Source organism: Actinoplanes sp. NPDC026619, from assembly GCF_040638295.1.
Lineage (GTDB): Bacteria > Actinomycetota > Actinomycetes > Mycobacteriales > Micromonosporaceae > Actinoplanes.
Genome location: NZ_JBEZYA010000002.1, coordinates 268,364 through 494,678 on the forward strand (window position 1 = coordinate 268,364; position 226,315 = coordinate 494,678).

General features: G+C 70.9%; 219 protein-coding genes, 1 tRNA gene and 4 pseudogenes (1 of these 224 only partly in view). 98 read left to right on the forward strand and 126 right to left on the reverse strand.

The window, feature by feature from the left end; translation table 11 throughout:
* The 6 genes and pseudogenes from AB0E90_RS06385 to AB0E90_RS06410 all read right to left on the reverse strand — a co-directional run.
* Window positions 1-516 (reverse strand): alkaline phosphatase family protein (locus AB0E90_RS06385; protein WP_360401329.1); only part of this gene is annotated, 516 nt, incomplete at its 3' end.
* Between the two features lie 105 nt (window positions 517-621).
* Window positions 622-849 (reverse strand): annotated as a pseudogene (locus tag AB0E90_RS06390) (alkaline phosphatase family protein); the annotation flags it as partial.
* A 49-nt stretch (window positions 850-898) separates the two neighbouring features.
* Complete coding sequence (locus AB0E90_RS06395) at window positions 899-1,501, reverse strand: DedA family protein (RefSeq protein ID WP_360400168.1); 603 nt, start codon at window positions 1,499-1,501, stop codon at window positions 899-901.
* A gap of 77 nt (window positions 1,502-1,578) precedes the next feature.
* The gene (locus tag AB0E90_RS06400) at window positions 1,579-2,286 is read right to left on the reverse strand and encodes a class I SAM-dependent methyltransferase (protein ID WP_360400171.1); all 708 of its coding nucleotides are present in this window, start codon (window positions 2,284-2,286) and stop codon (window positions 1,579-1,581) included.
* 9 nt (window positions 2,287-2,295) lie between these two features.
* Entirely contained in the window at window positions 2,296-3,561 is a 1,266-nt protein-coding gene (locus tag AB0E90_RS06405; RefSeq protein ID WP_360400173.1) for a glycosyltransferase, read from the reverse strand.
* An 18-nt stretch (window positions 3,562-3,579) separates the two neighbouring features.
* Window positions 3,580-5,790 (reverse strand): glycoside hydrolase domain-containing protein, encoded by a 2,211-nt coding sequence (locus AB0E90_RS06410; protein WP_360401332.1) that lies wholly within the window; start codon window positions 5,788-5,790, stop codon window positions 3,580-3,582.
* Window positions 5,791-5,926: 136 nt separating this feature from the next.
* Here AB0E90_RS06410 and AB0E90_RS06415 point away from each other — a divergent pair, with 136 nt between their 5' ends.
* From AB0E90_RS06415 to AB0E90_RS06440, 6 genes are all read left to right on the forward strand, one after another.
* The gene (locus tag AB0E90_RS06415; protein WP_360400176.1) at window positions 5,927-6,874 is read left to right on the forward strand and encodes a hypothetical protein; all 948 of its coding nucleotides are present in this window, start codon (window positions 5,927-5,929) and stop codon (window positions 6,872-6,874) included.
* Window positions 6,875-6,884: 10 nt separating this feature from the next.
* The gene (locus AB0E90_RS06420; RefSeq protein ID WP_360400179.1) at window positions 6,885-7,868 is read left to right on the forward strand and encodes a hypothetical protein; all 984 of its coding nucleotides are present in this window, start codon (window positions 6,885-6,887) and stop codon (window positions 7,866-7,868) included.
* Entirely contained in the window at window positions 7,856-10,840 is a 2,985-nt protein-coding gene (locus AB0E90_RS06425) for a hypothetical protein (RefSeq protein WP_360400182.1), read from the forward strand. The genes AB0E90_RS06420 and AB0E90_RS06425 overlap by 13 nt, the downstream gene beginning before the upstream one ends.
* Window positions 10,841-10,854: 14 nt before the next feature.
* The gene (locus tag AB0E90_RS06430; protein WP_360400185.1) at window positions 10,855-11,709 is read left to right on the forward strand and encodes an aminoglycoside phosphotransferase family protein; all 855 of its coding nucleotides are present in this window, start codon (window positions 10,855-10,857) and stop codon (window positions 11,707-11,709) included.
* A gap of 24 nt (window positions 11,710-11,733) precedes the next feature.
* Window positions 11,734-12,474 carry an AraC family transcriptional regulator gene (locus tag AB0E90_RS06435; protein WP_360400188.1) on the forward strand — a complete coding sequence of 247 codons (741 nt, stop codon included), beginning with the start codon at window positions 11,734-11,736 and terminating at the stop codon, window positions 12,472-12,474.
* Between the two features lie 72 nt (window positions 12,475-12,546).
* Complete coding sequence (locus AB0E90_RS06440) at window positions 12,547-13,680, forward strand: 4-hydroxybenzoate 3-monooxygenase (protein WP_360400191.1); 1,134 nt, start codon at window positions 12,547-12,549, stop codon at window positions 13,678-13,680.
* Here AB0E90_RS06440 and AB0E90_RS06445 read toward each other — a convergent pair.
* From AB0E90_RS06445 to AB0E90_RS06495, 11 genes are all read right to left on the reverse strand, one after another.
* Complete coding sequence (locus tag AB0E90_RS06445) at window positions 13,677-14,141, reverse strand: hypothetical protein (protein WP_360400194.1); 465 nt, start codon at window positions 14,139-14,141, stop codon at window positions 13,677-13,679. The two genes, AB0E90_RS06440 and AB0E90_RS06445, sit on opposite strands and share 4 nt — an antisense overlap.
* A 10-nt stretch (window positions 14,142-14,151) precedes the next feature.
* Window positions 14,152-14,472 (reverse strand): plasmid stabilization protein, encoded by a 321-nt coding sequence (locus AB0E90_RS06450; RefSeq protein WP_360400197.1) that lies wholly within the window; start codon window positions 14,470-14,472, stop codon window positions 14,152-14,154.
* Between the two features lie 65 nt (window positions 14,473-14,537).
* The gene (locus AB0E90_RS06455; protein ID WP_360400200.1) at window positions 14,538-15,884 is read right to left on the reverse strand and encodes a nitrate/nitrite transporter; all 1,347 of its coding nucleotides are present in this window, start codon (window positions 15,882-15,884) and stop codon (window positions 14,538-14,540) included.
* Window positions 15,884-16,177, reverse strand: coding sequence for a Rieske (2Fe-2S) protein (locus tag AB0E90_RS06460; RefSeq protein ID WP_360400203.1), 294 nt, complete (start codon window positions 16,175-16,177; stop codon window positions 15,884-15,886). Before AB0E90_RS06460 ends, AB0E90_RS06455 begins: the two co-directional genes overlap by 1 nt.
* On the reverse strand, window positions 16,174-18,669 hold the full coding sequence (gene nirB, locus AB0E90_RS06465; protein WP_360400206.1) for a nitrite reductase large subunit NirB: 2,496 nt from the start codon (window positions 18,667-18,669) through the stop codon (window positions 16,174-16,176). The genes AB0E90_RS06460 and nirB overlap by 4 nt, the downstream gene beginning before the upstream one ends.
* Window positions 18,669-19,016: a molybdopterin oxidoreductase gene (locus AB0E90_RS06470; RefSeq protein WP_360400209.1), complete on the reverse strand. Its 348-nt coding sequence runs from the start codon at window positions 19,014-19,016 to the stop codon at window positions 18,669-18,671. Before AB0E90_RS06470 ends, nirB begins: the two co-directional genes overlap by 1 nt.
* Window positions 19,017-19,127: 111 nt before the next feature.
* On the reverse strand, window positions 19,128-19,793 hold the full coding sequence (locus AB0E90_RS06475) for a CbiX/SirB N-terminal domain-containing protein (protein ID WP_360400212.1): 666 nt from the start codon (window positions 19,791-19,793) through the stop codon (window positions 19,128-19,130).
* Between the two features lie 55 nt (window positions 19,794-19,848).
* A complete protein-coding gene (locus AB0E90_RS06480) occupies window positions 19,849-20,952 on the reverse strand; it encodes a uroporphyrinogen-III synthase (protein ID WP_360400215.1) in 1,104 nt (367 codons plus the stop codon).
* 106 nt (window positions 20,953-21,058) lie between these two features.
* The gene (locus tag AB0E90_RS06485) at window positions 21,059-21,238 is read right to left on the reverse strand and encodes a hypothetical protein (protein ID WP_360400218.1); all 180 of its coding nucleotides are present in this window, start codon (window positions 21,236-21,238) and stop codon (window positions 21,059-21,061) included.
* A complete protein-coding gene (locus tag AB0E90_RS06490) occupies window positions 21,222-21,428 on the reverse strand; it encodes a hypothetical protein (protein ID WP_360400221.1) in 207 nt (68 codons plus the stop codon). The genes AB0E90_RS06485 and AB0E90_RS06490 overlap by 17 nt, the downstream gene beginning before the upstream one ends.
* 113 nt (window positions 21,429-21,541) lie before the next feature.
* Window positions 21,542-22,444, reverse strand: a complete 903-nt coding sequence (locus AB0E90_RS06495; protein ID WP_360400224.1) for a diiron oxygenase — start codon at window positions 22,442-22,444, stop codon at window positions 21,542-21,544.
* Between the two features lie 60 nt (window positions 22,445-22,504).
* Here AB0E90_RS06495 and AB0E90_RS06500 point away from each other — a divergent pair, with 60 nt between their 5' ends.
* Both AB0E90_RS06500 and AB0E90_RS06505 read left to right on the forward strand, forming a co-directional pair.
* The gene (locus AB0E90_RS06500) at window positions 22,505-23,191 is read left to right on the forward strand and encodes a TetR/AcrR family transcriptional regulator (RefSeq protein ID WP_360400227.1); all 687 of its coding nucleotides are present in this window, start codon (window positions 22,505-22,507) and stop codon (window positions 23,189-23,191) included.
* Window positions 23,181-23,495, forward strand: a complete 315-nt coding sequence (locus tag AB0E90_RS06505; RefSeq protein WP_360400230.1) for a DUF4873 domain-containing protein — start codon at window positions 23,181-23,183, stop codon at window positions 23,493-23,495. Before AB0E90_RS06500 ends, AB0E90_RS06505 begins: the two co-directional genes overlap by 11 nt.
* Here the strand turns inward: AB0E90_RS06505 and AB0E90_RS06510 are convergent.
* Window positions 23,489-24,496: an AraC family transcriptional regulator gene (locus AB0E90_RS06510; RefSeq protein WP_360400233.1), complete on the reverse strand. Its 1,008-nt coding sequence runs from the start codon at window positions 24,494-24,496 to the stop codon at window positions 23,489-23,491. The two genes, AB0E90_RS06505 and AB0E90_RS06510, sit on opposite strands and share 7 nt — an antisense overlap.
* Window positions 24,497-24,566: 70 nt before the next feature.
* Here AB0E90_RS06510 and AB0E90_RS06515 point away from each other — a divergent pair, with 70 nt between their 5' ends.
* Genes AB0E90_RS06515 through AB0E90_RS06530 form a run of 4 tightly spaced genes read left to right on the forward strand, consistent with a single transcriptional unit; the run spans window position 24,567 to window position 28,656 of the window.
* Entirely contained in the window at window positions 24,567-26,024 is a 1,458-nt protein-coding gene (locus AB0E90_RS06515) for an NAD(P)/FAD-dependent oxidoreductase (RefSeq protein ID WP_360400236.1), read from the forward strand.
* A complete protein-coding gene (locus tag AB0E90_RS06520; RefSeq protein ID WP_360400239.1) occupies window positions 26,021-26,884 on the forward strand; it encodes an SDR family NAD(P)-dependent oxidoreductase in 864 nt (287 codons plus the stop codon). Before AB0E90_RS06515 ends, AB0E90_RS06520 begins: the two co-directional genes overlap by 4 nt.
* Before the next feature lie 23 nt (window positions 26,885-26,907).
* On the forward strand, window positions 26,908-27,765 hold the full coding sequence (locus AB0E90_RS06525) for an alpha/beta fold hydrolase (protein ID WP_360400242.1): 858 nt from the start codon (window positions 26,908-26,910) through the stop codon (window positions 27,763-27,765).
* A 39-nt stretch (window positions 27,766-27,804) separates the two neighbouring features.
* On the forward strand, window positions 27,805-28,656 hold the full coding sequence (locus AB0E90_RS06530; protein ID WP_360400245.1) for an alpha/beta hydrolase fold domain-containing protein: 852 nt from the start codon (window positions 27,805-27,807) through the stop codon (window positions 28,654-28,656).
* Here AB0E90_RS06530 and AB0E90_RS06535 read toward each other — a convergent pair.
* Complete coding sequence (locus AB0E90_RS06535) at window positions 28,637-29,296, reverse strand: TetR/AcrR family transcriptional regulator (RefSeq protein ID WP_360400248.1); 660 nt, start codon at window positions 29,294-29,296, stop codon at window positions 28,637-28,639. The two genes, AB0E90_RS06530 and AB0E90_RS06535, sit on opposite strands and share 20 nt — an antisense overlap.
* Window positions 29,297-29,424: 128 nt before the next feature.
* Here AB0E90_RS06535 and AB0E90_RS06540 point away from each other — a divergent pair, with 128 nt between their 5' ends.
* From AB0E90_RS06540 to AB0E90_RS06560, 5 genes and pseudogenes are all read left to right on the forward strand, one after another.
* A complete protein-coding gene (locus AB0E90_RS06540; protein ID WP_360400251.1) occupies window positions 29,425-32,037 on the forward strand; it encodes a family 78 glycoside hydrolase catalytic domain in 2,613 nt (870 codons plus the stop codon).
* Window positions 32,038-32,140: 103 nt separating this feature from the next.
* Window positions 32,141-33,283 carry an MFS transporter gene (locus tag AB0E90_RS06545; RefSeq protein ID WP_360401335.1) on the forward strand — a complete coding sequence of 381 codons (1,143 nt, stop codon included), beginning with the start codon at window positions 32,141-32,143 and terminating at the stop codon, window positions 33,281-33,283.
* A gap of 100 nt (window positions 33,284-33,383) precedes the next feature.
* Window positions 33,384-33,457 (forward strand): annotated as a pseudogene (locus AB0E90_RS06550) (hypothetical protein); the annotation flags it as partial.
* 96 nt (window positions 33,458-33,553) lie between these two features.
* A complete protein-coding gene (locus tag AB0E90_RS06555) occupies window positions 33,554-34,657 on the forward strand; it encodes a CocE/NonD family hydrolase (RefSeq protein ID WP_360401338.1) in 1,104 nt (367 codons plus the stop codon).
* Window positions 34,654-34,812, forward strand: a pseudogene (locus AB0E90_RS06560) (DUF3237 family protein); the annotation flags it as partial. The gene AB0E90_RS06555 and the pseudogene AB0E90_RS06560, both read left to right, overlap by 4 nt.
* A 151-nt stretch (window positions 34,813-34,963) precedes the next feature.
* Here the strand turns inward: AB0E90_RS06560 and AB0E90_RS06565 are convergent.
* The 4 genes from AB0E90_RS06565 to AB0E90_RS06580 form a co-directional block, all read right to left on the reverse strand.
* Entirely contained in the window at window positions 34,964-35,623 is a 660-nt protein-coding gene (locus AB0E90_RS06565; protein ID WP_360400254.1) for a GNAT family N-acetyltransferase, read from the reverse strand.
* Entirely contained in the window at window positions 35,616-36,284 is a 669-nt protein-coding gene (locus tag AB0E90_RS06570; RefSeq protein ID WP_360400257.1) for a hypothetical protein, read from the reverse strand. The genes AB0E90_RS06565 and AB0E90_RS06570 overlap by 8 nt, the downstream gene beginning before the upstream one ends.
* Window positions 36,285-36,337: 53 nt before the next feature.
* Window positions 36,338-39,118, reverse strand: coding sequence for an ATP-binding protein (locus tag AB0E90_RS06575; RefSeq protein WP_360400260.1), 2,781 nt, complete (start codon window positions 39,116-39,118; stop codon window positions 36,338-36,340).
* 526 nt (window positions 39,119-39,644) lie between these two features.
* Window positions 39,645-40,055, reverse strand: a complete 411-nt coding sequence (locus AB0E90_RS06580) for an MmcQ/YjbR family DNA-binding protein (protein ID WP_360400263.1) — start codon at window positions 40,053-40,055, stop codon at window positions 39,645-39,647.
* Window positions 40,056-40,123: 68 nt separating this feature from the next.
* On the opposite strand from AB0E90_RS06580, the gene AB0E90_RS06585 reads away from it, so the two are divergent.
* The 4 genes from AB0E90_RS06585 to AB0E90_RS06600 are packed head-to-tail and all read left to right on the forward strand — an operon-like array spanning window position 40,124 to window position 43,971.
* Window positions 40,124-40,861, forward strand: coding sequence for an SDR family oxidoreductase (locus AB0E90_RS06585; RefSeq protein WP_360400266.1), 738 nt, complete (start codon window positions 40,124-40,126; stop codon window positions 40,859-40,861).
* Window positions 40,862-40,866: 5 nt separating this feature from the next.
* Entirely contained in the window at window positions 40,867-42,780 is a 1,914-nt protein-coding gene (locus tag AB0E90_RS06590) for a helix-turn-helix domain-containing protein (RefSeq protein ID WP_360400269.1), read from the forward strand.
* A gap of 42 nt (window positions 42,781-42,822) precedes the next feature.
* On the forward strand, window positions 42,823-43,629 hold the full coding sequence (locus AB0E90_RS06595; RefSeq protein WP_360400272.1) for an alpha/beta fold hydrolase: 807 nt from the start codon (window positions 42,823-42,825) through the stop codon (window positions 43,627-43,629).
* A 48-nt stretch (window positions 43,630-43,677) separates the two neighbouring features.
* Window positions 43,678-43,971 carry a YiaA/YiaB family inner membrane protein gene (locus tag AB0E90_RS06600; RefSeq protein WP_360400275.1) on the forward strand — a complete coding sequence of 98 codons (294 nt, stop codon included), beginning with the start codon at window positions 43,678-43,680 and terminating at the stop codon, window positions 43,969-43,971.
* Here AB0E90_RS06600 and AB0E90_RS06605 read toward each other — a convergent pair.
* The 3 genes from AB0E90_RS06605 to AB0E90_RS06615 form a co-directional block, all read right to left on the reverse strand.
* Complete coding sequence (locus tag AB0E90_RS06605; protein WP_360400278.1) at window positions 43,949-44,542, reverse strand: methyltransferase domain-containing protein; 594 nt, start codon at window positions 44,540-44,542, stop codon at window positions 43,949-43,951. The genes AB0E90_RS06600 and AB0E90_RS06605 overlap by 23 nt on opposite strands.
* Window positions 44,539-45,234: a VOC family protein gene (locus AB0E90_RS06610; protein WP_360400281.1), complete on the reverse strand. Its 696-nt coding sequence runs from the start codon at window positions 45,232-45,234 to the stop codon at window positions 44,539-44,541. The genes AB0E90_RS06605 and AB0E90_RS06610 overlap by 4 nt, the downstream gene beginning before the upstream one ends.
* 63 nt (window positions 45,235-45,297) lie before the next feature.
* On the reverse strand, window positions 45,298-46,407 hold the full coding sequence (locus AB0E90_RS06615) for a citrate synthase 2 (RefSeq protein ID WP_360400284.1): 1,110 nt from the start codon (window positions 46,405-46,407) through the stop codon (window positions 45,298-45,300).
* Window positions 46,408-46,474: 67 nt separating this feature from the next.
* On the opposite strand from AB0E90_RS06615, the gene AB0E90_RS06620 reads away from it, so the two are divergent.
* Window positions 46,475-47,641, forward strand: a complete 1,167-nt coding sequence (locus tag AB0E90_RS06620; protein ID WP_360400287.1) for a citrate synthase family protein — start codon at window positions 46,475-46,477, stop codon at window positions 47,639-47,641.
* On the opposite strand, the gene AB0E90_RS06625 is transcribed toward AB0E90_RS06620, so the two are convergent.
* A complete protein-coding gene (locus tag AB0E90_RS06625; protein WP_360400290.1) occupies window positions 47,638-47,841 on the reverse strand; it encodes a hypothetical protein in 204 nt (67 codons plus the stop codon). The two genes, AB0E90_RS06620 and AB0E90_RS06625, sit on opposite strands and share 4 nt — an antisense overlap.
* 97 nt (window positions 47,842-47,938) lie before the next feature.
* On the opposite strand from AB0E90_RS06625, the gene AB0E90_RS06630 reads away from it, so the two are divergent.
* Window positions 47,939-48,559 carry a class I SAM-dependent methyltransferase gene (locus AB0E90_RS06630; protein ID WP_360400293.1) on the forward strand — a complete coding sequence of 207 codons (621 nt, stop codon included), beginning with the start codon at window positions 47,939-47,941 and terminating at the stop codon, window positions 48,557-48,559.
* Here AB0E90_RS06630 and AB0E90_RS06635 read toward each other — a convergent pair.
* The 11 genes from AB0E90_RS06635 to AB0E90_RS06685 form a co-directional block, all read right to left on the reverse strand.
* Window positions 48,556-49,107 (reverse strand): MerR family transcriptional regulator, encoded by a 552-nt coding sequence (locus AB0E90_RS06635; protein WP_360400296.1) that lies wholly within the window; start codon window positions 49,105-49,107, stop codon window positions 48,556-48,558. The genes AB0E90_RS06630 and AB0E90_RS06635 overlap by 4 nt on opposite strands.
* Before the next feature lie 133 nt (window positions 49,108-49,240).
* Complete coding sequence (locus AB0E90_RS06640) at window positions 49,241-49,705, reverse strand: bifunctional nuclease family protein (RefSeq protein ID WP_360400299.1); 465 nt, start codon at window positions 49,703-49,705, stop codon at window positions 49,241-49,243.
* Window positions 49,706-49,854: 149 nt separating this feature from the next.
* Window positions 49,855-50,523: a MerR family transcriptional regulator gene (locus tag AB0E90_RS06645; RefSeq protein ID WP_360400302.1), complete on the reverse strand. Its 669-nt coding sequence runs from the start codon at window positions 50,521-50,523 to the stop codon at window positions 49,855-49,857.
* Between the two features lie 71 nt (window positions 50,524-50,594).
* The gene (locus AB0E90_RS06650; RefSeq protein WP_202994510.1) at window positions 50,595-51,041 is read right to left on the reverse strand and encodes an FHA domain-containing protein; all 447 of its coding nucleotides are present in this window, start codon (window positions 51,039-51,041) and stop codon (window positions 50,595-50,597) included.
* 174 nt (window positions 51,042-51,215) lie between these two features.
* The gene (gene gcvH, locus AB0E90_RS06655; RefSeq protein ID WP_360400306.1) at window positions 51,216-51,596 is read right to left on the reverse strand and encodes a glycine cleavage system protein GcvH; all 381 of its coding nucleotides are present in this window, start codon (window positions 51,594-51,596) and stop codon (window positions 51,216-51,218) included.
* Window positions 51,597-51,630: 34 nt separating this feature from the next.
* Window positions 51,631-52,866, reverse strand: a complete 1,236-nt coding sequence (locus tag AB0E90_RS06660; protein WP_360400309.1) for a DUF881 domain-containing protein — start codon at window positions 52,864-52,866, stop codon at window positions 51,631-51,633.
* Window positions 52,867-52,997: 131 nt separating this feature from the next.
* Window positions 52,998-53,330 carry a small basic family protein gene (locus AB0E90_RS06665; RefSeq protein ID WP_360400312.1) on the reverse strand — a complete coding sequence of 111 codons (333 nt, stop codon included), beginning with the start codon at window positions 53,328-53,330 and terminating at the stop codon, window positions 52,998-53,000.
* Complete coding sequence (locus AB0E90_RS06670; protein ID WP_360400315.1) at window positions 53,327-54,241, reverse strand: DUF881 domain-containing protein; 915 nt, start codon at window positions 54,239-54,241, stop codon at window positions 53,327-53,329. The genes AB0E90_RS06665 and AB0E90_RS06670 overlap by 4 nt, the downstream gene beginning before the upstream one ends.
* Complete coding sequence (locus AB0E90_RS06675; protein ID WP_360400318.1) at window positions 54,238-54,843, reverse strand: CDP-alcohol phosphatidyltransferase family protein; 606 nt, start codon at window positions 54,841-54,843, stop codon at window positions 54,238-54,240. The genes AB0E90_RS06670 and AB0E90_RS06675 overlap by 4 nt, the downstream gene beginning before the upstream one ends.
* A gap of 132 nt (window positions 54,844-54,975) precedes the next feature.
* Window positions 54,976-56,919: a VWA domain-containing protein gene (locus AB0E90_RS06680; RefSeq protein ID WP_360400321.1), complete on the reverse strand. Its 1,944-nt coding sequence runs from the start codon at window positions 56,917-56,919 to the stop codon at window positions 54,976-54,978.
* A gap of 6 nt (window positions 56,920-56,925) precedes the next feature.
* Entirely contained in the window at window positions 56,926-58,338 is a 1,413-nt protein-coding gene (locus AB0E90_RS06685) for a sigma 54-interacting transcriptional regulator (RefSeq protein WP_360400324.1), read from the reverse strand.
* A 320-nt stretch (window positions 58,339-58,658) separates the two neighbouring features.
* Here AB0E90_RS06685 and AB0E90_RS06690 point away from each other — a divergent pair, with 320 nt between their 5' ends.
* The gene (locus AB0E90_RS06690; protein WP_360400327.1) at window positions 58,659-59,480 is read left to right on the forward strand and encodes a PhzF family phenazine biosynthesis isomerase; all 822 of its coding nucleotides are present in this window, start codon (window positions 58,659-58,661) and stop codon (window positions 59,478-59,480) included.
* On the opposite strand, the gene AB0E90_RS06695 is transcribed toward AB0E90_RS06690, so the two are convergent.
* Complete coding sequence (locus AB0E90_RS06695) at window positions 59,467-59,856, reverse strand: DUF3592 domain-containing protein (protein ID WP_360400330.1); 390 nt, start codon at window positions 59,854-59,856, stop codon at window positions 59,467-59,469. The genes AB0E90_RS06690 and AB0E90_RS06695 overlap by 14 nt on opposite strands.
* An 89-nt stretch (window positions 59,857-59,945) precedes the next feature.
* On the opposite strand from AB0E90_RS06695, the gene AB0E90_RS06700 reads away from it, so the two are divergent.
* A complete protein-coding gene (locus AB0E90_RS06700; RefSeq protein WP_360400333.1) occupies window positions 59,946-60,296 on the forward strand; it encodes a metalloregulator ArsR/SmtB family transcription factor in 351 nt (116 codons plus the stop codon).
* Complete coding sequence (locus AB0E90_RS06705; RefSeq protein ID WP_360400336.1) at window positions 60,293-60,772, forward strand: SRPBCC family protein; 480 nt, start codon at window positions 60,293-60,295, stop codon at window positions 60,770-60,772. Before AB0E90_RS06700 ends, AB0E90_RS06705 begins: the two co-directional genes overlap by 4 nt.
* On the opposite strand, the gene AB0E90_RS06710 is transcribed toward AB0E90_RS06705, so the two are convergent.
* Window positions 60,769-61,935, reverse strand: a complete 1,167-nt coding sequence (locus tag AB0E90_RS06710; RefSeq protein ID WP_360400339.1) for an aminotransferase class I/II-fold pyridoxal phosphate-dependent enzyme — start codon at window positions 61,933-61,935, stop codon at window positions 60,769-60,771. The two genes, AB0E90_RS06705 and AB0E90_RS06710, sit on opposite strands and share 4 nt — an antisense overlap.
* Window positions 61,936-62,033: 98 nt before the next feature.
* On the opposite strand from AB0E90_RS06710, the gene AB0E90_RS06715 reads away from it, so the two are divergent.
* From AB0E90_RS06715 to AB0E90_RS06725, 3 genes are all read left to right on the forward strand, one after another.
* Entirely contained in the window at window positions 62,034-63,668 is a 1,635-nt protein-coding gene (locus tag AB0E90_RS06715) for an ABC-F family ATP-binding cassette domain-containing protein (RefSeq protein WP_360400342.1), read from the forward strand.
* On the forward strand, window positions 63,668-64,330 hold the full coding sequence (locus AB0E90_RS06720; RefSeq protein ID WP_360400345.1) for a maleylpyruvate isomerase N-terminal domain-containing protein: 663 nt from the start codon (window positions 63,668-63,670) through the stop codon (window positions 64,328-64,330). The genes AB0E90_RS06715 and AB0E90_RS06720 overlap by 1 nt, the downstream gene beginning before the upstream one ends.
* A gap of 91 nt (window positions 64,331-64,421) precedes the next feature.
* Window positions 64,422-64,793 (forward strand): hypothetical protein, encoded by a 372-nt coding sequence (locus AB0E90_RS06725; RefSeq protein WP_360400348.1) that lies wholly within the window; start codon window positions 64,422-64,424, stop codon window positions 64,791-64,793.
* Here the strand turns inward: AB0E90_RS06725 and AB0E90_RS06730 are convergent.
* Window positions 64,771-65,691 (reverse strand): AraC family transcriptional regulator, encoded by a 921-nt coding sequence (locus AB0E90_RS06730; RefSeq protein ID WP_360400351.1) that lies wholly within the window; start codon window positions 65,689-65,691, stop codon window positions 64,771-64,773. The genes AB0E90_RS06725 and AB0E90_RS06730 overlap by 23 nt on opposite strands.
* Before the next feature lie 59 nt (window positions 65,692-65,750).
* Here AB0E90_RS06730 and AB0E90_RS06735 point away from each other — a divergent pair, with 59 nt between their 5' ends.
* Window positions 65,751-66,638, forward strand: a complete 888-nt coding sequence (locus AB0E90_RS06735; RefSeq protein ID WP_360400354.1) for an SDR family NAD(P)-dependent oxidoreductase — start codon at window positions 65,751-65,753, stop codon at window positions 66,636-66,638.
* On the opposite strand, the gene AB0E90_RS06740 is transcribed toward AB0E90_RS06735, so the two are convergent.
* A complete protein-coding gene (locus AB0E90_RS06740; protein ID WP_360400357.1) occupies window positions 66,572-68,179 on the reverse strand; it encodes a family 10 glycosylhydrolase in 1,608 nt (535 codons plus the stop codon). The genes AB0E90_RS06735 and AB0E90_RS06740 overlap by 67 nt on opposite strands.
* A 21-nt stretch (window positions 68,180-68,200) precedes the next feature.
* Between AB0E90_RS06740 and AB0E90_RS06745 the strand changes: the two genes are divergently transcribed.
* On the forward strand, window positions 68,201-69,088 hold the full coding sequence (locus AB0E90_RS06745; protein ID WP_360400360.1) for an FAD-dependent oxidoreductase: 888 nt from the start codon (window positions 68,201-68,203) through the stop codon (window positions 69,086-69,088).
* On the opposite strand, the gene glgA is transcribed toward AB0E90_RS06745, so the two are convergent.
* Window positions 69,070-70,257, reverse strand: coding sequence for a glycogen synthase (glgA, locus tag AB0E90_RS06750; RefSeq protein WP_360401341.1), 1,188 nt, complete (start codon window positions 70,255-70,257; stop codon window positions 69,070-69,072). The two genes, AB0E90_RS06745 and glgA, sit on opposite strands and share 19 nt — an antisense overlap.
* A gap of 135 nt (window positions 70,258-70,392) precedes the next feature.
* Between glgA and glgC the strand changes: the two genes are divergently transcribed.
* On the forward strand, window positions 70,393-71,625 hold the full coding sequence (gene glgC, locus AB0E90_RS06755; protein ID WP_360400363.1) for a glucose-1-phosphate adenylyltransferase: 1,233 nt from the start codon (window positions 70,393-70,395) through the stop codon (window positions 71,623-71,625).
* Here glgC and AB0E90_RS06760 read toward each other — a convergent pair.
* From AB0E90_RS06760 to AB0E90_RS06780, 5 genes are all read right to left on the reverse strand, one after another.
* The gene (locus AB0E90_RS06760; RefSeq protein ID WP_360400366.1) at window positions 71,622-72,620 is read right to left on the reverse strand and encodes an AraC family transcriptional regulator; all 999 of its coding nucleotides are present in this window, start codon (window positions 72,618-72,620) and stop codon (window positions 71,622-71,624) included. The genes glgC and AB0E90_RS06760 overlap by 4 nt on opposite strands.
* Before the next feature lie 20 nt (window positions 72,621-72,640).
* A complete protein-coding gene (locus AB0E90_RS06765; RefSeq protein ID WP_360400369.1) occupies window positions 72,641-72,985 on the reverse strand; it encodes a phospholipase in 345 nt (114 codons plus the stop codon).
* Entirely contained in the window at window positions 72,982-74,373 is a 1,392-nt protein-coding gene (locus AB0E90_RS06770) for a DUF4331 domain-containing protein (RefSeq protein WP_360400372.1), read from the reverse strand. The genes AB0E90_RS06765 and AB0E90_RS06770 overlap by 4 nt, the downstream gene beginning before the upstream one ends.
* Window positions 74,374-74,388: 15 nt before the next feature.
* Window positions 74,389-74,664, reverse strand: coding sequence for a hypothetical protein (locus tag AB0E90_RS06775; protein ID WP_360400375.1), 276 nt, complete (start codon window positions 74,662-74,664; stop codon window positions 74,389-74,391).
* 87 nt (window positions 74,665-74,751) lie between these two features.
* Window positions 74,752-75,645: a lytic polysaccharide monooxygenase gene (locus AB0E90_RS06780; RefSeq protein ID WP_360400378.1), complete on the reverse strand. Its 894-nt coding sequence runs from the start codon at window positions 75,643-75,645 to the stop codon at window positions 74,752-74,754.
* Window positions 75,646-75,781: 136 nt separating this feature from the next.
* On the opposite strand from AB0E90_RS06780, the gene AB0E90_RS06785 reads away from it, so the two are divergent.
* Window positions 75,782-76,150 (forward strand): FKBP-type peptidyl-prolyl cis-trans isomerase, encoded by a 369-nt coding sequence (locus tag AB0E90_RS06785; RefSeq protein ID WP_360400381.1) that lies wholly within the window; start codon window positions 75,782-75,784, stop codon window positions 76,148-76,150.
* 207 nt (window positions 76,151-76,357) lie between these two features.
* Here AB0E90_RS06785 and AB0E90_RS06790 read toward each other — a convergent pair whose 3' ends face one another.
* The 7 genes from AB0E90_RS06790 to AB0E90_RS06820 form a co-directional block, all read right to left on the reverse strand.
* The gene (locus tag AB0E90_RS06790) at window positions 76,358-77,572 is read right to left on the reverse strand and encodes an SGNH/GDSL hydrolase family protein (protein ID WP_360400384.1); all 1,215 of its coding nucleotides are present in this window, start codon (window positions 77,570-77,572) and stop codon (window positions 76,358-76,360) included.
* Between the two features lie 242 nt (window positions 77,573-77,814).
* Window positions 77,815-78,693, reverse strand: a complete 879-nt coding sequence (locus AB0E90_RS06795; RefSeq protein ID WP_360400387.1) for a hypothetical protein — start codon at window positions 78,691-78,693, stop codon at window positions 77,815-77,817.
* A gap of 131 nt (window positions 78,694-78,824) precedes the next feature.
* The gene (locus AB0E90_RS06800) at window positions 78,825-79,715 is read right to left on the reverse strand and encodes a carbohydrate ABC transporter permease (RefSeq protein WP_360400390.1); all 891 of its coding nucleotides are present in this window, start codon (window positions 79,713-79,715) and stop codon (window positions 78,825-78,827) included.
* The gene (locus AB0E90_RS06805; protein WP_360400393.1) at window positions 79,712-80,668 is read right to left on the reverse strand and encodes a sugar ABC transporter permease; all 957 of its coding nucleotides are present in this window, start codon (window positions 80,666-80,668) and stop codon (window positions 79,712-79,714) included. The genes AB0E90_RS06800 and AB0E90_RS06805 overlap by 4 nt, the downstream gene beginning before the upstream one ends.
* Window positions 80,669-80,679: 11 nt before the next feature.
* On the reverse strand, window positions 80,680-82,035 hold the full coding sequence (locus AB0E90_RS06810) for a sugar ABC transporter substrate-binding protein (protein ID WP_360400396.1): 1,356 nt from the start codon (window positions 82,033-82,035) through the stop codon (window positions 80,680-80,682).
* Window positions 82,036-82,173: 138 nt separating this feature from the next.
* Window positions 82,174-82,404, reverse strand: coding sequence for a hypothetical protein (locus tag AB0E90_RS06815; RefSeq protein ID WP_360400399.1), 231 nt, complete (start codon window positions 82,402-82,404; stop codon window positions 82,174-82,176).
* A 499-nt stretch (window positions 82,405-82,903) separates the two neighbouring features.
* Window positions 82,904-83,116 carry an RNA-binding S4 domain-containing protein gene (locus AB0E90_RS06820; protein ID WP_360400402.1) on the reverse strand — a complete coding sequence of 71 codons (213 nt, stop codon included), beginning with the start codon at window positions 83,114-83,116 and terminating at the stop codon, window positions 82,904-82,906.
* An 81-nt stretch (window positions 83,117-83,197) separates the two neighbouring features.
* On the opposite strand from AB0E90_RS06820, the gene AB0E90_RS06825 reads away from it, so the two are divergent.
* On the forward strand, window positions 83,198-84,022 hold the full coding sequence (locus tag AB0E90_RS06825) for a DUF1775 domain-containing protein (RefSeq protein ID WP_360400405.1): 825 nt from the start codon (window positions 83,198-83,200) through the stop codon (window positions 84,020-84,022).
* A gap of 162 nt (window positions 84,023-84,184) precedes the next feature.
* Here the strand turns inward: AB0E90_RS06825 and AB0E90_RS06830 are convergent, their stop codons facing one another.
* Window positions 84,185-85,123 (reverse strand): exopolyphosphatase, encoded by a 939-nt coding sequence (locus AB0E90_RS06830; RefSeq protein ID WP_360400408.1) that lies wholly within the window; start codon window positions 85,121-85,123, stop codon window positions 84,185-84,187.
* 147 nt (window positions 85,124-85,270) lie between these two features.
* Here AB0E90_RS06830 and zwf point away from each other — a divergent pair, with 147 nt between their 5' ends.
* Window positions 85,271-86,758 carry a glucose-6-phosphate dehydrogenase gene (gene zwf / locus AB0E90_RS06835; protein ID WP_360400411.1) on the forward strand — a complete coding sequence of 496 codons (1,488 nt, stop codon included), beginning with the start codon at window positions 85,271-85,273 and terminating at the stop codon, window positions 86,756-86,758.
* A gap of 47 nt (window positions 86,759-86,805) precedes the next feature.
* Here the strand turns inward: zwf and AB0E90_RS06840 are convergent, their stop codons facing one another.
* From AB0E90_RS06840 to AB0E90_RS06855, 4 genes are read right to left on the reverse strand one after another with little or no spacing between them, the layout of a single operon-like run.
* The gene (locus AB0E90_RS06840; RefSeq protein WP_360400414.1) at window positions 86,806-87,855 is read right to left on the reverse strand and encodes an amidoligase family protein; all 1,050 of its coding nucleotides are present in this window, start codon (window positions 87,853-87,855) and stop codon (window positions 86,806-86,808) included.
* Window positions 87,852-88,682, reverse strand: coding sequence for a hypothetical protein (locus AB0E90_RS06845; protein WP_360400417.1), 831 nt, complete (start codon window positions 88,680-88,682; stop codon window positions 87,852-87,854). The genes AB0E90_RS06840 and AB0E90_RS06845 overlap by 4 nt, the downstream gene beginning before the upstream one ends.
* Window positions 88,679-89,194: a SigE family RNA polymerase sigma factor gene (locus AB0E90_RS06850; RefSeq protein WP_360400420.1), complete on the reverse strand. Its 516-nt coding sequence runs from the start codon at window positions 89,192-89,194 to the stop codon at window positions 88,679-88,681. Before AB0E90_RS06850 ends, AB0E90_RS06845 begins: the two co-directional genes overlap by 4 nt.
* A 54-nt stretch (window positions 89,195-89,248) precedes the next feature.
* Window positions 89,249-89,725 carry a peroxiredoxin gene (locus AB0E90_RS06855; RefSeq protein ID WP_360400423.1) on the reverse strand — a complete coding sequence of 159 codons (477 nt, stop codon included), beginning with the start codon at window positions 89,723-89,725 and terminating at the stop codon, window positions 89,249-89,251.
* 113 nt (window positions 89,726-89,838) lie between these two features.
* Between AB0E90_RS06855 and AB0E90_RS06860 the strand changes: the two genes are divergently transcribed.
* Window positions 89,839-90,171, forward strand: coding sequence for an STAS domain-containing protein (locus tag AB0E90_RS06860; RefSeq protein WP_360400426.1), 333 nt, complete (start codon window positions 89,839-89,841; stop codon window positions 90,169-90,171).
* A gap of 32 nt (window positions 90,172-90,203) precedes the next feature.
* Here AB0E90_RS06860 and AB0E90_RS06865 read toward each other — a convergent pair whose 3' ends face one another.
* Window positions 90,204-92,195, reverse strand: a complete 1,992-nt coding sequence (locus AB0E90_RS06865) for a PPC domain-containing protein (protein ID WP_360400429.1) — start codon at window positions 92,193-92,195, stop codon at window positions 90,204-90,206.
* A 106-nt stretch (window positions 92,196-92,301) separates the two neighbouring features.
* Window positions 92,302-93,363: an ROK family protein gene (locus AB0E90_RS06870; RefSeq protein ID WP_360400432.1), complete on the reverse strand. Its 1,062-nt coding sequence runs from the start codon at window positions 93,361-93,363 to the stop codon at window positions 92,302-92,304.
* Window positions 93,364-93,478: 115 nt separating this feature from the next.
* On the opposite strand from AB0E90_RS06870, the gene AB0E90_RS06875 reads away from it, so the two are divergent.
* From AB0E90_RS06875 to AB0E90_RS06900, 6 genes are all read left to right on the forward strand, one after another.
* Window positions 93,479-94,960, forward strand: a complete 1,482-nt coding sequence (locus AB0E90_RS06875) for a DUF1800 domain-containing protein (protein WP_360400435.1) — start codon at window positions 93,479-93,481, stop codon at window positions 94,958-94,960.
* Window positions 94,961-94,962: 2 nt separating this feature from the next.
* A complete protein-coding gene (locus AB0E90_RS06880) occupies window positions 94,963-96,195 on the forward strand; it encodes a DUF1501 domain-containing protein (protein WP_360400438.1) in 1,233 nt (410 codons plus the stop codon).
* A 42-nt stretch (window positions 96,196-96,237) separates the two neighbouring features.
* Entirely contained in the window at window positions 96,238-97,629 is a 1,392-nt protein-coding gene (locus AB0E90_RS06885; RefSeq protein ID WP_360400441.1) for a DUF2252 domain-containing protein, read from the forward strand.
* Window positions 97,626-98,024, forward strand: coding sequence for a pyridoxamine 5'-phosphate oxidase family protein (locus AB0E90_RS06890; protein WP_360400444.1), 399 nt, complete (start codon window positions 97,626-97,628; stop codon window positions 98,022-98,024). The genes AB0E90_RS06885 and AB0E90_RS06890 overlap by 4 nt, the downstream gene beginning before the upstream one ends.
* 10 nt (window positions 98,025-98,034) lie before the next feature.
* Window positions 98,035-98,982, forward strand: coding sequence for a pirin family protein (locus tag AB0E90_RS06895; RefSeq protein ID WP_360400447.1), 948 nt, complete (start codon window positions 98,035-98,037; stop codon window positions 98,980-98,982).
* Window positions 98,983-99,051: 69 nt separating this feature from the next.
* On the forward strand, window positions 99,052-99,474 hold the full coding sequence (locus AB0E90_RS06900; protein WP_360400450.1) for a hypothetical protein: 423 nt from the start codon (window positions 99,052-99,054) through the stop codon (window positions 99,472-99,474).
* A gap of 537 nt (window positions 99,475-100,011) precedes the next feature.
* Here AB0E90_RS06900 and AB0E90_RS06905 read toward each other — a convergent pair.
* From AB0E90_RS06905 to AB0E90_RS06920, 4 genes are all read right to left on the reverse strand, one after another.
* Window positions 100,012-105,993, reverse strand: a complete 5,982-nt coding sequence (locus AB0E90_RS06905; protein WP_360401344.1) for a pentapeptide repeat-containing protein — start codon at window positions 105,991-105,993, stop codon at window positions 100,012-100,014.
* Window positions 105,994-106,964: 971 nt separating this feature from the next.
* Window positions 106,965-107,924 carry a GGDEF domain-containing protein gene (locus AB0E90_RS06910; protein WP_360400453.1) on the reverse strand — a complete coding sequence of 320 codons (960 nt, stop codon included), beginning with the start codon at window positions 107,922-107,924 and terminating at the stop codon, window positions 106,965-106,967.
* Window positions 107,925-108,056: 132 nt separating this feature from the next.
* A complete protein-coding gene (locus tag AB0E90_RS06915) occupies window positions 108,057-108,896 on the reverse strand; it encodes an EamA family transporter (protein WP_360400456.1) in 840 nt (279 codons plus the stop codon).
* 62 nt (window positions 108,897-108,958) lie between these two features.
* Complete coding sequence (locus AB0E90_RS06920) at window positions 108,959-110,374, reverse strand: acyltransferase (RefSeq protein ID WP_360400459.1); 1,416 nt, start codon at window positions 110,372-110,374, stop codon at window positions 108,959-108,961.
* 213 nt (window positions 110,375-110,587) lie between these two features.
* Between AB0E90_RS06920 and AB0E90_RS06925 the strand changes: the two genes are divergently transcribed.
* A complete protein-coding gene (locus tag AB0E90_RS06925; RefSeq protein ID WP_360400462.1) occupies window positions 110,588-111,559 on the forward strand; it encodes a CAP domain-containing protein in 972 nt (323 codons plus the stop codon).
* Window positions 111,560-111,729: 170 nt separating this feature from the next.
* Window positions 111,730-112,452, forward strand: a complete 723-nt coding sequence (locus tag AB0E90_RS06930; RefSeq protein ID WP_360401347.1) for a L,D-transpeptidase family protein — start codon at window positions 111,730-111,732, stop codon at window positions 112,450-112,452.
* Window positions 112,453-112,500: 48 nt separating this feature from the next.
* Here the strand turns inward: AB0E90_RS06930 and AB0E90_RS06935 are convergent, their stop codons facing one another.
* Window positions 112,501-112,797 (reverse strand): hypothetical protein, encoded by a 297-nt coding sequence (locus AB0E90_RS06935; RefSeq protein WP_360400465.1) that lies wholly within the window; start codon window positions 112,795-112,797, stop codon window positions 112,501-112,503.
* A 54-nt stretch (window positions 112,798-112,851) separates the two neighbouring features.
* On the opposite strand from AB0E90_RS06935, the gene AB0E90_RS06940 reads away from it, so the two are divergent.
* The 15 genes from AB0E90_RS06940 to AB0E90_RS07010 all read left to right on the forward strand — a co-directional run bounded on the left by AB0E90_RS06940 (window position 112,852) and on the right by AB0E90_RS07010 (window position 132,204).
* Window positions 112,852-114,198 carry an HlyD family efflux transporter periplasmic adaptor subunit gene (locus AB0E90_RS06940; protein ID WP_360400468.1) on the forward strand — a complete coding sequence of 449 codons (1,347 nt, stop codon included), beginning with the start codon at window positions 112,852-112,854 and terminating at the stop codon, window positions 114,196-114,198.
* Window positions 114,195-114,869, forward strand: coding sequence for an ABC transporter ATP-binding protein (locus AB0E90_RS06945; RefSeq protein WP_360400471.1), 675 nt, complete (start codon window positions 114,195-114,197; stop codon window positions 114,867-114,869). The genes AB0E90_RS06940 and AB0E90_RS06945 overlap by 4 nt, the downstream gene beginning before the upstream one ends.
* On the forward strand, window positions 114,866-116,050 hold the full coding sequence (locus AB0E90_RS06950; RefSeq protein ID WP_360400474.1) for an ABC transporter permease: 1,185 nt from the start codon (window positions 114,866-114,868) through the stop codon (window positions 116,048-116,050). The genes AB0E90_RS06945 and AB0E90_RS06950 overlap by 4 nt, the downstream gene beginning before the upstream one ends.
* Before the next feature lie 74 nt (window positions 116,051-116,124).
* The gene (locus tag AB0E90_RS06955) at window positions 116,125-116,601 is read left to right on the forward strand and encodes a chemotaxis protein CheW (protein WP_360400477.1); all 477 of its coding nucleotides are present in this window, start codon (window positions 116,125-116,127) and stop codon (window positions 116,599-116,601) included.
* A gap of 61 nt (window positions 116,602-116,662) precedes the next feature.
* Window positions 116,663-118,051, forward strand: a complete 1,389-nt coding sequence (locus AB0E90_RS06960; RefSeq protein WP_360400480.1) for a CheR family methyltransferase — start codon at window positions 116,663-116,665, stop codon at window positions 118,049-118,051.
* A complete protein-coding gene (locus AB0E90_RS06965) occupies window positions 118,048-118,587 on the forward strand; it encodes a chemotaxis protein CheW (protein ID WP_360400483.1) in 540 nt (179 codons plus the stop codon). The genes AB0E90_RS06960 and AB0E90_RS06965 overlap by 4 nt, the downstream gene beginning before the upstream one ends.
* Window positions 118,584-120,053, forward strand: a complete 1,470-nt coding sequence (locus tag AB0E90_RS06970; protein ID WP_360400486.1) for a methyl-accepting chemotaxis protein — start codon at window positions 118,584-118,586, stop codon at window positions 120,051-120,053. The genes AB0E90_RS06965 and AB0E90_RS06970 overlap by 4 nt, the downstream gene beginning before the upstream one ends.
* A gap of 1 nt (window position 120,054) precedes the next feature.
* Complete coding sequence (locus AB0E90_RS06975) at window positions 120,055-122,094, forward strand: response regulator (RefSeq protein WP_360400489.1); 2,040 nt, start codon at window positions 120,055-120,057, stop codon at window positions 122,092-122,094.
* Window positions 122,094-123,143: a chemotaxis-specific protein-glutamate methyltransferase CheB gene (gene cheB / locus AB0E90_RS06980; protein WP_360400492.1), complete on the forward strand. Its 1,050-nt coding sequence runs from the start codon at window positions 122,094-122,096 to the stop codon at window positions 123,141-123,143. Before AB0E90_RS06975 ends, cheB begins: the two co-directional genes overlap by 1 nt.
* Window positions 123,140-125,134, forward strand: a complete 1,995-nt coding sequence (locus AB0E90_RS06985) for a response regulator (RefSeq protein ID WP_360400496.1) — start codon at window positions 123,140-123,142, stop codon at window positions 125,132-125,134. The genes cheB and AB0E90_RS06985 overlap by 4 nt, the downstream gene beginning before the upstream one ends.
* 503 nt (window positions 125,135-125,637) lie before the next feature.
* Window positions 125,638-126,465: a glycosyltransferase family 2 protein gene (locus AB0E90_RS06990; protein WP_360400498.1), complete on the forward strand. Its 828-nt coding sequence runs from the start codon at window positions 125,638-125,640 to the stop codon at window positions 126,463-126,465.
* Between the two features lie 526 nt (window positions 126,466-126,991).
* The gene (locus tag AB0E90_RS06995; RefSeq protein WP_360400501.1) at window positions 126,992-129,007 is read left to right on the forward strand and encodes a hypothetical protein; all 2,016 of its coding nucleotides are present in this window, start codon (window positions 126,992-126,994) and stop codon (window positions 129,005-129,007) included.
* A complete protein-coding gene (locus AB0E90_RS07000) occupies window positions 129,004-130,782 on the forward strand; it encodes a hypothetical protein (protein ID WP_360400504.1) in 1,779 nt (592 codons plus the stop codon). Before AB0E90_RS06995 ends, AB0E90_RS07000 begins: the two co-directional genes overlap by 4 nt.
* Window positions 130,779-131,006 carry a hypothetical protein gene (locus AB0E90_RS07005; protein WP_360400507.1) on the forward strand — a complete coding sequence of 76 codons (228 nt, stop codon included), beginning with the start codon at window positions 130,779-130,781 and terminating at the stop codon, window positions 131,004-131,006. The genes AB0E90_RS07000 and AB0E90_RS07005 overlap by 4 nt, the downstream gene beginning before the upstream one ends.
* Window positions 131,007-131,028: 22 nt before the next feature.
* Window positions 131,029-132,204 (forward strand): hypothetical protein, encoded by a 1,176-nt coding sequence (locus AB0E90_RS07010; RefSeq protein ID WP_360400510.1) that lies wholly within the window; start codon window positions 131,029-131,031, stop codon window positions 132,202-132,204.
* A 54-nt stretch (window positions 132,205-132,258) separates the two neighbouring features.
* On the opposite strand, the gene AB0E90_RS07015 is transcribed toward AB0E90_RS07010, so the two are convergent.
* Window positions 132,259-134,802: an ABC transporter permease gene (locus AB0E90_RS07015; RefSeq protein WP_360400513.1), complete on the reverse strand. Its 2,544-nt coding sequence runs from the start codon at window positions 134,800-134,802 to the stop codon at window positions 132,259-132,261.
* 70 nt (window positions 134,803-134,872) lie between these two features.
* Window positions 134,873-135,631, reverse strand: a complete 759-nt coding sequence (locus AB0E90_RS07020; protein ID WP_360400516.1) for an ABC transporter ATP-binding protein — start codon at window positions 135,629-135,631, stop codon at window positions 134,873-134,875.
* Window positions 135,632-135,773: 142 nt separating this feature from the next.
* Between AB0E90_RS07020 and AB0E90_RS07025 the strand changes: the two genes are divergently transcribed.
* Both AB0E90_RS07025 and AB0E90_RS07030 read left to right on the forward strand, forming a co-directional pair.
* The gene (locus AB0E90_RS07025) at window positions 135,774-136,961 is read left to right on the forward strand and encodes a histidine kinase (protein WP_360400519.1); all 1,188 of its coding nucleotides are present in this window, start codon (window positions 135,774-135,776) and stop codon (window positions 136,959-136,961) included.
* Window positions 136,958-137,596 (forward strand): response regulator transcription factor, encoded by a 639-nt coding sequence (locus AB0E90_RS07030; RefSeq protein WP_360400522.1) that lies wholly within the window; start codon window positions 136,958-136,960, stop codon window positions 137,594-137,596. Before AB0E90_RS07025 ends, AB0E90_RS07030 begins: the two co-directional genes overlap by 4 nt.
* Here the strand turns inward: AB0E90_RS07030 and AB0E90_RS07035 are convergent.
* From AB0E90_RS07035 to AB0E90_RS07065, 7 genes are all read right to left on the reverse strand, one after another.
* Window positions 137,589-139,688, reverse strand: a complete 2,100-nt coding sequence (locus tag AB0E90_RS07035; RefSeq protein WP_360400525.1) for a bifunctional polysaccharide deacetylase/glycosyltransferase family 2 protein — start codon at window positions 139,686-139,688, stop codon at window positions 137,589-137,591. The two genes, AB0E90_RS07030 and AB0E90_RS07035, sit on opposite strands and share 8 nt — an antisense overlap.
* A 9-nt stretch (window positions 139,689-139,697) precedes the next feature.
* Window positions 139,698-140,762, reverse strand: coding sequence for a glycosyl hydrolase (locus AB0E90_RS07040; RefSeq protein WP_360400528.1), 1,065 nt, complete (start codon window positions 140,760-140,762; stop codon window positions 139,698-139,700).
* 7 nt (window positions 140,763-140,769) lie between these two features.
* Window positions 140,770-141,012, reverse strand: a complete 243-nt coding sequence (locus AB0E90_RS07045; RefSeq protein ID WP_360400531.1) for a hypothetical protein — start codon at window positions 141,010-141,012, stop codon at window positions 140,770-140,772.
* Between the two features lie 136 nt (window positions 141,013-141,148).
* Window positions 141,149-142,297, reverse strand: a complete 1,149-nt coding sequence (locus AB0E90_RS07050) for a glutathione-independent formaldehyde dehydrogenase (protein WP_360400534.1) — start codon at window positions 142,295-142,297, stop codon at window positions 141,149-141,151.
* A 64-nt stretch (window positions 142,298-142,361) separates the two neighbouring features.
* A complete protein-coding gene (locus tag AB0E90_RS07055; RefSeq protein WP_360400537.1) occupies window positions 142,362-142,634 on the reverse strand; it encodes a hypothetical protein in 273 nt (90 codons plus the stop codon).
* Window positions 142,635-142,654: 20 nt separating this feature from the next.
* Window positions 142,655-143,206: a DUF305 domain-containing protein gene (locus AB0E90_RS07060; protein ID WP_360400540.1), complete on the reverse strand. Its 552-nt coding sequence runs from the start codon at window positions 143,204-143,206 to the stop codon at window positions 142,655-142,657.
* On the reverse strand, window positions 143,191-143,958 hold the full coding sequence (locus AB0E90_RS07065; RefSeq protein WP_360400543.1) for a lytic polysaccharide monooxygenase: 768 nt from the start codon (window positions 143,956-143,958) through the stop codon (window positions 143,191-143,193). The genes AB0E90_RS07060 and AB0E90_RS07065 overlap by 16 nt, the downstream gene beginning before the upstream one ends.
* A 168-nt stretch (window positions 143,959-144,126) precedes the next feature.
* Here AB0E90_RS07065 and AB0E90_RS07070 point away from each other — a divergent pair, with 168 nt between their 5' ends.
* Complete coding sequence (locus AB0E90_RS07070; RefSeq protein WP_360400546.1) at window positions 144,127-144,630, forward strand: FBP domain-containing protein; 504 nt, start codon at window positions 144,127-144,129, stop codon at window positions 144,628-144,630.
* A gap of 54 nt (window positions 144,631-144,684) precedes the next feature.
* Here AB0E90_RS07070 and AB0E90_RS07075 read toward each other — a convergent pair whose 3' ends face one another.
* The 3 genes from AB0E90_RS07075 to AB0E90_RS07085 all read right to left on the reverse strand — a co-directional run bounded on the left by AB0E90_RS07075 (window position 144,685) and on the right by AB0E90_RS07085 (window position 147,220).
* Window positions 144,685-145,584 carry an aminoglycoside phosphotransferase family protein gene (locus tag AB0E90_RS07075; RefSeq protein WP_360400549.1) on the reverse strand — a complete coding sequence of 300 codons (900 nt, stop codon included), beginning with the start codon at window positions 145,582-145,584 and terminating at the stop codon, window positions 144,685-144,687.
* On the reverse strand, window positions 145,571-145,945 hold the full coding sequence (locus tag AB0E90_RS07080; RefSeq protein ID WP_360400552.1) for a nitroreductase/quinone reductase family protein: 375 nt from the start codon (window positions 145,943-145,945) through the stop codon (window positions 145,571-145,573). The genes AB0E90_RS07075 and AB0E90_RS07080 overlap by 14 nt, the downstream gene beginning before the upstream one ends.
* A 66-nt stretch (window positions 145,946-146,011) precedes the next feature.
* Window positions 146,012-147,220 (reverse strand): FAD-dependent oxidoreductase, encoded by a 1,209-nt coding sequence (locus tag AB0E90_RS07085; protein WP_360400555.1) that lies wholly within the window; start codon window positions 147,218-147,220, stop codon window positions 146,012-146,014.
* Window positions 147,221-147,294: 74 nt separating this feature from the next.
* On the opposite strand from AB0E90_RS07085, the gene AB0E90_RS07090 reads away from it, so the two are divergent.
* Complete coding sequence (locus AB0E90_RS07090) at window positions 147,295-147,864, forward strand: TetR/AcrR family transcriptional regulator C-terminal domain-containing protein (protein ID WP_360400558.1); 570 nt, start codon at window positions 147,295-147,297, stop codon at window positions 147,862-147,864.
* On the opposite strand, the gene AB0E90_RS07095 is transcribed toward AB0E90_RS07090, so the two are convergent.
* Window positions 147,856-148,260 carry a VOC family protein gene (locus AB0E90_RS07095; RefSeq protein WP_360400561.1) on the reverse strand — a complete coding sequence of 135 codons (405 nt, stop codon included), beginning with the start codon at window positions 148,258-148,260 and terminating at the stop codon, window positions 147,856-147,858. The genes AB0E90_RS07090 and AB0E90_RS07095 overlap by 9 nt on opposite strands.
* A gap of 139 nt (window positions 148,261-148,399) precedes the next feature.
* Between AB0E90_RS07095 and AB0E90_RS07100 the strand changes: the two genes are divergently transcribed.
* Both AB0E90_RS07100 and AB0E90_RS07105 read left to right on the forward strand, forming a co-directional pair.
* On the forward strand, window positions 148,400-149,362 hold the full coding sequence (locus AB0E90_RS07100; RefSeq protein WP_360400564.1) for an endonuclease/exonuclease/phosphatase family protein: 963 nt from the start codon (window positions 148,400-148,402) through the stop codon (window positions 149,360-149,362).
* A gap of 76 nt (window positions 149,363-149,438) precedes the next feature.
* On the forward strand, window positions 149,439-149,819 hold the full coding sequence (locus tag AB0E90_RS07105) for a hypothetical protein (RefSeq protein ID WP_360400567.1): 381 nt from the start codon (window positions 149,439-149,441) through the stop codon (window positions 149,817-149,819).
* A gap of 9 nt (window positions 149,820-149,828) precedes the next feature.
* Here AB0E90_RS07105 and AB0E90_RS07110 read toward each other — a convergent pair whose 3' ends face one another.
* From AB0E90_RS07110 to AB0E90_RS07120, 3 genes are read right to left on the reverse strand one after another with little or no spacing between them, the layout of a single operon-like run.
* Window positions 149,829-150,269 (reverse strand): hypothetical protein, encoded by a 441-nt coding sequence (locus AB0E90_RS07110; protein ID WP_360400570.1) that lies wholly within the window; start codon window positions 150,267-150,269, stop codon window positions 149,829-149,831.
* A gap of 9 nt (window positions 150,270-150,278) precedes the next feature.
* A complete protein-coding gene (locus AB0E90_RS07115) occupies window positions 150,279-150,566 on the reverse strand; it encodes a cold shock domain-containing protein (protein WP_360400573.1) in 288 nt (95 codons plus the stop codon).
* 14 nt (window positions 150,567-150,580) lie between these two features.
* The gene (locus AB0E90_RS07120) at window positions 150,581-151,003 is read right to left on the reverse strand and encodes a hypothetical protein (protein ID WP_360400575.1); all 423 of its coding nucleotides are present in this window, start codon (window positions 151,001-151,003) and stop codon (window positions 150,581-150,583) included.
* Between the two features lie 201 nt (window positions 151,004-151,204).
* Here AB0E90_RS07120 and AB0E90_RS07125 point away from each other — a divergent pair, with 201 nt between their 5' ends.
* Complete coding sequence (locus AB0E90_RS07125) at window positions 151,205-151,771, forward strand: AAA family ATPase (protein ID WP_360400577.1); 567 nt, start codon at window positions 151,205-151,207, stop codon at window positions 151,769-151,771.
* Here AB0E90_RS07125 and AB0E90_RS07130 read toward each other — a convergent pair whose 3' ends face one another.
* The 7 genes from AB0E90_RS07130 to AB0E90_RS07160 form a co-directional block, all read right to left on the reverse strand.
* A complete protein-coding gene (locus AB0E90_RS07130; RefSeq protein ID WP_360400580.1) occupies window positions 151,772-152,092 on the reverse strand; it encodes a hypothetical protein in 321 nt (106 codons plus the stop codon).
* Window positions 152,093-152,098: 6 nt separating this feature from the next.
* Entirely contained in the window at window positions 152,099-152,341 is a 243-nt protein-coding gene (locus AB0E90_RS07135; protein ID WP_360400583.1) for a hypothetical protein, read from the reverse strand.
* Window positions 152,342-152,390: 49 nt separating this feature from the next.
* Window positions 152,391-153,284, reverse strand: coding sequence for an aminoglycoside phosphotransferase family protein (locus AB0E90_RS07140; protein ID WP_360400586.1), 894 nt, complete (start codon window positions 153,282-153,284; stop codon window positions 152,391-152,393).
* Window positions 153,281-154,222, reverse strand: coding sequence for a hypothetical protein (locus tag AB0E90_RS07145; RefSeq protein WP_360400588.1), 942 nt, complete (start codon window positions 154,220-154,222; stop codon window positions 153,281-153,283). Before AB0E90_RS07145 ends, AB0E90_RS07140 begins: the two co-directional genes overlap by 4 nt.
* Before the next feature lie 32 nt (window positions 154,223-154,254).
* Complete coding sequence (gene cax / locus AB0E90_RS07150; protein ID WP_360400591.1) at window positions 154,255-155,349, reverse strand: calcium/proton exchanger; 1,095 nt, start codon at window positions 155,347-155,349, stop codon at window positions 154,255-154,257.
* A gap of 30 nt (window positions 155,350-155,379) precedes the next feature.
* Window positions 155,380-156,945, reverse strand: coding sequence for an MFS transporter (locus AB0E90_RS07155; protein WP_360400594.1), 1,566 nt, complete (start codon window positions 156,943-156,945; stop codon window positions 155,380-155,382).
* A 119-nt stretch (window positions 156,946-157,064) separates the two neighbouring features.
* Complete coding sequence (locus AB0E90_RS07160) at window positions 157,065-157,604, reverse strand: AAA family ATPase (RefSeq protein ID WP_360400597.1); 540 nt, start codon at window positions 157,602-157,604, stop codon at window positions 157,065-157,067.
* Window positions 157,605-157,771: 167 nt separating this feature from the next.
* Between AB0E90_RS07160 and AB0E90_RS07165 the strand changes: the two genes are divergently transcribed.
* Window positions 157,772-158,860: an oxidoreductase gene (locus AB0E90_RS07165; protein WP_360400600.1), complete on the forward strand. Its 1,089-nt coding sequence runs from the start codon at window positions 157,772-157,774 to the stop codon at window positions 158,858-158,860.
* Between the two features lie 171 nt (window positions 158,861-159,031).
* Here AB0E90_RS07165 and AB0E90_RS07170 read toward each other — a convergent pair whose 3' ends face one another.
* From AB0E90_RS07170 to AB0E90_RS07190, 5 genes are all read right to left on the reverse strand, one after another.
* Window positions 159,032-159,580, reverse strand: coding sequence for a flavoprotein (locus AB0E90_RS07170; protein ID WP_360400603.1), 549 nt, complete (start codon window positions 159,578-159,580; stop codon window positions 159,032-159,034).
* A gap of 241 nt (window positions 159,581-159,821) precedes the next feature.
* Window positions 159,822-159,887: transfer RNA gene (locus tag AB0E90_RS07175), tRNA-OTHER, on the reverse strand.
* A 45-nt stretch (window positions 159,888-159,932) separates the two neighbouring features.
* Window positions 159,933-160,523, reverse strand: coding sequence for a hypothetical protein (locus AB0E90_RS07180; RefSeq protein ID WP_360400606.1), 591 nt, complete (start codon window positions 160,521-160,523; stop codon window positions 159,933-159,935).
* A 76-nt stretch (window positions 160,524-160,599) separates the two neighbouring features.
* Window positions 160,600-161,169, reverse strand: coding sequence for a hypothetical protein (locus AB0E90_RS07185; RefSeq protein WP_360400609.1), 570 nt, complete (start codon window positions 161,167-161,169; stop codon window positions 160,600-160,602).
* A 114-nt stretch (window positions 161,170-161,283) separates the two neighbouring features.
* Window positions 161,284-161,577 carry a hypothetical protein gene (locus AB0E90_RS07190; protein WP_360400612.1) on the reverse strand — a complete coding sequence of 98 codons (294 nt, stop codon included), beginning with the start codon at window positions 161,575-161,577 and terminating at the stop codon, window positions 161,284-161,286.
* 254 nt (window positions 161,578-161,831) lie between these two features.
* On the opposite strand from AB0E90_RS07190, the gene AB0E90_RS07195 reads away from it, so the two are divergent.
* Together AB0E90_RS07195 and AB0E90_RS07200 are read left to right on the forward strand one after the other, a co-directional pair.
* Window positions 161,832-162,308, forward strand: a complete 477-nt coding sequence (locus AB0E90_RS07195) for a nucleotidyltransferase domain-containing protein (protein WP_360400615.1) — start codon at window positions 161,832-161,834, stop codon at window positions 162,306-162,308.
* Between the two features lie 120 nt (window positions 162,309-162,428).
* A complete protein-coding gene (locus AB0E90_RS07200) occupies window positions 162,429-163,385 on the forward strand; it encodes a DUF4190 domain-containing protein (RefSeq protein WP_360400618.1) in 957 nt (318 codons plus the stop codon).
* Window positions 163,386-163,431: 46 nt separating this feature from the next.
* Here the strand turns inward: AB0E90_RS07200 and AB0E90_RS07205 are convergent, their stop codons facing one another.
* Window positions 163,432-164,091, reverse strand: a complete 660-nt coding sequence (locus AB0E90_RS07205) for a glycoside hydrolase family 75 protein (RefSeq protein WP_360400621.1) — start codon at window positions 164,089-164,091, stop codon at window positions 163,432-163,434.
* 194 nt (window positions 164,092-164,285) lie between these two features.
* Between AB0E90_RS07205 and AB0E90_RS07210 the strand changes: the two genes are divergently transcribed.
* The 4 genes from AB0E90_RS07210 to AB0E90_RS07225 are packed head-to-tail and all read left to right on the forward strand — an operon-like array spanning window position 164,286 to window position 168,285.
* Window positions 164,286-165,305: a phosphatidylinositol-specific phospholipase C gene (locus tag AB0E90_RS07210; RefSeq protein WP_360400624.1), complete on the forward strand. Its 1,020-nt coding sequence runs from the start codon at window positions 164,286-164,288 to the stop codon at window positions 165,303-165,305.
* Between the two features lie 42 nt (window positions 165,306-165,347).
* Window positions 165,348-166,880 carry a GGDEF domain-containing protein gene (locus AB0E90_RS07215; protein ID WP_360400627.1) on the forward strand — a complete coding sequence of 511 codons (1,533 nt, stop codon included), beginning with the start codon at window positions 165,348-165,350 and terminating at the stop codon, window positions 166,878-166,880.
* 7 nt (window positions 166,881-166,887) lie between these two features.
* On the forward strand, window positions 166,888-167,571 hold the full coding sequence (locus tag AB0E90_RS07220) for a phosphatase PAP2 family protein (RefSeq protein WP_360400630.1): 684 nt from the start codon (window positions 166,888-166,890) through the stop codon (window positions 167,569-167,571).
* Window positions 167,572-167,601: 30 nt separating this feature from the next.
* Window positions 167,602-168,285 (forward strand): phosphatase PAP2 family protein, encoded by a 684-nt coding sequence (locus AB0E90_RS07225; protein WP_360400633.1) that lies wholly within the window; start codon window positions 167,602-167,604, stop codon window positions 168,283-168,285.
* Here AB0E90_RS07225 and AB0E90_RS07230 read toward each other — a convergent pair.
* Window positions 168,254-169,645, reverse strand: coding sequence for a hypothetical protein (locus tag AB0E90_RS07230; RefSeq protein ID WP_360400636.1), 1,392 nt, complete (start codon window positions 169,643-169,645; stop codon window positions 168,254-168,256). The two genes, AB0E90_RS07225 and AB0E90_RS07230, sit on opposite strands and share 32 nt — an antisense overlap.
* 44 nt (window positions 169,646-169,689) lie before the next feature.
* The gene (locus AB0E90_RS07235) at window positions 169,690-171,168 is read right to left on the reverse strand and encodes a mannitol dehydrogenase family protein (RefSeq protein WP_360400639.1); all 1,479 of its coding nucleotides are present in this window, start codon (window positions 171,166-171,168) and stop codon (window positions 169,690-169,692) included.
* Between the two features lie 175 nt (window positions 171,169-171,343).
* Here AB0E90_RS07235 and AB0E90_RS07240 point away from each other — a divergent pair, with 175 nt between their 5' ends.
* Both AB0E90_RS07240 and AB0E90_RS07245 read left to right on the forward strand, forming a co-directional pair.
* Window positions 171,344-171,904, forward strand: a complete 561-nt coding sequence (locus AB0E90_RS07240; protein ID WP_360401350.1) for a dihydrofolate reductase family protein — start codon at window positions 171,344-171,346, stop codon at window positions 171,902-171,904.
* A 542-nt stretch (window positions 171,905-172,446) separates the two neighbouring features.
* Window positions 172,447-173,403: a helix-turn-helix transcriptional regulator gene (locus tag AB0E90_RS07245; RefSeq protein WP_360400642.1), complete on the forward strand. Its 957-nt coding sequence runs from the start codon at window positions 172,447-172,449 to the stop codon at window positions 173,401-173,403.
* Here the strand turns inward: AB0E90_RS07245 and AB0E90_RS07250 are convergent.
* Together AB0E90_RS07250 and AB0E90_RS07255 are read right to left on the reverse strand one after the other, a co-directional pair.
* Entirely contained in the window at window positions 173,363-173,803 is a 441-nt protein-coding gene (locus AB0E90_RS07250) for a hypothetical protein (protein ID WP_360400645.1), read from the reverse strand. The genes AB0E90_RS07245 and AB0E90_RS07250 overlap by 41 nt on opposite strands.
* A 92-nt stretch (window positions 173,804-173,895) precedes the next feature.
* Entirely contained in the window at window positions 173,896-174,777 is an 882-nt protein-coding gene (locus tag AB0E90_RS07255; RefSeq protein WP_360400648.1) for a helix-turn-helix transcriptional regulator, read from the reverse strand.
* Between AB0E90_RS07255 and AB0E90_RS07260 the strand changes: the two genes are divergently transcribed.
* Window positions 174,767-175,114 (forward strand): nuclear transport factor 2 family protein, encoded by a 348-nt coding sequence (locus tag AB0E90_RS07260; RefSeq protein WP_360400651.1) that lies wholly within the window; start codon window positions 174,767-174,769, stop codon window positions 175,112-175,114. The two genes, AB0E90_RS07255 and AB0E90_RS07260, sit on opposite strands and share 11 nt — an antisense overlap.
* A gap of 38 nt (window positions 175,115-175,152) precedes the next feature.
* On the forward strand, window positions 175,153-175,797 hold the full coding sequence (locus tag AB0E90_RS07265; RefSeq protein WP_360400654.1) for a dihydrofolate reductase family protein: 645 nt from the start codon (window positions 175,153-175,155) through the stop codon (window positions 175,795-175,797).
* On the opposite strand, the gene AB0E90_RS07270 is transcribed toward AB0E90_RS07265, so the two are convergent.
* The 4 genes from AB0E90_RS07270 to AB0E90_RS07285 form a co-directional block, all read right to left on the reverse strand.
* Window positions 175,784-176,182: a hypothetical protein gene (locus AB0E90_RS07270; protein WP_360400657.1), complete on the reverse strand. Its 399-nt coding sequence runs from the start codon at window positions 176,180-176,182 to the stop codon at window positions 175,784-175,786. The two genes, AB0E90_RS07265 and AB0E90_RS07270, sit on opposite strands and share 14 nt — an antisense overlap.
* A 150-nt stretch (window positions 176,183-176,332) precedes the next feature.
* Entirely contained in the window at window positions 176,333-177,595 is a 1,263-nt protein-coding gene (locus tag AB0E90_RS07275; protein ID WP_360401353.1) for a GAF domain-containing SpoIIE family protein phosphatase, read from the reverse strand.
* A gap of 53 nt (window positions 177,596-177,648) precedes the next feature.
* Entirely contained in the window at window positions 177,649-178,452 is an 804-nt protein-coding gene (locus AB0E90_RS07280; RefSeq protein ID WP_360400660.1) for a SigB/SigF/SigG family RNA polymerase sigma factor, read from the reverse strand.
* Between the two features lie 129 nt (window positions 178,453-178,581).
* Window positions 178,582-179,109: a hypothetical protein gene (locus tag AB0E90_RS07285; protein WP_360400663.1), complete on the reverse strand. Its 528-nt coding sequence runs from the start codon at window positions 179,107-179,109 to the stop codon at window positions 178,582-178,584.
* Window positions 179,110-179,212: 103 nt separating this feature from the next.
* Between AB0E90_RS07285 and AB0E90_RS07290 the strand changes: the two genes are divergently transcribed.
* A complete protein-coding gene (locus AB0E90_RS07290; RefSeq protein ID WP_360400666.1) occupies window positions 179,213-179,794 on the forward strand; it encodes an MBL fold metallo-hydrolase in 582 nt (193 codons plus the stop codon).
* A gap of 46 nt (window positions 179,795-179,840) precedes the next feature.
* Here the strand turns inward: AB0E90_RS07290 and aceB are convergent, their stop codons facing one another.
* Both aceB and aceA read right to left on the reverse strand, forming a co-directional pair.
* Window positions 179,841-181,466 carry a malate synthase A gene (gene aceB / locus AB0E90_RS07295; RefSeq protein ID WP_360400668.1) on the reverse strand — a complete coding sequence of 542 codons (1,626 nt, stop codon included), beginning with the start codon at window positions 181,464-181,466 and terminating at the stop codon, window positions 179,841-179,843.
* Window positions 181,466-182,749 carry an isocitrate lyase gene (aceA, locus tag AB0E90_RS07300; RefSeq protein WP_360400671.1) on the reverse strand — a complete coding sequence of 428 codons (1,284 nt, stop codon included), beginning with the start codon at window positions 182,747-182,749 and terminating at the stop codon, window positions 181,466-181,468. Before aceA ends, aceB begins: the two co-directional genes overlap by 1 nt.
* Window positions 182,750-182,877: 128 nt before the next feature.
* On the opposite strand from aceA, the gene AB0E90_RS07305 reads away from it, so the two are divergent.
* Window positions 182,878-184,326 carry a helix-turn-helix domain-containing protein gene (locus AB0E90_RS07305; protein ID WP_360400674.1) on the forward strand — a complete coding sequence of 483 codons (1,449 nt, stop codon included), beginning with the start codon at window positions 182,878-182,880 and terminating at the stop codon, window positions 184,324-184,326.
* A 6-nt stretch (window positions 184,327-184,332) separates the two neighbouring features.
* Here the strand turns inward: AB0E90_RS07305 and AB0E90_RS07310 are convergent, their stop codons facing one another.
* Window positions 184,333-184,482, reverse strand: coding sequence for a hypothetical protein (locus tag AB0E90_RS07310; RefSeq protein WP_360400677.1), 150 nt, complete (start codon window positions 184,480-184,482; stop codon window positions 184,333-184,335).
* A gap of 187 nt (window positions 184,483-184,669) precedes the next feature.
* Here AB0E90_RS07310 and fxsT (AB0E90_RS07315) point away from each other — a divergent pair, with 187 nt between their 5' ends.
* The 5 genes from fxsT (AB0E90_RS07315) (at window position 184,670) to AB0E90_RS07335 (ending at window position 194,786) form a co-directional block, all read left to right on the forward strand.
* Entirely contained in the window at window positions 184,670-187,360 is a 2,691-nt protein-coding gene (gene fxsT, locus AB0E90_RS07315; protein WP_360400680.1) for an FxSxx-COOH system tetratricopeptide repeat protein, read from the forward strand.
* A gap of 162 nt (window positions 187,361-187,522) precedes the next feature.
* Window positions 187,523-187,720 (forward strand): FxSxx-COOH cyclophane-containing RiPP peptide, encoded by a 198-nt coding sequence (fxsA, locus tag AB0E90_RS07320; RefSeq protein ID WP_360400683.1) that lies wholly within the window; start codon window positions 187,523-187,525, stop codon window positions 187,718-187,720.
* Window position 187,721: 1 nt separating this feature from the next.
* The gene (locus tag AB0E90_RS07325) at window positions 187,722-188,906 is read left to right on the forward strand and encodes an FxsB family cyclophane-forming radical SAM/SPASM peptide maturase (RefSeq protein ID WP_360400686.1); all 1,185 of its coding nucleotides are present in this window, start codon (window positions 187,722-187,724) and stop codon (window positions 188,904-188,906) included.
* On the forward strand, window positions 188,903-190,120 hold the full coding sequence (locus tag AB0E90_RS07330; protein WP_360400689.1) for an HEXXH motif domain-containing protein: 1,218 nt from the start codon (window positions 188,903-188,905) through the stop codon (window positions 190,118-190,120). The genes AB0E90_RS07325 and AB0E90_RS07330 overlap by 4 nt, the downstream gene beginning before the upstream one ends.
* Before the next feature lie 97 nt (window positions 190,121-190,217).
* Window positions 190,218-194,786, forward strand: a complete 4,569-nt coding sequence (locus tag AB0E90_RS07335; RefSeq protein ID WP_360400692.1) for an Hsp70 family protein — start codon at window positions 190,218-190,220, stop codon at window positions 194,784-194,786.
* 111 nt (window positions 194,787-194,897) lie between these two features.
* Here the strand turns inward: AB0E90_RS07335 and AB0E90_RS07340 are convergent, their stop codons facing one another.
* Entirely contained in the window at window positions 194,898-195,503 is a 606-nt protein-coding gene (locus AB0E90_RS07340) for a DUF2218 domain-containing protein (protein WP_360400695.1), read from the reverse strand.
* 100 nt (window positions 195,504-195,603) lie between these two features.
* Between AB0E90_RS07340 and AB0E90_RS07345 the strand changes: the two genes are divergently transcribed.
* The 3 genes from AB0E90_RS07345 to AB0E90_RS07355 all read left to right on the forward strand — a co-directional run bounded on the left by AB0E90_RS07345 (window position 195,604) and on the right by AB0E90_RS07355 (window position 197,207).
* The gene (locus AB0E90_RS07345) at window positions 195,604-196,215 is read left to right on the forward strand and encodes a TetR/AcrR family transcriptional regulator (RefSeq protein ID WP_360400698.1); all 612 of its coding nucleotides are present in this window, start codon (window positions 195,604-195,606) and stop codon (window positions 196,213-196,215) included.
* Between the two features lie 169 nt (window positions 196,216-196,384).
* Window positions 196,385-196,519: an SDR family oxidoreductase gene (locus AB0E90_RS07350; RefSeq protein ID WP_360401356.1), complete on the forward strand. Its 135-nt coding sequence runs from the start codon at window positions 196,385-196,387 to the stop codon at window positions 196,517-196,519.
* Between the two features lie 34 nt (window positions 196,520-196,553).
* Window positions 196,554-197,207, forward strand: coding sequence for a DUF998 domain-containing protein (locus AB0E90_RS07355; RefSeq protein WP_360400701.1), 654 nt, complete (start codon window positions 196,554-196,556; stop codon window positions 197,205-197,207).
* 27 nt (window positions 197,208-197,234) lie between these two features.
* On the opposite strand, the gene AB0E90_RS07360 is transcribed toward AB0E90_RS07355, so the two are convergent.
* Genes AB0E90_RS07360 through fxsT (AB0E90_RS07370) form a run of 3 tightly spaced genes read right to left on the reverse strand, consistent with a single transcriptional unit; the run spans window position 197,235 to window position 203,647 of the window.
* Window positions 197,235-198,929 (reverse strand): ABC transporter ATP-binding protein, encoded by a 1,695-nt coding sequence (locus tag AB0E90_RS07360; RefSeq protein ID WP_360400704.1) that lies wholly within the window; start codon window positions 198,927-198,929, stop codon window positions 197,235-197,237.
* Window positions 198,926-200,674, reverse strand: a complete 1,749-nt coding sequence (locus tag AB0E90_RS07365; RefSeq protein WP_360400707.1) for an ABC transporter ATP-binding protein — start codon at window positions 200,672-200,674, stop codon at window positions 198,926-198,928. Before AB0E90_RS07365 ends, AB0E90_RS07360 begins: the two co-directional genes overlap by 4 nt.
* Before the next feature lie 54 nt (window positions 200,675-200,728).
* Complete coding sequence (gene fxsT, locus AB0E90_RS07370; protein WP_360400710.1) at window positions 200,729-203,647, reverse strand: FxSxx-COOH system tetratricopeptide repeat protein; 2,919 nt, start codon at window positions 203,645-203,647, stop codon at window positions 200,729-200,731.
* A 139-nt stretch (window positions 203,648-203,786) separates the two neighbouring features.
* On the opposite strand from fxsT (AB0E90_RS07370), the gene AB0E90_RS07375 reads away from it, so the two are divergent.
* The 6 genes from AB0E90_RS07375 to AB0E90_RS07400 all read left to right on the forward strand — a co-directional run bounded on the left by AB0E90_RS07375 (window position 203,787) and on the right by AB0E90_RS07400 (window position 208,679).
* Window positions 203,787-204,527, forward strand: coding sequence for an arylamine N-acetyltransferase (locus tag AB0E90_RS07375; protein ID WP_360400713.1), 741 nt, complete (start codon window positions 203,787-203,789; stop codon window positions 204,525-204,527).
* A 70-nt stretch (window positions 204,528-204,597) separates the two neighbouring features.
* Window positions 204,598-205,500 carry a putative sulfate exporter family transporter gene (locus AB0E90_RS07380; RefSeq protein ID WP_360400716.1) on the forward strand — a complete coding sequence of 301 codons (903 nt, stop codon included), beginning with the start codon at window positions 204,598-204,600 and terminating at the stop codon, window positions 205,498-205,500.
* Window positions 205,501-205,511: 11 nt separating this feature from the next.
* A complete protein-coding gene (locus AB0E90_RS07385) occupies window positions 205,512-206,414 on the forward strand; it encodes a LysR family transcriptional regulator (protein ID WP_360400719.1) in 903 nt (300 codons plus the stop codon).
* Between the two features lie 83 nt (window positions 206,415-206,497).
* On the forward strand, window positions 206,498-207,547 hold the full coding sequence (locus tag AB0E90_RS07390) for an RNA ligase RtcB family protein (protein WP_360400722.1): 1,050 nt from the start codon (window positions 206,498-206,500) through the stop codon (window positions 207,545-207,547).
* A complete protein-coding gene (locus AB0E90_RS07395) occupies window positions 207,544-208,263 on the forward strand; it encodes a peptide chain release factor-like protein (protein WP_360400725.1) in 720 nt (239 codons plus the stop codon). Before AB0E90_RS07390 ends, AB0E90_RS07395 begins: the two co-directional genes overlap by 4 nt.
* Complete coding sequence (locus AB0E90_RS07400; protein ID WP_360400728.1) at window positions 208,260-208,679, forward strand: hypothetical protein; 420 nt, start codon at window positions 208,260-208,262, stop codon at window positions 208,677-208,679. Before AB0E90_RS07395 ends, AB0E90_RS07400 begins: the two co-directional genes overlap by 4 nt.
* Window positions 208,680-209,226: 547 nt before the next feature.
* Here AB0E90_RS07400 and AB0E90_RS07405 read toward each other — a convergent pair.
* A complete protein-coding gene (locus tag AB0E90_RS07405; protein ID WP_360400731.1) occupies window positions 209,227-209,841 on the reverse strand; it encodes a pyridoxamine 5'-phosphate oxidase family protein in 615 nt (204 codons plus the stop codon).
* Window positions 209,842-209,912: 71 nt separating this feature from the next.
* On the opposite strand from AB0E90_RS07405, the gene AB0E90_RS07410 reads away from it, so the two are divergent.
* Both AB0E90_RS07410 and AB0E90_RS07415 read left to right on the forward strand, forming a co-directional pair.
* The gene (locus AB0E90_RS07410; protein ID WP_360400734.1) at window positions 209,913-210,239 is read left to right on the forward strand and encodes a TraR/DksA C4-type zinc finger protein; all 327 of its coding nucleotides are present in this window, start codon (window positions 209,913-209,915) and stop codon (window positions 210,237-210,239) included.
* A gap of 70 nt (window positions 210,240-210,309) precedes the next feature.
* Window positions 210,310-211,296, forward strand: coding sequence for a glycoside hydrolase family 6 protein (locus AB0E90_RS07415; RefSeq protein WP_360400736.1), 987 nt, complete (start codon window positions 210,310-210,312; stop codon window positions 211,294-211,296).
* Between the two features lie 8 nt (window positions 211,297-211,304).
* Here the strand turns inward: AB0E90_RS07415 and AB0E90_RS07420 are convergent, their stop codons facing one another.
* Window positions 211,305-212,054, reverse strand: coding sequence for a DUF899 family protein (locus tag AB0E90_RS07420; protein ID WP_360400739.1), 750 nt, complete (start codon window positions 212,052-212,054; stop codon window positions 211,305-211,307).
* 72 nt (window positions 212,055-212,126) lie between these two features.
* Between AB0E90_RS07420 and AB0E90_RS07425 the strand changes: the two genes are divergently transcribed.
* A complete protein-coding gene (locus tag AB0E90_RS07425) occupies window positions 212,127-212,795 on the forward strand; it encodes a helix-turn-helix domain-containing protein (protein WP_360400742.1) in 669 nt (222 codons plus the stop codon).
* Between the two features lie 45 nt (window positions 212,796-212,840).
* On the opposite strand, the gene AB0E90_RS07430 is transcribed toward AB0E90_RS07425, so the two are convergent.
* The gene (locus AB0E90_RS07430) at window positions 212,841-213,332 is read right to left on the reverse strand and encodes a hypothetical protein (RefSeq protein ID WP_360400745.1); all 492 of its coding nucleotides are present in this window, start codon (window positions 213,330-213,332) and stop codon (window positions 212,841-212,843) included.
* Between the two features lie 86 nt (window positions 213,333-213,418).
* Here AB0E90_RS07430 and AB0E90_RS07435 point away from each other — a divergent pair, with 86 nt between their 5' ends.
* Complete coding sequence (locus AB0E90_RS07435) at window positions 213,419-213,778, forward strand: PadR family transcriptional regulator (RefSeq protein ID WP_360400748.1); 360 nt, start codon at window positions 213,419-213,421, stop codon at window positions 213,776-213,778.
* A complete protein-coding gene (locus AB0E90_RS07440) occupies window positions 213,775-214,752 on the forward strand; it encodes a hypothetical protein (protein ID WP_360400751.1) in 978 nt (325 codons plus the stop codon). Before AB0E90_RS07435 ends, AB0E90_RS07440 begins: the two co-directional genes overlap by 4 nt.
* A gap of 63 nt (window positions 214,753-214,815) precedes the next feature.
* On the opposite strand, the gene AB0E90_RS07445 is transcribed toward AB0E90_RS07440, so the two are convergent.
* From AB0E90_RS07445 to AB0E90_RS07500, 12 genes and pseudogenes are all read right to left on the reverse strand, one after another.
* On the reverse strand, window positions 214,816-216,549 hold the full coding sequence (locus AB0E90_RS07445; RefSeq protein ID WP_360400754.1) for a hypothetical protein: 1,734 nt from the start codon (window positions 216,547-216,549) through the stop codon (window positions 214,816-214,818).
* 41 nt (window positions 216,550-216,590) lie between these two features.
* The gene (locus AB0E90_RS07450) at window positions 216,591-217,094 is read right to left on the reverse strand and encodes a hypothetical protein (RefSeq protein WP_360400757.1); all 504 of its coding nucleotides are present in this window, start codon (window positions 217,092-217,094) and stop codon (window positions 216,591-216,593) included.
* Window positions 217,087-217,650, reverse strand: a complete 564-nt coding sequence (locus tag AB0E90_RS07455) for a phage tail protein (protein WP_360400760.1) — start codon at window positions 217,648-217,650, stop codon at window positions 217,087-217,089. The genes AB0E90_RS07450 and AB0E90_RS07455 overlap by 8 nt, the downstream gene beginning before the upstream one ends.
* The gene (locus tag AB0E90_RS07460) at window positions 217,647-219,605 is read right to left on the reverse strand and encodes a putative baseplate assembly protein (RefSeq protein WP_360400763.1); all 1,959 of its coding nucleotides are present in this window, start codon (window positions 219,603-219,605) and stop codon (window positions 217,647-217,649) included. Before AB0E90_RS07460 ends, AB0E90_RS07455 begins: the two co-directional genes overlap by 4 nt.
* A gap of 76 nt (window positions 219,606-219,681) precedes the next feature.
* Window positions 219,682-220,089 (reverse strand): GPW/gp25 family protein, encoded by a 408-nt coding sequence (locus tag AB0E90_RS07465; protein WP_360400765.1) that lies wholly within the window; start codon window positions 220,087-220,089, stop codon window positions 219,682-219,684.
* The gene (locus AB0E90_RS07470; protein WP_360400767.1) at window positions 220,089-220,481 is read right to left on the reverse strand and encodes a PAAR domain-containing protein; all 393 of its coding nucleotides are present in this window, start codon (window positions 220,479-220,481) and stop codon (window positions 220,089-220,091) included. Before AB0E90_RS07470 ends, AB0E90_RS07465 begins: the two co-directional genes overlap by 1 nt.
* Before the next feature lie 14 nt (window positions 220,482-220,495).
* Window positions 220,496-222,142 carry a VgrG-related protein gene (locus AB0E90_RS07475; protein WP_360400769.1) on the reverse strand — a complete coding sequence of 549 codons (1,647 nt, stop codon included), beginning with the start codon at window positions 222,140-222,142 and terminating at the stop codon, window positions 220,496-220,498.
* Window positions 222,135-222,815 carry a LysM peptidoglycan-binding domain-containing protein gene (locus AB0E90_RS07480; protein ID WP_360400772.1) on the reverse strand — a complete coding sequence of 227 codons (681 nt, stop codon included), beginning with the start codon at window positions 222,813-222,815 and terminating at the stop codon, window positions 222,135-222,137. The genes AB0E90_RS07475 and AB0E90_RS07480 overlap by 8 nt, the downstream gene beginning before the upstream one ends.
* A 31-nt stretch (window positions 222,816-222,846) precedes the next feature.
* The gene (locus AB0E90_RS07485; protein WP_360400775.1) at window positions 222,847-223,893 is read right to left on the reverse strand and encodes a DUF4157 domain-containing protein; all 1,047 of its coding nucleotides are present in this window, start codon (window positions 223,891-223,893) and stop codon (window positions 222,847-222,849) included.
* A gap of 1,768 nt (window positions 223,894-225,661) precedes the next feature.
* Window positions 225,662-226,123, reverse strand: a complete 462-nt coding sequence (locus AB0E90_RS07490; RefSeq protein WP_360400778.1) for a phage tail protein — start codon at window positions 226,121-226,123, stop codon at window positions 225,662-225,664.
* Window positions 226,116-226,265, reverse strand: a pseudogene (locus AB0E90_RS07495) (DUF6760 family protein); the annotation flags it as partial. The gene AB0E90_RS07490 and the pseudogene AB0E90_RS07495, both read right to left, overlap by 8 nt.
* Window positions 226,266-226,282: 17 nt before the next feature.
* Window positions 226,283-226,315, reverse strand: partial view of a hypothetical protein gene (locus tag AB0E90_RS07500; RefSeq protein WP_360400781.1) — the final stretch only. Its footprint extends 327 nt past the window's final position; the window shows 33 of its 360 coding nt (coding positions 328-360); the start codon falls outside the window, past its right edge — the gene reads right to left on this strand; its stop codon occupies window positions 226,283-226,285.

Sequence of the window (226,315 nt, forward strand, 5' to 3'; positions counted from 1 at the left end):
GCCGGCTCGCGCACCGACGTGCACACCCCCACGGCGGCTACCCCCCTGGCCCGGGCCCGCGCTAAGATCGCGGCCCGCCGCCGCTACCCTTCGATACGTCGTGCTGCCGGCCGGCCGGCAGCACGACATCTGCTGCCGGCCGGCAGCGTCAGGCGGTGCCCTGGGTGGGTGGGAGGAGCGCTTCTCCAGGAACATCGCCACCGCGGTGTGGTCGAACACCTGCGAGTCGACCCCGCCGCCGCGGCTCCACGGCGAGATGACGTACATCGGAACCCGCGGCCCCATGCCCCAGGGCCGGGTGGTGCCGCTGATCGTGTCGTCGGCCTTGAGGTAGGACCGGTCCGGGTGGGCGAGGTATTCGCCGCCGAGTGGGAACGTGGCCTTTCCGGCGAGGGTTCCGTCGGCGTTGCAGGACGGCACGGCCGGGGCCGGGACGTGGTCGAACAGGCGTCCGGCACCCAGTCGCCGGTGATCCAGCTGCGGTAGTTGTCGGGCTCGCTCTGGTCGGCGTCGCAGTTGATCCCCTGCGCGCCGAGCGACGGGTTGAAGTTCGAGCCGGACCAGAACACGATGCGGTTCGGGCCGGTGCCGGTGGTGATCGAGCAGTGGTAGGCGTCGCAGATCGCCGAAGCCCCGCACCCCGCGCATGGTTCCGAAGTAGTGGTTGAAACCCCGGTTCTCCTGCATCAGGACGACGACGTGCTGGACGTCGCGGATGCTGTGGGTGCGGGTGGTGGCGGGAACCGCGAGCGCACGGCTGATGGACTCGGGCCAGGCGGTGGCGACCGCGGCGGCGCCCAGCGTGGTCGCCGAGCGGCGGAGCAGGTCACGGCGGCTGATCGGTGACATGGCCGGACCGTATCGATCCACGTCGAACGATACGATGCGGCCCGATGAACTAGACCTTTGCGGTTCGCCGCCGGCGGCGATGCCAGACGTACGCGATGAGCGCCAGCACGGCCAGCGCGACCGCCACCAGCAGGTAGCGGCTGATCGTGGCGGTGATCTGGTCGAGGTGGTTGCCGGCGAAATAGCCGACCGTCGACCAGCAGCCCACCCACAGGGCCGCGCCCAGCACGTTCCACAGGAGGAAGCGGGTGAACGGCATCTGGGTCGTCCCGGCGATCACGCCGTTGAACTGGCGCAGGCCCTCGACGAAGCGGGCCACGACCACCATCTTCGGGCCGTGCCGGGTCATGAACGACTCGACGCGTTCGAGCCGGGGCGGGGTCAGGCGAACGTACCGGCCGAAGCGGGTGACCAGCGGCCGCCCGCCGCGCCGCCCGATCCAGTAGCCGACGCTGTCACCGATAACGGCGGCGAGGAAAGCAGTCAGCGCCACCACGAAGATGTTGAGGTGACCCCCGCCGCGGCCGGCGTAGGCCGCACCGGCGATGATCGCGGTCTCGCCCGGCGCCGGGATGCCGAAGCTCTCGATGAAGACGATGGCGCCGATGCCGGTGTAGCCGAACCGGTCCACCAGCCCGAGTGATTCGAGCACAGGCCGCCACCTCCCGCCGTGGCCTCCACCGTAGGACCTCCGGCCGCCCGGTGACACGGATCAGCGATGGACGTCACTCAGTGTTCCCTCAGGCCCGCGAGCAGCAGGACGCGTCCGAGCACCTTCGGGTGCCGCAGCGGGAACGGCAGGTCGACAAGATCGCCGAGCGGGCAAGACGAACCCGGGAGCCGGGGCGGTGTCGGGTAATATGCCGGGTCGGCGAACGGGTCGACGAAGACGAAGCGGCCGCCGGGTCGAAGGACGCGCAGCGCCTCGCGTACACAATCAGCTTTGTCTCTTATTTCATGAAATGTCATGCAGCTGACCACGACGTCGAACGCGGCGTCGGGGAAGTCGAGGGCGGCGCCGCTCCCCCGCTCGAACCGCACCGTCACGCCGGAGACGCGGGCGTTCTCCTCGCACAGTTGCCGGGAGTAGTGCCAGCCCGGACCCCACGAGTCGATGCCGGTCACGGTCGCGTCCGGGCAGCGCCGGGCGATCGTGATGGCGAGACTGCCGCTGCCGCAGCCGATGTCGAGGACCCGGCCGCCGGGCACCTGCGACGCGATCAGCTCGTGGATGCGCCGCTGAGCGCCGCCGGGGCCGAGGCGATAGGCGCTGCCCAGCAGGATCACCGAGACATAGCCGAAGGCGGACAGCGGAAGAAGAAAGAGCAGAAACCACCGATTGAGTACGCCGAGAGCGCACCCGGCCAGGCTCAGCGCGGTCAGCACCACGATCGGGTACAGCCGGCCGGGCCTGAGCCAGGTGCGGTAGCGGACCACCGCTCGATGTTAGGAGCCCACCGTGGCCTGCGGGAAGAGGCTGTCGAAAACGGCGCCGCGGTCGAATTCCAGCGCTTTCGCCCGCGCCCGGGTGGCCAGCGACGCCTTCTCCTCCGGCGTCATCTCGAGGATCACCCGGTCGAGGGCGTCGGCGAGAGCGTTGATGTCGCCCGGCTCGACGATGATCGCGCCGTCGCCGACCGCCTCGCCGGTGCCGCCGGTCAGCGTCGTCACGATCGGGCCGCCGCCGGCCAGCATCTTCTCGGCGAGGGCGATGCCGAACGTCTCGACGAAGTCCGGCTCCGGCTTGGTGGGCAGCGCGTACGCGGCACACCCGTTCATCAGCAGGGTCTTCTCGTCGTCGTCGACGTCGTTGAGGAAGACGATCCGGTCGTCCTCCTTGGCCATCGCCCGCACGTGCTCGAGGGCGGGGCCGTTGCCGGCGATGACCAGCTTCACGTCGTCCCGGCAGCGCATCTGCCCGTACGCGATGACCAGGTCGTAGATCCCCTTCGCCCGGGCCACCCGGGAGAGGAAGAGGAGGTAACCGTCGCGGCGCAGGCCGCGCCGGGCGAGGGCGGCGTCGACGGCGGCCGGTTCCGGGTCGAGGAACGCGGTCGCGTCGATCGGCGGGTAGCTCACGGTGACCCGGTTGCGGCACTGCTCGGCGAACGTGGTGCCGCTGTGCGCGTCGACCTCCTCGGCCGTCGCGATGATCTCGTCGCGGGTGTACTCGGAGACCGCGACCAGCTCGTCGTTGGCGAGGAACGTCGTGAACAGCACGGTGGCGGCGCCCCACCGGCCCTCGCGCAGGCAGTTGCGGATCACGTTGGTGACGTCCGAGCCGACCGCCTTCGCGATCGTGCGGACCTGCGGCGTGAACCCGGCGGCGCGGGCGGCGTTGACCGCGTCGATGACCACGGTGGTGTGCGGCACCAGGTACATCGACAGGCAGACGGTCGGCACCGGCTCGCTGAGCAGCTCGACCAGCCGGCCGGTGAGCCCGGCCAGGTGGCGGCCGTCGGGCACCCGGTAGTCGCCGACCGCTTCGGGCCGTTCCACCGTGATGCCGTCGCTGTAGGGCAGGAGCCGGTCGAGAGGCTTCAGCGGCAGGCCGGCCGCCTCGAGAGTGGGAATCGGCCAGGTGAGGAGGCGGACGTCGTCGAAGCCGCGGGTCAGCGCGACCTCGGCCAGGTTGCGGGCCTCGCCGGAGTGGCCGCAGATCACCGGATCGGCCCGGACCACGATGACAAGGCGGCGGGAGGGGTGACTCATGGGGGGTCCTTGCGGGTCTTAGGACAGGGACGGTGGCCGGAGCTCATGGCCCCAACTGCTGGGCTCGGGGCCCAACTTCACATGCAGCCGGCCGCCTCGATGGACTTCAGCGGCGGACAAATGGGTGCTGTGCAGCGCCTCGCCGTTGAGGGTGGCGGACTGCACGTATTGCACAGGCGGGTCACGATCGAGGCCGTCCACGCCGATCGGGGTTTCCCGGTGCCCACTGGTCTCGATGATGAACTCGCCGTCGCCGGCCTGCAGCACCGCCCGGTCGAAGGCGGGCGCGTTGATCAGGAACAGGTTCTGGCCGGCCACCGGGAACAGGCCCAGCGACGCCCACACGTACCACGAGCTCAGGCCGCCGGAGTCGTCGTTGCCGGGCAGGCCGCCCGCTCCGGTGCCGAACTGCCAGGTCAGAGCCGCCTGCACGACTTCGGCGGTCTTGTCCGGCCGGCCGGCCCAGTGATATGACCAGGGCGCTTCCATGTCGGGCTCGTTGTTGAGCCCCTCGAAGCGGTGCAGCGCGTAACCGGCGGCCATCTCGGCCGGCTGCGGGCACTGGCCGGGCTGTTTCACCGGGTCGGCGCCGTAACCGAAGAACCGGTCGAGCATGCCGATGAACGCGGCGTCCCCGCCGGCCAGGCCGATCCGCGAGGCCATGTCCTGCACCAGGCGGAACGAGTAGTTCCACTTGCCGCCCTCGTAGAACTCGGAGTCGCGCAGCAGGCCGGTGTCCGGGTCGAACGCGTTGACCCACTGGCGGCCGCGGCGTTCCAGGTCGTCGGCCAGGCTGCGGTCGTTGAGCGAACGGGCCACCCGGGCGGTGCAGTGATGCGCGTACGCCAGGTCGAGGGTGTGCGTGATCGGGTGCACGACGCCGTGCTCGAAGAAGTCTTCCCCGTACATCCGGCGCAGGTCGTCGACCATGTGCACGAGCGCCCAGGACCAGTCGATCTCGGCCCGGCCGAGCGCGTGCGCGTCGGCGAGGGCGGTGTGCGCGAGCGAGCTGGCCTGCCGGAAGAACCGGTCGGCGCCGCGGGCCATCCGGTAGCCGATCGGGAAGTTGCCCTCCTCCTCGCACACCCGGATCAGCGATTCGAGGATGTCGGCGTGGCGTTCCGGGGCGATCGCGGCCAGCAGCGGCAGCTGGGTCTTGTAGATGTCCCACATGGTGCAGACGTCGAACGCATAGGGCCCCGAGGTGGGCCAGAACGGGCTCTCGTCGTCGGCCACGCACGGTTTGATCAGCGAGTGGTAAAGCGCGGTGCCGAAGACCTTGCGCCGGGATCCGGTGCCGCCCTCGACCTGCACCCGGCTGACGTGTTCCCGCCAGCGGGCCCGGGTGCGGGTGCGGACCATGTTGAAGGCCGGCTCACCCGTACCGCATTCGCGTTCGAGGTTTTGTTTGGCCTGCTCGTGGCCGCGCAGCGAGAAACCCATCCGGATCTCGACGACCTGACCGGGGCGGGCCGAGCCCATGAAGAGCATCCCGAACGGGCGCAGGTTGGTGTGCCGGATGCTGTCGAAGTCGAGCCGGGTGCCGCCGTCGATGAGGCGCCGGTCGTACCACAGCATCTGCCGCCAGCCCGGCGTCTCGACCTCCACGTAGACGCTGAGCGGCACGCCTTCCATGACCACGGTGCCCTGGGCTTTTCCGTATCCCATGCTCTCGACCTGGGCCCGCAGCGGGACGGTGCGGCCGAGGTCGATGGCGAGGCCGCCGCAGGACAGGTCGATCACGACGCGGGCGGAGCGGTGCTCGGGGAAGGTGTAGCGGTGCACCGCGGTCTTGGGGCCGACGGTGATCTCGCAGCGGACGCCGGTGTCGAGGGTGGCCGCGTAGTAGCCGGCCTCGGCGACCTCGTCGTGCAGCTCCCAGGACTCGCCCAGCGCATCCAGCGGCTGGACCATCGGGGTCACCCGGACGTAGTTGTAGTACTTCCGGATCGCGCCGGTGCCGGACTGCTGGAAGTGGGTGAACCCGGACGCCTGGACCCGGTCGAACATCTCCTCGGGGACGCCCTCGGTGTTCTTCGCATAACGGCCGTAACCGGTCGGGTAGGCACCGGAGTAGGCACAGGCCGACACCATGCCCAGCGGTGAGGTCGCGCCCGGGTGGGTGTTGCCCACCTGCGGTTTCGGCCACCACCAGCTGGCGGCCAGACCATGTGCGCGCGGCAGGTCGGTCGCTGCGGTGCCGATGAACGGATCGATGTCGTCGAGGATGGCGGAACCATACCTACTGCTGGCCTTGCGCCGGTTTCGAACAGGTGAACTTGATGTTGATCATGTGGCGTACTCAGGCCGGGGCACCGATCGCCGAAGGGAGGACAGGTCCAAATCCCCCCGGACGGAGTAGTTCATGGCCCGAAGCTGGAAGTCTCGGCTCGCCACATTGACAGTGATCGCCTCGGCCTCGGCATTGGTGGTGGCCGCCCCGGCCATGGCCGCGCCCCTCACCACCGTCGGCTGGTCGATGTCGAACCCCCAACCCAGCATCACCGCCGTGCGCTACACCTGGAGCTTCACCACCGCGACCACCGCCACCATCGGCGCCGTCACCTTCACGGTGCCGGCCGGGACCGCCGGCACGCCGAGCGTCGTCGACGTCTACGGCCTCACCGGCGGCAGCGCCGCGCTGAGCGGCACCACCGTCACCTACACGGTGACCACGCCGACCTCGATCCCCTCCGGCACCTCGGTGCTGATCTCGCTCGACGGGTTCACCAACACCGGCACCACCGGCACCTACACCAGCGCGATCGCCGCCGGCTCCGACACCGGGACCAGCAACTCCGTCACGATCAGCAACAACAGCACCGCCATCAACGTGGTGGTGGCCCGCTCGACCGCGTTCACCAGCGACACCACCAGCTTCCAGATGCTGATGGACCCGTCGGTGGCCGCGCTGGCCGACCAGACCCGAGCGGTCCATCTGACCGTGGCCACCAACGCGACCAACGGCTACGTGCTGAACGTGAAGACCGACCAGCAGCCGACCGGCGGCGCGCCCGCGCGTCATTTCTCGGCGATAACTGCCGACAAGTCTTCTGGGGTCGCGTCCGGATCGTTCACCAACGGCTCCTTCGGCTACACGCTGAGCACCACCGGTCTCGGCACCGGGACCTCGACGCCACTGACCTCCGGGCTGTACGTCGGTTACGTGACCGGCGGGGAGAACGTGGTGTCGGCGAGCGGGCCGACCAACGGCGACACGATGACCATCACCAACCGGGCGAAGATCGACTACACCCAGCCCGCCGACAACTACAGCGCCAAGGTCACCTACACCGTGGTGCCCAGCTACTGAGGAGCGGGCCTTGCTCAAGCGTGCCGTCGCGCTCGCCGCCGCCGTCGCGGTGGCGGCCGGACCCACGGCACCGGCCGGCGCCGCCCCGGTCCCGCACCCGACCACCACCGGCTCGGCCGACTTCTCGGTCAGCACGTCCGCCGAGCCGGTGTCGCCGGGCACCGACGGGATCGTGCACACCCAGCTCACCGTGGCCAACAACGGCACGCACCCGCTGACCGTCAAGCTGCGCTCGGTGAAGGTCGAGCCGCAGGACAACGGCCAGTCGGTGCTGACCGACGACGCCGATCCGACCTGGACGCCCGGGGTAACGGTCAATCCGTCGCTGCAGCTGGCCGCGCACACCTACCGCTCGGTGCCGGTCACCATCAAGGTGCCGCCGAGCCTGCTGCCCGACGTCTACCTTCTCGGCTTCGTCGCCGAGGCGCAGCCGGTCGATCCGGACGGCGCGGTCCGCATCTATCACCGGATCGGCGCGCTGGTCACCCTGCAACTGGCCGGGGCCCGGCAGCGCCAACTGAAGATCATCTTTACGCCCAACCGATTCCTCACCATCGCGTCGACCTTCGACGGGGGATTCACGGTGGCCAACGTCGGCGACGCGTCCGCCCTCGCCCGCAGCCAGGTGCGGCTCGGCGACCGGCTGATCCGGACCTCCGACAGCATGGCGCTGATCCCCACCGGCACCTCCCGGTACGCCGAGTTCCACTACCGGGTGCACGGCTTCTTCCTGTGGGCGCGGCCGCAGGCCCAGGTCAACTACGGCAACGGCACCGCGACCCTGCAGACGATCACCGGCCACGGCGACCGGTTGCTGGTCATCCCCTGGTACACCCTGGTGCTGCTGGGCCTGATCGCGGCGACGCTCACCGCGTACTGGATCTGGCTCCGCCGCCGCCGGGCCGCCCGCCGCGAGGCCGCGAGGCACCGGCCGGGCCGGCACCGGCCCACCGCCGCCGCCGCCGACCAGACGAAGACGGCATGGGCCGCCTGAGGACGCTGCCGCCCATCGCCGCCCTGGTGGCGGCGGCCGTCCTCGTCGCGCCCGCGCCCGCGCAGGCGGCGCCCGGCGATCTGGCGACCGTCGCCGGCACGCCGGCCACCGGCGCCGCCACCTCGATCGCCATGGCCGCCCGCGGCGTGGCGGTCAACAGCGCCGGAACCACGCTGTGGATCGCCGACCAGGACTCCAACGTGATCCGCAAGGTCGACCTCAGCACCGGGCAGGCGACGATCGCGGCCGGGATCGGCACGCCCAACAACACCGGCGACACCGGGGCGGCCACCTCGGCCGGCCTCAACAACCCCTACGACGTGGACCTGGACAGCTCCGGCAACCTGATCATCGCCTCCACCTCGAACCACCGCATCCGCAAGGTCACCGTCGCGACCGGAATCATCACGACCGTGGCCGGGTCCTCGGCGGGCTACACCGGCGACAACGGCGTGGCCACCGCGGCACAGCTGCGGAACCCGGCGGGGGTGGGCGTCGCGGCGAACGGCGACATGTACATCGCCGACACCGACAACTTCGTGGTCCGCAAGGTGACCGCGGCGACCGGCCTGATCACCGCGTTCGCGACGTTCACGTCGGTCAGCCCGAAGACCATCCGCGGACCGGAGGACGTCGCGTTCGACAGCGCGGGCAACGTCTACGTCACCGACTGCGTCGGCAACACGATCACCCGGTTCGACTCCTCCGGCGGCAACCGCACCGTGGTGGCCGGCACGCAGGGCTCCAGCGGGTCCTCCGGGGACGGCGGCCTCGCCTCCGCGGCGCTGATCAACTGCCCCACCGGCATCTACATCGACACCACCACCGACACGATCTACTTCTCCGACTCGACCAACGACCGGATCCGGCGCTTCACCGTCGGCGGCCTGATCACCACCTTCGCCGGCAGCGGCACCACCGGCTACACCGGCGACGGCGGCCTGGCGATCTCGGCCGCCCTGGACCGGCCGACCGACCTGACCCGCGACGGTCTCGGCAACTTCTACTTCGCCCAGGGCGCGCTGCCGACCGGCACGTCGACCTCCACCGACTCGGTCGTCCGCAAGATCAGCGCGCTCGGGGTGATCTCGACGGTCGCCGGCAACACCTGGCGCGGCTACTCCGGTGACGGCGGCCAGGCGACGCTCGCCCAGGTCAGCCACCCGGCCGGGGTCGCGGTCGACGCGGCCGGGAACACCTACGTCGCCGACACGAACAACAACCGGATCCGGAAGATCAACACGTCCGGGGTGATCAGCACGGTGGCCGGCACCGGCTTCCCCTGCAACGCCGCCTGCAACGGCTACGGCGACGGCGGGGCCGCGACCAGCGGCAACCTCTACGGTCCGCAGGCGGTCGCGGTCACTGCCAACGGCGATCTCTACATCTCCGACACCGGCCATCAACGCATCCGGGAGGTGACCGCGGCAACCGGGCTGATCAGCACGGTGGCCGGCACCGGCGCCAACACCGGCGTCGACGGGCCGGTCGCGAGCGCCACCCTGAAAGACCCCTACGGCCTCTGCATCACCTCGACCGGGGTGATCTACTGGGCCGACAACGGATCCAACAAGATCCGCATGCTCAGCGGCGGCGCCGTCAGCACAGTTGCCGGCAGCGGCAGCACCGCCTACAACGGCGAGAACGTCGCGGCCCTGACGGCCAACCTCAACGGGCCGTCCGACGTCCGGCTCAACACCGACGGCGACATGTACATCGCCGACACCGCCAACAACCGGATCCGCCGCGTGCACGCCGGCCTGGTCACCACGTTCGCCGGCACCGGCACCGCGGGCGTCACCGGCGACGGCGGCCTGGCCACCGCGGCCACCCTGACCGGCCCGGCCGGGATCGAGTTCGACGGCGCCGGCAACACCTACGTCGCCGACACCGGCAACCACGTCGTGCGCCGCGTCGACCGGCACGGCATCATCCACAACGTCGCCGGCAAGCTCGGCAGCGGCTCGTGGGGCGGCGACGGACAGGCCGGCGCCGCCAGCGGTTCGGCCGTGTTCGGCCCGGCCCGGCTGGCGATCAACTCGTCCGGCGACCTCTACATCCCGTCCTCCGGCGAGATCCGCGTGCGCACCCTGACGACGCAGGGCACCGCCGCTACCTTCTACGTCTCCGACGCCACCGCCTCGCACGCCGGCACCACCTACGGCTGGGAGTTCGTGGCGCAGACCGCCACCCCCGTCTCGAAGATCACCTTCACCGTCCCGAGCGGCACCACCAACACCAGCCCCACCCTGGTCACGACCGTCGACCTGCCCACCGCCGGCACCCTGTCGCTGAGCTCGACCACGCTCACCTACACGTTCGCGGCGCCGATCACGATCCCGGCCGGCCGGCACGTCTATCTCTCGGCCGGCAACTTCACCAACACCACCACGACCGGCTCGCTCTACAGCACCGTCAGCACCCTGGACAGCGGTGGCACGGTCGTCGACACAGCCCGCTCGGGCGCGGTCACCTTCACCTCGCCGAGCTCCACGGTGCTGCCTGTGCCCAACCCCACCGAGCTGGTCACCGTCGCCGGCCCCAGCACCATCCTGGTCGATCCGATGATCGGCGCCGACGTCAGCACCACGATGCCGATCACCGTGCGCACCAACGCCACCCACGGCTACACCGTCAGCCTCAAGGGCACGGCGCTCACCGGGGCCGGCGGCACGATCGCCGCGGTCTCCGGCGGCCAGACGGCCGCGGTCAGCTCCGCCGCCTTCGGCGCCGATCGCATCGGCTACACCGTGACCGGGGTCGGCGGGAGCGGTGCGGGCGCTGCCGCTTCCGCACTTTCCGGCGCGTACGCCGGTTACACGACCACCGGCGAGACGGTGGTGACCGCGACCCGCCCCACGTCGGTGACCGGGGACGTGATTGCCCTGGTGACCCGGATCCGGACGGACAGCATGCTGACGCCGGGCACCTACTCCGCGTCGATCAGCTACACGGTTACCCCGTCGTACTGACCTACGATTCACCGGTGATCGACACGCCCCCGGCCCGGCAACTCGTCAACGCGCAGTTCCCGCACTGGGCCGCGCTGCCTCTGCGGCCGGTCGAGCGGGGCGGCTCCGATCACGTGATCTACCGGCTCGGCGACGAACTGGCGGTCCGGCTGCCCCGGCACGGCGGGGCGATCGGGCAGGCCGCCAAGGAGTACGAGTGGCTCCCCCGGCTCGCGCCGCACCTGCCGCTCGCCATCCCGGCGCCGGTCGCGGTGGGCCGCCCGGGCCTGGGTTATCCGTGGCCCTGGGCGGTGTCCCGGTGGCTGCCCGGCGCGGTGGCCACGGTGGACGAGTTCGGCGATTCGCAAGACACCGCGGCCGGGTTGGCCGATTTCCTCCTCGCCCTGCAGCGGCTCCCGGTGGACGGAGCGCCGGCCGGCAAGGGGCGTCTCGCCGACCGCGACGACGAGACCCGGGCCGCCATCGCCGAGGTCGCCGGCGTCTTCGACGCGGCCGCGATGACCGCGGTGTGGGCGGAGGCGCTCGCCGCGCCGGAATGGGACCGGGCGCCGGTCTGGTTCCACGGCGACTTCCACACCGGCAACCTGCTCGCCGAGCACGGGCGGATCAGCGCGGTCATCGACTTCGGCGGGCTCGCGGCCGGCGATCCGGCCCGGGACATGATGATGGCGTTCACGCTGCTGGGCGACGCGGCGCGGGCGGTCTTCCGGGCGAGGCTGCGGGTGGACGACGCCACCTGGGCGCGCGGCCGCGGCTGGGCTCTGGCGACCGGGCTGAACGCGTACACGTCGTACGCCGCCATCGATGCTCGCATCGCCGCACAGACCTCGCGCCAGATCACCCAGGCCCTTACCGGCTTCACCGGCTGAAAGCCGGCAGTATTCTGCCTAACTATGCCGGAAACCCGCCACTCGCTGCCCGCCTTCGCCGGCGGCCGGCTGCCGCACGGCTTCCACCTCGAGGCCCATTCACACACCGACGGCCAATTGGTGTACGCCGCGGCCGGCGCTCTCGCCACCACGACCGCGCGCGGCACCTGGGTCGCCCCGGCCAACCGGGTGACGTGGACGCCGCCCGGCTTCGACCACTCGCACCGCTTCTACGGCGAGACCGACGTCCGCATCATCACCGTCCCGGCCGGCCGGTGCGGCCCGCTGCCCGCCCACCCCGGCGTCCACCTGGTCAGCCCGCTGCTGCGCGAGGCCCTGCTGGCGCTCACCGACCGCCCGGAGGCCCGCCCCGGCGCGCACGACCGGCTGCTGGCGGTCGTGATCGACGAGCTGGACATCACCCCCGAGCTCTCCCTGCACCTGCCCGAACCCCGCGACGACCGGCTGCGCGCCGTCACCGACCTGCTGCACGCCGACCCCGGCCGCGCCGCGACGCTGACCGAGCTGGGCCGGGCCGCCGGGGCGAGCGAGCGCACGCTGAGCCGCCTGTTCCACACCGAGATGGGGATGAGCTTCCACCGCTGGCGCACCGTCCTGCGCATCCACCACGCCCTGGTCCACCTGGCCGGCGGCCGCTCGGTGACCGGCACCGCGACCGAGTGCGGGTGGTCCAACCCGTCGAGCTTCATCGACGCGTTCACCGAGGTCGTCGGCCAGACCCCGGGCCGCTACCGCGCCACCTAGGTTGGCGGGTTTCCGGCATTCGGAGGTCATTCACCGGTGGTCGACCATCGCGGATCGGCCCAGAGTGGGGCCATGGACGAAACCTCAGTAGTCATCATCGGGGCCGGGGTCGCCGGCCTCACGCTCGGCAACTTCCTGCAGCGCAACGGGATCGGCTGCATAATTCTGGAACGGCGCAGCCGGGAGTACGCCGAGCAGCGCCAGCGGGCCGGCACCATCGACAGCCTCGGCGTGCGGATGTACCGCGAGTGGGGCCTCGAAGAGGTGGTGCAGGGCGATCCCGTGCTGGAGGTCGCGGCCGGCTTCTTCATCGACGGCCACGCGCTGCCGGTGGACTTCGACGACGACAACGACAGCGTCCTCTGCCCGCAGCAGGTCCTGGTCCGCAACCTCACCGACGTCTTCCTGCGCGAGGGCGGCGACCTGCGCTTCGAGGCCCCGGTGACCGGCCTCGACGCCGACGAAGGCGTCGTGCGCTGCGGCGGCACCGTCATCAGCTGCGCCCTCATCGCCGGCTGCGACGGCGACCGCGGCATCAGCCGCGCCGCCATCCCCGACGGAGTCCTGACCCGCTACACCCACGAGTACGGGTACGCCTGGCTGAGCATCCTCGCCGCGGTCCCGGCCACCACCTCCGGGATGGCGATCCACTCCCGCGGCCTGGCCGGGTTGATCCCCCGCGGCCCCGAGGCCAGCCGCCTCTACCTGCAGTGCCCGCCCGGCGACACCCTCGGCCAATGGCCGGACGACCGCATCTGGACCGAGCTGGCGGCCCGCTTCGGCACCCCGGTGGCGTCCGGTCCGATCATCGACAAGCGACTCGTGCCGCTGCGCAACGTCGTCCACGCCCCGATGAGTCACGGCCGGCTCTACCTGCTCGGCGACGCCGCGCACATCGTCCCGCCGATGAGCGCGAAGGGCATCCACCTCGCCCTGTACGACGCCGAGGTGCTCGCCCGCGCGATCATCCACCAGGTCCGGGCGGAAGACTCGAGCCTGCTCGACGCCTACTCCGAGACCTGCCTGCGGCACATCTGGAACTACCAGGCGTTCGCCACCTGGATCACCGAACTCATGCACAACGCCGGCGACCCGTCCTACGCCGGCGAGTTCCGCAAGCAGGTAGCCCGCGCCGAATTGCAACGCCAGTTCGACTCCCCCGCCGCGAACCGCCTCTTCAGCGAACTCACCGCCGGAACCAACTAGGCGCGGATGCCGGCCAGCGTCGCCAGGTTGTCCACGTAGATTCCCAGCTCCGCCTGGACCCGCTGCAGCTCGGCGTCGAACTCGGCCCGCAGCGGCCAGGCGGACTCGTCGGCCGACACCTCCTCGTGCTTGCGCAGCTCGGTGTGCCACCGCGTCACGAACGGCCGCAGCCCCTCGTTGACGATGCGGATCGCGAGCGGCCCGAGCGCATCGGGCCCATCAGCGATCTCCGGCCCGGCCGCCCGCAGCACCTCCCGCGTCGTCGCGAACAACGAGTACAGCGAGTTGAGCGCCTCCCGGGCAAAACCACGGTCGGCCTCCAGCGGCTGCACCGCCACCCGCGTCGCCAGCTCGACGTAGAGCGCCCACGCCGCCCGCACCTCAGCCTCGGAAACCCCGACTTCCACCCCACCAAGACCGAACGGCAAATTCAGCGACACGGTACGCAGTTTCAGCCCCATGCCGGACAGCTTAAGACAGCGCCTTCTCCAGCTCCGCCTTGCTCATCGACGACCGCCCGGCGATGTTCTTCTTCTTGGCCTCGTTGTACAGCTGCTCCTTGGTGCGCCCTTGAGCCCCGGTGTGCGACCGCTTGCCCCCACGGTGCCCCGACGACACGTCCTTGATCGAGGACCGGCTGGCCGTCTTCGACTCACCGGCGCGAGCGCGCTCCTTGTTGACGGTGCGGGCCGCGATCTCCGTGGCCCGCTTCTCGGAGCCGCCACGCTCCTCGACGCTGTCCTTGATGTGCTCGTACTGCCGCTCCCGCTTGGGGCTGGATCCAGCCGGCATGATCGCCTCCCGCAATCGTGGGTCTACCTGGTCCTGGATCCCCCAAGCGAGGCGGGCCAAACCCGTCAGACCGCGCCTTCCGTACGCGCACCCGGCCGCAGGTAGACCACCCACGTCACCAGGACGCACAGGGCGTAGAAGGCGATGAACCCGATGTACGCCGCGTCCGCGCTCTTCGTCTCCAGGAACGACTGGCGGAAGGCCAGGTTGACCAGGACGCCGCCGAAGGCGCCGATCGCGCCCGCGATGCCGATCACCGCGTTCGACAGGCGGCGGGCGGAGAGGTCGTCGGACGGGAACTTCGACCGGAAGATGGCGGGGATCATCTTGTAGGTCGAGCCGTTGCCGACGCCGCTCAGCACGAACAGGGCAACGAAGCCGACGATGTACAGCGGCAGCGACTTCTGCTGGGCCGCCAGCAGCACGACCGACGCACCCACCGCCATGGCGATGAAGTTCACGAAGGTGACGCGGGCGCCGCCCAGCCGGTCGGCCAGGAGACCGCCGACCGGGCGGATCAGGGAGCCGAGCAGCGGGCCGAGGAAGGTCAGGTAGGCCGCCTTCACCGGGGTGGAGAACTCGGTGTGGAACTGCACCTGGAGCACCTGGCCGAAGGCGAAACCGAAGCCGATGAACGAGCCGAACGTGCCGATGTACAGCAGCGACATGATCCAGGTGTGCGGATCACGGGTGGCGTCGCGCATGGCGCGCTTCTCGCTGCGGGCCTGGGTCAGGTTGTCCATGTAGAACGCCGAGCACACCGCCGCGACCACGATCAGCGGGAGGTAGATGCCGGCCACGATGCCGGGATGGGTGGCGCCGAAAACGGCCAGGACGAACAGGCCGATCAGTTGTACGGCGGCGACGCCGAGGTTGCCGCCGCCGGCGTTGATGCCGAGCGCCCAGCCCTTGAGCCGGTTGGGGTAGAACGCGTTGATGTTGGTCATCGACGAGGCGAAGTTGCCGCCGCCGACACCGGCCACCGCCGCCAGGATCAGCAGCGTCGAGTAGTCGACGCCGGGCCGGATCAGGAAGGCGGCCAGGACCGACGGCACGAGCAGCAGCGTGGCGGAGAAGACCGTCCAGTTGCGGCCGCCGAACCGGGCCACCGCGAAGCTGTACGGGATTCGCAGTCCCGCCCCGACCAGCGTGGGAACCGCCGTGAGCAGGAATTTGCCGGCCGGATCTATGCCGTACTCAGGCCCGAGAAAAAGAACGAGCACCGACCAGAGTGACCAGACCGAGAAGCCGATGTGTTCCGACAGGATCGAGAAGATCAGGTTCCGGCGGGCGATCGGCGCGCCGGTCCGGTCCCAGAACTCGCGGTCCTCCGGGCGCCAGTCGTCGATCCAGTGTCCGCGGACGGTCCGGGCGGCCGGGCGAACCGGGGCAGCGGGCAGCGTAGCTGTCATCACATCTCCAGGATGAGCGAGTCGTTGTCGACGCGAACGGGATAGACGGTGACCGGCGACTGGCCGCTGAGTGAGCAGCCGGTCGTCAGGTCCCAGGCGTTCAGGTGCAGGGGGCAGACGACCTGCTTGAGGTCGATCTGCCCGTCGGCGAGCGGGCCGCCCTTGTGCGGGCAGACGGCGGACAGCGCGCGGACCGAGCCGTCGCGCAGCCGGAAGACGGCGACCATCTCGCTGCCGACCGCGAAGGTGCGGCCCTCGCCGAGAGGAATGTCGTTGATCGAGCCGAGGTTCATGCCCGCACCGGGACCTGGGGCAGCACGATCAGCGGCAGCGACGTGCGGAACTGGCCCGGGGTCGCCGGCTCGGCGCGTTCTTTCCACGGGTCGCGGTAGGCGGCGACCGCCTCGGACATCCGGGCGTCCAGGTCGGCGGCGATGCCCTCGGCGTCGTCCACCACGACCGCCCGGATGTGGTCAATGCCGACCCGCGGCACCCACGCGTACGTGCGCTCGAGCCAGTTCCCGTTCTCCCGGTAGTACTGCAGGAACCGCCCGGTCAGCGTGATGACCTCATCGGCCGAGTCGACGGTGGTGAGCAGATCGCCTTTGCGGACGTGCGCTCCGGCGGCGCCGCCGACATAGATCTCCCATTTGCCGCCGTCAATAGCGACAACACCGAGATCCTTGACGTACGCCTCGGCGCAGTTACGCGGGCAGCCGGTGACCGCGAGCTTCATCTTGCCCGGTCCCTCGATGCCCTGATAACGCTCCTCGAGGGCGATGCCGAGGGCAGTCGAATCGCCGACCCCGAACCGGCAGAAGTCACTGCCGACGCACGTCTTGACGGTGCGGAAACTCTTCCCGTACGCATATCCGCTCGGCATGTCGAGTTCGGCCCAGATCTGCGGCAGTTTCTCCTTGGGAATGCCGAGCAGGTCGATGCGCTGCCCGCCGGTCAATTTCACCATCGGCACCCCGTGCCGCTCGGCGACCTCGGCGATCCGCTTGAGGTCGGCCGGCGTGGTGACGCCGCCCTTCATCTGCGGCACCACCGAGAAGGTGCCGTCCTTCTGGATGTTGGCGTGCACCCGGTCGTTGATGAAGCGCGCGTCCCGCTCGTCCACATAGTCAGCGCCCCACATCATCTTGAGCAGCGACGCCAGGCCCATCTTGCTCTTGGCGTCCTCCTCGCCGCCGAGCGTGGCGAAGACCGACGACACCGACGTGAGCCCGTGCTGCCGGATCGCCGCCATCAGCTCCGACTTGGGCATCGGCACGCCGGGCACGTAATAGGACGCGGCCGGGTCCTCCTCGACCTCACCGCCCGCGGCCCATTCGACGATGCGCTGCACCAGTGGCTTGCAGGTGCCGCAGCCCTTGCCGGCCCGGGTCTTGTCCATGACGCCGCCGACGGTCTTGCACCCGCCGTCGACGCAGGCTTTCAGGGCGCCCTTGGAGACGCCGTTGCAGTTGCAGACCTGCTCGTCGTCGGGCATGTCGGCGACGCTCTCCTCGGCCGCCGGGCCACCGAGGTCGAAGAGGAGTTCGGCGCGGTTGGCCGGCAGCGGCAGGCCCTTCTCGAACGCCTTGACCAGCGCCGTCGCCTTGCCGTTGTCGCCGACCAGTGTGGCGCCGACGAGCCGCCCGTCCCGGATGATCACGTTCTTGTAGACGCCTGACCGCGGCTCGGCGAACTCGACCAGCTCGTCGTCGTCGCGTTCCGGGCTCTGCAGCCCCATCGAGGCGACATCGACGCCGGCGACCTTGAGCTTGGTAACGAGCCGAGACCCGACGTAGGTCGCCCAACCGTTCGTGCCACTAACGTTCGTCCCACTAACGTTCGTCCCACTAACGTTTGTGGCCAGCACCCTGGCCTGGTCCCACAGCGGGGCGACCAGCCCATACACCTGACCGCGATGCTGGGCGCACTCCCCCACCACGTAGATGTCGGCCTCGTCCTGAGCGCGCATGTAGTCATCCACCACGATCCCGCGCTCGACCACCAACCCGCTCTCCGCCGCCACCGCCGTATTGGGCCGGATCCCAGCGGCGATAACGACGACATCACAGTCGAGCACGCGACCATCAGCCAACTTGATCCCGGTAACCGCATGCTTGCCGAGAATCTCGGTAGTCATCCCACCGACCACGACATCGATGCCGAGCTTCTGCTCGATCGTGGCCTGCAGAGTCCGACCGGCCCGCTCATTGAGCTGCGCATTCATCAGGTGGCCGGCGGCGTGCACGAGCGTCACATGACCGAGGTGATTCTGCAGACCACGGGCGGCCTCGAGGCCGAGCAACCCGCCGCCGATGACGACGGCCCGTTGATGTTCGCGGGCGTAACGGATCATGGAGCGGGTGTCGTCGAGGGTGCGGAACACGAAGACGCCCTGGTGGTAGCCCCGGCCCGGCACGTGCGCGCCCTTGATCGGCGGCACGAACGCGGAGCTGCCGGTGGCGATGATCAGCTTGTCGTACGGGGTGGCCGAGCCGTCCGCCGCGTAGACGTGACGGGCGTAGCGGTCGATGCGCTCGATCCGTACGCCGGTGTGCAGGGTGATGTCGTTCTCGGCGTACCAGGAGAGGTCGTTGAGGAAGATGCCGGACTCGTCCTCGACACCGGCGAGCACGTTGGACAGCATGATCCGGTTGTAGTTGCCGTACGGCTCGTCGCCGAACATGGTGATGTCGAAGTCGCCGCCGCGGGCGAGGATCTCCTCGACCGTGCGGGCGCCCGCCATGCCGTTGCCGATGACCACCAACCGCTGCCGCGAAGAAGGCATCAGACCTCCACCAGCCCCAGGTCGACGATCACGGTTCCGATCGTGCCGACCGGCGCGGCCAGCCAGAGCTCGATCGTCGAACCGGCCGGCAGGTCCTCGACGACCCGCAGGGAGACATGCACGTCGCCCTTGGCGCCGATCGGGAAGTACCGCATCGGCCGGCCGTCGCGCATCAGCACCGCGCAGACGAGTTCGGCGGCCGCGTTGCCGCCCCGGAAATAGACGGCCTGCGCGGAAGCGCCGTCGGGCACCAGATAGGACAGTTCGGGGCCGAGCGGAGCCGGCCGATCCAGGCCCTTGCCCTCGAAAGGGAAGACGCCTTGCAAGAATCGCGGTGTCGAATGCACCTGTCGAACCCCTCCGTGAGCGGAATACGCGTCGGTCGCCGTCACACCCGAGGATTCCGGGGGAATGTTTGGTGGCGTGACCGTCGCGATTGCACGAAGGTTCGGAAAACCCTACATACGGGCGGGGCCGGTTGTGAGAAGCGCCGATTCGTAACGGCGCACGATCAGCGACACGACCGCCGGGTCGAGGGCGAACGGCGGCGTGACCGAGTCGGCGCCGGCACGATGCAGGGTGCGATAGAAAAGGCCTTCGGCGAGGAGGTACGCGGCGATCGCGATACGCCGTGCCCCCTGTCGCCGCAGCCCGGCCACGACGTCCGCGACCTTGGGTTCGCTGCCCGAGACGTACGCGACGTGTGCATTACCCAACGCCGAAGCCGCTTCGGTGATCGAAAAAAGCCACCCCGGATCCGAGGATCCAGCGGCGGCAAGAACCACCGCGTCGGCATCCGGCAGGTGCCGGTCCAGGCTTTCCAGGAGTACGGGGTCAGGTCCGAGCGGCGCCGTGACCGGAAACCCGGTGCCGACGACGGCGTCCGCGATGTCCACCCGCACGTGGTAGCCGGCCGACAGCAGCAACGGCACCACCACCGCGTCGCCGACGGTCGGCACGACCGCGCCGATCCGGGGCTGCTGCACGTCCGCATAGGAGAGCCGGACGTCCAGCTCCGGCCGGCGACGGGCGACGGCGGCGACCAGGTCGCGTACCTGCTGCTGGCCGGTGGCCGAGCGGGTTCCGTGAGCGACCGCGAGCAGTGTGGGCCGGTGCGACGTCATGAGGATCCTCCGGAAGCGCGAGGGGGATCCGGCGGCGGTGCCGGAGGTAAGGGGGTCAGGCCGCGTCGTCGAGGCGCAGGCGGTAGCCGCGCTTGATGACGGTCTCGACGATCCGGCCGGAGCCGAGGGCGGTGCGCAGCCGGGCCACCGCCACATCGACGGCGTGGCCGTCGTTGCCGCGCGGCAGAGACGCGATCAGCTGGTCCTTCGAGACGACCGCGCCGGGACGGGCGGCCAGCGAGCACAGGATGGCCATCGCGGCGGGAGCGAGCGCGCGCGGCTCGCCGTCGATGAGCACGGCGTGCCCGCGCACTTCCAGGGTGCCGCCGGCCACCCGGAGCTTGACGGTGCGGCGGGGCAGTTCGTCGGCCACGGTTTTGATCAGGGCGCCGAGCCGGAAGCGTTCCGGCATGACCACCGGGACGTCCCGCTGGAGGAGCGGAGCGGCGGTGACCGGCCCGACGCAGGCGGCGAGGGTGCCGGCCCGGAAGCGGGCGAGCACCGCGCCGAGGTCGTCGCCGGCCAGTTCGAGGAACGATTTGACCGCGGGCGCGCTGGTGAAGGTGACCGCGTCGATCTGCCCGGCGGCCACGTGCTCGACGAGCCGCCGCACCGGCGCGGTGTCGTCGGGCGCCTGCCAGCGGTAGACCGGCACCTCGACGACGGCGGCGCCGGCCGTCCGCAGCGCGGCCACGAAGTCGGCCTGCGGCTCGCCGTGTTCCTGCACCACGATGCGCAGGCCGGCGACGCCTTCGGCGAGCAGCCGGTCGAGGACCTCTTCGGAGCCCTCGGTCTTGGCCGCCCACTCCTCGGTGAGCCCGGCCGCCCGCACGGCGCCGCACGGTTTCGGGCCGCGGGCGATGATGCGGGCCCGGCCGAGCGCCTCGCGCAGTTTCTCGCCCAGGCCCCAGCCCTCGGCGGCCTCGAGCCAGCCGCGGAAGCCGAAGCCGGTGGTCGCGATGACCAGGTCGGGGGCGAGCCCGATGCAGGCGGCGGTGGCCGCGTGCAGGGCGTCGTCGTCGGAGAGCGGAATGATGGTGATGGTGGACGCGGTGACGACACGCGCGCCGCGCCGCTGCAGCAGCGCGGTCATCTCGTCCCGGCGCCGCTCGGCGGTCACCGCGACCGTGAAACCGGTCAGAACCGCGTTGTCTGTCATCCGCTCCCCATCCCGGCAGTGTTCCGAGCTGGGGTTTCCAGGACATCGAGGCACGGTTTCGGCCGGGTCAACGCGCTTTCACATCGGCCGCCCGGCCGAAGAGAGATCAATCGTCCTCGACGATCTTGCGGACGCCGGCGAGCATCCGGAACACCTCGAGGCGGCCGTCGAGGAAGCCGATGCGATAGTCGCGGCCGAATGCCGGATCGCCCGCCCGCTCGACGTCGCGCCGCGCGGCCAGGCCGTCGGCACGGCCCGCCGCGTACGCCTCAAATTCCTGGTCCATCGCTTGCCTTGTCGTCCATGGCCTTGCGGATGGCGGCGATGAGCGCCTCCTCGAACGCGGCGATCTGCCCGTCGACGATGCCGACCAGATAGTCGGCGCCGGTCTGCGGGTTCACCGCGCGGCCGGAGTCGTTCACCCCGGCCTTGCCGTCGGCGTGACCGGCGCCGTATGCCACCAGTGCGTCGTCCATGCCGGCCTCCCGCTCCGCTGCTTGCGTCGCGGCAAATCTGTCACGCACGGCAACGACCGCCCACCGGCCGATCGGGCCGACCGAAATCCTCAAGTACGACGTCAAGCCCCTGATCAGGCAAAACGGTGTGACGCGGGCAGCAGGCCGGAGAGCCGCCAGAGCGGCCGGCCGGGGCCGCCGATCAAACCCAGATCATCGAGGTACGTCACGACGCGCTCGCCGGACCACCGGATCGTCTCCTGGAAATACGGGTTGGCCATGGCCGCCCGATAGCCGTCCGAGGGCCGGATGCCGACCGACTTGTAGACGTTCGGGTGGATCAGGTGGGTGCCGCACAGGTAGGCGGCCCGGCCGATCACCAGCTTGTCGAAGACCAGCCGCCCCTTGCCGGCCGCGCGCACCTGCCGGGCGAGCTCCTCGCGGGCGTACCGGACGTGCCGGGCCTCCTCGACGACGTGGATGCGCGACACCATCCGCACCAGGGGCTGCACCTGCTCGTGCGACATCGCCTCGCGCTGCAGGGTGTCGAGGATTTCCTCGCAGATCAGGATCGCGGCGAACATCCGCGGGCCGGTGCCGGTGGCGGCGATCCACTTGCCGAGGGCGGCGTTGACGCCGGCCGGCTGGTAGACCGGGGTGCCGAGCCGGTCGATCATCCGGCCGAACATGATCGAGTGGCGGCACTCGTCGGCGACCTCGGTCAGCGCGTACTGCGCGTGGGCGGCGGTCGGGTCCTGCTTGTAGTAACCGCGCAGGAGCAGCTGCATCAGGATCGTCTCGAACCAGATGCCGAGGCCCGCGATGCTCGCCACCTCGTGCCGGGTGAGGGTGATCCGCTGCTCCTCGGTCATCCCCGCCCACAGCTGCGTGCCGTAGAGGCTGGAGCGGTGCGGCGGCACGAAGTAGAGGTCCGGCGCCAGCGGCGCGTCCCAGTTGATCTCGACGTCGGGGTCGTACGAGTGCTCGGCCGAGGAGCGCAGGAGGCGGGCGGCGGTGCGGTCGCGTTCGGGGGTCATCGTTATCTCCCGGATGTGATGCACTTGACGTTACCCGAGGTAACAGTTACTCCTAGTACTATGAATCGCGATGAGGAGCCGGTCAATACCGACGGCCGCAAGGGGCGCTGGGCCGGGCATCGTGAGCAGCGACGACGCGAGCTGACCGAGGCGGCCGTCGAGGCGATCCGCGAGCTCGGGCCCGATGTCGGCATGGAGGCGATCGCGGCTCGCGCCGGGGTGTCGAAGCCGGTGCTCTACCGCTACTTCGCCGACAAGTCGGAGCTGTGGCTGGCCGTCGGGCAGGTCTCCGGCGAGATGGTGCTCGAGGCGATCATCCCGGCCGTGGCGGCGGTGCGGGAGGAGCGCGAGGCGATCGCCGCGGCGGTCAACGCCTACCTCGCGCACATCGCCGCCGACACGAACCTCTACCAGTTCGTCGTGCATCAGCCCGACATCCCGCGTGGCCGGGACGTGGTCGCCGACGTGGTCGACACCGTCGCGAGCGGTCTGGCCCGGATCTTCGGCGATCGGCTGCGGGCCCGCGGCCTCGACTCCGGGGCGGCACTGCCCTGGGCGTACGGGGTGGTCGGTTACGTGCAGGCGGTCGGTGACTGGTGGCTGCGGCAGCAGCAGCCGATCAGCCGCGAGGCGCTCGGCGACTACCTCACGACGTTCCTCTGGGGCGGGGTGGCCGGCATCCGGCACGCCGCCGACGTTCCCGGCGGCCTCGCCGCCTATCAGGGCGAGGTGACTCATGAGCACTGACGAGTACGAGGTGGGCAACCTGCCCGACGAGGAGTACCGCGGGCCGGCCTCGCTGCGGATCGGCGACGACGACCTGGCCGTCGAGATCCGGGCCTCGGCGCACTTCGAGCCGGTCGAGGGGCGGTTCCGGTGGGCCGGGCGCACCGATCCGGTCGAGTTGCTGCGCGAGCGGGTCGCGGGCGGGCTGCGCGAGGGTCTGCTGACGATTCCCGGGTCGGCGCAGCAGAAGGTGAAGCTCAGCGAGCCCGACCCGTGGGGCGGCGTGCGGCTGTCAGGTGTGGGAACGCCGCCGTGGTTTCACTGACCTTGCCGGCGCAGCTCGCGGGGGGACGCCCCGAACCAGCGGCGCGCCGCACGGCTGAGCGCCGACTGCTCGGTCAGCCCCACCATCGCGGTGACCTGCGTGAACGGGAGGTCCGTGGTGGTGATGAGGCGGTGCGCGGTGTCCCGGCGTACCCCATCCTGGATCTTGTCGAACGTCGTGCCCGCCGCGGCCAGACGGCGCTGCAGGGTCCGGGGGTGGGTCTGCAGCCGGCGGCTGACCGCGGCGATGTCGGCCGGCGCCGAGCCGAGCGACTGGGTGAGCAGCTGCCGCACCCGCTCCTCGAGAGTCTGCTCGGGCTGCGGGAAGTGAGTGCGGATGTAGTCGAGCGCGACCTCGCGCAGCACCCGGTTGCCGCCCGCGACCGTCGCGTGGGTGAGCGTGGCCGGCACCCGCAGCACGGCCGCCTCCTGCGCGAAGCGCACATCCGTCCCGAAGAACTCGGTGTAACGGGCGACCGGGGCGAGCGGACGGTGCGTGAGGTGCACGGATCGCAGTCCGTAACGGCCGCCGCCGAGCAGCACGATGATCCGGTGCAGCAGGCCGAGGCCGTTGTCGCAGATCTGCGGGGGCAGCGGGTCGAGCTCGGTGCTGGCATAGCGCAGGCCGACCACGCCGGGGCGGCCGGACGGATCGGGGACCTGCGTGACGGTCAGCGCCGGCGAGTGCACGAACAGGAAGCGGGTGGCGCAGTCGAGGGCCTCGCCCAGCGTCGCCGAGTTCTCGATCGCGATCGCGAGGGGGCCGAGCACCGCGATGTCCTGCCGTCCGGCGAGGCGCAGGCCCAGGTCGGGGCAGTCGAGTTCGGCCGCCGCGGTCTCCAGCGCGCGGCCGGCGTCGAGCGTGCGGATCACCGCATCGTCGGTGTCGAGCGCGGCCGCGTCGATGCCCTGCCGGGCCAGCAGCGCCACGCCGTCGCCGCCGAGCTCGTCGAGGAGCGCGGGAAGTCCGCGCAGCCCGGCGGCCCGCACCATCGATCCCATGTCGCGAAAGGATAAATCAGTGTCGCCCTCAGACAAGTCCTTCGCCGGTGACCGCGACCACACTGACGCTATGGCCGAACATTTCGACGTGCTCATCATCGGCGCCGGTTTGTCGGGGATCGGCGCGGCCTGGCGGCTGCAGGAACAGCTGCCGGGCAAGACCTACGCGATCCTCGAGGCGCGGGAGGCGATCGGCGGAACGTGGGATCTGTTCCGTTACCCGGGGGTGCGGTCCGACTCGGACATGTACACGCTCAGTTATCCGTTCCGGCCCTGGCGCGGCGCGGAGTCGATCGCGCCCGGGGAGAAGATCCGGCGCTACATCGAGGAGACGGCGGCCGAGGGCGGCATCCTCCCGCACATCCGCTTCGGCACCCGGGTGGTGTCGGCCGACTGGTCCTCGGCGACCGCGCGCTGGACTGTCGTGCTCTCCGACAAGTCGGAGTTGACGGCCTCCTTCCTTTATGGCTGCGCCGGTTACTACTCCTACGACATCGGCTACCAACCCGATTTCCCTGGCCTGTCCGATTTTTCCGGTCAAATAGTGCATCCGCAATTCTGGCCGCAGGACCTCGATTACGCCGGCAAGAAAGTGGTCGTGATCGGCAGCGGCGCCACCGCGGTGACACTGGTCCCGGCCATGGCCGGCAAGGCCGCGCACGTGACCATGCTGCAGCGCTCCCCCACCTACCTGACCGTCCTGCCGCCCAACGACGTGGTGGCGAACGCGGCCCGCCGGGTGCTTCCCGCGCGGATGGCGAACCGCGTCGCCCGCGCCAAGAATCTGCTGATCACGCAGGGCTTCTATCAGCTCGCGCGCCGCCGGCCGAAGCGGGTGCGGCAGATCCTGCGGGCCTTCGCCGTGCACGCGCTGAAGGACCCGGCCTACGTCGACAAGCACTTCACCCCCACCTACGAGCCGTGGGACCAGCGGCTGTGCGTGATCCCGGACGGCGATCTCTACCAGGTCATCCGCGACGGCCGGGCCTCGGTCGTCACCGACCACATCGACCACTTCGAGCCGGGCGGCATCCGCCTGAAGTCCGGTGAGCTGCTCGAGGCCGACGTCGTCGTCTCGGCCACCGGCCTGTCGCTGATCCCGATGGGCGGCGTGCAGGCGAGCATCGACGGCACGCCGGTCGACATCGGGGAGCACGCCGCCTACCGCGGGCTGATGCTCAGCGGCGTACCCAACCTGGCCTATTGCATCGGCTACACCAACGCGTCCTGGACGCTGCGCGCCGACCTCTGCCACCGCTACGTGATGCGCCTGCTCAAACACCTGGACCGGCACGGCCTCGCCACCGCCACGCCCGGCGACCCCGGTGGGCACGGCCGTCCGCTGCTCGATCTGTCTTCCGGGTACGTGCAACGCGCGCTCGACAAGTTCCCCCGCCAGGGCGAGCGTGACCCGTGGCTGGTCCGGCAGAGCTACCTGCGCGACGTGCTGACCTTCCCGCGCGCCGACGTCACCCGCGACATGACCTTCGCCCGCCAGCCCGCCCCCTTGGAGGAAATCGCCTCATGACCCCCTACGTGTTCCGCGGCCGCACCGCCGTCCTCACCGGCGCGGCCAGCGGCATCGGCGAGCAGCTCGCCTACGGCCTGGCCGCCCGGGGCAGCACCCTCGTCCTGGTCGATGTGGACGCCGCCCGCCTCGCCGCGGTCGCCGACCGGCTGGCGCGGGTCCACCCGTCGACGGCGGTCGAGACCATCGTCGCCGACCTGTCCGACCGGGCCGCGGTGGACGCGGTGGCCGCCGAGGTGCTGGCGTCGCACCCTGCCCTGGGCCTGCTGATCAACAACGCCGGCATCGCGCTCGGCGGGCGGTTCGACCAGGTCACGGTGGACGAGTTCGAGACCGTGATGAACGTGAACTTCCGGGCGCCGATGCTGCTCACGCACGCGCTGCTGCCCGCGCTCAAGGCCACCCCCGGCAGTCACCTGGTCAACGTGTCCAGCCTGTTCGGGCTGATCGCGCCGGCCGGGCAGTCGGCCTACAGCGCCAGCAAGTTCGCGCTGCGCGGGCTGAGCCAGGCGCTGCACAGCGAACTCGGCGACGACGGCATCGGGGTGACCACGGTGCACCCCGGTGGCATCCGGACCCGGATCGCGGAGAGCGCGCTGGTCGGCAGCGGCGTACCGGCCGAAGAGGTCGAACCCAACCGCAAGGTGTTCGCCAAGCTGCTGTCCTTCCCGGCCGACAAGGCCGCCACGCAGATCCTGGACGCCGTCGGCAAGCGCAAGGCCCGGTTGTTGATCTCCACCTCGGCGAAGGCGCCCGACCTGCTGGCCCGGCTGCTGCCGGTGGCGCACGCCCGGATCGTGCGGGCCGCGACCTCGGCGTCGGTGTCCCGCTCACGCGCACCCCAGGAGGTGACCCGATGAAGCCCACCGCAGGAGGTGGCCCGATGAAGCCCACCGCAGGAGGTGGCCCGATGAAGTACGTCGACGTGCAGACCGCCCGGATCCGCTACCACGAGTCGGGTGATCCGCAGGCGCCGCCGGTGGTGCTGCTGCACGGCATCGGGCGCAGCCTGGAGGACTGGGACGCGCAGCATCCGCTCCTCGACACCGACCACCGGGTGATCAGCATCGACCTGCCCGGCTTCGGGCTGAGCCAGCGGATGCCGGCGCCGACGACGCTGTCCACGCTGGCCGACGGGGTGTGGGCGACGCTCGACGCGCTCGGCGAGACCCGCCCGGTGCACCTGATGGGCAACAGCCTCGGCGGCGCGACGTCGATGCAGATGCTGGTCGACGAGCCGGCCCGGGTGTCGACGCTGACCCTGGTCAACAGCGCCGGGTTCGGCAAGGAGGTCACGTTCGCGCTGCGCGCACTGGCGATCCCCGGCGTGGGGCGTCAGCTGCTGCGCCGGATCGACAAGGTCTCGGCGCCGCGCCTGGAACGGTCCGTGTTCGCCGAACGCGCCATGGTGACGCCGGAGCGGGTGGCGATGGCGATCAAGTTGTCCCGGCAGCCCGACTTCGCGGCCGTCTATCTCGAGGTCGCCCAGGCCCTCGGCGGGTTCCGCGGCATCGCGCCCCGGTGGCGGGCCGAGCTGCTCCCCCGGGTGGCCCGGCACGCCAAGCCGACCCTGCTCGTGTGGGGCGAGCGCGACCGGATCCTCCCCTCGGCGCACCTGGCGGCGGCGCGGTCGGCGTTCCCGCACGCGTCCTGGCACCTGTTCCCCGGCACCGGGCACATGCCGCAGATCGAGCGGCCCGAGGAGTTCAACAAGCTGGTCCGGCCGCTGCTGGCCGCCTGAAAACCTTGCCTACAAGGTTTTGAGGGCTACGATGACGCGATGAAAATCGACGAGGTTGCCCTGGCGGCCGGCGGTCATCCGTTCCGGGTCCGGACCTATCAGCCGCCGCAGCCCGGTGGTGCGGTGCTGGTGTGGATGCACGGCGGCGCGTTCATGTTCGGCGACCTCGACATGCCCGAGGCCGATCAGGTCGCCCGCGAGCTGGCCGGGCGGGGCGTCACGGTGGTGTCGGTCGACTACACCCTGGCGCCGCTGGACGCGCTTCCCGCCCTGCTGCCGCCGGGCGGGCCGGGGCCGGATGCGCCGTTGCCGCCGCCACCGATGTCGGACCGGCCGCGGGCTCGCTTCCCGGTGGCGTCGCTGCAGGTCGCGGCGGCGTTCGAGTGGGCCGTGGAGAGCTTCGGCGAGGTGCGGGTCTCGCTCGGCGGGGCCAGCGCGGGCGCGAACCTCGCCGCGAGCGCGGCGATGCGGTTGCGGGACGCCGGCGGCGTACAACCGGCGTCGTTGTTGCTCGTCTATCCGGTTCTGCATGGTGAGGTTCCGCCGGTCGACGAGGAGTTGCAGGCGATGCTCAAGGAGCTGCCCGCGTTCCTGACGTTCCCGAAGGCGGCGATGATGGCCATCAACGAGAACTACGCGGGCGAGGCGCTGGACGACCCCTACGTCTATCCGGCCGGCCATGACCTGCGCGGACTCCCGCCGGCGTTCATCGTCAACGCCGAGGCGGACCGGCTGCGCATGTCCGGCGAAGGTTTCGCGGCCGAGCTGGCGATGGCCGGCGTCGACGTCACGGTGGTCCGCGAGCGCGGCACCGCGCACGGTTATCTCAACGAGGTGGGCGCCCCGGCCGCGATCCGCACGATGGAGCGCTTCACGACCTGGCTGGCCTGAGTTCATCCGATAGGTCGACCGCCCGGCCGGAGACCAGGATCGCGGGCGCGAGCCGCTCCAGGTGGTTGCGGATCAGGCCGAGCAGGTCGATGCGGCGGCCGGTGAGCACCCACTGCAGTTGGAGGCCGTCGGCGACCGCGATGCACTCGCGGGCGATGCCGTCGTAGTCGAGGTCGGCTCGCAGGAAGCCGGCCTCGACCGACGTGCGGAAGCTCTCGGTCAGCGCGGCCACCACGGTCTCGTAGCGGGCGACGTAGAGCGCGTGCGCCGCGCTGGTGGGGTCGGCGGCCTCGGCCGAGACGAGCACGAACAGCTCGACCATGCCCGGCTGCCGGTGCAGCAGGCCGGAGAGCCGCACCATCTGACGGAGCGGCCCGGTGCCGTCGACATCCTCCGGCGCTTCCTCGGCCAGCTCGCGGAGCATGCTGAAGCGCCGCTCGGCCACCGCCACCAGCAGGTGTTTCTTGGTCGGGAAATGGTGCGTGAGGCCGGGGCCGGTGAGGCCGGCGTCCTGGGCGATCTTGGCCATGGACGTCTGCGAGTAGCCCAGCTCGGCGAAGTTGGCGATCGCCACGTCGAGGATCTTTTCCCGGCGCGCGCGCCCGACCGAATAGCTGCCGCGCTCCCTGTCTTCCCTCACGGCGACACCGTATACCGGCATTCCGCCGCGCGAAAACCTGAAATCTTCGGTTTTCGTGCCGGAAACCTTGTGCCTTAGGTTTTTAACTTCTAGCGTGAGCCGCACCACAGCCCACCTCGGAGCGCCTCATGGACCTACGCGTCGAATACCAGGCCCGGCCGATCGGCATCGGCGTCCACCAACCGCGTTTCAGCTGGACACCCGGCTGCGCCCAGGACGCGTTCGAGATCAGCGTCGACCGGGCCGACGGCCACCCGGTCTGGCGCAGCGGCAAGGTCAAGGACAAGTTCCCCGCGATCGAGTACGCCGGGGAAGCCCTCGAGCCCAACCAGGCGTACCGCTGGCAGGTGCGGGTCTGGCCGTCCGGACAGGCGTCCTCCTCCACGTTCGAGACCGGCCTGCTCGGCCCGGCCGACTGGCAGGCGGCCTGGATCAGCCCGAAGCAGGAGCCCACCGCCACCGAGCGGTGGACGCTGTTCGACTGGATCACCGGCAATCGCCCCACCACCCCGGCCGAGCAGCGGCTGCGCCCGGTCCAGCTGCTGCGCCAGCGGTTCGGGGTGCGCGAGGGCGTGACCCGGGCCCGGCTGTACGCGACGGCGCACGGCGTCTACACCGCCCACCTCAACGGCCACGACGCCGGCGACCAGGTGCTCGCCCCCGGTTTCGACAGCTACCCGCACCGGATCTCGGTGCAGTGCTACGACGTCACCGACCTGCTGGTCACCGGCGAGAACGTGCTCGGCATCGCGCTCGCCGACGGCTGGTGGGCCGGGCGCATCGGGATCAGCGGCTCGAGCGCCCAGTTCGGCGCGGAGACCGGCGCCACCTGGCAGCTGCACCTCGACCACGCCGACGGCAGCACCGACCTGGTCCGCTCCGGGCCGGGCGTGGTCGGCTCGCCGGGCCCGTGGGCGTACGCGGATCTGTTCGTCGGCGAACGCTACGACCGGCGCGAGGAGAAGGCCGGCTGGGCCTCGCCGGGCTTCGACGACATCGGCTGGACCCCGGCGGCGCCGACCGGCGAGAGCACGGCCATGCTGCGGTCGTTCGCCGGCGAGCCGGTGCGGCGGGTTCTCGAACTGCCCGCCGGGCAGATCACCGGCGACGCGGAGACCGGCTGGATCGTCGACTTCGGCCAGGTCATCGCGGGCCGGGTCCGGCTCACCGTCCGCGACCCGCGCCCCGGCCAGGTGGTCACCCTGGAGCACACCGAAACGCTCCGGCCGGACGGCGCCTGGTTCGCCAACATCAACGGCATCAACAAGGAACAGACCGATGTGTACGTCGCGGCCGGCCGGCCCGGCGGCGAGACGTACGAACCGGCGTTCACCTTCCACGGCTTCCGCTACGCCCGTATCCACGGCCTGCCGGTCGCGCCCGAGTTCGGCGACGTCGTCGCGGTCGTGCTCGGCAGCGACCTGGAGTGGACCGGTTCGTTCGCGACCTCGGACCCGCGCCTCGACCGGCTGCACCGCAACGTGGTGTGGAGCCAGCGGGCCAACTTCCTGTCCGTGCCGACCGACTGCCCGCAACGCGAACGGGCCGGCTGGACCGGTGACATCCAGGTCTTCGCCCCGGCCGCCACCAACAACGCGCAGGTCGTGCCGTTCCTGCGCCGCTGGCTGGCGAACGTGCGCGCCGATCAGCTGCCGGACGGCCGGGTGCCGATCTTCTCGCCGTACTCCCCGCACGACGCCGGGTCCGCCGCCGCGGCGACCGGGATCGGCGCGATCGTGGCCGCCGCCGGGTGGGGCGACGCGATCGCCCTGGTGCCGTGGACCCTCTACGAGCGCACCGGGGACCGGCGGGTGCTCGAGGAGAACCTGGACGCGATGCTCGCCTGGATCGAGTACCAGCGGTCGCCGCGCTACCTCTCCGACGACCAGTTCGGCGACTGGCTGACCCCGAGCACGCTGGAGGGCCGGCCGATCCACGAGGCCATCGGCATCGCGCCCGCCCTGACCGGCGCGCTCGTCGCGCCGATGTTCCAGGCCCAGACCCTGACCGTGACCGCCCGCTCGGCCCGCACGCTGGGCCGGCACTCCCTCGCCGACGACCTGGAGAGCCAGGCCCGCGCGGTGCGGCGCGCGTTCGCCGCCACCCAGGAAAGCCTCCCGGACCTGCAGGGACCGCACGTCCTGGCGCTCGCCTTCGACATGGTTCCCACCCCACGGCGGGCCGCCGTGGCCGCCCGGCTCGCTGCCCTGGTCGAGGCCCGCGACGGCCGGCTCGACACCGGGTTCCTGTCCATGCCGTACCTGCTCGACGTCCTCTGGGACAACGGCTATCCCGAGCTCGCCCGCCGGGTGCTGTGGCAGTCGGAGATGCCGTCCTGGCTCTACGAGGTCGACCGGGGCGCCACCACGATCTGGGAGTCCTGGGACGCGATCGCGCCGGACGGCACGGCTCGCGAGATGTCGCTCAACCACTACGCGTTCGGTTGCGTCGACGACTGGCTGTACCGCCGGGTCGCGGGGATCCGCCCCACCTCACCCGGTTACCGCACCGCCACCGTCGAGCCGGATCTCGCCGCCGGCGTCGACTCGGTCCGCGCGCACGTCGGCACCCCGTACGGCCGGCTCACCGTCTCCTGGCAACTCGCCGGGGGCACCGCCGACATCCACGTCACCGTGCCGCCCGGAGTCACCGCGACGCTGGCCACCGCGGCCGGCGAGACGCCGCTCTCCGCCGGCGAGAACCACCTCTCCGTTCCGTCCCCCACCAGGAGTCTCTCGTGAGCATCAGTGTCGCCGCCGTGCCGCCGGACACCGTCTGGCGCAACCCCGTGGCCGCTTCTACTTCTTCTTCCTCTTCGCGATCGCGGCCACCTCCGGCACCCTGCTGGCCGACTCGATCCTGACCCTCGCCCTCAAGGCCCAGCAGATCGACCCCGATCGCTCCACCACGATCCTGTCGATCGTGGTGGCCCTCGGCGGGCTGACCTCGCTGGTGGCGTACCCGCTGGTCGGGCGGCTCAGCGACCGCACCACCTCGCGGCTCGGCCGCCGCCGGCCGTTCCTTCTCCTCGCCGCCGCCCTGATCGCCGCCGGATCGCTGCTGATCGTCGCCGCGCACGACACGGTGCTGCTCACCCTCGCGTTCGTGCTCGTCGGCACCGGCGCGGTGGCCGGTCTGGTCGCCGCCTCGGCGATCGTGCCGGACCAGTTCGCCCCGGAGCACCGCGGCACGCCGTCGAGCATGGTCGGCCTCGGCGCCCCGATCGGCGCTCTGCTCGGACTGTTCCTGGCCCAGCTCGTCCAGCCGCACCTGACCGCGATGATCCTGCTCCCGGCCGGGGTGGCCGTGCTGGCCCTGCTGCTGCTGACCATCGTGCTGAAGGACCGGCAGCTCACGCCCGAGGAACGGCCGCCGTTCGTGCTCCGCGACTTCCTCGGCACCTTCTGGGTCAACCCGTTCCGGTTCCCCAGCTTCGGGCTGGCCTGGTGGAGCCGGCTGTTCATCTTCCTCGGCGTGGCCGCGGTCAACGCCTACCAGACCTTCTACCTGATCGACGTCCAGCACGTCGACGAGGCGACGGTGGGCACCACGATCTTCCTCGCCACCCTCGTCCTCACCGGCGTCTCGCTGATCTTCGCCCCGATCGCCGGCAAGATCTCCGACCGGATCGGCCGGCGCAAGCCGTTCGTCGTCGTCGCGGCGCTGATCTTCGCGGTCGGGCTCGGCCTGGTCGCCGCGGCCGGCAGCATCCCGGCGTTCTTCCTGGCCATCGCCGTGCTCGGGCTCGGCCAAGGGGTCTACTTCGCGGTCGACTTCGCCCTGGTCACCGAGGTGCTGCCGGACCCGGCCAACCCGGGCAAGGACCTCGGCATCATGAACCTCGCCAACAGCCTGCCCATCATGATCGTCCCGGCGGCCGCGCCCGCCCTGCTGGCCCTCGGCTCCTACACCGCGCTGTTCATCGCCGGCGTCATCGCCGCGGCGGTCAGCGCGCTGTTCATCCTGCCGATCCGCGGGGTGCGCTGACATGATCCGCCGACTGACCAGCGCGCTGCTGCACAAGGCGTTCCCCGGCCTGCCGGAGGCGTCGCACCGCTACCAGATCCGCCGCGACATCGAGGTGCCGATGTCCGACGGCACGGTGCTGCTCGGCGACCTCTACCTGCCGTTTTCCGAAACCGAAGCCGCTGCGCATCCGCCGACCGTCCTCCTCCGCAGCCCGTACGGCCGCGCCGGGATCGGGGCGCCCATCTGCCGGCTGCTGGCCGAGCAGGGCTTCCCGGTCTCCTCGCAGAGCTGCCGCGGCACCGCCGGCAGCGGCGGCGTCTTCGTGCCGCAGCTGCACGAACGGTCCGACGGCGTCGACACCCACCGCTGGGTGCGGGCGACCGGGTGGCCACCGGCCGCACCATCGACTGCTACCAGGACTGGGTCAACCGCGACGACCTGAGCGACGAATATTGGACCGTCCAGTCGCACACCGCCGCGGTCCCGAAGGTCACCGCGCCGATCGCGATGACCACCGGCTGGTACGACATCTTCCTGCCCTGGCAACTGCGCACCTATCAGCAGCTCGTCGACGCCGGCAATCCGCCGCAGCTGACCGTCGGCCCGTGGGGTCACGCCAGCCCGCCGCTGCTGCGGGACACCCCGGCCGAGGTGTACGCGTTCCTCCGGAACCGGCTGATGGGCGGGCCGGACACCCGGCCGGACCCGGTCCGGGTCTACGTCACCGGGGCCGAGGAGTGGCGCGGCTACACCGAGTGGCCGCCGGCCGCCGTCACCGGCACACCGTGGCTGCTGCAGCCCGAAGGCGGCCTCGCCACCCGCACGCCGCCGGTGAGCGCGCCGAGCCGCTACGTCTACGACCCCGCCGATCCCACCCCGGCGCTCGGCGGCCCGGCCCTGAGCCCCAAGTCCGGGCCGGTGGACAACACCGCCCACGAGCGCCGGGCCGACGTGCTCACGTTCACCTCAGCCAAGCTGTCGAGCCCGGTCGAGGTGCTGGGCGAGCCGGTGGCCACCATCGCGCTGCGCTCCGACCGGGAGCACACCGACCTGTTCGTCCGGATCTGCGACGTACGCCCGGACGGGACATCGTGGACGGTGTGCGACGGCATCCGGCGGATCGGCGGGCGGGGCACGGTCACGATCGACCCGAAGGCCGGCGACGACGGCGTACGCGAGGTGATCGTGTCGCTGTTGCCGACCGCCCACCGGTTCCGGGCCGGGCACCGGATCCGGATCCAGATCAGCTCCGGCGCGCACCCGCGCTATGCCCGCAACACCGGCGGCGACGAGCCGGCCGGCGCCGCCCGCACCCTGCACCGGGCCAACCAGGAGATCCTGCACGACCCGGCACACCCGTCGCGGATCGTGCTGCCCACGCTGCCGGCATGACGGCCGGGCCGCGCCTCGAGTTCCTCGCCGACGCCGAGATCACCCTCGGGGAGGTGCAGGCACTGGGCGAGATACCGGCCGGCTGCCGCCGGATCATCCCGATCACCGGCGGCACGTTCCACGGCCCGGCCCTGGCCGGCGAGGTGCTGCCGGGCGGGGCGTCGACCGCGGCGACTACTACTTCCGCCGGACCGTCCACCTCGAGGCCCCGGCCGGGCGGCACGACCGGCTCAACCGCTCGATCATCCTGGCCGACCCGGTCCGGCTGCCGGCCGCTACGCCGCCTATCTGCTGCACTGAGCCGGCTCAGGCCGGAAACTCGACACCCGGGGTCGACGCGATCAGCACCTCGGCCACCGGGCGCCAGCCCAGCGCCTGGTAGAGGCGCTGCCCCTCGTCGCTGGCGACGAGGAGGCCGGTCCCGGCGCCGTGCTCGCGCGCGGTGGTGGCCAGCGCGCTCATGACCGCGCGGCCCAGCCCGCGGCGGCGGTGTTCCGGCGCGGTCAGGATCCGGTCGGCGACCGCGTCGCCGCCGCTGAGCCCGGCCCACCCGTGGGCGCCCTCGGCGCCCGACGCGTCGAGCACCTCGACCGTGATCGCGCCGCCGTCCACCCGCGTCCGGATCCGGTAGGGCTCGGCCGGCGTGGCCGGCGGATGCTCACCAAGGTCGATGGTCATCAGCTGCTCCGAGCGCTTGAGCAGGACCAGGCCGGCGGCCTCGAGATCCGCGGCCGCCCGGTCGGGTTCGGCGCTCGGCACGGTCAGCCAGGTGACCGCCTCTTCGCCGCGCACGAGCTGGGCCAGCCGCGCCAGGTCCGTGTCGTCGTAGGCGAAGTATTCGACCTCGCGCCCGTTCTGCCGGCAGTGCGCCCGCACCGCCCCGCCGACATCCTTGCTGGCCGGAACTCCCCGCGACACACCCCAGCCCCGCTGCCACCGAACGACGAGCTCCCCCAGTTCAGACATCCGGGTAGCCTATGGCCTCGATGTCGGCGGCCAGTTTGCCGAGCGCCAGCTCGGGGTTCAGGCGGCGCACCAGAGCCTCGGTCAGCGGTGTCAGGGCGAAGACGTCGTTGACGGCGCCGGGGTCGATCGCGGTCTCGTAATAGTCCTCGGCGAACGCCCGGTAGGACGCGGGGGTGTCGTCCAGCAGGACGGCGAACAGCCGGTCCGCGCCGTCCGGGTCGTCGCCGGGCGGGTAGTCGACCGCGCCGGTACGCCAGCGGTCGTCGCCGGTCTCGCGCCACACGCACACGGTCGCGTAGAACTGGGCGCCCCACCCGAAGGCCGGCTCATCCAGTTGCGCCGCGAACGTCGCCGGGACCGCGTCGACCAGGCCCGGCCACAGCTCCTCGTCGTTGCGCGCCGGGCTCATCACCGACTCGTGGTCGAAGCCACGCACGAAAACCCCGGCCGGGCCGAAGACGATGTGGAACTCGTCGCCGGAGCCGTCCCGCATCTCGGCGATCTCCTCGCCCGGCCCCCACGACACGTTGTAGCCGTAGTGCCGCGCCTCCTCGTCCGGGCTGAGGATCGCGTCGAGCATCGCGAGCGCGCGGCACCGGCGACGCAGCGTCGCGGCATCCGGCAGCGCGCCGACCAGATCTTGTGCGGTCACGGGGCACATCCAACCTGATCAACCACCCTGTTGTCAGACCCGCCCGGCCCGCAATGCCGAGTTCAGGCGGGATTGACCGGCAACGTGATCGTGAACCTGGTGCCGCCGCCCGACGCCGGCCCCGCGGAGATCGTCCCGTGGTGCGCCTCGACGATCGCCTTGGTGACCGCCAGGCCCAGCCCGGTGCCCTTGATCCCCGCGTCGGTCGCGTTGCTGGCCCGGAAGAACCGGCTGAACAGGTGCGAGTACTGCTCCTCGGGAATGCCGATGCCGGTGTCGCTGACCTGGATGACGACCTCGTCGCCGCGCTGCTCGGCGGACACCGTGACGGTGCCCCCGTCCCGCGTGTACTTGATCGCGTTGGACAGCAGGTTGTCGAGCGCCTGGCGCAGTCGCTGCCCGTCGGCGTGCACGGTGACGTCCGGCTGGATGAGGGCCACGATGGTCAGCTGCTTCGCGGCCGCGCTCGGGGCGTGGTTCTCGATCACGTCGTGCGCCAGCTTCCCGCCGGCCAGCGGCCGCGGGCTGATGCTGATGTGGCCGGCCGCCAGCCGGGCCAGGTCGAGCAGATCGTCGACCAGGCCCTGCAGGTGCAGGGTGGTGCGCTCGATGACGTCGGCGTGCTTGCGGTCGAGCTCGCCCAGCGACGGGCTGTCGATCAGCATCTCGCTGTAGCCGCGGATCACCCCGACCGGGTTACGCAGCTCGTGGATGACCAGCGCGGCCAGCTCGTCCTTCATCCGGTCCAGGGTGCGCAGCTGCCCGACCTGGTGACGCTCCTGCTCCAGCAGCTCCTCACGCTTGTTGGCCAGCTCCCGGCGGTCGGTCACGTTGGTGCTGAGACCGTCGACGTAGAACCGGTCGTTCTCCCAGCGGGACATGGCCCGCGTCCAGATCCACCGGACCTGGTCGTCGTAGCCGATGACCCGGCACTCCAGCTCGGTGGGCTCGCCGTCGAGCAGGTCCTGCTGGAACTTGACGAGCAGCTCGGCGTCGTCGGGGTGCAGCCGGTCGGTCAGGGTCGGCTGCGCGCCGTCCGGCACGGGACCGAAGACGCCGGAGGCGTTGGGGCTGCCGTAGACGATCGACGGCAGCCCGGCGCCGTTCACCTCGACCGTCCAGACGTAGTCGTTGACCTGCTCGACGACCCGGTTGAAGTTGCGGCGGGCGTCGGCCAGGGCGAGCGACATGTCCTCGGCCCAGCGGCGCTCGAGGAACTGCCCCAGGTGGGCGCCGACCGCGTCGAACATGCCGGCCGTGTCCGAGTCGTAGGGCAGATCGGCATCGGTGTAGAAGGCGAGCACGCCGAGGACGCGCCGGCCGGAGCGCACCGGCACGCCGACCGCGACCCGGATGCCGACCTCCTGCAGCGCCCGGCGGCCGTAGGACTCCATGTCCTCGGGCATGACGCCGGTGTGCCACCACACCTCGCTGTTGCGGCGCCAGACCAGGCCGGGCAGGCCCTCGCCGATCACGAAGGAGAGCGGCTGGTCGCCGGTGAAGGCGGACAGGTCGTGGTCACCGGTGGTGTGCGAGCTGAGCCGGACGACCTGCTGGCGGTCGTCGGTGACCTGCCAGTACTCGCCGCAGAGCCAGCCCAGCTCGTCGGTGATGGCGGCGACCGCCCGGATGGCGGCGTCCGTGGCGTTGGTCGCGTCGGAGAGCACCTGGGCGACCGCGTGCCGGGCCCGGCGCAGCTCCTCGGCCCGGTGCGCTTCGGTGATGTCGCGGGTCACCGAGACGGCGCCGAGGCGGCGGCCGTCGGCGGTCTCGATCGGGCGGGCGTGGGCGATGAGCCGGCGCCACTGGCCGTCGCGCCAGATCGCCATCTGCTCACCCCGGACGATCTCACCCGCCTGGGCGCGGGCGAGCGCCGAGTCCTTCGCGAGCTCACGGCCGTCGGCCGTGTAGACGCCGTAGTGCGCAGGCCAGTCCTCCATGGACAGGTCGGCAGCGGCCTCCTTGCCGAGCAGCTCGCGCAGGCTGCGGTTGAAGAAGGTGAGCCGGCCCTGGTTGTCGCAGGCGGCGACACCGGTGTCGAGGCTGTCCAGCAGCGCCTGCAGGAATGCGCTGTCCGGGGCGAACGCGAAGTAGAGCGCGTCGTCGACCTCCTGCAGCAGCATCTCGGCCGGGAACTCCTGGCCGGAGCTGCCGGCCACGGTCACCGACACCTGCTCGCCGATCACCGGCATCGTGTCCCGGAATCGGTCCGGGAAGATCAACTCTCCGATCGGGCGGCCGATCACCTCGGCCGGGCCGTAGCCGAACATGCGCTCGGCGGCGGCGTTCCAGGAGAGCACGCGGCCGGTCCGGTCGGTGGAGATGAACGCGTCGTGCGTGCCCTGCAGGATCGCCTCGGTGCGCTGCCGGGCCACGGACTCCCGGGCGACCGCGAGCCGCAACGCGACCTCGACCGACGCGGCCTCGGCGAGGTCGCCCAGGGTGGCCAGCTCGTCGGGGGTCCAGTCGCGCTCCCGGGAGTCGATCACACAGAACGAGCCGAGAACCGAGCCGTCCGGCGCGCGCAGCGGGAAGCCGGCGTACGCGATGGCCTGCGGGTCGGAGATCTCGCGCAGCCGGGCGTCGAGGCGTGAGTCCGCCACGATCAGGGGAGCCTCGTCCTGCACCACGTACTTGCAGTACGAGTGGGAGAGAGACCGGGTGCGGGGACCGTCCACGAGGCCGTGGGAGCTCGCGAAGTGCTGATGGTCGGCGTCGATCAGCGACACCATCGCCGCGTTCGCCTGGAGCAGGCGTGCGGCGAGAGAGGTGAGCCGATCGAGCGATGCCACCGGACCTGCTTCGAGCAGACCGGTGGCGTGCAGCGTCTGGAGGCGATCCACCACCCTCTGTGCCATGGCCGTAGCAATCGGTGACCGTCGCGGCTGCTTGAGAGGAACTGCTACCGCGGCGCAACGATGCCGGGTGCAATTCGGTGCGGGAACGGTTGCGCGGCCGTTCGTAGAGTAGGCGACAGCCCGAACCAGGCCGTTGGCACGAAGCGGTGAGCAACCCCGCCGGTCAAGCCGTCCGGCTCGTCGACGCCGAGCACGGGCCGAAGTGGCTCACGATCCTCGAGCCATGCCCCTTCGACCTGAAGACCGAGATGCTCAACGACTTCCACGCCGACGTCAACGGCGACGGCGTGCCGGACGATTTGGTCCTGCGCAGCTGTGAGCCGCTCACCTCCTACTGGCCGACGACCGTCGAGGTCTTCGACGGCACGTCGCCGGTGAGCAAGCCGCGCCGCATCGGCACCCTGCTCACCGGCTCGGTGGCGAACGACGGCCCCTACGTTTACGACCGTTCCGCCTGCTCGATCGCAAGATCGGCCCGAAGTTCGACGGCTGCCCCGTCATCGGCAGCTGATCAGCGGGCGGCCAGCCAGTCGGCGGCGCGCCGCTTCGAGGCGCGGGACAACCACGCGTCCTGGATGATCTCGGCCAGCTCACCGCGGGTCAGCTCGCCGACGCGACTGGCCCGCAGCAGCACCGACGGGTGACCGGCGAAGTGCGGCGTGGTGAAGAACGGGGTCGACTCGTCGCGTACCAGAGCCTGCTTGTCGTCGTCCGACTCCACCCAGAAGACGATGACGTCGGACCAGCGCTCGCCGGTGACCGGGTCGACCGCGTCCGGCCGCGGCGTCCGGAAGAACACGAACGACTTGCGGCCCACCTGGTAGACCGGGTTCGCGCCGGGATCGACGGTCACGTGCGGCATCGCCAGGGCGATCTCGTGCACGTCGGAGACCCGCGCGGGTCGTTCCTCGTCGTCGGACACCCATCGATCCTAGATATGTGTGGTCGGCACATGTGCACTCGGCCCGGAAGACTCGTAAGTTCACCGGTATGACGACGGCACATGTGGTCGACCTGGACCTCGAGGGCAAGACCGCGCTGGTCACCGGTGGTGGCAGCGGGATCGGGCGGGCCTGCGCGCAGCGGCTCGCCGCGGCCGGCGCGCGGGTGGTCGTGGTCGACCTGAACCCGGGCGCGGACACCGTCGTCGCCGACCTGAGCGACCTGTCCACCATCGCCGGGCTGCCCGCCGAGGTGGACATCCTGGTCAACAACGCCGGCCTGCAGGTCGTGTCGCCGCTGACCGAGTTCCCCGACGAGAAGTTCGCGCTGATCCAGCGGGTCATGGTCGAGGCGCCGTACCGGCTGATCAAGCACGTCCTGCCGCACATGTACGCGCGCGGCTGGGGCCGGATCGTGAACATCTCGTCCGTGCACGGCCTGATCGCCTCGCCGTACAAGTCTGCTTATGTCACGGCGAAGCACGGCCTGGAGGGCCTGTCGAAGGTGACCGCTCTCGAGGGCGCCGAGCACGGCGTGACCTCCAACTGCATCTGCCCTGCGTTCGTGCGCACTCCCCTGGTCGACAAGCAGATCGCCGACCAGGCCGAGATCAACGGCATCGGCGAGGACGAGGTCGTCGAGAAGATCATGTTGCAGCGCGCGGCCATCAAACGCCTCATCGAGCCGGCTGAGGTCGCCGAGCTCCTCGCCTATCTCTGCGCCCCACCCGCCGCACTGATCACCGGATCGTCGATCACGATCGACGGCGGCTGGACGGCGCACTAGGTTCGATGATCATGCTGAACCCGCTCGAATACCTGAACCTGCTGGCCCGCGAGGCCGCGCCGGTCGAGTTCGAGCGCCCGCTGCTCGCCGCCCGGCAGTCCGGCACCGCCGCCGAGGACCTCGCCGAGCTGGAGGAGATCAAACTCGCGGCGCTGCGGGTCCGCGCCCTGCTGGCTCGCCGCCGGCGCCGCGAGGAGGAGCTTTCCGCGCTGTACGACACGGCCGGCGACCTCGCCGGGCTCCGCGATCTCGACGCGGTGCTGCGGGCGATCGTCCACCGGGCGCGCACCCTGCTCGGCGCGGACGTCTCCTACCTGACGCTCAACGATCCGGCGCGCGGCGACACCTACATGCGGATCACCGACGGCTCGGTGGCGGCCAGCTTCCAGACCCTGCGGCTGCCGGCCGGGGACGGGCTGGGCGGTCTGGTCGCGGTCTCCGGCACGCCCTATTCCAGCGCGGACTACGGCCAGGACCCGCGCTTCCGGCACACCAAAGACATCGATTCAGGCGTACGGGATGAAGGCCTCGTCGCCATCCTCGGCGTACCCCTGCGATTGGGGTCCTCGGTGATCGGTGTGCTGTTCGCCGCCGACCGCACCGAGCGCGCGTTCGCCCGCGAGGAGGTCGCCCTGCTCGGCTCGCTGGCCGCGCACGCCGCCATCGCGATCGACACCGCCCGGCTGCTCACCGAGACCCAGGCCGCCCTGGCCGAACTGTCCGCGGCCAACACCGTGATCCAGGCGCACAGCGCGTCGGTGGAACGCGCCGCCGCGGCCCACGACCGGATGACCGCCCTGGTCCTGCGCGGCGGTGGCGTCGAGGACGTGGCCGCCGACCTGGTCGACGTGCTCGGCGGTGCCCTGCTGGTGCTGGACGCCACCGGCCGCCAGCTCGCGGTGGCGAAGTCGGCCGCCTGGCCCGGCGGCCTGCCCGACCTGGACCCCGCCGACGTGGCCGAGGCGGTGGCCGCGTCGCGTGGCGCCGGCCGCAGCGTCCAGCGCGGCGACGCCTACGTGGCCGCCGTGGTGGCCGGTGCCGACAACCTGGGCGCCCTGCTGTTCCACCCCGCCCAGCCGCTGGAGGGCGCCGACCAGCGGATCCTCGAACGGGCCGCGCAGATCACCGCGTTGCTGCTGCTGTTCCGCCGCACCGTCGCCGAGGCCGAGGGCCAGGTCCGCGGCGAACTGCTCGACGACCTGATCGGCCGCCCGGTGCGCGACGAGCAGGCGCTGCGCTCCCGGGCCCGCCGCCTCGGCGTCGACCTGGACGCCCCGCACGTGGTGGTGGCCGCGGCCGGCCAGGCCGAGGGCGGCCTGCGCCAGCGGGCGGTGTCGTGGGCGCGCACGTTCGCCGCTGCCCGCGGCGGTCTGGCCGTCGCCAAGGACGGCCGCCTGGTCCTGATCCTGCCCGGCGCCGACCCGGCCGGCACCGCCCGCACGGTGGCGAAGGAGCTGGCCCGGGCCCTGGGCCAGCCGGTCACCGCGGGCGCCGCCGGCCCGGTGTCCGCCCCCGCCGCGATCGGAGCGTGCTACCGGTCGGCGGACTCGTGCACGACGGCGCTGATCGCGCTGGGCCGCGCCGGCGAGGGCGCGAGCAACACCGAGCTCGGCTACGTCGGCCTGCTGCTCGGCGACCGCCGCGACGTGCCGGCCTTCCTGGCCGCGACGATCGGCCCGGTGCTCGACTACGACGCCCGCCGTGGAACCGCCCTGGTCAAGACGCTCGAGGCCTACTTCGGCGCGGGTGGCAGCCTGTCCAAGGCGGCCGAGGTCCTGCACGTGCACGTCAACACCGTGACCCAGCGCCTGGACCGCATCGCCAGCCTGCTCGGCCCCGACTGGCAGACCCCGGCCCAAGCCCTGGACCTTCAGCTGGCCCTGCGCCTGCACCGCCTGAGCGGCCCGCTCGCCTCGTAGCAGCTCTTCTCGCCTCGTAGCAGCTTTCCGGAAGGTGGCATCGTGGAGGAATTCGACGTCGCGGTGGACGGCGGCCGGCTTCGCGTGGTGGCGTGGCCCGGGGACGGCCCGGCGGTCATCGCCGCGCACGGGATCACCGCCAACGCGCTGTCCTGGGCCGCGGTCGCCCGGGAACTCGACGGAGACGTACCCCTGATCGCTCCTGATCTTCGAGGTCGCGCCCGGAGTGCGGGGATCGCCGGGCCGTTCGGCATGGCCGCCCATGCGGCCGACCTGATCGCGGTCGCCGACCACCTCGGGCTTGAGCGGGCCCACCTGGTCGGGCACTCGATGGGCGGCTTCGTGGTGGCCTCGACCGCCGAGCTCCACCCGTCGCGAGTGGCGTCGGTGCTGCTGGTCGACGGCGGCCTGCCCCTGCCGCTCCCGCCGGGCGTCGACGTCGACACCGCCCTGCTGGCCACGATCGGCCCGGCGATGACCCGCCTGTCGATGACGTTCGACTCCCCCGAGGATTACCTCGCCTATTTCCAGGCCAATCCGGCCTTGGGCAACTACTGGTCGGACGAGGTCTCCGCATACGTCCTGCGCGACTACACCGGCACCGGCTCGTCATGCGTCCTCGACGCCGTGCGGGCAGACGCGCGCGACATGCTCACGACCCCGGCGCCCGCGCCGTTCCCACTGCTCGGCGCGCTACGCGGCATGCAGGATGAGGCGCCCGGCATGTACCCGGACGCCGTCCTGCAGGCCGCCGGCGCCACGATCGTGCCCGACGTCAACCACTACACGATCCTGCTCGGCAAGGGCGCCGCCGCGGTAGCGGACCACATCCGGTCGCAGGTTCTTTGAGTACTCGCACTCATTCGCGCCGGTGACTGCCCGGCAAGGATGGCCGACATGGATATCAATCCGCAGCCCAAGGTGACCGCCGCGTTCTACGCCCAGGCGACCGCCTCATTCGCCATATCCCTGTCGGCCGTCGCGGCCGGCGTCTTCTACCTGCCGGTCGGCGGCTGGATCCGCGCTTTCCTGGCGATCGGCGTGCTCTACGTCGTGACGTCGTCGTTCACGCTCGCCAAGTGCGTGCGCGATTCCCAGGAGGTGGGCACGGTCGTGCGCCGGGTCGACCAGGCCCGCATCGACAAGCTGATCGCCGAGCACAACCCGTTCAAGGACCCGGCGGGCGTGTAGCCACCACGTGAAAGACGTGCCAGTGTTTGGTCCCCCCGTAGGCCGGGCCCTCGGCGTCCTCCTCGTCCAGCCGCACCAGGTCGAGGCCGTCGACGAGGGCCCGCACCGCACCCTCGCTCAGGAACGTCTCCCCCGGCGTGCCGGCCCACTCGTCCCGGTCGCCGAGCAGATCGACCGCGAGCCAGCCGCCCGGCCGGAGACTGTCGCGGATCATGCCCCAGAGCCGCTCGAAGCCTTCCGGCGCCAGATACTGCAGCGAGTATCCGGAGTAGATCAGCCCCGCCGCCGGCAGCCCGCCGAGCGTCGCGAGGTCGGCCTCGACGACGGTGAGCCCCTCGTGCACACCGACCCGCTCGATGGTGCCCGGCGCCGAATCGACCGCGTGCACCCGCCAGCCGGCCGCGAGCAGTGCCGCCGCCTCGATGCCCGCGCCGCAGCCGAGGTCGACCGCGGTGCGCCCGGCGCCGGGCCCGGCCAGCTCGATCACGTCGGCGCAGAGCTCCCGCACTGCCCGCCCCGCCTGCGCGTCGTTGTATCCGGCCCAGTGCGCGGCGTCGCGCGTCCCGCTCACCGCAGCACGGAGAACTCGGTGCCGTCCGGGTCGGCCAGCACGATGCGACCGGCCTCGTCCCGGCCGGCGCCGGCCCGGACCGCCCCGAGCGACAGCAGCCGCTCGACCTCGGCCTGCTGGTCGCTGCCGGCCGCCGGCACGAGTTCGAACCGCACCCGGTCCGGGCCGTTGCGCGGCGACAGCCCGCCCCAGGAAATCTTCGAGCCGCCCCGCGGCGACTGGATCGCGGTCTCCTCGTCCCGGTCCCAGACCAGCGGCCAGTCGAGGGCAGCGCTCCAGAAGTATCCGACCTGTTGCGACCCGTCGCAGGCCAGCGCCCCGACGAACCCGCAGCCGGCGAGGAAGTTGTTGCCCGGCTCGATGACGCAGAACTCGTTGCCCTCCGGATCGGCGAGCACGACGTGCTCCTCCTCCGGCAGCTGACCGACGTCGATGTGCCGGGCGCCGAGCTCCAGCGCCCGCGCCACCGTCCGCTCCTGCTCCGCCAGAGTCTCGCTGGTCAGATCGAAGTGCGCCCGGTTCTGCCCCGTCTTCGGCGCCGCGGCCGGCACGAACCGGAGCCGGAACCCGGTGCCGTCGCCGGGCAGGACCGTGCCGTCGTCGGGTTTCCGGCCGAGAAGCCCGGCCCAGAACCGGACGAGCCGCTCCGGTCGTTCGGCGGCGAGGCAGATCGCGGAGAGCTCAGAAGCCATCCCCATGTTCTACGGCCGGACGCGCCCCGGCGCATCCGAGTTTCCCGCTACTCGTAAAGCACATCAGCGGTACTGCTTCACGACCGCGTCCCAGCCGGGGATCTCGGTGGCCGGGCGTGCGGCCGGCCCCACGTAGTCGGCGGACGGGCGGATGATCTTGCCGAGGCGTTTCTGCTCCAGGATGTGGGCGCTCCAGCCGGACGTGCGGGCGCACGTGAACATCGACGCGAACATCTCCGACGGGACCTGGGCGAAGTCGAGGACGACCGCCGCCCAGTACTCCACATTGGTCTCCAGCACCCGATCCGGCTTGCGTTCGCGCAGCTCCGCCAGCGCCGCCTTCTCCAACTCCAGCGCCACCTCGTAACGCGGCGCGCCGAGCTCCTCGGCGGCCGCCCGCAGGATCGCCGCGCGCGGGTCCTCGGCCCGGTAGATGGCGTGCCCGAAACCCATCAGGCGCTTGCCGCTGTCGAGCACCCCTTTGACGTACGCCCGCGGATCCGCCCCACGCTCGACTTCCTCGATCATGCCGAGCGCGCGGGCCGGCGCCCCGCCGTGCAGCGGGCCGGACAGCGCCGCCACCGCCGCGGACAGGCAGGTGGGCACGTCGGCGCCGGTGCTGGCCACGACGCGCGCGGTGAAGGTGGAGGCGTTCATGCCGTGCTCGGCGGCGCAGACCCAGTAGCGGTCGATCGCGGCCACGTGCCGCGGGTCCGGCTCGCCCTGCCAGCGGCGCATGAAGCGCTCGGTGGCGTTGCGCCCGCCGTCGACGATCCGCTGCGGCACCGCCGGCAGCCGGGAGCCACGGGCCGACTGGGCGACGTAGGACAGCATCATCACCGACGCCCGGGCCAGGTCGGAGCGGGCCTGGTCGTGGTCGATGTCGATCAACGGCTGCATGCCCCAGTGCGGTGCGAGCATCGAGACCGCCGCCTGCACGTCGACCCGGATGTCGCCGGAATGCACCGGGATCGGGAACGGCTCGGCCGGCGGCAGCGCCTGCGTGAGGTCGCCGTCCGCGAGCAGCCCCCACACCTCGGCGAACGTGACCTTGCCGGCCAGCTCGCGCACATCCACGCCGCGGTAGCGCAACGACCCGCCGTCCCGATCCGGTTCGGCGATCTCGGTGTCGAACGCGACGACACCGGCAAGTCCTGGGTTGACAGTCAGCATCCTCCCAACATGTGCCGTCTACATATTGATGTCAACATTGATTCAGTCAACATGAGAGCATCTCCACATGGCCGCGAACCCGCATCTGATGACCACCGAACAGGTCGCCGAACGGCTGGGAGTCAAACCCGCCACGGTGTACGCCTACGTCAGCCGGGGCCTGCTCACCAGCCGCCGCAACGCCGACGGCAAGGGCAGCCTCTTCGCGAAACCGGACGTCGACGCGTTCGTGGCCGGCCGCAAACGCCCCACCACCCCCGGCATTCAGACCGGCCTCACGCTGATCAAGGACGGCGGGCTCTACTACCGCGGCCACGACGCCTGCGCGCTGGCCCGCACGGCCAGCTTCGAGGCGGTCGCCACCCTGCTCTGGACCGGCGAGCTCGAGCACGCCGACCTCGTACCGCAAGAGGAGCTGCTGGATCTCGCAGCGCGAGTGATCGCCCCGCTGCCGCCCGCCGCCCGTGGCACCGACCGGCTTCGCGTGATCGTCGCGGCGGTAGCCGCGGCCGATCCGCTGCGCTTCGACACCACCCCGGCCGCCGTCGTGGCAACCGGGCGCACGATGCTCGTCACGATGGCGTCCGCCCTGCCGCGCACCCGCATAGCCGGAAAGCACCGGGCCGGCCTGGCGGAGATCCTCTGGCATCGGCTGAGCGCGGCGAAGGCCAACTACCACCTGCTCAACGCCGCCCTGATCCTGCTGGCCGACCACGACCTGGCCGCCTCGACCCTGGCCGCCCGGGTGGCCGCCTCGACCCGCGCGCACCCCTACGCCGTCGTCGGCGCCGGGCTGGCCGCACTCGACGGCCCACTGCACGGCGCGGCAAGCAGCCTCGCTCACGCCATGCTGTCCGACGCGCTGACCTCGGGCGATCCGGTCGCCACGATCACCGGCCGGCAACGCGTCGGCCCGGTCCCCGGTTTCGGCCACCACCTGTACCCGGACGGCGACCCGCGCGCGACGACCCTGATCGAGATGATCAGCGACGGCCCGGTGCGGTCGACGGCAACCCGCATGATCGAGGCGATGCGCACCCGCGCCGGCATCCACCCCAACATCGACTTCGCGCTGGCCACGCTCACCCTGACCCACGGCATGCCGCCCGACGCCGGCGAAACGATCTTCGCGGTCGGCCGCACGGCCGGCTGGCTCGCCCACGCCCTCGAGGAGTACGCCGACCGCCCGAGCCGCTTCCGCCCCTCCGGCCAGTACTCCGGCCGGCAGCCCTAGACCGGGTGGGTGCCGGTGCCGACGATGCGGTACGGGACGGTCTGCTCCAGGACGCGGGGCTCCTGGGTCTCGGCGCCGCAGAGCAGGACGATCGGCTGGTGGGGCAGGCCGGAGTCGCGGTTGGGCGTCCAGCCGAGCACCAGCCACGTCTGGTCGTGGCCCGGTTCGCTGATGTAGAGCGGGTAGTACTGCGGAATCACAGCGCCGACGCTACTGGAGCGCGATTCGCCGGCGGGGCCGTTTGCCGTTCTGGCAAGGAAACTCGGCGGCCGGGGCGGGGCATCGCATGCTGGGGGCATGAGTGACGAGCAAGCGTGGGACGCCCGGTACGCCGAGGCGGAGCACCGGATCTGGAGCGGCAACCCGAACGTCGAGCTGGTGACCGAGGTCGCCGATCTACGGCCGGGGCGGGCCCTCGATCTGGGGTGCGGTGAGGGCGCGGACGCGGTCTGGCTGGCCGGGCGTGGCTGGCAGGTCACCGCCGTGGACATCTCGGGCGTGGCGCTGCGGCGGGCCGCGGAGCACGCCGCCGACGCGGGCGTGACGGTCGAATTCCAGCGGCACAACCTGGAGCAGACGTTCCCGGACGGCGAGTTCGACCTGGTGTCGGCGCAGTTCCTGCACTTCTGGGCCGAGTTCGACCGGGAGAAGATCCTGCGCCGGGCGGCCGGGTCGGTGGCGCCGGGCGGGGTGCTGCTGATCGAGGGCCACATGGATCACGGCCCGTTCGCGCACGGAGACAACGAGGGGAAAGAGATCCACTTCCCCACGCCGGACGAGGTGATCGCGGCGCTGGACCTGGGCGACGGCTGGGAGGTGCTGACGAAGGCGATTCACCCGCGTCAGCAGAAAGGCCCGGACGGCGACCTGATCACGCGCACCGACAGCACCGTCAAGCTGCGACGCAACGGGTTCTAGCCGGCGCGTCGGCGGGCCCGGCGGGCCGCGAGCTCGTCGCCCGCCGGCGTCTCCGCCGCGGGAACGCCCACCGGTGTCGGGCCGGCGGCCGGTTCGGCCGGCAGGTGCGACAGCGAGCCCTGGATCTCCTTGAAGGCGCCGCCGATCGCGATGCCGAACACGCCCTGGCCGCCCTGCAGCAGATCGACGACCTCTTCCGGCGAACGGCACTCGTAGACCGTCGTGCCGTCCGAGATGAGCGTGATGCCGGCCAGATCTTCGACGCCGCGCGACCGCAGCGTCTCGATGGCCCGGCGGATGTTCTGCAACGACACGCCCGCGTCGAGCAGGCGCTTGACGACCTTGAGAACGACCAGGTCGCGGAACGAATAGAGGCGCTGCGTGCCGGAACCGGACGCGTCGCGAATGCTTGGCACCACCAGCGTGGTGCGGGCCCAGTAATCGAGCTGGCGGTAACTGATGCCGACCGCCTGGCAGGCTGTCACTCCGCGATAGCCGACCGATCCGTCCTCGCCGACGAGTGGGCCCTCTAACGGCTGCTCGTGCACGCGACTACCTCCCCGCTGCGCGGTGCCGCTTCACCTGGACTTCACGAGCGTATATCTCAGCGGTCGCCGAAACAGTCAGGTAATGCGGCGACACGCCGCGTACGGAGGAAGTGGATCACCCGGGAAAACCGAATCAGCCGGCGAAGTCTTCCGGACGGACCTGGTCGAGGAACTCACGGAACTTCTCGACCTCGTCCTCCTGCTCGTCCGGGATCACGATGCCGGCCTCGGTGAGCACCTGCTCGGCACAACGGATCGGCGCGCCGACCCGCAACGCGAGCGCGATGGAATCACTCGGCCGGGCGGAAACCCGCAGGTCCTCGCCGATCAGGAGGTCGGCGTAGAAGACGTTGTCCTTCAGCTCGGTGATCTCGACGGCTCGCAGCGGCGCCTGCAGCGCCGCCAGGATGTCGCGCAGGAGGTCGTGGGTGAGCGGACGGGCCGGTTTCACACCCTGCTGCTCGTACGCGATGGCTGTCGCTTCCACGGCGCCGATCCAGATCGGCAGGTACCGATCACCGTCGACCTCCCGCAGCAGGACGATCGGCTGGTTGCTCGGCAGCTCCACCCGAACTCCGACCACGCTCAGCTCGCGCACCGCCCGCCTCCGTGTGTCGTCGTTTTCCGTCGCCGCGAAAGCACGGCCCCCAAGTCGCCGCTAAAGCACGGCCCCCAACAAGCCGCCCACAACGCACGGCCCCCCATAACCTGCACGGTACACGCCCGAGCGCCGAGCGCCGGAACGGCTCAGCGGCCGAGTTCGCCGCGTAATCCGGCCCGCACGAGCGCGGCGTGCAGCTTCTGCGACAACGCCTGCAAGTCGCGCGCGGTCTCGCCGGCCCGGGCCCGCGCGGCCGGGTCGCTCTGCCGCACCAGTGGCGCCAGAAGCTGCGTGAACAGGCCGACCTCCCGGTCCGCCGCGGCCCGGAACGCCCGCAGGTGGCGCACCTCGAGGCCGTGCCGGATCAGCCCGACGACGGCTTCGACGACCAGCACGGTGTCACCGTCGTACCACCCCGGCGGCTTGGCTGTGACCAGACCGATCTGCTCGAGCTCGTCCAGCAGCGACGGCGTGGCGCCCGTGCGTTCGATCACATCCTCCCGGGGGACCCGGGAGTCGGACGGATCGGCCGCCTTCTCGCTGCCGACCGCGACCAGCGCCGGGCGCGCGGGCGCGACCGGTTCCTCGTCGATGCGGTCCAGCTGCTCGCGGATCACGCGCAGCGGAAGGTATTGATCCCGCTGCGCGGTCAGCACGAAGCGCAACCGGGCCACGTCGTTCCACGAATATTTGCGGTACCCGGAGGCGGTCCGCTGGGGATCGACCAGCCCTTCCGCCTCCAGGAACCGCAACTTCGAGATCGTGGTGTCGGGGAACTCGGTGCGCAGGTGGGCCAGCACCTCCCCGATGCTCATCAGCACGGCCTCGCGGCCGCTCCCCGGGCGTGGCCCTGGGTCGCGTGCGGCCGCCCCCGACGAATTCACAGTCAGCTACCCTCGCCCTCCGGCCGCGGGCCCGCGATGAACACCAGGCGGAACTTGCCGATCTGCACCTCGTCCCCGTTGCTCAGGGTCGCCGCTTCGACTCGTTCCCGGTTCACATAAGTGCCGTTGAGCGAGCCGACGTCGCGCACCGTGAAGGTGCCCCCGTCGCGGTGGAACTCGGCGTGCCGGCGAGAGACCGTCACGTCATCGAGGAAGATGTCGCTGTCGGGGTGCCGGCCGCTGGTGGTCACGTCGTGGTCCAGCAGGAACCGGGCTCCGGCGTTGGGGCCCCGGCGCACGACCAGCAGCGCCATACCCGGCGGGAGCGAACCGGACATCCGGCTCGGCACCACATCGGTGTCGGGACCTTCCAGCACCTCGTCGAGAGCACCGAGGTTCAGCGTGGACGTGACGTCGAGTGGGGGGAACTCGTCGTCTGGGCGCGTCATCGGACCACCTCACGGATCAGTTGGTCGTCGCCAGGCGGCGCGAGAGTTACCCCGCCGCGGCCGTCAGGCCCGGACGCACGACTATCGGTCTTCAAGTTTCTTCGATTCCAAAAATGCAAATGCGAGCCTAGTCAGCGCCAATATCGAGGAGCAACCGGACGCGCGGGATCAAAGTCAGCTCTCGGTGAGAGCCTGGTACGCCGAGGCGTCCAGAAGCTGCTCGATAACCGCCGGATCGTCCGGTGCGATCTCGACCAGCCAACCGGCGGCGTACGGCTCCGCGTTGATCAACTCGGGCTCGTCGGCGAGCGACGCATTCTTGGCGACCACCGTGCCGGAGATCGGCGCGTAGATCTCCGAGACGCTCTTGGTCGACTCGATCTCGCCGAGCGAGTCGCCGGCCGCGACCGCCGTGCCCTCCTCGGGCAGCTGCACGAAGACGATGTCGCCGAGCGCGTCCTGCGCGAAGTGGGTGATGCCCACACGCACGGGCCCGCTGCCGTCACCGGACACCCACTCGTGTTCCGCCGTGTACCGCAGGTCCTCAGGAATCACGCAATCTCTCCCGTTCGTCTCACCCGGGCCGCCGTCATGAGGCCGGCCGGGCGTACTGCAAAGTCGTGGCCTTACGCACCGCGGTCACTTCGACCGAGGTGTGCTGTTCCAATGTCACGCTACCGCCGCCGCTGTTCACCGACGCGACCACCCCGCCGGGGATCTGCAGAGCGGTCTGCATCGTCTGCGGCTGCCCGATCACCGACAGGGTGTACGGGGCGGTGAGCTTCATGCCGTCCGCGATGATCCCACCACCCTCGGCGTCCACGAAGTAGCTGGACGCGACGATCCGGGTGGTCTGACCGTTGGCCCCGGCCAGCTGCAACACCTCGCCACCGGCCCCGCGCAGCTCCTGCACCGCGTTGAGGATCGCCGACGCCTTGACCCGGGCCAGCGTGATCACCAGGCCCGGCCCGCGCCCCGGCAGCGTGCCCGCGAGCAGCCCCAGCTCATCGGCGCGCTTCTCCGCCTCGGCGAGCGCCGCCTGCCGGCCCGCGACACCCGAGCTCAGCTGCCGCTGACTCTGCTCGAGCGCGCCGATCTGACTCTGCAGCCGGCTGTCGCTGGAGTCGAGGTCGGACAGGATCCGAACCAGGTCCTCCTGCCGCGTCGTCGCCAGCCCCTGATCACCATCGTTGCTGCGTAGCTGCACCACGAGCGTGAAACCGAACAGAGCCAGCAGAAGCGCGATCAGGGTGCCGGCCGAGGTGATCCGGCGCTTCGGCGCCGCTTTGGCTTGCGCTTGCTCCGCCGGTACGTCGTGAGCACCCGCCCCCGGCGTCACCGAATCGGGTGACACCGATATAGCCCGGGCCGGCCCATCGGGGTCGGGCACCACCGTCACCGGAGAGCCGGAACGATTCCCGGCCTCGACCGGTGTGCCCAGCCGAGCCGTGACCTCCTCACCGTCCGGATCCGCCGACGGGGCGGGCTCCGCGTCTCGCGGGCGGCCCGCCGCACCGGCCAGGCCGCCGACGGCCGGTGAGCCGGACGGCGGGGTCGGCGTGGCTTCGGTGCGGTCGGCCAGACCGGCCAGGCGGGTGGTCGGCTCGTCGTCGCCGAGATCGCCCACACCGGTGGGCCGCTCCAGACGCGCGGTAGGCCCCTCCCCCACGGCGTCCGCCGGAGCGAGCGGTCGGTTCAGGGGCCTCGTCGCACCCTCGCCGACGACCGCCTCGGGCGGCCGGGCGGCGGGTTCGGTTGCCTCGTCCGGTCGCGGGCTGCTTTGCGCGCGAGAATCCCCGGGTTCGGCGGAGGTGCGGTCGGTCACGGCTTTCGGCGTACCTTCCGAAGGCTTTTCGGCATGCGGAGGCCGACGTCCGGCCGTAGGCCCTTCGGGGTTTTCCGCATGGGGCGGGCGACGGCCGGCGGTCGGGAGATCTGGCGTCTCGTCGCTCATCGTCATGCCCGGAAGAGGTGGCGGCGGATGGCCGCGACGTTGCCGAAGATGCGCACGCCGAGGACCACGACGACGCCGGTGGAGAGCTGACCGCCGACGCCCAGTTGGTCGCCGAGGTAGACGATCAGGGCGGCGACCAGGACGTTCGAGATGAACGAGATGACGAACTGCTTGTCGTCGAAGATCCCGTCCAGTTTGGCGCGCACGCCGCCGAACACCGCGTCCAGCGCCGCCACCACGGCGATCGGCAGGTAGGGCTGCAGCGCCGCGGGCACCGTGGGGTGGAACAGGATGCCCAGGGCGATGCCGGCCACCAGGGCGAGTACGGCGATCATCGGCCGCCTTCCGACGCGGAGGGGACGGCCGACGCCGAGCCCGAAGGGGAGGTGGAGCCCGAGGGAGCGGGCGGTGGGGTGGACGGCTCGGCCACCCGCAGCTTGAGTTCGGTGGCCGCGGCGAGCGTGACGTCCTTGGCCTCGTGCGTGCCGAACGACATGCCGTACTTCGCGGCGAGCTGCTTGAAGAAGCGGCCCGCGTAACCCTTCTCGAAGTCCTTGGCGAGGTCGTCGGGACCGATCGCGATCACCTCGTACGGCGTGGTGATCGGCCGGAAGTCGACCAGGATCGCCTCGCCCGCCTGCCGGATCGTCGAGGTCGCGGTGAGCCGCTGGCCGTTGACGGTGATCGCCTCGGCGCCCAGCGACCACAGCGCGTTCGTCGCCAGCTGCAGGTCGGTGTCCTTGACCCGGGCCGCGGTGTTGCGCTCGCCGGTCACCGCGTTGATCGGCGTGGGGCCGTCGGCCAGGGTGATCTTCGCGCCGGAGCCCTTGACCGCAGCCAGCCCGGTGGCCGCCTCGAGGTCGCGCAACCGGGCCACGGTGGCCCCGCCGAGCTCACGTTCGCGCAGCTCGTTGACCTCGTTGCTGAGCTGGTCGGCCCGGTCCTGGAGCTGAACCGTCTCGTCCCGGCGCTTCTGCACCTGGTCGATCAGGGTGGCCCGGGCCTTGGTGCGGGCCGGCTCGTCGGCGACCGTCTGCTGGTAGGCCACGACCAGCAGCAGGCCCAGCGCGACCAGCGTGATCGTGGAGATGCCGGTGGTCAGCCACTTGCGGGCACCGGTCGGCTCACCCTCGACGGCCTTGCGGGCGGCGGCGTCGGCGTAACCGGGGTCGAGCGGATTGCGGAACAGCTCGGTCAGGAAGTCGGGGGCGTAGACGCGCTTGGCAGGCGTCTCCTCGTCCGTCATCCCACGGCCACCCGGTCGGCCCGCAGGATCTGGCGGATCTGCATCAGGTAGAGGACGCAGGCCGCCCAGTAGAGGCCGAGCGCCCACCAGGCCAGGCCCCAGCCGACCGGCCAGGCCCACTCCGACGTCGCGTCGACCGCATGCGCCAGCAGCAGGATCGGGAACGCGCCGAGCAGCACGAACGTGCCGGTCTTGCCGACGTAGTGCACCGGCAGCGCCCCGCTGTGCCCGTGCCGGCGCAGCACCAGCAGCGCGATGCCCATGACCACCTCGCGCAGCAGCAGCGCGCCGGTCAGCCACCACGGGACGACTCCACGAATGGTGAAACCGATCAGGGTGGCCAGGATGTAGAGCCGGTCGGCGAACGGGTCGAGCAGCTCGCCGAGGCGACTCACCGAGTTCATCCGGCGGGCGACGAAGCCGTCGACCCAGTCGGTGGTGCCGCCGACGGCCAGCACGATCAGCGCGGCCACGTCGTGGTGCGGGCCGAGCAGCAGGTAGAGGAAGAGCGGCACGCCGAGCAGCCGAATGAAGCTGATCACGTTGGGGATCGTCCAGATCCGGTTGGAGGCGGCGATGGACGGCGCAGGCTGCTGCGACATCGCGACTTTCCCTTCCCCCTCCGCGAGCGGTCCCCGACCGGCCACTCGCCGAGCCACTATAACCAGCCCTGACCTTGCAGCCCGGCACCAGTCGCATGCCGCACAGCGTGTCCGCCGTCCTAGGAACCTAGTTCATCGGCGTCCTCGCCGTGCACGCACGTAGTCGTCCACCACGTATCGGCCCAACTCCTCGGCGTCCGGGCTGAACACCCGGCCGCCGTTGCGCTCGGCCACTTTCGCCACGAACGCCTGCAATCCCGGGTCCTCGCCCAGCATGAAGAAGTTGAGCGTGGCGCCGAACCTGGTCAGGTGGTCGACCTCGTGCACGGTGGCACGGATCGTCTCCGGCGTCGGCGGCCACCAGAAGTAGGACTCGCCGTCCTCCAGATGAGCGGTCGGCTCGCCGTCGGTCACGATCATCACGACCGGCTCGGAACCGGGGTGGTGGCGCAGATGCCGGCCGGCGATGTTGAGCGCGTGCTGGAGGTTGGTGCCCTTCTCCATGTTCGGGTCGATCGCGGCCAGCTGGCCCTGAGACAGCACCGAGGCGTACTTGCCGAACCCGATGATCTGCAGCGAATCCTGCGGGAACTGGGTCTCGACCAGGTGCGACAGCGCCAGGGCGGTCTGTTTCATCGGGCCCCAGCGGCCGTCCGCGAACATCGAGTAGGACAGGTCGACGCAGAGCGCGACCACCGCCGAGGCGCGCCGCTCGGTCTCGGCCACCTCGAAGTCGTCGGGCTGCAGCCGGATCGGCACGGTGGCGGTGCCGGCGCTGCGGCGGACCGCGTTGCCGATCGTCCGCACCACGTCGAGCGGCTGCTCGTCGCCGTACTCCCAGCGGCGGGAGGAGCCGATCAGGTCGCCGGCCGCGCCGGCGTCGCGCAGGTCGTGCTGGCCCTGCCGCTTGCCGGACAGCTCGTCGAAGACCTGCGCGAGGGCGGTGCGCCCGAGCCGCCGCAGCGCCTTGGGTGAGAGCGTGAGCCCCTCGGTGTCGCGGCTGAGCCACCCCTGGCGGGACAGCTCCCGTTCGAGGTCGCGCAGCCGGCGCACGTCGTCGGCCGCGCCCCGCCCGAGCTGTCGCTCGACCATCTCGACGTCGATGTCATCGAGGGTGGCGCCTGGGTGCTGCTGCCCGAGCTGGTCGAGCAACTCGTCGAGGTCGCCGATCTCGCCGAGGGCCGACGCCGCGTCGCCGTAACCGAGGTCGTTGGGCCCGCGCATCCGCTCGCCCTTGCCCCAGTTGAGCTGGGGCCGCAGCGCCTGCAGGTTGTCGGTGAGCTCGCCGAGCTGCCCACGCAGTGGGCCGTCACCGAGGGCCTGCTCCATCAGCCGGGACAGCTCCTCCTGCTGCTGCGGGCTGAGCGACCGCATCAGCCGCTCGGCCGCCGCGGCCCGCCGGGCGAGGGAGTCGATCAGCTCCTCGATGTTCGCCGGGTTCTCCGGGAAGAACTGGCCGTGCTTGTCCATGAACTGCTGGAAGGCGTCGTTGGTGTCCTCGCCCCGGGCGTGTCGCTGGAGCAGGTCGTTGAGGTCCTGCACCATCTCCGAGACGCCGTCGAAGTTGCCATTTTCCAGCGCCTGCTTCATGCCCGCGAACCGCTGCTCGACAACTTCGCGGCGCAGCCCGTCGAGGATCTGCTGGTAGAGGCCGCGCGCCTCGTCCGATGTCCAGTTGTATTCGGACAATTCCTCGACGGCCCGCGATGTCGACCGGGGCAGGTTGTCGAGAACGGACTCGGCGAACCGGGCGTCGTCGCTCTCCGAGGCGCGCAACGCGTCCCGCTCCGCCGCCAGCGCCTGGTCGAGCAGCTGCTGCGCCCGGGTCACCGCCCCGTCGAGATTGCCCCGGCGCAGCGCCTCCCGACGCATCCGCCGAGCCCGATCGCGCAGCTCATCGAGCCCGCGCCCCTGCCGAGGGCCTTGCCGCAGCAGATCGCGGAGCACGTCACGGAGGCTGTCGCCGGCGAGCACCCGCTCCCCCACCTCGTCGACGGCCGCGCGCACGTCGTAGGGCGGCGCGAGCGGATCGGGCCCGTCGCGCCACTCCCCATAACGGAATCTGTTGCCCGCCACGTCTATTCAGCTCCCGTAGAGAGTGCGACCGTCGTCGGTGAGCTCCTTGGCGAGCCGCCGGGTCAGGTGCAGCCCTTCCAGCACGAACTCGATGCCGGCCGCGGCCTGCCCCGGTGACGGCGCGTCGCCGAGCCCGAGCCGGTCGAGCACCTTGGCCAGGCCCGGCACCGTCCCGATCTGCCCGAGCAGCTCCTCCGCCGAAACCAGATCACCGGTCTCGATGATCGCCCCCTCGGCGACCAGGCCGGTGAAGCCGGACAGGTCGAGCCCGCCGAGCCGGTCACGGAACGTCTCCGCCGTCGCGACCCGCAGCAGGTGAGCGAGGACCTCGGTCTCCCGCCCCTCCTCACCGCTCTCGAACTCGACCTTGCCGCGCAGGGTCGAGGTCACCGACGTGGTGTCGCAGATCCGGGCGACCGCTTCCCGCTCGTTGCGCAGCCCCGCCCGGCGCAGCGCCGAGGCGGCCACGGTCTCGGCCGCGGCGATGGCGAACCGGGCCGAGATGCCCGACCGCGCGTCGACCGAGGGCGACTCGCGCACCGCCCGGGTGTATCGGGCCAGCACGTCGAGCAGGTGCTCGGGGACGGCCGCGACCAGGGCGGCCTCCTGCCGGATCAGCTCGGTCTCGAGCGCCAGGTCGACCGGGTAGTGGGTGCGGATCTCGGCGCCGAACCGGTCTTTCAGCGGGGTGATGATGCGGCCGCGGTTGGTGTAATCCTCCGGGTTGGCCGACGCGACCAGCAGCAGGTCGAGCGGCAGCCGCAACTGGTAGCCGCGGACCTGGATGTCGCGCTCCTCGAGCACGTTGAGCAGCGACACCTGGATGCGCTCGGCCAGGTCGGGAAGCTCGTTGACCGCGAAGATGCCCCGGTTGGTGCGCGGCACGAGACCGAAGTGGATCGTCTCCGGATCGCCGAGGGCCCGCCCCTCGGCCACCTTGATCGGGTCGACGTCGCCGATCAGGTCGCCCACGCTCGTGTCGGGCGTGGCCAGCTTCTCCCCATACCGCTCCGAGCGGTGCAGCCACGACACCGGAAGCAGATCACCGGTCTCGGCGGCCAGTCGCCGCGAGGCCGGGGTGATCGGTGCATAAGGGTGTTCGTGCAGCTCGGAGCCGGTGATGAACGGGGTCCACTCGTCGAGCAGCCCGATCAGCCCGCGGATGAGCCGGGTCTTGCCCTGCCCCCGCTCACCGAGCAGAACCATGTCGTGCCCCGCGAGGAGCGCCCGCTCCACCTCGGGAAGAACGGTGTCGTCATAACCCACGATGCCGGGAAACCGCGGCGCCCCCGCGCGCAGCCGCTCCAGCAGATTTGCCCGGAGTTCCTCTTTGACCGTGCGGAACTCATGCCCCGACGCCCGCAACTCCCCCGCGGTGCGAGGCAGGTCAGCAGGCGGCACGTTAGCTGCGTCTGTCACCGCACGAACGCTACTCCGCAGGTGTGACAGGAAAATGAGATCAACGCGGCACCGATTCCGGGAATAACCGACCAATCAAAAGATCTTGCCGAAGGTACGCGGTGGGCCGCCCCCAACCGCACGGTCGCGCCCCCGCCTGCTCAGCGCAGGCCGCCCGTGCCGCACGCCCGTGCCGCTTCGCGAACTACCAGCAGAAGACCGGCCGGGAGCTCCCGGTGATCCGCCTGACCCCGGCATAGCCGCGGCATGTGACGAACGGCGCTCGCCGATGGCAGGAAACCGACTGGCCCCGGCCGCCGGTCACCGGGCAGGCTGACGGGATGGCGGACATCCAGCGATTTGCGGCATTCACCGACGACCCCAAGGGTGGCAACCCGGCGGGCGTGGTGCTCGACGCGGGCGGCCTCAGCGACGAGCAGATGCTGGCCATCGCGGCCGAGGTCGGCTATTCGGAGACCGCTTTCCGGATCACGGCCGAGGGCGACCGGCACCGCGTGCGGTACTTCTCGCCGCTGGCCGAGGTGCCGTTCTGCGGCCACGCCACGGTGGCGACCGCGGTGGCGCTCGGGCCCGGCGAGCACGTCTTCCAGACCAACGCCGGCGACGTGCCGGTGCGGGTGGACGACGCCGGCCGGGCCACCCTGACCAGCGTCGCCGCCAAGGTCGCCGACCTGGGCGAGGCCGACCTCGGCGCACTGCTGTCGGCGCTGCGCTGGAACGACTTCGACCTGGACGAGTCGTTGCCGCCGAAGGTCGCCTACGCCGGCGCGCACCACCCGATCCTGGCCGCGGCCCGGCGCAGTCGCCTGGCCGAGCTGGACTACGACGTACCCGCGCTGAAGTCCTTGATGGAATCTCGCGGCTGGACCACGGTGCAGCTGGTGTTCCGCGCGGCCGACGACACGTTCGACGTGCGCAACCCGTTCCCGGTGGGCGGTGTCTACGAGGACCCGGCCACCGGCGCGGCCGCGGCGGCCTTCGGCGGCTACCTGCGCGAGATGTGGATCGCGCCGGAGGACGCCACACTGCTGCTGCGGCAGGGCGATGACATGGGCCGGCCCAGCCGGATCACGGTCGAGCTGGTGCCCGGCGAGCCCGGCGTCCGGGTGAGCGGCAACGCCGTACCCATCAATCATTCTTGACAGCGAGAGCCATGCCACCGGCCGCGAAGCCGAACCCGATGATCACCGTCAGCAGGACCGTGCGCGTGTTCTCCCGGCGCACGTCGAGCCAGGCGCTCTCCGGCTCGCCCGGCAGGTAACGCACGGTCGCCGGCTCACCGATCCGCATCGTCGGCACCGACGCCGACACCGAACTGGTGAGCTGCCGGATCACGCCGTCCTCGCCCGGGTAGGACACGACGACGGCCCGGCTCCCCGGCGAGCGCCGTTCGTAACCGGTCACGGTTCCGGCAACCGCCCGCCCGTCCCGCCGCAAACGACGGACAAGCAGCATTTCCCGTACGCCGCGGTAGAGCACGAACGCACCCACGAGCACCAGCACAGCCCCCAGCACCATGCCCGCCATCCTGGATCCCCGTCCGCGCCCCGTCGATAGAGCGACCGGGTGACTGGCGAACGTGTAACCCATTGGTTACGCTTCCCGGCGTGAACGAGGTGGCGGCCGCGATCGCCGATCCGGTGCGGCGGGAGATCCTGCTGATGCTGCGCGACCGGGCGCTCTCGGCCGGGCAGATCGCCGACCGGTTCGCGATCAGCCGCCCGGCCGTCAGCCGGCACCTGCGCGTGCTGCGCGAGGCCGGCCTGGTCAGCGACGTGGCCGACGGCCGCCGGCGGGTCTATGCGCTGGTCACCGCGCCGCTCGACGAGCTGACCGGCTGGCTCGACCGGCTGACCCGACCGTCCGGCTGGCAGCACCACCTCGACGCGCTGGAGACCGAGGTCTACCGCACCCGCCGCGAGCGCACATCCGCACCACCTCTGGAGGAGACCGCATGAGCCCGATCCCGACCGGCCGGCTGTTCGGCACCGACCTCGTGCTGACCCGCACGTTCCGCGCCCCCATCGACGACGTCTGGGCCAGCCTGACCGAAACCGACCGCACCGCCCGCTGGTTCGGCCCGTGGCAGGGCGACGCCGGGGCGGGCTCGGCGATCAAGGTCCAGATGGTGCACGAGGAGGGCCGGCCGTGGATGGACATGACCATCGACGCGTGCGAGCCGCCCCGCCGGCTGGCCATCTCGGCCGGCGAACCGGACAGCCGCTGGCTGCTGGAGATGGAGCTGACCGAGACCGCGGGCGTGACCGAGCTGCGCTTCACCCAGCACCTGACCGGCACCGAGGGCGTCGGCGAGGTCGGCCCCGGCTGGGAGTACTACCTGGACGGGCTGGTCGCCGCCCGCGACGACCAGCCGATGCCGGACTTCAACGACTACTACCCGTCGATGAAGGGCCACTTCGAGTCGCAGCGTTAAAGCGCCTGGCCGAGGTCGGCAAGCAGGTCGTCCGGGTGCTCGATGCCGACCGCGATGCGGATCATGCCGGTCCCGATGCCGGCCGCCGCCAGCTCGTCCTCGTCGAGTTGGCGGTGCGACGTGCTCGCCGGGTGCATGAGCACGGTCCCGGTTCCGCCGAGGGACGGGGCGAGGCTGATCAGGCCGATCTTCGTGGAGAACGCGACCGCGGCGTCGTACCCGCCGGCCAGGTCGAAGCAGAAGGTGGCCCCGAAGCCGGACAGAAAACGCGAGGCCACGGCGTGGCTGGGGTGGTCGGCGAGCCCCGTCCACCGCACCGCGGCGACGGCCGGATGGTCGTTCAGGAAGCCGGCCACGACCGCCGCGTTCTCCTCGTGGCGGCGCATCCGCAGCGGCAGCGTCTGCATGCCCCGCAGGGTCAGCCAGGCCGCGAACGGATCGGCGGCGGCCCCGAACTCGACCGCGTGCTCCCACATCTCCCGGTACCGGTCCTCGTCGGCGAAGACGGCCAGTCCGCCGGTGACGTCGCTGTGCCCACCCAGGTATTTCGTGGCCGAGTGCACGACGATGTCGGCGCCCTGCTCAATCGGCCGCCCGAGCAGCGGCGTGGCGAACGTGTTGTCCACGACGGTCAGGACGCCGGCCGCCCGGGCGATCGGGGCGAGCGCCGGCAGGTCGCTGACGTGCCCGGTCGGGTTCGAGATCGTCTCCAGGTACAACACCCGGGTGGTGGGCCGGATCGCCGCCCGCAACTCCTCGGCGTCATGCCCGGAGATGTAGGTGACGCCGATGCCGTACCGCACGGAGAGGTCCTGCAGCGTCGCGTAGGTGCCGCCGTAGAGCGAGCGCTGGGCGACGACATGATCCCCGGAGCGCAGCAGCCCGTGCAGCAGCAGGTTGATCGCCCCCATGCCCGACGAGGTGGCCAGCGCGGCCGCGCCGTTCTCGAGCGCGGCGACGGTCTCCTCCAGCGCCCGCACGGTCGGATTGGTCATCCGGCTGTAGACGAACGCCCCGTCCGGCCGCGTCATGCTGTCGGCCAGCACCGCCGGATCATCGAAGGCGAACGACGACGTCTGATAGAGCGGCACGGCCATCGGCCTGCTGCCGGCCGCCGCCGGAACCGGAGCAACGACATGGACCACGCGAGTCTCAGGATGCATACCCCCATGCTCGCCACCACCGCGACCCGGATCCAGAGCCATTCGCGGCCCGGTGGCTTGCGATCGCCGCGGCGCCGCCGAATAGGATTCGGGCTGATATGAGTGCCACATTGATCGGCCGGGAACTTGCTGCGGGACACGGCGACCGCGTTCTCTTCTCCGGGCTCGACCTGGTTGTCGCACCGGGGGACGTGATCGGGCTCGTCGGGGTCAACGGGGCGGGCAAGACCACGCTCCTGCGGACGCTGGCCGGGCTCGTACCCCTGGAGAGCGGAACCGTCTCGCTCAGCCCGCCCACCGCCAACGTCGGTTATCTGCCGCAGGAGCGGGAGCGGCGAGCGGGCGAGACCGTGCGCGACTTCCTCGCCCGGCGCACCGCGGTCGGGCCGGCGCAGGAGGCCATGGACACCGCGGCCGAGCGGCTCTCCGAGGGGGCGCCGGGGGCGGACGACGAGTACGCCGTCGCGCTGGAGCGGTGGCTCGACCTCGGCGGGGCGGACCTCGACGAGCGGGCCGGGCAGGTCGCCGCGGATCTCGGGCTGAGCGTCTCGCTCGACCATCCGATGACCGCGCTCTCCGGCGGTCAGGCGGCCCGGGCCGGCATGGCGTCGTTGCTGCTCAGCCGCTATGACGTGTTTCTGCTGGACGAGCCGACCAACGACCTCGACCTCGACGGGCTGGGCCGGCTCGAGGAGTTCGTGCGGGGGCTGCGGGCCGGGACCGTGGTGGTCAGTCACGATCGTGAGTTCCTCACCCGTACGGTCACCAAGGTCCTTGAATTGGATCTTGTGCAGCAGCAGGTCAATCTCTACGGCGGCGGCTATGCCGCCTACCTGGAAGAGCGCGAGCGCGGGCGGCGGCATGCGCGGGAGCAGTTCGAGCAGTACGCGGACAAGAAGGACGACCTGCTCGAACGGGCCCGGATGCAGCGCGCCTGGATGGAGAAGGGGGTCCGCAACGCGCGCCGCAAGGCCCCGGACAACGACAAGATCGGCAAGAACCTCCGCGGGGAGAGCAGCGAGAAGCAGGCCGCCAAGGCCCGCCAGACCGAGAAGATGATCGAACGCCTCGATGTCGTCGAGGAACCGCGCAAGGAGTGGGAACTGCGGATGTCGATCGCCGCGGCGCCCCGGGCCGGCGCCGTCGTGGCGACGCTGCGCGATGCGGTGGTACGCCGTGGAAACTTCACGCTGGGGCCGGTCACCCTGCAGATCGACTGGGCCGACCGGGTCGCGATCACCGGCGCGAACGGGTCGGGCAAGTCGACGCTGCTGGCGGCCATGCTGGGCCGGCTGCCGCTGGACGAGGGATCGGCGAGCCTCGGGCCGGGCGTCGTGGTCGGCGAGATCGACCAGGCGCGCGGGCTGTTCCTCGGCGAGCAGTCGCTGATGACCGCGTTCGGCGCCGAGGTGCCGGACTGGCCGGACGCCGAGGTGCGCACCCTGCTCGCCAAGTTCGGCCTCCGGTCGGCGCACGTGCCCCGGCCGGCCGCCTCACTGTCACCGGGCGAGCGGACCCGGGCCGCGCTGGCGCTGCTGCAGGCCCGCGGGGTCAACCTGCTCGTGCTGGACGAGCCGACCAACCACCTGGACCTGACCGCGATCGAGCAGCTCGAGTCGGCGCTGGCCGGCTACACCGGCACGCTGCTGCTGGTCACGCACGACCGGCGCATGCTCGACGCGGTCGAGACCGACCGGCATCTGGAGGTCGCGGACGGCAAGGTCACCGGCTGATGCACGTCGACCACGACCCGGCCCGGGATGCGTTCCTTGCTGAGTTGGACGCGTTCGCGGCCACCGCCGGAACGCTGGGTGAGCGGCAGTTGCTCGCGGCCAGCCGGTGTCTCGGCTGGACGTCCGGCAATGTCATCGTTCATGTGCACCTCGGACTCCAGGAGATGCTGCTGGGCCTGGTCAGCCGCACCGACGAGGAGCCCGACTCGGACGCGGCGCGATACTGGCAGGGGCCGGCGCCAGGTGAGGGCGACTGGCTGGACGGCACTCGTTTCGTCCAGCTGCTGAGCGCGTCCTACCACCGCCCGAGCGGCGCGGTGCGGCACCTCCTGCCTACCGTCGAGGGTGTTCGCGCGGCCACGGCGGCGCTGGAGCCGGGCGCGGTCCAGTTCCAAGGTCAGGTGCTGTCGACCGGCGACTTCCTGGCGACCTGGGCGGTCGAGCTGGCCGTTCACCATCTCGATCTGGACACCGACGGCGCGGCGCCGGCTCCGGCCGCCGGCCGGCTGGCCCGCGAGACCGTCGAAGCCCTGGTGGGCGGCGCCTTTCCGGCGGCCTGGCCGGATGCCACGGTGGCGCTGCTCGGCACCGGGCGGGTTCGGCCGACGGCCGCGCAGATCGAGGCCGCCCCGCTGGCCGCGGAGCTTCCGGTCCTCGGCTGACGCCACATCGCCTCTTTGGCGGTTCTTTGGCGCGGGCTGGTGCTCTGGTTTCCGGGGCAGCGGTCGCCCCCAGGAGCGGACGAGGTGTGCGATGCGGGTTCTGGTGTGCGTCGGTGTGGTGGCAGCGCTCGCGCTGACCGGGTGCAAGGCGTCCGGCAGCGATACCGCCGCTCCGCCCGCGGCGACGAAAGCGGCGACAAAGGCCGCGGAAACACAGGCCGGCCCGCCGATCTCGGCGGAGGCACTGTGTGCGCACCTGAAGAAGGAGGCGCCGCGGATCAAGGCGGTCGGCTCCGAGGTGGGCGCGATGGCGCAGCTGACCATGAGCATTGCCGACCTCTATGGCGACCATCTGGATCAGCTCGACGGCGACGTGATCGACGAGCAGGCCGTCAAGACCTGTCCGGAGACCCGGGCGGAGCTGGTGAAGGCGGCCGGCATCACGAGCTTCGCGGAGCTCTGAACTGGCGGGGCGACTCGCCGGTGACCCGCTTGAACGCCGTACTCAAGGCGCTTTCCGAGCCGTAGCCGACAGCTCGGGCGATGGTGGACAGCGTGCCGTCGCCGCGGCGTAGCCGGGCGGCGGCCAGTTCGATGCGCCAGCCGGTCAGGTAGTCGAGGGGGCCCTGCCCGACCGCCTGCCGGAAGCGGGCCGCCAGCGTCGAGCGGGACACGGTGGACACCGCGGCCAGGTCGGCGACCGTCCAGGCGCGGGCCGGGTCGGCGTGCATGGCTCGCAGGGCGGGAGCCACGACCGGGTCAGCCAGGCCGCCCAGCCAGCCCTGGCCGGGCGGCGCCGAGGCCAGGTGCAGGCGCAGGATGTGGATCAGCATCACCAGGGCCAGGTGCTCGGCGACCAGGCCGGACGCGATCGGGTGGTCGCGCAGCTCGGTGTCGATCTGGTCGAGGGCCCAGCGCAGGGTGGCGGCCGCGGGGGTGCCGCCGGGCACGTGCAGCACCGGCGGCAGCGCGTCGAGGAGCAGTTCGCGGGCCCGGGCGCCGAAGTCGAACCGGCCGCCGAGCAGGAACACGTCGTCGCCGGCGCCGGTGCGGGCGATCCCGTCGGGGCCGGCCGCAGCGAAGACGGGGGCGGCCGGCGACGGCACCACCGCCGGGGAGCTGGCCAGCACGAACCGCGTCGATCGGGTGAGCAGGAAGCAGTCCCCCGCCGCCAGCGGATAGGTGATGCCGTCGACGATCAGCAGGCAGCTGCCGCGGCGCAGGGCGTTGAACTTCACGGCCGGCGGCGGGTCGAAGTCGAGTGCCCAGTCACCGCCGGCGACCAACCCGGTGGAGAGCCGGCTGGTGGTGCCGACGAGGGCGAGCACGTCTTCGAGCGGATCGGCATGCTGGACGCTCACGCAAGTATCCTGGACCGCCAGCTATTCTGCGTCCAGCGTTGCCGGCCAAAAATAGAGCCATGACACGAGTAACCACGCCGTTCACCGTCCGCACCACCGCCGCCGAGGTTCTGCACGGGGTCGACCTGACCGGCAAGCGGATCCTGGTCACCGGCGGCGGGTCGGGGCTGGGCGCGGCGGCCGCGAAGGCGCTCGCCGACGCCGGCGCCGAGGTCGTCGCCACCACCCGCGCGCAGCTCGACCTGGCCGACCTCGGCAGCGTGCAAGCGTTCACCGACGCCTGGCGGGGGCCGCTGGACGTGATCGTCGCGAACGCCGGGATCATGGCGCTGCCGGCGCCGGCCCGGGCGGCCAACGGCTGGGAGCTGCAGCTGGCGACGAACTTCCTCGGCCACTTCGCCCTGATCACCGGCCTGCGGGCGGATCTGACGAACACTGCCCGCATCGTGCTGGTCAGTTCCGGCGCGCAGGCGCCGGTCGACTTCGACGACCCGCACTTCGAGCGCCGGCCGTACGACCCGTGGGCCGCCTACGGCCAGTCCAAGACCGCGGGCGTGCTGCTCGCCGTCGCGATCGGGCGGCGCTGGGCCGGGATCAGCGCGAACGCGATGGCCCCCGGCCGCATCCACACCGCGCTGCAGCGGCACCTCGACGACGGCACGATGCGGTCGATGGGCGCGATGGACGACGACGGCAACCTGCTGCACCCGGAGAACTTCAAGACTCTGGAGCAGGGCGCCGCGACCGAGGTCCTGCTGGCCGCGTCGCCGCTGCTGGACGGGATCACCGGGCGCTTCTTCGACGAGGACAACCAGGAGGGCGAGCTGCCCGCCTTCGCCCTCGACCCGGCGGCGGCCGACCGGCTCTGGGAGCTCGGCGCTCAGGCGGTCAGCGGCGTGCTGGCCGGGCCCTCGTTGCCGGAGCGGTCGACGCCGGTCAGGCAGTAGACCGACGGGCCCGCCGCCGGGTGCGGGTCGGCGACCGCGATGCCGCTGCGGCCGGTCGCCACCAGCGCCGCCCTGTTGCCGGACACCCGGTAGAGCGCCCAGCTGGTGGCCCCCGGCGCGGACGCGGCGAACTGCAGAGCCGGCCCGGCCCGCTGCGCCCTGGTCAGCGCCGGGGCCGCGGGCGGGGCGGCCGGGAGCTGTGTCATCACCGCGGGCAGGGCGGGTGTGGCGTAGTGGTGGCTGGAGTAGAGCTTGACCGAGCCGAGCCGGTTGGACCGCACCGATTTCGCGCTGAAGTGCACCTCGCCCTGCACGCCGGCCTTCTCGTCCAGGTCGAGGTGGCGGTCGATCTCGGTGGGGTTGCTCCAGGCGCCCTTCTCCCCCACCCGGTAGTCGCCCTGCCCGATCCACAGCTGCACCTTCGTGCCCTTGACCAGGTTGACCCACCACGGCAGCAGTTTGGCGTAGTCGGCCTTGGCGAAACCGATGTTCCAGTACAGCTGCGGGACGATGTAGTCGAGCCAGCCTTCCTGCACCCATTTGCGGGTGTCGGCGTAGATCGCGTCGTACGCCTCGAGGCCGTGCGACGCCGACCCGGCCGGGTCGGTCTCGGCGTTGCGCCAGATGCCGAACGGGCTGATGCCGAACTTCACCCACGGCTTGAGCTGCTTGATCCGTTCGCCCATCTCGCGGACCAGGGTGTCGACGTTGGCCCGCCGCCAGTCACCGCGCGACTTGCCGGCGCCGTACTTCGCGTAGCTCGCGCCGTCCGGAAAGTCCTCGCCGGCCTGCGGGTACGGATAGAAGAAGTCGTCGAAGTGCACGCCGTCGATGTCGTACTTCTGGACGGCCTCGAGCATCGAGTCCTCGACGAACTTGCGCGCGGCCGGAATGCCCGGATCGAAGTAGAGCCGGCCGGTCTTGCCCTTCGGGTAGGCGATCGCCCAGTCGCGATGGGCGAGCAGCGGATGGTTGGGGGCGAGCTTGGTGAAATCGGCGCCGGGCCCGTCGGGCACCGGCTGCGTCCCCCGGTACGGGTTGAACCAGGCGTGGAACTCCAGGTTCCGGGCGTGGGCCCGCTCGACCATGTACGCCATCGGGTCCCACCCGGGCGATTTCCCGTCCCGCCGGCCGGTCAGGAACTCCGTCCACGGCGCGTAGTCGGATTGCCAGAGAGCGTCGCCGCTGGGCCGCACGTGCACGAAGATCGCGTTGTGGTTCTGCGCCACCGCGACGTCGAGCCACTTCTCGTATTCCGCCTTGACCTGCGCTTCCGGCAGCCCGGGCCGGCTCGGCCAGTCGATGTTGGCGACCGTGGTGAGCCAGAAACCGCGGGTCTCCCGGGTCGCCTGGAGCGGCACTCCGCCACATCGGCCGGCCGGCGACGACGGGACCAGTTCGGGCGCGGGCGCCGGCACGTCGAGGGAGTCCGGCTGATAGACCGCCGCCCGCAACAGCCCAAGGCCCAGCACACTCAGCCCGAAGAGCAGGGAGGCGAGCGTGATGATCAGCCGGACGGGTGGACGGCGCCGGTGGAGCATGGGAAACAGTGTGCCTCGCCGATGCGACAACGCCACTCGCCATATTGTTCTCACGTGACGGTCGTGGTGGTGGGCGCGGGGATCGCGGGCCTGGCGTGCGCGCGTGAGCTGGTGGATGCGGGCATTCCGGCCAAAGTCGTGGAACAAATGGACACAGTTGGCGGACGACTGGCCAGCGAGCAGATCGACGGCCGCTGGGTGGACACCGGCGCCGCCTACCTGACCGGCGACGACCCGGCTTTCCTCGGCCGGCTGCAGACCTGGCGGATCGACGGGCTGGCCCGCCCGTGGACCGACACGCTGCGTGGTCAGCAGGGCCCGCCGACGGTGCGCTGGGCCGCGCCGGGCGGCCTCAACAGCCTGGCCCGCGACCTGGCCCGCGAACTCGACATCACCCTCGGCGCCGAGGTCACCGAACTGCCCGAAGCCGACACGGTGGTCCTGGCGATGCCCGGACCACAGGCCCGGAAGATTCTCCCGGAGGCGGCGGAACAGGATTGGTCACCAGTGGTGACGGCGATTTTGACGTACGCCGAACGGCAGTGGCCGGATTTCGCCGGGGCGTTCGTCAATGACCATCCGGTGCTCGCCACCGTGGCCGACGACGGTGATCGGCGCGGCGACCGGGCCGCCGTGCTGGTGGCCCACTCCACCGCCGCCTACGCCCGCCAGAACACCGACGGAGCGGCCCTGGCCGAGGCGGTCGGCGAGCTGCTCGGCATCTCCGACAAGCCGGAGGTCGTCACCCGCTTCTGGCCGTACGCGCAGCCGAAGCCGGAGCAGGGCGGCTTCGCCCGTTACGGCAATGTCTTCCTCTGCGGCGACGCCTTCGGCCGGCCGCGGGTGCAAACGGCCTGGTTGAGCGGCCGGGCCGTGGCCCGGGCCATCATTCAGAGCACCGATCGGTAGACCGACAGGGTGTCCTCGGCGATCCGCGACCAGCTGAACTTCTCCACCGCCCGGGTTCGACCGGCCCGGCCCATCGCGTCGGCCCGCTGCGGGTCGCGGATCAGCGTGGTCATCGCCGCGGCCAGGTCGGCCACGAACTTGTCCGGCGACACCGGCGTTCCGGTCCCGTCGGAAAGTTGCTCGATCGGCACCAGCAGGCCGGTCTCGCCGTCCGCCACCACCTCGGGGATTCCGCCCGTCGCGGTAGCGACGACGGCGGTCTCGCAGGCCATCGCCTCCAGGTTGACGATGCCCATCGGCTCGTAGATGGACGGGCAGACGAACACCGTCGCGTGCGTGAGGACCTGGACGACCTCGTGCTTGGGCAGCATCTCCTGCACCCAGATCACGCCCTGTGGGTCGCGGGCCTTGCGCAGGTCGTCGGCGAGGCCGGCGACCTCGGCGGCGATCTCCGGGGTGTCCGGGGCGCCGGCGAGCAGCACGATCTGTGTCTCCGGCGGCAGGTCGTGGCAGGCCCGCATCAGGTAGGGCAGGCCCTTCTGCCGGGTGATGCGGCCGACGAAGACGACGCTGGGCCGGTTGAGGTCGATGCCGAGGCGCTCGATCACGTCGGTGCCGCGGTCCGGTGCATATTGTGTGGTGTCGATGCCGTTGTAGACGACCCGGACCTTGTCCGGGTTGACCGTGGGGTAGGCGGTGAGCACGTCGCGCCGCATGCCGCCGGAGACCGCGATGATCGCGTCGGCGTTCTCGATGGCGACCCGCTCGCAGAACGACGACAGCGCGTAACCGCCGCCGAGCTGCTCGGCCTTCCACGGGCGCAGCGGCTCGAGACTGTGCGTGGTGACCACGTGCGGCACCCCGTGCAGGAGTTTCGCGGTGTGGCCGGCGAAGTTCGCGTACCACGTGTGACTGTGCACGATGTTCGTGCCCTCGCAGCCGGCCGCGATCGCCAGGTCGACGCCCATCGTGCGCAACGCCGCGTTCGCCCCGGCCAGCTCGGCGGGCTCGGGGTAGGCGGTCACCCCGGGCTCGGTGCGCGGCGCCCCGAAGCAGTGCACCCGCACGTCGGCCAGCGGTCGCAGGTCACGCGCCAGGTATTCCAGGTGGACGCCGGCTCCCCCGTACACCTCCGGCGGGTATTCCCTGCTGATGAGGTCGACGCGCAGCGATGTTGTCACGTCTGGAAGCCTAGTGCTTCGCGCCGGAACCGGCGTGGCGCCGCGCAAGATCAGGTAGCCTGTCCCTCGCCGAGTTGCCTTCTTCGGCTGGCATTAGTGCTGGCGGAAAGTTAGCGTCCTTCCATGGCTGTCAAGGTGCTTGCGATCGTTCTGGCCGGTGGTGAAGGTAAGCGCCTGATGCCCCTGACGGCGGACCGGGCTAAGCCCGGCGTGCCCTTCGGCGGCATCTATCGCATGATCGATTTCGTCCTCTCGAATCTGGCGAACGGCGGCTATCTCAAGATCGTCGTGCTGACCCAGTACAAGTCCCACTCGCTCGACCGGCACATCACCAAGACGTGGCGGATGTCGACGCTCCTCGGCAACTACGTCACGCCGGTGCCGGCCCAGCAACGGCTCGGCCCGCGCTGGTTCTCCGGCTCGGCCGATGCGATCTACCAGAGCCTCAACCTGATCAACGACGAGTCGCCCGACTACGTCATCGTGTTCGGCGCCGACCACATCTACCGCATGGACCCGAAGCAGATGGTCGAGGACCACATCGCCTCGGGCGCCGCGGTCACGGTGGCCGGCATCCGCCAGCCCAAGTCCGAGGCCTGGCAGTTCGGCGTCATCGACGTGGCCGAGGACGGGCGCAAGATCAAGGCCTTCCGGGAGAAGCCGCGCGACGCCGAGGGCCTGCCGGACGCCCCCGACGAGGTGTACGCGTCGATGGGCAACTACGTGTTCACGACGCGCGCGCTGTGCGAGGCGGTGACGAAGGACGCGCAGAACCCCGACAGCAAACACGACATGGGCGGAAATATCATCCCGATGCTCGTGGAACGGGGCGAGGCGAACGTCTACGACTTCCGCGACAACGATGTGCCCGGCAGCACCGAGCGCGACCTCGGCTACTGGCGCGACGTGGGCACGCTCGACTCGTTCTACGAGGCCCACATGGACCTCATCGCCACGCTGCCGATCTTCAACCTGTACAACCACGAGTGGCCGATCTTCACCAACTACGGCTCCTGGCCGCCGGCGAAGTTCGTGCACGGCTTCGACGACCGCCAGGGCCGCGCCATCGAATCGATGATCTCCCCCGGCGTGGTGGTCTCCGGCTCCCTGGTGGAGCGCTCGGTGGTCTCGCCGAACGTGCGGATCAACTCGTGGGCGCACGTCGAGGGCTCGGTGCTGATGGAGGGCGTCTCGGTGGGCCGGCGGGCGATCGTCCGCAACGCCATCATCGACAAGAACGTGGTGATCCCGGAGGGCGCCCAGATCGGCGTCGACCTCGATCGCGACCGCAAGCTCTACACGGTCTCCGACAACGGCATCGTGGTCATCGGCAAGGGCCAGAAGGTCGAGCTCTAAAGACGGTCCCGGAGCGTCTGCGAGGGGGAGACCCCATACCTCTCGCGGTACGCCCCGGCGAACCGGCCGAGGTGGGTGAACCCCCAGCGGTACGCCACCTCGCTGACGTTGACCTGCCACGGGTCGGAGCGGGACAGTTCGCCGTGCACGCCGTCGAGCCGGACCCGTTTCAGGTAGGTCAGCGGGGACATGCCGACGTGCTGCCGGAACGACTCCTGCAGCACCCGCACCCCGACCCCGGCGACCGCGGCCAGCTCGCCCGCCGTGAACTGCCGGGCCGGCTCGGCGTGCATGGCGTCCAGGGCGCGTTTGACCGTGCGTGGCCGGTTCGGGCCCTGCAGGCCGGCCGGCTCGTCCCCGCCGTACGGATGCTCGACGCTGAGCGCGAGCCCGCTCACCACCATGTCGCGCCAGCGCGCCGCCATCCGCGGCTGCCGGACCAGGCCGTCCTCCGCGCACAGTTCGGAGTGCAGCAGCCGCACCAGCGCCGCCCAGGTGCGGCCGGGGCCGCCGACCAGGTCGAAGCTCTCCCCCAGCAGCAGCGGTGACATGACCCGCTGGTCGAGGGTGGCGTCGAGCTCGCGCTCCAGAGCGGCCCGCTCCACCTTGACCGACATCAGCCGGCAGTCGCCGGGCCAGTCGAGGTCGATGGCGCCGACCGGGCGGAATACGGCGGCCCGGGTGCGATCGGCGAGCACGGTGTTGCCCCGGTGCCGGGAACGCAGCGTGCCGGTGATCGGGGCGAGCACGTGATATGCCGTCTCGAGATCGGCGATGTTCACCTGCATGTCGGCGCCGTAGCTGATCGCGCCGATGGTGACCGGGCCGAGCATCACCACGTCACCGTCGAACACGAACCCGCTGCAGTCACCGACCGGGGTGACCTGCAGCGGGCCGTAGAACATCTTGCGGCAGAACGCCTTCGCCTCGTCCACGTCGCTGGTGTGAAGAGCGAAGTGGACCGGGGTGTCCGACGGTAAGGCGGGGCCTACCATGCGCTACACCCTAGACCCCGTCAGGCCGCGGCGCTGGCCTCCACCGGCCAGGTGAACTCGCCGACGCCACCGCTGGGGACATCGATCTCGGCGAGCGGCGTGACCGGGTCCTGCCAGACCGTGTAACGGCCGCACGGAAGGCTGTCGATGACGACGCTCCACATGACTCCGCCACGCACGTAGCGGGCGCGGACGGCCGCGTGGGTGCGGTGCGCCGGGTCGTCGATCGGGCTGACCTCGATCTCGTGCCCGTGCAGCCGGCCCGGCGTGTGGATCAGCAGAGCCCCGATGCCTTCCCCGATGTTCAGGACGACCGTGCCCTGCCCGCTGGGGGCCATGGTGTGGTGAGTGTGTGTGTGGCTCATGGATTGTTGAACCCGTCGAACGGAGTGCCGAGAAAGGGGAACTTCTTGAGCAGCGGGGCGCTGGCATCCTTGATGCTCAGGCCCTGCTCGACCAGACCCGCGGCGGCGTCCGGCTTGAACTTCGCGTCGACCAGCGCGAACGTGACGCCGGCGACCGCCTTGATGGAGATCGACACCACGTCGTCCTCGATCCGGCGCCCGTTCGGGAAGCCGGCCAGGTCGCCGTCGAGCAGGCCGAACTTCTTCGGCGCCTTCACCGGCGGGATCGCGGTGTTGAGCCGCAGCATGTCGGCCTTGGTGTCGCCGGTGGTGTTCTGGAACCCGTCGATCAGCCCGTCCGGGATGCCGGTGAGCAGCACCGCGACGAGGTCGGCGCGGGGCGTCTTGGCCTTGTTGAGCGCGGCCAGGTTGTCGAACAGGCCCGGGTAGAGCACCGGCAGCAGCTGCGCCAGCTCGGGCTGCTCGACGAACGCCGAGAACCGCTTGTCCTCCTTGGGCTCCAGGCTGTTGAACAGGTCCTTCTGGGCCATCGGGATGACGACCTCGTTGACCAGCGGGTTGCCCAGCCGGGAGACCTGCACCTGGGGGCCGACCTCGACGTCGGCGTTCTTCTTGTCGCCCTGGCGCACCTGCACCTGCCGGCGGCTCGCCGACGTCCACACGCCGATGACGGCGCCCGGGTCGGTGGCGCGAACCTTCTTCTTGCCGTCCCGGCGCACCATGTGCAGCGGGATCTGCAGGGCGATCGAGTGCACGTTCAGCTTGTCGACGGCGTTGACCGCCTTGCCGGCGTAGTTGAACAGGCTCTGGCCGACCAGGTGCTTGTCCTGGAACGGGCGCAGCGTGCCGAGGTCGAAGATCGAGCCGAGGTCGACGAAGAAGGCGTCGGCGCGCTGGCCGGCGAAGACCTTCTCACCGGTCTTCAGCTTCGCGACCGCGTCCTCGGCGAGCTTGGCGTAGTCCGGGATCGAGATCTTGCCGACGTTGCAGGGCGGGCAGGGCAGCTTCGAGTGCAGCACCGTGCTCTTGCCGTGCGAGTCGACCTTGGTGACCGAGAAGAACTGCCGGCGGTTCCAGTTCTCGTCGTCGAGCGACTTGATCTGGCCGGTGTTGTACAGGAACGTCTTGTCATTACGCAGCTCGGTGCGGAACCGGAACTGGTAGGTGACGTCCGGCCGTGCGTCGCCGTTGGCGTCGATGTGGATCTCGTACAGCACGTCGTCACCGAACTCGAAGAAGTTCGGGCCGCTCGCCGGCAACTGCATCGGAACGTAGTTGGCGATGATCGTCACGGTGTCCGGGTCGTCCGGGCTGACGAACGCGTAGAGGTCGGACGAGTCCGCAACCGGGTCCTTGCTGATTTCCGGAGCTTCACGATGCGAAGACATTAGAAAAGCTCCTTCTCAGGCCTTGGCGGCTTTGACGAGTTCGGCGGCAAGTTTCTTATTGGTTACTGTTTTCTTAGAGCCGCCTTTAAAAATGTCGATGGTGCCCTTCGATGCGTCCCGCACCGAGATCACCAGCGGCTGGCCGTCGTCCTTCGCTTCGTTCTCACCTGCAAGGCTGAGTCCGGCGACACCCGCGACCGAGACACCCACGCCGGCCGTCGCGGCTATGGCGAGAACCCTGCGGCGGTTAAGGCGGGTGCCCGCCGGGCCGCGGTAACGAACACGACTCATGGTCGGCCTTTCGTCATTTCTCATCAAGGACTGGAACGGGCTTGCTAGCGTCGACGCCCATCAGTACGAAGGCCGGACTCAGGTGGTTCAAAGATTTTCTCGCCGCCTCTTCAGGAAAGCTCCAGCGAGCGCCCAGACGAGCACGCCGCCGCCGAGAAGCAGGGCCCCGAGGACGATCCCGTGACCGAGCGTGACCTGCGTTTCTTGACCCACCGTCGTGATCGCCTGGGGCTTCTCGGAGGCCGGCGCGGCCGCCTCGGAAATTTCGGGAGTTGTCGAAGTGACCGCGGCCTTCGGCTTCACGGCCTTCGTGACCGCCGCCGCCGATGATCGGCTCGGCTTCGGCGTGACCGCCGGGGCGGCCACCGTCTTGAAGGCCAGATCCGAGCAGGAGTAATAGGTGTCCGCCGTGCTCGACGTCTGCCAGACGATGTAGAGGATCTGCCGCCCGGTCCGATCCTTCGGCAGTTTGACGCTCATCCCGTAGGACCCGTCGCTGAGCGGCGGGTCCTTGATCTCAGCCAGCAGGCCGCCCAGATCACCCCAGGCGAGCTTCTTCAGCGGGTCGAACCCCTGCTTCGTCAGATAGAACCGGAAACTCCCGGCGTGCGGCAGCGTCGCCCGGTACTTGACCTTCAGCGTCTGCCCGGCGCTCACCGACGTCGACGGGAAGTCGTCCCGGGCCACGTCGAGGCCCTTGAAGTTGTCCAGACCGCCGCTGCACAGCTCCCCGTCCGGCACGAACTTCTTGTCGTTGCCGTTGACGTTGGCCACGCGCAGGTTGTCGAACGTGCCGAACGGCCCGCCGTTCGCCTTGAGCGCCGCCTTGCAGGCCGCGGTGCCGGTGGCCGTCCCACCCCCGGCCGCACACGCCGCGGTCCGGCTGATCGGGGTGGTCGGCGCGCCGTGCGCGAAAGCGGGCGCGGGGATGAGCGACGCGAGCACCGCGGCAGCGGCAAGAGCGGCAAGTCGGCGGATCATGACGTACTCCCGGGACGACGGCGCGGGGCCCGGGCAGGCTCCGCACGGTGAAGTACGCAACTGCGTGGTCAGCCGTTCACCTTTCTCAGAGGTGTGATTGCATGGCGGAGTTCCGACCACACTCCGGAGGAGAATCATGGAAAAGCCCGAGATCGGCCCGATCCAGGGTGACCCGCCCGCCGACCTGGTGATCGAGGACATCACCGTCGGCGACGGCGACGAGGCGGCCGCCGGCCAGCTCGTGACCGTGCACTACGTGGGCGTCTCGCACTCCAACGGCGTGCAGTTCGACGCCTCCTGGGACCGCGGCGACCCGTTCCAGTTCCCGCTGGGCGGCGGCCAGGTCATCGGCGGCTGGGACCAGGGCGTGCAGGGCATGAAGGTGGGCGGCCGCCGCAAGCTGACCATCCCGCCCCACCTGGGCTACGGCGCCCGCGGCGCCGGCGGCGTCATCAAGCCCAACGAGACGCTGATCTTCGTCGTCGACCTGCTCGGCGTGCAGTAAGCGCTCTCCCGGCGCATCCGGGGAGGCGAGCCAGCGGCCCGCCTCCCCTTCTCAAACCTCAAGATCAACCATGCGACGATACGGGGCACGCCGCCCCCAGCCACAGCCATGGCCGAACCGCCTGCTCAGCGCGGCCCAGGCGCGGGGTCACGCTCCGGGACGCGCCCGTCCGGGCCGCCCCGCCGGCCACGCCACCCGGGCACCCGGTCAGCGGAACAGGCTCAGGTCGATCGACTCGGCCATCGCGCGCTGGCCGGCGATGTTCGGGTGCAGGTGGTCGGCTTGATAGGCCGGCAGCACCTGGGACGGGTTCTGCGGGTCGCGGATCGCGGCGTCGAAGTCGGCCACCCCGTCGAAGCTCAAGGTGCTGCGCACCCACGCGTTGACCTGCTGGCGGACCGCCTCCTGCTCCGGACCGAAGCAGCCGGAGTCACAGCCGTAGGGCGTGATCGTCGCCCCGATCACCCGGATGCCGGCCTGGTGCGCACGCTGCGCGATCATCCGCAGGCCCGCGATCAGGTCGTCGGCCGCCGCGTTGTAGCCGATGTCGTTGATCCCGTCGGCCAGGATCAGGTAGCGCGCGCCGGTCTGCTCGCGCACGTCGGCCTTCTCCCGCGCCAGGGCCGCGATGCTGGTCCCGGCCCCGCAGCAGTCGGTCCGGTCGGTGAGCACCTGATTGCCACCGATCCCCTGGTTCAGCACCCCGTAACGACCACCCAGGCGGCCGGCCAGCACATCGGTCCACCGGTCATTGCCGTTCCAGGTCGTGTAGGCCCCGTCGGTGATCGAGTCGCCGAGCGCCACGATGCTCCCGCGCACCGCCCGCCCCGCCCGCACGTCGACCCCGTCCAGCCAGAACCACGAGTTGACCGTCCCGGTGAACGCCGCCGCTCCCCCACCGGCCTGGTTGCCCGCGGCCACGAACTGGGTTCCCTGAGCGGCATCGTGCCCGGTGATCGCGGCCGCGTCCCCGCCCGCCGTCACGTAGAGATCGACAGCGAGGTCCTGCCCGTAGGCAACACCGAGGTCGACCGGGTCACTGACCACGCTCGCACCGACCTTGACCGTGACCGAGCCCCGCCCGCGGAAGGTGACCCGCCGCGAGGTCCCGGCCACGAGGTCGGCCGCCCCCGAGGCAACCGCACGCGAAACCCCGACCGCCCCGAAGGTCACGTCGGCCGCGCCGAACCCGTTGGACAACCGCAGCCGCACCGACCCCCCACCGACGGTCGGATGAACCAGCAGGCGAAGCGTCTGCTGCGCAAAGACCGGCCCGGCCTCCCGCTGCGGACTGGTCGCCCACGCCCCGGTCCAGCCGGACGGCGCCGAGGACCCCGGGGCCGCCGAGGCGGCACCGGGGGCGGAGAGCAGGGCGGCGGCCAGGGCGAGAGCCATGGCGGCCGCGCGGTGTCGCGGCCTCATGGCCGAAGATCAATCATCATCAATGTTTTGGGCATGTTGCCGATCGTCGTCGAACCGTTTCGACGTGGCAACCCCATCCCAAAGCCGGCCCGCGACCTAGCGGCGGATGCGGCCGATCAGCATGGGGCGGCACGCCGGACGAGCCGGAACAGGGTGGTCCTGTCCCGGCTCGTCCTCCTCACCCCCGGTGCGATGCCCGAACCGGTCGTCCTCTACCGGTTCGAGCGGCTCCCCGATCGGTGTCACCGTGCTCCCTTCAAAGCGGCACAGCTGGACTCCTCGGGAAGCAGCGGGCGGAAGGTGATCGACCACTTCGCGCCGCCATCGGTCCACGGGGTGATCGTGGTGGCGGACTTCGCGCTGGTCAGCACCTTCGCGGTGTCGGCTCCGGTGACATCGACGCAGCCGATGCCGAGGCCGGGGTTCATCGACGTGCCGGGCAGCTTCGGGCCGGGCCACGCCATCTCGGGGCTCTTCGGCTGGTCACCCTGCGGCTCGACGTACGCCCGGGCCAGGGTGGCGATCGACGCCGGCACGTAGGCGACCGGGGCGGCGACGCCCGCGGCAGCGGACAGCGATTCCAGGGTCTTCACGAACGCGGCCAGCTTGGTGCGTGCGGTGCGCTGCGCGGCGGTCAGTTTGGGGTCGGCCGGCTGGGCCTCGCCGAGTGCGACCACGCTGACCGATTGGTCGCCGGCGACGACCCGGGTCGAGGGGGCGTCGGCGATGTTCGGGCTTCCGTAGTCGGCCCCGTTGCGTACACCCGCGTCGTGGCCTTTTTTGACCAGATCTTGAACCATCTCCGGGGTGAGCATCTGCTCCTGCAGGTTGGGCAGGGCGGGGCCGGGATAGATGGCCGTGGTCGGGCCCTCGGAGATCATGCGGCCGCCGGCGTAGATGCTGACCGCCGGGATCCGGCCCAGATTGTGCTCGGCCGGCACGAAGCCACCGAACGACTCGACACGCAGCACCAGATCGTCGGCGCCCTGGGGATAGGCGGCGGGGCTGCTGTCTCGGGAATTGGGCGACGCCGCCGCGCTGTTTCCGGCGGGCTGGGCGCACGCACTGATCAGGAGAAGGGGAACGGCGGCGGCCAACAGGGTGCCGCGGAGACGAGTCATGCCCTGTTCGACGAGTCAGAACCCGATTCGGTTCCGGCCGTTGTCCCGATTTCGGCAGAAAAGGTGGCCGGCCCGAGGAAGAAAAGGTGGCCGACCCCGCGGGGGACAGGGCCGGCCACCGGTTGAAGGTCCTACTTCACCGAGCCCAGCGACAGGCCCTGGACCAGCTTGTCCTGGGCCGCGAAACCGGCGACCAGCACCGGCAGCGACACCACGAACGCGGCCGCGCACAGCTGGGCGAGGAACAGGCCCTGGCTGGTGACGAAGCTGGTGAGGAACACCGGCGCGGTCTCGGCCACGGTCGCGGTGAGCACCCGAGCGAACAGCAGCTCGTTCCAGCTGAAGATGAAGCAGATCAGCGCGGTGGCGGCAATGCCGGGGGTGACCACCGGAGCGATCACCGAGCGCAGCGTCTTGACCAGGTTGGCGCCGTCCATCTGGGCTGCTTCGAGCATCTCGACCGGCACCTCGGAGAGGAACGAGCGCATCATCCACACCGCGATCGGCAGGTTCATCGAGGTGTAGAAGAGGATCAGCAGCCAGATGTTGTCGAGCAGGCCGACGTATTGCGCGAAGAGATAGAGCGGGAGCAGGCCGGCCACGACCGGGAGCATCTTGGTGGACAGGAAGAAGAACAGCGTGTCGGTCCACTTGCGGACCGGTTTGATCGACAGGGCGTAGGCGGCCGGCAGCGACAGCAGCAGCACGATGATCGTGGACACCACACTCGCGGTGAGCGAGTTGAGCAGTGGCGGCCACGGGCTGGCGCCGCCGGAGAAGAACTCCCGGTAACCGTCCAGGGTCAGCGGCGCGAAGACGGCGGGCGGGTTGGTGGCGGCGTCGGCCTCGGAGTGGAACGAGGTCAGCACCATCCACACGACCGGGAGCACGAACAGGATGCCGACCACCCAGGCGAGCAGGGACAGCCAGACGTTGGCGCCTTCCTTGCGTTTCTTGACCGGGCGGCCGGCGTCGTCGCGGGTCGCCGGGACGGGCGCGGTGTCGGTGATCGAGCTGCTCATCGGCCGGCCTCCTCTTTGAACAGCGACGACACCGTCCGCAGCGCGAATGTCGCGATGGCGATGGTGCCGATGACCACGATGACGGCGGCGGCGGAGGCTCGGCCGTAGTCGTGGGCCTGGTAGAAGATCTGGTAGATCGTGTACGGCAGGTTCGCCGTGCCCAGCCCGCCGGACGTGATGGTGAAGACCGCGTCGAAGTTCTGCACGATGTAGATCGAGCCGAGCAACGCGCCCAGCTCCAGGTACTGCCGCAGGTGCGGCAGCGTCATGCTGCGGAAGATCTGCCAGGAGTTGGCGCCGTCGATGCGGGCCGCCTCGATCACGTCCAGCGGCCGGCCCTGCAACCCGGCGAGCAGGATCAGCATCATGAACGGGGTCCACTGCCAGACCAGCGAGAAGATCACCGCCCACAGCGGCATGTTGCTGATCCAGTCCGGTTGCGGCGGATTATCCGAGCCGAACAGGCCCCAGATCCAGGTGAGCGCGCCGTTGAACAGGCCGTACTCCGGGTTGTAGAGGGCGTGCTTCCAGATCAGCGCGGCGGCCACCGGCACCACCAGGAACGGCGCGATCATCATCGTGCGCACCGCGCCACGGCCCCGGAACTTGCGGTCGAGCAGAAGAGCAATGCCCAACCCCAGAAGAAGACTGATGAGTACGACGCCGACGGTGAGCAGGATCGTCGTCCAGACGGCGTCGCGCATGTTGACGTCGGTGAAGACCCGCGCGAAGTTGTCGAACCCGGCGAAGCCGCGCTCATCGGGGTAGTAGGCGTTCCAGTCCATGAACGAGATGACCAGGGTGGCCACGAACGGCAGCTGGGTCACGATGATCATGAAGACCAGGGCGGGCAGCAGCGGCGCACGCCGGACCCAGGCGGAGGCCCGCCGGGCGGTGCGGGGTGGTGGCGTCTCCGCGGTGCCGACGCGTGACTTCTCGGCGACGGACGTCATCTACGGCCTCCTCAACCTTGCCGGGACTGGTAGCGCTCGGACACGTCCTCGGCCAGCCGCTGACCTCTATCGAGGGCCTCGCCGACACTCATCTGCCCGGCGATCGCCGAGCTGACGTACTGCGACACCTGGGTGCCCAGGTCGGTGAACTCGGGGATGTCGATGAACTGGATGCCGATCGCGGGCCGTGGCTGCACACCGGCGTTGCGCGGGTCGGCGCTGGAGATGGCGGTCTCGGTCGGCTCGGCGAACGCCTTCGCCACCGCCAGGTACTGCTCGTTCTTATACGTGGAGGCGCGCTTGCCGGCCGGGACGCTGGACCAGCCGACCTGCTGGCCGACCAGCTCCTCGTACTGCTTGGAGGACGCCCACGAGATGAACTTCCAGGCGTTGTCCTTCTTGTCGCTGGCCTGCTGGATGCTCCACGACCACGCGTACAGCCAGCCGGAGCTCTTGGTCTTGACGACCGGCGCCGCGACGTAGCCGATCTTGCCCTTGACCGGGGAGTCGTCCGCCTCGAGTGAGCCGGCCGCGCTGGTCGCGTCGTACCACATCGCGACGTTGCCCTGGATCAGGTTGTTGAGGCACTCGGTGAAGCCGGCCTGCGGCGCGCCGTTCTCCCCGTGCGCGCGGACGAGGTCGACATAGAACTTGGTGGCCTCGGTGAACTCGGGGCCGTTGACCTTCGACGTCCAGTCCTTCTCGAACCAGGTGCCGCCGAACGTGTTCACCACCGTGGTGAGCGGGGCGAAGATCTGGCCCCAGCCGGGCTGGCCGCGCAGGCAGATGCCGCGCATGCCGGGCTGCTTGCCGTCGACCTGGGCGGCGATGTCGGCAACCTGCTGCCAGGTCGGGTTGGCCGGCATGGTGATACCGACCTGCTCCAGGACGTCCTTGCGGAACATCAGGAACGACGATTCGCCGTAGAACGGCTCGCCGTACAGCTTGCCGTCGTCGGCGGTCAGCGACTGCGTCATCGGCGGCAGGATGTCGGCCTGGTCGAACTGGCTGTCGGCCTTGGTGTAGTCGTCCAGCGGGGCGATCCACTTCGACTTCGCGTAGATCGGGATCTCGAAGTTGGACAGCGAGGCGACGTCGTACTGACCGGCCTGACTGGAGAACTCCTGGCTGATCTTGTCGCGCACGTCATTTTCCGGGAGCACCGTGAAGTTGACGTGGATGCCGGTCTGCTTGGTGAAGTTGGCCTCGGTGAGCCGCTGCAGATCGATCATCTGCGGGTTGTTGACCATCAGGACATTGATGGTGTCCGGCCCCCCGCCACCCGGTCCGCCGCCCCAGCCCGCACAGCCGGCCAGGGCAAACACCAAACCAAGAGCAAGAGCAGACCGCAGGTGTACGCGTGACATATAGCCTCCCCATCGAGGCGTTGTGACGCCGGTTACACAACGGACCTCAGTACATGCCTGAGATCACTACATGTCAACCGCTCGTTACGCAGAGAGGCACAAACGAACATCGATGCCACGACGAACGGCCCGGACGACTCAGCCGATCTTCACGTCGCCTCCGACGTCGCCGATCCGGTGTGCCGGACCGTTGCTCCAGGTGCCGTCGATCCGCTGGTCACCATCGGCCACATCGGCCGGCCCCGGGCGAGACGCCGCCGGTGAGGTGGGCCGCCGGCCGGACCGCCGCGGGCCGGGTGAGCCGATTCGCACACTGCCGCTCACCCCGCGGACCTGAACGATGCCACCGTCGACAACCGACCCGCTCACCGCCTGTCCGCCGGTCGCCGGTGGCACCGGCGCGGCAGCGTCCTCCGCCCGGCGGTGCAGCTGATGCCAGTGCGCGAGCAGCAGAACCCGGACGATCGCTCCGGTCCGGTGGTGGATCTGCCGGAGCTGATCGACGAGCAGGAGTCGACCACGGCCAGCAAGCCGTGACCGGGAGCCGCCCACTGACCGAGGGCGCTGCCGCGGCACGGGTGACCCGCCGCACCGTCCAGCCGGCGTCCCCGCAGCTCGACGCGACGTGGTCGGCGAGCCGCGTCTTGCCGTGCCCGCCGGCGGCATGCACGAGACGCACCGACACCGGGCTCTCATCGTCCAGCCAGCCGCCCAGGTCGGCGAGTTCGGGGGCCCGGCCGGAGAACGGCACCACCCGGTGCCGGGCCAGGAGCAACCGGCTGGGTTGTGCGCACGCTTGGGCGATCGTGAGCCGTACGGCCGGCTCGGCCCAGGGCTCCAGTCGGTACGGCGGGCTCTCCGCTCCGTCCTAAGCGGACGCCACCCGCGCCGTACGGCCGAAGACCTCGACGACGTCGCCGGGGTGGAGCTGGCGGCCGCGGCGGATGTCGACCTCGCCGTTGACGGTCACGTCGCCGGCGGCGATCACGATCTTGGCTTCGCCGCCGGTGTCGATGAGATCGGCCAGCTTGAGGAACTGTCCGAGCCTGATCATGTCGCTGTCGATCTCCACGTCACGCATGTCGTCATCATCGCCGACGGATTTCCAAAAGATGTTCCCGGGTGGTTGAACCATTCTTCGACGGGATCCGAACTACCCCTCGTGAGGCACTTCTCAATGGCCCGCCGAGCGGGCGTACCTGCGGTTGCCGCGGTCATCGGCGCACTCGTCGCCGGTCCCGCGTTCGCCGACGCGACGGTCTCCCCCACGACCGCCGTGCAGGGCAGCGGGGAGAACCTGACCTTCCACATCACGAACACGGGAACCGCCGCCCTGGCGACGGTCACCCTCAATCTGCCCGCTGACGATGCGGTCGCCGAGCTGTACCCGCTGTCGGTGGACGACTGGGCACCCAAGATTCACATGAAGAAGCTCGCGACGCCGCTCGCCACGATCCACGGCGGCACGCCGGCGACCGAGAGCGCCGATGCGGTCACCTGGCTGGCCATGCCGGGCAAGCAGCTCGCCCCGGGCGCGGCCACTGATCTGTCGATCGCGATCGGGCCGCTGCCCACGCTGAGTTCGATGCAGTTCACCCTGACCACGACGTACGCCGATGGTCAGCCCGGACCGACGATGCCGGCGCAGGTCGCGCTGACGCCGGCCGCCGCGGGCCAGGTGGCGACGCACGACCATGCCGGCACCGCGACCGACGCGACCGGTGACACCTCGTCGGACGCCGAGGACGCCCTCTTCGCGCAGACCGTGGCCGATGGTTCCCGCGGGACCTCGATCTGGTCGATCGGCGGCTGGGTGGCGGCGGCGCTGATGCTGCTCGGCGGAGTGATCTACATCCTTCGCAACCGGCACCGCGCCGACGAGGACGACGACCCGGACGAGGAAGACGACGCGGTTACGCCCGAGGACAAGCCGGCGGAGGCCAAGGAAGAGGTCTCGGCCGGCAGCAAGTGGAGCCTGCGCTCCTGAGTACAACTCAAGACTCCCGCGCTGGTGGACGCGGGACTGTGTCGTGATGATGCGCGTGGGGCGCGGAACACGACCGGCGGGTGGGGCCAATTGGGCATGGCCCGCGACTCGCGGCCGGCGGGGTAGGAGGGGTTCGGCCCTCCTACCCCGCCGAACTACGTCCTAGACGGAAACTGTTCGCGGGCTCCGGAGCGCCTCGATGATCTCCCGTTCGACCCGCTCGGCGTCGGTGTGCGGCACCTGGCAGGTGCCGGCGGCGATGTGCCCGCCCCCGCCGTAGCTCAGCATCACCTCGCCGATGTCGACCGGCGAGGTGCGGTCGAGGATCGACTTGCCGCAGGCGAAGACGGTGTTGAGCTTCGCCCGGCCCCAGATCACGTGCACCGACACCCGCGCCTGGGGGAACAGCGCGTAGACCATGAACCGGTTGCCGGCGTGGATGACCTCCTCGTCCCGCAGGTCGACCACCACCACGTCGCCCTCCAGGTGGCTCACCCGCTTCAACTGCTCGACGAACAGGTCGTACTGGCTGCGGAACAGGTCGGACCGCTCGGCCACGTCGGGCAGCGCCAGGATCTCGTCGACGTGCGGGATCTCCAGGCAGGCGTCGATCAGCTGCATCATCAGCTGGTAGTTGGAGATCCGGAAGTCGCGGAAGCGGCCCAGGCCGGTGCGGCTGTCCATCAGGAAGTTCAGCAGCGTCCAGCCCTCGGGGTGCAGCACGTCGTCGAGCGAGTACTGCGCCGAGTCGGCCTGGTCCACCGCCCTCATCAGGTCGTCGGAGATCTTCGGGAAGCGCTTCTTGCCCCCGAAGTGCTCGAAGATCACCCGGGCGGCCGACGGGGCGTCGGCGTCGATCACGTGGTTGGTGAGGTTGCCCTCGTTACGCATGGTCTCGGAGTGGTGGTGGTCGAAAACCATGTAGGCGCCAGGGGCGTACGGCAGGTTGGTCAGGATGTCGTTCTGAGTGACTTCGACCTCGCCGTCCTGAACGTCCTTGGGGTGGACGAACTTGATCTCGTCGATCATGTCCAGGTGACGAAGCAACACGGCGCAGACCAAGCCGTCGAAATCGCTCCGGGTCACGAGCCGGTACTTCACGAGGCCCCCTCGAATAAAGGCTTTACCCCAGTTTGCCACTTTTGTCGCGGTGGGCCTGCTCGCATCGAGAGATGGAGGTGAACTACCGGCATGAACACTGCGTAAGGTTTCCTCGGATGGTCGAAACGGTCGGAGGACTCGAAGACGATGGACAACGCCCCCCAGCTCATTCAGGAGCGCAGCGCACCACCGGCCACGCTGGTGATCTTCGGCGCCTCGGGTGACCTGACCCGCCGCAAGCTGCTGCCCGCCGTGGAGAGCCTGGCCCGGCACAACCGCCTGCCCAGCCAGTTCGCCCTGGTCGGCGTCGCCCGCACGCCGATGGCCGACGACCAGTTCGCCGGATCCGCGCTCGGCGGCCGCAACCTCAACGACAAGTCGCAGCTGGCCGGCGGCATCCGCTACGTCGCCGGTGGTTACGACGACCCGGAGACGTACAAGCGGCTGGCCGAGACCCTTGATCAGCTGGACGCCGAGCGCGGCACGTCCGGCAACCGCATCTTCTACCTCTCCACCCCGGCCGAGGCGTTCGAGCCGGTCATCAACGGCCTCGCCGGCGCCGGGCTCAACCACGCCCGGGAGGGCTCCTTCTCCCGGCTGGTCATCGAGAAGCCGTACGGCCGGGACCTGGCCACCGCGCACGAGCTGGACGCGGTCGTGCACGCCGCGTTCGACGAGCCCAGCGTGTTCCGGATCGACCACTACCTGGGCAAGGACACCGTGCAGAACGTCCTGGCCCTGCGCTTCGCCAACTCGATCTTCCAGCCGATCTGGGACCGCTCCTGGGTCGACCACGTGCAGATCACGGTGGCCGAGACGCTCGGTGTCGGCACCCGTGGCGGCTTCTACGAGCACGCCGGCGCGATGCGCGACATCGTGCAGAACCACGTGCTGCAGGTCCTCGCCCTCTCGCTGATGGAGCCGCCGGCGTCGTTCGACGCCGAAGGGCTGCGCAACGAGAAGGTGAAGCTGCTGCAGGCGATCCGGCTGCCCACTAACCGGGACATCGCCGACCTGGCCGTCCGCGGGCAGTACACCCGCGGCGGCACCCGCGAGGACCTGATGGCGGGTTACCGCGAGGAGGTCGGCGTCGACCCGCTGTCGCGCACCGAGACTTATGCGGCGATGCGGCTCAACGTCGACAACTGGCGCTGGGCGGGCGTGCCGTTCTACGTGCGCACCGGCAAGCGGCTTCCGGCCCGGGTCACCGAGGTCGCGCTGACCTTCCAGCGACCGCCGCACCTGCCGATCCCGCAGGACCAGCTGACCGGTCTCGAGGCGGACGCGCTGATCCTGCGCATCCAGCCGAACGAGGGCATCTCGCTGCGCTTCGGGGCCAAGGTGCCGGGCCACTCGTTCCGGGTGCGCACGGCGAGCATGGACTTCTCGTACGAGCAGACGTTCCCCGAGGAGTCCCCGGAGGCGTACGAGCGGCTGCTTCTTGATGCTCTTCTCGGCGACCCGACGCTCTTCATCCGCAGCGACGAGGTGGAGCAGTGCTGGCGGATCGTCGACCCGATCATCGAGCACTGGGCGGACGACCGGTCGCCGATCCCGACCTACGAGGCGGCCTCGTGGGGCCCGACCGACGCGGACCGGCTGATCGGCCGCAGCGGCCGGCACTGGCGCAACTGAACTGATTTGCTGAGAGCCCGCCGGCCCCGTGGGCCGGCGGGCTCTTCCTATCGCTGGGCCAGGCTCTCGGCCGCGATCTCCATCAGGCCGGAGACGCCCCCGGCGGGGGCTGCCGGGAACGGCTCCGGGTCCAGGCAGCGGTCCAGCAGCAGCTCGATCAGGGCGGCCCGGTTGACGATCTCGCCGGCATCGATCGCGCCGGGCAGGATCCGGATCTCCACCGTGTCCCTGATCGGCTTGCGCGCGAACAGCTGGGTCAGGTTGACGTCGAAGTACTTGGTGAGCTCCCCCGCGTGGGCCGCCTTGCGCAGGCCTTCGAAGGTGGGCTCATCGGCGGCCGCCACGAGTTCGTCGGGCAGGGGCGCGAGCCGGCGACATGCGGGATTTGTCCGGAGCAGCTCGCGAAGCGGCTCGCGCCAGTGGGCGAACAGCCGAATCACGTTGGCGAGCGCCTGCGGCTCACGGAACGGCGCGCCGTCGACGTGCAGGTGCACGGCCGCCTCTTGGGGAATGGTGAAGCCGAGGTCGCGTGCCGGCTCGAGCAGTTCTTCGAGGGCGTCGTGGTGGTTCTCGCTCAGCGGCGGCGTGACGATCTCGCACGGGCGCTCGCGCTCGGCGCCCTGCGGCACGGCGAGAGCGACGGTGACACCTGTCCGGTCGTCGAGCCGCACCACGTCGCCGATCTCCTCGGTCTCGACGCCCCACAGGGCGGCGACCGGATCGAGCACGTGGCGCAACGGCGCGCCCGCGTCGCACTGCTCGCGCAGCAGCGACATCAGGCGGGGATCGTCGCTCAGCACGCGGTACCAGCCGGGCGGGGGCGCGGTGCGCGGCTCCAGGCCGTCCAGCAGGGTGATGTCGTCGACCAGGTCGCACATCGGCGAACCGTCGGCGCGGGTCACCGCGAAGCCCTGGGTCAGATGCAGGAACCGCCCCAGGCCCGGGACCAGGGACGGTTCGCTGTCTTGGTGCCAGATCGGCCGGATGCGTCCGCCGTGGCGGCCGGCCAGGTCGTAGGCAAGGCTGCGCCGGCTGCGGCCCCGGGGGGCCATCAGCTCGATCTCGAATCCGATCCGCCGGCGCAGCGTGGGGGTCACGGCTGGATCGGCAGCGTCTGTCCGGCGAGAATGCGCTTTCCGCCCTCGATCTTGGCCTGGTACGTGTTCTTCAGGTGCCACAGCTTGGCGAGCTCGCTCGCGTCGGCGATGGAATATCCCTTGGCGAAGAAGGCGTCGACCTGCTTCTGCTCCTTGGCCAGCTTGACGTTGGCCGGCTTCGGCTTCACCGGCAGGGTCTCCCCGGCGAGCAGCTTCTTGCCGGCCATCACCTTGGCGTCGGACGGGTCGGAGAGGTGCCAGATGCCGGCGAGCTTGACCGCCTCGTCCCAGGTGTAACCGGCGCCGAAGAACGCGTCGAGCTGCTTGTCGGCCGCCGGGTCGACCGAGACGCTCGGCTCGGGGTCGTTCGGCGTGGCCGGGAACGGCAGGGCCTCGCCGGCGAGCAGCCGGAGCCCGGCCTCGGCCTTGAGGTTCCCGATGTTGGGGTTCGAGATGTGCCACAGCTCGGCGATCTTGACGGCGTCGTCGTAGTCGTAGCCGGCGGCGAAGTAGGCCGCCCAGCCACGCTCCAGGTCCGCCGGGCTCAGCGACGGGATGGTGGACGGCGCGGCCGCCGGGACGGCGCCGGCCGGGTAGCTGACGGTCGACGTGTTCCGCGCGTTACCGGGAAGCAGGTTGGGGATGGCAACCACTCCGGCCACGGCCAGGCCGGCCAGCGCCGCGCCACCGGCAACCTGGAAGCTCCGGCGGCGGCGCTTGTATTTTCCGGACAGCTCCACGACCCGGGCGTAGACCGCTCCGGGATCGGGAGTGTCGTTCTCATGGGTCTCGAAGGCCTCGCGCAGCTGATCTGCGTGCTCGGTCACGACTTCTCCTCGGCATGGATCCGTTCCTGGCGCTCCGACATCCGGAGCGTCTTGAGCGCCCTCGAGGCATGGCTGCGCACCGTGGCGGGGGCGCATCCGAGCACGTCCGCGATCGCCTCGTCCTCCATCTGCTCGTAGTAGCGCAGGACGAGAACGGCCCTCTGCTTGCGGCCCAGCGTCGACAACCGGGACCACAACGCATCGGCCTCGGCGATCCCATCGGCGTGGTCGCGAATCCCGCCGCGGGCATCGTCGAGGTCGGTGAGGCGCTCCCCCACGGCGTGCACGTGCCGGAACTGCCAGCTGCGCCGCCACGACAGGTACTCATTGAGCACCATGCGTCGCACGTACGCCTCGGGCACATCCGACTCGCTGATCCGCCGCCACCGGACCTGGGCCCGGGCCAGCACCTCCTGGACAACGTCCTGAGCGAGATCACGGTCGCCGGTGAGGACGACCGCGTAACGCAGGAGACTGGGGAGCCGGGCCATCGCGAATTCCTCGAAGGTCACACCATCAGAGACGCGCCGAGGCTCCCGCTTGTGCAGTGGCATCCACGAATTTTTTCACTCGGCCGCGGGTTTGCGGGCGGACAGCGTCTGCAAAGCCTTCGCCGCGTGCTCCTGCATGTTGGTCTCGGAGTGGATGACCTCGAGCACCGTCGCGTCGGTGTCGATGACGAAGGTGATGCGCTTGGTGCTCAGCGGCCCCAGGGGCAGCTTGCGCTTCACGCCGAACGTCGAGGCGACCTTGCTGTCCGGGTCGCTGAGCAACGGGTAGTCGAAGCTGTTGAGCTCGGCGAACTGCTTCTGCTTGGCCGGCAGGTCGCGGCTGATGCCGACCCGCTGGGCGCCCGCCTCGCGGAACTCGGCGGCGAGGTCACGGAAGGAGCAGGCCTCGGCGGTGCAGCCGGAGGTCATCGCGGCCGGGTAGAAGAAGAGCACGACCGGGCCGCCGGCCAGCAGCTCGGTGAGGCGGCGGGGGACGCCGTCCTGGTCGGGGAGCTCGAAGTCGACGACCTTGTCACCCTGATTGATTGCCATGACAAACAACGTACCCGCTGCCTACCTGCGGGTAACAGGGCGAGGGGCGTTATGTGGTCAGGATCGATAGGCTGAGTGTCCCTCCGTCCCCGAAGCTCGAAAGCGGCATCGTCATGCAGGTCTCGGTCGCGCACCATCCACCCAACACGGCCGTCCTCGTCCTGCGCGGTTCCCTCGACATCGACACCGCGCCCGTCCTCAAGGCAAACCTGAACCGTCTCGTCGAACGACCCAGTCCTCGGGTCGTGGTCGATGTGGCGGGCCTCGACTTCTGCGATTCGATGGGAGTCGGCGTGCTGGTCACGGCGCACGGCCGGGCCGTCGACCGGGGCGGCTGGGTGCGCCTGGCCGCGCCCAGCGGCTTCCTGCGCCGGCTGTTCGACACCCTCGGCCTGACCGATTACCTCGCTTTGTACCCGGACGTAACGGCCGCCCTAAAGGAGTGAGGGCGGCCGCTACGGTCCTGGTTCTTACCGGATCAGCTGGTGATGCCGAAGACGATTCGGCCCAGCGTGTCCTCGGTGCCGGTGAAGCCCTCGGACGGGATGAACTGGCTGTCGCCGAAGTCGACGTCGAGGTCGTCGGCGGTGCCGCCGACGCCGTCGGGGCCGACGCCGAACAGGGTGGCGAAGCCGGTGCCGCCGGCGTCCATCAGGTTGGGCTGAGCGTCCGCGTTGTCGGTGTGATAGTCACCGAAGAAGTGCCCGGCCTCGTGGGCGATCACGTTGCTGAGCGCCTGGGCGACGAACTTGAGCCGGTCGCTCTGCGGGGTGAGGTAGGTGTTCAGCGACGCCGCCGAGTCACCGGCCGGGGCGCTGAGCACGTCGAGCAGGACGAGGGCGGTCTCTTCGGTCTCGAAGTTGCCCGGGTCGATGCTCTGCGCGATGCCGATGGTGTCGACACCGCTCTCGTCGATGGTGCCGCCGACGATGATGCGGCTGACGTTGGCGTCGCCCCACGGATCGTCGTCGTCCTTGCTGTTCTTGATCTTCAGCTTGAACTTCGGGTTGAGCCCGCTGGCGACCAGGTCCTTCTTGATGTTCTCGGTGACGCCGGCGGTGACCGCGTCGATGAGGGCGTCCTCGTCGGCGCGGGTCAGGCCCCAGCTGGCGATGAACGCCGCGAACGGGCTGAGGTCACGGTTGCCGGAGCCGCCGAACACGCCGGTGTTGACCCGCTCGCCGTCGAAGTCGAGGTAGAGGGTCTGGTTGGGCGTGGCGCCCTGGAGCACCGGACGGTAGGCCTCGACGGTGAGGTCGTACGCCCCGGAGCCGGCCTGCACGCCGACGTAGTGCCAGCCGGCCTTGGTCGCCACGTAGTCGGTGACGGCGTTGCCGCCGGCCGGCAGCGGCGAGGCCATCGGGTAGATGGACGAGGCGTCCTGGTCGGAGCCGTGCACCTCACGCGGCACGGTGTCGTAGACGGTGAGGTAGGTCGGGCTGCCCTTGACGAACGAGCCGAGCACATCGCCGGGCTTCAGCTTGATCGCGAAGAAGTCCTTGTCGATGCCGCCCGAGGTGAGGGTCAGGGTGTAGGGGCCCTCGCTGGGCGGCGTGGTGTCGCCGATGCCGCCGCCGCTGGCCGAGTCGAACGGGTCGGCCGGCAGGCCGCCGTAGGCCGCGACCGCGAGGTAATAGGTGCCGGCCGTGGTGACCTCGTAGGTGATCTGGCTGTCCAGGCCGATGGAGTCGTCGTTGACCGCGACGAGCGTGCCGTCGGCGGCGAACAGCTCGATGACGGTGTCGAGCGGGCCGGTCGGCGTGGACGTGGTCAGTTTGAGCGTCTTGCCGGCCGGCGCGACGATCTTGTAATAGTCGAAGTCGTTGCTGCCGTCGCCGGTCTGCCGCCCGTGGGGGCCGTCACCGATCACGGCGTCGATCGAGGCGCCGCTGCGGATCGTGCCGACGCCGCTGTCACCGGCGAGCGGGATCGAGCCGTTGTCCTCGGCCGGAGCCGGCACGCTCGGCGTGCTGACCGTCTCATTGTCGAGGCTGCCGAGCACCCGGATCTTGGAATATTGGCCGGAGCCGGTGCCGAAGACCGAGATCCGCTGGGCGTTGACCGGCGAGTCGTTGGCGCCGGACGTGCCGTCGATCTCGTCCTCGTCGACCACCACGGCCGGAGCGGCCGCCGCCTTGGCCGCGAGCGACGGGTTGGTGGCGGCCAGCGACTTGGCCCGCTGCGCCGCCTTCGTCGCCGACTGCGCTTTCAGATAATTGGCCCAGCCCGCGTAGTCGACCTTGGAACGGTCGGCGACCTCGGCGAGGAACGGGTTGGGCCCCTTGGGCTTCGTCCCGTACGGAGCCTTGGGAACGACGCCCAGCCCGGCGTCGAGTGCTGCCTTGTCGGCGGGCGAGAGCCCGCCGTCCTTGGTTGGCGTGCCTGCGGTCGGAGCGGCGTGCGCGGCACCCGGCGTCATCAACGCCAGGCCGAGCATGACCGCAGAGATGGTTGCGAAACTGCGTCGCATTCGTCCCCCTTCAGCACATCCGAGCCCCCCGGCCACAGATGGCAAGGGCGAACGTTACTGAAGGACGACTATCAATATCTAGAGTTGTAAATACGCTTTAACAGGTCTATCTACCATCCGTTGATCGGCGCTGCTGAACGCCCTCGAGGGCGGCCACCGCGGCGCCCCGCGCACCGGCCATGTCGAGGTCGGCGACCAGCGCGAACGTGGCCGCGGCCTGCTGTTCGTCACGCAGCTGGGTGCTTTCCCGGATGGTGTTGAGAACCCATTGCCGAAATCGCGGCGCGGCCTCGACGATGCCGCCGCCGAGCAGGTATGCGTGCGGATCGGTGAAATTGGCGGCGATCGTGAACAGCTTCCCGATCGCGCGGGCCTGCTGCCCGAACACCGCCAGCGCCAGCGGGTCCTCCTTCTCGCCGTACCCCCGCAGCTGCTTCGCGGCCGACCCGATCGGCTCGGCGGCGAGCGGGTGGTCGGGGAACTTGGTCAGCCAATACGGCAGGAGGTTGTTTTTGATGCCGGTGAGCGAGGCGATGCTCTCCACGTCGCCCTCGAACCCGCAGTTGCACAGCGGCACCGGCTGGTCGGCCTCGAGCACGCCGTGCAGCGGGATCTGCACGTGGCCGAGCTCGCCGGCCATCCCGGCCGCTCCGGAGATCACCCGGCCGTTATCCACCACGCCGCCACCGAGGCCGGTGCCGACGATCGCGGCGACCGAGGAGCGCCGCATCGCGTCCGCGCCGAAGTGCTGGTGGTGGGCGTAGAGCGCGGCGGCGTTGGCGTCGTTGTTGTAGAAGACCGGCAGGCCGATGCGGGCCTCGAGCGCGCCACGGATGTCGAAGCCGTGCCACGACTTCATGCTGAAGTTGGTGGCGCCCTTCGACGAGATCACCCCGGTCGCGCTGGCCGGGCCGGGCGTGTCCAGGCCGACCGCGCGCACCAGCGTCGGCGGGGTGCTGGTCAGCTCGAGGATATTGGTGAACGCCTCGGCCAGTTGCTCGACGGCCAGCTCGGGGCCCTCGGTCACCAGACTCGGGTTCTCCACCAGATGATCGACGAGATATTGCCCCGTCGCGTCGAGCACTGTGGCGTTATTGCAGGTCCCGCCGTTGTCGAGACCGACGACGACCCATGAGGCCGGGGTGCGTACCGGTTCTGCCTGATCCACAAAGCTGAGCGTACGTCCGGTTCCGCCCCGGGGCGATGGGTGCGCGCGGATTGCGAGTCGGTTAGTAACGGTTGCTGCGGCGACGGCCCCGGCCGTACGCGTCGAACGGTCTGGCATGACGACCCGCCGCACGCTTCTCGCCGCCGCCGGAGCCGCCACCGCCGCTGTCACGATCGGCGGCGTGGCCGCCCAGGCCGCGCCGATCGCGGCCGCCATCCCGGTGGCCGGGGACCCGATCGCTCACCTGCTGCGTCGGGCCACCTTCGGGCCGACGCCGGCGACCCTGGCCGAGGCGGCCAAGCTGGGCGTCAGCGGCTGGCTGGACATGCAGCTGAGCCCGGAGAAGATCGGCGACGGGCAGTGCGACGCGGTCGTGGCCCGCCTGCCGCTGGCCGGCGCGAGCATCGCGACCGTGCGGGCGAAGCTGCCGGTGCACTCCTACGAGGCGTTCAAGCAGCTCGGCCGGGCCGGCGTGGCCCGCGCCGCGTGGAGCAACCGGCAGCTGTTCGAGAGCGTGGCCGCGTTCTGGGCCAACCACCTGCACGTGGCGGCGCCGTCGAGCGGCGGCTGGGACTCGCGGGCCGACTACGACGCCCAGGTGATCCGCAAGCACACATTCGGGAAGTTCGCCGACATGCTCAAGGCGTCGCTGAAGCACCCGGCGATGCTCACCTACCTCGACAACCGGTCGTCGACCAAGGCCCACCCGAACGAGAACTACGCCCGTGAGCTGATGGAGCTGCACACCGTCGGGCTGGTCTATTCCGAGGCGGACGTGCAGGCCGCGGCGCGCCTGCTCACCGGCCACACGGTCGGCAAGAACGGCGGTTACGTCTACGACGCGTCGAAGCACGTCGCCGGCGCGGTCACGGTCCTCGGCCGGACGTTCGCCGACGAGACCGCGTTCGCCGACTTCCTGGCCCGGCACCCGGCCACCGCGCAGCGCATCGCCACCAAGCTGTGCGTGCGTTTCGTCGCCGACGACGCGCCGGCCTCGCTGGTCGCCAAGCTGGCCAAGGTCTACCTGGACAACGACACCGCGATCAAGCCGGTGCTGCGCGCCCTGTTCACCTCGCCGGAGTTCGCGGCAAGTCAGGGAAAGAAGACGCGCACGCCGTTCGAGGACCTGATCGCGACGATCCGGACGCTCGGCCTCGGACCGGAGAAGTCGGGCACCAAGGCCCTCGACGCCATTTACAACGCGCTGGTGGACATCGGCAACGCGCCGTACCGGTGGGGCCCGCCCAACGGCTACCCGGACGTCGCCCCCGCCTGGGCCTCGCCGTCGGTGTTCCTGCTGAAGTGCAACTGGCACCTCAACCTGGCCGCCGGTTGGTACCCGGCCGGCCTGGCCCGCCCCGCCGACCTGCGCAAAGCCCTGGTCCCGACGCTACCGGCGACCTACGGCGCGCTGATCGACGCGCTCGCCACCCGGCTGACCGGAACGAAACTGCCGGCCACCCACACCGCCGCCGTGCTCAGCGTCGCCGGAAAGCTGCCGACCAGTCCTCTGACCAGCTCCGACAAGTCCCTCGCGGGCAACTTCCCGTACCTGGTGGCGCTCGTCCTGGACTCGCCGACCTTCCAGCTGAGGTGATCATGAAGCTTCCCGGATGCGCCGAACACGTGACTCTCAGCCGCCGCAGCCTGCTCGGCGCCGCCGCCCTGTCCGGCCTGGCCGGGGCGGGCGTCTCGACCCAGCTGGCCTGGGCGGATCCGGGCTACCGCGGGGACACCCTGGTCGTGCTGTCGCTGCACGGCGGCTTCGACGGGCTGTCCGCGATCGCGCCGATCGGCGACACCGACTACTACAAAGCGCGGCCCACCATCGCGGTGCCGAAGAGCCAGGTCATCGCGGGCGACGGCACGTTCGGCCTGCACCCGGCGCTGGCCCCGCTGCTGCCGCTGTGGAAGGGCGGCAAGCTCGCCGCCGTGCACGCGGTCGGCCAGGCCAACCCGACCCGCTCGCACTTCGCCGCCATGGACGCGATGGAGAACGCCGCGCCCGGCACCTCGATCCGCAGCGGCTGGCTCGACCGGATGCTCGGCGTCACCGGCGCAACCGGCCCACTGGCCGGCGTCTCGCTGGGCGCGGCCATGCCCAACCGGCTCTTCGCCGGCCCCGCTCCGGCCGTCTCGATGGCCGCCATCGACAAGTTCAAGCTGGCCGGCGACTCGGCGAAGCGGCCGATGGCCGAGGCACTGCGGCAGATGTACGCCGATGCGCCGCCCCTGCTGGCCGGGCCGGCCGCCGCGGCCGGCAAGGCCCTGGCCGTCACCGCCTCGATTCCGCCGGCCAACGGCGCCAATTACCCTGACACCGACCTCGGCGCCGCCCTGCGCGACGTGGCCCGGCTGATCAAGGCGAAGGCCGGCCTGGTCACCGCGGCCGTCGACTGCGGCGACTGGGACATGCACGACGCTCTCGGCACCGCGGTCAAGGGCCAGCGGATGTACGACAACCTCGCCGACCTGGCCCTCGCGCTGGCCGCGTTCGCCACCGATCTCGGCCCGGCCGCGATGAGCTCGGTGACCCTGCTGACCATCAGTGAGTTCGGCCGCCGGGTGGCCGAGAACGCCTCGCACGGCGCCGACCACGGCCACGGCAACGCGATGCTGCTGCTCGGCGGCGGGGTGCGCGGCGGCAAGGTCTACACGGAGTGGCCCGGCCTCTCGCCCGGCGCGCTCGTCGCCGGCGACCTGGCCGTCACCACCGACTACCGCTCGGTGATCGGCGAGGTCCTGCAGAAGCGCTGCGGCCTCGGATCACTGTCGGACGTATTTCCGGGCGTCAAACCGTCCTCATTCGGACTGGCCGCCGCCCGCGGCTAGTTGATCATGCGCTGGCACCTAGGCTGGCGTTTGATGGAGAGCGTGCTGGACACAGGAACCGACGACGGCTTCTCGTCGCTGCGCAGACCGGCCCGGCCCCGCGCCGAGCGGTACGAACTGGGCCGGTCCCTGCGCGAGCGCGCACATCGCGCCGACATGGCGCACTGGTCGCCGCCGGACGACCGGGCCGACCCGGTCGAGCAGGTCCTCGCCCAGAACCGGGGCCGGCAGGAGTGGCTGGTCCCGCTCCGGATCGGCCGGATGATCAGTTCGCCCTACGCGTTCCTGCGCGGCACCGCCAACATCGAGGCCGACGACTTCGCCCGGCTGCCCGCCACCGGCATCACCCCGGTCATCTGCGGCGACGCCCACCTGGGCAACTTCGGTTTCTACGCCTCCCCCGAGCGGGAGCTGGTCTTCGACCTCAACGACTTCGACGAGGCCCACCCCGGCGCCTGGGAGTGGGACCTGCGCCGGCTGGCGGTCAGCGTCTACGTGGCCGGCCGGCAGAACGGCTTCCGCGAGTCCCAGTGCGGCGACGCCGTGCAGCACTGCATCGACGAGTACCGCGAGCAGCTCGCCCACCTGGCCGAACGGCCGCTGCTCGGGCGCAGCTTCGACCGGCTCGACGTCGACCAGCTGCGCTCGGCCGCGACCAGGGCCAGCTTCCGCGAGGAGATCGAACGGGCCGCCCGGCGCGCCCGCCGCCGCACCAGCGACCGTGCGCTGCCCCGCTTCACCGAGCGCCACGACGGCACGCTGCGGATGGTCCAGGAACCACCGGTGATCACCCGGCCGTCCGACGCCGAACGGGAGGCGCTCGCCGAGGCGCTCGACGGCTACCTCAATACGCTGCCGCCGCACTGGGCGCGCATCCTGGCCGGCTACCGCATCGTCGACATCGCGCACAAGGTGGTCGGGGTCGGGTCGGTGGGGCTGCGGGCCTACGTCGCGCTGTGCGAGGGCAGCAGCCCCGACGACGTGCTGTTCCTGCAGCTCAAGCAGGCCCGCCGGTCGGTCATCGCGCCGCACCAGCACGGCGAGGCGGCCTGGCACCGGCATCAGGGGCAGCGGGTCGTCGAATACCAGCAGGCGCTGCAGACGGTAAGCGATCCCCTGCTCGGCTGGACCACCGTCGGCGACCTTCAATACTATGTACGCCAATTTCGCGATATGAAGGGTGCGATCGTCGTTGAGGACATCAGTGCCGGCGCTCTCGCCGACTACGCCGGCATCTGCGGCTTCCTGCTCGCCAAGTCGCACGCCCGCACCAGCGGAGCGTCGATGATCACCGGTTACATCGGCGGGAGCGACAAACTCGCCGACTCGCTGTGCCACTTCTCCCGGGTGTACGCGGATCAGGTGGAACGTGATCACGCCGCGCTCGTGGCCGCCGTGCGCCGCGGCACGGTCCCGGCGGAGCCCACCGTATGAGCGGCCCCGTCCCACTGTCGAATCCCGCGTTGCTCGACTTCTGGACGGAACGGCATCTCTGCACGTTCACCACCCTGCGCAAGGACGGCTCGCCGCACGTGGTGGCGGTCGGCGCGACGCTGCTGGGCCCGGTCGCCCGGGTGATCTCGTCGTCCACTTCGGCGCACGTCCGGCACATCCGGGCCGGTCAGGTGCGGGTGGCGATCTGCCAGGTCGACGGCGCGCGATGGACCACGGTCGAGGGCACGGCCACGGTTTACGACAGCGCCGAGAAGGTCGCCGAAGGGGTACGGCTCTACGCGGCCCGCTACCGCACACCGCGACCCAACCCGGCCCGCGTCGTCATCGAGATCAGCGTGACGAAGGTGCTCGGCTCCAGCGCGTTCACCGGCTAGCGTCGTCGGGGTGAGCAGTTTCGAGGCCGATCCCGAGGTCGGGCCGCCCTGGCCGACCGAGCTGCTGGAGGGCGCGCCGGTCGCGCTGGGCGGGCCGCGCGGCTTCGCCGTCACGCGCACCCTGCCCAACCGGCAGCGGCGGATGGTCGGCGCGTGGTGCTTCCTCGACGCGTACGGGCCGCATGATCTGGCCGGCAACCAGGGCATGCGCGTCGGGCCGCACCCGCACACCGGCCTGCAGACCGTGACCTGGCTGGTCGCCGGCGAGGTGCTGCACCGCGACAGCCTCGGCAACACGGCGGAGATCCGGCCCGGGCAGCTCAACCTGATGACGGCGGGGCGCGGCATCTCCCATGCCGAGGAGACGCCCGCTTCGCATTCGGCGGTGCTCCAGGGCGTACAACTGTGGGTTGCTCTGCCGCACGCCGACCGGGACATGCCCCCGGCCTTCACCCACCACGATGATCTTCCGGTGGTCGCCGATGGCGGCCTGTCCGCCACCGTCCTGATGGGTGCCTTCGCCGGCGCCGTCTCCCCCGCCCGGACCCACACCCCCCTGGTGGGTGCGGAGCTCACCCTCGCTGCCGGGACATCCGCTCAGCTGCCCTTGCAACCCGCTTGGGAGTACGCGTTGCTGGTGCTCGACGGCGCGGCCGAGATGGACGGCACCAACCTCAAACCCGGACCTCTGCTGTACGTCGGATCCGGGCGCACGTCGGTGCGGGTGTCCTGCGGGCCGGCCACCCGGTTGCTGCTGCTCGGCGGCGAGCCGTTCGAGGAGCGACTGGTCATGTGGTGGAACTTCGTTGCCCGCGACCATGACGAGATCGTCCAGATGCGAGCCGACTGGGCCTCCGGCACGCCGCGCTTCGGTGAGGTACGCGGCTACGACGGGCCGCCGCTGCCGGCGCCGCCGATGCCGATCACGCGTCTTGTCCCCCGTGGGCGGGTCCGCTGAGGTAATCGCTTGACGGCTCCCCGGCACGGGCGGATGGTCGTGGGTAAGGCCTGCCCGGGGAGACTCGACGTGAACGTCTGGGACGTCGGCAAACTCGCACTGATCGTGGCCACGCCCACGCTTTTCGGCGCGGCCATCCTCCTTGCCCCGAAGTGGTGGGACGCGGCCTCCTCCTATTGGGAGGCGCGGCGCCCGGTCCCGCCGGAACCGCTCGGGCCGCCGATCGAACAACTCGCCGCCGATCTGCGCCGGCTCCTGCGGCTGCACGGGTCGCTGACCGATTCCGCCCACATCGCGATGCGGGCGCACCGGCTGTGGGCGGTGGAGGCGGCGATCGCCGTACGCGCTGTCGAAGCCGCCCGGGCCCTTGATCTGCCGCACCCGTCGCCGGCCACCCCGGGATCACTTCGCCGGGACGAGATCGCCGCTCTGCTGCAGTCGCTGGCCGCGTCCGGGCTGGTTCTGCCCGCGCGGGCGCGCCCGTTCATCTGAGCCTCGTGTTGCTTCTTCGTTCGAAACGGCGGCGGTGTGCACCCCGCCGCCGTTCCCGTCCCGGCACTGTCCGCGCCCGCCATGACCACACACCTGCGCTGGGGGGCAGGCCAGATGTGCGGGTCCGTGGGGTGTGGCGCGGTGGCGGCTCTCTTACAACCGGGGGCGGCGGCCGCCGGCCGGGGGATTGAGGGTCTCCAGAGTCCAGTCGTCAAGGCGGCGCATGGCCAGCTTGATGGCGCGTACGGCGCCGAGGTCGAGACGCGGCATGATCCGCTCCCTTCGCTTCGGTGTCGTTCGTTGTCGATCTGTCGACCCTGGGACCACGTTGTCCCGGGCTCATCCACCGTGACATCCCGGGCCGCCTTGATCCGCGCCGGGCCGGAGTGTCGTTCGCCACCCGGCGTTCACCGCCCGTCCGTTTTGGGTCGCCCATCAGGGGTCATCCGAAAATCCGTGGGGATCCTCAAAACGAGATTAAGAATTCTTTAAGTCTCCTCGCTGGAATCCGGTGACCACGCGTTATTCCCCGGCGGCTCACCGTGCCCAGGGAAACGCGTTTGAACTGTTCGGCGGGGCTGCGCGTAGTTGTGAGCGAGGAGACACCCGCAGCCCGCCCCACGCCGCTGCCGACTCTCGGTCACCGCACCGCCACCGGCGCGCGCGGCGCGCTCCCGAGGGTGCTGGCGCAGGGCGCAAAAGCGTGGTTAACCTTCCACAACCGCCGGATGGAGGGGCCATCCGGGTACTGGGGCGGTCAACGACGGGGGGCACGATGCGGCACTGGGGCTTATCGCCGACCCCACGGCGCCGCGTGCCCGCACGCGGGGCTGCCGCATGAGCTACGAGGACGACGAATACTGGGACGACGAATACTCTGAGTATTCGATTATGCCGAATTCGGCGGTCGTTCAAGAACGTCAATTCCAGAAACGGTCGGCCCCCGACCCGGTCATTCCCACCCGCCGACCCGGCACGCCCGACGGCGCCGTGGACGAGCTCGCGGCCCGCCGGCAGCGACGTGCCACGGGTAACAGCGCGCCGCGCAACCCGCAGCCCTCGTTCGACTCGCAGCGGCCTGGCTGGCTCGACGACCCCGACTTCGCCCCGGTCGACACGTCGGTCCCCAACCTGGCCGGCGACGAGTTCGCCGACGTCGACTTCAACCGCCCCGAGCTGGGCGCCGACTTCGACGCGCCGGACTTCCCGATCAGCAGCACCGGCAACACCCGCCAGCGCCGCGACGACCGGTTCGGCGACTTCGCCGACGACATCGACGAGCCTTTCGACCACCGTGACCTGGCCGCTTACGGCCACGAGCCGTCCACCACCATCCGCCCCGGCCAGGTCGACGACGAACCCCGTCGCCGCGGCCGGGCGGTGCCGGGCGGTGGCTCTCCGCAGCGCAATACTGATTCTCCGCAGCGCGGTGGGCGGCCGGGCAGCGACTCCCCGCAGCGTGGCGGGCGGCCCGGGCCGGGTTCCGGTGCGCCGCAGGGTGACGGGCCGCGCTGGACCGGGAACGCTCCGCAGCGCGGTGGCCGCACCGAGTGGGTCGGCGACACCGGATGGGATGACGAGCAGCGGCCGGCCCGCGGCGGGCGAACCTCCTGGTCCGGCGACATGCCGCAGCGCGGACCGGCGGCGTGGGCCGGGAACGAGCCCACGCCGGGCGACCGCCCAGCATGGGCCGACGACGCCGCCCGACGCGGCGAACGACCGGGGCGCGCCGACGACGGCGCTCGGCGTGGCCAACGACCCGGCTGGGCCGGTGAGGACCAGGCCGAGTGGGCGAACGACCTGGCCGCCGAGCACGCCGGTGCGCCCTCGTGGACCGAGGCGGAGGCGACGCCGGGCATCGAAGCCGATGGGCGGGCCGAGGCGCTGGCGCCGAAGTCCGGCCGGAAGGGCGCGCCCGCCGAGGACGACGCCGCGCAGCCGGCCAAGAAGGGCGGCTGGCTCCGCCGCAAGAAGAACGCCGACCCGGACGGGCGGCCCGGAAAAGCCGCGAAACGTGGCGCCGAGCGGCCGCCGGCGCTGGGTGCCGGCCCGCAGGCACCGCCGGCGATCGGCGACGCGGGCCCGCAGTCCACGCCCGCGCGCCCGCCGGTAACGCCCGGCCGTGCGGTCGTGCCGCAGGCCGGTGTGCCCGGACAGGACCCGGCGGCGCCGGATGCGCGGCCCGGCCCGGGCGCCGGTCCGCAGGGCCGCGCCGTGGCCCCGCCGGACGGGCGTGTTCCTGCTCCGCAGGACGGGCGTGTTCCTGCTCCGCAGGACGGCCGGATCGCGGGTCAGCAGGGTGGGCGAGGTGCCGGGCCGCAGGACGACCGCATTTCGGGCCAGCAGGGTGGGCGAGCTGCCGGGCCGCAGGACGGTCGCGTCGCTGGTCCGCAAGGTGGACGCGTCGCCGGACCGCAGGACGGCCGCATGGCCGGACCGCAGGACGGCCGCATGGCCGGACCGCAAGACGGCCGCATGGCCGGACCGCAAGACGGCCGCATGGCCGGACCGCAAGACGGCCGCATGGCCGGACCGCAAGACGGCCGCGTCGCCGGACCGCAAGACGGCCGCGTCGCCGGACCGCAAGACGGCCGCGTCGCCGGACCGCAAGACGGTCGCGTTGCGGGACCGCAGGGTGGACGTGCTGTCGGACCACAAGACGATCGCGTGGCCGGACCGCAGGACGGCCGTCCCGCCGGACCGCAGGGTGGGCGCGTTGCCGGGCAGCCGGGGCGTGGTGTGGATCCGCGGGACGGGCGGCACGATGCCGGGCAGTACGGTGAGCCGGCGGCCAGCGGGCGCGCCCAGGTCCCGGGTGTGCGGCCGGCCGATTCGGAAGGTCTGTACCAGAGGCCCGGATCCGGACAGCCGGATGCGGGCGGCCGGGCTCGGCCGGTGGACGGACGTCCCGGTCCGGAGCGGCGGCTGCAGCCGGGTGAGCGCGGGACCGATCCACGGGTCCGGCGGCCGCTCGACAACGAGCTGGACATCACCGACTCGCGGCTGCGGCGGCCGGACACCACCGATCCGCGTATGCCGGACCCGCGGCGGGCCGGTGGCCGCCGCGAACGCACCGCCTTCTGGGACCCGACCGACGAGACCGACCTGGCCGCGCGGCGACCCGGCGGCTACCGGGACGAGCGGCAGCCGGACGAGCGCTACCCGGGCGAGTACGACCCGCGGTCCGAACCGGACGGACGACGTCGCGGCCGGCCCGCCGACGACCGGCCCCGGCGCGACGGCGGACGGCCGCCGGTCACCGCGGTCGGCGACTACGACCAGGGCTTCCAGCCGATCGGCGGAAGCGGCTGGGCCGACCCGCGCCAGGACGAGCAGGTCGCCTGGACCGGCGAGGAACAGGTTGCCTGGGCCGGTGACGAGCAGGTCGCTTGGGCCGGTGACGAGTCGGGCCGCGATTCCCGGCCGGCCGGCCGGGACGAGATCGCCGCCGAGGCGTGGGCCGGCCAGGACGGCTGGACCGAGGACGGCCGGCGCATCACGTCCTGGGACATCGAGGGCGAGGCCACCTGGAACGACGAGCCGAACGCCACCGGACGCGAGCTGGCCGCCACGCACGAGGACGACGACCAGGACCGTGAGTCCGGCGACGGCCCGCGCGTGCTCAGCAAGGCCCCGCCACCCACCGTGGGCCGGGTCATCGGCCGCGAGGAGCCGCCGCCGGTTCCGCGCGTCGTCAAGAAGGCCGAACCCGAACAGCCCCGCGTGGTCGGCACCAACCCGGCCACCCCGGCGGCCCGCGTGGTCAGCCCGCCACCGGTCGCCCCCATGCCGGCCACCGACGCGCCGGGCCAGCGCCCGGCTCCGGTCGTCCCCGCCCAGGAGAGGCGCCCGGCAGCCGGCACCACGACGCCCGGCCCGCAGCGCCTTGCCCCGACCCAGCAGCCGAACCCGGCCGCGCCCGGCACCGCCCGCCCGGCCGGGACCGATCCGGCCGCGCCCCAGCAGCGCCCGGCGACTCCCGGCCAGGCCCAGCGCCCGGCCGGTCCGCAGCAGCCGGCCGCACCCGGCCAGTTCCCCGCGACTCCCGCGCCGCGCCCGGCCGGTGACGCGCAGCCCACGGCGCCCGGGCAGCAGCTTCCCGCCGCGCAGGCGGGCCCCGTCCGGCAGCCGGCGGATTCGCCCTGGGACACCAGCACCCGGCTGCAGTCGCCGCGCGAGACGAGCTCGCGCATGCCGGCTCCCCGGCCGGCCGCTCCGCAGGCACAGGAGCCGTGGGAAACCAGCTCCCGCACGCCAGCCGCACAGGAAACGGCACCCCAGGGGCAGGCGCCCTGGGAAACCAGCTCCCGCACGCCCGCCCCGCAGGAAACGGCACCCCAGACGCAAGCGCCTTGGGAAACCAGCTCCCGCACGCCCGCCCCGCAGGAAACGGCACCCCAGACGCAAGCGCCTTGGGAAACCAGCTCCCGCATGCCGGCCCCGGAGACCGCACCCCAGGCGCAACAGCCGTGGGAAACCAGCTCGCGCATGCAGGCGCCGCGGGAGGCCGCACCGCCGACGCAGGAGGCATGGGAGACCGGCTCCCAGATGCAGTCGCCGTGGGAGACCGGCACCCGCCTCAACTCCCCCGACGGCCCGCCGCGCTCGCGCCGCAGCCCGCGCACCGCGCACGTCACGCTCGGCGAGTCCGACGGCCCGTGGGCGATGGTCCCGGACGATGCGCCACCGCCGTCCGTCCCGGTCAGTGGCCTGTCCCGGCCCATTGCCCCGGAAGCTCCGCGCCCGCAGGCCGACCCCAACCGGCCGATCGAGTACGGCCCCGGTTCCGCGGCCCGCCCGACACCGGTGTCGCCGGCTGCGGCCCGCCCCGCTCCGGCCCAGCCGGGCGGCCAGGCCCCGGCGCAACCCGGCCAGCCGCCGGCCCGCCCGGTCACCCAGCTGCCACCGGCCGCGCAGGTCCCGCCGATCACCCAGCTGCCGCCCGCCCAGCAGCGCCCCGGCACCCAGCAGACCGGCACCCAGCAGCCCGCAGCCCACCAGCATCCAGGCACTCAGCTGCCACCTGCGAGCCAGCTTCCGCCTGCCGCTCAACAGCGGCCCGGCGCCCACCAGCAGGCCGGCACCCCACTGCCGCCCGCGGCCCAGCAGCAGCCCGGCACCCAGCTGCCACCTGCGGCTCAATTGCCGCCTGCCGTCCAACAGCGGCCCGGCTCCCACCAGCAGGCCGGCACCCAACTGCCGCCCGCAGCGCAGTCGCGGCCGGGCATGCCGGCCGCTCCGGTTTCGCCGGCTGCCGCGGACGCTGGACGGACAGGCGTCCCCGGCGGGTCTTCGCCGACAAGCGTTCAGGGTCTGCTCTCGCAGTTCGGTGCTACGCCGCAGGCGGGGCACATTCCCGGCGCGCGCCACGGGCAGCCGGCCGAGGCGGCACAGTCCGCGCCGGGCGTCGAGACCGCCCGGCCGAACGCCGCCGGACCGGTCCCGGCGCAGGCCGGCGACCCTGCCGGCCGCGAGCCCGGCCAGCGGTCCGGTGCCATCCCACCCGCCGCCTACGCGTCGCCGCAGCAGGGCAACCCGCAGGTCGGCGCGCCGCAGCACGGCGTCCCGCAGCACGGCGCGCCGCAGCAAGGCGTCCCGCAGCACGGCGCGCCGCAGCAAGGCGTCCCGCAGCACGGCGCGCCGCAGCAAGGCGTCCCGCAGCACGGCGCGCCGCAGCACGGCGCGCCGCAGCACGGCGGGTCGCAGCAGGGCGGGTCGCAGCAAGGCGTCCCGCAGCACGGCGCGCCGCAGCAGGGCGGGTCGCAGCAGGGCGGGTCGCAGCAGGGCGGGTCGCAGCAGGGCGGGTCGGGTTCGGCGGCTGGCGCGCGTGGCTCGGTGGGTGGAGCGGTCGCGGGTGTCGGCGCTGAGGGGCAGCTTGCGAGTGGCGGGGCAGGTTCGGCCGCGTCGGTCTCGGCTGGAGCGCCCCCGGGTGCGTGGCCGGCCGTTGCGGGAAGCGAGCGGGATACCGCTTCCCCGGAGGCCGAGCAGCCGACGGTTGCGCGCATGGACCGGCCCACTTCGCTGGCGTCCGTGCCGCAGCGGCCTGCCGCCGCGCCGCAGCAGGACGAATCCGCTGCCGGCCTTGGCTCGGCGGCGCAGAACGACGTGCCTACCCAGGCGCTCGCCCGACCGGCATCGGAGCAGGCCGCCGTACCGCAGAACGTCCAAGGTCTTGGCCCGGAGCAGAGCGCGGTTCTCGGGCAGCTCGCGGATATGCAGGAAGCCGCGGCGCGGGCGGATGGTGGGCTGGCGGTCGGGTTCGCGCCGGAGCCGGGGTCGCCCGGGGCCGGGCGGGTCGCCGTGCCGATGCAGCGGCCGCCGGCCGACGGGACGGTGGCCGGTCCGCGTGACGGGACGGTGGACGGTCCGCGTGACGGGACGGTGGACGGTTCGGGTGATGCCGGTGTTGACGCCGGGACGGAGCCTCGGGGGCCGCGGCACGGAGCGCCCGAGGGTGACGGCGGGGCGGCCGCTGCGGCCGGGGCCGAGCAGTCGGCGCAGGTGCGGCCGGGGGCGCATGCGGCGCCGTACATGGATCCGGACGGCACGCTGCACAACCTGAAGCCGATCGGGCGGCTGATGGTGTCCGGGCCGGATTCCGAGCTCAAGCGGGCGGACAGCGAATTCGTCGGGCAGTGGTTCGCCAAGAAGGACCCGCCGGCGCCGGCCCCGCGGACCGAGTCCGACGGCATGGTGCTCGACCTGGACCTCGCCGGGTTGTTCAACGGGGTGGCCCTGGAAGCGGCGCCGGAGGAGCAGGCGGAGGGCTCCGGCCGTACGCAGGAAGTCGTCGCCGAGCCGGAACCGGACGCCGTGCGTGCCGAACTCGCTCAGCGGATGGGCTCGTTCGTGCCCGGGCCGGAGCCGGTCGGTGCGCAGGATCCGGCGGACCGCGAGCCGGTGGAGAAACCGGCCGCGCTGTCGGCGGAAGACCTCGAGGCCATGCGGTGGCGGCTCGACGGCGGGACGCTGCGTGAGGTCGTCGACAACAAGGATGCGCTGCGGGATCTCGGCGAGCGCCTGGACGGGCCGCTCGCCGACGAGGCCGACAACGTGGCCAAGGCGGGGCTGCTCAGCGTGCGCGCGGAGATCTACCGGCTACTCGGTGAGCTGGGCATGGCGGCCGCCGCCAGCCGGCTCGCGCTCGCGCATGCGGAGGCGGCTCAGGACACCCAGTCGACGGTGATCGCGCAGGCGGAGCTGGCGCACATCCTGCGGCTGCGGAAGGACTACGAGGAGGCGGACCGGTTGTTCGTCAAGGCTTCCGCGGCGGACGTGCCGGACACGTTGCGCAGCGTGGTGCACGAGAACGCCGGGCGCAGCTGCTTCGATCAGGGGCGGCACATGGAGGCGCTCGATCATTTCGCCCGCGCGGTGCGGCTGGGGCGGCCGGACGATCAGGAGCTCGCCGAGCGTATCGGGGTGTGCCTGGAGGCCGTCTACATCCACGTGCTGCGCGACGGCTGGGGGCCCTACCCCCGGCACGAGGGCTAAACAGCGATCGAAGTCGAAGTCGGCGGATGGGCCATCGCGGTGCGTCCGCGGCCGCCCTGTTTCGCCTCGTAGAGGGCCGCGTCGGAGGCGGCGGCCAGCTCGCCGGCATTTCCGGCGTGATCGGGCAGCACGGCTACGCCGATGCTGAGGCCGGGAGGCCCGCCGGGCAGGCTGTCGATCGCGGCCGCGGCGGCACGGATCTCGTCGGCGGCGCGTCGGGCCTCCATCCGGTCCATCCGGAGCAGCACCACGAACTCGTCGCCGCCGAGCCGGCCGACCACGTCGTCCTCGCGCCGGGCGACCGAGCGCAGCGCGTCGGCCACCGCCTGCAGAGCCATGTCGCCGATGGCGTGGCCCCAGGTGTCGTTGATCTTCTTGAAGTAGTCGATGTCGATGGTCATCAGGGCGATCGGCACGCTGCTGCGGTTGGCCCAGGCGACCGCGCGGGCCAGTTCGCCGTCGAAGGCGCGGCGGTTGGCGACACCGGTCAGCGGATCCGCGTACGCCTGGGTCTCGAGAACCTCGCGCAGCCGGTCGTTGCGCAGCCGCAGGGAGGACACGACGATCGCGGTGACGATCATGGCGACGGTCAGTGAGGTCCAGTCGGACAGGCCCTGATTGGCGCCCTCGACGGGGAAGAGGACCATCGCGCTGCCGGCCGAGACGGTCGCCAGGACCAGGTAGTTCGCGACGCGTCCGAGGAAGTTCGCGGAGTACAGCACGGGCCACAGATAGTAGAACTGGGCGCCGATGCTGGCGTCGCTGGTGAACAGGTTGAGGATGCTCACCATGGCGGCGCCGAAGAACGGCGCGAGCAGCCAGGTCACCCTCGGTAGCCGGTCGGGCCGCCGGCGGCAGACGACGCCGCCGAGGGTGAGCACGACGGTGAGGATGCCGAAGACGGTGACCACGGAGGCGGTACGAGTGTCGGTCAGCACCACACCGGTGATGAACATGACCGGCCCGGAACCCATCAACAGGTACCCGACGGAGCGGGATGCCCCCGCCTGGTCACGCAACCGGAACCGCAACACTGCCTCCTCGTATCCGCTATGACCATTCGGTCCCGGCGGAGGACAGTTGAGTCTTCAGGCCCGACTGGTCAGGGTTACTCCGGCGCTGGCCGCGGTGACCGCCACCAGGGCGACGATCTCCACCACGCCCAGGCGCTGGTGCAGGACGAGCAGGCCGGCGATGGCGGCGGCGGCCGGTTCGAGGCTCATCAGGATGCCGAAGACCCGGGTCGGGATGCGGCGCAGCGCGTTGATCTCGAGGCCGTAGGAGACGACGGACGAGAGCAGGGCGACGGCGGTCGCGCCGACCAGCAGAACAGGCCGGTCGAGTACGGCGCTCGCGCCCCCGGCGCCGAAGGGAAGGACGAGAACCGCGGCGACGGCGAGCGAGACGGCCAGCCCACCGGTGCCGGGGACGAGCCCGCCGAGCTTGGCGCTGAACACGATGTAACCCGCCCAGCAGAGCCCGGCCACGAACGCGAGCATCAGGCCGCTGAGCGGGGCGTTGCCGCCGCCGGCGAGGCCGAGCAGCAGCACGCCGGCCGCGGCGAGCGCGGCCCACAGCAGGTCGAGCACGCGCCGGGTCTGCACCAGGGAGAGCAGCAGCGGGCCGAGGAACTCGACGGTGACGGCGAGGCCCAGCGGCACGGTCCGCAGCGCCAGGTAGAAGATCAGGTTCATGCCGGCCATGACCACGCCGAGCACGGCGGCGGCCCGCCAGGCCGCGCCGGACCAGGCTCGCAGGGCGGGCCTGGTCACGATCGCGATGATCACGGCGGAGACGGCGAGCCGGAGCAGGGTGACGCCGGCCGCGCCGAGGTCGTCGAACAGGGTCCGGGCGACCGCACTGCCGAACTGCACCGAGGCGATCGACATCAGCACCAGCAGGGGTGCGGGCAGTTCGGGCCGTCTCACCCGGTCAGCCTCTCCTGCCGGGGTCGGCCCTTACCGGGCGGAGGCGGCCGGGGTGTGTTCGCTCACCCCGGCTGGTCGCCGCCCCGGCGCCCGCGGAACCAGTCGGGGGTCTCCTCGCCCGCGCCCCGGTCGGCGGGCTGCCCGGTCCAGGCGCGGCCGGCCTGGTCGATCACCTCGCCGGCGAGCGGGTGGTGGGCGGCGGGCCGGCCGGCGACCGGCATGCCGAGGTCTTTCGGGTTCTCCTCGCCGGCATTCGCATGCCGGCCGGCCGCGACGCCGACCGGATCCGGTTCCGGCTCGGCCGCCGGACGCTGGGCGGGCGCGGCTACGGGTGCGGCCGCCGCGGGCACGAATTCGGGTGCGGCCGCCGCGGGCGCGGCCTCCCCGGGCGCGGGTGCGGGCGGTGCGGCCGGCGAGACCGGGACCGGCCGGGGTGGCCGGCTGCCGGTGGGCCACAGGCGCGGGGAGCGGCGGGCGGCCAGGTCCTCGGCCCAGCCGAAGCAGAGCACCGCGACCAGGGTGACCGCCATCGCGGCGGCCAGCTCCACGACCTGGCCCCGCTTTCCCTCGAGGTCGTCCAGGGCGATCAGGGTGAGGACCGGCCAGACGGCGGCGATCGCGATGTTGTGCCAGAGGTAGACGGTGACGGCGCGGTTGTTGAACAGGGTCACCGCGCGGTCGAGCGGCCGCATCTTCGCGAGCCATTCCATGGCCGGCTGCCAGCGCAACACGATCAGCACGAACGCGAGTGACCACAGCGCCTGTGACTCGGCGACGTCGTTGAGGTCCCACGGGTCCTCGCCCTGGTTGCCGTTGAGCCAGTAGAGCGCCGCCGCGCCCATGATCGCCGCCACCGGGAACGCGACCCACGGCTTGACCCGGGCGAGGCGGCCGTCGTGGTGGGCGAAGCCGGCGATCCAGCAGGCGCCGTAGGTGACGAAGTCCCACAGGGCCGCGTCGGCGGTGTCCGGCAGGCTGAAGCCGGTCAGGTCGAGCAGGCCCATCAGCAGCAGCGGCGAGACCACGGCCAGCCAGCCGCTGCGGCGGTAGAAGGCGTACATCACCGGGGAGAGCAGGACGAACCAGAGGTACGCCCGGAGGTACCAGAGCGGCTCCCACCAGTCGATCAGCTTGTCGCTGCCGGGCGGATCACCCAGCGGCACCAGCCAGAACACCAGGCGGGTGACGCTGAACGGGTGGTCGCTGCCGGCCTCCACCCGCCAGCCGGCAAACAGCATCACGGGTACGGCGATCAGAGCGAGCAACCACAGCGGCGGCAGCAACCGCCGCACCCGGGAGAGCACCACCTGGCCGGCCGAACGCTTCTCCAGCGAGGCGGCGGTGAGCGACCCGGCCAGCGCGAACATGATGCCCATCGCGGGCAGCAGGATCGACAGCCAGGGCCAGCCGAAGAGGTGGTAGACGATCACCCGGACGATTGCGGCCGCACGGAGCAGGTCCAGGTATCGATTTCGCACCGGGGAACGGTAGCCATCACGCTGTGCCCGGCGGGACCGCCGAGCGGACGGCAAGAAGGTCGCACAGGCTTACCCCGAACGAATGAACTGTCCGTTTTGTCTGTGCGGTTGTGCGACTTCCATGGTGACCGTGGCCGGTTTGTGACGTTGATCCGTGGCATGGAGGCAGCCGGGACCGGCCGGCCGCCCGCGATCGATGGGACTTGTTCGGAAATGCGGAAACCTTGGGTGGTTGTCGGCGCGGCGGCGTCGGCGTTGTTGCTCGCGGGCGGCGTGGCAGCTACGACGGCGGGCGCTTCGGAGACACCGGACGTGCCGGGATTCTCCGGCTTCATGCCGGACTTCCTGGGGTGGCCACAGTTCGGCGGCAACCAGGACGACGACGCGGACGACGCCGACTCCGATGCTGACGACAGCTCGGCGACCGGCGACGGTTCGGATCTCGGTGACAACTCGGACGACGGCTCCGATGTGGGTGCCGGGTCCGATGTGGGTGACGGGTCCGATGTGGGCGATGGCTCCGACGTGGGTGACGGCTCCGATGCCGGAGACGGGTCCGATGCCGGCGACCCCGACGACGTACGGCCAACTGTGACCGACCAGCCCGACCGGGTCGCCAAGAGTGACCGGCTCCGGGCTGCCCCGCAGCATGCCGCGGCGGCCGCGCGCCCGGCCCGGCAGCAGCCGGCCGCCGAGCGCCCGGCGCAGGACCTCGCCCAGCGCCCGGCGTCGGAGACCCTGCTCGCCACCGCCCGCCGGGACGTGACCCGGTCCGACGTGACGTCGAACCCGAACTCGCGGGCGCAGCAGCAGATTCTCGCGCTGGTCAACCAGAACCGGCGGCGTGGCGGCTGCGGTGGGCTGTCGCTGGACCGCCGCCTGATCGGCGCGGCCAACGAGCACGCCGCCGATATGGCCCGGCGCGACTACTTCGCGCACGAGTCGCGCAACGGCGACGGCTCCGGTGACCGCATGCGCGAGGCCGGTTACCACTGGCGCCGGTACGGCGAGAACATCGCGCGCGGGGTGGACAGCCCGTGGGAGGTCGTCGACGGCTGGATGCACAGCCCGGCGCACCGGGAGAACATCATGAACTGCGGCCTGCGCCAGATGGGGGTCGGCCTGGCCATCGCCGGCGATCACACGGTGTATTGGGTGCAGGACTTCGCGACACCCGCCTCGTAACTTTCTCTCAACCGCAGACGGCGCGAACCGAAAACTTCTCACAGGTTCGCGCCACGGTCATTTCCCAGACGTCGCCGCGGGCGTAGTTGTGCTTCGATGTGCGAACACATGTCCTGGGGAGGACCAAGTTGCGAGTGAGACGGGTTTCCGCCCGCCTCGCCGGGGCCGCTTTGGCGACCCTGGTGGGCGGCGGTCTCGGCGCCATGGCACTGCCGCCTGCGGGCGCCGGCGCCGCGGTGCGCAGCGCTCCGGCGGCCAAGGTCGTGACCACTGTCGTGGTGACGAAGGCGGCCGCGGCGAGCTGCGCCACCGGTAAGTATCAGAAGCAGGTCGAGGGTTACCTCAAGAAGATCGGCGGATACGGCACCGTCACGGTTGACGGCAAGCAGTCCGCCGCCGACTGTTCGGCGATCAAGAAGTTCCAGACCCGGTTCGGCATCAAGCCGGCTTCCGGCCTGGCCGGCCCGACGACGTACGACGTGGCCAAGCGCCTCGCCGCGACGAACACGGCCGCCTGCAAGGCCAAAAAGACCGGCCTGACCTTCTGTGTCGACCTCACCCACCAGACCACGTGGGTGATGAAGAACGGCAAGGTGTACGTCAAGCCGACGATCACCCGTACCGGGATGAAGGGCTACCGCACGCCGGCCGGCACCTTCAAGATCAATAAGCGGACCAAGAAGGAGTGGTCGGACCCGTACCACGTCTGGTTGCCGTACTGGCAGCGGTTCATCGGCGGGCGCGGTTTCCACCAGACCACCACCTACATCCACGACATGTGGCGTGGTTCGCACGGCTGCGTCAACCTGCTGCCGCAGGACGCCAAGAAGTACTACAGCCTCGGCAAGATCGGTTCGACGGTCAAGGTGATCGGGCGTCGTCCCGGGACCTGATCCGAGCGTTTCCGGCCCGGGCTCCCCCATCGGGAGCCCGGGCCTTTTTCATGCGGCCTTGCGTACGTGCGTGGTCAGCACCTCGTGCTGCGGTATCAGTCGTTCGTCGCCCAGCGCGGTCACCAGACGTAAGCCGTCGCGGCTCAGGGTGTATGTCACGTCCAGGAACCGGCTCACGGTGTCGTCATGGTGCACCACGGTCAGCTCGTCGGCTCGCTGCATAGCTGTCGTCACGTCCTTCGCGGTCACGTTGCCGGTGGAATACGGGGCGGAACCGGGGGACGGTTCATCCAGGGTGACGCGCCGGGTCAAGCTTCTGGCCTGCGTGTACTTGATCCGACTCACGAGTAGCAATCACCGCCGACGGGCCCCGGGCGGCCGCGGCATAGAGTGGCGTGCGTGTTCCGGCCTATCCGCGCCCGGCTGCGGCCGGGCGTTCTCGCGCTCGGCATCGTCATGCTGGTGTCGCTCACCGCGGCCTCCTGCGGCAGCGACGACGACGGCATCACCGTCGGTTCGGCGACGCGCGGCACGGTCGACGAGATCGTCGAGGCGCCCGGCTCGGTGACCGCGCGGGCCGCCGCCACGCTCAGCGCGCCCGCCGCCGGCACCCTCACCGAATTGCGGGTCGAGGCCGGTCAGCGGGTCAGCAAGGGCCAGGTGGTGGCGGTCATCGACTCCCCCGAGCTCGAGGCGCGGCGCGAGTCCGCGGCCAAGGCCCTGGACCAGTCGTCGCACGGTGGCTCGCCCGGGGTGAGCACGTCCGGTTTCACGGCCGTGCGACGGAAGACCGACAAGCAGGCGGCCACGGCCTTCGACGACGCCCGCTCGGCGGCCGGCAAGATCACCGACGCTGACGTCCGTGGCGTACTCCTCAAGCAGGTCGACGCCGCACAGCAGCAGTACGAGGCGGCGTCGGCGGCGGCTGCCGCCACCTTGAAATCGGTACAACGCGGCGTCGCGTCACTCGGCGAGGCGGTCGGCGCCCTCTCCGAGGCCCAGCGGCTCCAGGCCCAGCAGGCGTACGACCTGGCCGACGCCGCCGTCGACGCGCTGACGTTGCGCGCGCCGGTGGCCGGGACGGTCCAGTTCGGTGGCACCGCGAGCGCCGGCGCTTCCACCTCCTCCTCCCTCAGCGCACTGCTCTCCGCCGGCAGCGCCCCCGCCGCATCGACCTCGTTGCCCGGCGTCGACACCGCGGTCCCGCAGGGCGGCTACGTGGCCGCCGGCACCCCGATTCTGACGATCGTCGACGTCACCCGGCTCGGCCTGACCGCCGAGGTGGACGAGACCGACGTGCTGCTGGTGGAGGCGGGCGTAACCGCCACCGTCGAGCTCGACGCGGCGACCGGCGCGTCCTATCCGGCCACCGTCCGCGCGGTCGACCTGCTGCCCACCACCTCGGCGCAGGGCGGCGTCTCCTACCGGGTGCGGCTCGACCTCGCCGCCGGCAAATACGACGACGGGGCCAAGGCGCCGACGCCGCGGCCCGGGATGAGCGCGGTGGTGCGGCTCCAGGTCCGCCAGGCCGCGGACGCGGTCACGGTGCCCGCGTCGGCGATCCTCAACGCCGACGGGCAGGACACCGTGTGGACCGTGCGCAACGGCCGCTACCAGCGCGTTCCGGTGAAGGTCGGGGTGCAGGGCGAAGACGTCGTGCAGGTCAGCTCGGGGATCGACGCCGGGCAGCCGATCGTGGTGGGCGGCGCCGACCTGGTGCATCCGGGCGACAAAGCCTCGTCATGACCGAGCCGGCGATCGTCGCGGTCGACGTGACCCGCACCTATGACCTGGACGGCGTGTCCGTCTCGGCGCTGCGTGGCGTGTCGCTGACCGTCGAGGCCACCGACTACGTGGCGATCGTGGGCACCTCCGGTTCCGGCAAGTCGACGCTGATGCACCTGCTCGGCGCGCTCGACCGGCCGTCCAGCGGGGTGTTGCGGATCGGCGGGCGGGACGTCTCCACGCTCGGGCCGGCCGAGATGGCGCTGCTGCGCAACGAGACGATCGGGTTCGTCTTCCAGTCGTTCCACCTGCTCGCGCGCACCACCGCCCGGGACAACGTGGCGCTGCCGCTGGTCTATCGCGGTGTGGGCCGCCGCGAGCGCCGGGAACGGGCGTCGGCGATGCTCGAACGCGTCGGGCTCGGTCATCGCCTCGACCACCGGCCCAACCAGATGTCCGGCGGCGAGCAGCAGCGGGTGGCGATCGCCCGCGCGCTGGTCACCGACCCGTCGGTGCTGCTCGCCGACGAGCCCACCGGCAATCTCGACTCCACCACCGGCGAGCAGGTGCTCGGCCTGCTCGAGACGCTGAACGCGGACGGGGTGGCGGTCGTCCTGGTCACCCACGACCGCGAGGTGTCCGCCCGCGCCCACCGGCAGATCGTCATGAAGGACGGGCTGATCGTGGAATGAGAGTCGCGGAAGCCTGGCGGGTCGCCATCGACGCGCTGCGCGCCAACCGGCTGCGCAGCATCCTCACCATGCTCGGCGTGGTCATCGGGGTCGGCGCGGTGGTCGCGCTGGTCAGCATCGGCACCGGGACCAAGCGGCAGATCGAGCAGCAGGTCGAGGGGCTCGGCTCCAACCTGCTCATCGTCGTGCCCGGCCGGCTCGACCCGGGGGCGGCGCCGAGCGCGTCGACGCTGAACATGGACGACGTCGACGCGGTCATCCGAGTGGTCGGCGACCGGTCGCGGGTGGCCGTGACGATCAGCTCCGGGCAGACCGTGCGTGCCGGTTCGCACAGCGCGTACGCAAGCATGCAGGGTGTTCTGGAAACAACGCCGACCGTGTTCGTCCGGCGTCTCGACCGCGGGGCCTATCTGACCCGCACCGACGTGACCACCGGGCGGCGGGTCGCGGTGCTCGGGGCCGGCATCTCGTCGCAGCTGTTCGGCGACCGCGACCCGATCGGCCGGCAGATCACCATCGGCGGGGTGCGGTTCCGGGTGATCGGCACGTTCGAGAAGCTCGGGCAGAGCCTCGGCGTCGACCGGGACAGCGAAGTGCACATCCCGGTCACCGCCGCGCAACGCCTGCTCGGCACCAACCGCATCGACGGCCTGGCCATCCGGGCCCCCGACCGCGACACCATCGACGTGCTCGGCAAGAACGTCGTCGCTGCCCTGGTCAAACGGCATCCCGACACCGACTTCAGCGCCGTCACCCAGGAACAGATCCTCGGCGTGCTCGGCGACATCCTCGGCGTGCTCACCGGGGTGCTGGCCGCGATCGCCGGCATCAGCCTGCTCGTCGGCGGCGTCGGCGTCTCCAACATCATGCTGGTCTCGGTGCGCGAACGAACCAAGGAGATCGGTCTGCGCAAGGCCGTCGGCGCCCGCCCGCGCGACATCAGCATCCAGTTCCTCCTCGAGGCGGTCCTGCTGACCACGATCGGCGGCGTCCTCGGCATGGCCCTGGGCATCACCACCTCACTGGTGGTCGACCGCCTGACCCCGGTCCCGGCCGCGGTGACCTGGTGGTCCCTCGCCCTGGCCTTCGGCGTGTCGGCCGCGGTCGGCATCATCTTCGGCGTGATCCCGGCCCAGCGAGCCGGCCGCCTAGACCCGGTGGTGGCGCTGCGCACCGAGTGACTCCGGCCGGTCGAAACCCGAGAGAACCTTGCTTTAGCCGGATTTATCGGGTGAAGTCTCGCTAATCTCTGGAAGTGCGGCAATACGGACAACCGCCTGAGCTCGAGGCCGCGATGTCGGCGCTCGTGTTCCGTGCTGGGCCCCTGTTGTGCGCGCTCCGGCTGGACGAGGTCATCGAGACCATGCGGCCGCTGGAGACCCAGCCGCTCGCCGGCACTCCCCCGTTCGTTCTCGGCATCAGCGTGCTGCGCGGAGTGCCCACCCCGGTGATCGACGTGGCCCGCCTGCTGCGCGGCGGCAAGGGCGAGGCCGAGCGGTACGTCGCGGTCCAGACCGAACGCGGCGCGGTCGCCCTGGCCACCGGGGAGATCATCGGCATCCGTACGGTCGACGCGAGCACCACCGGCGGCCATCCGGCGCTGCTCGGCGGCCGGTCGAGCCGCCTCGTCGCGGGCGTCGGCACGCTGGGCGCCGAACCGCTGCTGCTGTTGCAGAGCATGCGGGCCATTCCGGACGAGGTCTGGGAAGCCGCGGCGGTGGCTGCGCCATGACCGCCTGCACCGAGCGGCACCCGGCCGCACCGGACGACGGCATCGCGAGCGGGGCCGCGTCGTGACCAGCGATCCGGAAGCCGGCCGGTTTCGCGAGCTCCTCGGGCGCTGGCTGGGCTGGACCTTCAGCGACCGCGACGCCGGGCAGCTCGGCCCGCTGCTCGCCGACCGGGCGCACGCGCACCGGATGAGCCGCACCGAATACCTGAACCGGCTGGCCGCGCGCCCCTGGAACACCGAGCTGACCGAGCTGATCGAGCAGCTCAGCATCACCGAGACCTACTTCTTCCGGCACGGCGAGCAGTTCCGCGCGCTGCGCCAGGAAGCTCTGCCGCAGCGGCTGCTCGCCCGCTCGTCGCAGCGGGCGCTGCGCCTGCTGTCGGTGGCCTGCTCGTCCGGCGAGGAGGCGTACAGCCTGGCGATCGCCGCGAAGGAGGCCGCTCCCGGGCCGGACTGGGTGATCGCGGTGACCGGCGTGGACGCCAACCCGGCGGTGCTCGGCCAGGCCGCCGAGGGCTGGTATTCGCCCTGGTCGTTGCGGGAGACCCCGGACCCGGTGAAGCGCCGCTGGTTCCGGGCCGGCGAGCGCGGCTACCACGTGGTCGACGAGATCCAGCGGCTGGTGCAGTTCCGCCGGCGCAACGTCGCGGAGCCGGACGACAGCCTGTTCCGGGCCGGCCAGTACGACGTGATCTTCTGCCGGAATCTGCTGATGTACCTGGTCCCGGCGGTGGCGAAGGCGCTCGTGGCCCGGGTGACCGCGGCCCTGGCCCCGGGCGGGTACCTCTTTCTCGGGCACACCGACTCGCTCGGCGCCGAGCCGCCCGGCCTCGAGCTGCGGCACACGCACGACACCTTCTACTACCGCCGCCCGGTGGCGGAGGTGGCCCCCGCTCCCCGGCCCGCGCCGTTCGTCATACCGGAGCGGCCGGCCGCGCCGGCGATCCTGGCGGAGCCGGAGCCGGACGCCTACCGGCAGGCCGTGGAGCTGTTCGGCCGGGAGCGCTACACCGACGCGCTCGCCCTGCTCCCGAAGCCGGAGAAGTCGCCCGAACGGCTCCTGCGCGGCGTGCTGCTGGCCCAGGCCGGCCGGCTCGACGACGCGGTCGACGCGGCCCGCGCGCTGATCGACGACGACGGCCTCAACCCGGACGCGCACCAGCTGCTCGCCCTCTGCCTGGAGGGTGCGATCGCGGTGCCGGAGGCGATCGGCCAGTACCGGCTGGCCGCCTACCTCGACCCGGGTTTCGCGCTGCCCCGGATGCGGCTCGGGCAGTTGGCCCGCCGGCAGGGCGACGACCGCACCGCCGCCGCCGAGCTGGACCGGGCCCTCGCGCTGCTGCCGGCCGAGCAGGAGCTGCGGATCATCCTGTTCGGCGGCGGTTTCGGCCGGATGGCGCTGACCGCGCTGTGCCGCACCGAGCTGGAAGCCTGCGGGGCCCGGCGATGATCGCCGTGGAGCAGCGGATCACCGAGCTGCGCACCGACTTCGACCGCTCGTTCGCGGCCCCGATGGGCAGCCACGACGTCGAGCACGTGGAACTGCTCGCGGTGCAGGCGGCCGGGCGGCCGTACGCCCTGCGCCTCGGGCAGACCGCCGGGCTGCACCCGGACCGCCCGGTGACTCCGCTGCCCGGACCGCTGCCCGCGCTGCTCGGCCTGGCCGGCTTCGCCGGAACGGTGGTCCCGATCTACGACCTGGCCGCCCTGCTCGGGCACCCGATCGCCGAGCGGCCGCGCTGGCTGGTCCTGGCGACCGGGGCGCCCCCGCTCGGGCTGGCCTTTCACGAGCTGGACGGGCACGTCCGGGTGCCGGCCGAGGCGATCATCGCCGAGGCGGCCGCGGAGGGCCGGCGGGGCGTGCTGCGCGGCATGGTCACGCTCGACGGCGCCACCCGTCCGATCATCGACGTGCCGACCGCCCGGGCCGCCGTGCACGAGCTGGCCGGGCACGAGCTGGAAACCACCGAGGGAGCGGCATCATGATGGCGGGACGAACCTTCGGCTTCAAACTGGCGGCCAGCTTCGGGCTGACCCTGGCGCTCACCCTGCTGATGACGGCGACGTCGGTGCTGGCCCTGCGCTACGTGATGACCACCAAGGACGACGTGATCAAGTCGGCGACCACGAGTCTGGTCGGCGCCGAGGAGCTCAGCCGGACGATGGAGCGCCGGATCGGCGGCTACCGCGCGTTCCTGCTGAACAAGCAGACGGAGTGGCTCAACGCCACCAACGCCGACCGGGCACTGTTCCTCACCCAGGTGAACAATCTGCGCAGCTCGCTGGCCGACGACCCGACCGCGCTGAAGCTGCTGGAGGCGGTGTCGACCGACGAGGCCACGCACAACACGGTGGTCAGCGACCTGATCACCAAGCGGCAGAACATGGCCGTCCTGAACATCGACCTCCTCAACGACCCGCGGGCCAAGCCGGCCCGGGACGCGCTGCTCGCCGCGATCGACGCGCTGATCAGCCGGGTCCACGCCACCGTCGACAAGGCCACGACCGAGTCGAACGACCGGGCCACCGCCGCGATCATCTTCATCATCGGGCTCGGCCTCGTGCTCATCGTCGGCTCCGCCGCGGTGGCCTGGCGGCTCAGCCGGGACCTGCGCCGCGAGGTGGGCGCCGCGGTCGGGCACATCCAGAGCTCGTCGGCGCAGCTGGAGGCGGCCGCGGCCCAGCAGGCCAACGGCGGCCGCGACCAGGCCAGCGCGATGAGCGAGATCACCACGACGATCAGCGAGCTGCTGATCACCTCGCGGCAGATCGCGGACAGCGCCCAGCGGGTCTCCAAGGTCGCCGAGGACACCGCCGACGCGGCCCGCACCGGCGACGCCACCATCGACCAGACCCGGGCCTCGATCACCGCGATCCGCACCCAGGTCGACCAGATCGTGCAGCACATGCTGGCGCTGGGCGAGAAGTCGCAGCAGATCGGCGGCGTCGTCGACCTGGTGTCCGAGCTGGCCGAGCAGACCAACATCCTGGCCATCAACGCGACCATCGAGGCCAGCGGCGCCGGCGAATGGGGCCGCCGGTTCGCGGTGGTGGCCGAGGAGATCCGCAAGCTGGCCGACCGGACGGCCGGATCGGCCAAGGAGATCCGGACCATGATCGAGGACGTCCGCGGCGCGGTGAACACCACGGTGATGGCCACCGAGATCGGCGCCAAGGCGGTCGACGCCGGCTCCCGGCAGTTCGACGACGCGACCAACTCGTTCCGCCGGATCGCCCAGCTCGTCGCGACCACCAGCGACGCCACCCGGGAGATCGAGCTGTCCACCAAGCAGCAGACCACCGCGGTCGAGCAGGTCAACGCGGCCGCCTCGGACACCGCCCGGGCCAGCCGGGAGACCGAGGCCAGCGCGGTGCAGACCAGGCAGACCGCGGCCCATCTGGGCACCCTCTCCGGTGACCTGCTCGACCTGGTCGGCTCCGGACGGCACTGACATGGCCGAAGCCCGTGACCCGCTGCGCTACTTCCGGATCGAGGCGCGCGAGCTGGTCGACCAGATCAGCGCGGCCGTCCTCGACCTGGATCAGGAGCCGGGCCCGGACCTGATCGCACGGTTGCTGCGCTACGCGCACACGCTCAAGGGCGCGGCCCGGGTGGTCAAGCAGACCGAGATCGCCGACCGGGCGCACGAGTTCGAGGACGTCCTCGTCCCGCACCGCGACGACGCCACCAGCCGGATGCCGGCCGACGAGATGCGCGAGCTGCTGCGGCTCAACGACGAGATCGCCCGGCACGTCGCCCAGCTCGAACAACTCCAGGCCCCGGCGGTGGAGAAGCCGCAGGAAGGGCGGCTGGACGAGAACGACGAACCGGCCCCGCGCGCGGCCACCGCCGACCTGGACGAGCTGCTGGACGCGATCGGCGAGGCCAGCGCCCGGATCGCGCCGCTGCGCGAGGGCAACGGCGCGCTGGCCCGGCTGCACCGCAACGTGGAGGCCCTCGGCGACCGGCTGCGGGTGGGCCGGGCGGCCGGCGACAACGGCGCGCGGACCGCGGTGCAACGGCTGGCGGCCGAGATGGGCGCGCTGGGCCGCCGCTTCACCGACGCGGTGGACCAGGTCGAACGGGAGCTGGACGAGGTGCGCGGCCGGGCCGAGGGGCTGCGGCTGATCGGGGCCGGCACCATCTTCACGGCGCTGCACCGAGCCGTGCACGACGCCGCCGAGGCCGAGGGCAAGCGGATCCGGTTCGCCGCCCACGGCGCCGAGACCCGGATGGGCCCGAACGTGCTCAACCAGATCAACGGCGCGTTCCTGCACGTCGTACGCAATGCGGTGGTGCATGGCATCGAATCGGAGGCGCAGCGCCGGTCGGCCGGCAAACCGGCCGAGGGATCGGTCACGGTCGAGGTCGAACGGCGCGGCCGGTGGGTCTACTTCAGGTGTACGGACGATGGCCGCGGCTTCGACCTCACGGCGCTCCGCCGGGTCGCCCTTGCCCGCGGCCTGCTGAGTGAGGGTCGCGAGCCGGGCCAGCAGGAACTGATCGACCTGGTGCTGCACGGCGGGATCAGCACGTCGGGCGCGGTGACCGAGGTGGCCGGCCGCGGCATCGGCATGGACGTGGCCCGCGACGTGGCGCTGCAACTGGGCGGCGCGGTGAACATCGACAACCGCCCCGGCCAGGGCGCCACCGTGGAGATCGCGGTGCCGCTGACCCTGCTCAGCATGAACGGCCTGATCGTCGAGGCCGGCGGGACGATCGCGACGATGCCGCTGGACGCGGTCCGGCAGTGCGTGCGGCTGCCCGCCGGCGACGCGGCCACCGCCGCCGCCAGTGGCCGTTTCGCCCACGACGGGCAGGTGGTGCCGTTCCTGCCACTTGCCCGCACGCTGTCACCGGCCGCGCCGGAACCGACCGGCGCCGGGGTGGCCGTGGTGCTCAGCGCCGACGACAACACCGTCGCGGTCGGCGTCGACCGGCTGGCCGGCACCACCACGCTGGTCGCCCGTCCCCTGCCCGACCTGGCCCCGGCCACCGCGATCGTCGGCGGCGTCGCGATCGACTCGGACGGCAACCCACGGCTCGTGCTGGACGCGCACGGCCTGGTCGCCGAGGCGCACCGGGACCGGGCGGCCGCCGGCGGGCCGCCGGAGAAGGGCAAGCCGCGGCTGCCGGTGCTGGTCGTGGACGACTCGCTGACCACCCGCATGCTCGAGCGCAGCATCCTCGAGTCGGCCGGCTACGAGGTCGACCTGGCCGCCTCGGCCGAGGAGGGACTCGACCGCGCGCACCGGCGCGACTACGGCCTGTTCCTCACCGACATCGACATGCCGGGCATGGACGGCTTCGGGTTCGTGGCCACCACCCGGGCCGACCCGATGCTCGGCCACATCCCGGCCATCCTGGTCAGTTCGCGCGCCTCGGCCGAGGACCGCCGCCGTGGCGAGGAGGTGGGCGCCTCCGCCTACGTCATCAAGGGCGAGTTCAACCAGGAGGAACTGCTCTCACACATCCGGAGGCTGATCCTCTGATGATCCGTGTGCTGCTGGTCGAGGACTCCCCGACGATGCGCGGTCACCTGCGCGAGTCGCTGGCCGCCGACCCGGACCTGCAAGTCGTGGGTGAGGCCTCCGACGGCGGGCAGGCGGTCGACCTGGTCGGCCGGCTGCGCCCGGACGTGGTGACGATGGACATGATGCTGCCGACGATGAGCGGCCTGGCCGCCACCGAGCACATCATGGCCGAGCATCCGACCCCGATCCTGGTGGTCTCGTCGGCCGACCGGCAGGAACTGTTCAGCACGTACAACGCGCTCGCCGCCGGGGCGGTGGACGTGCTCGAGAAGCCGCGCGGCGACGCCAGCGACGCGGACTGGGGGCGGCGGCTGCGCTCCGCCGTACGCCTGGTCTCCCGGATCCGGGTGATCACCCACCCGCGGGCCCGGCTCGAGGGCCGCCGGCCCGAACCGCCGCCGCCCATCGCCGCGACGCCGGACACCCTGCGCCTGGTCGCGGTCGGCGCCTCCACCGGCGGGCCCCGGGCGCTGACCGACCTGCTCTGCTCGCTGCCGGCCGGGTTCCGGCCGCCGGTGCTGTGCGTGCAGCACATCGCGGCCAGCGAGCCGTTCGCGGTGGCGTTCTCCGACTGGCTGGGCAGCCAGACCGACCGCAACGTCACCTACGCCCGGGACTGGACGCCGGTCGAGTCGCTCACCGGCCGGGTGATCCTCGCCCCGCCCGACCGGCACTTGCTGGTGCGCGACGGGGTGCTGCGGCTCAGCGACGCGCCGGCCCGGCACTCCTGCCGCCCCTCGGTGGACGTGCTGTTCGAATCGGTGGCCGACGAGTGCGGCCCGATGGCGGCCGGCCTGCTGCTCACCGGGATGGGCCGGGACGGCGCCGAGGGCCTGCTGCGGATGCGCTCGCACGGCGCGGTCACGTTCGCCCAGGACGAGGCGAGCTGCGTGGTGTACGGGATGCCCCGCGAGGCGGCGCTGCTCGGCGCGGCCGCCTACGTGCTGACCCCGGCCCGGATGGCCGCCCGGCTCGCCGAGATCCAGCCCACCGGGACGCGCCCATGAGTTTCCGGGTGCTCATCGTCGACGACAGCCTGACCGTGCGGATGGACCTGCACGAGACGTTCACCGCCGACGGCTTCACCACCATTCTCTGCTCGACCGGCGCCGAGGCCCGCGACGCGATCGCCGGCGCCGACTTCGACGCCGCCGTGCTGGACGTTCTGCTGCCCGACGCCGACGGCCTGGAGCTGCTGCGGGAACTGCGCGGCACGCCCGGGTGCGGCCAGGTGGTGACGGTGCTGCTGTCCAGCGAGGACGAGGTCGCCGACCGGCTGGCCGGCCTGCGCACCGGCGCCGACGAGTACGTCGGCAAGCCGTACGACGCCGGATATGTGGTGGCCCGGGTGCGGCAACTGCTCGTGCTGGGCGAGACGGCCACGACCAGCGCCGACCGCACGACCATCCTGGTGATCGACGACAGCATGACCTTCCGCGAGCAGCTGCGGGAACTCCTCGAGGCCGAGGGGTACGCCGTGCTGACCGCGCCCAGCGGCGAGGAGGGCCTGCGCACCGCGGCCGACCGCCGGCCCCAGGCAATCATCGTGGACGGGGTGATGCCCGGCATCGACGGCGCCACCGTGATCCGCCGGGTGCGGCTCGACCCGGCGCTGCGCGACATCCCGTGCATCCTGATGACCGCGGCCGACGACTACGCCACCGAGCTGCAGATGCTCGACGCCGGCGCGGACGCGTTCGTGCGCAAGCAGCAGAATCTGGCGATCGTGCCGGCCAAGCTCAACGCGGTCCTGCGGCAGAGCGCCGAGCAGTTGCCGATCGAGGTGACCGGCAGCCTGCACGGCCCGAGCAAGGTGCTGGCGCTCACCCCGGACCGGGACCGGCTGGCGGACCTGGCCGAGGCGCTGCGGGCCGAGGGGTACGACGTGGTGCCGGTGGCGAGCACCGAGGACGCCCTGGACCTTCTCGCCGAGCAGCCGGTCGACTGCATCGTGCTCGGCCTGGGCCTCTCCGGCGAACTGGGCCGCGACGCCTGCCGCCGGATCAAGGACGTGCCGGTGATCGGCGAGACGCCGGTCGTGATGACCGGCGAGAACGACGACGACATGCTGGCCTGCCTGGCCGCCGGCGCGGACGACTACGTACGTTCGGGAGCCGGCTCGGAGGCCCTTCGGGCACATGTCCGTACGCAGATCCGGCGCAAGCAGTCGCACGACGAGAGCCGGCGGATCCGCGAGGAGCTGATGCGCCGGGAGCTGGACGCCGCCGAGGAGCGCTCTGCCCGGCAGCTCGCCGAGACCCGGGCCTCGCTGGTCGAGGAGCTGGAGTGGCGCAACCGGGAGCTGGAGGCGTTCTCCGGCTCGGTGTCGCACGACCTGCGCGGGCCGCTGCAGGTGATCAGCAGCTTCGCCGAGCACATGCTGGACGACGAGGACGATCCGCTCAGCGCCGAGGCGCGCCGCCGGCTGGGCCGCATCCAGGCCGCCGCGACCCGGATGGCTGACCTGGTGGAGTCGCTGCTGATCCTGGCCCGGGCCAGTCGCGGGGAGCTGCGCCGGGCGTCGTTCGACCTGACCGCGACCACCTGGCAGGTGATTGCCGACGTGGAGGCCCGCTACCCGAACCGCAAGGTGGCCTACCAGGTGCACGACGGCATGACCGTGGACGCCGACGAAGGTCTGGTGCGAGTCATCATGGAAAACCTGATCAACAACGCGGTGAAGTTCAGCGGCAAGGTCGACGAGCCGGTCATCGAGGTGGGCGTCGCTCCCGAGGGCTTCTTCGTGCGCGACAACGGCGCCGGGTTCCCGGCCGGCAAGGCCGGTGAGCTGTTCCACCCGTTCGCCCGGCTGCACAAGGCCGAGGACTTCCCCGGTCATGGGATCGGATTGACCACCGTGCATCGAGCGGTGGAGCGTCACGGCGGCGAAATCTGGGCCAGGGGCGAGAACGGCCAGGGCGCGACCTTCTGGTTCACGCTGCCCGCGGCGGATGCGGTGACAAACGAACGCAGAGCGCAAGCGCGTCGTCACGGATAACGATTCAGTGAAGTTTAAGGTTACATTAATCGAATCAGTTGACGCGGCCTGCGGAATCGCGCGATCGGCATATCGCCAACGCCACAAGAAATTAACAAAGAGGTCCCGCAGCATTTTCCGGGGAAGCACAGATGATCATTGTCTGAGGGGAAAATGAGCATTGGTCCGGCTATGACCGAATCGATGAATCTCTCTCGCCTCGTCCGTATTGACCGATTTAACCGTCATATCGGACAGTGGAGAAACCGGCCTTGACCTGTGGCGCTTGGGCCTAATAGCCTGTGGCACCTCGCCGGTCGGCCACCCCCGGGTGCGAAGCCAGCCGACCGTTCGGGTAAATTCACACCGCCCGGACGGCCGGAAAGAACTGCCGACCGGTGTGCAACACGCAACTGACGTTGGCCTCGATTTATCTCAGAAAACGTGCAGGATTGCCGAGTCCCGCCGCCACGGATTTAATCCGCGGCTAAGGACTCAGTTACCCCCACGATCCTGGAGCCTGTGTGTCCGTCGACGACATCCTTGGCAGCGAACGAACCACGGAACTCACCGTGCCGCGAAAGCCGGCCCGTTCCGGCGACGAGCGTCGCCCCCGGGTCAGTGTCGTGGTCCCGGCGATGAACGAAGCCCGGAACCTGCCGCACGTGCTGGGTCACATGCCGAAAGACATCGACGAGGTGATCCTCGTCGACGGCAACTCGATCGACGACACCATCGCGGTCGCGGAGGCCAGCTGGCCCGGCATCAAGATCGTGAAGCAGGCCCGCCGTGGCAAGGGCAACGCCCTCGCCGCCGGTTTCGCGGCCTGCACCGGTGACTACATCGTCATGATCGACGCGGACGGCTCGATGGACCCGCGCGAGATCGCCCGCTTCACCGCGGCGCTCGACGCCGGCGCCGACTACGCCAAGGGCAGCCGGTTCGCCAAGGGCGGCGGCAGCGACGACATCACCCGGCTGCGCAAGGTCGGCAACTGGGGTCTGAACTTCATGACCAACGTGCTGTTCCGCACCAGCTTCTCCGACCTCTGCTACGGCTACAACGCCTTCCGCAAGGACTGCGTGGAGATCTTCGCCCTGCCGGACCACGCCGACACCAGCGCCCCGCGCTGGGGCGACGGCTTCGAGATCGAGACCCTGATCAACGTCCGGGTCGCGAAGGCGGGCGTGCGCATCGACGAGGTCGCGAGCTTCGAGTTCCGCCGGATGTACGGCCAGAGCAACCTGCTGACCTTCCGGGACGGCTTCCGGGTGGTCCGCACGATCATGCGCGAGCGGTTCGGCTTCGGCGCTCCGGCCGAGACCCCGGCGCGGACCACGACGACCGCGTAGCGAGCACGGCAATCGGCCGCCCGGCGACACGCCGGGCGGCCTTTTCGTCCGCTGCCCCGCGGTTTCGCGCCGCTGATCGCTACGAGGAAACAACACTTGTCCGACATCGTACGTCGAATGTCGCCTTTGCCCGGATCGCGGGCCAACGTCACCATCGCGGCCGGGCCGCCGGAGCCGGTTGGCCGAGGGGCCGCCCGAAGCGGTAAATTCCGCAGACCGATGCGGTCGATCCGGGCTGCCGATTGTCGCGTAAGGCTGGACCTATGTCGCTGCGTCCGTTCCGCCGCGGAACGGGAGAATTGCCGAGCCGTGGCCTGGTGGCCCGGACGATCGTGCGTGAGCAGCGCGGCTCCCGCAAGAGGACCAGGGTCAGGTTCCGCCGGAAGGCGTACGCCTCCTGACCGGTCTTCTCCGCGCCCGCCCGCAGATACCCTCGACAGGAGTAACGACTTCGTGAACCACCGCCGCTGTTTCCGTGAGGGCATCTCGCCGGCGATGGTGTCCCGGCTCGAGAAGGCGGTGCGCCGTGGGCGCTGAGAATCGGCCGGCCGGCCGCGTCTACGGTGCGTCGTCGCCGCAGACGTCCGAGGCCGACTCCGCCGGGCCCCAGTCCCCGGAGGCAAAGGCTCCCGACGCGAAGTCCCCGCAGGCGGCGCCCGGCCGCCCGAACGTGCCCACCGTGCCCGGCAAGCCGGCCGTCCCGACGGTTCCCGGCCGGCCGGACGTCCGCTCCGCCGTCATGACGCCGCATCACCCGCAGCCGGACCGGAAGGCCGAGCCGAAGCCGCCCGGCCGGGTCTACGGCGCGCAGGGCCCGAAGCCCACCGAACCGGCGCCCGCCCCACCCCGGCCCGCCCCGTCCGGACCGGCTCAGTCAGGGCCGGCGCAGTCGGGGCCCGCCCAGTCCGGACCGTCTCAGACCAGGCCTGGCCAGCCCGGGGCCGCCCAATCCGGGCCCGCCCAGGCCAAGCCCGGCCCACCCCGGCCCACCCCGGCCAAGCCCGGCCCCCCGCCGGGCCGCGTCTACGGCGCCCAGCCGCCGTCGTCTGCCCAGCCGCAGACCGGCCAGCCGTCGTCCGGCCAGCCGTCGTCTGCCCAGCCGCAGACCGGCCAGCCGTCGTCCGGCCAGCCGTCGTCCGGCCAGCCGTCATCTGGCCAGCCGAGGCCGGCCCAGCCGCCGTCAGCCCAGCCCAGGCCGGCCCAGGCCAATCCGGAAGGTCCCAAGCCTGTCTCTCCCGGCCGGGTCTACGGTGCGCAGGGCCCGAAGCCCGCCGAGCCGACGTCCGCACCGCCCAGGCCGGGCGTGAACGAGCCCTCCGGCCGTGTCTACGGCGCCCAGCCGCCGGCCGCCGCCAACGGGGCCCCAGCCAAACCCGGCGAGGCCAAATCCGCCAGCCGGGTCTACGGCGGCCAGCCGCCGGCCGCCGCCAACGGGGCCGCTGCCCCGGTCAAGCCCGACAGCCGCGTTTACGGCGCGCCGGCGCCGAAGGCTGCCGAGCCGGCGCCTGCCCAGCCCAAGCCCGACGAGGCGAAGCCGTCCGGCCAGGTCTACGGCGGCCAACCGCCGGCAGCCGCCAACGGCGCCGCCGCCCCGGCCAGGCCGGACGAGGCCAAGCCCGCCAGCCGCGTCTACGGCGCACCGGCGGCCGAGCCGACGCCCGCCCAGCCCAAGCCCGACGAGGCGAAGCCTTCCGGTCAGGTCTACGGCGGGCAGCCGCCAGCCGCCACCGGCGCCGCTGCCCCGGCCAAGCCCGACGAGGCGAAGCCCGCCAGCCGCGTCTATGGCGCACCGGCGCCGAAGGCCGCCGAGCCCACCCCGGACGCGCCCCAGCCCCCCGCGGGCGTCTACGGCGCCCAGGCGTCGAAGGCCGCCGACACGGCGCCGGCCAAGCCCGACGAGTCCGCGCCGTCCAGCCGCGTCTACGGCGCTCAGGCGCCCCCCGGCGCGGCGAAGCCCGTGTCAGCGAAGCCCAGCCCGGCGGTGCCGACCATTCCCGGCCGGCCGGCCTCCCCCTCGGTGCCGATGGTTCCCGGCCGTCCGGCCTCGCCGGCGCCGCAGGGCGCGCCGCCCGAGCAGGCGATGACCGAGATCCTGGTGACCGACGCCCCGGCGCCGGGGCGGAAGAAGCCGGACGAGAAGCCGGTCGCGCAGGCGCTGACCGAAATCCTGGTGGTCGACGAGCCGCCACCGGACCCCCGGCGCGCGGTGCAGATCCGCAACCTTGCCATCGCGGCGCTGATCGTCTCGGTGGTGGTCGGCCTCGGCACCGCCGTGGACGTCGACTTCCCGGGCCGGATGGCGGTCACCGTGCTGTGGGCGGGCATCGTGCCGGGCTGGGTCGCGGTGACCTACATCGGTTTCCGCGACCGTTTGATCGAGCTGGTCGGCTCGGTCGCGCTGAGCATGTCGATGGGCGTCCTGCTGGCGATGACCCAGTTGCAGTCGCACGCCTGGAATCCACGGCTCTGGGTGGCCGTCTGGGCCTTCCTCGCCGCCGGGGCGGCAGTCCCGCACATTCTCCGGAAGGGCCGTAACCGGTGACCGTCTACGCAACCGGTGTGCGCGAGACGCCACTGACCAACTCCGGCCCGATCGCGGCCACCGGGCACGCCTGGCGTGACCGGGAGACGCTGATCGCCGCCGGCACCACGCTGGTCGGCCTGATCCTCTGGATCATCGGCTGTTTCGGCGTCCACCCTCGTAACGCGAACGGCTGGGGCTTGGCCTCGGTGCTGCCGTGGACGATCTGGGCCGGTCTGGTGATCACCGCCGGCGGCCTGGCCTGGGCGATCCACCACCGGCTGGCCCGCGAGCAACTGGCCGGCACGCTGGTGATCTTCATCTTCCAGATGTTCGGCCTCCCGCCGCTGACCGAAGGCTGGGCGCGCACCAGCACGGCCTGGGTGCACCTCGGCTTCATCGACCAGTACGCGACGTTCGGCGAGAGCGCCAAGAACATCGACGCCCGGTTCAGCTGGCCAGGGTTCTTCTCCTGGTGGGGCATGATGACCGACGCGGTCGACGTGCACCGGCTGGCGCAGGTGGCCAACTGGTGGCCGCTGGCCTGCGCGCTGCTCACCGCGGCGCTGGTGTGGCGGCTGGCCCGCGCGCTGGACGTGTCGCAGCGGGCCGCGTGGTACGCGGCCGCCCTGGTCAGCGTGCTCAACTGGATCGAGCAGGACTACTTCTCGCCGCAGTCGGTCGGCTTCATGCTCTCGCTGGCCGTGGTGACGCTGCTGCTGTCCGAGCCGCAGCAGCGCCGGGGCCGGGAACGCGCCGGCAGCCTCATCCTGGTGATGTTCTTCATCGGCGCGATCGTGCTGACCCACCAGTTGACGCCGTTCATGCTGGGCTCGCAGCTGGTGATGATCCTGATCGTCCGGCGCAAGACGCGCGGCCTGAAGGGCGTGTGGGCGGCGATCATCGTGCTGGCCGCCGCCGAGCTGACCTGGTTCGTGCTCGGCGCGCACGAGTTCTGGTCCGGCCAGGCGCTGAAGCTGCTCACCGACAACTTCGGCAACGTCGGCGCGTCGGTCGGCGTCAACCTCACCGACCGGATCGTCTCGGTCGACCCCGGCATCGCCGCGATCCGCAAGCTGCGCATCGTGTACTTCCTGTTCACCCTGCTGCTCGGTGGCATCGGGCTGCTCCTGCGGCTGATCGCCAGCAAGGCCGGCTGGCGGCTGTGGAAGGCCGGCAAGTCGTTCTGGCTGCCGGCGCTGCTGATCGTGGCGCCGTTCCCGGCGGTGGTGCAGAGCTACGGCGGCGAGCTGTTCCTGCGGGTGGCGCTGTTCGCGATGCCGGTCTGCGCGGTGATGGGCGGCGAGGTGCTCGACCGGCTCAGCTCGTGGAAGCCGAAACTCGTCTTCGTCCCGATCGCCGGGCTGGCCGCGCTCGCCTGCACGCTGGTGCTGGTGCGCGGCGGCAACGACGGTTTCGCGTACATCTCCGGCGACGAGGTCAAGATCGTCGACGCGGCCGTCGCGGCCACCCCGCGCGAGGGCATCCTGATGTTCGCCATGGACCAGGGCCCGGAGCGGCCCGAGGCGGTGACCACGATCCAGTGGGGGTCGGTGGGCGGCGTGTGCGGCGAGAACGCGAACCTCAGCGACTGCGCCGCCACGCAGAACGCGGCCACGGTCGTGGTGACCAGGTCGATGGTCAAGTGGGGCGAGCTCGGCGAGGGCCGGCCGGCCGACTGGGCCCAGGTCGAGGTGACCAAGCTGGTCGCGGACGGCTACTACCGGGTCCTGACCCAGAACCGCGACGGCATCGTCCTGGTGCGGACGTCGACCGGAGAGGTGACCACGAATTGATCGAGGCCCTGAACATCATGTCCGGCGTCCTGTTCGTGCTGGTGCTGGCGCTGGCCACCGGCCGCGGCGTGGTGGCCGAGCTGAACAACGACCCGGCCGGCCGGATCACGTCGGCCACCCCTCGGCAGCGCCAGCTCCACCTGGTCGCCAAGATCCTGCTCATCGTGCTCGGCGCGGCTCTGGTCGTGTGCCTCGTCCTGCGGATGTATGTCGAGCTCCGCTGAGCGCGTCCGGAGGGCTCTCGTCGTGGCGTTGTCGCTGGTAGCGCTCGGCTCGGTGCCGGCCTCGTCGGCGCCACGCACGGCGCCACCGGTGCTGGGGGTCACGCACACCCAGTACACCGCGGACGGCGCCGGCGCGGCGGACCAGCAGGCCCGCGACTATCTGGCGTCGGCGCCGATCGCCGGCAACCAGCACCTCATGGGCTGGGGCGCGCTCAACCCGGAGCCGTCGCCGGGCGTCTTCGACTGGAGCACGCTCGACCACCGGATGTCGCTGCTGCGCGAGACCACCGACGATCCGACGCTCACGCTGTGCTGCGCGCCGGACTGGATGAAGGGCGGTCAGGCCGGCCAGACCGACTGGGACCAGATCGAGGTGCCGCCGGCCGAGGCGCATTTCGACGACTTCGCCGAGCTCGCGGGCGCGGCGGCGCGCCGGTACCCGTACGTCAAGAATTTTCTGGTCTGGAATGAATTGAAGGGTTTTTTCGACACCGAGCGGAACACCTGGGACATCGAGGCCTACACCCGGCTCTACAACAAGGTCTACGCCGCGGTGAAGAAGGCGAACCCGCAGGCCCGGGTCGGTGGCCCCTACCTCGTGATGATCTCCTGGGGTGAGGATCAGTCGGCGCTGAGCGGCGCCTGGGGCGCGGTGGAGCCCCGGATCGTCGAGGCGATCGACTACTGGATGAGGCACAAGGCCGGCGCCGATTTCATCGTGGTGGACGGCTCCAACGCGACCCGCGACGAGCAATTGCCCGGCGGTGATGCGGCGGCCACCGCCAAGTTCGGCGACATCACCCGCCAGCTGCGGCAACGCACCGGCCTGCCGGTCTGGTGGGCCGAGGTCTACCCCGAGGTCGACGGCGGGGAGCTGCCCGCGTCGTCGCCACGCCGGGCGGCGATCGCCCTGCTCGCGCTGGCCCGGATGGTCGAGGCCGGCGCCGAGCGAGTGCTGCTCTGGCAGCCGCAGGCGGACAGCACCTTCGGCTCGGTGGCGCTCTGGACCGACACCCGAGCCGACGGCGGTGGCGAGCTGCTGCCGCTGGCCGGCCCGTTCGCCTGGCTGGCCCGGGCGGCGCAGGCCCGCCGCCCGATCACCACCGACTGGAGCGACGACACCGTCCACGTCAGCGACGGCCGGTTCAGCGTGTCGATCAACGCAGCCGACGGCAAGGTCACCTACGGCGCGACGTGAGGCCGATCCCCGGCCGCCGGGGGCAAGCAGGCGGCCGGGGATCGGGGCTTCATCTCACTCGGTGCCGAGGGCGGCCACCGGGCTGACCCGGGCGGCGCGCCGGGCCGGGAGCACGCCGGCCGCCGCGGTCAGCAGGACGAGGATCAGGAAGACCGCCGCGAGCTGGGCGACCGGCAGGCTGAGCGGCGCGTTCACGCCGAGGGCCTTGACCAGCAGCCAGGCGTACGGGACACCGAGCACCAGCCCCAGCGCGGCCCCGATGACGCCGTAGAGGGCGGATTCGGTGGTCAGCATGATCCGCAGGCCACCGCGGGAGAGGCCGACCGCACGCAGCAGCCCCGACTCGCGGACCCGCTCGACCACCGACAGCGCGGTGGTCGTGCCCACCCCGACGACCGCGATCAGGACGGTGAGCCCGATCAGGCCGAGGGCGATGCCCAGCAGCACGGTCAGCTCCTTGTCGATCTCGTCGCGCTGGTCGGCGAGGACGTCGATCCCCCACTGGCCGCCGGCCGCCGTGTTGGCGTCGGTCAGTGCGCGCCGGCCGTCGGTCCGGCCCTGTTCGCCGCTCTTCGTCGCGTCGGCCAGCAGGCCGGCGTAACCGGGAGCGGCGCCGAGCGCGGTCAGGTCGGCCGGGTCGAGCACGAACGCCGAGCCGAGCGGCGCCGAGTCGGGCAGTTTTGCCACCACGGTCAGCTTGCTGACCTTCTTGCCGTTGCTGAGCGTGGCCTGGTCGCCGACGCGCAGCCCGGTGAGGTCGGCGGTGAAGCCGGAGATGACGACCTTGCCGGGGCCGATATCGGCCAGGCTGCCGGCGACCACGTCGAGCTTCTTGAGCTCGGGCAGCGCGCCGATGTTCAGGTCGTTGGCGTTGAGGCCCTCGACGTTCGTGCCGCTGACCTTCACGTCGAGCCGCCGGTAGGGCGTGACGTTGGCCAGTTCCGGCCGGGCCTTGAGCTGGTCGACGGCGGCCGCGGTGATCAGCGGGTCGCCGTGCGCGGTCAGCTCGTAGTCGGCCGGCGCCGACGATGCGGTCTCCCGGTCGGCGAGCAGCCGGATCGACGCGCCGCCGACGAGGGTGCCGGCGATCAGGGTGACGCCGAGCGCGACGACCACGCTGACCGCGGCGGCCCGGCGGGGCGCACCGCCCACTCCCCCGGCGGCGAGCCGGCCGACCGGGCCGGAGCGGCGGATCGGCATGCCGAGGACCGCGAGGACCGGCCGGACCAGGGCCGGGCCGAGCGCGATGAGGGCCAGGAAGGCGAACCCGCCCGAGGCGACCACGGCCAGCATGTTGCGCGTGGCGTCGTAGTCCTTGGGGTCCCGGCCGGGCAGGTTCTTCGCGACGTACGCGGCGAGCAGCACCGCCACCGCGGCCAGCAGCAACCCGGCAGCCCAGCGCAGCTTGCCGATGTCCGTGCGGCTGCCGGTGGTGCCGGCGCCACGCAGCGCCTCGAGCGGCGACACCCGGCCGGCGGTGAACGCGGGCGCCACCACCGCCACCATGGTGATCACCACGGCGAGCACGATGGTGCCGAGCGCGGGCATCAGCGGGAAGCCGGGCGACTCGATCTTCGGCCCGAACGCGCGGGCCAGGGCGGGCACGAGATGGCCGGCGCCGAGCGCGAGCAGCACCCCGACCGTGCCGGTGGCCAGGCCGGTCAGCGCGCCCTCGATGGCCAGCGACAGGCTGACCCGGCCGCGGCCGGCGCCGACCGCCCGCAGCAGGGCGAGCTGGCGCATGCGCTGGGCGAAGACGATCCGGAAGGTCGACGCGGCGACCAGCCCGGCCGCGATGACCGCGATGGCGACGAAGATGGCGATCACCTCGAAGAGGCTGTCGACCTGGTCGGCCTTCTCCCCGGCCTCGGCCAGCCGGACGGAGGCCCCGGTGGCGACCGCCGGCTTCTGACCGTCCTTCACCTTGGCCGCGCCGGCCGCCACGATGCTCTCGATCTGATTGCGGACGCCGTCCGAGTCGGCGCCCGACCCGAGGCGGAGGTCGATCCGCTGCAGGCCGGGGTCCGCGATCAGGGCCGAGACGGAGCTTTGCGGGGCGTACGCCTGGAATCCGTAGTCCTCCGGGCCCTCGACCGTGCCGACCACCGTGAGGGTCGCCGGTTTGATCGGTTTGCCCTGGTCGTCGTACTGGAACGTGGCCTTGGTCGCGCTGCCGACCTTCAGCCCGAGCCGTTCGGCGGTCCGCGCCGTGATCGTGATCTCTCCCGGCGAAACAGCCTGCCGGCCGCTGGTGAGCTTGATGACCGACAGCGGCCCGGCGCCGCTGTCGGCGGAGACGTTGAGGTACTCGCTGCCGATCTGGCCGCCGGCATCGAGCCGTCCGGCGGTCTCGGCCACGCCCGGGATCTTGCCGATGGCGGCGAGCTCGGCGGTGGTGACGGTGCCGTTGTTGATCACCAGGTCGACCGCCTCGGGCGTGCCGGACAGGCCGTTGAGCACGCTGCGCTCGGTGATCGTCTGGGCGAGCACGGTGGCGTAGACGACGAACGACACCACCAGCACGGCCAGGCCGGTGAGCAGCAGCCGGGCCGGGCGCCGCGAGACGCCCCGCAGCTGGGTGCGCAGGACCGCGTTCATTGCTTACCTCCGCTCCGCGGATCGGCGCTCATCCACCGTCGTGGTCCGGGTCGTAGCCTCACCGCTGCGCTCATCGGTTGACCGCCAGCGCCTGCAGTGCCTCGGTGACCGACGCCAGGCTGGGCGACTGCACCTCGCCGGCGACCCGGCCGTCGGCGAGCAGCACGACTCGGTCGGCGTAGGCGGCCGCGGACGGGTCGTGGGTGACCATCACGACGGTCTGGCCGAGCTCGCGCACCGAGTTGCGCAGGAAGAGCAGCACCTCGGCGCCGGAGCGGGAGTCCAGGTTGCCGGTCGGCTCGTCGGCGAAGACCACCTCGGGCCGGGAGGCGAGCGCGCGGGCGACGGCGACGCGCTGCTGCTGGCCGCCGGAGAGCTCGCTGGGCCGGTGGCTGAGCCGGCCGGTGATGCCGAGCGACTCGGTGAGGTGGGCGAACAGGTGCCGGTCGACCTTGCGGCCGGCCAGCTCCAGCGGGAGCAGGATGTTCTGCTCGGCGGTGAGCTGCGGCAGCAGGTTGAACGACTGGAAGACGAAGCCGATCCGCTCCCGCCGCACCTTGGTGAGCACCCGGTCGGACTGCCGGGTCAGGTCCGTTCCGCCGAGCAGCGCCTGCCCGGAGGTAGCGGTGTCGAGGCCGGCCAGGCAGTGCATCAGCGTCGACTTGCCGGACCCGGACGGCCCCATGATCGCCGTGAACTGGGCGCGGGTGAATCCGACGGTCACCCCGTCCAGGGCCCGCACCGCGGTGTCGCCGCTGCCGTAGACCTTCACGAGGTCGACCGCCGCGACGGCGGCGAGGGTGTCCTGGGCCGCCAGTTGGGTCTGCATGTCCCACTCCGATACGTCGATGTCGATGTCGACGCCGAGTCTGCGGGTAGCCGGCTGCCTCGCACATCTGTCGCCAGCGGGGAACGTGGATCTGACTTTCGGCCGATGGGAGCCAGTTGACCTGCCATTACGCTGGGTCACGATGCAACCGAATCCGAATCGTCTTGTGCTGCTGCGCCTCGGCCAGATCAGCGCGCTGGGGATCATGGCGATCCTCGGCCTGATCGACGTGTCCCAGGGCCGCCTGCTCACCGGCCCCGGCGGCGAGGCGGGCGGGCTGATCCGCATCCTGCTGGCGATCGGCGCCGCGGCGGTGTGGTTGCCCGGGCACAAGCAGAACTCGACCGTCCTGCCCAAGGCCGCGATCTGGCTGAGCCTCGCGTCGATGACGGTGACGTTCACGGTCGGCGTCACCAACTCCGACTACGCCGCCACCTGGGGCCTGGCCGAGTCGCTCGCCCTGCTCGGCGTGATGCTGGTGGTGGCGCGCCGGGCCGCCCCCGGCTGGGCGGTCGCCGCGGTGATCACCACCGGCGCGGCGGTCAGCTTCCTGCCGCTGCGCGGTGGCCGCGGTGCGGAGTACGTCATCTTCGGCCTGATCCAGGCGCTGGCCGCGGCCGCGGCCCTCGGCATCGGCCTCTACCTGCGCATCCTGGAGAGCTCACGGCAGCGGGCGGTCGATGCGGTCCGCGCCGAGCAGCGGGCCGAGTTCGCGCGCGACCTGCACGACTTCATCGCCCACCACGTCACCGGGATCGTGGTGCAGGCGCAGGGGGCCCGGTTCATCGCCGAGCAGGACCCGAAACGGGTGCTGCTGGCCCTGGAGCAGATCGAGGCGGCCGGCGCGGAGACGATGGCGTCGATGCGGCGGATGGTGGGCGTGCTGCGCGACCCGCAGACCAAACCGGATGCGCCGCTGGCCCCGGTCTCCGGCGTCGGCGAACTGGGCCAGCTGATCGATCAGTTCACCGCCGCGGGCGGCCCGCACGGCCGGCTGCACCTGGACGGCACCATCGACGGCATCCCGGTCGAGGTGTCCACCTCGGCCTATCGGGTGGTGATGGAGGCGCTGACCAACGTGCGGCAGCATGCGGTCGGCACCCGGGTGGTCGACGTGTGGGTGCGGCGCACCCCGGAGTGGCTGCTGGTGCGGGTCGCGAACGACGGCACGGCACGCCCCGCCCGGCCGGGCGAACGGTCGGGGTACGGTCTCGTGGGCCTGACCGAACGGGTCCGCGCGGTCGACGGCCGCATCTCGGCCGGCCCCGGCATCGAGGGCGGCTGGGTCGTCGACGCCGCATTTCCGCTCAACGCAAAGGTAGTTTCGTGATTCGCGTTCTGATCGCCGATGACCAGGCCATGGTCCGCACCGGATTCGGCATGATCATCGGGGCGCAGCCGGACATGGAGGTCGTCGGCGAGGCGGCCGACGGCGTCGAGGCGGTCGCGCTGGCCCGCAAGCTGCGGCCGGACGTGGCGCTGTTCGACATCCGGATGCCGAAGATGGACGGTCTCGAGGCGCTGCGCCTGCTCGCCGGGCCGGGCGTGGCCGACCCGATAAGGGTCGTCGTGGTGACCACGTTCGACCTGGACGAATACGTGCATCAGGCGCTGCGCAACGGCGCGGCCGGCTTCCTGCTCAAGGACTCCGGGCCGGCGCTGCTGGTCGAGGCGGTCCGGGCCGCGGTCGTCGGCGACGCCCTGATCAGCCCGTCCATCACCGTACGGCTGCTGGAGCATTTGTCGCCGCCGGCGCCGAAAGGCGACGACGCCGGTCTCTCCCCACGTGAGCTCGAAGTGGTGAAGCTGGTCGCGAAGGGCCTGACCAACGCGGAGATCGCCACCCAGCTGTTCATCTCGGTCGGCACCGTCAAGACCCATCTGGGCAGCGTGCAGACCAAGCTGAACGTGCAGAACCGGGTGAAGATCGCCGCGTGGGCCTGGGAACGCCGCCTGGTCAGCTGACCTTCTCGCCGAGCCCTGCTTTCTCACCCAGCAGGGCGCCCAGCCCGCCGGTGCGGCGCAGCTTCTGCCAGCCGAGCCGGATGCCGCCGAGCGCCGCCAGCACCGACTGGATCAGCACCAGGTACATCAGCTGGCGGTAGACGAACTGCTGCAGCGGCAGCCGCCACAGTGGCCGGAGCGACTCCTTGTCCAGCCGGAACGCGTAGATCGTGCTGAGAGCCTGGATCGCGAGCATGCCGAGCCACGCCGCGAGGGTCTCGACCGGGTTGAGGAAGAGCAGGCCGTAGATCAGGAAAACGTCGATCAGCGGGGACAGCAGCGGCAGCACGGTCTGGAAGATCGCCAGGTTGAGCAGGCCGCGCCGGCCGAACGTGCCCTTCTCGACGATCGCCCGGCGGTGCTTCCACATCGCCTGCATGGTGCCGTAGCTCCAGCGGTAGCGCTGCCGCCACAGTTGCGGCATCGTCGCCGGGGCCTCGGTCCAGGCGCGGGCGTGCTCCTCGTAGACGACCCGCCAGCCGGTCCGCAGCAGTGCCATCGTCAGGTCGGTGTCCTCCGCCAGGGTGTCGTCGGACAGGCCGCCGACCTGCCGCAACGCGTTCCGGCGGAAGGCGCCGACCGCGCCCGGCACGGTGGCCATGCACTGCGCCACGTCGTAGGCGCGCCGGTCGATGGAGAAGCCGACCACGTACTCGATGTGCTGCCACAGGGCGACCATGGTGGTGCGGTTGGCGATCTTCGCGTTGCCGGCGACGGCGCCGACGCGGGGATCGGCGAACGGCTGGACCAGCAGGCGTACGGTGTCCGGCTCGAACACCGTGTCGCCGTCCATCATGATCACGACTTCGGTGCCGGCGTTGGCGATGCCGGTGTTGAGCGCGGCCGGCTTCCCGCTGTTCGGCTGCCAGATGACGGTGACGTTGGGCAGGGCGAGCGACTCGGCGATCTCCGCGGTCCCGTCGGTCGAGCCGTCGTCGACGACCACGATCCGGATCGGGTGGGTGCTGGCGGCCAGCGATCTCAGGGTGTCGGCGATGCACTCCTTCTCGTTGTAGGCGGGCACCACCACCGTCACCGGCTTCGTGTAGAGCGGCCACTTTCTCGAAGAGCGGGCGTGCCGGCGGCCGAGCACCAGGACGATCAGCAGCCGGGCCACCGTGAGCAGGCCGACGATCAGCAGCAGCGCGGCGAACCAGGCCGTCACGTGCCGGGCCACCCGCACCGCGCCGACCAGGCCGACGCCCAGCGCCCGCTCCTTCGCGGTCGCGGCCGGGTTCACCGTGCTCATGCCGGTGAGCTTGGCGACCGTGGTGAACGTGTAGCCCTCCTGCTGGAGCTCCGGGATCACGGTGGCGAGCGCCTCGGCGGTCTTCGACCGGTCGCCGCCGCCGTCGTGGAACAGCACGATCGCCCCGGCCCCGTCGGCCGGCAGCACCGCCTTCTCGATGTCGGCCATGGTGGCGCCCGACTCCCAGTCCCGGCTGTCCAGGTCGTTGACCACGGTCAGGTAGCCGCGGCCGCCCATGTCGGACATCACCGCCCAGTTGCTGTTGTCCAGGGCCTTCACCGTCGACGAGTACGGCGGCCGGAACAGCACGCTCGAGATCCCGGCCGCCCCGGCCAGCGCGAACTGGGTCTCCTGCATCTCCACCTCACGCCGCCACTCGTTCTTGGTGGACAGATCAGGATGGGTGTAGGTGTGGATGCCGATCTCGTGGCCCGCGTCGTGCACCCGGCGCACCAGATCCGGGTACTGGCTGATCTGCGAACCGATCATGAAGAAGGTGGCCGGCACGTCGTACTCGGCCAGGACCTTCAGAATTTCCGGGGTGTACTTCGGATCGGGGCCGTCGTCGAAGGTCAGCACGATCTGCTTCTTGCCCGCGCTGACCGTGCTCGTGGTCGACCCGTCGGTCTGGATGATCGGGCCGCCCTTGAGCGCCGCCGACGGCACCTCGTCGGTGTCCGAGGTCGAGGCGACCGCGCCGTCCTGGGTGAACTCGCCCAGGACGATGCCGTTGACCACCAGGATGCTGGCGAACAGGGTGACCACGACGGCGAGAACCACCCATCGCGGCTTGGCGATATTCACAAAAGATCCTTATTCCGCGTACGTCGCGAAGAGTTTGGTGAAGGCGTAGTCCGACTGGGCGATGCCGCTGCAGGAGCCGCTCACGCTGCCGTCGGCGCAGTCGCCGTTGTCCCGGTTGATCGACCAGAAACGCACGAACGCGAGCCCCTTGCGCTCCGCGTAGCCGAGCACCGTGCGGGCATCGGCCACGGTGGTCACCGGCCCGGTGTCGTTGACGCCGATCATCGGGGTGATGCCGAGCATGGCGTACAGCTGCTTGTCGCTCTTGCCGCTCCAGACCGTCGCCAGGTCGTCGTGCACGGCCTCCATGGCCGCGGTCATCGCCGTACCCCAATCGCCGTCCGCCCCGAAGTTCATGGTCATCGCGTTCACCGTGACCGTGAGCCCGGCCTTTTCGATGCTGCGCAGCAGCGCGAGGCCATCGGCCGTGAGGCCGGCCGCGCCGTCACCCACCGGCAGGGTCAGCGTGATCGCGGTCTGCCGGCTCTTCTGCAGCCTGGCCAGCGCGGCGACGACGGTGGTGGCATTGATCGGCCGTTCGATGTCGACGTCCAGATGATTGCTTCCGGCAACATCGAGCGCTTCGGTGTACGCCGTGGCCAGCGCCGCCGCGGAGCAGACGCTCTCCAGGTACGTGCCGGTGGCCCCGCCGGTGGCGACGACGATGTCCCCGCCGATCTTCTTCAGCCGGGCCGCGACGGTCTTGTCGGTGAGCGCGACCGTGCCGTCCCAGGTCGGCGTGCAGGTGCCGGCCTGGTCTGCGACCACGAACGCGACCACGAAATCGGTCAGGCCGGTCTTCTTCTTGACGTCCGCGATGTCCGCGGTGTCGCTGACGATGTCGACATAGGGCGCGACCAGCGGCGGTGCGGCTACCTCTGGTTTCGGAGACGCGCCGGCCGACGGACTTACCGATGGGCTTCCCGACGGCGATGGGCTTGTCGACGGCGTTTCGCTGGTCGTTGCCGCCGTGGACGGGCTCACGACCGGCGCGGCTTCGCTGACCGTGCTGTTGCAGGCCGCGGCGGCTCCGGCCAGGAGCAGGGCGGCGGCCGACGTGACGAAACGGTTCATGGCGGCCTCAGCCGCCGTTCCTCGCCTTCGCGGTCGTCGTCGCCGCGGGCGTGCCGTGCACCGTGCCACGGGTGGTCAGGCCGGTCTGCGGCGCCTGCAGCACGCTCACCCCGACGACGCCGATATAGAGCACCGCGGCCGCCGCGGCGACCATCCCGGCCACCGCGAGCAGCCGCCGCCGGCGCCCGCTGGTGTCGACGAACACCTTCTGATCGTTGGGCGCATTGAGCCTGGTCGAGGCGTAGAGCATGCCGTTTCCCCTCTGGTTGCCAGCGTGCTCACGACGCTAGAAACGCAACCTGAGGAACAGATAAGCCTGTTCTCAGCGCACTCTGTGCAAAGACCTACCGGCCGTGGCACGGATCACCACGGCCCACAGGTCGTTATCAGGCCTTGCCGGGGTGCAGCACAACCTTGGTCCAGCCCTCGTCGCGGCCGTCGAAGTGCACGTAGCCCTCGGGCGCCCGGTCGAGGGTCAGCTCATGCGAGACGATGAACGACGGATTGGCCCGCCCCTCGGCGATCAGGTCGCGCAGCGCCCGGTTGTAACGCTTGACCGGGCACTGGCCGGTGCCCATCGTCTGACCCTTCTGCCAGTGCAGGCCGTAGTCGAAGGCGAGCTGACCCTTCTTGGCGAGCTTGTCCTTGGCCTTCGGATCCGCCGGCACGTAAACCCCGACGACGCCGATCTGCCCGGCGTAACGAACGGCCGCAACAAGCTGATTGAGTACGAGGTTGGGCTGCTCGTTCCCCTGCGGGTCGTGCGCCTGGTAACCGACGCACTCGCAGCCATTGTCGGCGCCGAGGCCCTTGGTCTCGCCCAGGATGTATTCGACCGGGTCGACCACCGAGTCGTCGATCGGGATCGCGCCGATCTTCTCGGCCAGCGCGAGGCGGTCCGGGTGCCGGTCGACGACCCAGACCCGGCTGGCGCCGCGGAGGACGGCGGAGTAGGCGGCCATCAGCCCGACCGGGCCGCCGCCGAAGATCACCGTCTTGTCGCCCGGCCGCACGCCGGCCAGCTCGGTGGCGTGGTAACCGGTCGGGAAGATGTCGGCCAGCATCACGTAGTCGGTCTGCGCCTCCCAGGCGTCCTCGCCGAGGCGCAGGCAGTTGTGGTCGGCGTACGGCACGCGCAGCAGCTCGGCCTGCCCGCCCTGCCACGGCCCCATGTCGGCGAAGCCGTAGGCGGCGCCGGCCAGCTTGGGGTCGGGCTGGGTGGTCAGGCAGTAGTTGGTGAGGCCGCGCTCGCAGTTCCCGCAGAACCCGCACGAGACGTTGAACGGCAGCACCACCGGATCGCCGACCTTGATCTTGTCGACCGCGGTGCCGACCTCGATCACCTCGCCGAGGTTCTCGTGCCCGAAGACCCGGCCCTTCTCGAAGCTGGTGCGCCCCTCGTACATGTGCAGGTCGGACCCGCAGATGTTGGTGGTGGTGACGCGGACCAGGACATCGGTGGGACGTTCGATCTTCGCGTCCGGAATGTCCTTCACCGTGACCTTGCGCGGCCCCTCGTACACGACAGCTTTCATGGCTTACCCCCCGTTGGTCGGACGACCTCAGGGTTCCCGCCCCAGCCTCCCCAAAACGGATTTATCACGAAATTGGAAGCCAGTACCGGCGGGTGCCCTTCCGTACGTCCTCGACGATCCACCGATAGGTGCAGTGCACCCAGCCCGGCTCGACCGGGGCGGTCACGTCCTCGTCGGCATGCAGGCGCGCGATCCAGCGGGCGAAACCCTCGGGCGTGTCCACCTCGTCGGTGGTGCGGAGACCGGCGCCGTCCTGATGAACGCCCCGGCCCCACTCCTGGCGCGACTCCAGCCAGGCGTCGTACAGGCGGGTGGTCGGCTTGATCAGCTGCGGCATCCGACCACCCTGGGCAGGGTTCAGCCGCCGGCGGCAGCGAATTTCAGGAGACGCTGGATCTGGCTCTGGCGGCGGGTGGTCACGGTCGCGGCGAGGGTACGGGCGGGCGGATACGCTCCGCCGGACTCCTCCATCCTGGACGTCTCGACACAGTTGCCCAGGTGACCCAGGAGCAGGCTCACCGCCGTACGGTCAAATGTCCTGGTGTCCGAGCGCAGCTCGCCGATGTCGGACGGCCGCAACATATGCAGCTCGCCGTGCCCCGCGTGGGCCCCGGCTTCCGGATCCGCGGTGAGCGGCTGCTGCCAGCCGAGAAGCCAGCGCCGCATGGTGCCGTCCTCCTCGCGCCACTGGGCCCGCAGCTCTGTCGCGACTTTTTTGACCTCGACATCACCGGCGCGCTGTTCGGCCAGCTCGGCCACCTGGTCACCCTCGGCGATCTGCGCGATTCCCATCTGCAGGAACATCACGTCGACGTCGTTGAACAGGGGCGGGCCGGCCGCCGGCTGCTGTTCCGAGCAGCCGGCGACCAGCGCCAGGATCAGCGCGATCCGGATCAGACGGCTTGCCACAGGGCCGGGACGTTCGGCGGCTCCCAGCCGGCCAGCGCGGTGTGCGCCTGCCGGCAGCGGTACGAGGCGCCGTTGTAGGTGACCACGTCACCGACCTTGTAGGCGGTGCCGGCCGTCCACGTGCCGGTGCTCGGCGGCGCGGTGGTCGGAGCCGTCGTCGGGGCGGTCGTCGGCGGCTTGGTCGTCGGGGCGGTGGTGGGGGTGGTCGTCGGCGGCGTGGTGGGCGTGGTGGTGCTGCCGCCGCCGATGTTGAGGTCGACGCAGGAGTAGAACGCGTTCACCGTGTCCGCGATGTTCCACCGGGCGAGCACCGTCTGCCGGCCGGTGAAGCCCTTCATGCTGACCGTGTGCGACTTGGTGGCGCCCGGCTGGGCGCCGCCGTCGTTGAAGCTGGCCAGCAGGGTGCCACCGATGAAGTACTCCCACGTGGTGGTGGAGTGCCGGGCGGTGAGCACCCAGTTGAACGTGACGGTCTGGCCCACACTCGCGGCCGGCCACGCCTTGGAGGTGTCGTTCAGCACGGTGAACCGGCTGCCGCCGCCGTTGCACTGGGTCGAGCCCTTGGGCGCCTCGACGCTCTGCGGCTCGTAGACGATGTCGCCGCAGTTGGCGACCGCGCCGCTGGCACAGTTGGCCTGGCGGCTGGGCGGGGATGAGATGTAGCCGTGGGCCGAGGCGGGGGCCACGGCGACCAGGAGCGAGGCGACGATCGCCGCGATGCTCAGGGCGGGCAGGGTGAACCTACGTCTCATGAAGGACTCCTTGGGGGTAGTTAGCTCTTCATGGGCGGGGGCGGCGTTCACCCGAACATAAGTTAAGGATTGTTAACAGTAAATAGACTTAACGAAGTTTTTCGATACGTCACTACTGAGCCCCTTTATTGGGCTGCCGGTCGCCGGATGATCCGATACGTTCGCGCGATGGAACCACTCACCGAGCAACAGATCCGCGCCAGCTTCGTCAACTGCAGCAAGGGCGAGGCCGGCCGCATCAAGATGCCCGCTGACCTGGCGGTTCTCCCCTGGAACAACCTCGACTTCGTCGGCTGGACCGACCCGGCCGCCCCGCAGCGGGCGCTGATGGTGGTCCCGATGGACACCGGCCCGGTCGGCATCCTGCTGCGCCGCCCCGACTCCCGCCGCACCAGCGCGATGCGCTCCAGCATGTGCCGCGTCTGCCTGACCGGCCACACGTCCGACGGTGTCACGCTGTTCGTGGCCCCGCTCGCCGGGGCGGCCGGCCGCCAGGGCAACTCGGTCGGCGACTACATCTGCTCCGACCTGGCCTGCTCCCTCTATCTGCGCGGGAAGCGCCAGCCCCGGGGCCGCCTGATCCGCCACGAGGAGACGCTCTCCCTCGACGAGCGCATCGACCGGGCGATGACGAACCTGCACGGCTTCGTCAAACGGATCGTCGCCGGCTGACGCCCGGCCGGGCCCTGTGGTGGGTCATGCGACGCACCTCGCCGGTTGCGCTGATCAGGCTTCGGTGAACGGCGTCAGCAGGCGCTGGCAGCGTTGGGGGTCCTCCGTCAGGCCTGCGGTCAGGGACCACAGCCAGTAGTCGGTGGTGCGGTAGATCAGGCAGTCTCGGGCTTGGTCGCGGGTGAGTTCGGCGGCGGCCACTGCCGACTCGAAGTTTTGGAGAATGTCGGTCGGGGCCGGCATCTCGTCTATTCGGGTCCACAGCAGTCGGGCCAGGTCGTAATCGATGTCGCCGCGCATCAGCACCGGGTCTACCGTCAGCCAGGGCTCCCGGGTGCCGCGGAGGATCTGCGCCGAGTGCAGGTCGCCGTTCACCGCCAGCTGGGACTCGGTCCTTGCCAGGCTCGCGCCGGCTTTCAGCGCCCGGTGCAGGGTGGTTTCGGGGAACGGGCGGCCGTGGCGCTCCCATTCCGTCGGCAGCGTCGGCAGTCTCTTCGCGATCACGTCTGCGGTGTTCGGGGCTTGTTGCGGGGCCTTGATTGCCAGGCGACGCATCATTCGGCCGAGGATGGGGATGGCCTCGGTTACCGGCAACGTGTGCAGTGATGCGCCCAGTTGCTCCAGCAACATCGCGCCGCCATTGACGTCGGCGTCGATCAGTTGGACGGTGCCTCGGCCGTTCCAGAAGCGCAAGGCCTCCGCATGGGCGGCCACTGCGGGGCTTGGGGGCTCCAGGCGCAGGACGAGACGTTCGCCGGCTCGGGTGACCGGGATGATCGCGGCGTTGGAGCCGTGGGTCATCTCGCCGGTGATCGTCAGGTGCCAGCGCTCGCCATAGGTGCGGGCTCGGCCCGGCAGCTCATCGAGCCAATCCGTGCCCCCTCGCCACCAGCGCGGCATGTCCCGGAAGGACTGCGGGACGGTGATTTCGGCGCCGTCCTCACTCCCCCGCATCGGCCGGTGCTAGCCGCACGTCGACCGTGACCCGGCCCCGCTCGTCGCGCCGGGCCACCGCGTGGCCTTGCCGGTCGACCCCGTCCAGCCGTACGGACAGGGGGCCGCCGTCGCGGAGGAAGTTGCGCCACCAGGTCTTGGAGTCGGGCATCGCCACCGTGATCAGGATGCCGTCGGCGGTTCGCCGGTAGCCGATCGGGATGGTGAAGGTCCGCCCCGACTTGCGGCCGGTGTAGGTCAGCATCGCGATCCCGCGGCCCACCAGCCGCCCCCACCGCGGCGAGACGGTCAGCCGGGCGACACAGCCGTTGACCACCTTGACGAACCGCAGCCGCGACAGCCCTTGCTTGACGTCACTCATGGCCCCGACGATAGCGATCCCCCGGTCGCCAGCCGGCAAAGTGAGAGCAGTGCACCGATGTTTGCCTCACTCGTATTTCGGCAGTTGCCAGGCGCCGCCTCGGTCCTCCGTCGACAACCTCGCCACCAGGTCGGGGATGCGCAGGAAGCTGGCCAGCGCGGTGGCGTCGAGGAACGCCTCCACTCCCAGCCGGCTCGTGGGCATGCCCAGCTTCAGCAGGTTCGGCTTCACCCCGGCCTGGATCGCGTCGACGAACGGGCGCAGTGTGGTGTCGTAGTTCGCCAGCGCGCGGGGCAGGTCGCGTGGGTTGCGGTTGATCTCGCCGGCCAGGACGTAAGCGCCGACCAAACCCCCGGAAATGCCCATTCCGCTGTACGGCGAGGCGCAGTGCGCGGCGTCGCCGACCAGGACGACGCGCCCGTCGGACCAGGTGTCCGTGCGCACCTGCAGCACTTCCTGCGAGTAGAAGCTCGGGGTCGTCGCCATGCCGTCGATGAACCGGTCGGCCTGCCATCCCGCGTCCCGGAAGCGGGCGGCCCAGAACTGCTTCTGCCGGTCGGTGGACTCCCGGTGGACGGCTGAGGCTTCCGCGGACTCCTCCCGCAACACGAAGTAGGCCTGGGTGTCGGCCGGGTTGTGGCTCCGGCGCATGATCATGCGGCCGGCGGAGGCGAGGTACGTGTCGCGGATGTTGGTGTCCGACGCGATGCGCGGCACGAACCAGTAGGCCATGTGGATGCCCACTCGCCAGTACGGCTCGGGCGAGCCGGCCGGCTGGATCGCCCGGCGAACGCGCGACCCCTGCCCGTCCGCCCCGACGAGGAGGTCGAACTCGCCGGACGAGCCGTCGGAGAAGTGTGCGACGACGCGTTGCCCGTCCTGCTCGAAACGGTCGGCGCTGACGCCGAAGACGTACTCGGCGTCGTCTTTCGTCGCATCGTGGAGGATGCGAACCAGGTCTCCGCGCATGATCTCGTACTCGGACGTCAGGGACTGCCGGCCGCGCCCGGAGGTGTTGGCCATGATCGTCGCCCGCGCCCGGCCCCTGGCGTTCACGAAGGCGACGCCGGCCTCGTCCACCAGCCGGCTGCGGACCACGTCGAGCAGGCCCATCCGCTCGATGGCATCGATGCCCTGGCCGCGAAGGTCGACCTGGGCGCCGGTGTCTCGCAGCCCGGGGAAACGTTCGACGACGGTGACCCGGTGGCCACCGCGAGCGAGCCAGTAGGCAAGTGCCTGACCAGCGATTCCGCCGCCACAGATGAGGATCTTCATGTCGTCCACCCCAAAATCTATCGGTGATAGTTGACCCGCTTTACACGGTCACCTATCACCGATAGATTGTCAACGTGACCAAGCTCAACCGGGAAACCGTCATCGCCGAGGCGCTCGATCTGCTCGACGAGGTCGGCCTGGAGTCGGTCAGCACGAGGCGCCTGGCGAGGCGGCTCGGTGTCGAGCAGCCGTCGCTCTATTGGCACTTCGGCAAGAAGGAGGAGCTGCTCGCCGCCATGGCGGAGGCGGCCATGCTGCCGCACGCGGCCGCTGCGCTTCCGTCGCCCGGTGACGACTGGCGTGACTGGTTCCTCGACAACCACCGCGACTTCCGGCGCACCCTGCTGATCCGCCGCGACGGCGCCCGCCTGCACGCCGGGCTGCTCCCCGGGGCGGCGGACCTCGGCCGGATCGCCCACAAGATGGCGTTCCTGATCGGTTCCGGCCTGCCCGAGCGCGACGCGCAGATGGCGATGCTCGCCGCGAGCCGCTTCACCGTCGGCAGCGTCCTGGAGGAGCAGGCCGAGGCCGGCGCACTGCGCGACGCCGAACTCCCCAGGATCGACCACGACTCGGCCTTCGAAGCCGGGCTGGCCATGATCGCGGACGGCCTGGCGCAGCGAGCACGGGCCGCCTCAGACTGAGGGCTCGCGCGGCGGCTGGAGCACGCAGAACTCATTGCCGTCCGGGTCGGCGAGCACGTGCCAGACCCAGCCGTACTCGTCGAGGGGATCGGTGGTGACGCGCTGGGCGCCCAGGGCCACCAGCCGCGCGACCTCGACGTCGAGGTCGGGGACCCGGAGGTCCAGGTGCAGCCGGTTCTTTCCGGACTTGGGCTCGGGCACCCGCTGGAGCAGCAGCTCGACGCCGTTGCCGTCGGCCGGCATCAGCTGCTGGTAGCGACCCGGTGAGCTCGGCTCCGCCCGGTAGCCGAGCACGCCGCACCAGAAGGTCGCCGACCGCTTGAGGTCGAAGCAGTCCAGCACGACCGCCAGCTCAACATCGTCTCGCCCGCCGAAGCGAGCCGGTCCACCGGTCATGACAGCACGCCCTCGGGTCGTAAAGCCTTCAAGAAGGACAGGAAGTCGTCCCAGAACGTGCTCTGGTCGGGCAGGTCGAACATGTGGCTCCCCGTGGTGCCGGACAGGTTCGCACAGGATGGCACGTTATGGTCGGGCCGTGTCTCTCGGTCGGCGGTCGATGATCCTGACGGCACTCGCTCTCTTCTGCACCCAGCAGTTCGGCGGTGACGCCGTCCGGGCGGCGCCACCCGCACCTCCGCCCGCCGTCGTCGTGGCTCCGCCGGCCGCCGGGCCGCCGCCCTCCGCAATGGACGCGCTCGCCGGCCCGGCCGCGCCGGCCGACCTGGACGTCATGACCTTCAACCTTCGGTACGCCAGCACCCGCACACCGAACTCGTGGGCGCAGCGCCGCCCGGTGACGCGGGCGCTGCTGACCACCGAACGGCCCGACCTGATCGGCACGCAGGAAGGGCTCGTCGCCCAGCTCCGTGACATCAAGGCCGACCTGGGTCCCGGCTACGACTACATCGGCGTGGGCCGCAACGACGGCCGCACCAAGGGCGAATACGCGGCGATCTTCTTCGACAAGGCGCGGCTGCTGCCGCGTACGTCCGGGAGCTTCTGGCTTTCCGAGACGCCGCAGGTGCCCGCGTCGATCAGCTGGGGCTCGTTCGCCGTACGCATAGTGACCTGGGTGTTGTTCGCCGATCTGGAGACCGGCCGGCATTTCTACGCGGTCAACACCCACCTGGACAACCGGAGTGAGAACGCCCGTCGCTGGTCGGCCCGGCTCATCGCGCAGCGGCTCGCCGCGTTCGAACCGCTGCCGATCGTGCTGACCGGCGACTTCAACAGCGCGGCGCAACCGAGTTCGCAGGTCTACTCCACCCTGGTCGGCCGATCCGGCTATCGCGACAGCTGGACCACCGCGACGCGCCGCGGTCCGGGTTACCAGACGATCCACAACTATCAGCGCCTGGTGCCGGACGGCGAACGCGACGACTGGATCCTCACCGCACCGGGCGTGACCACGGTGGCCGCGCTGATGAACACCTACCGCCGCGGCACTCAATACCCGAGCGACCACCTGCCGGTCCAGGCCCGGCTGCGGCTGCCATGAACGGCTTGATCAGGGTACGAACGAGGCCAGCTGCTCATCGAGCCACGGGTAGAGCGACGACCTGCTCGCCGCGGTCATGCAGACCAGCATCGCCGCCGCGCTGACCGAGGCCGACGACCTGTCACGCGCGCTGCCGCCCCGCGCGGCGCTCGCCGAATGGCTGGTCCGGCTGACCTGGCAACTACGCATCTGGCACGACCTGCCGTACTGCCTGGCCACCGCCCACCACGACGCCACCTCGCCGATGAACTCGACCACCGACCCGCTGCTGACGCGAACCGGCAGCCTCCTCGACGCGGCAAAGGCATCCGGTCAGGCAATCAAGAGCACAACGGCCGATGAGGTGTACGAGTTGGTCCTCGCACTTTCCTGGGCCGTCGACCGCTTCCACGACGACGAGGCCGCCGCCCGCCGCCGAGTCACGATGGGCACGGCCGGCATTTTCGCCACCGCGTAGCCGGCCGGGTCAGCGGCGGCCCGCGGCCAGGGCGACCAGGAACTGGCCGCCGCCGGCGTCGACGCTCGCGGTCACCGGCAGGCCGGGCACCAGCCGGGAGAACCGGTCGACCAGCCAGTCGGCCGCCTCCTGCGCGTCCTTCTTGCTCGGGCAGCGGGCGACCAGCTCACGGCCGCCCTTGCGCTCGAGCCGCTCGGCCACGGTGATCAGCGGGGCCGGCTCCACCACGTGCAGCCGGTCCGGCCAGGCGATGACCACCTTGACCGCGCCCTTGCGGGTGTTGCAGGCACGGTGCGCGAGCCGCTCGGCAACCTTGGCCTTCCGGTCCGCGGTGCGACTGTCGACGCTGGGCCCACGCGGATCGTTCACCGACATGCCGGCGTCGACCGGCTCGTCGCACACCCAGCATCGCCAGCCGTCACGCTTGGCCACGTCATCGAGAAGACTCATCCGAGCAATCTAGTCGCTCCCCGGCTCGTCGAAGGTGAGGCGCAGGGTGCTCCGGTAGGCGTCCCCGGACGAGGACGGCACACCGCCCGGCTCCACGTCACCGCTCCAGACCTTGACCGCCCGGAACCCGAACCCGTCCTGCGCCGCGACCTCAGCCCGAAACCACACCGCCTGCCCCGCCGACAGCTCCCGGAACCTCTCCCCCGCGACCGCCGAGAAATGCACCCAGCACCCACCCGGAACAGCCGCCCCGTCGGTGACCCCCCACCCGTTATCCACCCAGAACTCACGCACCACGCCCCGACTCCTCATCACCGGCGGCTGCCCCCGTAGAGGTGAACTCGGTGGTCGGCGCTGTGGTCAGGCTCGCGCCGCTGAAACCCGTCGGCCACGACCTCACCGTTCCCGATGTGCACCACCCAATCCTCGTAGTACCAGCTCGGGTCGCAGGCGCAGGTCGTCATCGTGAACCGGAAGTTCGCCCGATAGCGGCCGACCTGCCCCGGCATCAGCGTGAAGAGGCGGCCCGGACCGCTCCGGCGCGGGTACGCCGCCCAGCCCGGCAGCCGATCCACGACCAGCTCCGAGCCTTTCAACTCCAGCCACAGATCAACATCGCGGGCCCGCCCCAGGTCACCGGTGAGCACCTCGTCGTGAGACACGTAACCGACCTTCTCATCGGCAAGCACGTCGTGAACCAGCACCTCGCCAGCAGGCAGCGGGGCGGGAAGCATCGCGGGACGGCACAGACCGCGGCGGGCATTCGCATGCGGCGCGCTTCGTGCTGCCGCGCCCCATCGCACACGCACCCGCTGGATCGTGATCACAACTCACGATGACGCGGCGGTCATCGCCACGCCATCCGTTTTTCGATCCGCCACCGGCAACCGCGCTCCGGCCACGGCGGCGTACAGCTCGCGACTAGCCTGATCCTCGTGCCGGTACTCGACGCTGCCGAGCCCCTGCCGCGGCGGCCCCGGCGAGTCCTGGTTGCCGGGGCCTCCGGGTCGGGGAAGACGACGCTTGCTGCTCGCGTGGGCGTTCTGCTGGGGGCGCCACATGTGGAGATCGACGGTCTCTACCACGGCCCGTCGTGGACCAGGCGCGCCGAGTTCGAGGACGACGTGCATCGCTTCAGCGCCGGCCCCAGCTGGGTGACCGAATGGCAGTACGACTCCGTCCGCGCCCACCTCGCCGACCGCGCCGACCTGCTGATCTGGCTGGACCTGCCCCGGACGACGGTGATGCGCCAGGTCGTCCGGCGAACCCTCCTCCGCCGTCTCCGGCGGCAACAGCTGTGGAACGGCAACGTCGAACCACCGCTGCGAACCATCCTCACCGACCCGGACCACATCGTCCGCTGGGCCTGGAACACACACGGCAGAACCGCGGGTCGCGTGGAGGAACTTTCGGCCCGCCGCGGCGACCTGCCGATCGTCCGTCTCCGGCGGAGAGCAGAGATTGATCAGTGGTTGCAGGGGCCACTCGCCGTGAGCGCGTGATCAGTCGGTTGCCAGACTGTTCTGATAGCGAAGCCAAAGCCGGGCATGCCACGGGTTGGCGTCGCCGGCCGGCCGCACCGGAGGATGGGCCGCCGGCGCCGTCTCGACCAGGTGCAGCAGCGTCCAGGCCATCCCGAAGCAGTTGTCCGGCCCGAACGCGCCGATCAGAAGTTCGGCCTCGTCGTCGGTCACCGGCCGCTGGATCGCGAGCAGCGCACGCTCCTGCGCCTCCAGCGCCGCGTCGGCGTCGTCGGATTCGTCGTCCTCCGGCCGCAGCGGTCCAAGCTCGACGAACCGCCGCACTTCCCGGCGAACAGTCATCGAGAGCTAGATCAATTCCGACAGCGAACTGTCCGGGCCGGCGGTCTCAAGACCAAAATCAAGCTCATCGCGTACGCCGTCAATCGTGCCGTCGTCGCCCAGCACTTCCGGAACGTCGTTGCTCAGCTCGAGCTCGTCGAGCATGTCGTACGCCTCACCCAGCGTCGACGCGCCCCGGGCCTGCGCCCAGAGCAGGGTGTCGCGGGCCTCGGCCGACGGCGCGAATTCCTCATCCCACGGGTTGCTCACCGGCTACATCTAACCAGCTCCAGCCGGGATGCCGTGGGGTGACCGGCCGCTACTGGAGGCGGCGCAGGGCGGCCCGGGCGGGCGGACCCCAGGTGGGTTTGCCGCCGGGCCGGCCGTGCACGCCGGCGTCACCGATGAGCAGGCCGCTGAGGACGCGGGCCATCGCCCAGCCGCGGGCGCGGCGCACGGTGGCGGCATCCGGAGCCGGCCGGTAGGCCGCGACGAAGTGGTCGACGCCGTCGTCCGGCAGCAGCAGCCACCCGGCGGAGAGGTCGTAGGCCGGATCGCCGGCGCAGAGATCACCGAAGTCGATCACGCCGCAGAGGGCACCGCCGGCGGTGAGCACGTTGGCCGGGTGCAGGTCGGCGTGCAGCCACAGCGCCGGCCCGGCCCACGGCGGCGCGGTGATCGCGTCGTGCCAGACCGCGCGGACCGCCTGCGGGTCGCTGATCAGTCCCTGCTCGGTGGCGGCGACGACCCCCCTCGCGAATCCCTCGGCCCGGCCGGCCAACGGCCCGCCGCGGTCCCGCCCGGTGGGCGCGCCGTCCGGAGCGGGCCGGTGAAGCGCGGTCAGGAAGGCGGCCAACGAGACGGCCGACTGCGCCGTGTGGGTGACCGGCGCCCGGTCGGCAGGTTCGCCCGGCACCCACGTGGTGACCAGCCAGGGCCGCGGGAACCGCTCGGACGGCTCACCGAACCGCTGCGGGACCGGAACGGGCAACGGCAGGCGCGGGGCCAGTCCGGGCAGCCAGGCATACTCGTTGCGCAGCAGCGCATCGGCGGACCCGGTAGCCCACGGAAGCCGTACGGCAAGATCGTCGCCAAGCCGCCAGAGCTGGTTGTCCCATCCCCGCGCGCCCAGCCGGACCGGCCGATCGGCAAGATCGGGATGCTGCTCCCGCAGCAGATCGCGGACCAGCTCCGCGGTGATTTCCGGGTTCACGATCGCGGCTGCAGCAGGGCCGTCCGCTCGCCCTCCAGGAGCGCCAGCTGTTTGCGGTTCTCGGTGATCCGGGCGGACAGCGCCGACCGGATCCGGCCGACCCTGCCGGCCGCCTCGCCGAGCTGGGCCAGGCTGTCCTTGATCTGGCCGCGGACCGACAGGTCGGTGAGGATGTTGTCCAGCCAGACGTCGGCGAAGCGGGTGAAGCCGCCCAGCTGCAACCGCCCGGCCAGCGACGGCAGTGGCAGGTCGACGTCGCGCAGCTCGGCGCGGAGCACGGCGAGGCGCCGGTCGGCCTCGGCGGCGCGGGCCGCGGCCTCGTCCAGCCGGCTGTGTTTGACCATGCTGGTCAGGCCGCCGCCGCCGAGGAACGTGTCGGCGGTGGACCAGTCGTCGGCCGACTGGAGCAACTTGTTGGCGTCGTTCAGGGCCTGGGCGGCGGCGCGGGCGGCCCGCTCGGCCTCGGTCAGCTCCTTGAGCTCGGCGGTCAGCCGGCCGCGGGCACCGGCCAGGTCGGCCAGCCGCCCGGCCGGCCCGGCGCCGTCCGCGAGCAGTTGCCGTTCCTTCGCGGCGAGCAGGTACGCGTACGTCGTGGGCGCCGTCGACGTCGCCACCAGCCGCGCCTCGACCTCGGTGAGCTGGGCCCGCAGCGCGTCCAGCCGGTCCTCGGCCTGGGCCACCCGGTAGCGCGCCGTGGCCGCCTCGGCCCGTTCCCGGTCCAGCGCCTCCGCGCGCGAACCACGCAGGCCGGCCAGGAGCCGGGTCAGCGAGAAGTTCTCCAGCCGGTCCACGTCCCGCTGCTCGATCGCGTGCCGGCGGCGCAGCTCCTCGACCTCCCGGCCGAGCTGGGTGATCGCGGCGCCGATCCCGGCCTTGCGGGCGCCGAGCAGCTCACGTTCGCGGATGTCGGCGGCAAGCCGGGCGAGGTCGTCGTCCATGCGTCCAGCAAACCCGAGGCGCGCAACCCCGGTCAGCCCCACCAGAAGGTGGTGGCGATGATCGCGTACAACGCGATCAGGGTGACGCCCTCCAACCAGGTCGATTCCCCGTCGAAGACGATGAACGCGGTGGCCAGCACCGCGACCGCGACCGCCATCACCAGCAGCGGGGCGAAGACCAGGGTGAGTGTCGTCGCGGTGAACAGGCTCAGGAGCACCAGCGCCGGCGCGAGCACCAGCGCGACCTGCAGCGGGCTCTGGATGATCACACTCATCGCGAAGTCGGCCTGGTTGCGGTAGGCCAGCTGGATGCCGACCACGTTCTCGATCGCGTTGCCGGCGATGGCCACGATGACCAGGCCCGCGAACGCCTGCGACACCCCCAGCGCGGCGATCGCCGGCTCCAGCGCCGAGACGAACCAGTCGGAGACCAGCGCCGCGGCCAGGCTGGCCCCGGTGAGCATCGTGATCGCCAGCCACAGCGGCCATCGCGGCCCCCCATGCTCGGCGGCCGGTGCGGAGTCGGCCGGTGCGGAGTCGACCGGTGCGGCTGCGGGCGAGCGTTTGAGCGCCGAGGGCAGCGAAAGCAGGAAGACCCCCAGCAGTACGACGGAGACGACCAGCGACAGCGCCTTCTCGTGCGGCGCGGCCGGAGCGTGCACGTACTGCGCGAGGCTCGGCATCACCAGGGCCGCCGTGGCCAGGACCATCAGCACGGTCGACGTGCGGGCCCGGGCCGAGTCGAACCGTTGCGGCCCGTGCTTCAGGCCGCCGACCAGGAACGCCAGCCCCAGCACCAGCAGGATGTTGGACAGGATCGAGCCGATGATGGCCGCCTGGACCACCGCCAGCAGACCGGCCTTGAGGGCGAAGAAGCCGATGAACAGCTCGGGCAGGTTGCCCAGCGCGCTCTGCAGCACCCCGGTCGCGCCCGGCCCGAACCGGTCGCCCAGTTGCTCCACGCTGCGCCCGACCAGCGAGGCGAGCAGGGCCACCGCCGCGCCCGCCACCACGAACGCCAGCACGGCGGGCACACCGCTGTAATGCAGGGTCCCGGCCGCGGCGACGGAAACGACGCCGATGGTCAGCACCACAAGGTCCGATTTGCTCAGCACACGTCCGGTCACGAGATCATGATCGCAGATCGGCCGTCCACCTCAGACGGGGTGCAGCGCGGAGCCCCCGGCCGGATCGTAGGAGATCGTCAGAACCCGGTCGGCCTGCAGATAGATCGAAAGATCGGCGGCCACGCTGCTCTGCCTGGCCCGGCCGGTCACCGCGATCGTCAGCGTGCCGGCCTCGACGTGATCGACGAGCACCAGGGCGTCCCGGCCGAGAAGATCAGGGCTTTCATCCACCGGTACGGCGACGACGCGGTGCCGTGGCAGCCGGACCCGGAGGCCGGCGGCCAGACCGGCGGCGCTCAGTCCGTGCGGCGGGCGTTCGTCCACCCCGTAGACGACGAGCAGCTCGTCGCTGGTGGCCAGCTCGGCGAGCCCGGTGACCAGTGCCGCGGGGCACAGCCGGGTGTCAGTTTCGCCGAGCACCGCCACGGTCGTCGCGGTCGGGCTGGGCAGCGGCCGGAACCCGACGGCAAGTCCCAGCCCGACACGCAGGTGACACGTCCGCACGTAGAGCGCGGCCGCGAACAGCACCGCGGCCAGCAGGGCCCAGGCCGCGGCGTACGAATGCGTCAGTTTCTCCATCCCGGCCAGCAGCAGCGGCGGGATCAGCGCGCCGAGCGCGCCCGCCGCGCCGGTCACCCCCATCACCCCACCGGCGCTGTACGGCCGGGCGGCCTTGCCGATCAGGGCGAGCAGGACACCGCTGGCCAGCCCGTCGCAGACCGCGACGCCGGCGATCGCCACCACCGGGATCCACCGGTGCGGAGCCGACGCGACTACGACGCAGAGGGCCGCGGCGATGCCGTAACAGATCACCAGCAGCCCCGCGGTCGGACGCCGGTCGGTGCGCCATCCGCCCGCCAGCCGCGCCACCGATGCCAGGACGACCACCGATCCGGTGGTCGCCAGCGCGTGGAACCAGGTGAAGTTCAGCGCGGTGACCAGGTAGACGGGCAGGAACAGGGCGATCGACACCATGCCGCTGAGCGCGACCACGTACAGCAGCGACACCGACGAGGTCGACGCGAGCCGGATCAGCGCCGCCGACTCCCCCACCGGCGAGTCGGTGCGACCGGCCGGTGCGGGCTCGCGGATCAGCACCGCCGCCAGCCCGGCGAACACCACCAGCAGGCCACCGAGCACCAGGGCGGTGAGCCGCCCCTCGCGGTCGAGCCCCCAGGAAGCGGCCGAGATCAGCGCGGCGAGCGCTGCTCCAAGACCGAGAACCCCGAGCGCCCAGCCCCGCCGCCCGTACGGAAAAAGGCGCGTGACCAGCGCCGCGCTCACGACGAACGCCGAGCTCGCCACCCCCGCCGCCGCTCCGGCGACGACCGCCACCGGCAGCGAGTCGGCCAGGCCGAGACCGGCCACCGCGACCGCGGCGATCAGGCTGACCACGGGAAGCATGACGCGTACGCCGAACCGGTCGGTCAGCACTCCGACCGGCAACCGCACCAGCGCCGCCACCAGCACCGGCAACCCGATCAGGGCGACGTACGCCCCCGGGGTGACCCCGAACCGCTCGTACAGATGCGGGCCGAGCAGGATCGAGGCCCGCAGATTCAGCCCCAGCCCGATCGTCACGAGCACCAGCGTCATCCCCGCACGAGGCAACGGTTCTACCGAGAAGGTCATCGCCAACACGCCCGATCCGGGTCAGGGTCCAGGCCCATCAAACCAGCCTCCGCGAGCCGGGTCCAAGCGTGCACTCGGGAGTGTCAAGAACGAAGATGCCGATCGATCAGCTCCACCCGCTGCTCGACCGTCGCCACCGGCACGTCGACCAGCTCGAATCCGAGCTCCCGGTAGGCCCGCACATGAAATTCTGCAAACCGCTGCGACTGTACGAGGGTGATCCGGCGCGCCGCCGTCGGCGTGATGAAGCCCAGCAGGTGCACGAAGAAAACCCGGGGCTGATAGATCCCGGCCGCCATGACCCGCTCGACCTCACCGGCAAGCACCGGCGTCACCGGGTGCCCGATATAGCGAGCGAGCGCCAGCGTGCAGATCGGCGACCGGTCGAACACCTGCACCGTGACATCCGCCGGCACCGCCCGCAGCTGACGCTCCCGCTGAAGCTCCGTGATCGCGTCAAGGAAATCCGCAGCCCGCGACTGCAGATCATCCCCGGCGGCGTGATCGCGCGCAATGACATCGGTGGCCGCCTCCCCCACCACGGCATACCCGCGATCACGCAGCCCCGCCAGAACGGTCGTCTTACCGGCGCCGGGAGCCCCGGTGATGATGTAACGGCGCACGTTCGGCTCCTGGTGCTCCAGCCCGAGAGGAAACCTCTATGGCTGATTCGAGGATTGCCCGGGTCGGGTTTCAGCAGCCGGGTTGCCACCAGGAAGGCATGCGGGCAACGGTTGCCCGGACGCAGTTGCCAGGCGCCTGCCAACCCTCACCGCCACCGGGAGCGCTGATGCTCAAGGCCGCCATTCTTGCCGTCACCATTCTCCCAGGCGTCGCCGCTACGCCCGCTGCGGCCGGCAACGCGCCTATTCGGTCGCCGATGGCCGCTACCGCCGAACCGTCCTGGCGGTTCATGCAGACAGCCACGACGAATCGGTTGGTCATCGACGATGTCGTCGATCCGTCGGTGGTCTGGGCCGTCGGGGGCAGCACCGAGGTCGCCGGCAGTGTCGTACTCACGGCGGACGGGGGGCGGTCCTGGCGCAACGTCACCCCGCCCGGTGGCGCCGCCAAGGCGTTCCGCGACGTCGAGGCGACCGACCGCGATCACGCCGTCGTGCTGGCGGGCGGGCCGTCCTCGCAGATCTACCGCACCGCTGACGCAGGTGCCACCTGGCACGTCGTCTTCGAGGATGCGAGCCCCAGCGCCTACTACAGCTGTATGGCCTTCTTCGACCGCCGCAGAGGCCTGGCAGTCAGCGACCCCGTCGACGGCCGCATCCGCCTCGCCGGCACTGAGGACGGAGGCCGCAGCTGGCGCATCCTGCGGAACGTGAAGATGCCTCCGGCGGTCGATGGCGAGACGCTCATATCCAGCGGCACATGCCTGCAAGCGGCCGGACCGGACGCCTGGTTCGGCACCAGCACGCCGGCGGGCGTCAACAACCGGGTCTTCACCACCAGAGACGGCGGCCGTAGCTGGTCGGTCGCCACCACGCCGTTGCCCGGCGGTGAGGACACCGGCATTCTTTCGCTGTCCTTCCGGGATCCCCGGCACGGCGTCGCCATCGGCAGCGATCCGCGACAGCCTTCCGACACGCTCAACACGGCAGCTGCGCTCACCTCGGACGGGGGCCGCACCTGGACACTGGCAGGCGCCACGTCCGGCCGCCGGGTCAGCGTCTCGTGGCTGCCCGGCCAAAGCCGCACTCTGATCGCAGTCGGCCTCGGAAGCGACTTCAGCACTGACGGCGGGCAAACGTGGCGGCCCTTCGACGACACCACCCTGCCCGGCATCGACTGCCAGCGCGGGGCGGGCTGTTGGGCAGTCAGCGCCGGCGGACTCGCCGCAAAGCTGTCCTACGGTCACAGACACTGAACCCGGGTGGCACGCCGAGGATTCGAACCGAAACTAAGGAGCAAAGGGGCGGGCGATCATGGGGGCCGCCGACAGATCATCGATCATCCTAAGGGCGCGACCATCGTCGCTTCGATGCGGACAAAGATGTTCCGTCGATCTCTTCCCCATCGACGTTTCTCCTCGATCGAGCTATTCCTTACTGACGTCGACCGTCTTGCGGAGTCGGCTGACGGCAGCGACCAGGTCAGCCCATGGGAAGAGAGCGGCGGCCGGCGGCCCCATGTTCGGAGTTGGCAGGGGATAGCGGTCCGGATCGAAGAGCAGCTCGACGCCCCATGACCGGAGCGCCTGCACGCTGGCCATGAAGGCCGGATGGCGGGCGAGCGCCACGTTCGGCGTGGGGACCGCGATGATCGGCAGCGGCAGACCGATGGCCTCGTTGAGCATGCCGAGGGCAAGCGTGTCGCTCGCTCCCGATGTCATCTTGTTGATGGTGTTGAACGTGGCCGGAGCGATCACGTACGCGTCGGGAAACGGTAGGACGTCCGGCTCGTCTGGCTGCTTGTAGTCGTAGCGGACCTGGTGGCCGGTGATGGCCGCGATCTCGGCGAGGTTCATGAACTTCACGGCGGACGGTGTCGCGATGACGCACACGTGCCAACCGTCGTCTTGCATCTGGGAAATGAAGCTGGGCAGGTCGGCGGCGGGGCGTCCGCCGCACGCCACGACGTAGAGCACGGGTTGACCGTGGGTTGGCATACCGCTCCATCACTCGACCGATGGCTTGTGCCCGGTAGTCCGAGCCCAACCGCTGTCGGCGGCGGAGACCCTGACGATTGGACTCGCCGCCTGATCAACGCAGCCGACCTGTGGCATGAGTCTCGGACAGTCTTCAATTGTCAGTAGGAGCAGATCCGGATTCCGGCACGCTGGCCCCTCCGGGGCCTCCTGCCTTGGTTGGCTTGGCATCGCCTACCTCTGGCGGACCGCCGGGGATTCGAACCCCGAACCTAAGGTTAAAAGTCCTCCGCTCTGCCATTGAGCTGGTACTCCAGCAGGAGATCCGTTTAGGGACGGGCCTGGCCGGTCTTCAATTCTTGCCCGCCAGGATCGCCCGGTCGATCGAGAAATAGCCGAACGCCAGTTCGTTGTCCGGGTCGAAGAGGATTCCGCGAGGTGTCGGGCGGCTGCGGCCGGCAATGCGAAGAAATTCGGTCTGGGCCTGCAGTCGCCGGCGGAAAGAGCGGTCGGCCGCGCCTTCCGAGTCACCGACCGGGTCCGGTCCGGTGTTCTCGAGGGCCCTCAGCGCGCTCTGTTCGGCCTCGTGGAATGCCGGGCCGCCGTTACGCGCCAGGAAGGTCGCGATGAAGTCGGCCGTCTCGCTGACCAGCTCCGTCAGCTCCTGGAGCTCGCCCGGGCTCTGATGCTCCGCGCCGAGCCGCGCGATCGCCCAGGTGAGCCGTCGGTCGATCTTCCGCAGTGACTCATGCGACGAAGGGTCGAGCGAACCGGCGAAGCCTTCGATGTTGCTCCGGAACTCCGCCAGGTGGAGCTCGGCGAACAGGTTCGGCAGCATCTCCTCGCCGAAGATCGCCACTCCGGCCGCACCGAACAGCACAGCGCTGACCGCCGCCACGCATCCGGCAACAATTAAAACGCGAGCGGAGAGCATGCGCTTCACCGCGGGAGCGTAACCCGAATTGCCGAGCTGCCGGCCGTCCACGCGGGACCGGCCGGCAGGAGGTGGGGCAGGGAAGTCAGGCGGTGGCGGGCTTCTCGAAAACGTCGGTCTCGGGGCTCACCTTGCGGGCGTGGCGGTAGCCGAAGATCGTCAGGACCAGCAGGGCCAGGGCGCCGGCGAAGCTGGCGATCGCCGAGAAGAGGGCGATCTGGCCGAACTTCCAGAAGGCGTACGCGTTGAGCAGCATGCCGCGCAGCGTCTCGCCGCGGAACAGGGTCTGGACGGTGGCGGCCAGCTTCGTGTCGTCGGGGTTCGCCTGCGCCTCGGTGCTGACCTGGGCGTACGTCTTGCCGCCGGCCATCTCCTTGAGGTGGATCGCGATGAAGTGGTCCGCGTACGCCTCGGCCTGCGCCCCGGTGGTGAGCTGCTGACCGGCGTACTTGTTGAGGTAGGGCCCGATCTCGCCGGACTTCAGCGCGTCGCTGCCCTTGGCCGGGAAGAAGATCTGCTGGGCGGCCAACTGGTCGTGCACGGTGTCGTTGGCGAAGTTGTATCCCCAAGTGAGCAGACCACCGGCGATGAGGAGGCCGGCGGCCAGGACCGCGCCGACCGCGGTAAGGATGATGTCGAAAGTCCTGCGTCGCATGGTGCACCTTCGGAGCTTGTCGAGTGATTCAGCAACCAAAGTGTGTGATCAACGCAGGCCCCCTCAACAGGGCCTCTATCCCTCCCGTACAGGCCGAAAGTCCCGGGCCGGAAGTCACTGGGTGATCAGGGAGCGCAGCACGTCGCCGAGGGTCAGCACCCGGATGCCGGACTTGCCGGCGACGTAGTCGACCAGCGCGGCGTGGTTGGCGATCGAGAACTGGGTCGAGCTCGCCGGGCTGGTGACGATCTCGTGGCAGCAGTAGACGAGCAGGCCACCGTGGTTGGCAACCCCGTCCACCTGCGCCTGCAGGCTGGCCAGGACGCTGTTGTTGTCCAGGACGAAACTGCGGATGGCGTACGGGTCGGCCGGCGGAACCGTCTCGGCGCTGGTGGCCGTGCTCGTCATGGCCCGGGCGTAGGCGACCCCGCTGAGCCGCATCTGCCGCTGGACGGCCGCGTGGTGCCGCCCCTGCGGATAGCAGTGCCCGACGAACCCGTCGGTCAGGTCGTTGTCGATCAGCCACTGGACGGTGTCGCCGATGTCGGAGTCGAGCTCGGCCGCCGACAGCGGGTTGGCGCCGTAGACGACGCCGGTGGCGCTGTTGGTGGCGCCGGCGAACCCCCGGTCACCGCGAGAGCCTGCACTTCCGCGGCTGGCCGGTGGAGCTGTTCGTGCACACCACCGGCCGCCTCGCTGCGATCCTGGCGAACGAGCTGGCCGCGCGCAAACCCAGCACGCACCGGATGCTCGCGCGCGGCGTCGCCCTGCAGGGCGACCCGGGCGACCTGCCGGCGCAATGCGCACGCACGCTCGCCGCCGGACCACCACCCCTGACCAAACCCGAGAAAGACCGGCTCCGGTACGCCTTGACCGACACGCTCGACGACTACACGCACGCCACCAACCCGGGCGAACGCGAGGTCATCGCGACCCAGCTGTGGATCGAGACCGCCCAGGCGGAGCTGGCACTGACCGGCCGCTGGATCAGCAGCGGCAAGTGGCTCCTGCGCGAACTACGCGAGTCCGACCCGGCGTTCGCCACCCGCTGGCTGGCCGCCCGCACCGCCCCGGCCCCACTGGCCACCCAGGTCCTGGCCGGCGCGGGCGGCCCCCTGTTCGACGGTTACCGGGCCTGACCCGACCCCCGCCCGCCCGCCGCTACCGATCATCGGCGACGGCTGGCCGATCAGCGGACTCCCGCGGTCCACCATGGCCGGAAACATCGACGATCCAGGCCGGCGGATCGGAGTTGTGGCGTGCTGTTGACCGACATCGCCAATCCCTGGGCCTTCGCCCGCTACCTGTTCGAACCGGCCGCCGCGAACCCGGGCAAGCCCTTCCAGCGGTTGTCCGATTGGCGGGCCCGGCTGGGCGTCGCCTGCATCGTCTGGCTGAGCCTGCCCGACGCCGGGGTGCGGTTCATCTTCTGGAAGGTCGTGACGAACGCGTCGTTCAGCATCGCCGCAGGTGCGGCGTTCGCGGCCGCGGTCGCCGGCATCTACTGGCTGATCACGCCGAAGCCGGTGGCGCCGGCGACCTCGGCGTACGCCGCCGCGACTGTCCGCCGCGCCCTGTTGTCGATCGGGATCACCATCGCGATGGGCGTCGTCGCCCGGATCGGCATCGTCGGGTTCCCGGTGCTGGGCTGGCTGCTGGGTCTGTGGATGGTCGCGTTCGGCCTGGCCATGCTGTGGTTCTGCCTGCGCTGGATGTTCGGCGTCAGCAACGTCAACGACCTCCTCGGCCCGATCGTCACCGCCATGACGGCGGTGACCGCCTTCGCCATCGACAAGATCGTCACGACCGAAGCCGACCCGAGGCCGCAGAGCATCCAGGACCTGATCGACTACGGCGGCCTGGCCACGGTCCTTACACTGGCACTGATCGAGTACATCGTGATCGTGAGGACCGGCGGCCACGCCCCGAGGCCGTACCCACGTCCGTACGGCCACTACGGACCGCAGCCCACGCCGTGGCGGCAGGAGCAGCCCACGGCTCCGCTCAACGCGCTGTCGATCGTGGCGATATCGACATTCCTGTTCTGCTGGCCGGTCTCGATAATCCTGGCCGTCCTGGCCCTGCAGCAGATCAACCGGACCGGCGAACGGGGCCGCGGCCTGGCCATCATCGCCCTGGCCCTCAATGCCATCTTCCTGCCACTGTTCTGCCTGCTTGCCGCTTGGCGGATCCGGCAGGACGGCGGCCTCACCTGACCTATGCCGGTAGTCGCCCCCGGCGCCCGGGGGCGACACCTCGGGATCAGCTGTTGACGAAGGCCGTTGCGGCGGTGGCGCCCTTGCTGTCGATGGCGGTGTTTGACTCGATCGGGCTGGGCACGCTGCCCGGGAAGACGATGTAGGTGACGCCGGACGCGACGCCGCCGTTCTCGGGGTCGGGGTTGATGCCGAGTGCCTTCGCGGTCGCGTAGGACGCCTCACCGATGATGTTGCTGGGGCCTTCGTCGGCGAACACGGCGTACACAATCTTGTTGTTGTAGATGATCGCCGCGACGCTGCCGGGCTTGATGCCGCTGCTGGAGTAGTTGAATCGGGAGCTCGGCAGCGGGATCACGAAGTAGTGCGTCTTGTCGGCCTGGAACGGGTTGCCGGTGGACGTCTCGAACGACGTCTGGTCCTGGTACCACGGGTCGGTGTCCTCGTTGCAGTTCGAGGTGCGCACGCCGTCGCAGTCGATGTCCATGTCGGCCTTCCAGAAGAACGCCGATCCGCTCTTGCAGATGTTGACGGTCGACGAGCCGCCGTCGTCGGTGGCGTACTTGGCCTTCGAGGCGACGGTGCAGGAGCTGACCTTGGCGAGCAGTTGCGCGGCGGTCGGGCCGGCGGCCTGGGCGGGGGTGGCCGCGAACACGGTCGGCACCAGGGCGAGCGCGGCGAAGGCGGTGGTGAATTTGCGTTCCACGTGGTCCTCCGAGGGGGGTTGAAGGAACTGTTAGGCAACCTTCCTGTCAGTGGAACGTATAGATACACGTCGCAGCATGCAAGACAAAGCCACAGAGAAAAATCGGGTCCACATACATAGACGGGTGTAAGCGGGCAGACCGGCGAGTAACTTAGCCCTTTCGCCGGGGCGCATCGATCGATATCTTTCCCGCCATGATGCGCATGAAGCGCGCCGCCGCCCTCGCCGGCGCCGGAGCAATCGCTGCCGCCCTGATCGCTGTGCCGACCGCGGCGTTCGCCGCCGACGCCTCCTATCGCACGCTCAGCACCGCCGCCAACCCGGACTGGATGCGCGGGCTGCCCGACTCACGCAGCCTCGCCGCGCTCAGCATTCCGGGGACGCACGAGACGATGGCCATCCACGGCGGGGCGTGGACGCAGACGCAGGAGGACTTCGGGGACTCCGGTGGGACGCTCGCCGCGCAGCTCGGTGCGGGGGTTCGGATGATCGACATCCGGGCGCGGGTGAACACCGGCAACACGTTCACCATCCACCACGGGGCCACCTATCAGAACGCCAACTTCGACGACGTACTCAATAAGCTCGGTGATTTCCTGTCGGCTCATCCCGGTGAGACCGTGCTCGTGCGGCTCAAGCAGGAGTGCACCGGCGAGATCGGGTCGTGCACGGATGCGTCGGGGCAGGCGAGTTTCGTGGACATCTTCGACTCGTACGTCACCAAGCGCCCGAACCTGTGGTGGACGCCCAGCGTGACCCGGTCGTCCGCGGCGGCGGTGCCGGCGCTCGGCGCCGTCCGCGGCAAGGTGGTGCTCGCGGTGATGAACGGCGCGCAGGGTGGCCGCTACGCCAGTTACGGACTGGCGCAGTTCGACGGCTGGAACGACGGGTCGTCGACGTATGTGCAGGACAACTACAACGTGCCGAACGTCGGGGCGATCGCGACCAAGCGGGACCAGGTGCGCCGCTTCCTCGACGCGACCAGCGCGGGCGACCCGGCGAAGATCTACGTGAACTTCGCCAGCGGCGCCAGCGTCTTCGCCCAGCCGCAGCAGGTGGCCGGCGGCGCGCTCGGGGTGCAGGGCGTCGATCCGTTCCTGCTGACCTACCTGAACCAGGGGCCGGAGGTGCACACCCCGGTGGTCCGCACCGGTGTGCTGATGCTCGATTTCCCGGGCGGCGGGTTGATCAACAAAGTCCTCTCGTTCAACTAATGCTCCCCAAAGAGCGGTCGATAAGGCCGCCCGGGAGGGCCGATGACCGAGATCACGCAGCAGGCGGCACGGCTGCTCGAGCAAGCACAGAGCGGCCAGGCGGCGGAGGCGCTGGCGGAGGCCGAGATGTTTCTCGGCGGCGGGAGCGACGGTCCGGCCTGCATGCATTTCGTCCGGGCCCTGGCCCTGACCAACCTCGGTGACCCGCACGCCGCCGTCCCGGCGTTCGACCTGATGGCGACGGCGGCCGTGCGGGAGAACAGCCCGGGCTGGCTGGCCTGCGCGCTGGCCAGCCGGGCCTCCGCCCAGCTGCGGCTCGGTGAGGGCGAGGGCGAGACCGGCGTCCTGCAGGATCTGGTCACCGCGGAGATCGCGGTGTCCGGCGAATCCGAACCGATCGCGGCGGTGAACGGCCGGGTCGCGGTCGCCATCGGCTATTTCGAGCTGCGGCTGTACGAGTTGGTCGGCGCACACTACGACGTTGCGTACGCGATGAGCCCGCCCGACAACGGCAACCGCGCGATGTGGCTGTTCAACCAGGCCGAACTGCACCTGTTCTGGGCGCTCGAGCTCTACCAGGTCGGCCAGGTCGCCGGGGCGGAGAGCCACACCGCCGAGGCGGAGCGCTACGCGATGCGTTCGGCCGCCGAGGCCCGTGGCCCGGACGCCGCGGTATGGCGGGACTTCGCCCTGCTCGCGGCGGCCTGCGCGCGGGCCGACCGGGAGGACCCGGCCGGCGCCGCCATCGACATCGAGCGTTATCTGGCGATCGCCGAGGAGCGTGGCATGGCCGCCTCCGCGCTCGCCTTCACCTACCCGTTCCACGCGGTCGCGCTGCGCCGCTCGGGCCGGCTGGACGAGGCCCTGGCCGTGATCGACCGCGCGGTGGACGGCCTCCCGCCGGACGCGGGCTGGCTGATCACCGCGGCCACCCACCGGACCCACGCGGTGCTGCGCGACACCGACGACGCCGAGGTCGGGATGCGTTACGGCGACACGCTGGCCGGCGCGATGTGGCGGCACCGGCTGCGCATGCTGCAGTCGGTGGAGGCGATGAAGTCGCTCGAGCTGCTGCGCGTCCAGCACGAGCAGGCGTCCCGGGCGGCCGCGCTGGACGCGCTGACCGGCATCGCGAACCGGGGCGCCTTCGACCGGGCGGTCCGGCAGGCCCAGGACAAGCCGGCCGACCGGTTCGCGGTCCTGCTGGTGGACACCGACAAGTTCAAGCAGATCAACGACACCGCCGGGCATGCGGCCGGCGATGCCGCCCTGCGGTCGATCGCCGACGCGCTCGGCGCGCAACTGCGCGAGCAGGACCTGCTGGCCCGGCTGGGCGGGGACGAATTCGCGGTGCTGCTGCCGGGCCTCGGCACGACGGATGCGGTACGGGTGGCCGAGCGCATGGTCGCCGCGGTACGGGCGATTCCCGCCTGCCCGGCGACCGTCAGCGTCGGGGTGGCCGGGACCTACGCCGCCGACCTGCCGGACGCGCTGCGGCACGCCGACGAGGCGATGTACCGGGTGAAACGACGGGGCGGCGACGGCGTGGAGTCGGTGGTGGATATCCGGGTATAGCTGCCGTATGCGTCAACCATCCCTGGGCGTACGCCTGACCGTGGCTGCCGCCGGCGCGGTGGCGCTGCTGATGCCGGCGGCCATGGTCGGCGTGCTCGTGGTGGGCAAAGCCGGCTGGCTGCACCGCCTCGACCGATCAGTGACCGATGCGCTGCACGGTTTCGCCCTGGACCACCCGGCCTGGGTGTGGTTCATGAAGGCGTGGAGCCTGGCCTTCGACCCGAACGTGTGGCGGCTGGGCGCGCTTGCCCTGCTGATCTGGCTGGCCCGGCACGGGACGCGGTCGCTGGCCTGGTGGGTGGGGATCACCATGATCGCCGGCGGGGTGCTGGGCGCGGTGCTGAAGCTGATGGTCGGGCGGCACCGGCCGGACCTGCTCGATCCGGTGGCGCAGGCGACCGGATACTCGTTCCCGTCCGGGCACATGCTGAACAACGCGCTCGGCGCGGCCGTCTTCCTGCTTGTGCTGCTCCCCTACACCCATGACCGGCCGCTGCGCCGCGCGCTGCTCTGGGCCGGCGCGCTGGTGATCCCGCTGATCACCGGGGTGAGCCGGGTGGCGCTGGGCGTGCACTGGACCAGCGACGTGGTGGCGGCCTGGTTCCTCGGCATCGCGCTGGTCGCCGCGATGGCGGCGGCCTACCTGGCCCGGCGGCACTCGCACCTGACGCCGGACGGATTGCAAGCATGAAAGACCGTCGATTCGGGTAACGCCGGGCCCATGCTGGAGAACCGGGCGGTAATCGAACATCGAACGGCGTACTACGCCAAGCGCATCCTGCCGTGGATGATCGCCCTGTTGCTCGGGATGATCGGCCTCGGACTACTGGTCACCAAGGTGTTCGACAACGTGTGGCCGTTCACTGCCGAGGACAACCTCAACCGGTGGTTCGCCGACCACCGCACCGGGCCGTTCAATGCGATCACCTATGTCGGCAGCCTGTTCGGCAGCACGCCGGTCATCGTCGGCCTGACCGCGATCATCGCGTTCATCCTTCTCCGCACGCTGCACAGCTGGTATGAGCCGCTGTTCCTGTGCGCCACGGTGAGCGCCCAAGCGATCGTCTTCTTCTTCGCGACCCTGGTCATCGACCGGCAGCGCCCGATGGTCAAGCACCTCGACAACTCGCCGCCGACCTCCAGCTTCCCGTCCGGGCACACCTCGGCGGCGGTCGCGCTCTACTGCGGACTGGCCTTCGTGCTGGCCGGCCTGGTGCATCAGACCTGGCAGAAGTGGCTGTGCTGGGCGCTGGTGCTGATGCCGCTGTTCGTGGCGTTCTCCCGCCTCTACCGCGGCATGCACCACCCGAGCGACGTCACGGCGTCGTTCCTCAACGGCGCGCTGTGCATCGCCCTGATGTCGTGGGCCATCCTCAGGTCAGAGCAGCGATCTTCAGCTTTGTGACCGCCACCGGCCCGGCCGTCGAGCGGATCAGCACCTGATCGACGCCGCCGTGCTTGGCGGCCAGGTCGGCCGGCACGGTCAGCGTGGCCGAGTCGGCCCGCGAGAAGTCCTTGAAGGTGATCTCCATCGTCAGCGAGTTCGGCGTCAGCGGGGTGACCTGCACGGCGCCGACCGGGGCGTCCTGCAGGAAGTCGAGCAGCAGCGGCACCTCGTGACACTTGGCCGGGTCGTCCGGCGAGCTCGAGGTCAGGAACTTCCCGGTCGGGTCGTCGACCACGGCGGCACTACGCGCGTTTTCGCAGCCGGCCACCGCGACGGCGCCCGGGTCGGCGCTCACCAGGAAGCCGTCGTTGCGGAAGACGTCGCTGGCCACGACACCCGGCGGCGGGGTGGTCAGGTCGATCTCGCGAGCGCCGGTGCCGGCCGGCGGGGCGGTGGTCGCGGCCGGCGCCTCGGACTGCTGCGCCGGCGGGGCCGCGGCCTCCGAGGTGGCGGCGGGCGGCGCCGCGGCGCTCTGCTGCTGCGGCGGTGGCTGCGCCGCCGTGGTGGCCGCCGCTCCGGCCGTCGCCGGCGCCTGCTGGGTGGCAGCGGCCGGGTCGGGTTTGTCGTTCGCCCTGGTCAGCAGCGTCGGCACGGCGATCGCGGCGGCCAGCACGATCACCCCCGCGGCGATCCCGGCGATCTTCGCGAACTTCGACGCGATCCGCGGCTGCTGGATGAACGACGCCGTGCCGATCACCGGCGTCGCGCCCGGCAGGTCGGGCGTCGCGGACAGGGTGAGCTGCCGCTGCTTCTCCTTGTTCCATGGCAGGGGGGCCGACACGTTCAGCAGCGCGCGGGCCGTCATGCCCGGCGGCAGGTCGAGCCAGCCCGGCTGGAACACGGCGCTGACCCGCCGCTCCGGGTCGGTGGCGGTCAGGTAGAGCCGCACCGGCGCGTTGCCGCCGTTGCTGACCTCCAGCGTGTACTGCCCGGACCGCCCGCCGGTGACCACCTCGGGCGTGACGCGCAGGGTGATCGCCTCGACGCTGGCCAGCTCGATCGGCACCTCGACGCAGCGGGACACGTCATGCCGGTACTTCGACCGCACGAGCGCGCCCACCACATAGGTGCCGGCCGGGGCAGGCGGCTGCACCGGCAGGTTGACCTTGACGGTCAGCGTGCCGCTCTCGGCCGGGCGCAGCTTGGCCACCTCGGGCTCGGTGCGCACGGTCGCCCCGTCGGGCAGGCCGAGCATCTCGACGCCGTAATGCTCCACGATGTCACTCGCGTTGCGCACGGTGACATCGAACTGGAGGTTGTCGCCGGGCGAGGCATCCGCCCGCTCCGGCGCGACATTGACACGCAGCGGCAGGGTCACCGGCTCATGCTGTCACTTCCCCGCGATTTTTCGCGACCGCCCAACTAGCTAATCCCCGACACGAGATCTTCGAGCGTCGCTCGCGCTCCCTTGTGGTGCAGCCCGGCGAGCACCGAGCGGTACGCCGAGACGAAGCGCTCGTTCTCCACCAGGTCCCCGAAGACCTCCCGGTTCTCGATGAACGCCAGTGGATCCTCCCGTTGCCTCCGCGCCGCACCCGTCAGCGGCCCCTTCAACCGGTCGACCACCTCGATCGGTTCCCCCTGCTCGTCGACGCCCTCGTCGTAACGCGCCCAGGACGCCACGATCGCCGTCGACAGCAGGATGTCGCCGCCGGTCTCCAGGTTGCGGCGGATCACCGGCAGCAGCCACTTGGGGATCCGGTCGGAGCTCTCCGCGCACAGCCGGGCCACCGTGTCGCGGACCTGCGCGTTGGAGAACCGGTCGATCAGCTGGTGCTGGTACTCGCGCAGGTCCACCCCCGGCACCGGCTCCAGTGTCGGCGTCGCCTCGCGCTCCATGTAGGCGAGCAGGAAGCGGGCGAACAGCGGATCCTGCGCGACCTCGTGCACCAGGCGATAACCGGCGAGCCACCCGAAATAGCACAAGCCCTGGTGGGACGCGTTCAGCAGACGCAACTTCATCAGCTCGTACGGTTCCACGTCCGGCACCACCTGCACGCCGGCCTCCTCGAACGGCGGGCGCCCGTTGCCAAAGCTGTCCTCGAGCGCCCACTGGGTGAACGGCTCGCACACCACCGGCCAGCCGTCCTCGACGCCGAACTGCTTGCGCACCTGGTCGCGGTCCTCGTCGGTGGTCACCGGCGTGATCCGGTCGACCATGCTGTTCGGGAAGTGCACGTTCTCCGCGACGTACGACGCCAGGCCCGGATCACGCAGCCTCGCGAACGCCACGAAGCTCTGCCGCGCCACCTCGCCGTTCCCCTGGATGTTGTCGCAGCTCATGATCGTGAACGGCGGCAGGCCGCGCTCCCGGCGCCGCTCGATGGCCGCCGTGATCAACCCGAACGTGGTCTTCGGCTGGTTGCCGGCGGTGAGGTCGTGCCGGACGTCGGGGTTGTCCGCCATGAACTCGCCGGTGACCGCGTGGAAGTTGTAACCCCCCTCGGTGACCGTCAGCGACACGATCCGGATCTCCGGCGCGGCCATCTTTTCGATCGCTGCCTCCGGGTCGTCCGGCGCGTAGAGATATTCCACGATCGAGCCGATCACCCGGGCCTCGAGGTTGCCGTCCGGCGACTTCACCACCAGCGTGTAGAGGCCGTCCTGCGCGTCCAGCACCTGCCGCATCCGCTCGTCGGCCGGCATCACCCCGACCCCGCAGATCGCCCAGTCGAGGGCTTTACCGTCGTTCATCAGGCGATCCAGGTACATCGCCTGATGGGCCCGGTGGAAACCGCCCACTCCGAAGTGCACGATCCCGGCCCGCAGGTCGGACCGGTCGTAGGACGGGACGGCGACATCCTTCAGAGACGTCAGGTTGGCGTTACGCAGCGGCAGCATCTTCGATGACCTCCCGGCGGTGGATCGGGGATAACCCACAGCATCCCACCGAACCCCCTAGGTCACCGGCGACCGAGCCCATCGATCTTCTGCCCGCTCCCGGTCAGCGCCGATTAGATTCGACCTCGTCGCCATCACCCTGGGAGGGCACGTGTCGGGACGATTCGTTTACTGGATGAATGTGTCCGCCGATCTCCGGATCGAGCACGCCGACGGTGAGGAGGGCGGCGGAAACTGGATGCGCATCGGGGAGCCGCTGCACCGCGAGTTCAACGCCCGGGCGCGAGCGCTGTCGATGATGGTCCAGGGCCGCACGATCTACGAGACGATGGAGTCGTTCTGGCCGGCCGCCGCGCAGGACGCCGCGGAGCCCGACTTCATCCGCGAGTACGGCGAGATCTGGACGTCGAAGCCCAAGGTCCTCGTCTCCCGCACCCGCACCGACGCCGGCCACAACACCGAGGTCATCGGCGGCAAGGGCGACGCGATCGAGCGACTCGCCGAGCTGCGCGACCGCACCGACGGCAGCATCGGCGTCGGCGGCGCCACCATCGCCACGCTCCTGCTGAAGGCCGGCCTGCTCGACGAGCTCCTGCTCTTCACCCACCCGGTCCTCCTCGGCACCGGCCGCCCGCTGTTCGACAGCCAGGACACGCCACTCGAGCTGGACCTGCTCGAGCACAGCTCCTTCGACCAAGGCGTGACCATGCACCGCTACGCCCTCCGCCGCAGCTGATCACTATTAGCGGCAACATTTCACCTCGTACCATTGTCCTTCTTTCCATTCTTTGGAATTGCCACGAGGATTGGTTGCGCTCTAAGATCGGAGCCGCTCCAGAACGCGCATCAACTGGTCATAGGTCGGCGTGGCCGCGCCGACCGCCAGGATGGTGCCAGGAGCAAGTGGATCCCCCACCGGCACGCGTGCGCACCCTCTCGCCCGCAGCCCCGGATGCAGGTGATTCCCTGGTATTCGCCGAGGCAGCGCAGCTGTGATCTCGTGCATGCCAGTCTCCCTTCCGTGAAGTTCGGCGACCCCGATCGCCGGCTGAGCGGCAGCGACGGACACCCGCGGGGCTCGGGCATCCGCCGCGCCTGGACCCATATTTGGCGAGGACATCGGGAGTGCACAACGATCCGCAGGTATGAATCTCGGCCGGATGCCAATTTTCGACATAATTTCTCGTTTGGCATTCCACGAAGGCATTCAAGACATTCCACGATGGAGTACGGGCCGACTCCATGGCGCATGGATCAATCGCAAGGAGGCAGCAGTCCATGGAGATCCAGAACGCCGAGCGAGCCAGCTCGACGGTCCCCCGGCGTCAACTCGGCCGCTTCCTGAGGCAGCAGCGCGAGGCCAACGGGAGAACGATCAAGGAAACCGCCGAGCACCTGGATTGCTCGGTCCAGAAGCTGTGGCGGATAGAGAAGGGCGCCGTTCCGGTGCGGGGCCCGGAGGTGAAGGCCCTCTGCGACTTCTACGGCACCGACCCGGAGATCGCCGAGGCGCTCGTCGGCCTGGCCCGGGAGACCAGGGCCCGGGGCTGGTGGCAGTCGTACGACGACCTCGTCATGCCGGATTCGTTCGTGCTGCACGTCGCTCTGGAGGAGGCGGCCGGCCGCATCCGCGTGTTCGAGCCGCAACTGGTTCCCGGGCTATTGCAGGCGCCCGCCTACATGGAAGGGGTCATCCGGGGCGGCGGTCCGCACCTCGACGACGATGCCGTCAAGGCGGCGATGCGGAGCAGGCAGGAGCGCCAGGGGCTGCTCTCCCGGCACTTCCCGCCGCCGCCACGACTGGAGGTGATCCTGTCCGAGGCCGTCCTGCTCGTCTCGGCGACCACTCCCGGTGCGATGCAGCAGCAGCTGTGGCACCTGCTGAAGGCGAACGAGGAGGGGAAGGCGATCATCCGGGTGCTGCCACTCTCGGCCGGGCTGCATCGGGCATGCGGGACGGGCAAGTTCGCGATCCTCGAGTTTCCCGCACCGGCCACCCGCGACCGCGGTTCCCCGGAACCGCCGACCGTCTACAGCGACAGCCTCACCGGCGCCCTCTATCTCGACAAACCCCAGGAGATCGAGGCGTACGAGCGGGTGTGGACGGACCTGGACACCCGCTCGCTCCCGGTGGCCGGCTCCAACGCCCTGATCAGCGAGGTCATGCGGGAGAGGCATGACCTCGCCGGGACGGTCAGGCCTTTCGCCAGCGAGCCCGGTCCTCGCCTGACTTGAGGGTGCAGCGCATCAGCGTGCCCTTGGTGGTGTGGCCGGTCGCCCCCTCGGGCGAGCAGAACGCGCCCGGGTGCACGGCTTGCCCACCGGCGGTCGGCTTGGTGGTCGGCTTCGGCTTCGCCGTCGTCGGCTTGGGCTTTGGTTTGGCCGTCGTCGGCTTGGGCTTCGGCTTCGGCGTGGTCGGCTTCGGCGTGGCCCTGGCGGTGGTCGCCTTCGGCTTCGGCAGAACGGCGACCGCCGCCGTCGCGGTCGGTTCGAGGGCCGCCTCGGTGGTGGCCTCCACGGCGGGAGTCGTGGCGGCCGGCGGCACGGGGGTCCGGTCGGACGGCGCGCCGCAGCCACCGACCAGGACACCCAGGACGGCAAGGGCGATCACGGCATGTTTCGGGTGCGGCTTCATCCGGCTCAGGCTCGTCGGACAACCGCGCACACCGGATCGGGTTTTCGTATCGGGCCGATCGCCGTCCGGTCCGGGAAAATGCGGGGACGGCGTTACCGCCGAGCGAACGGCCGACCGCTATCGAGCGCCTCGGCGGTGGCCGCATCGGCCGGGAAATACGATTCCACCGCGATCTCGTCGAGGGTCACGTCGAATGCCGTACCGAATCGGGCAATCATGTTGATGAAACTCAATTCACGGCCGCCATGCCTAATATGGATAGGCAGAGCGATATCGTCCGCGCCCGGTCGCACCGGGTCGCCCATCGAGCCGTAGGTCAGCATTTCCGCGTGCAGCGACGTCAGAAACGGATCGCCGGATTGGTGCACCTGACCGGCCAGTCGATAGAGCAGCCGGGCGCGCACATCCGGCATGTTCGTGACCCGCGAGGCGAAGCCGCCGGGATGCATGCTGAGGCGCATCATGTTGACCGGCGGCTCCAGCAGGGACGCGTCGACCCCGTCGAAGAACACGGTCATCGCGGCGTTGGCCAGAACCAGGTTCCACCGCCCGTCGACGGCCAGGGCCGGGTAGGGCCCGTGCCCGTCGAGGAGTTGGCGGACCGCCCGCCGCGCGGCCGACATCTCCGGCAGATCCCATCCGCGTTCCTGATAGACCGGCGCGTATCCCGCCGCCACCAGAAGGCGATTGCGCTCGCGCAACGGCACGTTGAGGTGCTCGGCCAGGCGCAACACCATGTCGCGGCTCGGCATGGTGCGGCCGGTCTCGACGAAGCTGACATGCCGTGCGGAGACGTCGGCCCGACCGGCGAACTCGAGCTGACTGAGACCCCGCCGCTGCCGCCACTCGCGAAGCATCTCACCGACCGCAGAGCCCATTGCCGGAGTGTAGCCACCCCCATCACGACGAGCCATTACCAGCGATGTAATCGACGCCGCCTCATTCCGCTGACAACATCGGCGCATGACATCCATCAAGGACCAGTTCCTGAGCGCTTTCGCCGAATTCGCGGCCGGTCGGCACGACGTGCTTTATTCGATTCTCCACGAGGATTTCGTGGAACACAGTCCCGGCAATCCCTCCGGCCGCGACGCATTCGTGGAATTCATCAAGAACGGCCCGGTCGCCACCGCGAAATTCGAACTCGAGCGGGTGATCGCGGACGACCAGCACGTCGTGGTGCACTACCGGATGACCGGCGGCCCGGGCGACCAGGCGGTAGCCGTGGTCGACATCTGGCGGTTCGACAACGGGCTGATCACCGAGCACTGGGACGTGGTGCAGCCGGTCGCCGAGGGCAGCGAACCCTAGAGTGATCCGATATCGCCATCACGCTGGAGGTCGGGTTCATGTCGCAGGTCCGCGTACACAACTTCGCTGTCTCCCTCGACGGCTTCGGCGCGGGAGAGGGGCAGAGCATGGAGGCGCCCTTCGGGCATGCGCAGGGGCGCCTGATGGAGTGGTTCTTCGGCACCCGCACCTTCCAGGCGATGCACGGCAAGGGCGGCGGCGGAGCCGGTGTCGACGAGGCTCTGGCCAGCAATTGGGGTCCGGGCATCGGCGCGGAGATCATGGGCCGCAACAAGTTCGGACCCCAGCGCGGCGCCTGGACCGACGATGAGTGGAAGGGCTGGTGGGGTGACAATCCGGTGTTCCACACCCCGGTGTTCGTTCTGACCCACCACCCCCGCCCGTCGATCGAGATGGAGGGCGGAACGACCTTCCACTTCGTCGACGCCGGTCCGGCCGAGGCGCTCGCGATGGCCCGGGACGCGGCGAACGGGCTCGACGTGCGCATCGGCGGAGGTGTTGCCACCGTCCGTCAGTTCCTGGCCGCGGACCTCATCGACCACATGCACATCGCGCTGGTGCCGATCGTTCTCGGCCGCGGCGAACGGCTCTGGGACGGGCTCGAGGGCCTCGACGAGCGTTTCACCATCGAATCGGTGACCACCCCGAGCGGCGTCACCCACCTGACGTTCACCCACAAATAGGCATTTCGCCGGCCGAACCCAGCGGCCGCAACGCGCGACGTTGGCCGGCCGCGGCGATGCCATGGACCAGGCGGGCCAGCCCGGCCGCTCCGGCGGCGTCGTCGGCCCGGCGCACGGTGGTGCGGATCGGCACGACCTCGTCGAGCTGGACCTCCTCGCGGAGCAGCAAGAACACCAGGATCAACCCCGCCAAACGAGCATTGCCATCGTCGTACGGATGGAAGAAAGCGACGTCGAGATACGCCCGGGCCGCGCGGGCCGTCACCGGTATGTCCCGGTCGGCCGCCTCGGCCAGGCACGCGGCGAACCGGTGCTCGGTGTCGGCGTGCAGCCCGTACCGTTCGCGGCCGTTCTTCGCGTAAGCCGGCGCCCGCCGGAACGCCATCCTCGTAAGCGGTCAGCAGTCGCCCGGACGCGAAGCCGAGGTAGCCGTCCCGAACCGCCCGCACCGGCAGCTCCAGGTGCGGGACGGGCGGCGGGGTCGAGGTCTCACCAGGTGAGTCGCGAGAGATCAGGAAGAGCGGTCACCGCAGAACTACCGAACACTCAGGACGATGATCACCATGTCGTCGCTGACCTGCCCGCCGGCGGATCGCAGCGCCTCCCCGAGCAGCGAGTCGGCGATCTCGTCGGCCTTGGTCGTGCCGGCCCGGCGCAGGACGGCGTGCACCCCGTCCGGGCCGAAGACGGCGTCGGATTCGGGGGCGCCGGCCTCGGTGACGCCGTTGGTGCACAGCGCCAGGACGTCGCCCTCGTGCAGCTCGAGGTCCTGGATCTTGAGGTTGAGCCGCGGGAGGAGACCGAGCGGCGTGCAGGCCAGGCCGAACGTCTCGACGGTGCCGTCGGCACGGCGTACGGCCGCTGGTGGATGCCCGGCCGTGCAGAGGCGCACGGCGAACCCGGTGTCGCTGGGGCGCACCGAGAGATAGGCGAGCGTGACGAAGCCGGACGAGCCGGTCTCGGCGAACCAGCGGTGCAGAGCCGTGTCGAGCTCGGTGAGCACGATCGCCGGCGAGCTGGCCCGCACCGCGGCGGCGCGCAGGGTGTATTTGGCCAGCGCGCTGGTGCGGGCCGCGGAGGCGCCGCTGCCGGCGACGTCGCCGAGGAACACCGCCCAGCCGGTGGGGGTCTGCACGGCGTCGAAGAAGTCGCCGAGAACGTCGCTCTCGGCCATCCGGTAGGCGACGCCGATGTCAAGGCCGTCGATCACCGGCAGGTCGTGCGGCAGCAGGCTCTCCTGCACGGTGCGGGCCAGCTGGCGGTACCGCCCGGCGGCCGCCCGTGCCTGCTCGGCGTCGTGCGCGGCCTCGTCGGCGGCGATGCGCAGGGCGACCTCGCCGCCGGCCGCGTGGGCCAGGACCTCCAGGGTGCGCACGTCCTGCGGGCTCCAGGCGCGGGGCCGGTTGTCGACGACGCAGAACGAGCCGAGCACCTGGCCGTCCGGGGAGCGGACCGGGAAGCCCGCCCAGGCGACCACGCCCATCGACTCGATCGAGGGGTTGTTGCTGGTCATCGGGTTGAGCCGGGCGTCGTCGATGACGACCGCGTCGTCGGTGGCGATGATGTACTGGCAGAACGACTCCTCGACCGGGTTCTGCCGGTCGGCGAGGTCGGTGCTGGTGATGCCGATGCAGCTCTTCCAGAAGGAGCGCTGGTCGTCGACCACGGTCACGAAGCCGAACGGCGCGTCGAGCAGCTCGCACGCCAGCCGGGTGAGCCGGTCGAACGGCTCCTCCGGCCCGGTGTCGACCAGCCGGGTGCGGTGCACCGCGGCCAGCCGCGCCGGCGAGGTCAGCATCGTCACGCCGTCAGTCTACGAGGACATTCATCGACGACCGCGAAGCAAAAAGGTCAGCCGATCTGGGCGCGCAGCTTGGCGAGGGCCTTGGTCAGCAACCGGGAGACATGCATCTGCGAGATCCCGACCTGCTCGGCGATCTCGCTCTGCGTCAGGTTGCCGTAGAAGCGCAGGCTGATGATCCGCTGCTCGCGCTCGTCGAGGCGGGCGAGCGCCGGCCCGAGGGCCACGCGCAGCTCGGCCAGCTCGAACTCGTTGTCCTCGCCGGCGATGGTGTCACCGAGCGTGGTGTTGCCGTCGTCGGTGGTCGGCGTGGAGAGGCTGGTCGTGTTGTAGGCACGGGCGCCCTCGAGGCCTTCCAGCACCTCTTCCTCGCTGATGTCGAGGTGCTTGGCGATGTCGGCCACGGTCGCCGAGCGGCCCAGCTGGTGCGCGAGCGTATTGTTCGCCGCGGTGATCGCGAGCCGGAGCTCCTGCAGGCGCCGGGGCACCCGGATCGACCAGGTGCGGTCGCGGAAGTGCCGCTTCAGCTCGCCGACGATGGTCGGGATGGCGAAGCCGGCGAACTCGATGCCGCGCTCCGCGTCGAACCGGTCGACCGCCTTGATCAGGCCGATCACGGCGACCTGCTGCAGGTCGTCGGCCGGTTCGCCGCGGCCGGCGTAACGGTTCGCGAGGTGCCGGGCGAGCGGGAGCCAGGCTTCGATCGCCCGGTCACGCAGGCCTGCCCGGGACGGGTGCCCGGCGGGCAGGCCGGCCATCGCGGTGATCAGCTCACTGGCCAGATCGGGAGAGGCCGACGTGGTGTCGGTGCTGTCCGACGTGGTGTCGGTGCTGATTACGGCCGTGGCGGTCATGGAACTCCCAGCGTCGGTTCGCCCATCCTTGCCCGGGTCGGGCACGGATGCCAGTGACCGCTAATTCCACGAACGCCAGCTGCGTAAACTCACCCGATCAGGCACATTGAGCAAGCCGAAAAGGGGGGGCTAGACCGGCGGATGGCCCGGCCACTGCCCAGGCTGCGCCGGCGGCGAGGTCACCACCGGTGGATGGCCGTAAGCCGGCGGATAGCCGTAAGCCGGCGGCTGGGGGTAAGCCGGTGGGCGGGAGAAATAGGCGCGGGCGGTTCGTGGCGCGGTCAGGGTCACCATCGCCGCGATGCCGACCAGCACGATCCCACCGCCGGCCAGCGGAATCCCGCCGCCCACCGCGGTGATGAGCAGGAGCAGCGCGCCGAACAGGATCGTGAACGTCATCACGACCAAGCTGGTGATCCACGCCCACATCCGGCCTTTGCGCACGTGATACGCGAGGACAAGGATAAAGACACCAACCAGCAGGATGAACGAATTGAGTACGAGGAACACGCCCCGGGCGCCCGCACTCCACTGGTCCTGACCCAGATTGACGACCACCCCGTACAGCACGCGGCCCACGCTGATGACTCCGACGACCGCGACCAGACTGGCGCCGATCTCCACCGACAGCGGCCGTCTGAAGTCCAGCTCGCTCAAAGTACCCCCGTACGACATCCTTGCTCTCCTTACCGCATTGAACCTGATCGTTGCCGGCCCATCTTAGGGTGACGCCCGCCGGCCGGTCGCTAAGCTCGGCACCATGCGCGTGGATCACGAGGTTGTCTCCGGCACGTTCAGCCTGGACGGGCAGACGTTCGACGTCGACAACAACATCTGGGTGGTCGGCGACGACGCCGAGTGCGTGGTGATCGACGCCCCGCACGACGTCGACGCGATCATGGCGGTGGTCGGCGACCGCACGGTCCGGGCGATCATCTGCACCCACGCGCACGACGATCACGTCCGCGTCGCGCCCGCCCTGCGGGAGCGCACCGGCGCGCCGATCCTGCTGCACCCGGCCGACCGCCCGCTGTGGGAGCTGACTCACGGCACCTCGGTCAGCTGGGATCAGGACCTGGCCGACGGCGACAAGATCGGCTCGCTGACCGTCCTGCACACGCCCGGCCACGCGCCCGGCGCGGTCTGCCTCTACTCCCCCGACCTGGGCTGCGTCTTCACCGGAGACACCCTGTTCCAGGGCGGCCCGGGCGCCACCGGGCGTTCATATTCGGATGCGGACCTGATCGTCGACTCGATCCGGGCCAAGCTGTTCACCCTGCCGGGCGAGACGGTCGTGCACACCGGCCACGGCGCCGACACGACGATCGACGCCGAAAAATAGAAACGGCGCGCCCCTGGTGCAGAGGGGCGCGCCGTTCTTTCTCCGATCAGGCCGCGACAGTGGCCTGATCGGTTGTCGCCGGAGTTCCGGAACCGCCGGACATGTGCCGCAGGTAGGCCGGCAGGGTCAGGAACTCGGGGCAGGTGCGCTCGGTGAGCAGCACCGTGAGAAGCGTCCGGGCCTGGCCGAAGAGCCGCGCCGACTCCTCGTCGAGCGCGCCGGTCTCGCTGAGCACGTCGACCTCCTCGCGCAGCATCCGGGTGACCAGGGCGGCCGAGACCGGAACGCCGTAGTCGGTCGGGGTGCTGCTGTGGATCCACTGCCAGAGCTGCGCGCGGCAGATCTCGGCGGTGGCCGCGTCCTCCATCAGGCCACCCAGCGCCACCGCGCCCCGGCCGCCCAGCCAGGCCGCGATGTAGCGCAGCGCGACGCTGCAGTTGTTGCGCAGCGCCACCTCGGTGACCTGCACGCCGAGCGTCTTGACGTCGAGCAGGTCGTCGGCGGTGACCCGCACGTCGTCGCGCTTGCGCACGATCTGGTGCGGCTCGTGGCCGAGCCACTGGTCGAACACGTCGCGGCAGGTCGAGACGAGACCGGGGTGGGCCACCCAGGAGCCGTCGAAGCCGTCGCCGACCTCGCGCCGCTTGTCCTGGCGGACCTGGTTGAGGGCCCGCTTGGCGGCGACCGGGTCGCGGCTGGGCACGACCGCGGCCATCCCGCCGATCGCGTGGGCGCCGCGCCGGTGGCACGTCTTGACCAGCAGTTCGGTGTACGCCCGCATGAACGGCGCGGTCATCGTGACCTGGGACCGCTCCGGGAGGACCACGTCCGGCCGGTTCTTGATCATGCTGAACAGGTAGTCCCAGCGGCCCGCGTTCAGACCGGCCGAGTGCTCACGCAGCTCGTACAGGATCTCGTCCATCTCGAACGCCGCGGTGATCGTCTCGATCAGGACGGTGGCCCGGATCGTGCCGCGCGGGATGCCGAGCTGGTCCTGGGCGAAGTTGAAGACGTCGTTCCAGAGGCGGGCCTCCAGGTGCGACTCCAGCTTCGGCAGGTAGAAGTACGGGCCGCTGCCCCGGTCCAGCTGGCGCTGGGCGCAGTGGAAGAAGTAAAGACCGAAGTCGAACAGCGAGGCGGAGACCGCCCGGCCGCCGATGCGCACGTGCGCCTCGGGCAGGTGCCAGCCACGCGGCCGCACCATGATCGTCGGAATGGTGGACCCGACCTTGTACTCCCGGCCGTCCGGCGCGGTGTAGTCCAGCTTGCCGTCCAGCGCGTCCCGCAGGTAGAGCTGGCCGAGCACGACGTTCTCCCAGGTGGGCGACGTGGCGTCCTCGAAGTCGGCCATCCAGACCTTGGCGCCGGAGTTGAGCGCGTTGATGGTCATCTTGCGCTCGGGCGGCCCGGTGATCTCGACCCGGCGGTCGGTGAGATCTTTTGCGGCGGGCGCGACCTGCCACGATGCGTCGTCGCGGATAGCCGCCGTCGACGCGAGGAAGTCCAGCTCGTCGGTGCGGGTGGTCCGGCGGCGCCGGCGGCGCTCCAGGATCTGCACCCGCCGGGCGCCGAACTCACGGTCCAGCGCCACGACGAACGCGACGGCCTCGGGGGTCAAGATCTCGGAGTAGCGGCCTTCGGTCGTACCGGTGATCGTGACCTCTTCAGCCATCAGAACTGCTCCGTCTCGGTCGAGCCCTTGAGGGCGGTGGTCGAGCTGTCGGGGTTGAGCGCGGTCGAGACGGCGTCGAAGTAGCCGGTGCCGACCTCGGCCTGGTGCTTGGTCGCGGTGTAGCCGTCCGACTCGGCCGCGAACTCGGCCTCCTGCAGCTTCACGTACGCCGTCATGCCGGTCTCGGCGTAGCCGCGGGCCAGCTCGAACATCGAGTGGTTGAGCGCGTGGAAGCCGGCCAGCGTGACGAACTGGAACTTGTAGCCCATCGCGCCGAGCTCCTTCTGGAAGCGCGCGATGTCGGCGTCGTCGAGGTTCTTCTTCCAGTTGAACGACGGCGAGCAGTTGTACGCGAGCATCTTGCCGGGGTGCACCTTGTGCACCGCCTCGGCGAAGCTGCGGGCGAACTCGAGGTCCGGCTTGCCGGTCTCGACCCAGAGGAGGTCGGCGTAGTCGGAGTAGGCGACCCCGCGGGCGATCGCCGACTCGGCGCCGGGACGCACCCGGAAGAAGCCCTCGGACGTCCGCTCGCCGGTCAGGAACGGCTGGTCACGCTCGTCCACGTCGGTGGTGAGCAGGTCGGCCGCAAGCGCGTCGGTGCGGGCGATGACCAGCGACGGCACGCCGAGCACGTCGGCCGCGAGGCGGGCCGCGTTGAGCGTCCGGATGTGCTGCTGGGTCGGGATGAGCACCTTCCCGCCCAGGTGGCCGCACTTCTTCTCGCTGGCGAGCTGGTCCTCCCAGTGCACGCCCGCGGCGCCGGCCACGATCATCGACTTCATCAGCTCGAACGCGTTGAGCGGGCCACCGAAGCCGGCCTCCGCGTCGGCGACGATCGGGGCGAACCAGTCACGCTCGTACTTGCCGGCCGCGGTGTCGATCTGGTCGGCGCGCATCAGCGCGTTGTTGATCCGCCGGACCACGGCCGGAACCGAGTTGGCCGGGTAGAGCGACTGGTCCGGGTAGGTGTTCCCGGAGAGGTTCGCGTCCGCCGCGACCTGCCAGCCGGAGAGGTAGATGGCCTTGAGGCCGGCCCGCACCTGCTGGACCGCCTGGCCACCGGTCAGCGCGCCGAGCGCGTTGATGTAGTCCTCGCTGTTCAGCAGCTCCCACAGCCGCTGCGCGCCGCGCTCGGCCAGCGTGTGCCGCTCCTGAACGGTGCCGCGGAGCTTGATCACGTCCTCGGCGGCGTACGTGCGCTTGATGCCCGTCCAACGGGGATCGCCGGCCCACTGGAGAGTGAGGTCCGCTGCGGTACCGCCCCGGGTCAGCTGATCAGTCATCGAAAGTCCCTTTCCTGCCCTGTCGCCGTGTTGCTCGGTGGAAGAATTCGACTGTCGCTCATCGCGCAACCCCCTCGGCAGGCATTTGTGAGCAGAAGAAACGCAGAATTTCTGCTAGCGTCAAACCCGTGACCGCTTCACTTTCTGAGGGCGCCGTCGATCTCGTGATCCTGGGTCAGCGCCTGCGCCACCTGCGCAAATCGAAGAACATGACGCTCGAGCAGATGAGCGAGGCGGTCGGAAGAGCGCCGTCGCAGCTCTCCATGATCGAGAACGGCAAGCGCGAACCGAAGCTGTCCGTCCTGCAGGCCATCGCCGCGGCCCTCGGCGTGCCGCTGCAGGATCTTCTCCGCACGGAGGCCCCGTCGCGGCGCGCCGGGCTCGAGATCGACCTCACGCATTTTCAACAGGAATCGGCGTACGCAAGTCTGGGTCTGCCGGTTGTCCGCGGTGGCCGCAGGCTGCCGGCGGATGCGCTCGAAGCGCTCGTGGGTCTGCATCGGGAGCTCGGCCGGGTGCTGGCCGAGCAGAGCGCCACCCCCGAGGTCGCCCGCAAGGCGAACGCGCAGTTGCGGGTCAATATGCGCGAGCGCGACAACTACTTCCCGGAGATCGAGGCGGCGGCGGCGACGGTGCTGCAGTCGGTGCGTTACACGACCGGGCCGCTGTCGCAGCGCGGCATCCTCGACATCGCAGCGTCACTGGGCTTCTCGTTGCACTACGTGAACGACCTGCCCGGCTCGACGCGCTCGGTGACCGACCTGAAAAATCGGCGGATCTATCTGCCCCAGGTGGCCAGCGGCAAGGGCCATGATCCGCGGGCGGTGGTGCTGCAGACGCTCGGCCATTTCGTGCTCGGGCACAACGATCCCAGCGACTACGGCGATTTCCTGCGCCAGCGGGTGCAGGCCAACTACTTCGCGGCGGCGCTGCTGATGCCGGAGAAGTTCGCGGCCGACTTCCTGCGCGAGGCCAAGGCCGACCGGGCGCTCGCGATCGACGACTTCCGGGACGCGTTCGGGGTGTCCTACGAGACCGCCGCGCACCGGTTCACCAACCTGGTCACCCATCACTTCGGCATCCCGGTCCACTTCACCCGGGTGCACGAGAACGGCATCGTCTACAAGGCGTATGAAAACGACGGGGTCCGCTTCCCGGCCGACGTCACCGGGTCGATCGAGGGGCAGCTGATCTGCCGCAAGTGGGCGTCCCGCTCGATCTTCCACGCCGACGACCCGTACTCGTCGTTCTACCAGTTCACCGACACGTCGGCCGGCACCTACTGGTGCACGGTGCACATCGAGTCGACCCGGTCGGGCGAGTTCTCGGTGACCGTGGGCACGCCGTACGAGCATGCCCGCTGGTTCCGCGGCGGCGACACCACCCGGCGCACCGTCTCGCGCTGCCCCGATCCGGACTGCTGCCGGCGGCCACCTGCCGACCAGGTGCGCCGCTGGTCCGGCGGCGCCTGGCCGAGCGCGCGGGTGCACTCGCACCTGCTGGCCGCCCTGCCGCCGGGGACCTTCCCCGGCGTCGACAACCAGGACGTCTACGACTTCCTGGACCGGCGAGCCTGAGACTCGTCATCCCGGGCCGCCGCACATCATGCGCAGCACACGTTCGGCGGTGGCCCGGCGGCTCTTCTTGCGGGAGCACAGGCTGATGGTGAGAGCGCTGAGGAACACGGCCGACTTGATGACCGGCCACAGCAGAAAGGCAACGGCAAAGATCAACGGAGCAAGGTGTAGGGGCATGCGGAACAGCCTGCGATGAGCGCGCCCTGACCAGGAGCTACCTGACTTTATACAGCGCACCTCTGACAACTTCGGCGAGCGGCTGACACGGTCTGTCGGGATCGGTCAGTTGTTCGTGGACTGAGCCACATGCGATCCTTGGGCGTCTGACAACGGAGCGTGCGGAGTGTCCATCGCCTTGCCAGGCCCCGACAAGGTGCCGGAAGGACCCAAGCGCGACCTCCTGATGCGGCTGCACGAGCTCTACAGCCAGGCCGGCAAACCGGCCACCCGGGTCATCAGCAAGCGCATCGACACCGAAAAGCTGGAATCGGTCTCGTACGAGACGATCAGCTCCCTGCTGCGCGGCGACAACGTCCCCGGCTGGGCCCGGCTCCAGTCGATCATCATGGCGCTGTGCCTGATGTCGGTGCACCCGGTCGAGGCCGCTCAGGAGCTGGTCCGGTTCAACGACCTCTGGCTGCGGTACGACTCACCGGGCGCCCCGCCGATCCGGGTCCTCCCCACGGAGATCATCCGCCCGGCGCGCCCGATCCCACCCACGATCCCGGCTCGCGTCGTCGTCGCCCGCGTGCACGGCGAGCTTCCCGCGCGCGACACGCGGTTCACCGGGCGGGAGAAGCTGCTCGACGACATCGAGGCCCAACTGGCCGCGTCGCCCGAGAAGCCACTGGTCCTGTTCGGACCGATCGGCGCGGGCAAGACGCAACTGGCCGCCGAATACGTTCGCCTGCACCGCGACCGCTACGCGGTGACCTGGTGGGTCGACGGCGCGAACGCCGAGCGGGCCGGCGAGTCGCTGCGCCACCTGGCCCACCGCCTCGACCTCGACGACGAGGGCCACCTGTTCCCGGTTCTCGAGCAGGCCGGCCCGTACCTGCTGGTCTTCGACGGCGTGCTCACCGGCGACGTGCGCAAGCTGCTCAACACCCGCGGCGGCAACGTCATCGCGACCACCCGCAACGGCGGCTGGGCGCGGGACAGCCCGCACGCCGAGCTCGAGGTCCCCGACCTCGACCCGAGCGAGGCCGCGCAACTGCTGCGCAAGGAAGATCCGCACCTCACGCCGGAGCAGACGTCGGGCGTGATCGAGGTCGCCGGCCGGCTGCCGATCGGTCTCGCCGAGGCCTGCCGGCTCCACCACGAGCAGGGGCTGCCCTGGGCCGATCTGGCCGGCCCGTTGTTCGGCGGCGGTCCGGTCGCCGACGCGGTCCGGGTGGTCCTGCGCGACGAGATGGCCGGCGAGACCGACCTGCTGCGCATGCTGACGCTGCTGCTGGGCTTCGGGCCGGCCCCGGTGTGGGGGTGGACGCTGCGGGCCGGCGCCGACCGGGACGTCTCGGCCGGCGTGCACCGGCTGCTGCGCGACCCGGCTGCGATGCGGCACGCGATGCGGCTGCTGGCCCGCTCCGGCCTCGGCCGCCGCGGTGCGGACGGCGAGTGGATCATGATTCCGGCGATCATCCGGCTGGTGCTGCGCGAGCTGCTGCCCGAGGCGTACGGCGAGGTCAACCGCCACGACGTCGTGCAGATCCTGGTCGCCGCCGACCCGGGCCAGCCGGAGAACGCCGAGACCCTCGCCCAGCACCGCGCGATCGCGCCGCACATCCGCCCGGCCGCGCTCGCCGCCACCCACCGCCCGACCGCCTACCAGACGATCCGGCACCAGATCCGCTTCCTGTTCCGCACCGGCGACCTCGAGGCGGCCCGGCAACTCGGCCAGGACGTCGAGGCCGCGCTCGCGGAGCCGGGCGCGCTGGCCGCCTCGGACGAGCTGATCCTGCAGATCAAGCGCGACCTCGCGGGCACGCTGCGCGCCGCCGGGCAGTACGTCCAGGCCCACCGGCTGTCCGCGGAGGCGATGGCGGAGGTCACCGGCCGCACCGACCGGGCGGTCGCGCTCGACGTGGCCCGCAGCTGGGGCCACGATCTGCGGATCGCCGGCGAGTTCGAGCAGGCGTACGAGCTGGACAGTCAGACCGCGCGGCAGCATGCCGGCCGGTTCGGCGCCGACGACTTCCGCACCGTGGCGAGCCGTTACAACCTGTCGGTCAGCCGCCGCTTCCTGGGCCGCTTCGGCGAGGCCGAGCAGGCCGACCGCCGCGACCTCGACCGCCTGCGGTCCGTCCCCGGCGACACCGACCGGCAGGCCCGGTGGGCGAACTCCCTCGCCGAGGACCTGTACGGCCTGGGCCGCTACTCCGAGGCCGAGAAGGTGCTGAGCGAGCTGCCGGAGACCGAGTCGGAGCGGGAGCTGCTGCGGGCCCGGCGGATGGCCGGCGTCCTGTCCCGGCGTCTCGGCCGGCTCGGCCCGGCCGTCGAACAGCTCGGTGTCTGCTATCAGGCCTGCGTGCGCGAGCTCGGCGAGCAGCGGGAGCTGACCCTGGCGGTGTGCATGAGCTTCGGCAACGCCCTGCGCGACCTCGGGCAGTTCGGCACCGCCCTGCACTACTGCACCCTGGCGGTGTCGGGTTACCAGGCCGCGATGGGCGCCGGCAATCCCCTGGTCGAGGTGGCCCGGGCCAACCGGGCCGCGGTCCACCTGGCGAGCGGCGACACCGAACGGGCGGCCGCCGAGCTGGAGCAGGCCTACGGTGTGCTGGTCGCCGCGTTCGAGGAGCGGCACCCGTTCACCGTGCTGACGGCGGTCAACCGCGCCGCGCCGGGTTCGGCCGAGCTGGCCCGGGAGGTCTTCGGGCCCGGCCACCTCGACACCCTCATCGCGGCCGCCCGCGGCCCCGGCCTCGACCAGACCCTCGCCACCCTGCGCCGTCGCTTCGGCGCCGGTCATCCGCTGGTCACCCGGGTGGCCGACGGCGCACCGGTGGTCGTCGATATCGAGCTGCCGTCCGGCTGACCGACGCTGTCAAATCTTGTCAGGTCGCGTCCGAATCGCCGCCGAAACCGTGTCCTCGACTGGACAGAAACCATAACTTTGGTCGGGCTCTGCCCTATTCGTATACCAAAACTATATTGACGCCCGCTGAGACGCTTCGGCCATCTCGGTGCGACGGAGGCCATGATGATCGACACTGACCCGAACCAGTCCGCCGGGGAGCCCTGGGCACCCCTGGTCGACGTGTCCCGCCTTCCACTGGCGCCGCTGAGCGCGGACGCCGACGGGATTCTCGGCCGGTCACTGCGCCGGGTGCTCGACAGCCTCCATGATCGCGACGGAGTGATCAGCGCGTTCGGTTCCGCTTTCCCCGAGGACTGACATGGACTCCCGGGCGGCACCATGGCCGTACGCCGACTTGGATGTCGCCGCCCTCCGGGCCGGCGGCCATCGTCCCGTGCCGTTCCGGGAGTTCGTCCTCAAGATCCACCAACGCTGCAACCTGGCCTGCGACTACTGCTACATGTACGAACACGCCGACCAGAGCTGGCGGGAACGCCCGCGCACGATGTCCGACGAGGTGCGCGACGCGACCCTGGCCCGGATCGCCACCCATGCCCGCACCCACGACCTGTCCCGCGTCCGCATCGTCCTGCACGGCGGCGAGCCGTTGCTGTACGGTCCGGCACGGCTGTCCTCGCTGGTCACCGCGGCCCGCTCGACCCTTCCCTGCCCGGTCGAGTTCAGCATGCAGACCAACGGCGTGCTCCTGACCGAACGAACCCTCGCCGTCCTGCGGACGCACGGCATCGCGGTCGGCGTCAGCGTCGACGGCACACCCGCCGAACACGACCGGCACCGCTCCTTCCCCTCCGGGAAGGGCAGCTTCGGCGCCGTCACCCGAGGACTCACGCTCCTCCAAAAACCGGAAAATCAGCAGGTGTACGGGGGTCTGCTGTGCACCGTGAACGCGTCCGCCGACCCGATCGCCTGCTACCAGCAGCTGCTTGAATTCGCCCCGCCGGCGATCGACCTGCTGCTGCCCCATGCGAACTGGGCCGCCCCGCCGCCGGAGCCGGTCGCCGACTGGCTCATCGCGGTCTTCGACCGGTGGTACGGCGAGAAGTCACCGGTCCGGATCCGGCTGTTCGACGACGCGATCGCCCTCGTGCTCGGCGGCGCCGCCCGCGGCGAACAGCTCGGCCTGAGTCCCTCCGGCGTGGTCGTGGTCGAGTCGGACGGCGACATCGAGCAGGTCGACGCGCTGAAGAGCGCCTACCCGGGCGCCTGCGCCACCGGGCTCAACGTCCTTCGCGACGACTTCGATCCGGCGCTCGACCATCCCGGGATCGTGGCCCGGCAAATCGGCCGGGCCGCCCTGTCCGACGAATGCCTGGCCTGCCCGGCCGTCGCGTTCTGCGGCGGCGGCCACTACGCCCACCGCTACCGCCCCGGCGCCGGCTTCCGCAACCCGTCGGTCTACTGCGCCGACCTGCAACTCTTCCTCCGTCACGTCTACGACCGCGTCGCCGCCGACCTGAACACGCTCGTGGGGAGCTCGTCATGATCGCCGTTCACCAGCTCTCCCCCGCCCTGTTCGAGCGGCTGGCCACCGGCGACGGCGGCGTCGAGGCGGTGCGCGAACTGCGCGAGGCACAGTTCAGCAAGCACCTCATGCTGATCCGCTACCTCCTGGACCAGAACCCGGCCGCCCACGCCCTGCTGGACCGGGCCCGGGACGCCGCGCCGGACCGTTTCCGCGACATCATCGGCGCCCCGCTGGTGGGCGGCTGGGCCGCGATCGCCGGCCGCGCGGCCATGCAGGACAAGCTGGACCCGGCCGACCTCGGACACCTGAACGCCATCGCGATCGTGGCGGCCGCCGCGGCCGGCATCGACGCCTCCGCCGAGATCCCCGTCCACCACGGGCTCGCGGTGCTGCCCGGCGTGGGCGCGGTCGAGGCCGGCGACGCCACCTCGGTGACCGTGACGACCACCCACGGCCGGCTGCGCCCCGCCACCGGCGGCTGGCTGCCGGTCCGCGACCTGACCGCGTCGTCGCACGGCCAGGTGATCCGGATCGGCCTCGACGACCTGCACCCCTACCGGCACGGCCACCACGTGCCCCCGGCCAACCGCCTCACCGACGCCGAGATCGAACGCTGGCGCACCTCCTTCACCGAGGCCTGGCGCCTGCTGGCCACCCACCTGCCGGACCGGGCCGCCGAACTGGCCGCCGGCCTGGAAACCCTGGTGCCACTGCAGCAGCTCGACCCGCGCTCGGCCCGCAGCGCCACCATCCGGCACGCCTTCGGCGTCTTCGGCCTGACCCTGCCGCCCACCCCGCACGACTTCGCGGTAACGCTGGTGCACGAGTTCCACCACTCGAAGCTGAGTGCCATCCTGGACCTCACCGAGCTGACCGACCCGGACGACAAGGGCCGCTACTTCGCCCCGTGGCGCACCGACCCACGCCCGCTGGCCGGCCTGTTGCAGGGCGTCTACGCTTTCGCCGGCGTCGCCGACACGTGGCGCGGCCTGCGCCCCGAGATCCCGGCGGCCACGGCCCGCTTCGCCGAGGCCCGCCTGCAGGTGGACCGCGGCCTGACGGCCGTCGAGGACTCCGGCGCCCTGACTCCCGTCGGTGAAACATTCGTAGCCAGCCTCCGCCAGACTGCGAACCGCCTGCTGGCCGAGCCCCTCCCGCCCGGTGCCGACGAGGCCGCCCGAGCCGCCCTGGCCCGCACCTACGCCGCTTGGCAGAACCGCAACGCTGCCTGACGCCCCTACGACCGTCCTCTTTGTCGGAGCAGCACAGCCACGTTGCTCGCCGGCGGCACCCAGTGACAAGATCGTCGCTCATCGTCATGATGGTTAGATGTCGCGAGCTCCCCGGAGAAGGCTGTTCATCGTCGGCTTTTTCCTGCTTGCCTCCGCCCTGGGCGGCCTGACCTTCACCCTCGGGCTCGGCGACACCGACAGCGTCTCCAGCATCGGTAGCTTCCTTTGTGCCACGGTCAGTCTCGGGCTGTACACCACGGATCGGGTGATCGCGGCCCAGGCCGCCGGCGATGGCAGCGTGGCCGCGCTGCCAGTCCGCTCTTCGTGGCGAAGCCGCTTCCTGGACTGGCTCGTCGGAAGCAGCTACCGGGTCGAGCGAGCCGAGCGGGCGCTTCGCCGGGCGGCCGGCGCCGGGCAGCAACGCGCGCTTCCGGCGGCCACGTCGAAGGCCACGATGTCCTGGGCGGTCGAGTTCCGGCGCGCGACGCTGCTGGCACTGCGATATCAGCCCGCGAAGGCCCGCAATTGGACAACGGACCCGCGCCTCCGCCCGCCTGACGCCGAGTTGCGCCGGGCCTTCCCACCGCGGCAGGTACGCCGTCTGGACGAGCTCGTGGCGAGCGCCGACCTCGACGTGCTGTTCAGCGTGGTCGACTTGGCCAGGAGCCTCGGCGCCCACACGCTCGAGGATCGTACCCTTGACCGCATCGCCGACGAGCTCAGCCGGACTCCCGAGACGGTGCTGGCCGCCGAGTTCGGACGTGACACCGATCGCTGGCGGTCCTTCTTCGAGCGGTTACCACCCGAGCGAACGTTCCGATCCTTCGAGATCGCCTTGGTCCGCGGCCGGCTCCGCGAGGCGGCGGTCCTGGTGAAGGAGCCCAGTCAAGTCGAACGGCTCGCATCCGAGTGTTTGGCGAGCCTCGATATCGACGTCGTCGATGCCGGAATCGATGCGGCGACGCGGCTCCACGATCTCGCGGTGGTCGCTTGCCTTCAGTTGCACGCGGGCGAGATCTTGGACGGAGAGAGCCGTCGGACCGACGCCGTCGGGCGTTACGCGGCCGCGCTCCGGGCGTGCCCGCCGACCGGCATCGAGACGCTCCTGGCCTTGGTGCAGCCGTGCCTCGTCGCGGTCCACTCCTGGGCCGAACGACATGAGTATGTCCCGGCCGCCGAATTCGTCGAGCTGCTGCGTACAGGTCTGGCATCTGGAGGCCAGGCCGGGCCGGCCGCCGAGGTCGATCTGGTGCGGGAGGCCCTGCTGGCCGAGGCGAGGCAATGGTTCGGGCAACGATTGCGCAGGACCGCCGAGCCGAGCCGGCCCGACGTCTATCTGAAATGGTGCCGGTTCGAGGAGGCTGCTGGCGAGCTCGCCACGGCAGCCCGCCGCGCCGAGGACGGTGGCCATGTCCTCAAGGCACATAGCCTGTTCTCGAGAGCGACCCTGTACGGCGAGGCGGTTCGAGTCAGCCAGAACGACAACAGCCCTGAGGGCCTAAGCCTGCGCGCCGCCACCCGAGCCGCCGCCGGCGACCTCTTCGCCGCGGCCGAGGACTTCCGGCGGGCCGGCGCCTGGCAGTCCGCCGCGGACAATTACCTCAAGGTTGATGCATACGCGGAGGCCGCCGACTGCCTCCGAGAGTTACATCAGGACCAAGCCATCGAGATCCAGCAGTTCGTGGAGACCGTGCGCAAGCTCGGCGACTTCGACCGCCTGGTCCGGCTCTGCCTACAGGCGATCGAGGACCACGGCCGCCACGCCGCCGCCCTTCGCGAGCTGCGGAGACTCTTGAGGGAGCAAAAGGTCGGTGTGGCCCTGCGGGCCAAGGTCGACGAGACCATACGGCGCGTCGACGGCTGGATTCGGCAGGCGTTCGAGGCTCGCGCGCAGGCGTGGACACAGCAGGCGGCCGAAGTGGTGGACAAGCGGTTCGCCCCGACGTGGGGGCTCGATCTCGGCACGAGCACCTGCATGGTCGCGATATACGACACCAAGCAGAAAAGACCCGTCCTCTGCTACTGGCACCATGACGCTGGATTCCCCTCGACGCTCTGCATCGACAGCGAGGGCCGCGAGATGGTCGGGCTGCGCGGCGAGGAGATCGCGTTCAACCGATTGCGCGGCGAGCCCATCAGCGACACCAAACGCGACATGGGTACCAACATGACGTACGGGGGTGGGCTGGTGGGGACCTATCGGCCCGAGGAAGTCGCCGCGCGATTGATTGCTCATGGCCGGATGATCGTCGAGACCATGCTGGTCGGACAGGTGCGGGAGCAGATCGCCGAATACTCCAGCACCGAACTCGGCGACTTCACCGAGGAGTGGCTCGACTGGGCACTGCGGGAACATCCCGTTCGCCTGATGCGTCCTCGGGCCCTTGTCACCATCCCCGCGTATTACCCGATCAAGGCTAAGAACGCCACGCGGGACGCCTGCCTCATCGCCGGTGTCGACCTGGTGCGGCTGATCCACGAGCCGACGGCCGCCTGCATCGCGGCTACTTTCGAGCGTGTTCAGATCACCGGCCGCGTGATCATCGTGGACTTCGGCGCCGGCACGCTCGATATCAGCCTTCTCAACGTGGAGGACCAGTTCTATGAGGTGCGGAGTCTCGCCGGCCAGACGCGACTCGGCAGCCGCGACTTCGACGTTCAGGTCGCCGCAGCGCTGGCGCAGCAACTGCGGCGTGCCGGCGAGGTGGTGCCGGATACGAAGGAGGCGAGGCATCGGCTCGAGGTCGCAGCGGAGAATCTGAAGATACAGCTCTCCTCCAGCAGCGAGGCGGAAGTCACGCTGCACGCGTTCAACAGCCATGACGTGGTGGTGACCCTGACCAGCCACGACCTGGAGTCCATCATCGCTTCGTCGCTGGCACAGCTCCGCCAGGTGTGTGCTGCCGCCCGTCCACCTGAAGGGGCCGACCATCTTGTCCTGGTCGGCGGTCCGGCCCACTCGCCCCTGGTTCGGCGGCACATCCAGGAGGCCTTCGGCGACATGCCCGTGAAACCGGTGTTCGAGCCACGCACCGCAGTTGCCATCGGCGCGGCACTGCAGGCGGCTGTGCTCGACGGGAAGATCGACGAAACCCTGCTGACGGATGTCACACCGTTCTCTTTGGGGATCAAGGCAATATCCGACAAGGGGAATCGCCATTTCGGCAAGTTGGTCGAGGCGGACGCGAGAATTCCGCTGAGCCGGTCCGAGGTGTTCTCGACGGACCAGGATGATCAGACGAATGTGCACGTCGAGGTCTACAACGGCCACCTGCACCCGGACTCCTTGATCGGCCAGTTCAGCCTCGACGGGATCGCACCGGCGCCACGCGGAATCCCCCAGATCGAGATCACCTTCGCCATCGACTCGAGCTGCGTGCTGACTGTCACGGCAAGAGATCTGGGAACAGGGAAAACCCAGAACGTCCGGATCACCGACACGACGATGTTGTCCCCTCGCGAGACAGAGGACATGCGCAGGCGTCTCGACCAGGTAGCCGCCCAGCAGAAGCTGACGACCGCATTGCGGGAGGCGCGTCGGCAGCTGATCGATCTGCTGGCCGAGACCGATGGCGTCGGCTCGGGCGTGGACCACCTTTGGGAACAGGTGCGACGCCGGATCGAAAGCCTCGATCCAGCCATCGGATCAAGGCTCGACGCCGAGACCGCCCTTACGCTCAGCGAGATTCGCGGCCGGGCACTCATGACGAACACCCGCGTCCGCGACACCTCCGAACGGATCGACGGAGCACGCGACCAGGCGCGGCGCGCGGCCAACCGAAAGTGGGGTCCCGCTCTGGAGGCCGAGCTCGTCGAACTGGCGAAGCATGAGACGGTCCTCCGCTCGGCCGCCGAGCAGATGGCGTCGCTCGAAGGCGAGTTGCTCTCCTGGTTCCATCTCCTCGCCCAGGTCGAGACAGTCGCGAGTCATGCCGAAGTGTTCCGACAGCGGTATGCCCGAGGCGACTACCGAGGTGCCCTCGACGTTGCCCGGACCGCCGGCCTGACCGACCCGGTCGACGTGGAGCGCCGCCGCCATGCTCTCGCCGAGGTCAGGGATGTAAGCGCATACCGCGCGGCAGTGGCCGATGCACGAGCGACGGATCCGCAGCTGAGCCGAGCGGCCGTCGATCTCGCGCCGGCAGTCACGGTGAGCAGGGTGGCGACGCCCGGCGGCCCGGTCATGACCGCGAGCGGCCTGCTCTTGGCCGGTGACCTCGTGGTGACCAGCCGCGAATGGATCCCCGGCGGCGGCAACGTGCGCGTTTCCGTTCTCGGCCTACCTCCCGTGGAGGGCATTGCCAAGCCGTCCGCGCACAGCGACAGCTTGATCGTGGTCCAGCTAGAAGCCCCGCTTCCGGTAACGGTTCCCCGCCTCGGCTACAGCGCCTCGCTGCAGGTCGGCGACGCGGTAACGCTGCCCACGATCGCCGGCGACCGCTATGCGCTGAGGCGCGGAATCATCGAACAGTTCCTGGACATGGCCGCGGGGCATCCCGCTACGATCCGGGTCAGCATGCAACATATCGACCCGTCGCTCACCGGCCGATTGGTCCGCAACGACCTCGACGAGATCGTCGGCATCGTCGTTGCCACGCGGCATGTCCCAGGACAGGTCACGGTCGTGACAGCCGATACGCTCCGCCTCGTACGCCTCGAAGCATGAGCGCCCGTGGGCGGGGAGTGCCCGACTGTCCGCGCGTGTTGGCGGGTCGTGACCGACGCTCACGCCCGGCGGAGACTTGGGCGGCTTCGGTCCGGGCCGAGGTGCTTGAGGTCAGTGTGGTCCGGGTGTTTCGGTGCCGGTTCTGCGGCGCCGGGCCGGTTGGCGCGCCCACCGGAGCAGCGCGATCTTGATCAGGGCGAGCGCGATGACGGCGTCGAACGCGACGCTGCTCCACCATGAGTGCCGCACCAGCGCTCCGGCCAGGCCGAGGTGCAGGGCGGCCGCCAGCACCACGGCCAGGCTCAGCAGGCCGGTCTGCCGGTGGCGGCGCAGGAAGCCGCGCTGCCGCTGGGGGGATGCGGCCGGGTCGGCACCCTGCCAGACGACGGGCAGGGGGTCGCGGCGGCTGAAGCGCTCGAGGTCTCGGTCGATGACGTCGCGGATCTGGGCCAGGCCGTCGTCGTCGACGGCGTCGATGCGCAGGGCGAGAGCTTTGTTGTCGGCGGTGAGGGTGCATTGTCCCCAGCCGGTGAAGACAACCGTGCCGGCGGTGTCGGTCCAGTCGGCGGTCACCTCCACTGGCCGGCGGGCGGGCGACGCAGCCAGGTGCATGCGAGGGGTGTGGCCGCCCGAGCCGATCGCGGCGGCGTGCCGGCAGAACTGGACGAGGTAGCGGCCGGCCCGGTCGGTCGGGATCCGTGCGTACGAAGTCGGCATCGCGTTCCTTGGTAGTTGGCTGACCTCCGCAATTTATCGAGACACTCTGTCTACGTCAATGACGAGTTGTTGGCCTCGTGACGGCATGTAGGATAATCGCGTGCCGAAGCTGTGGACCGAGACGATCGACGCGCACCGCGCGGCGGTGCGGGACGCCGCGATGGACGCGCTCGCCGCGCTGGTGGCCGAGCATGGTCTGGTCGCGTTGACGATGTCGCAGATCGCGGCGAAGGCCGGGATCGGCCGGGCGACGCTGTACAAATACTTCCCCGACGCCCAGGCCGTGCTGACGGCCTGGCACGAGCGCCAGGTCACCGCGCATCTGGACCAGCTGATCGCCGCCGACGATCCCGCGGCGGCGGCCGTCGTGCGTCTGGAGGCGGCCCTGCAGACGTACGCGCACATCCAGCACCAGTCCGCCCGCCACGCCGGTGGTGAACTCGCCACTCTGCTGCACCGCGGCGAGCATGTCGCGTCCGCCCAGCAGCGACTCCGCGAGTTCCTCGAAAGCCTGCTCGACCGGGCCGTCCAGGCCGGCGACGTGCGCCAGGACCTCACCGCCGCGGAGCTGGCCGCCTACTGCTTGCACGCCCTGACCGCCGCCGGCGCGATCGCCGGCCACGACGGCGTCAGCCGCCTGGTCGCCGTGACCCTCGACGGCCTGAGCTCCACAAAACCTGGCAGCGTCACCAACCAGGCCAAGCCGGCGTAGTGACCGGCCGCTCACCAGGCGGAACGCCCCGTCCGATCACCGCCGGACAGCCGGACAGCGCCGACCCGGCCGCGGTTGCCGAGGCGGTCGATCGGGCTCTCGATGAGGTCGGCCGGTTGGACATCCTGGTCAACAACGCCACCCTGCCGACGGTCCGAACGCCGACACCATCAACGGACTCACCGCCCTCGGCCATTACGCGGCGCCGGCCGACGTAGCGGCCGCGGTGGTATTCCTGGCCGGCCCGGAGTGCCGTTACCTCACCGGAGCCACGATCAACGTGAACGGTGGTTTCACCATCTGACAAGGGCATCGGCAATCGTCTCTAGAATGCTCAGATGATCGGGGATCGGGTGCGCCGGTGGGCGTGGGTGGGGTTCCTCGCCCAGGTGCTGTTCGTGGCGAGCTGGCTGCTCGCGGCCGTCTGGCAGGGCAGCGGTTACCACCCGATGGAGCACACCATCAGCGACATGCTGGCCGTCGGCGCACCGGCCGCCATGGTGCTCATCGTCGTGTTCACCCTGTGCGGCCTGGCCACGATCCTGTTCGCCTGGCTGGCGGTGCGCCCGGCCCTGCGCCCGGGCGGCCGCACCGCCACTGTCGGCGCCGTCCTGTTGACCCTGTCCATCTTCGGCGTCGGCGACGTGCTCGCCGGCGCCGAACGACAGGGCTGCCGCCTGGCCGACCCGGGCTGCACCGGGCCCGACCAGCGGGCCAACCTCGGCGGCAAGATCGACACCATGATCACCCCGACCGGCATCCTGCTTTTCATCGCCGCGGTCCTTGTGCTGGCCGCGGCCATGAAACGCGCGCCCGGCTGGCAGCGCTGGGCGTGGCCATTCCGCAGCGTCGGCGTCGGCTTCGCTGTTCTGCTGTTCGCCTTCGTCAACGCTCCCGCCGGCCTGACCGGCCTGTTCGAACGCTTCCTCGCCGCCTTCGGCGCCGCCGCGATCGCCGCCCTGGCCCTAGGCATCGCCCGCCGTGCGAGCTGACCCGAGCCGGAGAGGACCCGAGTGCACCTAATGGACGGTGTGCCGGGCCCAGCGGCGCGGCGTCGTGTCTTCGATGATCTGGCCGCCGGACATGACGAGGACTCGGTCGGCGATGTCGATCGTGGACGGCCGGTGGGCGATGATCAGGGCGGTGCGGCCGACCAGCGCCGTACGCATGGCGTGGTGGATCTGGCGTTCAGTGAGGATGTCCAGTGAGGATGTCGCCTCGTCGAGGATCATGACCGACGGGTTGGCTATCAGAACCCGGGACAGCGCGATCAACTGCCGCTGGCCGGCGGACAGGCGGCCGCTCAGGTGGGTGTCGTAGCCGTTCGGCAGGGCGGCGATGAAACGGTGCGCGCCCACGGCGGTCGCGGCCGCCTCGATGTCGGAACGGCTGACGCCTGGGTGGCCCAGGGCGATGTTGTCGGCGACGGTCGCGGTGAACAGGAAGGCTTCCTGGGGCATCAGCGCCACGGTGCGGTGCAGGTCGTCGGTGGGCAGGGCGCGCAGATCGACCCCGTCCAGGAGGATCCGGCCGCCGGTCGGGTCGTAGAGTCGCGCCAGCAGCTTGACCAGGGTGGACTTGCCGGAACCGGTGGCACCGACGAGCGCCACGATCTGTCCTGCGGGAATCGCCAGGTCCAGGCCGGGCAGCACAGTCGTGCCAGGGTGGTAGCCGAAGCTGACCCCTTCGAAGCACACCGGACGGCCCAGTTGCCCAGCGGGCAGGCGGGCCGGGTGGGCCGGCTCCGCGACGGTGGGTTGCCGGGTCAGGATGGCGGCGATCGCCCGGAGGGAGGCCGACGCCGAATGGTAGGCATCCAGGACGCCGCCGAGCCGGAGCGGTTCGTCGTAGAGGCGGCGCAGGTTCAGCACGACCGCGGCGAAGATGCCGAGCTCGACGTCGCCGGCAGCGACCTGGGCGGCGCCGGCCAGCACCAGGGCGGCTACCGCGATGTTGGCGACCAGCCGGGAGGCGGTGACGTAGCGGGCCATCTCCAGGCCGGCGGCGCCGTTGAAGCGCTCGTGTTTAGCGTTCAGGCCGGCGAAGGCCACGTCGTTGGCTCGTTCCTGGCACAGCGTCTGGACGGCGCGGATGCCGGCGAACGTCTCGGCGGCCCTGCTGGCGAGCATGGCGAGCGCGTCTGACCGGTGGGTGTAGACGGGCGCCGAGCGGCGGCGGAAGGAACGCATCGTGGCGAACAGCGGCACGATGACGGCCAGGGCCGCGGCGCCCAGTGGCCAGTCCAGATAGAGCAGCGTGGCGGTGATGACCACGGTGGACAGGCCGGCGGTCACGATCTGTTCGATGCTGCCGTCGAGCAGTTCGCGGAGGGCCTCCACGTCGCTGGTAGCGCGAGAGGTGAGCCGCCCGGAAGCGTGCTGGTCGTGGAAGGCGAGGTCCAGTCTCTGCGCGTGGACGAAGATGCGGTCCCGGAGGTCGGCGAGCACGTCCTGCCCGACGCGGGCGGAGGCGGTCACGAACCGGAATTGGGCGGCGCCGGATATCGCCGCGCACAGCAGGTAGCCGGCGGCCACGGCGATCAGCGGGCCGGTGTGGTGCGCGCGCAGGGCGGGCACGGCCCGGTCGAAGGCGTAGGCCACCAGCAACGGGCCCGCCTGCTGCGCGGCCTGCCGGACCAGGAGGACGGCGACGGCCAGGCCGATGCGCCGGGCGTGCGGCCGCAGCAACGACCTCAGCAGCGCCGCCGCGGTCAACGGGCCGTCACCGGCGTCATCAGCTCCGCGTACTCCCGGTTGGTTCGCAGCAGTTCGTGATGCGTTCCGGTGGCGGCGATCCGGCCACCGGACAGCAGGGCGACCCGGTCGGCGAGCAGCGCGGTCGACGGCCGGTGCGCCACGATCAGCGCCGTCGTGGTGGCCAGGACCCGGCGCAGCGCGGCCTCGATCAGCGCCTCGGTGTCGATGTCGAGGGCTGACAGCGGATCGTCGAGCACCATCAGCCGGGGCCGGGCGGCGACCGCCCGGGCCAGTGCCAGCCGCTGACGCTGCCCGCCCGACAGGGTCATGCCCTGCTCGCCGAGGCGGGTGCCGGCGCCCTCGGGCAGCGCGCGCACGAACTCGTCGGCCTGGGCGATGCGTAACGCCCGGTCCAACTCCGCGGCGCCGGTCGAGCGGGAGCCCATCAGCACGTTGTCGGCGATGCCGGCCGAGAACAGGGTGGGCTCCTGGAACGCGACGGCGACCAGGCCGCGCAGCTCGTCGCGGGACATGGTGGCGATGTCGGTTCCGTCGAGCCGGATCCGGCCCGCGGCCGGCTCGTACAGGCGCGGCACCAGCGCCGCCACCGTGCTCTTGCCGCTGCCGGTGGCGCCGACCAGTGCCACGCTCTCGCCCGGCTCGATCCGCAGGCTGAACTCGTCGAGGATGCGCGGCGAGCCGGGGTAGCGGAACCGGACCCGGTCGAACACCAGCCCGGCCGGACCCCGGCCGCGTCGGGCGACGGGTCCGGCCGGTACCTCGTCAACGGCGGGCGTGCCCATGACCTCCAGGTAGCGGTCGGCGGCGCCGGCGGCCGCGTTGCTGAGTGCCAGCAGCCCGGCGGTGGAGTCCACCGACGGTTTCAGGACGCCCGCGATCGCGACGACCGCGAGCAGGGTCCCGGCCGACACGGTTCCGTCGGCCACCTTTGTCACGCCCACCATCAGCACCGCGGCCAGGGCGAGGTCCGGCAGCACCGACAGCAGCACCGACACGGTCGCCAGCAGCCGCGCCTTGCCCAGCTCGGTGTCCCGAAGGCGGCCGGCCAGCTGCCGGAACCGGCGGGCCTGGTCGCTGCGGCGGCCCAGGCCGGTGATGACGCGGATGCCCAGGATCGACTCCTGGACCGTGGTGGTCACATCACCGACCTGGTCCTGCGCCTGCCGGGCCGCGGCGGCGTAGCGGGTTTCCAACAGTGCGCACAGCGGCAGCAGCACCGGCACCGGGGCGAGCAGCAGCAGGCCGAGAAGCCATTGCTGGGCCAGCAGGAGCGCCGATCCCACCACCAGCGTCACCGCGTTGACCACCAGGAACGGCAGCGCCACCGCGAGGAAGCCGTGCAGCAATTGCAGGTCCGTCGTGCAGCGGGACAGCAGCTGGCCCGACGGCCACCGCTCGTGGGCGGCGACCGGCAGCCGCTGGACATGGCCGAAGAACTCCTGCCGCATTCCGGCCTCGATGGCGGCGAGCGGGCGCGCCACCAACCGGCGCCGCACCCCGAAGATCGCGGCCTCGGCCACGCCCAGCGCCAGCAGCAGCCCGCCGCCGAGCCACACCCCGGCCGGGTCGCGGTGCGCCACCGGCCCGTCGGCGATCCCCTTCAACACCAGCGGCATCAGCAGGGCCAGCACCGACGCCGCAGCGGCGAGGACCGTGGCTGCGGCCAGGCGCAGGCGGACCGGGCGCACCCACGGCCACAGCCGGGCCAGGGACCGCACCGCGGAGCGAGTCGGAGTCGGCATCAGCCGTAGACGCTAGAACCGGATTGCGGCCGGCACACGCGAATAAACGGGCCCTCAGGTCGGGGGTGGTTCGATGTCGCCTTCCAGGCGGTGGCCGTCGGTGGCCAGGAGGACCTCGGGGTGGTCGGGGCCCAGCAGCGCCTGCAGGCGGCCGACCGCGTCGTCGAACATGGCGTCGGCCTGGTCCGAGGCGCCGGCGGCGCGCAGGTCGTGGGCCAGGTTGACGGCGCGCATCAGCACGTACGGGTGGTCGGCGCCGCCGCGGGCGCGCAGGCCCTCGGCGTCGGTCGCGCGACTCAGCTCCATCATCCGCTCGGACAGGGCCAGTGCCTCGGGCGCGCGGCCGGTCAGGGCGTACCCCGTCGCGACCGACGTGCCGGCGCACAGGGTGTAGGGGTGTTCGGCGGCCAGTTTGTCCTGCAGCCGGGTGTACGTGGTCAGGTCGACGGCCAGGGCCCGGTCGGGCTCGCCGGTCGCGCGCAGCAGGACCGCCTGGTTGACCTTGGCGGCCAGGGTCAGCGGATGGTCGGCCGTGAAGTCCTTCCGGTAACGGGTCAGCGACTCGTCGATCAGGCTCGCGGCCTCGCCGTACTCCCCCAGTTGCCGCAGCGTGTTCGCCAGGCTCATGCTCGCCGCGACCGCGTGTTCGTGGCCGGCGCCGAACTTGCGGACGGTGCGCTCGCGGGTCTCGCGGATCAGCTCCAGCGCGCCGGGCCGCTCGTGGCCGGGCCGCCGGTCGGGGTGCAGGTGGCCCAGCTTGCGCATGGCTATCGCGTAGGTTCGCTCGGCCAGCAGGACCGACGGGTGGCCCTTGCCCAGCATCCGTTCGGCGGCCGGCATCCACTCGTCGAGGCGCTTGCGGGCGGCCTGGTAGTGGCCCAGGCCGTAGTAATCGCGCGCCACGTTGATGTGCATGTGGACGACCTGCGGGTTTACCACGCCGGAGTCGGCGTAGTGCGACGCGATCTCCTCGTCCAGGCGCAGGGCGGTGGCGAACTCGCCGATCAGGCGGTGGTCGACGGCGAGGTTGCCCATCGCGCGCAGGATGTAGACGTCCTCGTCGACGAAGGTGCGCCGGTGGGCCAGGACGCTCTGCCGGTCGAACTCCAGCGCCTCGCGGTAGCGGCCGGCGATGCGCAGGTCGTGGCCGACCTGGTTGCCGGTGACCACGGTGTAGTCGTGTTCGGGGCCGAGCTTGTCGTTCTCCTTCAGCCGCTGGTAGGCGTCCTGCAGGATCTCGGCCGCCCGGCGGCTGTCGCCCAGCGCCCGGGTCGCGTTGGCCACGTGGGCCAGGGCCAGCAGCGTGGCGTGGCCGTCCACCCCGATGTCGTCGGCGCCCGGGCCGGCCTTGGCCCATTCGTCGGCGGCGGATTTCGCGAGCAGGCGGCTGCCGTCGTAGTCGCCGCTGATGTAGAGGAAGCGGACGTGGTCGAGGACGGTCTGCCGGCCCTGCGGCGAGCCTGAGTGGATCATGTCGGCCGGCCGGAGGTGCGGGCCCATCTCGGCCTGCAGGTCGAGCTCGCCGATCTCGTCGGGGTCGCCCGGGGCGGCCGCGGCCAGCAGGTTCTGCACGTTGCGCAGGGCCTGTTCGCGCTGCTCGGCGTCGAGCGTGTCGCGCAGCACCCGCTGCACCAGCCGGTGCACCTGCAGGCGGGAGGTCTTGTCGGCGCTGGCGTGGATCGGCGACGACGGGGTGCGGCTCACCGTCTTGGCCAGGCCGTAGCGGCGCAGCTCGCGGGTCAGCTGCCCGTTGCGGACCGGGCTGTTGAGCGCTTCCTTGAGCGGCGAGGACAGGTCGGCCATCCGGCCGCGGCTCAGCAGGGACTGCCGGATGCCGTCGCCGCCGAGGTAGGCGAAGAGCGCGAACAGCTGGGCGATCGCCTCGTCGATGCTGTGCAGCTTTTCCAGCGCGACCGCGACCAGGGCCGCGACCGTGCGCGGATAGTTCGGCGGGCGGCCCTCGTCGAGCAGCTCGATGTGGTCGTCGAGCAGGCGGAGGTATTCCGGGATGGGCATGCCGGTCGCGACGTACCACGCGGCTGCCTGCTCCAGCGCCAGCGGCAGGTCGCCGAGCTTGTCGGCCAGCTGGTCGGCCTCCTCGGCGGTGATCGGCGGATTGCCGTTCGGGTCGAGGGTGCGTTTGGCGATCAGCTCGACGCTCTCGTCGCGACGGAAGATGTCGACCTCGATCGCGACCCCGATGCCGCTCCACAGCTCGTTGCGGGTCGTCACGATCACGTGGCCGCCGGTCGTCGGCAGCAGCGGCAGGAGGCTGGCCGGGTCGTCGGCGTTGTCGTAGACCAGCAGCCACTCGCGGTCGCTGCCGGCCAGCCAGTTGAGCAGGGTGCGGGCGGTCTCCTGCTGGTCGTCGGCGATCGGCAGGTCGAGGCGCTGGGCCAGCAGGGTAAGGGCGGCCAGCACCGCCGAGATCTCCTCGGACGGGATCCACCAGATCAGGTCGTACTGATCGAGGTGGCGGTGCACGTATTCATTCACCAGCTGGGTCTTGCCGACGCCGCCCATGCCGCGCAGCGCCGGTGGCATCACCGACGTCGACATGCCCTGCTCGAGCGCCACGTCGAGGGCCGCGCCGAGCCGTTCGAGCAGCTCCACCCGGCCGGTGAAGTTGCGGTTGCGGATCGGGATCTCCCCGACGATGCGCTCCTCGGGCCGGTAGACGTGCCGGCGGGGCGCATAGAGGCGGGACATGGTCAGCTCGGCGAAGCGCTGCGCGGCGTCGCCCGGGTGCCGCAGGGCCAGGATCTCACCGAGGATCCGCAGGTCGGCGGGCGCGTCGACCAGCTCGTGCAGCAGGGCGGCCAGGTCTTCGCGGGCGTCGTCGGAGCGGGTGAACGCGAGATCGCGAGTCAGGGTGTTGCTCAGCTCGGCGACCCGGTCGTCGCGAATGGAGCGGCTCTCGAGACCCGGCACCTGGAGAAGCGCATCGAGGAGAGGAGTGTGCGGTTCGGACACAGCTTCTCTTTTCGCCGAGCGGGGTGATAAATCCCTGAGCCCGCAGGATATCGGACCCGCGCAGGCCAGGGGTACCAGCGGAAACGTCGCATCATGTGCACTTGACCTGAAGCCGGGTCGAGGTCGCATGGTTCACGACATGGACATCGACGCATACCTCGACCGGATCGGGGCCGGGCGCTCATCCTCCCTGGCCGAGCTGCACCGCGCCCACCAGGAGACGGTGCCCTTCGAGAACCTCAGCATCCACCTCGGTGAGACGATCTCGCTCCACCCCGAAGATCTTTTCGACAAGGTGGTACGGCGTCGGCGCGGCGGCTTCTGCTACGAGCTCAACGGCGCGATGGCGATCGTGCTCGAAGAACTCGGATACGGCGTCGCCCGAGTCGGGGTGCGGGTGTACGGCGGGGAGCGGTTCGGGCCGATCTTCGATCACCTGGCTCTGATCGTGACCGATCACGACGGTGAGCGGTGGCTGTTCGACGTCGGCTTCGGCAGCCACTCGACGTACCCGCTGAAGGTCAGTGACCGAGGCGAGCAGAAGGACCCCGGCGGGGTTTTCACCGTCGCCGAGACCGCGGCGGGAGATCTGCTGGTCAGCCGGGACGGGAAGCCGGTGCACCAGATCGAGGTGCAGGCCCGCGAGCTCGGGGATTTCGAGCCGGCCTGCTGGTGGCAGCAGACCTGGCCGGGGTCGCATTTCCGGAACGGCACCGTGTGCACGCGGCTCGACGGGGACGGGCGCATCACGATCTCGGGACGCAAGCTCATCCGTACGTCATCAGGCAGCCGGACCGAGACGACGCTGGACAGCGACGCCGACCTGCTCGCCGCCTACCGTGATCTCTTCGGGGTGGTCCTCGACAAACCCGTGTCATAGGGATTGCCTATGACCGCGCCCGGCAGTTGGTCGCTACCGGGCGCGCCTCGCGCACCGGACGCTGAACAGCGTGATCGTTGTCGTGCTGGGGATGGCCGCCGTGCTGTGCGGCAAGCTCGTGCCGGTGCTGGGCGTTCCGCTGTTCGCGGTGGTCGGCGGGATGCTGCTGAGCCGCTTCCGGCGACCCGGCACGAAGACGCTCGAGCTGGCCAAGGGGCCGGTCCTGAAGGCGTCGGTCGTGCTGCTCGGCGCGCAACTGTCGCTCGGCGAGGTGGTGAGCGTCGGGGCCGGATCGCTGCCGGTCATGGCCGGGACGCTTGCGGTCTGCCTCGGACTGGCCTGGCTCGCCGGTCGCCGGCTCGGGGTGCCGGGCGATCTGCGCACGTTGATCGGGGTCGGCACCGGCATCTGCGGGGCCTCGGCGATCGCGGCGGTCACCCCGGCGATCCGGGCACGCAGCGACGACGTGGCGTACGCGATCTCGACGATCTTCCTGTTCAACGTGGCGGCCGTGGTCGTGTTTCCGCCGCTCGGGCACCTGCTGGGGCTCAGTCAGCAGGCGTTCGGGCTGTTCGCCGGGACGGCCGTCAACGACACCAGCGCGGTCGTCGCCGCGGCCACCGGATACGGTCCCGCGGCGGCCGATCATGCGGTTGTGGTGAAGCTCGTCCGTACCCTCATGATCGTGCCGGTGGTCCTGGTTCTCGCCCGCCGCCGGGGCGGAAGCCGCGGCAGTCTCGTGCCGTGGTTCCTGATCGCGTTCGTGGGCATGGCTGCCCTTCCCGTGCCAGGCTCTCTGCAGCCGGTCATTCACTGGGTGGCGACGCTCTGCGTCGCCGTTGCCCTCGCCGCCGTCGGCCTCTCCACCGATGTCGCCGCCCTTCGCCGGGCCGGGCCGCGACCGCTGCTGCTCGGGCTCGTGCTGTGGATCGCCGTCGCGGCCACCAGCCTTGGCCTGCAACAACTCGCGTAAACTCGGCCCCGATGCCCCTGCCGCCGTGGATCAGTGACCTGCCCGCCCTCGACCTTCTCCTCTCGGTTGCCGAGACCGGCAGCGTCGGGCGGGCCGCCCAGCGGCACGGCATCAGCCAGCCGACCGCCAGCGAGCGCCTCGCCCGGCTCGAACGGCGTCTCGGGGTGCCGCTGCTGGTGCGCTCGCGGCGCGGCAGCCTGCTCACGCCGGCCGGGCAGGCGGTAGCCGTCTGGACGCAGCAGGTGGTGGACGCCGCGCACCATCTCGCCGACGGGGTGCGCACGTTGCGTGACGACCGGCAGGCCCGGTTGCGGGTGGCGGCGAGCCTGACCGTCGCCGAGTACATGCTGCCGGCCTGGCTCCTCGCGCTCCGCCGCACCCACCCGGACCTGGAGATCTCCGCTCAGGTCGCGAACAGCCAGGGCGTCTGCGAGATGGTACGCGGTGGGAATGCCGACCTCGGGTTCGTCGAGTCGCCGGACATCCCGGCCGATCTGAGCTCACGGATGGTGGGGTCGGACCGGGTCGCCCTGGTGGTAGCGGCCGGTTACCTTTCGTCGCGGGCCTCGTTGCGTGTCGCCGACCTGCTGTCGCAGCCGTTGCTCCTGCGGGAGCCGGGCTCGGGCACGCGCGACACGTTCCTCAACGCCTTGGTCGCTTCGCTGGGTGAGATGCCCGATCTGCCGCATGCGACCAGCCTTGGTTCGACCACGACGATCTTGGCAACTACCCGGGCCGGCGGCGGCATCGGGGTGGTAAGCGCGCGAGCCACCGCCGGGCCGGTTGCCGCAGGCGAGCTGGTGGAGCTGCGGGTGCCGTCGCTGTCGCTGGTGCGGCCGCTGCATGCGGTCTGGCTCGGGGCGACGCCCTCCGAGCTGGCGGCCGAGCTCATCGTTAATTCGATTGCCGCCTGATCAGGACTGCGGAATCCTGGTCGGCATGACGCGCTGACGCTTTCCTCCCGGACCCTTCTTCTTCCCACGAAAGCGCTTCAGCCTTGTCTGCTTCCGTTCGCGTCTTCGCGTCCTCATCCAGTTGGATCGAGTCCGACGCCGTCGATCAGTGCCACCGGGTGGCCGCCCTCGACGGCATGCTCCACGTGGCCGGCATGCCCGATCTGCACCCCGGCAAGGGTGCCCCGATCGGCGCCGCCATGCATTCCACCGTGCTCTACCCGTTCCTGGTCGGCTCCGACATCGGCTGCGGCATCGCGGTGTTCCCGATCGCGCTGAAACGACCGGTGCCGGAGAAACTGGCCGCCCGCTTCCCCGACCTCGACCGCTCCCCCGCCGACGACGACCCGGCGTGGGACTTCGTCGGCCGGGACGTGCCGCTGGGCCACCTGGAGGGCATCGGCACGGTCGGGCGCGGCAACCACTTCGTCGAGCTCGCTCGCCTCTCCACCGGCGGTCTGGTGCTGATCGTCCACAGTGGCTCGCGGGGCCTCGGCGAGAGCATTCTGCGCGACCACACCTCGCAGCACGGCGCCGGCCCGGCGGCCTCTCCGGCCGACTACCTGAAAGCCCATGACGAGGCCGTACGGTGGGGATCGCTCAACCGGCGCCTGATGGCCGCGCGCGTCGCCTACGCCCTGGGCGCCACACCCGCCGACCCGATCGTCGACGAGTGCCACAACTCGGTGGAGTGGCGCGACGGCGGCTATCTGCACCGCAAGGGCGCGGCCAACGGCGACGGACGGGACGTGCTCGTCGCCGGCACCCGCGGCACCCGGTCCTACCTGGTCCGGGGGCATGCCGGGCCGGAGGCGGGCTGGTCGGTGGCGCACGGGGCCGGTCGCAAGATGTCCCGGTCCGACGCGCTGCGCCGCGGCAAGGCCAAGCACACCGTCGAGGAGCTTCGCCGCACCCCGCTGGGTTCGCTGGTCGTGTGCGGCGACCGGCAGTTGCTGTTCGAGGAGGCGCCGACGGCGTACAAGAAGATCGAGCAGGTGATCGACGACCTGACGTCGTTCGGCCTGGCCACCCCGATCGCCGAGACGGTCCCGCTGGTCACCTACAAGACGGCGGATCGAGGGCCGCGCCGATGACCGTGCATCTGCTGCTGTCGGCGGGCCGCGGCCCGCAGGAGTGCGCGTGGGCGGTGGCCGGTCTCGTGGCCCACCTGGAATCGTCGGCGGCCGACCCGGACTCGCCCCGGGGCGAGTCCGCCCGGCTCGCCGCGACCCCGATCGAGTCCGCCCGGCTCGCCGCGACCCCGATCGAGTCCGCCCGGCTCGCCGCGACCCCGATCGAGTCCGCCCGGCTCGCCGTGACCCGGGTCGAGTCGGTGCCCGGCGAGCGGCTCGGCACCTACCGTTCGGTGCTGCTGCGCATCGACGGGCCGGGCGCGGCCGAGTTCGCCGCCGGCTGGACCGGCACGCTGTGCTGGCAGGCGCCCAGCCCGTACCGCAAGGTGGGTCGTAAGAACTGGTTTGTGATCTCGCAGCCGGTCTCGCTGACCGTGCCACGGACGCACTTCGCCGAGGACGATGTCGACTTCGTGCCCTGCCGCACCGGCGGCCCGGGCGGCCAGCACCGCAACAAGGCCAGCACCGCGGTCCGCGCCACGCATCGCCCCACCGGCCTGACCGTGGTCGTCGACACCGAACGCCACCTGAGCCAGAACCGCCGCCTCGCCGTCGAACTGCTGCGCGACAAGATCGCCCGGGGCAACGAGGCCTCGGCCCAGGCGGCGGTCACGGCTCGCTGGCAGATCCACGACGACCTGGTCCGCGGCCAACCGACTCGTAGGATCAGATCGTGAGCGTCAATGCGTTGCGAGGCTGGGCCGAGGAGCTGCCGGCCGGCCGGTGGATCCTGCTGCACGCCGCGGCCTATCTCGCCCTGAGCGCCACCGCACTCGCCCTGACCTGGCACGACGGCGTCGGCGGCCTGCTCTTCGCGCTGGCTTGGGGCGCGCCGGTCTTCGCCCTGCTGACGGCCGGCTTCGGCACCTGCCTGGGCTTGCTGCGCGTGCTGGCCGATCTGCCGTGGTACTGGTACCGCGCCGTGGCCCTGCTCTTCTTCGCCGCGCCGCTGGGACTGATGCTGTCCGCCGGCGTCTCGGCCCGGGATGTCGGGGTGGCGGCCGGCGTGCAGATCATCATGGCGCTGCTTCTGGTGCAGCCCCGACGCCACTGGGCGACCCGAGACCCCGCCATGGACGACCACCGCTGGTGAGCCGGCCCGGACAGCGGGCGCCTCCGCTGCCCGTGCCCGCCGCGACCGCCCGCGCTGCCCGTGCCCGCCGCGACCGCCCGCGCTGCCCGTCCCCGCCGCGACCGCCCGCGCTGCCCGTCCCCGCCGCGCCCGTGCCCGCCGCGCCCGTGCCCGCCGCGCCCGTGCCCGCCGCGCCCGCCCACGCTGCCCGTCCCCGCCGCGACCGCCCACGCTGCCCGTCCCCGCCGCGACCGCCCACGCTGCCCGCTCCCGCCGCGCCCGCTCCCGCCGCGCCCGCTCCCGCCGCCCCCGCTCCCGCCGCCCCCGCCGCGCCCGCGGACCGCGCCCGCACATTTCGCCGGTCCAGTGTGGATCTAGGGAACTTGCTGCTAGGAGTTCGCAGGAACTCACCAACATCGAGATCTCCGCTGGCGAGAAGCCATGTTTTGGGGGAATTGCGCAGCGCCGCTGTCCGCAATGCGGGACCTCCAGCCATTAGGCGGGACGATCATTCGCTCTGTGGGAACGGTGCCCACTTGGTGGACCCCGCGTCCCATCGAGTGAGCGGCTAGAGGTCGGGCGACGCGGGACGGGCATCGGCGTACCGCTGCGGGGTGGACTTGTCTGTTGCCTCGGCGAAGATCGGACGGCCGTCGATGCTGACGCCGTTCTTCACCCGGCGGTATTCGGCCAGGTCGGCGTCGGTGCGGCGCTCGTGGGCGCGGATCAGCAGGTCGCGGTCGCCCTCGTAGGACATCAGGGGAACCGAGTAACCGCACGAGTCGGTGATCCGGTCGACCGCGACGTCGATCACCGAGCGGACGCCGTGGGTGTCCGGCGGGGCCGGGAACAGGCTCAGCAGCTCCGGGAACTCCGCCGCGGTGACCGGGATCATGCGGCCCTGACCGTAGAGCCGGACGATGTTCGGCGGGCCCTGGAAAGCGCAGAACATCACCGTGATCCGGCCGTTCTCATCGAGGTGGGCGGTCGTCTCCGCGCCGCTGCCGTGATAGTCGAGGTAGGCGACCCGGTGCTCGCCGAGCACCACGAACGTACCGCCCATGCCCTTGGGTGAGACGTTGACGTGCCCGCCCGGCCCGCTCGGCGCGGTGGCCACGAAGAACATCGGCTGCGCCTCGATGAAGACCCGAAGCCGGCCGTCGATCCGCTCATGCACCTTCATGGGCCGATCCTGCCTCGCGGCGGCAAGGCGCTCGAACCGGTTTCCCAATCCGCGGTCGTTAAGCTGCGGAGATGGTCCGGGATGAGCTGCTGCGGCTGCGCGCGGGCGCGCGGGCCGAGGAGGCGACGCTGGCCGGGGACCTGGAAGCGCTGTTCACCGCCTCCCGGGACTCGAACGCCGACGACGAGCACGACCCGGAGGGCGCCACCATCGGCTTCGAACGCGCCCAGCTGACCGCGCTGCTGGCCGCCGTGCGGGCGCGGATCACCGAGGTCGACGACGCGCTGCGCCGGTTGGACGCGGGGAGCTACGGCGTCTGCGAGCGGTGCGGTCAGCCGATCGCCGCCGATCGGCTGGTCGCGCGGCCGTTCGCCCGCTGGTGCATGAACTGCGCCTGATTTCCTCAGGTCCGGGTCCGGCCGGCCGACCTGGCAGGGCGTGAGAAGACCGAGCGCGGCTGTTTTCCTCGTGGCCTCGGTTGTCGCCGCGCAGTTGCTGTCGGTCGGCACCGCCGGCCCGGTGCGCGAAACCGTCGCCGACACGCAGGCAGTGGTGGATGCCGAGGTTGCGCTGCAGACCGGCGGCAACCCGCTGAGCATGACCGACGGGCTGTTCGTCGACCCGCAACTGCCGGCCGCCCGCTGGGTCGCCGCAAACCCGTCGGAGACCCGGGCAGCCGCGATCCGGACCGCGATCAGCCGGCAGCCGATGGCGCACTGGTTCACCGGCACCAGCGACGCCGACCTGGGCAAAGCCGTCACGAACTACACCCGGTCCGCCCGGATCGCCGGCAAGCTGCCGGTCCTGGTCGCCTACAACCTGCCCGGCCGCGACGCCTGCGGCGCACAGTCGGCGGGCGGGGCGGCCAGCTCGGCGAGCTACCAGAAGTGGATCTCCACCTTCGCCACCGCGATCGGCACCCGCCCGGCGATCGTCATCCTCGAACCGGACGCGCTCGGCGACTTCAGCTGCATGACCACGACCCAGATCACCACCCGGCTCAGCCTGCTCAACGCCGCCACCCGGACGCTGGCGGCGAAGGCCCCGAACACGTGGACCTACATCGACGCCGGCCACGCCAACTGGACCGGCCCGGCGACGATGGCCGAACGCCTCCTCTCGGCCGGTGTCGCGCAGGCCCACGGCTTCGCGGTAAACGTCTCCAACTTCATCGGCACGACCGAGTCCCAGCGCTACGCCCAACAGGTCAAGACCGCACTGCACCGATCAGCCGGGTACGTCATAGACACCAGCCGCAACGGCAACGGCAGCAACGGCCAGTGGTGCAATCCCGGCGGCCGCAAACTGGGCAAGCGCTCGACGGCGAACCCGGCGGCGCTGCAACTCTGGATCTCCAACCCGGGCAACTCCGACGGCAAATGCGGCGTCGCCCCCACCACCAAAGCCGGCGTCTTCAACCCGGCCCTGGCCCAGCGTCTGATCGCGGGGAAATAGAAGAAAGTTCAATGGCAGTGGCGCTCCCGAGGGCCGGCCTCAACGCCGCCCAAACCGTCGTGACAGCCGGCGGCGAGGCGTGTCCATTGCGATGTCGGCCGACCGTTGAGCCGGAACTGGTCACCGTCGGTCCGGAAGCGTTGCGGCCAATCGTCAGGTGACACCTCCCAGCTTTCCTGTCGGCCGTAGACGGTCATGTCGAGAAGACCGTACGACGGCGCCATCGGCTCGACGCCGCGTCCGGTGGTCCAGTAGGTTTCGAAGACCTGGTCACCGCGGCGCAGGTAACACGCCTTCATCCCGAACGCGCGCCCCGCGACGAGGGACTCCAGCGACTGTGCGGGCACCGCGTACCAAGGCGCCTGCCAGCCCATGAAGTCGCGGTAGCGTGACGACTCCTCGAACGGTCCCTGGCAGAAGACCGCGAACGTGACGTCGCGCGAGTGCAGGTAGGACAACTCGAGGACCTGACCGGTGAAGAAGGTACAACCTTCGCATTGGTCGGCGGCCGGGCTGCCCGTGTGCCACATGTGGTACGACGCGATGAGTTGAGACCTCCCCTCGAAGACGTCGAGCAGAGGGACCGGACCATCGGCGCCCACGAGAACGGCGGCCGGGTCGACCTCGACCATCGGCAGTCGTCGCCGGGCCGCTGCGATGGCGTCGCCTTCACGCGTATGTGCTTTCTCACGGCTTCGGAGATCATCCAGCTGCTCCTGCCAGGCCTCGCGATCGGCGACCGGGGGTGACGGACGCATGAGCACCTCCTCGACTAGTTACTATGACCCTAGTAGCTTGAACTATTACCCAGCAAGCATTGGAGGTGGCCCGTGCCGGTTCAGCGGGGCTATCGGCAGGCCTGCGGCATCGCGCGCGGCCTCGACATCGTGGGCGAACGGTGGTCACTGCTCCTGGTCCGCGAGCTGTTGCTCGGGCCGAAACGATTCACCGATCTCCAGCAGGCCCTGCCGGCCGCAAGCCCGAACGCGCTGTCCGACCGGCTGCGCGAACTGACCGACGTGGGCGTCATCAACCGCCGGCAACTCCCGCCGCCCGGCGCCGCGCGGGTTTACGAACTGACCCCGTGGGGGCGCAGCCTCGAACCGATCGTCATCGCGCTCGGCACCTGGGCGCTGGCCGCTCCCCGTACGGCGGAACAGCAGTTCGTGAGCGTGGACAGCGCCATGTTGACCATCCGCACCTATTACGTCCCGGCGCCGGGACGACCCGCGACTCTCCGGATCGAACTGGACGACCGCGGTTCGGCGGGGGTGTTCGGCGTCCACCTCACGAGCGCCGTCGCCGAGGTCTTTCACGAGCCGCCACTCGAGCCGGACGCTGCCCTGACCACCAAGACAGACGCCCTTCTCGCCGCCTTCGGCAACGCCGACCTACGCGGGCTGATGGACACCGGCGCCGCCATGAGCGGTGATCCGGAAGCCGTACGCCGTCTCCTCGTGGCCGTCCAGGTCCCGGCCCCCGCCGACCAACAGCAGTGATCACCGCGAGACCGGGACCGGCAGGCTCGACGATCAGGACGACATCTAGGAGCAGGTGCCGAGCGCGAAGTCCTGGTGGCCTCGGCCGGACTGGCACTTGACGGTTCGGGCGCCCGAGCTGAATCGGTAGCTGCCGCCTTGGCCGGGGGTGAGCACGACGCGGTAGCGCTCGGCGGCGACCGAGTCGTCGCCCAGCCGGGACATCGTTGCGGTCACGACCGTCTTGTCGCGATCCGGCTCCAGGAGCAGGCGGATCTCGGGGCGGCCGTCGAACGGGCCGTTCAGGCCCAGCAGTTCCGCCGCGGCGGTGTCGGGTGCTGCCGCCCAGCTCGGGGATGAGCGGTCGATCAGGTCGTTGAAGCCGGCCGCCGTGATCGTGCCGGTCGCCCGGTCGACCTCGATGCGGCCCGGCCAGCGCTCGCCCGGGGCGGGAGTTGCCGGGACCTTCCACAGTTTCGCGCCGGACTGCTCGACCGGGTCGCCGCAGCCGGCGACGAGGGCCAACAGGATGACGATCAATGTCCCGGCCGGCCGCATGGCGCGATCCTATCCACATTGCGCCACCTAACGCCTGCGAGCATATCTTTGTTGCGAAGATATGGTCGCGTCGATACGGTGGGCGCATGAAGACGCCGCTCCAGGAGCCCACGTTCCTGATCCTGACCGCCCTGGCCCGGGCGCCGATGCATGGCTATGGCCTGATTCTCGAGGTGAGTGAGCTGTCGGAGGGTCGGCTTTCGCTCCGGCCCGGCACGCTCTACGGCTCCCTCGACCGGCTTGCCGACGACGGGCTGGTGACGGTGGACCATTCCGAGATCGTCGACGGCCGCGCCCGTAAGTACTACCGGCTCACCGATCAGGGCACCGATCTGCTGCGGGCCGAGACGGAGCGCATGCGCCGGGCGGTCGAGGCGGCGACCAGCCGGCTGTCGCGCCCGGTGATCGGGCCGTCGGGTGCGCAGCTCGCCGGCGGTGTCGCATGAGCGAGGTGCTGCGTGAGCGCTACACCAAGCTCCTTCGGTGGTACCCGGCCGCCGACCGCGCCGAGCGAGGCGCCGAGATCGTCGACACGTATGTGGATCTGGCCGCGCCCGGGCAGCGCCGGCCGCGGCCCGGTGACGTCGCCGATCTGATGGTCGGCGGGCTGCGTCAGCGCCTGCGGGCTCGCAGTGCCCTCGGCCTCGCCGACGCGCTGCCTCTCGCCGGCACCCCCGCTCTGATGATGGCGACCGTGCTGGCCGGCATCTGGCTGATCAACACCGAAGGCAACGGCGGCCAGTACGACTCCGGCGCACCGATGCTGGGCCCGTTCCACACGATCGGCGTGTTCGCGTGGGTCGCCTGGCTGCTCGTGCCGGCGGCCGCACCGGCCGGTTTCGGGCGGTGGGCGGTCGCCACCGCGATCACCGTGACGGTGGGGGTCGTGGTGGCGGTGTCGGTGGTCCCTCCCCTGGATCTGACCGCTCTCCACCCGCCCCTGTTCATTCTCGTGCCGCAGATCGGGCTCGGCATCCTGGCGCTGGCCGCCGACAACCGCCGCGGCTTGCGGGACACCGCCGTCCTCGTCGCCCCGGCCGCCGTGGCAGCCCTGCTGGCGGCGCTCGTCGCCGCCGAGCAGCACCACGTCGGGCGCGAGGCGCTCCTGGTGGCGGCACTGATCCTGACCATGGCAGTGATCGTCATGGGCGTGCTCTTCACCGTCCGGCGTGACCGGCGCGCCTGGTGGCCGGCGGCGTTGTTCGTCTGGCCGATCCTGCTGCTCGGCATGGGGCTTCGCTTCCCGCAATATTCGTTCCTCAGCCGGAAGGTCGTCGTCGTCTGGGCCGTGGCGACGCTGATCGCGGCCGTTGCTGTGCTGGTGACCGCAGTGCTGGGGCAGGCTCGGCGCCGGGAGGCACTGCGCGCGCAGCACATCCACCGGCTGGCCGAGGAGGCCGACGGGGACACCGCCCCCTGAGCCGATCGGATCACGCCGACGCGGACGGCGGCACCTGAGCTGGTCGCCGAATCGCCCCGACGCCTAACGATGGTGCCGCCACCAAACCGACGCGACCGCCACGAGGGCGTAGGCGAGGCCGACCGCCGGGCCGGCGTTCAGCCGGCTGCTGACCTGGCCGCCCGGATCACCGGCAGCCAGGTAGAGATCCCGCAGCCGCATCATCACCGCGCCCCAGTGATCAGCCACGCCGCGGATCTGGACGGAGGTGCCAGGGCCCCACGCGAGCCACAGTCCCTTGTCGTCGTGTCGCACGCCGTGCAACCGCGCCCACGGCACGCGGTGGACCCGCACACGGTCGTGCACGACAAGGCCACCGGGCGTCAACCTGACCCGAGTGTTGAGCCGGCCCCAGCCCTCGTAGGTCAGGAAGCCACCCATGCCGAGCGCGACGAGGGTCTGCCACCAGCCGTCGGGCAGGCCGGCCAGCACCGCGGCGGGTCCGGCGGCGAAGCCGAGCAGCGCGAATGCGCCGAGCACCCGGTCGCGCGGGTGTGCCCGCAGGAGGACGGGCAGCTCGGGCAGGTCGCCCGGGTCGGTGACCGGCACGGGTTCGCCGGGGAGAACGCCGGCCGGTTCGGGGCGTTCCCGTGGCGTACGCAGCGGTGCCTCGGGCAGCAGGACGGCGTCGTCGGTGATGAGCAGGACCCAGCCGCCGTCGCGCAGGTCGCCGGCCACGGTCACGGCCTGCGGCTCGTCCCGGCCCCCGGAGCTGCGCCAGTCCCGGCCGAAATCCTCCCTCTCCGCGGCCGCCCAACCCTGGGCCCAGTCCACCTCCTCGCCGGTCAGGTGCGGCCTCGTCCGCCGGGTCGGCGTTGCCGCGACCGGAAGCACCGCCATGCCGCCGTGCAGCACGGCGCGGCCCCGGTCGTCCGGCTCGGCGGTCAGCTCCACGGCGGGCAGCGGGCCGCGCAGCAGCCGCCGGCGCGCCGACCGCATGCGCTGCTCGCCGGCCAGCAGGAGGCCGGCGAGCCCGAGCGCCCCCAGCCCACCGCTGAGCCACGGGGTCACGTCCTCGGGTTCGGCGACGAGGTGCGCCCACGAGCCGTCCACCAGCACCGGGACGACCTGCCCGGCTTCGTACGAGCCCTGGACGTCCACCCGCACCGGCCGCGGCACCTCGACGACGACCACACTCTCGGCCCGGTCGGCACTGCGGATGACGGCGTCCGTCCGGACCGCTGCCGACTCGTGCGCCGCCACCTGGGCGACCCGATGGTCGTACCAGGCGATGCCGCCGGCCCCGGCGATGACCAGCAGGACAGCGAAAATGGTGCGCCCTCCCCAGCCGGGAAAGCTGTCCCGCAGGCGCCCGGCGAGCGCCGCGTCCAGGCGTGCCGTGCCGGCCATCTCGGCCACCACCGCCGCCTGCCGGCGTCGCGCCACGACCAGCCAGGCCGCCGTGGCCAGGCAGAGCAGTCCGTGGACCCCGAAGGCCACGTTCGCGGCCGGCAGATCGTCACCGATCAGGTCCAGGAGGGCGAAGAGCATCCCGGCGCCGCAGCCGGCCAGCGGCAGCCACCACAGCAGGACCGGGGTGGCTGCCAGGACGACGAGCGCCACCGCGAACGTCACGTCCGGTCCGCACACGCCCGGGTCCAGGGCCGTGCAGGGAGCCGTGTCACCGGCCAGCGCAATGAGAATTGCGGCGATCCACGCGACGAGCAGCGCCAACCGCAGCTTCCACCACGGCGCGGCCGCGGCGGTCCACCGGTCGACATGCTGGTCGTCCAGCGCGGGTGCGCCGGGACGCGTCACCGGCGCCGCCCGGCTTCGAAGATCACGACATCGAGCATAGGTCAGCCCAAGTAGTACCAGACCAGGGTGACGGCCAGGGCCAGCAGCGACAGCGTGGCCAGGATGATCAGCGGGATCAGCAGCCAGCCCCAGCCGCGCCTGCCGCCCCCTTTCTGCGGGGCGATCATCGGCGGGGCCAGGGTGCGGGCATGCGGGCGGGCCTGGCGCAGTTCGATGCCACAGCGTTCGCAGCGGATGCGGGCCGCCTCGTTCGGGTAACCGCAGTTGCGGCACGGCGCCTGGCCGCGCTGGGCGCCGTAGTTGCCCGACGGGAACTGCCGGGTGTCGGTCACCGGCTGGGGCACGACGCGCAGGTTGGTCTCGTCGACCCGCTCGTTGGGGCTGCGCGGGATCGCCTGGGCCTGGGCGTCGTCGTTGCCGCCGCCCTTGCGCAGGAACATCAGCGGGTAACCGCAGTTCGGGCACAGCTGGTCGCGGTCGGGCATGACCGGGTTGCCGCAGTCGGGGCAGGGCATCTGGCGGACCGAGCCGTACGAGTCAGGCATTGTTGTCTCCACTGCCGGGTGGGCGGGCGCGCCCGCGGGCGGGCTGCGGCTGGAAGCGGACGTCGAGCTGGATCTTGGCGCCGAGCGGGATCTCGCTCTGCAGGAACGCCATCACCTGTTTCTCGGTGAGGTGCCCGGTGTGGTCCATCTGCACGACCACGACCGCATCGGGCGGCGGCACCTTGTCGTTGCGGCCGTAGACGCCGCCGGCGTCGAGCACGGTGACCCGGGCGCCGGTGGCCGCCTGCAGCAGCGCCTCCACGCCGTAACGGGTGCCGCGCCAGCCGAGCAGCTTGCCGACCTCGCGGACCAGCGAGCGGCGGTAGTCGGCCGGGTCGGTCGGTTCGAGCATGACGCCCAGCCAGGAGCCCAGGTAGGCGAGCATCTCCGGGCTGGCCAGGCCGGTGTCCATCTGGAACTCGATCGCGTCGATGCGCTCCCGGACGGTGTCATGCACCTGTTCGAAAGCGGTCACGAAGTCGCGCAGGACGGGGTCGGTGGCCATCACCCGGGGTAGCTGCTCGACGAGCCAGCCCCGCGACAGTGAAGAGGTCATTGCTGGACCACCACCCGGTGCTCGTACGACATGAACAGCGCCTCCGGCAGCAGCCGCAGCCGTTGTTCCACCTGGTCGAGGGTCCGTTTGCGGCGCAGGTCGGCGGAGAAGAAGTGCACCGCCTCAACCCCTTGAACACCGAACGACCCATGGAGTACGCCGTAGACGTCGCCGAGGCGCAGGTCGGTGTCGAACGGCCAGCCCTGTCCGCTGGGGCCGCCGGTCAACGGGTTGAGGTATTCGTAGAGGGCGCGTTCGGCTCGTTCGCGCACGGTCTCCGTGCGTACACCTGGAGCAGCCCGGACCTCCGCGACCACCTTGACCCCCTGGTAGCGCGGCGCGTCGATGCGCAAGCGCATCGTCAGCAGCCGCCGCGGCTCCAGATAGGCCTTGATCGTCTCCTCCAGCTCATCGGAGATCGCCAGGTCATCGAGGGTCAGATTCTCCGGAGCAACATCGACGCGGGGTACGACGAGCAGCTTCGCCGGCTCGGCCGGGTTGTCCGGGGGCAGGCAGCGGGCCCGGGCGACGTTCGGCGCGGCGTCCAGCGTGAGCCGCTCGACGTCCTCGGCCGTCACCGCCCGCCGGCCGCCACGCAGCAGCATCGGCCCGCGCACCTTGGCATTTTCCACCGTCTCGGCGTCGACGCCGCCGGCCGAGGCGTCCAGGTTGGTCACCCCGGCAACGAACGGGATCGACGTGTGCAGCACGGTGAGCCGGTCGGCGGGCACGTTGCCGCGCCGGCCACCACCGAAGCGGTAGCCGGTCACGTAGATCTGCGCGTCGACCGGCGGGATCGCGCCGTGCTGGAACACCCGGCCCTCCCGGTCGAGCACCCGCGGCCCGAAGCGCACCTCGCCGGTGGCGCCGGACCAGGTGAAGACCTGGTCGTCCTCCTCCGCGTCGGACAGGTCGGCGACCTCGGTCCACTCCTGTTCCTCGGGTTCGCCGGTGCGCTCGTGGCGGGGCAGCACCACCCGGACCGTCTCGTCGTAGCGGCGCGGCAGCACCGGCACCCGGCGCACCTGGAACACCTGGCCGGGCCGGCCGTTGCTGGCGCCGAGCAGCTCGGCCGGGGCCGGCTCGGCGTGGTGGGCCGGCACCGCGCCGCCGAGCGCCACCGCGGAGAGCTGCTCGAGGATCGGCGGGTTGGTGTAGTCGGGCTGACCCTCGATCGGCCGCACCAGGCGGCAGCGCAGCCAGAACGCCCGCTTCGAGCCGATCGCGAGGGCCTCGTGCCGCATCGGCAGCAGCAGCGTCACCTCGCCGGTCGAGTTGAAGCCGGCGCTGGTGTCGTCGAGGATCCGCACGTTCTTCCAGGCGGTGCCGTCCCAGGCCTCCCACACCCGGGGCGGGCGGCGCGGGTCGACGCCGGCGCCTTCCGGGCCGGTGGTGACGTCGAGGCGCAGCAGGTTGCCGGCCGCCGACTCCTCGAGCCCGAAGTAGACCGCCTCGTCGACCTGCAGCGTCGGGAACAGCTGCACCGACGCGGCCTCCCGCCGCAGCTCCTCCCAGTGGTCGGCGTAGCGGTCGCCGGCGTGGGTCAGGCACGCCATCAGCTTCGGCGGCCGGACCAGCAGCTCCGAGTCGGTGAGGAAGACAATCGGCGCCTCGTCCTCGCGGCGCTCGGTGCTGACCTGGCTGCCGGCCGGCACGCGCACCACGTCGTCGCGCGCGGAGGTGAGCCGGAACAGCAGGTCGGCGCGGGCCGGCACGGCGGAGAACAGCTCCACCCCGACGAGCTCGAGGAACTTCACGTAGAGCCGGTCCGGCACCTGGTTGAGCCGGTAGAGCGTCATCTCGGTCATCCAGGCGAACAGCTCGATCAGCGCGACGCCGGGGTCGGAGACGTTGTGGTCGGTCCAGTCCGGGCAGAGCCGGTTGATCCGCCGTTTCGCCTCGTCGACGATGTCCTGGAACCGCCGATCGTCCAGGTCGGGTGCGGGGAGGCTCATGCCGGTACTCCGCTTCGCTCCGCACCGACATGAGACACAAAGGCGCTGTATTTGATGATTCGCTCGCTGCGCTCGCTCATGGCGCCGGCTCCTCGGTGGGAATCGTATAAAACGGAAAGACCAGATTGCGTACGTCGTTGGTGGACTTGACCCGGTAGGCGACGGTGATGTGCACCGTGCCGGTCGACTGCTCGCCGTCGGCCTCGACGAGCTGCAGCTCGATCCGTGGCTCCCAGCGTTCGAGGGCCACCCGCACCGCCTGCTCGATGAGCCCGAGCGTGCTCGCGGTCAACGGCGCGAACAGTTGCTCCCACATCGAGCAGCCGAACTCGGGCCGCATCACCCGCTCGCCCGGCACCGTGGACAGGATCATCCGGATCGCCGCGTCCACCTCCTCGACGCCGGTGACCAGCCGGACGGCGCCGTTGCGGCCGATCGCGGCCGGGAACGCCCACCCGTTGCCGATGAAGTCGTCGCCGGCCATCACGCCACCAGCACGTCGGGCGACCCGGCGCTGATCACGCTGGTCGGCGCGTCGACCGGGTCGTTGCAGGTGGCCACCTGGTCGCCCATCCGGGCCAGCGGCTTGCCGTTGACCAGCACCGTCGGCGAGCCGATCAGCACCCGGCCCTGGTTGGTCGGCGGCTTGCTGAACGGCGACGGCGGGATGTGCGGCGGCATGTTCTGCGCGACGCTCCCCAGCGTCGCGGCGGGCAGACCATTGATGAGTACGTCGGTGGACAGTCCCGTCATCAGCTGCCCCGCGAACGGGAGCGGGGAGGGCGTCGGCACCGGGCCGCCCGGCGACGGGACCAGCAGGATGTGGATGTCGGTCCCGGTGACCGGGTCGTTCTGGCGGGCAGCCGGTTGCGGCATGGCGGCGCCTCCCCTCAGTTCAGCTTGATGGGCTTGCCGGACGCGGTCAGCGGCCCGGACGCGGTGATCTCGACCTGGGCGCCGCTGAGCGTCAGCTTCGACGTCGCCTTGATCTCGATCTGGGTGGCCGTCAGCACCAGCTTCTGGTCGCCGGTCAGCGACGACTCCGATTTCTCCAGCTTCAGCGCGCACGGGGTGCCGCCGAGCAGCAGGTCGATCTCGAGCTTGTCGTCGTCGAACACCAGGCGCGAGTCCTTGCGGCTGACCAGCATCCGCTGGTTCACCGAGCCCTTCGCGATCGCACCGGGATCGGGCGGGGTGTCCTTCCGGTTCCACAGGCCGCCGAGAATCACCGGCCGGGTGGTGTCGTCCAGCTCGAAGCCGACCAGCACCTCGTCGTCGACCTCGGGGATCCACTGCAGGCCGCGCTGCTTGCCGCCGCCCGGGGTGGCGATCCGCGACCAGGCGCTCTCGTCGTCCTGCGACAGGGTCGGGAACTTCACCCGCACCCGGCCCAGCTTCTCCGGGTCGTCGTTGTTGGTGACGATCCCGACGACCAGCCCGGACCAGCCGCTCTTCTCCGGCGCCTTCCCGGTGGTGAGGTCGGCCAGGCCGGCCGGCTCCTTGCCACCACAGACAAACCTCGTGAGGTACGGCTGATTCGCCCCGTACGAGTGCTCGACCTGGGTGACCCGGTAGTCGCCGGTCATCCGCGAGCCGATGCCCTCGATGTGCACCTTCGCGCCCGCGCCGATCAGCGGGTCGCCCATCGCCTCGCCGCGCAGCACCACCTCCTCGCCGGAGGCACGCAGCAACAGCGAGCCGGCCAGCGCGTCCGCCTCGGCCTGGTCGGTCACCGGGAACTGGCCGGCGTTGCGCTTGACCCGCCCGAACGCGCGCCGGGCCGCATCGGTCATCTCCTGCGCGGCGGGCGCGTCGGTGCCCGGGTCGGTGCGGTCGGCCCGGCCGGTGATCGCCTCCTTGCCGAGCTGGTCCCAGCCGCGGATCTCCACCTCGTCGCTGCGCTCGGCGGCCGAGAAACGCGTCGCGAACTTGGCCAGGTTCTGCCCGTACGTCAGCTTCGGCGGATTTGCCGTTGATCTCGGGGCCTTCTTGAAGTGGAATGTCTTCTCGCTGATCCACACGTCGTAGCCGATCCGGGCGCCCCGCCGGCGCAGGAACGCGTAGTCGGTCTCGCCGGCCTGCAGCACGTAGTCGTGTGTGCCACCGGTCGCGTCCACGTCGGCGTCCAGGCCGTACTCGCCGGCGATGCGCGAGGCGATGTCGGCGTCGGTGACCCGCTGGAAGCTGCGCGACTTCGGCACCCGGGCCAGCCGGTGGGTCAGATCGAATCCGGTCAGCACCAGCTCGTGCCGCCCCGACACCCCCGGCTCCACGCTGATCGCGGTGATCTCCCCCGCGGTCACCACCACCGGGTCGCCCTCGGCCCGGAACGCGATCTCGATCCGGCTGCCGATCGCGAACGTGCCCTTGTCGAACAGGTCGAAGTGCGGGTCGTCGAAGTGGATCGCGAAGTAGTCGGGCAGCTGCACCGACTCCTCGACCCGCACCAGCACCAGCCGCTGGTACGTCTCCGGCGCGAGCGGCCGGCCGTCCACGGTGAGCTGGGCCCCGTCGAGCCGGCGCTTCTGCTCAGCCACGGCGGCGCACCGGCAGCTCGGGGATGATCATCAGCATCCCCGGCTCGAGGGAGAGCGGGTCGACGATGTTGTTGGCTTCGGCGATCAGCCGCCACCGGGTCGAGTCGGCGTAATGCTTGGCGGCCAGCCGGTCGAGGGTCTCGCCGTGGCCGAGCCGGTGCACGGTCTGCAGCGACGGGGTGTGCGAGGTCGGGTTCTGCAGCGGCTTGATCTCCTCGTCCTCGTACTGCTTGAGGGCGAGGTCGGCCTTGGCCCGCAGCGGCATGCCGCTGGCCGCGAAGTAGGTGAACTTGAGCGTCAGCCGCTCGACGACCGCCTTGAACGATTGCATCGGCCCCCAATGGAACGTCACCCACGGCGGCCGGAAGTTGTTGCGGTTCTTGTCCGAGGCGGGCAGCTTCTTGTCGACCGCGACCAGCTTCATCAGCTTGTCGGTGTGCAGGGTGACCGACGTGCCCTTGTCGGTGGTGTCCAGCGTGATGCTGAGCGCGAGCGTCCCCGGCTGCCCGGCCTGGAACCGCAGCAGTGGCGCGTTGGCGCCCTTGTTGTCGGCCGCCTGCCACGACGCCGCCTTCGTGATCGTCAGCTCCGACGGGTTGAACAGGAACGGGATGACATCGTTCAGCTCGGTCCGCAGCTCGGCCTTGGCCGGCGCGGAGTCGACTCCCGCCATCAGGACTCACCCACCATCTGGAACTCACCCATCAGAAGACTCCGGCCCACCGGCCGCCACGCCGCTCGATCTCGCGGAGCAGCCGGCGCTCCACGATCTCGACGACCTGGTCCGGGTCGAGCGCATGCTTGACCGCTCCCGCCGCGTCCGCGACGGCCCCCACCGCTCCGCCGACAGCCCCGGCCACGCCACCGGCCGCCCCGGCCACGCCACCGGCCGCCCCGGCCACGCCACCGGCCGCTTGGCCGGCCGCCGACACCGCGCCACCCGCCGCTTCCTGCACCCCTGACATCGCATTGCCGGCCATGCCCTGCAACCCAGAGAACGCGTCCCCCGCGGCCCCGGAGAACGCACTTCCCATCGGACTGCCGGACGCCTCGATGACCGCGGCCCGGGCCGCCCGGGTGGCGACCTCGCTGACCGCGCCCAGCCCGCCGCCGACCGGCAGCGAGTCGACGATCCCCGCCCCGGTGGTCGCCGCCTGCTTCCCGGCCGCGAGCGCCTGCCGCTCGTCGTCGTCGAGCAGCCCCGACGCGCCGTCGAGCAGGAACCGGGGCCGCCGGACCGGGCTGCGGGTGTGCATCAGCTCGTGCGCCAGAACCGCCGAGACCGCCGGCCCCGACGGCGGCGCCGCCGGCAGGTGCACCACGGTGCCGGTGGTCGCGCCGAGGGCTCCGGCCGAGGCCAGCGCGTGCCGGGTGTTGGGCCCGGTGGTGAACAGCGGTGGCCGGGCCCGCCCGGAAAGCGCGGACGCCATCGCGTGCAGCGCGCCGGGAAGCGCCCGGGGCGCCTCCAGCGGCCGCGCGGCAACGGCCGCCTCCCACCGCTCGCGCGGGCTCTCCGGCGCGCGCGCCGGCCCTCCGGCGCCGACCCGATGCCCGGCCGCCGGCCCCACCGAGACGGCCCCACTCGGATCGGGCACATTGCCGGGCGGCAGCGATGCCGCCCCGAGCACCCGGAAGTCCGTCGCCGTCTCCGGGCTGCTGACGACCGGCCCGGCATTCGGCCGCCCGATCAGCGGCATCGCGCCCCGAGACCCGATCACCCCGCCGGCCCCGAGCGCGTCGTTGCCAAGCACGCCGCTTCCGGTCAGGCCATTCCGAGACACGCCGTTCCCGGGCGCGCGGCTTCCGGCCGCGCCGTTTCCACCCGCGCCGTTTCCACTCGCACCGTTTCCGCTCGCACCGTTTCCGCTCGCACCGTTTCCGCTCGCGCCGTTTCCACCCGCGCCGTTTCCACCCGCGCCGTTTCCGGCCGCGCCGCGCATGCTGCTGCGGGCCAAGCCGGGCACGCCGTATCCGGCCGAGCCACGCATGCCGCTTCCGGCCGAGCCACGCATGCTTCCGGCTGAGCCACGCATGCCGCTTCCGGCCGAGCCGAGCCCCCCGCCTCCGCTAGGGGCAGGCGCGAATCCGCTCGCCGCACCGTCGTTCCCGGCGAGGCTTCCAGCCGTGCGCCCGCCGGCGGCGCCGGCGTCGCTGAGGCCCGCCCGGCCGCGTCCGAGCGCACCCAATCCGAACGGTGTCATTCCCTCCACTTCGGACGAACTGACATCGGGACCGCGGCCGGCAGATCCGAGCCCGGCAAGCCCATGGCCGGACCCTGGTTGGTGCGGAGCATGTCCGACCGGACCGATCCCGTTGCGACCGAGCCCGGTGATCGAATGCACGGTGCCGCCGCGCCGCCCGAGACCACCCAGGCCGGCGTCATCCCCACCCGAGCCGGAGCCGAGACCGCCCAGGCCCGCGCCGTTCGAGCCGGCGCCGGGCCCGCCCCGGCCAAATCTGCCCGAGCCGGTGCCAGAACCGCCCGAGCCCGAGGAGAGCAGGTCATTTGCCGTGCCGTGGCGACCGCCTTCGGTTCCGGTCCGCGCCGGGCCACCTCCGGTTCCGCTCTGCGCCGGGTCACCTCCAGTTCCGGCCCGCGCCGGGCCACCCCCGGTTCCGGCCCGCGCCGGGCCGCCTCCGTCGGGTCGCCGCGCCAGCAGGCCCAGCCCGAACGGGGCAAGCCCGCCGACTTCCGCCCAGCTGATATCGGGGCCACGCCCGGCAGACCCGCTCCCGGCAAGCCCGAGGCCGGAGAGCGACCCACGCAGACCGAGCCCGCCCGGCCCACGAGCGTCGGATCCGCGCCCACCGGGCGCCGGCGAACCCGATCCGTTCCGGCCGCGCGCGGGACCGGCCGGGTCGTGCAACGAGTGGTCGTCGTGCCCGCGCCCCCGATCAAGCCCCGTGGCACCGGCACGCCCACCACCGCCCGCCGACCCGGCCGGAGCAGCCTGCCTCCTGCCGGAGGCCGCTCCATCATCCACCCGGCCGGCAAGCTGGTCACGGACTCGGATCGAATCCGACAGCACGGATCCACCGCCGGACCCGACCGGCGCTCCGGCCGGCCCCATCGGCAGGTCGTGCCCGGGACGGACGTCCGGCCCGCCCGGCGGCCGCCCGATCAGCGATCCGGGGCGGCCCGAGGTCAGTGGCGCACGAGCCGCAATCAGCCGGCGCGGCGCCGGCGATCCGCTGCGCCCGCCGGCTGCCCGGGAGGCCCCCGGCATCGCCTGGTTGACCGAACCCGCACCGGCCTCGCGTTCGCGCTCGGCGCGGAACCACCGCAGAACCGACCACGAGGTGCGCACACGCAACCCACCCAGCAGGCCGGCGCCCACGGCGGGCCCGGACGCGGGATGCGCGGCCCCGGCCGCCTGACCGGCCGCCCGGCCGACCGAGCCGACCGAGCCGGCCGACGGCCCCGGTGGCCGGTGGGTGGAACCGGTCAGCCCCGGTCGCAGGGACCGGGGCAACAGGCGGGCCAGGAAGCGGGCGGCACGGCGGAGCGGCCGGGGTCCATCACTTCGGCGTGGCGACGGTGAAGCCACTGTGGCACACCTCCAGCTCCTCGATGGCCAGGTCGCGGGAGGAGGCGGCCAGGCGTGGGCCGGTCCACTTGACCGGCTTCACGTCGATCAGGGACCACGTGCGGAACGGCTTGCCGGTCTGGTAGACGACGCTGATCGAACCGGTCACCGGGACCACCTTGTTCTGGTTGCCGGCAAAGCCGTTGCCGGAGAAGCCGGACAACCAGGTGAACAGGGCGTCGGAGTCGGTCAGGCCACGCTTGAACACGATGTTCGGCCAGCGCATACGGCCGAGCAGCTTATGCGTGTACGCGTTCTGGCCGCCCTCCATCAGCTCCTCCACGTCGATGGACACGGCCAGGCCGGTCACCTCGGTGAACGAACCGATGTTCAGGTCACCGATCTTGAAGAGGAACTTGCCGACGAAGGGCGGTCGGACGATGTCGTCAGCCACCTGCCACTCCTTGCCATGCGCGCTCGTTCAGACCGCCCACCTCCCGCAGGAGGCGGATGCGGTCGCCGTGTTCCAGGTCGAGCAACCGGTCGAAGTCCCAGTGCAGGTGGTAGGCCAGAAAGGCGATCTCCTGCCAGAGCTCGTCCTGTGCGTAGTGCCCTAACCCACCCCCACCGACGTCTGCGGGAAAGG

Bases quoted from the DNA above. Each gene is read 5' to 3' on its own strand.
- AB0E90_RS06970 (WP_360400486.1), top strand. From the start codon at position 118,584: ATGATGGCGGGACGAACCTTCGGCTTCAAACTGGCGGCCAGCTTCGGG.
- AB0E90_RS06650 (WP_202994510.1), bottom strand. From the start codon at position 51,041: ATGACGCGCCCAGACGACGAGTTCCCCCCACTCGACGTCACGTCCACG.
- AB0E90_RS06765 (WP_360400369.1), bottom strand. From the start codon at position 72,985: ATGAGCCACACACACACTCACCACACCATGGCCCCCAGCGGGCAGGGC.
- AB0E90_RS07355 (WP_360400701.1), top strand. From the start codon at position 196,554: ATGATCGGGGATCGGGTGCGCCGGTGGGCGTGGGTGGGGTTCCTCGCC.
- AB0E90_RS07460 (WP_360400763.1), bottom strand. From the start codon at position 219,605: ATGAGCCTCCCCGCACCCGACCTGGACGATCGGCGGTTCCAGGACATC.
- AB0E90_RS07455 (WP_360400760.1), bottom strand. From the start codon at position 217,650: ATGACCTCTTCACTGTCGCGGGGCTGGCTCGTCGAGCAGCTACCCCGG.
- AB0E90_RS06665 (WP_360400312.1), bottom strand. From the start codon at position 53,330: ATGATCGCCGTACTCGCCCTGGTGGCCGGCATCGCCCTGGGCATCCTG.
- AB0E90_RS07085 (WP_360400555.1), bottom strand. From the start codon at position 147,220: ATGAAGATCCTCATCTGTGGCGGCGGAATCGCTGGTCAGGCACTTGCC.
- AB0E90_RS06785 (WP_360400381.1), top strand. From the start codon at position 75,782: ATGGAAAAGCCCGAGATCGGCCCGATCCAGGGTGACCCGCCCGCCGAC.
- AB0E90_RS06565 (WP_360400254.1), bottom strand. From the start codon at position 35,623: ATGTCTGAACTGGGGGAGCTCGTCGTTCGGTGGCAGCGGGGCTGGGGT.
- AB0E90_RS06950 (WP_360400474.1), top strand. From the start codon at position 114,866: ATGAGAGTCGCGGAAGCCTGGCGGGTCGCCATCGACGCGCTGCGCGCC.
- AB0E90_RS06675 (WP_360400318.1), bottom strand. From the start codon at position 54,843: ATGTCGCAGCAGCCTGCGCCGTCCATCGCCGCCTCCAACCGGATCTGG.
- AB0E90_RS06520 (WP_360400239.1), top strand. From the start codon at position 26,021: ATGACCCCCTACGTGTTCCGCGGCCGCACCGCCGTCCTCACCGGCGCG.
- AB0E90_RS07435 (WP_360400748.1), top strand. From the start codon at position 213,419: ATGAAGACGCCGCTCCAGGAGCCCACGTTCCTGATCCTGACCGCCCTG.
- AB0E90_RS06810 (WP_360400396.1), bottom strand. From the start codon at position 82,035: ATGTCACGCGTACACCTGCGGTCTGCTCTTGCTCTTGGTTTGGTGTTT.
- AB0E90_RS06600 (WP_360400275.1), top strand. From the start codon at position 43,678: ATGGATATCAATCCGCAGCCCAAGGTGACCGCCGCGTTCTACGCCCAG.
- AB0E90_RS07080 (WP_360400552.1), bottom strand. From the start codon at position 145,945: ATGAGTGACGTCAAGCAAGGGCTGTCGCGGCTGCGGTTCGTCAAGGTG.
- AB0E90_RS06490 (WP_360400221.1), bottom strand. From the start codon at position 21,428: ATGGACGACGCACTGGTGGCATACGGCGCCGGTCACGCCGACGGCAAG.
- AB0E90_RS07130 (WP_360400580.1), bottom strand. From the start codon at position 152,092: ATGACTGTTCGCCGGGAAGTGCGGCGGTTCGTCGAGCTTGGACCGCTG.
- AB0E90_RS06525 (WP_360400242.1), top strand. From the start codon at position 26,908: ATGAAGCCCACCGCAGGAGGTGGCCCGATGAAGTACGTCGACGTGCAG.
- AB0E90_RS07265 (WP_360400654.1), top strand. From the start codon at position 175,153: ATGTCGCAGGTCCGCGTACACAACTTCGCTGTCTCCCTCGACGGCTTC.
- AB0E90_RS07250 (WP_360400645.1), bottom strand. From the start codon at position 173,803: ATGAAGCCGCACCCGAAACATGCCGTGATCGCCCTTGCCGTCCTGGGT.
- AB0E90_RS07245 (WP_360400642.1), top strand. From the start codon at position 172,447: ATGGAGATCCAGAACGCCGAGCGAGCCAGCTCGACGGTCCCCCGGCGT.
- AB0E90_RS06540 (WP_360400251.1), top strand. From the start codon at position 29,425: ATGGACCTACGCGTCGAATACCAGGCCCGGCCGATCGGCATCGGCGTC.
- AB0E90_RS06800 (WP_360400390.1), bottom strand. From the start codon at position 79,715: ATGAGCAGCTCGATCACCGACACCGCGCCCGTCCCGGCGACCCGCGAC.
- AB0E90_RS06945 (WP_360400471.1), top strand. From the start codon at position 114,195: ATGACCGAGCCGGCGATCGTCGCGGTCGACGTGACCCGCACCTATGAC.
- AB0E90_RS07385 (WP_360400719.1), top strand. From the start codon at position 205,512: ATGCCCCTGCCGCCGTGGATCAGTGACCTGCCCGCCCTCGACCTTCTC.
- AB0E90_RS07145 (WP_360400588.1), bottom strand. From the start codon at position 154,222: ATGGACGACGACCTCGCCCGGCTTGCCGCCGACATCCGCGAACGTGAG.
- AB0E90_RS06735 (WP_360400354.1), top strand. From the start codon at position 65,751: ATGACACGAGTAACCACGCCGTTCACCGTCCGCACCACCGCCGCCGAG.
- AB0E90_RS07450 (WP_360400757.1), bottom strand. From the start codon at position 217,094: ATGCCTGACTCGTACGGCTCGGTCCGCCAGATGCCCTGCCCCGACTGC.
- AB0E90_RS06405 (WP_360400173.1), bottom strand. From the start codon at position 3,561: ATGAGTCACCCCTCCCGCCGCCTTGTCATCGTGGTCCGGGCCGATCCG.
- AB0E90_RS06710 (WP_360400339.1), bottom strand. From the start codon at position 61,935: ATGCATCCTGAGACTCGCGTGGTCCATGTCGTTGCTCCGGTTCCGGCG.
- AB0E90_RS06620 (WP_360400287.1), top strand. From the start codon at position 46,475: ATGGCCGCGAACCCGCATCTGATGACCACCGAACAGGTCGCCGAACGG.
- AB0E90_RS06500 (WP_360400227.1), top strand. From the start codon at position 22,505: ATGAATCGCGATGAGGAGCCGGTCAATACCGACGGCCGCAAGGGGCGC.
- AB0E90_RS07480 (WP_360400772.1), bottom strand. From the start codon at position 222,815: ATGGCGGGAGTCGACTCCGCGCCGGCCAAGGCCGAGCTGCGGACCGAG.
- AB0E90_RS06435 (WP_360400188.1), top strand. From the start codon at position 11,734: ATGCCGGAAACCCGCCACTCGCTGCCCGCCTTCGCCGGCGGCCGGCTG.
- AB0E90_RS07275 (WP_360401353.1), bottom strand. From the start codon at position 177,595: ATGCTGACCTCGCCGGCGCGGCTGGCCGCGGTGCACCGCACCCGGCTG.
- AB0E90_RS06925 (WP_360400462.1), top strand. From the start codon at position 110,588: ATGCGGAAACCTTGGGTGGTTGTCGGCGCGGCGGCGTCGGCGTTGTTG.
- AB0E90_RS06715 (WP_360400342.1), top strand. From the start codon at position 62,034: ATGAGTGCCACATTGATCGGCCGGGAACTTGCTGCGGGACACGGCGAC.
- AB0E90_RS06460 (WP_360400203.1), bottom strand. From the start codon at position 16,177: ATGAACCTCGGCTCGATCAACGACATTCCTCTCGGCGAGGGCCGCACC.
- fxsA (WP_360400683.1), top strand. From the start codon at position 187,523: ATGATGATCGACACTGACCCGAACCAGTCCGCCGGGGAGCCCTGGGCA.
- AB0E90_RS07375 (WP_360400713.1), top strand. From the start codon at position 203,787: ATGGACATCGACGCATACCTCGACCGGATCGGGGCCGGGCGCTCATCC.
- AB0E90_RS06440 (WP_360400191.1), top strand. From the start codon at position 12,547: ATGGACGAAACCTCAGTAGTCATCATCGGGGCCGGGGTCGCCGGCCTC.
- AB0E90_RS06965 (WP_360400483.1), top strand. From the start codon at position 118,048: ATGATCGCCGTGGAGCAGCGGATCACCGAGCTGCGCACCGACTTCGAC.
- AB0E90_RS07190 (WP_360400612.1), bottom strand. From the start codon at position 161,577: ATGACGAGCACGGCCACCAGCGCCGAGACGGTTCCGCCGGCCGACCCG.
- AB0E90_RS07055 (WP_360400537.1), bottom strand. From the start codon at position 142,634: ATGCCGCAGCTGATCAAGCCGACCACCCGCCTGTACGACGCCTGGCTG.
- AB0E90_RS07210 (WP_360400624.1), top strand. From the start codon at position 164,286: ATGATGCGCATGAAGCGCGCCGCCGCCCTCGCCGGCGCCGGAGCAATC.
- AB0E90_RS06485 (WP_360400218.1), bottom strand. From the start codon at position 21,238: ATGGACCAGGAATTTGAGGCGTACGCGGCGGGCCGTGCCGACGGCCTG.
- AB0E90_RS06670 (WP_360400315.1), bottom strand. From the start codon at position 54,241: ATGACGGACGAGGAGACGCCTGCCAAGCGCGTCTACGCCCCCGACTTC.
- AB0E90_RS06740 (WP_360400357.1), bottom strand. From the start codon at position 68,179: ATGCTCCACCGGCGCCGTCCACCCGTCCGGCTGATCATCACGCTCGCC.
- AB0E90_RS07330 (WP_360400689.1), top strand. From the start codon at position 188,903: ATGATCGCCGTTCACCAGCTCTCCCCCGCCCTGTTCGAGCGGCTGGCC.
- AB0E90_RS07025 (WP_360400519.1), top strand. From the start codon at position 135,774: ATGCAACCGAATCCGAATCGTCTTGTGCTGCTGCGCCTCGGCCAGATC.
- AB0E90_RS06690 (WP_360400327.1), top strand. From the start codon at position 58,659: ATGGCGGACATCCAGCGATTTGCGGCATTCACCGACGACCCCAAGGGT.
- AB0E90_RS06510 (WP_360400233.1), bottom strand. From the start codon at position 24,496: ATGGGATCGATGGTGCGGGCCGCCGGGCTGCGCGGACTTCCCGCGCTC.
- AB0E90_RS06860 (WP_360400426.1), top strand. From the start codon at position 89,839: ATGCAGGTCTCGGTCGCGCACCATCCACCCAACACGGCCGTCCTCGTC.
- AB0E90_RS06875 (WP_360400435.1), top strand. From the start codon at position 93,479: ATGACGACCCGCCGCACGCTTCTCGCCGCCGCCGGAGCCGCCACCGCC.
- AB0E90_RS06585 (WP_360400266.1), top strand. From the start codon at position 40,124: ATGACGACGGCACATGTGGTCGACCTGGACCTCGAGGGCAAGACCGCG.
- AB0E90_RS06645 (WP_360400302.1), bottom strand. From the start codon at position 50,523: ATGAGCATCGGGGAGGTGCTGGCCCACCTGCGCACCGAGTTCCCCGAC.
- AB0E90_RS07045 (WP_360400531.1), bottom strand. From the start codon at position 141,012: ATGCTCTACGCCTCGACCAGGCTCAATGCGCCCAACGATCAGAAGGTG.
- AB0E90_RS07155 (WP_360400594.1), bottom strand. From the start codon at position 156,945: ATGACGCTGGTGCTCGTGACGATCGGGCTGGGGCTGAATCTGCGGGCC.
- AB0E90_RS07325 (WP_360400686.1), top strand. From the start codon at position 187,722: ATGGACTCCCGGGCGGCACCATGGCCGTACGCCGACTTGGATGTCGCC.
- AB0E90_RS07165 (WP_360400600.1), top strand. From the start codon at position 157,772: ATGCTCAAGGCCGCCATTCTTGCCGTCACCATTCTCCCAGGCGTCGCC.
- AB0E90_RS07365 (WP_360400707.1), bottom strand. From the start codon at position 200,674: ATGCCGACTCCGACTCGCTCCGCGGTGCGGTCCCTGGCCCGGCTGTGG.
- AB0E90_RS07075 (WP_360400549.1), bottom strand. From the start codon at position 145,584: ATGCGGGGGAGTGAGGACGGCGCCGAAATCACCGTCCCGCAGTCCTTC.
- AB0E90_RS07260 (WP_360400651.1), top strand. From the start codon at position 174,767: ATGACATCCATCAAGGACCAGTTCCTGAGCGCTTTCGCCGAATTCGCG.
- AB0E90_RS06905 (WP_360401344.1), bottom strand. From the start codon at position 105,993: ATGCGCCCCCGGCCGCACCTGCGCCGACTGCTCGGCCCCGGCCGCAGC.
- AB0E90_RS06985 (WP_360400496.1), top strand. From the start codon at position 123,140: ATGAGTTTCCGGGTGCTCATCGTCGACGACAGCCTGACCGTGCGGATG.
- AB0E90_RS06610 (WP_360400281.1), bottom strand. From the start codon at position 45,234: ATGGCTTCTGAGCTCTCCGCGATCTGCCTCGCCGCCGAACGACCGGAG.
- AB0E90_RS06515 (WP_360400236.1), top strand. From the start codon at position 24,567: ATGGCCGAACATTTCGACGTGCTCATCATCGGCGCCGGTTTGTCGGGG.
- AB0E90_RS07340 (WP_360400695.1), bottom strand. From the start codon at position 195,503: ATGCCGACTTCGTACGCACGGATCCCGACCGACCGGGCCGGCCGCTAC.
- AB0E90_RS06865 (WP_360400429.1), bottom strand. From the start codon at position 92,195: ATGCGACGCAGTTTCGCAACCATCTCTGCGGTCATGCTCGGCCTGGCG.
- AB0E90_RS07050 (WP_360400534.1), bottom strand. From the start codon at position 142,297: ATGAAAGCTGTCGTGTACGAGGGGCCGCGCAAGGTCACGGTGAAGGAC.
- AB0E90_RS07270 (WP_360400657.1), bottom strand. From the start codon at position 176,182: ATGGCGTTCCGGCGGGCGCCGGCTTACGCGAAGAACGGCCGCGAACGG.
- AB0E90_RS07405 (WP_360400731.1), bottom strand. From the start codon at position 209,841: ATGAAGGTGCATGAGCGGATCGACGGCCGGCTTCGGGTCTTCATCGAG.
- AB0E90_RS06570 (WP_360400257.1), bottom strand. From the start codon at position 36,284: ATGTGCCCCGTGACCGCACAAGATCTGGTCGGCGCGCTGCCGGATGCC.
- AB0E90_RS06505 (WP_360400230.1), top strand. From the start codon at position 23,181: ATGAGCACTGACGAGTACGAGGTGGGCAACCTGCCCGACGAGGAGTAC.
- AB0E90_RS07235 (WP_360400639.1), bottom strand. From the start codon at position 171,168: ATGCTGCCGCTGCGTAACGCCAACCTGACGTCTCTGAAGGATGTCGCC.
- AB0E90_RS07255 (WP_360400648.1), bottom strand. From the start codon at position 174,777: ATGGATGTCATGCGCCGATGTTGTCAGCGGAATGAGGCGGCGTCGATT.
- AB0E90_RS07225 (WP_360400633.1), top strand. From the start codon at position 167,602: ATGCTGGAGAACCGGGCGGTAATCGAACATCGAACGGCGTACTACGCC.
- AB0E90_RS06425 (WP_360400182.1), top strand. From the start codon at position 7,856: ATGGGCCGCCTGAGGACGCTGCCGCCCATCGCCGCCCTGGTGGCGGCG.
- aceB (WP_360400668.1), bottom strand. From the start codon at position 181,466: ATGGCTGAAGAGGTCACGATCACCGGTACGACCGAAGGCCGCTACTCC.
- AB0E90_RS06975 (WP_360400489.1), top strand. From the start codon at position 120,055: ATGGCCGAAGCCCGTGACCCGCTGCGCTACTTCCGGATCGAGGCGCGC.
- AB0E90_RS07465 (WP_360400765.1), bottom strand. From the start codon at position 220,089: ATGGCCGGCGACGACTTCATCGGCAACGGGTGGGCGTTCCCGGCCGCG.
- AB0E90_RS06615 (WP_360400284.1), bottom strand. From the start codon at position 46,407: ATGCTGACTGTCAACCCAGGACTTGCCGGTGTCGTCGCGTTCGACACC.
- AB0E90_RS07015 (WP_360400513.1), bottom strand. From the start codon at position 134,802: ATGAACGCGGTCCTGCGCACCCAGCTGCGGGGCGTCTCGCGGCGCCCG.
- AB0E90_RS06695 (WP_360400330.1), bottom strand. From the start codon at position 59,856: ATGGTGCTGGGGGCTGTGCTGGTGCTCGTGGGTGCGTTCGTGCTCTAC.
- AB0E90_RS06480 (WP_360400215.1), bottom strand. From the start codon at position 20,952: ATGACAGACAACGCGGTTCTGACCGGTTTCACGGTCGCGGTGACCGCC.
- AB0E90_RS07215 (WP_360400627.1), top strand. From the start codon at position 165,348: ATGACCGAGATCACGCAGCAGGCGGCACGGCTGCTCGAGCAAGCACAG.
- AB0E90_RS07110 (WP_360400570.1), bottom strand. From the start codon at position 150,269: ATGAGTCTTCTCGATGACGTGGCCAAGCGTGACGGCTGGCGATGCTGG.
- AB0E90_RS07290 (WP_360400666.1), top strand. From the start codon at position 179,213: ATGCGCGTGGATCACGAGGTTGTCTCCGGCACGTTCAGCCTGGACGGG.
- AB0E90_RS06745 (WP_360400360.1), top strand. From the start codon at position 68,201: ATGCGACAACGCCACTCGCCATATTGTTCTCACGTGACGGTCGTGGTG.
- AB0E90_RS07095 (WP_360400561.1), bottom strand. From the start codon at position 148,260: ATGACCGGTGGACCGGCTCGCTTCGGCGGGCGAGACGATGTTGAGCTG.
- AB0E90_RS06805 (WP_360400393.1), bottom strand. From the start codon at position 80,668: ATGACGTCCGTCGCCGAGAAGTCACGCGTCGGCACCGCGGAGACGCCA.
- AB0E90_RS07420 (WP_360400739.1), bottom strand. From the start codon at position 212,054: ATGCGTCCGTCACCCCCGGTCGCCGATCGCGAGGCCTGGCAGGAGCAG.
- AB0E90_RS06415 (WP_360400176.1), top strand. From the start codon at position 5,927: ATGGCCCGAAGCTGGAAGTCTCGGCTCGCCACATTGACAGTGATCGCC.
- AB0E90_RS07220 (WP_360400630.1), top strand. From the start codon at position 166,888: ATGCGTCAACCATCCCTGGGCGTACGCCTGACCGTGGCTGCCGCCGGC.
- AB0E90_RS07240 (WP_360401350.1), top strand. From the start codon at position 171,344: ATGAATGTGTCCGCCGATCTCCGGATCGAGCACGCCGACGGTGAGGAG.
- AB0E90_RS07410 (WP_360400734.1), top strand. From the start codon at position 209,913: ATGGTCCGGGATGAGCTGCTGCGGCTGCGCGCGGGCGCGCGGGCCGAG.
- AB0E90_RS07430 (WP_360400745.1), bottom strand. From the start codon at position 213,332: ATGCGGCCGGCCGGGACATTGATCGTCATCCTGTTGGCCCTCGTCGCC.
- AB0E90_RS06775 (WP_360400375.1), bottom strand. From the start codon at position 74,664: ATGAGTCGTGTTCGTTACCGCGGCCCGGCGGGCACCCGCCTTAACCGC.
- AB0E90_RS06495 (WP_360400224.1), bottom strand. From the start codon at position 22,444: ATGACCCCCGAACGCGACCGCACCGCCGCCCGCCTCCTGCGCTCCTCG.
- AB0E90_RS07335 (WP_360400692.1), top strand. From the start codon at position 190,218: ATGTCGCGAGCTCCCCGGAGAAGGCTGTTCATCGTCGGCTTTTTCCTG.
- glgC (WP_360400363.1), top strand. From the start codon at position 70,393: ATGGCTGTCAAGGTGCTTGCGATCGTTCTGGCCGGTGGTGAAGGTAAG.
- AB0E90_RS06725 (WP_360400348.1), top strand. From the start codon at position 64,422: ATGCGGGTTCTGGTGTGCGTCGGTGTGGTGGCAGCGCTCGCGCTGACC.
- AB0E90_RS07070 (WP_360400546.1), top strand. From the start codon at position 144,127: ATGGAACCACTCACCGAGCAACAGATCCGCGCCAGCTTCGTCAACTGC.
- AB0E90_RS06705 (WP_360400336.1), top strand. From the start codon at position 60,293: ATGAGCCCGATCCCGACCGGCCGGCTGTTCGGCACCGACCTCGTGCTG.
- AB0E90_RS06820 (WP_360400402.1), bottom strand. From the start codon at position 83,116: ATGCGTGACGTGGAGATCGACAGCGACATGATCAGGCTCGGACAGTTC.
- AB0E90_RS06795 (WP_360400387.1), bottom strand. From the start codon at position 78,693: ATGACTCGTCTCCGCGGCACCCTGTTGGCCGCCGCCGTTCCCCTTCTC.
- AB0E90_RS06630 (WP_360400293.1), top strand. From the start codon at position 47,939: ATGAGTGACGAGCAAGCGTGGGACGCCCGGTACGCCGAGGCGGAGCAC.
- AB0E90_RS07105 (WP_360400567.1), top strand. From the start codon at position 149,439: ATGCAGACCAGCATCGCCGCCGCGCTGACCGAGGCCGACGACCTGTCA.
- AB0E90_RS06780 (WP_360400378.1), bottom strand. From the start codon at position 75,645: ATGATCCGCCGACTTGCCGCTCTTGCCGCTGCCGCGGTGCTCGCGTCG.
- zwf (WP_360400411.1), top strand. From the start codon at position 85,271: ATGGACAACGCCCCCCAGCTCATTCAGGAGCGCAGCGCACCACCGGCC.
- aceA (WP_360400671.1), bottom strand. From the start codon at position 182,749: ATGACTGATCAGCTGACCCGGGGCGGTACCGCAGCGGACCTCACTCTC.
- AB0E90_RS07470 (WP_360400767.1), bottom strand. From the start codon at position 220,481: ATGCCGCAACCGGCTGCCCGCCAGAACGACCCGGTCACCGGGACCGAC.
- AB0E90_RS06475 (WP_360400212.1), bottom strand. From the start codon at position 19,793: ATGACGTCGCACCGGCCCACACTGCTCGCGGTCGCTCACGGAACCCGC.
- AB0E90_RS07020 (WP_360400516.1), bottom strand. From the start codon at position 135,631: ATGCAGACCCAACTGGCGGCCCAGGACACCCTCGCCGCCGTCGCGGCG.
- AB0E90_RS07395 (WP_360400725.1), top strand. From the start codon at position 207,544: ATGACCGTGCATCTGCTGCTGTCGGCGGGCCGCGGCCCGCAGGAGTGC.
- AB0E90_RS06445 (WP_360400194.1), bottom strand. From the start codon at position 14,141: ATGGGGCTGAAACTGCGTACCGTGTCGCTGAATTTGCCGTTCGGTCTT.
- nirB (WP_360400206.1), bottom strand. From the start codon at position 18,669: ATGCCTTCTTCGCGGCAGCGGTTGGTGGTCATCGGCAACGGCATGGCG.
- AB0E90_RS07040 (WP_360400528.1), bottom strand. From the start codon at position 140,762: ATGAACCGTTTCGTCACGTCGGCCGCCGCCCTGCTCCTGGCCGGAGCC.
- AB0E90_RS06720 (WP_360400345.1), top strand. From the start codon at position 63,668: ATGCACGTCGACCACGACCCGGCCCGGGATGCGTTCCTTGCTGAGTTG.
- AB0E90_RS07440 (WP_360400751.1), top strand. From the start codon at position 213,775: ATGAGCGAGGTGCTGCGTGAGCGCTACACCAAGCTCCTTCGGTGGTAC.
- cheB (WP_360400492.1), top strand. From the start codon at position 122,094: ATGATCCGTGTGCTGCTGGTCGAGGACTCCCCGACGATGCGCGGTCAC.
- AB0E90_RS06760 (WP_360400366.1), bottom strand. From the start codon at position 72,620: ATGGTAGGCCCCGCCTTACCGTCGGACACCCCGGTCCACTTCGCTCTT.
- AB0E90_RS07120 (WP_360400575.1), bottom strand. From the start codon at position 151,003: ATGCTTCCCGCCCCGCTGCCTGCTGGCGAGGTGCTGGTTCACGACGTG.
- AB0E90_RS06455 (WP_360400200.1), bottom strand. From the start codon at position 15,884: ATGACAGCTACGCTGCCCGCTGCCCCGGTTCGCCCGGCCGCCCGGACC.
- AB0E90_RS06855 (WP_360400423.1), bottom strand. From the start codon at position 89,725: ATGGCAATCAATCAGGGTGACAAGGTCGTCGACTTCGAGCTCCCCGAC.
- AB0E90_RS06880 (WP_360400438.1), top strand. From the start codon at position 94,963: ATGAAGCTTCCCGGATGCGCCGAACACGTGACTCTCAGCCGCCGCAGC.
- AB0E90_RS07280 (WP_360400660.1), bottom strand. From the start codon at position 178,452: ATGACCGCCACGGCCGTAATCAGCACCGACACCACGTCGGACAGCACC.
- AB0E90_RS06770 (WP_360400372.1), bottom strand. From the start codon at position 74,373: ATGTCTTCGCATCGTGAAGCTCCGGAAATCAGCAAGGACCCGGTTGCG.
- AB0E90_RS06590 (WP_360400269.1), top strand. From the start codon at position 40,867: ATGATCATGCTGAACCCGCTCGAATACCTGAACCTGCTGGCCCGCGAG.
- AB0E90_RS07185 (WP_360400609.1), bottom strand. From the start codon at position 161,169: ATGCGACGCAGGACTTTCGACATCATCCTTACCGCGGTCGGCGCGGTC.
- AB0E90_RS06450 (WP_360400197.1), bottom strand. From the start codon at position 14,472: ATGCCGGCTGGATCCAGCCCCAAGCGGGAGCGGCAGTACGAGCACATC.
- AB0E90_RS06530 (WP_360400245.1), top strand. From the start codon at position 27,805: ATGAAAATCGACGAGGTTGCCCTGGCGGCCGGCGGTCATCCGTTCCGG.
- AB0E90_RS07065 (WP_360400543.1), bottom strand. From the start codon at position 143,958: ATGAGACGTAGGTTCACCCTGCCCGCCCTGAGCATCGCGGCGATCGTC.
- AB0E90_RS06910 (WP_360400453.1), bottom strand. From the start codon at position 107,924: ATGTTCATCACCGGTGTGGTGCTGACCGACACTCGTACCGCCTCCGTG.
- AB0E90_RS06790 (WP_360400384.1), bottom strand. From the start codon at position 77,572: ATGAGGCCGCGACACCGCGCGGCCGCCATGGCTCTCGCCCTGGCCGCC.
- AB0E90_RS06890 (WP_360400444.1), top strand. From the start codon at position 97,626: ATGAGCGGCCCCGTCCCACTGTCGAATCCCGCGTTGCTCGACTTCTGG.